The sequence below is a fragment of the Kitasatospora sp. NPDC023385 genome (assembly GCF_055664045.1).
The window spans coordinates 57672-260145 of record NZ_JBVOOL010000010.1 but is presented as its reverse complement, the minus strand read 5'-3'; the positions used below and the strand labels follow the sequence as shown (position 1 = coordinate 260145).

At 73.2% G+C, this 202474-nt stretch carries 188 protein-coding genes and 6 pseudogenes (1 of these 194 running past the window's edge); 96 read left to right on the top strand and 98 right to left on the bottom strand.

Going from position 1 to position 202474, the window contains the following annotated elements:
* Positions 1-316: 316 nt before the first annotated feature.
* Positions 317-2482: a restriction endonuclease gene (locus AC0B61_RS18535; RefSeq protein ID WP_471741744.1), complete on the bottom strand. Its 2166-nt coding sequence runs from the start codon at positions 2480-2482 to the stop codon at positions 317-319.
* A gap of 265 nt (positions 2483-2747) precedes the next feature.
* Here AC0B61_RS18535 and AC0B61_RS18530 point away from each other — a divergent pair, with 265 nt between their 5' ends.
* Positions 2748-3683, top strand: coding sequence for a DUF2797 domain-containing protein (locus tag AC0B61_RS18530; protein WP_471741743.1), 936 nt, complete (start codon positions 2748-2750; stop codon positions 3681-3683).
* Between the two features lie 92 nt (positions 3684-3775).
* On the opposite strand, the gene AC0B61_RS18525 is transcribed toward AC0B61_RS18530, so the two are convergent.
* The 4 genes from AC0B61_RS18525 to AC0B61_RS18510 form a co-directional block, all read right to left on the bottom strand.
* Complete coding sequence (locus AC0B61_RS18525; protein ID WP_471741742.1) at positions 3776-4081, bottom strand: hypothetical protein; 306 nt, start codon at positions 4079-4081, stop codon at positions 3776-3778.
* 338 nt (positions 4082-4419) lie between these two features.
* Positions 4420-5157, bottom strand: coding sequence for a succinate dehydrogenase/fumarate reductase iron-sulfur subunit (locus AC0B61_RS18520; protein WP_471741741.1), 738 nt, complete (start codon positions 5155-5157; stop codon positions 4420-4422).
* The gene (locus tag AC0B61_RS18515) at positions 5154-7097 is read right to left on the bottom strand and encodes a fumarate reductase/succinate dehydrogenase flavoprotein subunit (protein ID WP_471741739.1); all 1944 of its coding nucleotides are present in this window, start codon (positions 7095-7097) and stop codon (positions 5154-5156) included. Before AC0B61_RS18515 ends, AC0B61_RS18520 begins: the two co-directional genes overlap by 4 nt.
* Positions 7094-7798: a succinate dehydrogenase cytochrome b subunit gene (locus tag AC0B61_RS18510; RefSeq protein WP_471741738.1), complete on the bottom strand. Its 705-nt coding sequence runs from the start codon at positions 7796-7798 to the stop codon at positions 7094-7096. Before AC0B61_RS18510 ends, AC0B61_RS18515 begins: the two co-directional genes overlap by 4 nt.
* A 95-nt stretch (positions 7799-7893) precedes the next feature.
* Here AC0B61_RS18510 and AC0B61_RS18505 point away from each other — a divergent pair, with 95 nt between their 5' ends.
* Together AC0B61_RS18505 and AC0B61_RS18500 are read left to right on the top strand one after the other, a co-directional pair.
* Entirely contained in the window at positions 7894-8814 is a 921-nt protein-coding gene (locus tag AC0B61_RS18505) for a LysR family transcriptional regulator (protein WP_471741737.1), read from the top strand.
* Between the two features lie 253 nt (positions 8815-9067).
* The gene (locus tag AC0B61_RS18500) at positions 9068-10006 is read left to right on the top strand and encodes an aminoglycoside phosphotransferase family protein (RefSeq protein ID WP_471741736.1); all 939 of its coding nucleotides are present in this window, start codon (positions 9068-9070) and stop codon (positions 10004-10006) included.
* A gap of 300 nt (positions 10007-10306) precedes the next feature.
* Here the strand turns inward: AC0B61_RS18500 and AC0B61_RS18495 are convergent, their stop codons facing one another.
* Both AC0B61_RS18495 and gcl read right to left on the bottom strand, forming a co-directional pair.
* Positions 10307-10795, bottom strand: coding sequence for a glutathione peroxidase (locus AC0B61_RS18495; protein ID WP_471741735.1), 489 nt, complete (start codon positions 10793-10795; stop codon positions 10307-10309).
* A 144-nt stretch (positions 10796-10939) separates the two neighbouring features.
* Entirely contained in the window at positions 10940-12712 is a 1773-nt protein-coding gene (gene gcl, locus AC0B61_RS18490) for a glyoxylate carboligase (RefSeq protein ID WP_471741761.1), read from the bottom strand.
* Between the two features lie 543 nt (positions 12713-13255).
* Between gcl and AC0B61_RS18485 the strand changes: the two genes are divergently transcribed.
* On the top strand, positions 13256-13552 hold the full coding sequence (locus tag AC0B61_RS18485) for an MTH1187 family thiamine-binding protein (protein ID WP_471741734.1): 297 nt from the start codon (positions 13256-13258) through the stop codon (positions 13550-13552).
* 18 nt (positions 13553-13570) lie between these two features.
* Here the strand turns inward: AC0B61_RS18485 and AC0B61_RS18480 are convergent, their stop codons facing one another.
* Positions 13571-14107, bottom strand: a complete 537-nt coding sequence (locus AC0B61_RS18480; protein WP_471741733.1) for a DoxX family protein — start codon at positions 14105-14107, stop codon at positions 13571-13573.
* 147 nt (positions 14108-14254) lie between these two features.
* Here AC0B61_RS18480 and AC0B61_RS18475 point away from each other — a divergent pair, with 147 nt between their 5' ends.
* From AC0B61_RS18475 to AC0B61_RS18465, 3 genes are all read left to right on the top strand, one after another.
* Positions 14255-14842, top strand: a complete 588-nt coding sequence (locus AC0B61_RS18475) for a TetR/AcrR family transcriptional regulator (protein WP_471741732.1) — start codon at positions 14255-14257, stop codon at positions 14840-14842.
* A gap of 79 nt (positions 14843-14921) precedes the next feature.
* Positions 14922-16424 (top strand): MFS transporter, encoded by a 1503-nt coding sequence (locus AC0B61_RS18470; RefSeq protein ID WP_471741731.1) that lies wholly within the window; start codon positions 14922-14924, stop codon positions 16422-16424.
* Positions 16421-17182 (top strand): SDR family NAD(P)-dependent oxidoreductase, encoded by a 762-nt coding sequence (locus AC0B61_RS18465; RefSeq protein ID WP_471741729.1) that lies wholly within the window; start codon positions 16421-16423, stop codon positions 17180-17182. The genes AC0B61_RS18470 and AC0B61_RS18465 overlap by 4 nt, the downstream gene beginning before the upstream one ends.
* 16 nt (positions 17183-17198) lie before the next feature.
* Here AC0B61_RS18465 and AC0B61_RS18460 read toward each other — a convergent pair whose 3' ends face one another.
* Complete coding sequence (locus AC0B61_RS18460) at positions 17199-17921, bottom strand: SMI1/KNR4 family protein (protein WP_471741728.1); 723 nt, start codon at positions 17919-17921, stop codon at positions 17199-17201.
* 318 nt (positions 17922-18239) lie between these two features.
* Here AC0B61_RS18460 and AC0B61_RS18455 point away from each other — a divergent pair, with 318 nt between their 5' ends.
* The 3 genes from AC0B61_RS18455 (at position 18240) to AC0B61_RS18445 (ending at position 21508) form a co-directional block, all read left to right on the top strand.
* On the top strand, positions 18240-19160 hold the full coding sequence (locus AC0B61_RS18455) for a carbohydrate ABC transporter permease (RefSeq protein ID WP_471741727.1): 921 nt from the start codon (positions 18240-18242) through the stop codon (positions 19158-19160).
* Positions 19157-20041, top strand: coding sequence for a carbohydrate ABC transporter permease (locus AC0B61_RS18450; protein WP_471741726.1), 885 nt, complete (start codon positions 19157-19159; stop codon positions 20039-20041). Before AC0B61_RS18455 ends, AC0B61_RS18450 begins: the two co-directional genes overlap by 4 nt.
* Before the next feature lie 69 nt (positions 20042-20110).
* Positions 20111-21508 carry an ABC transporter substrate-binding protein gene (locus AC0B61_RS18445; protein WP_471741725.1) on the top strand — a complete coding sequence of 466 codons (1398 nt, stop codon included), beginning with the start codon at positions 20111-20113 and terminating at the stop codon, positions 21506-21508.
* A gap of 110 nt (positions 21509-21618) precedes the next feature.
* On the opposite strand, the gene AC0B61_RS18440 is transcribed toward AC0B61_RS18445, so the two are convergent.
* Together AC0B61_RS18440 and AC0B61_RS18435 are read right to left on the bottom strand one after the other, a co-directional pair.
* The gene (locus tag AC0B61_RS18440; protein ID WP_471741724.1) at positions 21619-21897 is read right to left on the bottom strand and encodes a helix-turn-helix domain-containing protein; all 279 of its coding nucleotides are present in this window, start codon (positions 21895-21897) and stop codon (positions 21619-21621) included.
* A 51-nt stretch (positions 21898-21948) separates the two neighbouring features.
* Complete coding sequence (locus AC0B61_RS18435; protein WP_471741723.1) at positions 21949-22431, bottom strand: LppU/SCO3897 family protein; 483 nt, start codon at positions 22429-22431, stop codon at positions 21949-21951.
* Positions 22432-22667: 236 nt separating this feature from the next.
* Here AC0B61_RS18435 and map point away from each other — a divergent pair, with 236 nt between their 5' ends.
* The 4 genes from map to AC0B61_RS18415 all read left to right on the top strand — a co-directional run bounded on the left by map (position 22668) and on the right by AC0B61_RS18415 (position 27310).
* Complete coding sequence (gene map, locus AC0B61_RS18430; RefSeq protein WP_471741722.1) at positions 22668-23435, top strand: type I methionyl aminopeptidase; 768 nt, start codon at positions 22668-22670, stop codon at positions 23433-23435.
* Positions 23436-23518: 83 nt separating this feature from the next.
* Positions 23519-24217: an HAD-IA family hydrolase gene (locus AC0B61_RS18425; protein WP_471741721.1), complete on the top strand. Its 699-nt coding sequence runs from the start codon at positions 23519-23521 to the stop codon at positions 24215-24217.
* A 46-nt stretch (positions 24218-24263) separates the two neighbouring features.
* Positions 24264-24689, top strand: coding sequence for an acyl-CoA thioesterase (locus AC0B61_RS18420; protein ID WP_471741720.1), 426 nt, complete (start codon positions 24264-24266; stop codon positions 24687-24689).
* A gap of 293 nt (positions 24690-24982) precedes the next feature.
* Positions 24983-27310 (top strand): transglycosylase domain-containing protein, encoded by a 2328-nt coding sequence (locus AC0B61_RS18415; protein ID WP_471741718.1) that lies wholly within the window; start codon positions 24983-24985, stop codon positions 27308-27310.
* A 31-nt stretch (positions 27311-27341) separates the two neighbouring features.
* Here AC0B61_RS18415 and AC0B61_RS18410 read toward each other — a convergent pair whose 3' ends face one another.
* Positions 27342-27941, bottom strand: coding sequence for a hypothetical protein (locus tag AC0B61_RS18410; RefSeq protein WP_471741717.1), 600 nt, complete (start codon positions 27939-27941; stop codon positions 27342-27344).
* A gap of 19 nt (positions 27942-27960) precedes the next feature.
* Entirely contained in the window at positions 27961-28509 is a 549-nt protein-coding gene (locus AC0B61_RS18405; protein ID WP_471741716.1) for an RBBP9/YdeN family alpha/beta hydrolase, read from the bottom strand.
* Between the two features lie 260 nt (positions 28510-28769).
* Between AC0B61_RS18405 and AC0B61_RS18400 the strand changes: the two genes are divergently transcribed.
* Complete coding sequence (locus AC0B61_RS18400) at positions 28770-29336, top strand: DJ-1/PfpI family protein (protein WP_471741715.1); 567 nt, start codon at positions 28770-28772, stop codon at positions 29334-29336.
* A 67-nt stretch (positions 29337-29403) separates the two neighbouring features.
* On the opposite strand, the gene AC0B61_RS18395 is transcribed toward AC0B61_RS18400, so the two are convergent.
* Positions 29404-30600: an MFS transporter gene (locus AC0B61_RS18395; RefSeq protein ID WP_471741714.1), complete on the bottom strand. Its 1197-nt coding sequence runs from the start codon at positions 30598-30600 to the stop codon at positions 29404-29406.
* 154 nt (positions 30601-30754) lie between these two features.
* On the opposite strand from AC0B61_RS18395, the gene AC0B61_RS18390 reads away from it, so the two are divergent.
* From AC0B61_RS18390 to AC0B61_RS18375, 4 genes are all read left to right on the top strand, one after another.
* Entirely contained in the window at positions 30755-31000 is a 246-nt protein-coding gene (locus tag AC0B61_RS18390; protein ID WP_471741713.1) for a DUF2277 domain-containing protein, read from the top strand.
* Between the two features lie 13 nt (positions 31001-31013).
* The gene (locus AC0B61_RS18385) at positions 31014-31250 is read left to right on the top strand and encodes a DUF6296 family protein (RefSeq protein ID WP_030260495.1); all 237 of its coding nucleotides are present in this window, start codon (positions 31014-31016) and stop codon (positions 31248-31250) included.
* A gap of 78 nt (positions 31251-31328) precedes the next feature.
* Entirely contained in the window at positions 31329-31679 is a 351-nt protein-coding gene (locus AC0B61_RS18380) for a DUF427 domain-containing protein (RefSeq protein WP_471741712.1), read from the top strand.
* 28 nt (positions 31680-31707) lie between these two features.
* Complete coding sequence (locus AC0B61_RS18375) at positions 31708-32565, top strand: serine/threonine-protein kinase (RefSeq protein ID WP_471741711.1); 858 nt, start codon at positions 31708-31710, stop codon at positions 32563-32565.
* Positions 32566-32599: 34 nt separating this feature from the next.
* On the opposite strand, the gene AC0B61_RS18370 is transcribed toward AC0B61_RS18375, so the two are convergent.
* The 5 genes from AC0B61_RS18370 to AC0B61_RS18350 form a co-directional block, all read right to left on the bottom strand.
* Entirely contained in the window at positions 32600-32938 is a 339-nt protein-coding gene (locus tag AC0B61_RS18370; protein ID WP_471741710.1) for a hypothetical protein, read from the bottom strand.
* Positions 32939-33041: 103 nt separating this feature from the next.
* Entirely contained in the window at positions 33042-33206 is a 165-nt protein-coding gene (locus tag AC0B61_RS18365; RefSeq protein WP_471741709.1) for a hypothetical protein, read from the bottom strand.
* Positions 33207-33371: 165 nt separating this feature from the next.
* On the bottom strand, positions 33372-34586 hold the full coding sequence (locus tag AC0B61_RS18360) for a cytochrome P450 (protein ID WP_471741708.1): 1215 nt from the start codon (positions 34584-34586) through the stop codon (positions 33372-33374).
* 82 nt (positions 34587-34668) lie between these two features.
* On the bottom strand, positions 34669-34887 hold the full coding sequence (locus AC0B61_RS18355) for a ferredoxin (protein WP_471741707.1): 219 nt from the start codon (positions 34885-34887) through the stop codon (positions 34669-34671).
* Between the two features lie 285 nt (positions 34888-35172).
* Positions 35173-36717, bottom strand: a complete 1545-nt coding sequence (locus AC0B61_RS18350; protein WP_471741706.1) for an ATP-dependent DNA ligase — start codon at positions 36715-36717, stop codon at positions 35173-35175.
* Positions 36718-36886: 169 nt separating this feature from the next.
* On the opposite strand from AC0B61_RS18350, the gene AC0B61_RS18345 reads away from it, so the two are divergent.
* From AC0B61_RS18345 to AC0B61_RS18325, 5 genes are all read left to right on the top strand, one after another.
* Positions 36887-37468, top strand: coding sequence for a TetR/AcrR family transcriptional regulator (locus AC0B61_RS18345; RefSeq protein WP_471741705.1), 582 nt, complete (start codon positions 36887-36889; stop codon positions 37466-37468).
* A complete protein-coding gene (locus AC0B61_RS18340) occupies positions 37465-37995 on the top strand; it encodes a dihydrofolate reductase family protein (RefSeq protein ID WP_471741704.1) in 531 nt (176 codons plus the stop codon). The genes AC0B61_RS18345 and AC0B61_RS18340 overlap by 4 nt, the downstream gene beginning before the upstream one ends.
* 204 nt (positions 37996-38199) lie before the next feature.
* Entirely contained in the window at positions 38200-38706 is a 507-nt protein-coding gene (locus tag AC0B61_RS18335; RefSeq protein ID WP_471741703.1) for a GNAT family N-acetyltransferase, read from the top strand.
* Between the two features lie 116 nt (positions 38707-38822).
* Positions 38823-39836, top strand: a complete 1014-nt coding sequence (locus tag AC0B61_RS18330; protein WP_471741702.1) for a CAP domain-containing protein — start codon at positions 38823-38825, stop codon at positions 39834-39836.
* A 178-nt stretch (positions 39837-40014) separates the two neighbouring features.
* The gene (locus tag AC0B61_RS18325) at positions 40015-41598 is read left to right on the top strand and encodes a sigma-70 family RNA polymerase sigma factor (protein WP_471741701.1); all 1584 of its coding nucleotides are present in this window, start codon (positions 40015-40017) and stop codon (positions 41596-41598) included.
* A 21-nt stretch (positions 41599-41619) separates the two neighbouring features.
* Here AC0B61_RS18325 and AC0B61_RS18320 read toward each other — a convergent pair whose 3' ends face one another.
* The 3 genes from AC0B61_RS18320 to AC0B61_RS18310 form a co-directional block, all read right to left on the bottom strand.
* Positions 41620-41856: a hypothetical protein gene (locus AC0B61_RS18320; RefSeq protein WP_471741700.1), complete on the bottom strand. Its 237-nt coding sequence runs from the start codon at positions 41854-41856 to the stop codon at positions 41620-41622.
* Positions 41857-41947: 91 nt separating this feature from the next.
* On the bottom strand, positions 41948-42376 hold the full coding sequence (locus AC0B61_RS18315) for a nuclear transport factor 2 family protein (RefSeq protein WP_471741699.1): 429 nt from the start codon (positions 42374-42376) through the stop codon (positions 41948-41950).
* Between the two features lie 338 nt (positions 42377-42714).
* A complete protein-coding gene (locus tag AC0B61_RS18310; protein ID WP_471741698.1) occupies positions 42715-44250 on the bottom strand; it encodes a M1 family metallopeptidase in 1536 nt (511 codons plus the stop codon).
* A 356-nt stretch (positions 44251-44606) separates the two neighbouring features.
* Between AC0B61_RS18310 and AC0B61_RS18305 the strand changes: the two genes are divergently transcribed.
* Positions 44607-45524, top strand: coding sequence for a carbohydrate kinase family protein (locus AC0B61_RS18305; protein WP_471741697.1), 918 nt, complete (start codon positions 44607-44609; stop codon positions 45522-45524).
* A 39-nt stretch (positions 45525-45563) separates the two neighbouring features.
* On the opposite strand, the gene AC0B61_RS18300 is transcribed toward AC0B61_RS18305, so the two are convergent.
* Positions 45564-46103 carry a GNAT family N-acetyltransferase gene (locus AC0B61_RS18300; RefSeq protein ID WP_471741696.1) on the bottom strand — a complete coding sequence of 180 codons (540 nt, stop codon included), beginning with the start codon at positions 46101-46103 and terminating at the stop codon, positions 45564-45566.
* Between the two features lie 260 nt (positions 46104-46363).
* Here AC0B61_RS18300 and AC0B61_RS18295 point away from each other — a divergent pair, with 260 nt between their 5' ends.
* The gene (locus AC0B61_RS18295; RefSeq protein ID WP_471741695.1) at positions 46364-47383 is read left to right on the top strand and encodes a polysaccharide deacetylase family protein; all 1020 of its coding nucleotides are present in this window, start codon (positions 46364-46366) and stop codon (positions 47381-47383) included.
* Positions 47384-47443: 60 nt separating this feature from the next.
* Here AC0B61_RS18295 and AC0B61_RS18290 read toward each other — a convergent pair whose 3' ends face one another.
* The 3 genes from AC0B61_RS18290 to AC0B61_RS18280 all read right to left on the bottom strand — a co-directional run bounded on the left by AC0B61_RS18290 (position 47444) and on the right by AC0B61_RS18280 (position 49011).
* A complete protein-coding gene (locus AC0B61_RS18290) occupies positions 47444-47890 on the bottom strand; it encodes a YchJ family protein (RefSeq protein ID WP_471741694.1) in 447 nt (148 codons plus the stop codon).
* A gap of 91 nt (positions 47891-47981) precedes the next feature.
* Complete coding sequence (locus AC0B61_RS18285) at positions 47982-48638, bottom strand: NADPH-dependent F420 reductase (RefSeq protein ID WP_471741693.1); 657 nt, start codon at positions 48636-48638, stop codon at positions 47982-47984.
* 139 nt (positions 48639-48777) lie between these two features.
* Entirely contained in the window at positions 48778-49011 is a 234-nt protein-coding gene (locus AC0B61_RS18280) for an aromatic-ring hydroxylase C-terminal domain-containing protein (protein ID WP_471741692.1), read from the bottom strand.
* Between the two features lie 188 nt (positions 49012-49199).
* Here AC0B61_RS18280 and AC0B61_RS18275 point away from each other — a divergent pair, with 188 nt between their 5' ends.
* The gene (locus AC0B61_RS18275) at positions 49200-49517 is read left to right on the top strand and encodes a cytochrome C oxidase subunit I (RefSeq protein ID WP_471741691.1); all 318 of its coding nucleotides are present in this window, start codon (positions 49200-49202) and stop codon (positions 49515-49517) included.
* A gap of 84 nt (positions 49518-49601) precedes the next feature.
* Here the strand turns inward: AC0B61_RS18275 and qcrB (AC0B61_RS18270) are convergent, their stop codons facing one another.
* The gene (qcrB, locus tag AC0B61_RS18270) at positions 49602-51224 is read right to left on the bottom strand and encodes a cytochrome bc1 complex cytochrome b subunit (protein ID WP_471741759.1); all 1623 of its coding nucleotides are present in this window, start codon (positions 51222-51224) and stop codon (positions 49602-49604) included.
* Between the two features lie 409 nt (positions 51225-51633).
* On the opposite strand from qcrB (AC0B61_RS18270), the gene AC0B61_RS18265 reads away from it, so the two are divergent.
* The 3 genes from AC0B61_RS18265 to efeB all read left to right on the top strand — a co-directional run bounded on the left by AC0B61_RS18265 (position 51634) and on the right by efeB (position 55700).
* Complete coding sequence (locus tag AC0B61_RS18265) at positions 51634-51954, top strand: hypothetical protein (RefSeq protein ID WP_471741690.1); 321 nt, start codon at positions 51634-51636, stop codon at positions 51952-51954.
* A gap of 246 nt (positions 51955-52200) precedes the next feature.
* Positions 52201-54309 (top strand): iron uptake transporter permease EfeU, encoded by a 2109-nt coding sequence (efeU, locus tag AC0B61_RS18260; protein ID WP_471741689.1) that lies wholly within the window; start codon positions 52201-52203, stop codon positions 54307-54309.
* Entirely contained in the window at positions 54309-55700 is a 1392-nt protein-coding gene (efeB, locus tag AC0B61_RS18255; RefSeq protein WP_471741688.1) for an iron uptake transporter deferrochelatase/peroxidase subunit, read from the top strand. Before efeU ends, efeB begins: the two co-directional genes overlap by 1 nt.
* 126 nt (positions 55701-55826) lie before the next feature.
* Here the strand turns inward: efeB and AC0B61_RS18250 are convergent, their stop codons facing one another.
* Positions 55827-57212 (bottom strand): HAMP domain-containing sensor histidine kinase, encoded by a 1386-nt coding sequence (locus AC0B61_RS18250; RefSeq protein WP_471741687.1) that lies wholly within the window; start codon positions 57210-57212, stop codon positions 55827-55829.
* Positions 57209-57889, bottom strand: coding sequence for a response regulator transcription factor (locus tag AC0B61_RS18245; RefSeq protein WP_471741686.1), 681 nt, complete (start codon positions 57887-57889; stop codon positions 57209-57211). The genes AC0B61_RS18250 and AC0B61_RS18245 overlap by 4 nt, the downstream gene beginning before the upstream one ends.
* A 176-nt stretch (positions 57890-58065) precedes the next feature.
* Here AC0B61_RS18245 and AC0B61_RS18240 point away from each other — a divergent pair, with 176 nt between their 5' ends.
* On the top strand, positions 58066-59679 hold the full coding sequence (locus AC0B61_RS18240) for a glutamate synthase subunit beta (RefSeq protein WP_471741685.1): 1614 nt from the start codon (positions 58066-58068) through the stop codon (positions 59677-59679).
* On the opposite strand, the gene AC0B61_RS18235 is transcribed toward AC0B61_RS18240, so the two are convergent.
* Positions 59613-60854 carry an MFS transporter gene (locus tag AC0B61_RS18235; RefSeq protein ID WP_471741758.1) on the bottom strand — a complete coding sequence of 414 codons (1242 nt, stop codon included), beginning with the start codon at positions 60852-60854 and terminating at the stop codon, positions 59613-59615. The genes AC0B61_RS18240 and AC0B61_RS18235 overlap by 67 nt on opposite strands.
* Positions 60855-61073: 219 nt before the next feature.
* Between AC0B61_RS18235 and AC0B61_RS18230 the strand changes: the two genes are divergently transcribed.
* Positions 61074-61805: a TetR/AcrR family transcriptional regulator C-terminal domain-containing protein gene (locus AC0B61_RS18230; protein ID WP_471741684.1), complete on the top strand. Its 732-nt coding sequence runs from the start codon at positions 61074-61076 to the stop codon at positions 61803-61805.
* Positions 61806-61820: 15 nt separating this feature from the next.
* A complete protein-coding gene (locus AC0B61_RS18225; protein ID WP_471741683.1) occupies positions 61821-62333 on the top strand; it encodes an isochorismatase family protein in 513 nt (170 codons plus the stop codon).
* 302 nt (positions 62334-62635) lie between these two features.
* Here the strand turns inward: AC0B61_RS18225 and AC0B61_RS18220 are convergent, their stop codons facing one another.
* Positions 62636-63646 carry an aldo/keto reductase gene (locus tag AC0B61_RS18220; RefSeq protein ID WP_078644889.1) on the bottom strand — a complete coding sequence of 337 codons (1011 nt, stop codon included), beginning with the start codon at positions 63644-63646 and terminating at the stop codon, positions 62636-62638.
* Positions 63647-63971: 325 nt separating this feature from the next.
* Between AC0B61_RS18220 and AC0B61_RS18215 the strand changes: the two genes are divergently transcribed.
* From AC0B61_RS18215 to AC0B61_RS18205, 3 genes and pseudogenes are all read left to right on the top strand, one after another.
* The gene (locus AC0B61_RS18215; RefSeq protein WP_471741757.1) at positions 63972-64727 is read left to right on the top strand and encodes a transposase; all 756 of its coding nucleotides are present in this window, start codon (positions 63972-63974) and stop codon (positions 64725-64727) included.
* 459 nt (positions 64728-65186) lie between these two features.
* Complete coding sequence (locus AC0B61_RS18210) at positions 65187-66968, top strand: reverse transcriptase/maturase family protein (RefSeq protein WP_471741682.1); 1782 nt, start codon at positions 65187-65189, stop codon at positions 66966-66968.
* A 108-nt stretch (positions 66969-67076) separates the two neighbouring features.
* Positions 67077-67247 (top strand): annotated as a pseudogene (locus tag AC0B61_RS18205) (IS5/IS1182 family transposase); the annotation flags it as partial.
* A 71-nt stretch (positions 67248-67318) separates the two neighbouring features.
* Here AC0B61_RS18205 and murQ read toward each other — a convergent pair.
* Complete coding sequence (gene murQ, locus AC0B61_RS18200; RefSeq protein WP_471741681.1) at positions 67319-68302, bottom strand: N-acetylmuramic acid 6-phosphate etherase; 984 nt, start codon at positions 68300-68302, stop codon at positions 67319-67321.
* 65 nt (positions 68303-68367) lie between these two features.
* On the opposite strand from murQ, the gene AC0B61_RS18195 reads away from it, so the two are divergent.
* Complete coding sequence (locus AC0B61_RS18195) at positions 68368-68985, top strand: endonuclease (RefSeq protein ID WP_471741680.1); 618 nt, start codon at positions 68368-68370, stop codon at positions 68983-68985.
* Between the two features lie 71 nt (positions 68986-69056).
* Here AC0B61_RS18195 and AC0B61_RS18190 read toward each other — a convergent pair whose 3' ends face one another.
* Both AC0B61_RS18190 and AC0B61_RS18185 read right to left on the bottom strand, forming a co-directional pair.
* Positions 69057-69737: a DUF6445 family protein gene (locus AC0B61_RS18190; RefSeq protein WP_471741679.1), complete on the bottom strand. Its 681-nt coding sequence runs from the start codon at positions 69735-69737 to the stop codon at positions 69057-69059.
* A 58-nt stretch (positions 69738-69795) separates the two neighbouring features.
* Positions 69796-70467 (bottom strand): TetR/AcrR family transcriptional regulator, encoded by a 672-nt coding sequence (locus AC0B61_RS18185; protein WP_471741678.1) that lies wholly within the window; start codon positions 70465-70467, stop codon positions 69796-69798.
* 151 nt (positions 70468-70618) lie between these two features.
* Here AC0B61_RS18185 and AC0B61_RS18180 point away from each other — a divergent pair, with 151 nt between their 5' ends.
* The gene (locus tag AC0B61_RS18180) at positions 70619-72064 is read left to right on the top strand and encodes an MDR family MFS transporter (protein WP_471741677.1); all 1446 of its coding nucleotides are present in this window, start codon (positions 70619-70621) and stop codon (positions 72062-72064) included.
* A 160-nt stretch (positions 72065-72224) separates the two neighbouring features.
* Positions 72225-73109, top strand: a complete 885-nt coding sequence (gene mca, locus AC0B61_RS18175; RefSeq protein ID WP_471741756.1) for a mycothiol conjugate amidase Mca — start codon at positions 72225-72227, stop codon at positions 73107-73109.
* 188 nt (positions 73110-73297) lie between these two features.
* Here mca and AC0B61_RS18170 read toward each other — a convergent pair whose 3' ends face one another.
* The 11 genes from AC0B61_RS18170 to AC0B61_RS18120 all read right to left on the bottom strand — a co-directional run bounded on the left by AC0B61_RS18170 (position 73298) and on the right by AC0B61_RS18120 (position 87471).
* A complete protein-coding gene (locus AC0B61_RS18170; RefSeq protein ID WP_471741676.1) occupies positions 73298-74296 on the bottom strand; it encodes a YdcF family protein in 999 nt (332 codons plus the stop codon).
* A gap of 75 nt (positions 74297-74371) precedes the next feature.
* A complete protein-coding gene (gene pip / locus AC0B61_RS18165) occupies positions 74372-75325 on the bottom strand; it encodes a prolyl aminopeptidase (RefSeq protein ID WP_471741675.1) in 954 nt (317 codons plus the stop codon).
* An 81-nt stretch (positions 75326-75406) separates the two neighbouring features.
* Positions 75407-76270: a lysophospholipid acyltransferase family protein gene (locus AC0B61_RS18160; RefSeq protein ID WP_471741674.1), complete on the bottom strand. Its 864-nt coding sequence runs from the start codon at positions 76268-76270 to the stop codon at positions 75407-75409.
* Positions 76267-77151 (bottom strand): GNAT family N-acetyltransferase, encoded by an 885-nt coding sequence (locus tag AC0B61_RS18155; RefSeq protein WP_471741673.1) that lies wholly within the window; start codon positions 77149-77151, stop codon positions 76267-76269. Before AC0B61_RS18155 ends, AC0B61_RS18160 begins: the two co-directional genes overlap by 4 nt.
* Before the next feature lie 294 nt (positions 77152-77445).
* Positions 77446-78825, bottom strand: coding sequence for a serine hydrolase domain-containing protein (locus AC0B61_RS18150; protein WP_471741755.1), 1380 nt, complete (start codon positions 78823-78825; stop codon positions 77446-77448).
* A 154-nt stretch (positions 78826-78979) separates the two neighbouring features.
* Positions 78980-80356: a M1 family metallopeptidase gene (locus AC0B61_RS18145; protein WP_471741754.1), complete on the bottom strand. Its 1377-nt coding sequence runs from the start codon at positions 80354-80356 to the stop codon at positions 78980-78982.
* Positions 80353-84267: a Pls/PosA family non-ribosomal peptide synthetase gene (locus AC0B61_RS18140; RefSeq protein ID WP_471741672.1), complete on the bottom strand. Its 3915-nt coding sequence runs from the start codon at positions 84265-84267 to the stop codon at positions 80353-80355. The genes AC0B61_RS18145 and AC0B61_RS18140 overlap by 4 nt, the downstream gene beginning before the upstream one ends.
* 428 nt (positions 84268-84695) lie before the next feature.
* Positions 84696-85562, bottom strand: coding sequence for an NmrA family NAD(P)-binding protein (locus AC0B61_RS18135; RefSeq protein ID WP_471741671.1), 867 nt, complete (start codon positions 85560-85562; stop codon positions 84696-84698).
* On the bottom strand, positions 85559-86047 hold the full coding sequence (locus tag AC0B61_RS18130; protein WP_471741670.1) for a hypothetical protein: 489 nt from the start codon (positions 86045-86047) through the stop codon (positions 85559-85561). Before AC0B61_RS18130 ends, AC0B61_RS18135 begins: the two co-directional genes overlap by 4 nt.
* A gap of 185 nt (positions 86048-86232) precedes the next feature.
* Positions 86233-86772 carry a MarR family winged helix-turn-helix transcriptional regulator gene (locus tag AC0B61_RS18125; RefSeq protein ID WP_471741669.1) on the bottom strand — a complete coding sequence of 180 codons (540 nt, stop codon included), beginning with the start codon at positions 86770-86772 and terminating at the stop codon, positions 86233-86235.
* Positions 86773-86877: 105 nt separating this feature from the next.
* A complete protein-coding gene (locus AC0B61_RS18120; RefSeq protein ID WP_471741668.1) occupies positions 86878-87471 on the bottom strand; it encodes a TetR/AcrR family transcriptional regulator C-terminal domain-containing protein in 594 nt (197 codons plus the stop codon).
* A 24-nt stretch (positions 87472-87495) separates the two neighbouring features.
* Between AC0B61_RS18120 and AC0B61_RS18115 the strand changes: the two genes are divergently transcribed.
* The 3 genes from AC0B61_RS18115 to AC0B61_RS18105 all read left to right on the top strand — a co-directional run bounded on the left by AC0B61_RS18115 (position 87496) and on the right by AC0B61_RS18105 (position 91625).
* A complete protein-coding gene (locus AC0B61_RS18115) occupies positions 87496-87786 on the top strand; it encodes a hypothetical protein (RefSeq protein WP_471741667.1) in 291 nt (96 codons plus the stop codon).
* A 252-nt stretch (positions 87787-88038) separates the two neighbouring features.
* Positions 88039-89655, top strand: coding sequence for an alpha/beta hydrolase (locus tag AC0B61_RS18110; protein ID WP_471741666.1), 1617 nt, complete (start codon positions 88039-88041; stop codon positions 89653-89655).
* 422 nt (positions 89656-90077) lie between these two features.
* Positions 90078-91625, top strand: coding sequence for an FAD-binding oxidoreductase (locus AC0B61_RS18105; RefSeq protein ID WP_471741665.1), 1548 nt, complete (start codon positions 90078-90080; stop codon positions 91623-91625).
* A 228-nt stretch (positions 91626-91853) separates the two neighbouring features.
* Here AC0B61_RS18105 and AC0B61_RS18100 read toward each other — a convergent pair whose 3' ends face one another.
* On the bottom strand, positions 91854-92603 hold the full coding sequence (locus AC0B61_RS18100; protein WP_471741664.1) for an ABC transporter ATP-binding protein: 750 nt from the start codon (positions 92601-92603) through the stop codon (positions 91854-91856).
* A gap of 407 nt (positions 92604-93010) precedes the next feature.
* On the opposite strand from AC0B61_RS18100, the gene AC0B61_RS18095 reads away from it, so the two are divergent.
* The 3 genes from AC0B61_RS18095 to AC0B61_RS18085 all read left to right on the top strand — a co-directional run bounded on the left by AC0B61_RS18095 (position 93011) and on the right by AC0B61_RS18085 (position 100332).
* Positions 93011-96349 (top strand): FtsX-like permease family protein, encoded by a 3339-nt coding sequence (locus AC0B61_RS18095; RefSeq protein ID WP_471741663.1) that lies wholly within the window; start codon positions 93011-93013, stop codon positions 96347-96349.
* A complete protein-coding gene (locus tag AC0B61_RS18090) occupies positions 96346-99213 on the top strand; it encodes a hypothetical protein (RefSeq protein WP_471741662.1) in 2868 nt (955 codons plus the stop codon). The genes AC0B61_RS18095 and AC0B61_RS18090 overlap by 4 nt, the downstream gene beginning before the upstream one ends.
* 126 nt (positions 99214-99339) lie before the next feature.
* Positions 99340-100332: an ABC transporter ATP-binding protein gene (locus AC0B61_RS18085; RefSeq protein WP_471741661.1), complete on the top strand. Its 993-nt coding sequence runs from the start codon at positions 99340-99342 to the stop codon at positions 100330-100332.
* Positions 100333-100353: 21 nt separating this feature from the next.
* Here AC0B61_RS18085 and AC0B61_RS18080 read toward each other — a convergent pair whose 3' ends face one another.
* On the bottom strand, positions 100354-100539 hold the full coding sequence (locus AC0B61_RS18080; RefSeq protein ID WP_030230913.1) for a hypothetical protein: 186 nt from the start codon (positions 100537-100539) through the stop codon (positions 100354-100356).
* 644 nt (positions 100540-101183) lie between these two features.
* Between AC0B61_RS18080 and AC0B61_RS18075 the strand changes: the two genes are divergently transcribed.
* A complete protein-coding gene (locus AC0B61_RS18075) occupies positions 101184-101858 on the top strand; it encodes an AAA family ATPase (RefSeq protein ID WP_471741660.1) in 675 nt (224 codons plus the stop codon).
* A 20-nt stretch (positions 101859-101878) separates the two neighbouring features.
* On the opposite strand, the gene AC0B61_RS18070 is transcribed toward AC0B61_RS18075, so the two are convergent.
* On the bottom strand, positions 101879-102064 hold the full coding sequence (locus AC0B61_RS18070; protein WP_471741659.1) for a hypothetical protein: 186 nt from the start codon (positions 102062-102064) through the stop codon (positions 101879-101881).
* 357 nt (positions 102065-102421) lie between these two features.
* Between AC0B61_RS18070 and AC0B61_RS18065 the strand changes: the two genes are divergently transcribed.
* The 6 genes from AC0B61_RS18065 (at position 102422) to AC0B61_RS18040 (ending at position 108780) form a co-directional block, all read left to right on the top strand.
* Positions 102422-103174 carry a thioesterase II family protein gene (locus tag AC0B61_RS18065; protein WP_471741658.1) on the top strand — a complete coding sequence of 251 codons (753 nt, stop codon included), beginning with the start codon at positions 102422-102424 and terminating at the stop codon, positions 103172-103174.
* Positions 103175-103357: 183 nt separating this feature from the next.
* Positions 103358-104605, top strand: coding sequence for a styrene monooxygenase/indole monooxygenase family protein (locus tag AC0B61_RS18060; protein ID WP_471741657.1), 1248 nt, complete (start codon positions 103358-103360; stop codon positions 104603-104605).
* Positions 104606-104783: 178 nt separating this feature from the next.
* Positions 104784-105239, top strand: coding sequence for an archease (locus AC0B61_RS18055; RefSeq protein WP_471741656.1), 456 nt, complete (start codon positions 104784-104786; stop codon positions 105237-105239).
* A 70-nt stretch (positions 105240-105309) separates the two neighbouring features.
* Positions 105310-106737, top strand: a complete 1428-nt coding sequence (locus tag AC0B61_RS18050) for an RtcB family protein (RefSeq protein ID WP_471741655.1) — start codon at positions 105310-105312, stop codon at positions 106735-106737.
* Between the two features lie 154 nt (positions 106738-106891).
* Positions 106892-107947, top strand: coding sequence for an ABC transporter ATP-binding protein (locus AC0B61_RS18045; RefSeq protein WP_471741654.1), 1056 nt, complete (start codon positions 106892-106894; stop codon positions 107945-107947).
* Positions 107944-108780 (top strand): ABC transporter permease subunit, encoded by an 837-nt coding sequence (locus AC0B61_RS18040; RefSeq protein ID WP_471741653.1) that lies wholly within the window; start codon positions 107944-107946, stop codon positions 108778-108780. Before AC0B61_RS18045 ends, AC0B61_RS18040 begins: the two co-directional genes overlap by 4 nt.
* A gap of 74 nt (positions 108781-108854) precedes the next feature.
* Here AC0B61_RS18040 and AC0B61_RS18035 read toward each other — a convergent pair whose 3' ends face one another.
* On the bottom strand, positions 108855-109781 hold the full coding sequence (locus AC0B61_RS18035; RefSeq protein ID WP_471741652.1) for a LysR family transcriptional regulator: 927 nt from the start codon (positions 109779-109781) through the stop codon (positions 108855-108857).
* Positions 109782-109955: 174 nt separating this feature from the next.
* On the opposite strand from AC0B61_RS18035, the gene AC0B61_RS18030 reads away from it, so the two are divergent.
* The gene (locus AC0B61_RS18030) at positions 109956-110627 is read left to right on the top strand and encodes a type 1 glutamine amidotransferase domain-containing protein (RefSeq protein ID WP_471741651.1); all 672 of its coding nucleotides are present in this window, start codon (positions 109956-109958) and stop codon (positions 110625-110627) included.
* Positions 110628-110838: 211 nt separating this feature from the next.
* On the opposite strand, the gene AC0B61_RS18025 is transcribed toward AC0B61_RS18030, so the two are convergent.
* The gene (locus AC0B61_RS18025; protein ID WP_471741650.1) at positions 110839-112329 is read right to left on the bottom strand and encodes a carboxylesterase/lipase family protein; all 1491 of its coding nucleotides are present in this window, start codon (positions 112327-112329) and stop codon (positions 110839-110841) included.
* 121 nt (positions 112330-112450) lie between these two features.
* On the opposite strand from AC0B61_RS18025, the gene AC0B61_RS18020 reads away from it, so the two are divergent.
* Together AC0B61_RS18020 and AC0B61_RS18015 are read left to right on the top strand one after the other, a co-directional pair.
* On the top strand, positions 112451-113068 hold the full coding sequence (locus AC0B61_RS18020; protein WP_471741649.1) for a TetR/AcrR family transcriptional regulator: 618 nt from the start codon (positions 112451-112453) through the stop codon (positions 113066-113068).
* Positions 113069-113121: 53 nt separating this feature from the next.
* Positions 113122-114222: a TIGR03617 family F420-dependent LLM class oxidoreductase gene (locus AC0B61_RS18015; RefSeq protein WP_471741648.1), complete on the top strand. Its 1101-nt coding sequence runs from the start codon at positions 113122-113124 to the stop codon at positions 114220-114222.
* 50 nt (positions 114223-114272) lie between these two features.
* Here the strand turns inward: AC0B61_RS18015 and AC0B61_RS18010 are convergent, their stop codons facing one another.
* From AC0B61_RS18010 to AC0B61_RS17995, 4 genes and pseudogenes are all read right to left on the bottom strand, one after another.
* A complete protein-coding gene (locus AC0B61_RS18010) occupies positions 114273-114500 on the bottom strand; it encodes a hypothetical protein (protein ID WP_471741647.1) in 228 nt (75 codons plus the stop codon).
* Positions 114501-114510: 10 nt separating this feature from the next.
* Positions 114511-114828: pseudogene (locus AC0B61_RS18005) on the bottom strand (isocitrate lyase/phosphoenolpyruvate mutase family protein); the annotation flags it as partial.
* 46 nt (positions 114829-114874) lie between these two features.
* Positions 114875-115744, bottom strand: a complete 870-nt coding sequence (locus AC0B61_RS18000; RefSeq protein ID WP_471741646.1) for a class I SAM-dependent methyltransferase — start codon at positions 115742-115744, stop codon at positions 114875-114877.
* A 336-nt stretch (positions 115745-116080) separates the two neighbouring features.
* Positions 116081-116602, bottom strand: a pseudogene (locus AC0B61_RS17995) (PadR family transcriptional regulator); the annotation flags it as partial.
* A gap of 180 nt (positions 116603-116782) precedes the next feature.
* Between AC0B61_RS17995 and AC0B61_RS17990 the strand changes: the two are divergent.
* The gene (locus AC0B61_RS17990) at positions 116783-118150 is read left to right on the top strand and encodes an MATE family efflux transporter (protein ID WP_471741645.1); all 1368 of its coding nucleotides are present in this window, start codon (positions 116783-116785) and stop codon (positions 118148-118150) included.
* 98 nt (positions 118151-118248) lie between these two features.
* On the top strand, positions 118249-118776 hold the full coding sequence (locus tag AC0B61_RS17985; protein WP_471741644.1) for a DinB family protein: 528 nt from the start codon (positions 118249-118251) through the stop codon (positions 118774-118776).
* Here the strand turns inward: AC0B61_RS17985 and AC0B61_RS17980 are convergent.
* Both AC0B61_RS17980 and AC0B61_RS17975 read right to left on the bottom strand, forming a co-directional pair.
* Complete coding sequence (locus tag AC0B61_RS17980) at positions 118763-118972, bottom strand: hypothetical protein (RefSeq protein WP_471741643.1); 210 nt, start codon at positions 118970-118972, stop codon at positions 118763-118765. The two genes, AC0B61_RS17985 and AC0B61_RS17980, sit on opposite strands and share 14 nt — an antisense overlap.
* Positions 118973-119056: 84 nt before the next feature.
* On the bottom strand, positions 119057-119647 hold the full coding sequence (locus AC0B61_RS17975) for a TetR/AcrR family transcriptional regulator (protein ID WP_471741642.1): 591 nt from the start codon (positions 119645-119647) through the stop codon (positions 119057-119059).
* A 76-nt stretch (positions 119648-119723) separates the two neighbouring features.
* On the opposite strand from AC0B61_RS17975, the gene AC0B61_RS17970 reads away from it, so the two are divergent.
* Positions 119724-119912, top strand: coding sequence for a hypothetical protein (locus tag AC0B61_RS17970; RefSeq protein WP_471741641.1), 189 nt, complete (start codon positions 119724-119726; stop codon positions 119910-119912).
* Between the two features lie 76 nt (positions 119913-119988).
* Here the strand turns inward: AC0B61_RS17970 and AC0B61_RS17965 are convergent, their stop codons facing one another.
* Complete coding sequence (locus AC0B61_RS17965) at positions 119989-120168, bottom strand: antitoxin (protein WP_471741640.1); 180 nt, start codon at positions 120166-120168, stop codon at positions 119989-119991.
* Between the two features lie 283 nt (positions 120169-120451).
* Here AC0B61_RS17965 and AC0B61_RS17960 point away from each other — a divergent pair, with 283 nt between their 5' ends.
* Positions 120452-121990: a M28 family metallopeptidase gene (locus AC0B61_RS17960; RefSeq protein ID WP_471741753.1), complete on the top strand. Its 1539-nt coding sequence runs from the start codon at positions 120452-120454 to the stop codon at positions 121988-121990.
* Between the two features lie 330 nt (positions 121991-122320).
* Positions 122321-123727 (top strand): dihydrolipoyl dehydrogenase, encoded by a 1407-nt coding sequence (gene lpdA / locus AC0B61_RS17955; protein WP_471741639.1) that lies wholly within the window; start codon positions 122321-122323, stop codon positions 123725-123727.
* A gap of 104 nt (positions 123728-123831) precedes the next feature.
* Here the strand turns inward: lpdA and AC0B61_RS17950 are convergent, their stop codons facing one another.
* Positions 123832-124167: a GNAT family N-acetyltransferase gene (locus AC0B61_RS17950; RefSeq protein WP_471741638.1), complete on the bottom strand. Its 336-nt coding sequence runs from the start codon at positions 124165-124167 to the stop codon at positions 123832-123834.
* Between the two features lie 216 nt (positions 124168-124383).
* Here AC0B61_RS17950 and AC0B61_RS17945 point away from each other — a divergent pair, with 216 nt between their 5' ends.
* Positions 124384-124728: a DUF3040 domain-containing protein gene (locus AC0B61_RS17945; protein ID WP_471741637.1), complete on the top strand. Its 345-nt coding sequence runs from the start codon at positions 124384-124386 to the stop codon at positions 124726-124728.
* Here the strand turns inward: AC0B61_RS17945 and AC0B61_RS17940 are convergent.
* On the bottom strand, positions 124630-125772 hold the full coding sequence (locus tag AC0B61_RS17940) for an AI-2E family transporter (RefSeq protein WP_471741636.1): 1143 nt from the start codon (positions 125770-125772) through the stop codon (positions 124630-124632). The genes AC0B61_RS17945 and AC0B61_RS17940 overlap by 99 nt on opposite strands.
* A gap of 453 nt (positions 125773-126225) precedes the next feature.
* On the opposite strand from AC0B61_RS17940, the gene AC0B61_RS17935 reads away from it, so the two are divergent.
* Positions 126226-126462: a DUF6296 family protein gene (locus AC0B61_RS17935; protein WP_471741635.1), complete on the top strand. Its 237-nt coding sequence runs from the start codon at positions 126226-126228 to the stop codon at positions 126460-126462.
* A 63-nt stretch (positions 126463-126525) separates the two neighbouring features.
* Here AC0B61_RS17935 and AC0B61_RS17930 read toward each other — a convergent pair whose 3' ends face one another.
* The 5 genes from AC0B61_RS17930 to AC0B61_RS17910 form a co-directional block, all read right to left on the bottom strand.
* Positions 126526-126750, bottom strand: coding sequence for a hypothetical protein (locus tag AC0B61_RS17930; RefSeq protein WP_471741634.1), 225 nt, complete (start codon positions 126748-126750; stop codon positions 126526-126528).
* A gap of 162 nt (positions 126751-126912) precedes the next feature.
* Positions 126913-127383, bottom strand: a complete 471-nt coding sequence (locus AC0B61_RS17925; protein ID WP_471741633.1) for a hypothetical protein — start codon at positions 127381-127383, stop codon at positions 126913-126915.
* 195 nt (positions 127384-127578) lie between these two features.
* The gene (locus AC0B61_RS17920; protein ID WP_471741632.1) at positions 127579-127764 is read right to left on the bottom strand and encodes a hypothetical protein; all 186 of its coding nucleotides are present in this window, start codon (positions 127762-127764) and stop codon (positions 127579-127581) included.
* Positions 127765-127843: 79 nt separating this feature from the next.
* Positions 127844-128017, bottom strand: a complete 174-nt coding sequence (locus tag AC0B61_RS17915; protein WP_471741631.1) for a CsbD family protein — start codon at positions 128015-128017, stop codon at positions 127844-127846.
* Positions 128018-128105: 88 nt separating this feature from the next.
* Positions 128106-128399: an SRPBCC family protein gene (locus tag AC0B61_RS17910; protein ID WP_471741630.1), complete on the bottom strand. Its 294-nt coding sequence runs from the start codon at positions 128397-128399 to the stop codon at positions 128106-128108.
* An 83-nt stretch (positions 128400-128482) separates the two neighbouring features.
* Between AC0B61_RS17910 and AC0B61_RS17905 the strand changes: the two genes are divergently transcribed.
* Positions 128483-129184 carry a TetR/AcrR family transcriptional regulator gene (locus AC0B61_RS17905; RefSeq protein ID WP_471741629.1) on the top strand — a complete coding sequence of 234 codons (702 nt, stop codon included), beginning with the start codon at positions 128483-128485 and terminating at the stop codon, positions 129182-129184.
* A 311-nt stretch (positions 129185-129495) separates the two neighbouring features.
* Here the strand turns inward: AC0B61_RS17905 and AC0B61_RS17900 are convergent, their stop codons facing one another.
* Positions 129496-129906: a nuclear transport factor 2 family protein gene (locus AC0B61_RS17900; protein WP_471741628.1), complete on the bottom strand. Its 411-nt coding sequence runs from the start codon at positions 129904-129906 to the stop codon at positions 129496-129498.
* A gap of 254 nt (positions 129907-130160) precedes the next feature.
* On the opposite strand from AC0B61_RS17900, the gene AC0B61_RS17895 reads away from it, so the two are divergent.
* Positions 130161-131684 (top strand): threonine/serine exporter family protein, encoded by a 1524-nt coding sequence (locus AC0B61_RS17895; RefSeq protein ID WP_471741627.1) that lies wholly within the window; start codon positions 130161-130163, stop codon positions 131682-131684.
* Positions 131685-131872: 188 nt separating this feature from the next.
* Positions 131873-132028 carry a DUF6131 family protein gene (locus tag AC0B61_RS17890; RefSeq protein WP_471741626.1) on the top strand — a complete coding sequence of 52 codons (156 nt, stop codon included), beginning with the start codon at positions 131873-131875 and terminating at the stop codon, positions 132026-132028.
* A 270-nt stretch (positions 132029-132298) separates the two neighbouring features.
* Here the strand turns inward: AC0B61_RS17890 and AC0B61_RS17885 are convergent, their stop codons facing one another.
* Positions 132299-132640, bottom strand: a complete 342-nt coding sequence (locus tag AC0B61_RS17885) for a hypothetical protein (protein WP_471741625.1) — start codon at positions 132638-132640, stop codon at positions 132299-132301.
* Positions 132641-132859: 219 nt separating this feature from the next.
* On the opposite strand from AC0B61_RS17885, the gene AC0B61_RS17880 reads away from it, so the two are divergent.
* The 3 genes from AC0B61_RS17880 (at position 132860) to ctaF (ending at position 135878) form a co-directional block, all read left to right on the top strand.
* Complete coding sequence (locus AC0B61_RS17880; protein WP_471741624.1) at positions 132860-133501, top strand: L-threonylcarbamoyladenylate synthase; 642 nt, start codon at positions 132860-132862, stop codon at positions 133499-133501.
* Between the two features lie 293 nt (positions 133502-133794).
* Positions 133795-135486, top strand: a complete 1692-nt coding sequence (gene ctaD / locus AC0B61_RS17875; protein ID WP_471741623.1) for an aa3-type cytochrome oxidase subunit I — start codon at positions 133795-133797, stop codon at positions 135484-135486.
* Positions 135483-135878 (top strand): aa3-type cytochrome oxidase subunit IV, encoded by a 396-nt coding sequence (ctaF, locus tag AC0B61_RS17870; protein WP_471741622.1) that lies wholly within the window; start codon positions 135483-135485, stop codon positions 135876-135878. The genes ctaD and ctaF overlap by 4 nt, the downstream gene beginning before the upstream one ends.
* On the opposite strand, the gene qcrB (AC0B61_RS17865) is transcribed toward ctaF, so the two are convergent.
* The 3 genes from qcrB (AC0B61_RS17865) to AC0B61_RS17855 form a co-directional block, all read right to left on the bottom strand.
* On the bottom strand, positions 135844-137556 hold the full coding sequence (gene qcrB, locus AC0B61_RS17865) for a cytochrome bc1 complex cytochrome b subunit (RefSeq protein ID WP_471741621.1): 1713 nt from the start codon (positions 137554-137556) through the stop codon (positions 135844-135846). The genes ctaF and qcrB (AC0B61_RS17865) overlap by 35 nt on opposite strands.
* A 114-nt stretch (positions 137557-137670) precedes the next feature.
* A complete protein-coding gene (locus AC0B61_RS17860; protein WP_471741620.1) occupies positions 137671-138090 on the bottom strand; it encodes an SsgA family sporulation/cell division regulator in 420 nt (139 codons plus the stop codon).
* 208 nt (positions 138091-138298) lie between these two features.
* Entirely contained in the window at positions 138299-138802 is a 504-nt protein-coding gene (locus tag AC0B61_RS17855; protein WP_471741619.1) for an N-acetyltransferase, read from the bottom strand.
* Positions 138803-138913: 111 nt separating this feature from the next.
* Between AC0B61_RS17855 and AC0B61_RS17850 the strand changes: the two genes are divergently transcribed.
* The gene (locus tag AC0B61_RS17850; protein ID WP_471741618.1) at positions 138914-139489 is read left to right on the top strand and encodes a hypothetical protein; all 576 of its coding nucleotides are present in this window, start codon (positions 138914-138916) and stop codon (positions 139487-139489) included.
* 49 nt (positions 139490-139538) lie between these two features.
* Here the strand turns inward: AC0B61_RS17850 and AC0B61_RS17845 are convergent, their stop codons facing one another.
* Positions 139539-140408, bottom strand: coding sequence for a hypothetical protein (locus AC0B61_RS17845; RefSeq protein ID WP_471741617.1), 870 nt, complete (start codon positions 140406-140408; stop codon positions 139539-139541).
* Positions 140409-140669: 261 nt separating this feature from the next.
* On the opposite strand from AC0B61_RS17845, the gene AC0B61_RS17840 reads away from it, so the two are divergent.
* Together AC0B61_RS17840 and AC0B61_RS17835 are read left to right on the top strand one after the other, a co-directional pair.
* Positions 140670-141803 carry an FAD-dependent oxidoreductase gene (locus AC0B61_RS17840; RefSeq protein WP_471741616.1) on the top strand — a complete coding sequence of 378 codons (1134 nt, stop codon included), beginning with the start codon at positions 140670-140672 and terminating at the stop codon, positions 141801-141803.
* A 567-nt stretch (positions 141804-142370) separates the two neighbouring features.
* Complete coding sequence (locus AC0B61_RS17835) at positions 142371-143099, top strand: hypothetical protein (protein ID WP_471741615.1); 729 nt, start codon at positions 142371-142373, stop codon at positions 143097-143099.
* A 46-nt stretch (positions 143100-143145) separates the two neighbouring features.
* Here AC0B61_RS17835 and AC0B61_RS17830 read toward each other — a convergent pair whose 3' ends face one another.
* Positions 143146-143967, bottom strand: a complete 822-nt coding sequence (locus AC0B61_RS17830; protein ID WP_471741614.1) for an ATP-grasp domain-containing protein — start codon at positions 143965-143967, stop codon at positions 143146-143148.
* 226 nt (positions 143968-144193) lie between these two features.
* Here AC0B61_RS17830 and AC0B61_RS17825 point away from each other — a divergent pair, with 226 nt between their 5' ends.
* The gene (locus AC0B61_RS17825) at positions 144194-144685 is read left to right on the top strand and encodes a signal peptide protein (protein ID WP_471741613.1); all 492 of its coding nucleotides are present in this window, start codon (positions 144194-144196) and stop codon (positions 144683-144685) included.
* 187 nt (positions 144686-144872) lie between these two features.
* Here the strand turns inward: AC0B61_RS17825 and AC0B61_RS17820 are convergent, their stop codons facing one another.
* The 4 genes from AC0B61_RS17820 to AC0B61_RS17805 all read right to left on the bottom strand — a co-directional run bounded on the left by AC0B61_RS17820 (position 144873) and on the right by AC0B61_RS17805 (position 148948).
* Entirely contained in the window at positions 144873-145895 is a 1023-nt protein-coding gene (locus AC0B61_RS17820; RefSeq protein ID WP_471741612.1) for a LacI family DNA-binding transcriptional regulator, read from the bottom strand.
* Between the two features lie 133 nt (positions 145896-146028).
* Positions 146029-146856, bottom strand: coding sequence for an ATP-binding cassette domain-containing protein (locus tag AC0B61_RS17815; protein WP_471741611.1), 828 nt, complete (start codon positions 146854-146856; stop codon positions 146029-146031).
* A complete protein-coding gene (locus tag AC0B61_RS17810; protein WP_471741610.1) occupies positions 146853-147851 on the bottom strand; it encodes an ABC transporter permease in 999 nt (332 codons plus the stop codon). The genes AC0B61_RS17815 and AC0B61_RS17810 overlap by 4 nt, the downstream gene beginning before the upstream one ends.
* Before the next feature lie 74 nt (positions 147852-147925).
* Positions 147926-148948 (bottom strand): substrate-binding domain-containing protein, encoded by a 1023-nt coding sequence (locus AC0B61_RS17805; RefSeq protein ID WP_471741609.1) that lies wholly within the window; start codon positions 148946-148948, stop codon positions 147926-147928.
* Positions 148949-149196: 248 nt separating this feature from the next.
* Between AC0B61_RS17805 and AC0B61_RS17800 the strand changes: the two genes are divergently transcribed.
* From AC0B61_RS17800 to AC0B61_RS17790, 3 genes are all read left to right on the top strand, one after another.
* Positions 149197-150162, top strand: a complete 966-nt coding sequence (locus AC0B61_RS17800) for a carbohydrate kinase family protein (RefSeq protein WP_471741608.1) — start codon at positions 149197-149199, stop codon at positions 150160-150162.
* A 196-nt stretch (positions 150163-150358) separates the two neighbouring features.
* Positions 150359-150832: a hemerythrin domain-containing protein gene (locus tag AC0B61_RS17795; protein ID WP_471741607.1), complete on the top strand. Its 474-nt coding sequence runs from the start codon at positions 150359-150361 to the stop codon at positions 150830-150832.
* A gap of 44 nt (positions 150833-150876) precedes the next feature.
* On the top strand, positions 150877-151509 hold the full coding sequence (locus AC0B61_RS17790) for a diguanylate cyclase (RefSeq protein ID WP_471741606.1): 633 nt from the start codon (positions 150877-150879) through the stop codon (positions 151507-151509).
* An 88-nt stretch (positions 151510-151597) separates the two neighbouring features.
* Here the strand turns inward: AC0B61_RS17790 and AC0B61_RS17785 are convergent, their stop codons facing one another.
* Together AC0B61_RS17785 and AC0B61_RS17780 are read right to left on the bottom strand one after the other, a co-directional pair.
* Positions 151598-151831 carry a hypothetical protein gene (locus AC0B61_RS17785; protein ID WP_471741605.1) on the bottom strand — a complete coding sequence of 78 codons (234 nt, stop codon included), beginning with the start codon at positions 151829-151831 and terminating at the stop codon, positions 151598-151600.
* A 60-nt stretch (positions 151832-151891) separates the two neighbouring features.
* Positions 151892-153151: an MFS transporter gene (locus AC0B61_RS17780; protein WP_471741604.1), complete on the bottom strand. Its 1260-nt coding sequence runs from the start codon at positions 153149-153151 to the stop codon at positions 151892-151894.
* Between the two features lie 73 nt (positions 153152-153224).
* Between AC0B61_RS17780 and AC0B61_RS17775 the strand changes: the two genes are divergently transcribed.
* Together AC0B61_RS17775 and AC0B61_RS17770 are read left to right on the top strand one after the other, a co-directional pair.
* A complete protein-coding gene (locus tag AC0B61_RS17775; protein WP_471741603.1) occupies positions 153225-153767 on the top strand; it encodes a MarR family winged helix-turn-helix transcriptional regulator in 543 nt (180 codons plus the stop codon).
* 239 nt (positions 153768-154006) lie between these two features.
* Positions 154007-154651, top strand: a complete 645-nt coding sequence (locus AC0B61_RS17770; protein ID WP_471741752.1) for a hypothetical protein — start codon at positions 154007-154009, stop codon at positions 154649-154651.
* 59 nt (positions 154652-154710) lie between these two features.
* Here the strand turns inward: AC0B61_RS17770 and AC0B61_RS17765 are convergent, their stop codons facing one another.
* Positions 154711-155505, bottom strand: coding sequence for an NAD-dependent epimerase/dehydratase family protein (locus tag AC0B61_RS17765; RefSeq protein WP_471741750.1), 795 nt, complete (start codon positions 155503-155505; stop codon positions 154711-154713).
* Positions 155506-155836: 331 nt separating this feature from the next.
* Here AC0B61_RS17765 and AC0B61_RS17760 point away from each other — a divergent pair, with 331 nt between their 5' ends.
* Complete coding sequence (locus tag AC0B61_RS17760; RefSeq protein ID WP_471741602.1) at positions 155837-156799, top strand: alpha/beta hydrolase family protein; 963 nt, start codon at positions 155837-155839, stop codon at positions 156797-156799.
* Positions 156800-156839: 40 nt separating this feature from the next.
* Here AC0B61_RS17760 and AC0B61_RS17755 read toward each other — a convergent pair whose 3' ends face one another.
* The 5 genes from AC0B61_RS17755 to AC0B61_RS17735 all read right to left on the bottom strand — a co-directional run bounded on the left by AC0B61_RS17755 (position 156840) and on the right by AC0B61_RS17735 (position 162417).
* A complete protein-coding gene (locus tag AC0B61_RS17755) occupies positions 156840-158948 on the bottom strand; it encodes a xanthine dehydrogenase family protein molybdopterin-binding subunit (protein ID WP_471741601.1) in 2109 nt (702 codons plus the stop codon).
* Positions 158948-159949 carry an FAD binding domain-containing protein gene (locus AC0B61_RS17750; protein WP_471741600.1) on the bottom strand — a complete coding sequence of 334 codons (1002 nt, stop codon included), beginning with the start codon at positions 159947-159949 and terminating at the stop codon, positions 158948-158950. Before AC0B61_RS17750 ends, AC0B61_RS17755 begins: the two co-directional genes overlap by 1 nt.
* Positions 159946-160500, bottom strand: coding sequence for a (2Fe-2S)-binding protein (locus tag AC0B61_RS17745; RefSeq protein ID WP_471741599.1), 555 nt, complete (start codon positions 160498-160500; stop codon positions 159946-159948). Before AC0B61_RS17745 ends, AC0B61_RS17750 begins: the two co-directional genes overlap by 4 nt.
* 73 nt (positions 160501-160573) lie before the next feature.
* Positions 160574-161272, bottom strand: coding sequence for a hypothetical protein (locus tag AC0B61_RS17740; RefSeq protein WP_471741598.1), 699 nt, complete (start codon positions 161270-161272; stop codon positions 160574-160576).
* Positions 161273-161496: 224 nt separating this feature from the next.
* Positions 161497-162417 (bottom strand): NADP-dependent oxidoreductase, encoded by a 921-nt coding sequence (locus AC0B61_RS17735; protein ID WP_471741597.1) that lies wholly within the window; start codon positions 162415-162417, stop codon positions 161497-161499.
* Positions 162418-162645: 228 nt separating this feature from the next.
* Here AC0B61_RS17735 and AC0B61_RS17730 point away from each other — a divergent pair, with 228 nt between their 5' ends.
* The 4 genes from AC0B61_RS17730 (at position 162646) to aspA (ending at position 167418) form a co-directional block, all read left to right on the top strand.
* Entirely contained in the window at positions 162646-163377 is a 732-nt protein-coding gene (locus AC0B61_RS17730) for a FadR/GntR family transcriptional regulator (RefSeq protein ID WP_471741596.1), read from the top strand.
* Entirely contained in the window at positions 163374-164813 is a 1440-nt protein-coding gene (locus tag AC0B61_RS17725) for an amino acid permease (RefSeq protein WP_471741595.1), read from the top strand. The genes AC0B61_RS17730 and AC0B61_RS17725 overlap by 4 nt, the downstream gene beginning before the upstream one ends.
* A 97-nt stretch (positions 164814-164910) precedes the next feature.
* Positions 164911-165951 carry an asparaginase gene (locus AC0B61_RS17720; RefSeq protein ID WP_471741594.1) on the top strand — a complete coding sequence of 347 codons (1041 nt, stop codon included), beginning with the start codon at positions 164911-164913 and terminating at the stop codon, positions 165949-165951.
* A gap of 57 nt (positions 165952-166008) precedes the next feature.
* Positions 166009-167418: an aspartate ammonia-lyase gene (aspA, locus tag AC0B61_RS17715; RefSeq protein ID WP_471741593.1), complete on the top strand. Its 1410-nt coding sequence runs from the start codon at positions 166009-166011 to the stop codon at positions 167416-167418.
* Positions 167419-167523: 105 nt separating this feature from the next.
* On the opposite strand, the gene AC0B61_RS17710 is transcribed toward aspA, so the two are convergent.
* From AC0B61_RS17710 to AC0B61_RS17660, 11 genes are all read right to left on the bottom strand, one after another.
* Positions 167524-168996: a SulP family inorganic anion transporter gene (locus AC0B61_RS17710; RefSeq protein ID WP_471741592.1), complete on the bottom strand. Its 1473-nt coding sequence runs from the start codon at positions 168994-168996 to the stop codon at positions 167524-167526.
* Between the two features lie 77 nt (positions 168997-169073).
* Positions 169074-169664 (bottom strand): carbonic anhydrase, encoded by a 591-nt coding sequence (locus AC0B61_RS17705; RefSeq protein WP_471741591.1) that lies wholly within the window; start codon positions 169662-169664, stop codon positions 169074-169076.
* Positions 169665-169880: 216 nt separating this feature from the next.
* Complete coding sequence (locus tag AC0B61_RS17700; RefSeq protein WP_471741590.1) at positions 169881-170213, bottom strand: hypothetical protein; 333 nt, start codon at positions 170211-170213, stop codon at positions 169881-169883.
* Positions 170214-170690: 477 nt separating this feature from the next.
* Positions 170691-171482, bottom strand: coding sequence for a hypothetical protein (locus AC0B61_RS17695; RefSeq protein ID WP_471741589.1), 792 nt, complete (start codon positions 171480-171482; stop codon positions 170691-170693).
* Positions 171479-172009 carry a SigE family RNA polymerase sigma factor gene (locus AC0B61_RS17690; RefSeq protein ID WP_471741588.1) on the bottom strand — a complete coding sequence of 177 codons (531 nt, stop codon included), beginning with the start codon at positions 172007-172009 and terminating at the stop codon, positions 171479-171481. The genes AC0B61_RS17695 and AC0B61_RS17690 overlap by 4 nt, the downstream gene beginning before the upstream one ends.
* Positions 172010-172140: 131 nt before the next feature.
* Positions 172141-173160: an expansin EXLX1 family cellulose-binding protein gene (locus tag AC0B61_RS17685; RefSeq protein WP_471741587.1), complete on the bottom strand. Its 1020-nt coding sequence runs from the start codon at positions 173158-173160 to the stop codon at positions 172141-172143.
* Positions 173161-173314: 154 nt separating this feature from the next.
* Entirely contained in the window at positions 173315-175963 is a 2649-nt protein-coding gene (locus AC0B61_RS17680; RefSeq protein ID WP_471741586.1) for an RICIN domain-containing protein, read from the bottom strand.
* A 302-nt stretch (positions 175964-176265) separates the two neighbouring features.
* The gene (gene mmsB / locus AC0B61_RS17675) at positions 176266-177501 is read right to left on the bottom strand and encodes a multiple monosaccharide ABC transporter permease (protein WP_471741585.1); all 1236 of its coding nucleotides are present in this window, start codon (positions 177499-177501) and stop codon (positions 176266-176268) included.
* A gap of 3 nt (positions 177502-177504) precedes the next feature.
* Positions 177505-179052: a multiple monosaccharide ABC transporter ATP-binding protein gene (gene mmsA, locus AC0B61_RS17670; protein WP_471741584.1), complete on the bottom strand. Its 1548-nt coding sequence runs from the start codon at positions 179050-179052 to the stop codon at positions 177505-177507.
* A 164-nt stretch (positions 179053-179216) separates the two neighbouring features.
* Positions 179217-180311 (bottom strand): multiple monosaccharide ABC transporter substrate-binding protein, encoded by a 1095-nt coding sequence (chvE, locus tag AC0B61_RS17665; RefSeq protein ID WP_471741583.1) that lies wholly within the window; start codon positions 180309-180311, stop codon positions 179217-179219.
* Between the two features lie 522 nt (positions 180312-180833).
* Positions 180834-181274, bottom strand: coding sequence for a nuclear transport factor 2 family protein (locus tag AC0B61_RS17660; RefSeq protein ID WP_471741582.1), 441 nt, complete (start codon positions 181272-181274; stop codon positions 180834-180836).
* 122 nt (positions 181275-181396) lie between these two features.
* Between AC0B61_RS17660 and AC0B61_RS17655 the strand changes: the two genes are divergently transcribed.
* From AC0B61_RS17655 to AC0B61_RS17620, 8 genes and pseudogenes are all read left to right on the top strand, one after another.
* Entirely contained in the window at positions 181397-181969 is a 573-nt protein-coding gene (locus AC0B61_RS17655; RefSeq protein WP_471741581.1) for a TetR/AcrR family transcriptional regulator, read from the top strand.
* Between the two features lie 673 nt (positions 181970-182642).
* Positions 182643-183674, top strand: coding sequence for a LacI family DNA-binding transcriptional regulator (locus AC0B61_RS17650; protein ID WP_471741580.1), 1032 nt, complete (start codon positions 182643-182645; stop codon positions 183672-183674).
* A 409-nt stretch (positions 183675-184083) separates the two neighbouring features.
* A complete protein-coding gene (locus AC0B61_RS17645; protein WP_471741579.1) occupies positions 184084-185781 on the top strand; it encodes a ribulokinase in 1698 nt (565 codons plus the stop codon).
* Positions 185778-186446, top strand: coding sequence for an L-ribulose-5-phosphate 4-epimerase (locus AC0B61_RS17640; protein ID WP_471741578.1), 669 nt, complete (start codon positions 185778-185780; stop codon positions 186444-186446). Before AC0B61_RS17645 ends, AC0B61_RS17640 begins: the two co-directional genes overlap by 4 nt.
* Before the next feature lie 11 nt (positions 186447-186457).
* On the top strand, positions 186458-187966 hold the full coding sequence (gene araA, locus AC0B61_RS17635; RefSeq protein ID WP_471741577.1) for an L-arabinose isomerase: 1509 nt from the start codon (positions 186458-186460) through the stop codon (positions 187964-187966).
* A 114-nt stretch (positions 187967-188080) separates the two neighbouring features.
* On the top strand, positions 188081-189169 hold the full coding sequence (locus tag AC0B61_RS17630; protein WP_471741576.1) for an aldose epimerase family protein: 1089 nt from the start codon (positions 188081-188083) through the stop codon (positions 189167-189169).
* Between the two features lie 232 nt (positions 189170-189401).
* Positions 189402-189887, top strand: a pseudogene (locus AC0B61_RS17625) (DUF4158 domain-containing protein); the annotation flags it as partial.
* Between the two features lie 652 nt (positions 189888-190539).
* A pseudogene (locus AC0B61_RS17620) lies at positions 190540-191408 on the top strand (Tn3 family transposase).
* A gap of 232 nt (positions 191409-191640) precedes the next feature.
* Here the strand turns inward: AC0B61_RS17620 and AC0B61_RS17615 are convergent.
* Positions 191641-192093, bottom strand: coding sequence for a winged helix-turn-helix transcriptional regulator (locus AC0B61_RS17615; RefSeq protein ID WP_471741749.1), 453 nt, complete (start codon positions 192091-192093; stop codon positions 191641-191643).
* Positions 192094-192189: 96 nt separating this feature from the next.
* Here AC0B61_RS17615 and AC0B61_RS17610 point away from each other — a divergent pair, with 96 nt between their 5' ends.
* From AC0B61_RS17610 to yicI, 3 genes and pseudogenes are all read left to right on the top strand, one after another.
* Entirely contained in the window at positions 192190-193476 is a 1287-nt protein-coding gene (locus AC0B61_RS17610) for an MFS transporter (RefSeq protein WP_471741575.1), read from the top strand.
* A 167-nt stretch (positions 193477-193643) separates the two neighbouring features.
* Positions 193644-194114 (top strand): annotated as a pseudogene (locus AC0B61_RS17605) (DNA-binding domain-containing protein); the annotation flags it as partial.
* Positions 194115-194196: 82 nt separating this feature from the next.
* On the top strand, positions 194197-196254 hold the full coding sequence (gene yicI, locus AC0B61_RS17600; RefSeq protein WP_471741574.1) for an alpha-xylosidase: 2058 nt from the start codon (positions 194197-194199) through the stop codon (positions 196252-196254).
* Positions 196255-196625: 371 nt separating this feature from the next.
* On the opposite strand, the gene xylA is transcribed toward yicI, so the two are convergent.
* The gene (xylA, locus tag AC0B61_RS17595) at positions 196626-197798 is read right to left on the bottom strand and encodes a xylose isomerase (RefSeq protein ID WP_471741573.1); all 1173 of its coding nucleotides are present in this window, start codon (positions 197796-197798) and stop codon (positions 196626-196628) included.
* Positions 197799-197893: 95 nt separating this feature from the next.
* Here xylA and xylB point away from each other — a divergent pair, with 95 nt between their 5' ends.
* Positions 197894-199333: a xylulokinase gene (xylB, locus tag AC0B61_RS17590; protein ID WP_471741572.1), complete on the top strand. Its 1440-nt coding sequence runs from the start codon at positions 197894-197896 to the stop codon at positions 199331-199333.
* Positions 199334-199420: 87 nt separating this feature from the next.
* On the top strand, positions 199421-200764 hold the full coding sequence (locus AC0B61_RS17585; protein ID WP_471741571.1) for an ROK family protein: 1344 nt from the start codon (positions 199421-199423) through the stop codon (positions 200762-200764).
* 21 nt (positions 200765-200785) lie between these two features.
* Here AC0B61_RS17585 and AC0B61_RS17580 read toward each other — a convergent pair whose 3' ends face one another.
* The gene (locus AC0B61_RS17580; RefSeq protein WP_471741570.1) at positions 200786-200965 is read right to left on the bottom strand and encodes a hypothetical protein; all 180 of its coding nucleotides are present in this window, start codon (positions 200963-200965) and stop codon (positions 200786-200788) included.
* 161 nt (positions 200966-201126) lie between these two features.
* A complete protein-coding gene (locus tag AC0B61_RS17575; protein WP_471741569.1) occupies positions 201127-202131 on the bottom strand; it encodes a LacI family DNA-binding transcriptional regulator in 1005 nt (334 codons plus the stop codon).
* 186 nt (positions 202132-202317) lie between these two features.
* On the opposite strand from AC0B61_RS17575, the gene AC0B61_RS17570 reads away from it, so the two are divergent.
* Positions 202318-202474 carry the 5' portion of an ABC transporter substrate-binding protein gene (locus tag AC0B61_RS17570; protein ID WP_471741568.1) on the top strand. Its footprint extends 1136 nt past the window's final position, so 157 of the gene's 1293 nt are visible here — the first part of the coding sequence; it begins with the start codon at positions 202318-202320; its stop codon lies off the right edge, out of view.

Sequence of the window (202474 nt, the reverse complement as noted above, 5' to 3'; positions counted from 1 at the left end):
CGGGTCTCCCCCTCCCCGTAGACCTTGTTCAGGCCGGTGGCGCGGGCGGCCGCCCGGCCGGTGCGGACGGCGGTCGCGGTCGACGTGGTCACGGGGAACGTCACGTGGGACTCCTGGGGGACGGATATCGGAAAATCTGACTCCGTTCCATCCTTCCAAGGCGTTCGACCGCGATGCGTATGCCGAGGGGAGGGTCGGCCCCCGCCGACCCGGCGGGGTGGCGGGAGCGTCCTCCTCCTCAGGTATGACCCGGCCCCTGAGGACACAGGCCCCTGAAGATCGAGGTCCCGGCCGGGCCCGGCCCGGCAACGGTGCGCTACTCGACCGCGACCCCGAAGGCCGTCGCCAGCCCGGCCAGCCCGTTCACCACCGTCCGGCCGGACTGGCCGAACTCCCAGCCGCCGTCGGCCCGCCGGAAGGAGCCCAGCAGCATCGCGCTGTCCGACACCCCGCCGGTGACACCGGCCCAGTGCGCCGGACCGGTCGCGTCCGGCCCGTACGAGGCGGCGACGGCCAGCCCGTGCACGTAGCCCAGCGGCAGGACCGGGGGCTCCTCCTCCTCGGTGGAGACGGCGACCACCACCTCGTCGACCGCGGCCGGCAGCCGGTGCAGGTCCAGGGTCAGCCGGGCCGACCGGGTCGGCTCGCCCGGCACCGAGCGGGTGGGGTGCAGGCGGACCGCGCCGTCCGGGTCCTGCGGGCTGTTGAAGAACACGAAGTGGTCGTCGCTCAGCACCCGGCCGCCCGCGCACAGGAAGGCGGTGACGTCCAGCTCCACCGCGTCCCCGCCCGCCGTCCTGCTCTGCCAGTTCACCGTGAGGGCGGTCTCCCGGGCGGCCTGCTCCGCCCGCTCGGCCTGCGCGGCCTGCTCGGCCCGTCCGGCCCGCCCCGCCGCCGCGGGCTTCGCGCCCTCGGCGGAGGCGCCGCCGCCGAGCCGCCCGCGCAGGCCCTGCTCGGCCAGCAGCTCGACCAGCTCCGGGCCGCTCACCAGGGTCAGCGGCTTGCCCTCGATGTAGCTGTACGAGCCGCGGCCGAAGCCCGCCGTGGTGACCAGGATGCCCTTGATCGCGCCGTGGTGGCGGACGGTGGACTCCAGGTCGCGCACGGCCGTCGGCGGGACGGTCTTCTTGTAGCGCTTGGCCTGGATCACGATCTTGCCGCCGGTCACCGGGTCCAGGTCCTCGGCGACCACGTCCACCCCGACGTCGCCGCTGCGCGCCGTGGTCATCACCCGGAAGCCGCGCAGCCGGAACAGCTCGGCGATCAGGTCCTCGAAGTCCAGCGGATCCATCTCGAACAGGTCCGGCTCGTCCTCGCCGCCCTGCCCGGCCAGGCTCCCGCCGACCGTCTGCGGCCGCCGGTCCGGGCGCACCTCGTCCAGCCGCTCCGGGCGCGCCGACAGCCGGCCCCCCAGGCCCTGGAAGCACTCCACCGCGTCCACCCGGTCCAGCGCCAGCCCGGCGAAGCCGCCCCGGGTCGCGGTCAGCGTGGACAGGAAGCGCTCCGCCTCCCGGCCGGTCGCCGGGTCGATCCCGAGGACGAAGCCGTTCAGCACCACCGAGTCCAGCAGCCCGTCCCGGTCCGCCCGGAACACCTCCGCCACCACCCGCAGCGCCGACTGCGCCAACACCTGCCGGTACAGCGCCTTGCGCTCCGTCGCCGGGCGGGCCACCTCGGCCTCGCGGTCGTCCGACTTCACGTACCGCACCCGGCCGGCGGCCGGCACCACGTCCGGCCCGGGCAGCTCCCAGTCCACAACCAGCTGGCGGGCCGCCGCGTCGAACGCCGCCACCAGCCGGTGCGGGAAGCCCTCCGGCCAGGCCGCCGACGCGTACAGGCCCGCGGTGAAGTACTCCTGCACCGCCTCCGGCTCGCCCGCCCGCAGCCGCCGCAGCAACTCATCGGTGCGGGCGCCGCGCTCGTCGTCCTGCCGGCGGAACCGCTCCGCCCAGGCCAGGTACTCCTGGTGGTACGCGGCCAGTCGGCGCTGCCGGTCCGCCTCCCGCGCCTGCGCGGCGTACCAGTCCTGCTCGAACCGGGCCCGGGCCTGTGCGAGGTACTGCTCGTACTGCCGCCGCACACCCGGATTGCGGGCCTGGACCGGGTCCGGCGCGGGCACGACGTACGCCGCGGACGACTGGTCCGGCATCGGCACCGGCTCACCCAGCGGCCCCGGATCGAACGGCGGCACCGCGCTCGGCGCCGGCAGCGACTGCGGACCGAACGCCGGAGCTGCCAGACCGGCGCTCAGCAGCCCCTTCAACTCCTCTACACGGGCGTCCAGTTCGGCCGTCCGCCGGGCCGCGTCCGCCTCCCGCGACTGCTGGTACGCGCGCTGGGCCTCCCGCTCGTTGCGGGCGGTCGCCTTCTGCGCCTCGCGCTGCTCCCGCTCCCGCAGCCGCTCCTGCGCCGCCTCGGCGCGCCACCGGGCCTCCTCCCGGCGCTGCTGCTGCCGCTGCGCCTCAGCCCAGATCGCCAGCACCCCGCTGTTCCGCCGCCCCGACACCGTCCGCCCACCCCATTCACCTCGCGCCGAACCCGGCCGCGCGACCTCGCCTCCCGGCCGCACCGCCGACCGCGCCCGCAAACAATAGAACGTGGACACCCCACCCGGCCAAGCCTCCGCGACCTGAGGGGCCTTCCGGCGGTGCAGAAGGGCGCCGCTCGGCGGGTGGCGGCTTCGAGCACCGACCCGCCCTGTCAGTCGCGCCGGGTAGTCTCGCGGGCAACCGACCGCAGGGAGACACGTGAGGATCGCAGCGCAGCGGCAGGGCCACCCCGAGGGCTGGATCTCCACCGGCCTGAGCTGGCACGGCGGCCGTGCCGTGCTCGGGGCCGTGCGCGGCCCGCAGGTGCACGAGCGCGCGGTGGCGCCCGGCACGGAGGTCGGCTGGCTGCTGGCCGGCCCGCGCCGCTGCACCGGGGCCTGGCTGGCCGGGGCGACGGAGCGCACGCCCTGCCCGCACCACGCGGTGATCGAGCCGGACGGCGGCGCGACGCAGTGCCCGGCCTGCCAGAGCGTGGACCGCGGCCTCGCCCTCGCCCGGGACCAGATCCTCGACGACGGCCGCACCTACCTGCTCTACCTCGCCTGGTTCGGCGAGGGCCTGCTGAAGGTCGGCCTGACCGCCGAGCAGCGCGGTGACAGCCGGCTGCTCGAACAGGGCGCGCTGGCCTACGCGTTCACCGCCCGCGGCGGCCTGCCCGCCGTGCGCCGCGCCGAACTCACCGTCGCCGCCTCGGGCCTGGCCCGGGAGCGGTACAGGTCCCGCCTGAAGACCGCGCACTGGTGGTCGCACGGCGACGCGCCGCACCGCCGTACGGTGCTCACCGAGGCCCGCGCCCAGGCGCACCGGCTGCTGGACGGTCACGCCGTCGAACCGCTCGCCGACGGCCCGGTGGTCGACCACGTCGAGCGTTACGGCCTCGCCGGCGGCGCCCCGGAGGCCTACCGGGAGATCGTCGGACTGGCCGACGGCGCGGTGGTCGCGGGCCGGCTGCGGGCGCCGATCGGCAAGCACCTGTTCCTGGACCAGCCGGACGGCTCCGGCCCGCTGCTGCTGGACACCCGGCGGCTCACCGGCTGGACGCTCTCCCCCGCCGCCGGCCGCCCGTCCGAGGGCCTGACCCTGCAGGAGCGGGTCCGTCCGCCGGAGCCGGACACCCAGGAGGCGCTGTTCTGAGGCGCGGCCGGACGGCCCGGCAAGGCGCGACCACCTGGCAAGGCGGGACGGCCCGGCAAGGCGGGACCGCCCGACCCGGTCGGACCGCCTCGTCAGGCCAGCTTGCTGCGCAGGCCGCCCGGCCCCGACCGGGCCCGGCGGGACAGCGGCGGCCGGGACGGGCGGATGTCGAAGCGGGCCCCGGCGTCGGCGGCCTCGGCCGTCCGCCGGGCGAGCGCGGCCCGGGCGGCGGCCAGCGCGACACGGGCGAGCAGCGGGTCCTCCCGGAGCCCGGCCGCGCGCTTGGCGCCCTGGCAGGCGGTGCACCAGACCGGCGAGGCCGGCCCGTCCGGGTACACCATGTCCGCGGGCGGCAGGTAGTGCCCACCGCACTCGACGCACTCGAAGACCAGCCTCATCCGACGATCACCGTCCCGGATCCGTGGCACCGACCGCAGGGCGACCAGAAGGTGTGGACCCTGGGCACCATGCTTCCTTCCTCGTCCAGTTCGACCGTGGCCTCGGTCTTCTGGGTTCCCCCGGACCCGCCGCAGCCGGAGCAGGACTGCACCTCGGGCATATGCCGCCCTTCCGTAGTGGAGGACCACCGTAGCGCGATTCCCCGTCGGTGAGCACGGCTCGCGGCGATCCACCACCCGTACGGGGAGCGCGAGATGCCCGCGCACGCTCCGCCGCACAGGCGTCGGCCCCCCGCGACGAGCACCGAACGCGAGGGGCCGACCGATCGTGGGGGGAGTCAGCCGCGGGCGGCCCGCAGGAACTCCCGGTTCATCGCCGCGATGCTGGGCAGCGGGATGCCCTTGGGGCAGGCGGTGGCGCACTCGCCGGTGTTGGTGCAGCCGCCGAAGCCCTCCGCGTCCATGGCCGCGACCATGCTCCGCACCCGCGAGGCCCGCTCCGGCGCGCCCTGCGGCAGCACGTTGAGGTGGACGACCTTGGCCGAGGTGAACAGCATCGCCGAGCCGTTCGGGCAGGCCGCCACGCAGGCGCCGCAGCCGATGCACTCGGCGTGCTCGAAGGCGGTGTCGGCGGCCTCCTTGGGGACGGGCGTGGCGTGCGCCTCGGGGGCGCTGCCGGTGGGCGCGGTGATGTAGCCGCCGGAGCCGATGATCCGGTCGAAGGCCGTACGGTCCACCACCAGGTCCTTGACCACCGGGAAGGCCGCCGCCCGCCACGGCTCGACGTCGATGGTGTCGCCGTCCTGGAAGTGCCGCATGTGCAGCTGGCAGGTGGTGGTCCGCTCGGGGCCGTGCGCCTGGCCGTTGATGACCATGCCGCACGCGCCGCAGATGCCCTCGCGGCAGTCGTGGTCGAAGGCGACGGGCTGGTCGCCCCGGATGATCAGCTCCTCGTTGAGGGTGTCGAGCATCTCCAGGAAGGACATGTCCGGGCTGATGCCGCCGACCTGGTAGGTGGTCATCGACCCGGGCGCGTCCGGGCCCGCCTGGCGCCAGATGCGCAGGGTGAGGTTCATGCGTAGCTCCGCTGGGTGGGGTGGACGTACGCAAAGTCGAGCTCTTCGCGGTGGAGGACGGGCGCCTCGCCGGTGCCGGTGAACTCCCAGGCGGCGGCGTAGGAGAACTCCTCGTCCCGGCGGGCGGCCTCGCCGTCGGGCGTCTGGCTCTCGGTGCGGAAGTGGCCGCCGCAGGACTCGGCGCGGTGCAGGGCGTCCAGGCACATGAGTTCGGCGAGCTCGAAGTAGTCGACGAGCCGGTTGGCCTTCTCCAGCGACTGGTTGAGCTCCTGCCCGGTGCCGGGCACCTTGATCCGGCGCCAGAACTCCTCGCGCAGCTGCGGGATCCGCTCCAGCGCCCGGGTGAGCCCGGCCGCGTCGCGGGCCATGCCGCACTCGTCCCAGAGCAGTTCGCCGAGTTCGCGGTGGAAGGAGTCCGGGGTGCGGTCGCCGTTCACCGCGAGGATCAGGTTGAGCCGGTCCTCGACCTCGGCCCGCGCCTCGGTGAGCGCCGGGTGCCCGGCGGGCACGGCGGGCAGCGGGTTGCGGGCCAGGTAGTCGTTGAGGGTGGGCGGCAGCACGAAGTAGCCGTCGGCCAGGCCCTGCATCAGGGCGCTGGCGCCGAGCCGGTTGGCGCCGTGGTCGGAGAAGTTGGCCTCCCCGATCGCGAACAGGCCCGGCACGGTGGTCTGCAGGTCGTAGTCGACCCAGAGCCCGCCCATCGTGTAGTGGATCGCCGGGTAGATCCGCATCGGCACCCGGTACGGGTCCTCGGCGGTGATCCGCTCGTACATCTCGAAGAGGTTGCCGTACTTGGCCTCGACGGCGTCCCGGCCCAGCCGGCCGATCGCGTCGGCGAAGTCCAGGTACACGCCCTGGCCGCCGGGGCCGACGCCGCGGCCCTCGTCGCAGACGTTCTTGGCGGCCCGGGAGGCGATGTCGCGCGGCACCAGGTTGCCGAACGCGGGGTAGATCCGCTCCAGGTAGTAGTCCCGCTCCTCCTCGGGGATCTCGGCCGGCGGCCGGGTGTCGCCCTGAGCCCTGGGCACCCAGATCCGGCCGTCGTTGCGCAGCGACTCGCTCATCAGGGTGAGCTTGGACTGGTGGTCGCCCGAGCGCGGGATGCAGGTCGGGTGGATCTGGGTGAAGCACGGGTTGGCGAAGTAGGCGCCGCGCCGGTGCGCCCGCCAGATCGCGGTGGCGTTGGAGTTCTTGGCGTTGGTGGAGAGGTAGAAGACGTTGCCGTAGCCGCCGGTGGCGAGGACCACGGCGTCCGCGGTGTGGGTGCTGATCCGGCCGGTGACCAGGTCGCGGGCGACGATGCCGCGGGCCCGGCCGTCGACGACCAGCAGGTCCAGCATCTCGGTGCGCGGGTGGATCTCCACGTTCCCGGCGGCGATCTGCCGGGAGAGCGCCTGGTAGGCGCCGAGGAGCAGCTGCTGGCCGGTCTGGCCGCGGGCGTAGAAGGTACGGGAGACCTGGACGCCGCCGAAGGAGCGGGTGTCCAGCAGGCCGCCGTACTCGCGGGCGAAGGGCACGCCCTGGGCCACGCACTGGTCGATGATCTCCACCGACACCTGGGCGAGCCGGTGCACGTTGGACTCGCGGGCGCGGAAGTCGCCGCCCTTGACGGTGTCGTAGAACAGCCGGCGGATCGAGTCGCCGTCGTTGCGGTAGTTCTTGGCCGCGTTGACGCCGCCCTGGGCGGCGATCGAGTGGGCGCGCCTGGGGGAGTCCTGGAAGCAGAACTGGACGACGTGGTAGCCCTGTTCGGCGAGCGTCGCACCGGCCGCGCCGCCGGCCAGGCCGGTGCCGACCACGATCACGGTGTGCTTTCGCCGGTTGGCCGGGTTGACCAGCTTGGCGTCGAACCGCCGCTGGTCCCAGCGCTGTTCGATCGGCCCGGCGGGCGCCTTGGTGTCGGCGACGGGCTCGCCGACGGTGTAGTTCGGGTAGCTCACTTCACCACTCCGGTCATCACGGCCACGGGGACGGACAGGAAGCCGGCCGTCAGCACGAGCGCCAGGCCGTTGGCGGTCAGCTTGAGCGCCCGGTCCCGGCGGGCGTTGTTGGCGCCGAGCGTCTGCGCCGCGCTCCAGAAGCCGTGCCGGATGTGGAGGCCGACGGCCAGCATCGCGACGACGTAGAACACGTCGACGTACCAGCGTCCGAACGAGGCGACGACGTTCTGGTACGGGTGGCCCTCCTCGGCGGCCGGGTTCACGGTCAGCGTGGTGAGGTCGAGGATGTGCCAGACGAGGAACAGCGCCAGGATCACCCCGCCCCAGCGCATGGTGCGGGTCGCGTAGCTCGCGCGGCGGCGCTTGTGGACGTACTTGCTGGGGCGGGCGGCGAGGTCACGGCGGCTGAGCTGGTACGCGGAGACGCCGTGCAGCACGACGGAGGCCAGCAGGGCGGTCCGGGCGATCCACAGGAACCACGCGTGGCCGAGGAACGGCTGCCCGACGGTGCGCAGCCAGGCCGCGTAGCCGTTGATGTCGTCCGGGCCGGCGAACACCTTGAGGTTGCCCAGCATGTGCGCGACCAGGTACAGCAGCATGACCAGTCCGGTGACGGCCATGACCGCCTTCTTGCCGACGGTCGACCGCCACAGCGTCGCCAGGGTGGACGGATGCCGGGCCGTCCGAGTCGCGGTTGTCATGGCTTCAACGGTAGGGACGGCCGCCAGGGTGCGTCCAAGACATGATGCGGCTCGCCACGATAGGCACCAGCTATCGATGCGCCTATTCTGGCGGTGTGCAGCTTCAGCAACTCCGCTACTTCCTCGCCGTCGCCGACACCCGCCACTTCACCCGGGCCGCCGAGGCGGCGCACGTGGCACAGCCGTCCCTCTCGCAACAGATCCGTTCACTGGAACGGGAGTTGGGCGCCGAACTGTTCCACCGCACCCGGGGCAACATCGCCCTCACCGACGCCGGGGACGCCCTGCTGCCACTGGCCCGGCGCATCCTCGTGGACACCGAGACCGCCAGACTGGCCGTCCAGGAGACGGTCCAGCTGCGCCGCGGCCGGGTGCGGCTGGGCGCGCCGCCGAGCCTGTGCACCAGCCTGGTGCCGGACGTGCTGCGGGTGTTCCGGGACCGCCACCCGGGCGTCGCGCTGGCCGTCCGCGAGGGCGGCTCCCGCGACCTGGTGCGCTCGCTGGCGGCGGGCGAGCTCGACCTCGCGCTGATCATCACCCCGACCAGCGGGGAGGCCGCGCCCGCCCTCGCCGTCACCGAACTGCTGCACGAGGAACTGGTGCTGGTCTCTGCCGAGCGGCGGCCCCGGCGCAAGGTCCGGGTCGCGGAGCTGCGGGGGCGGCCGCTGGTGATGTTCCGGGAGGGCTACGACGTCCGCGAGGCGACGCTGGCGGCCTGCCGGGCGGCCGGCTTCGAGCCGGAGTTCGCGGTCGAGGGCGGCGAGATGGACGCGGTGCTGGGCTTCGTCCGGGCCGGACTCGGGCCGGCCGTGGTGCCCGGCATGGTGGCAGCCCGCTCAGGCCTCGCGGTGACCCCGTTCGCCGCGCCGGGCCTGGGCCGCACCATCGCCGTAGCCCACGGCCACGAGGTGCCGCTCACCCGCGCGGCGGAGGCACTGCACGGCACCCTGCTGGCCCACCTGCGCGAAGCGGCACGGGCTAATGAACTCCCCCCGGGCACACGGCTGTTGCTGTGACGAGGAAGCTCGGACCGTACGGTGGCTGCCCAGGCATCACCCCAGGGGCGCGGGGCGGTCGCAGCGTGTCCGCGGGGGTGGCGCAAGGAGGAGGCCGGGCAGGTGAACGCCCTGGTCGGTGGCCTCCAGGACTGAAACGAGCTGGCGCACGGTGGGCGGACGACCATGCGCGACATCCGTTGAGTCGGTCTCGTCCAGGCCGTGGCGGGCTCGGGGCTGGTGGCGTCGTCGGGGTGGCGCGTAAGGTGCCCGAATGATCGGGATTCCAGGCACGTTCGCGCAGGGCACGATCGAGCGCGAAGGAGAGCTCGGGGCAGCGTGGCTCGCCGAACTGCCCCTGATCGTGGACGAGTTGCTGGAGCGCTGGGAGTGCGTGCCGGACGGCGAGGTCATGCACGGCGGTGTCGCGGTCATCGTTCCGGTGCGACGGCGGGCCGATGGGGCCGCGGTGCTGAAGGTGTCGTTCCCGCATCCCGGCAACGTTCACGAGCCGGACGCATTCGCGGCCTGGGGCGGGCGCGGAGCTGTCCTGCTTCACGAGCGCCACGATGAGCGGTTCGCGATGCTACTCGAGCGGGTCCGGACGTCGACCCTCGCGGAGGTCGAGGACGACGACGAGATCGTGACGGTCGCTGGGCGGATCAACCGCCGACTGGCCGTCCCCGCGCCGCTTGGCCTGCCCCGGCTTCGGGAGCGGGCCGACGCTTGGGAGGAGCAACTGCGCAAGGGCGCCCAGGAGCTGACGCACACACTCCCGCTCTCCGTGCTGGACGCCGCCATGTCGACCGTCCGCGAGCTGGGTCGCGTCCAGCCGGACACCCTCATCCATGGTGACCTCCATGCCGGGAACATCCTGCGCGCCGACCGCGAGCCGTGGCTGGCCGTCGATCCCAAGGGGTACGCGGGAGACCCCGCTTACGACGGCGGCACGCTGCTCAAGTCACGCGCGCTCACACTCCTCGAAGCGGACGACGTGCGCAAGGCCGTCCACCGCACTCTGGACGTCTTCGCCGAGGCCGCCGAACTCGATCGCGAACGCGTCCGGCGGTGGGCACAGTTCCATGCCGTGCAGGCCGCGTTCTGGGGTCGCCGCCACGGATTCCGCATCGCCCGCAGCGGACCACGGTTGGACTGGCTCACCCAATTCGCGGACCGCCTGGCCGAATTGCTCACAAGCGCGCCTAGGCCGTGATCTTGCAGGAGGCAATCAGCCGGATCGTCGGCCGGGCCGGGCCGGGCCGGGCCGGGCGGAGGCCGGCGGGCGGCCCTGCCTGTGAAGCTGCTGCTGCCGCGCCGGCGCCAGCAACTCGCTCTTTTCCGCAGTCCGCTCGACGGATCGCCATGCGAACCGACAACGGACAGGGGTGGTGCGCAGGTTGTCGGCTCCGCTCAGTCGAAGGCCGACTCGGCAATGGGGGGCTGCTCGACGGACCCTGGAAATGACGGACCGGCCCCGGGGCGGGTGCCCGGGGCCGGTCCGTCGGCTGTGTGATCAGGCCGGCAGGACGGCCTCGAGTGCGGTGATCAGCTCGTCCGACTCCGGCTCGACGCGCGGCCGCAGCCGGGCCGCGACGGTGCCGTCCGGCGAGACCAGGAACTTCTCGAAGTTCCAGGAGACGTCCCCGGCCTGGCCCTCGGCGTCGGCGACCTGGGTCAGCTGCGCGTACAGCGGGTGCCGGTCGTCGCCGTTGACGTCGATCTTCTCGAACAGCGGGAAGGTCACGCCGTACGTGGTGGAGCAGAAGGTCTGGATCTCCTCGGAGCTGCCCGGCTCCTGCCCGGCGAACTGGTTGCAGGGGAAGCCCAGCACGGTGAAGCCACGGCCGGCGTAGCGCTCCTGGAGGCGCTCCAGGCCGGCGTACTGCGGGGTCAGGCCGCACTTGGAGGCGACGTTGACGATCAGCAGCGCCTTGCCCTTGTGCTCGGCCAGCGAGGTGGGCTCGCCGGAGAGGGTGCGCAGGGGGATGTCGTACAGGCTCACGGTGGTGGTCCTTTCGGCAGGTCGGCGGCGGATTCTCGCCCGGGCACACGGTAGCGGCCCCGGACGGCTCAACCGTGCCGGCGCCGCCGGTGTTCCGGGCGCGAGGGGGCGTACGGAGCGGCTCGTACGCCCCCTCGCAGCCGGTCAGAGCGCGAGCGGCTTGATCGCCGTCGGCGCGTGCTCGGGGAGGGTGGCGAGCTCCTCGAACTCGTTGACCTTGTCGATGTCGCTGCCGCTCATCGCGATGTTGGTGACCCGCTCCAGGATCGCCTCGACCACGACCGGGACGCGGAACTCGGCGGCCAGCTTCTTGGCCTCCTCGAGGGCGGGCAGCAGGCCCTCCGGCTCGGTGACCCGGATCGCCTTGCAACCCAGGCCCTCGGCGACCTTGACGTGGTCCACTCCGTAGACGCCCAGCTCCGGCGCGTTGATGTTCTCGAACTCCAGCTTGACCTGGAAGTCGATGTCGAAGTTGCGCTGCGCCTGGCGGATCAGGCCCAGGTAGCTGTTGTTGACCAGCACGTGGACGTACGGGATCCGGTGCTGGGCGCCGACGGCCAGCTCCTCGATCATGAACTGGAAGTCGTAGTCGCCGGAGAGTGCGACGACCTGGCCCTCGGGGTCGGCGGTGGCGACGCCCAGCGCGGCCGGGATGGTCCAGCCGAGCGGCCCGGCCTGCCCGCAGTTGATCCAGTGCCGCGGCCGGTAGACGTGCAGCATCTGCGCGCCGGCGATCTGGGAGAGGCCGATGGTGGTGACGTAGCGGGTCTCCGGGCCGAAGGCCTTGTTCATCTCCTCGTAGACGCGCTGCGGCTTGAGCGGCACGTTGTCGAAGTGGGTGCGGCGCTGCAGCGTCGCCTTGCGCTCCTGGGTGGATGCGGCCCACGCGCTGCGGTCCTTCAGCTGCCCGGCGGCCCTGAGCTCCTGGGCGACCTGGACGAAGAGCTCCAGCGCGGCCTTGGCGTCGGAGGCGATGCCGAGGTCGGGGGCGAAGATCTTGCCGATCTGGGTGGGCTCGACGTCGATGTGGACGAACTTGCGGCCCGCGGTGTAGACGTCCAGGCCACCGGTGTGGCGGTTGGCCCAGCGGTTGCCGATGCCGAGGACGAAGTCGGAGGCGAGGAAGTTCTCGTTGCCGTAGCGGTGCGAGGTCTGCAGGCCGACCATGCCGGCGTTCAGCTCGTGGTCGTCGGGGACGATGCCCCAGCCCATCAGGGTCGGGATGACGGGGACGCCGGTCAGCTCGGCGAACTCCAGCAGCAGGTCGGCGGCGTCGGCGTTGATGACGCCGCCGCCGGCCACGATCAGCGGGCGCTCCGACTCCTGGAGCAGCGCGACGGCCTTCTCGATCTGGATGCGGTTGGCGGTCGGCTTGTAGACCGGCAGCGGCTGGTAGGCCTCGGGGTCGAAGTCGATCTCGGTCAGCTGGACGTCGATCGGCAGGTCGATCAGGACCGGGCCGGGGCGGCCGGAGCGCATCAGGTGGAAGGCCTGCTGGAACACGCCGGGGACCTGCGCGGCCTCCAGCACGGTGGTGGCGGCCTTGGTGACCGGCTTGGCGATCGAGGCGATGTCGACGGCCTGGAAGTCCTCCTTGTGCAGCCGGGCGACGGGCGCCTGGCCGGTGATGCACAGGATCGGGATGGAGTCGGCGATCGCCGAGTACAGGCCGGTGATCATGTCGGTGCCGGCCGGGCCGGAGGTGCCGATGCAGACCCCGATGTTGCCGGCCTCGGCGCGGGTGTACCCCTCGGCCATGTGGGAGGCACCTTCGACGTGCCGGGCCAGCGTGTGCCGGATGCCGCCGGAGGCCTTGAGGGCGGCGTAGAACGGGTTGATGGCTGCGCCCGGCACGCCGAACGCGACCTCAACGCCTTCGAGCTTGAGGATCTCCACGGCCGCGCGGGCGGCTGTCATACGAGGCATCGGGTTTCTCCTGCGTCGGCCCGCAGTGGCTCGGAGGGCTCATCTCCTGAATTCCACCATACGGAAGAACGGTTTCTGTATGTGGAAACAAGGTAGGGCGGCCCCCGTCGGGCGTCAAGGGTGACTTCAACAGAATGTGGAAGCCGGGGCCGGAGAAGATCGCCGGCCTGCCCGCCCTGCTGAAGGACGTCCTCACCGCGGTGGCCGCCCCGAGCGCCGTCGCGCTCGGCCTCGGCACCCTGCTGGTGCTGATCGGCTGGAAGTACCTTCCGGAGCGGGCCGCCCGCGCCGTCCCTGGAACACCTGCCGGACGACCGCCCGGTCGAACTGGACTGGTCCGGGCTGCGCCACCTGGACCACGCCTGCACGCTCGCGCTCGCGGCCTGGGTCGACCGGCACCGGGCCCGCTCCACCGCGTCGCTGGCCGTCGACCCGCCGCTGCCCTCGGCGGTCTGACGGGCCGTCTAGCCTGGTCGCTGGTTCGGACCGGTCCGAACCAGCGACCAGAGCCGTCGGAACAAGGAGCGCAGAGCCGTGATCGCAGCATTTTCGGTGACCCCGCTGGGGATCGGCGAGGACGTGGGGGAGGCGGTGGCCGCCGCCGTCCGGGTGGTCCGCGCGAGCGGACTGCCGAACCGCACGGACGCCATGTTCACCAGCATCGAGGGGGAGTGGGACGAGGTGATGCCGGTGATCCGGGAGGCGATCGAGGCGGTGAAGGCCCACAGCTGCCGGGTGAGTACGGTCATCAAGATCGACGACCGGGCCGGGGTCACCGACGGGCTCACCGCCAAGGTCGCCTCGGTCGAGCGGCACCTGGCCGAGGGCTGAGCTCGGGCTGCCCGGGGCTCAGGCCGTCGAGGACGGCTGCGCGGTCGCTTCGTCGGGTACGGCCGGTTCGGCTGGTCCGGCCGGTTCGATCGGTCCGGCCGCCGGGGTTGCCGAATCCGCCGGGTCCGCCGGTCGGCGGGTGAGCAGCCGGTCCAGGGCGTACGGGCCGGAGCCGAGCGTGGCGATGGCGAGGAAGGCCCAGCAGAACATGACCGAGGCCTCGCCTCCGTTCTGCAGCGGGAGCACCGCGTGCCCCTGGTGGACGGTGAAGTAGGCGTAGGCCATCGAGCCGGAGCAGAGCAGGGCGGCCGTCCTGGTGCCGGCGCCGAGCAGCACCAGGACGCCGCCGGCCAGCTGGATCAGGGCTGCCCACCAGCCGGGCCACTGGGCGAGGGGGACGGTGCCGCCGCCCTGGGCGCCGCCGAGGACGCCGAAGAGCGAGGCGGCGCCGTGGCAGGCGAAGAGCAGGCCGACGACGACCCGAAAGGCCGTCAGCATCAGGGGTCTGGCGGCGTCGGCGGCCTGGCGGGGAGTGGGGGGAAGGTGTGCGGGCATGCGGAACGCCTCCTGTGGGGAAGGAGGGATGGGGCGGTAAGGCTAGCCTTGGTCTAGTCCACTTGGCAATGCTCCGTCAGATGCCCGCCCTGCGCCGGGAATTGCCTTTCTTGACTGATCGTTCCGGAAACCGCTAGCGTGTGCGACATGGCGCGAACGAAGGAATTCGACCCGGATACGGCGCTGCAGGCGGCCCTGGAGCTGTTCTGGCAGCGCGGCTACGAGGCCACCTCGATGGCCGACCTGGTCGAGCGGCTCGGCATCGCCCGGGCCAGCATCTACGCCACCTTCGGCAGCAAGCGCGAGCTCTACCTGCGTGCGCTGGAGCGGTACGCCGAGCAGGTCGACCCGGTGCTGCTGGCGGAACTCTCCCAGCCCGGCCCGGTGCTGCCGGCCGTGCGGGCGATGGTGCGCCGGTACGCGGCGGAGTCGGCCGGGGCGGGGCGGGAGCGCGGCTGCTTCGTCACCAACACCGCCGTCGAGCTCGCCCCGCACGACCCGTCGGCGGCCCGCCGGGTGGACGCCAGCCTCAGCCACCTGGAGACGGTGCTGACGGCCGCCCTGGTGCGCGCCGAGGCGCAGGGCGAACTGCCGGCCGGGCGGGAACCCCGGGCGCTCGCCCGGATGCTGATGGTGCTGATGCAGGGCCTGAGGGTGATGGGAAAGACCGCCGACGGCGCGGCCCGGGTGCGTGACGCCGCCGAGCAGGCGCTGGTGCTGCTGGAGGCGGGCTGACGTCCGGCCTGCCCGGTCGACGTCCTTTGCGGTCCGCAATCTGGACCGAACGATCGTTTATTGAGAAGGGGGGTTTCTCATGAGTGCCGCACCATCGAGCCGGCCCGGCTTCGCACTGCTCGGCCTCGTGCAGGTGGTGCTGATCTTCACCATCACGATCCTCACGGTGCCGCTGCCACTGGTGGCCCGGGAGTTCGGGCTCGGCCCGTCCGGACTGCTGCTGCTGAGCGCCTCCTACGGGCTCACCTTCAGCTCCCTGCTGCTGCTCGGCGGCCGGCTGGCCGACCGTCACGGCGGGCGCCGGGTCCTCCGGACCGGCCTCGTGCTGCTCGGAGCCGCCTCGATCGCCTGCGCCCTCGCACCCGACTACCCGTTCCTGCTGGCAGGCCGCCTCGTCCAAGGCGTCGGCGCGGCCCTCACCGCCCCGGCGGCGGTCGCGGTGGTCCGGGTCCTGCACCCCGAACCCGCCGCCTACCGACGGGCGATGGCCACCTGGGGCGGTCTGTCGGTGCTCGGCGCCACCCTCGGCAGCGTGGCGTCGGGCGCGGTCGCCGCCACGGTCTCCTGGCGCTGGCTGTTCGCGGTGCCCGTCCTGGTCGCCCTGGCCAGCCTCGTCCGCTCCGGCACACTGCCCCCTGCCGAACCTGCCGAACCTGCCGACCGTGCCGAACCTGCCGACCGTGCGAACGCCGCCGACCCCGCCGGGCGCCGCCCCGCTCTGGACCTGCGCGGCGCCGTCCTCGCCACCGCCGGTGTCTGCGCGGCGAGTTACGCCCCGGTGGCAGCCACCGAGCGCCCCTGGACCGACCCCGGGGTGTACGGGCCGCTGCTCGCCGGGCTCGTCCTGCTGCTCGCCTTCGCCGCCGCCGAACGCCGCACCGCCGACCCGCTGCTGCCGCCCGGCTTCCTCGCCGACCGGCGCCGCGCCACCGCGCTCGCCGCGGTCATGGTGACCGCCGCCGGCACCGCGCTGGTCTTCGTCCTGATCCCGCTCTACCTCCAGCAGCAGCGCGGCTGGAGCACCGCCGCCACCTCCGCCGCCTTCCTGCCGTACGCGGCCGCCCTGCTGCTGACCGGCCGGCTCGCCGGCCCGCTGACCGTCCGGTACGGGCCCGGGCCGGTCACCGCCGTCGGGCTCGCCGTGGCGGCTGCCGGACTCGGCCTGCTGGCCGGGCTCGCCCCCGGCAGCGGGTACGCCCCCGGCCTGTTGCCCGGACTGCTCCTGCTGCCCGCCGGAGCCGCCGCGGCCTTCGCCGGAGCGGCCGTCCTCGCCACCGGTGGGGTGGCCCCCGACCGGACCGGCCTGGCTGCGGGCGTCTTCAACACGGCCATGGAACTCGGCCCCACCGCCGGGCCGGCCGCCCTGATGGCGCTCGCCGCCACCCGCCCGACCGTCGTCGGCGGGTACGCCGTGGCCTTCGCGGCGGCCGCGGCACTGCTGGTGATCACCGCCGTCGCGGTCGCCGCCCTGACCCGGACCACCCCGGCACCCGAACGCACCGCCACGCCAGAACGCACCACTACACCTGAACGCACCACCGCACCTGAACACACCACTCGGACCAAGGAGTTCACACCATGACCACGCGTTTCGCCGACCAGTCCGTCCTCGTCACCGGTGGCGGCAGCGGCATCGGACGGGCCATCGCGCTCGCCTTCGCCCGGGAGGGCGCCCGCGTCGCGGTCGCCGGCCGGACCGCCGCCCCGCTCGCCGAGACCGTCGAGCTGATCGAGCAGGCCGGCGGCAAGGCGGTCGCACTGACCGGCGACGTGACGAACGGCGAGGACGCCGCCCGGCTGGTCCGCGAGGCCGTCGAGCGGTTCGGCGGCCTGGACGTCGCCGTCAACAACGCCGGGGTGATCGGTGCCCTCGGGCCCGTCGCCGACATCGACGAGGCCGACTGGCAGCGGCTGATCGACATCAACGTCACCGGCACGCTGCTCGCGATGAAGCACCAGATCGGCCACATGCGGGCGCACGGCGGCGGCGCGATCGTCAACGTCTCCTCCAACCTGGGTGCCCACCGGCGGATCGCAGGCGTCGGCGCCTACGCCGTCAGCAAGGCCGCGGTCACCGCGCTCACCCGCGCTGCCGCCCGTGACCACATCGCCGACGGCGTGCGGATCAACGCGGTGAGCCCCGGCGCGGTGGACACCCCCATGTCGGGCCGGCCCGGGGAGAGCGCGGCGGCGAAGGCCGAGCGGATGGGAGCCGAGATCCCGGTCGGCCGGGCGGGTGCCGTGGAGGAGGTGGCCGCCGCGGTGCTGTACCTCGCCTCGGCGGAGGCGGGCTACACCGTCGGCTCCGACCTCGTGCTGGACGGCGGCTCCACCGCCTGACCGGGCCGGGCGGGGCTCACTCGCCCAGCCAGTCCCCGGGCACCGCCTCGTACAGCGCCTCCAGCGCCTGCGGGGTGCGTGCCCGGGCCGCCGTCCAGGCCTCCTCGACCACCTGGACCAGCACGTCCGGCGCCTGGTACCAGCGGCAGCCCCGGCCGAGCGCCGGCAAGGCGCGGAAACCGTCCGGAAGTCCGTCCTCGGACGTGACGACCGTGACGACGTCGGTCAGCTCGTGGTCCTCCAGCAGCTTCTCCGTCATCGCCATCGCGGCGGCCGCCACCGAGAAGCGCTCCTCCCAAGGCGCCCACCGCTCCTGAGACTTGTCCGCGAGGTCCAGCCGCACCACCGTCGGCGGATCCTCCAGGTCGAGCCCGATCCGCGCGCCGTCGCCCCGCGCGCCGTCCCCCCGCCGGCCGTCCTCGCGGTCGAGGTCGGCCAGCAGCACGCCCCAGTGCGCGCAGCCCTGGTTCTCCGCCCGGTAGACCAGCGCGCCGTCCATCACGAACAGCTCGTCGGGCGTCAGCAGCACGTCGTGGTTGCTGGTCGGGTCCGCCCGCCGGCCGAACAGCCGGTACGCCTCGCGCAGCGCCGCCGGCAGCCGCAGCCCGAGCCGCTGCTCGGCCGCGTCGAGGTCGGCGTCGGGGAAGCCGTCCGCCGGCGCCAGCGGCTCGCCCCAGTACGCGGCGAAGCCCTGGACGAGTGCCCAGGCGCCCGCGCGGCTGCGCAAGGTTTCGGCCATTGCGGCCCGTATGTCGAATTCCGTTTCGTCCACCCGCGCACCGTACGGCACCCCTCCGACAGGACGGCCGGCCTCGCCGCAGGCCGTCCGGGAGCCCTTGCGAGAGCCCTTCCGGCAGCCTCTCCGGGCACGATCGGCAGCCCGTTGCGGCGCCCGTCCTGACACGATCGGCGGTCCGTCCGGGCACGATCGGCTGAATCTGACGCGAACGCGTAATCCCGGTGACACTCGTTGATCACCACGAGGTTCCCGCGGCGTCGTGTGGGCAGGACACGGTTTCGGCCGGAACCGACATCACGAAAGGCGGACGCGCACCACATGCCGACCGCACCGCACACCGCGCCCCTGCCGGGCCGTCGAAGCCGCTGGGGTGAACACGGGCTCGCCTGGGCCTTCCTGCTGCCCTCCCTGGTGGTCTTCGTCCTCTTCATCGGCTACCCGCTGGGCCGGACGATCTACCTGAGCGGGCACGCCAACGACCTCTTCGGCGCGCCCTCGCGCTACGTCGGGGCGAAGCACTACGCCGACCTGCTGACCTCGGCGGACTTCCGCCGGACCCTCGTCACCACGGCACTGTTCACGGTGCTCACCGTGGTGCCCGGGGTGCTCGGCGCACTGGTGCTGGTGCTGCTCCTGGAGAACCGGATCCGGGGCGTGCGGCTGCTGCGCTCCGCCTTCGCGCTGCCCTTCGCCTTCTCGGTGGCCAGTGCGTCGGTGGTCTTCGCGGTGTTCTTCAACCCCGCCAGCGGGGTGCTCAACGGGCTGCTCTCGCACGTCGGCCTGGGCCCGATCGGCTGGCTGACCGACTCCCGCTACGCCCTGGTGTCGGTGGCCGTCACCACGGTCTGGATGAACCTCGGCTACAACGTGCTGGTGCTCTCCGCGGGCATCGGCTCGATCCCGGGGGAGGTGGTGGAAGCGGCCCGGATCGACGGCGCCTCGGGCCTGCGGCTGGCCCGTTCGATCACCGTCCCGATGCTCGGCCCGAACCTGTTCTTCCTGACGGTGATCTCCACCGTCCACGCGCTGCAGAGCTTCGGCCAGATCCACATCCTCACCAAGGGCGGGCCGGACGGCTCCACCCGGACGCTCGTCTACTCCGTCTACGAGAAGGCGTTCGCCTACGGCTCCAGCGACTTCGGCACCGCGAGCGCCCAGGCCGTGGTGCTGCTCGTGGTCGTCCTCGCCTGCACGGCCGTCCAGTTCGGCGTCCTGGAGCGGAAGGTGCACTACGCATGAGTTCGATCGCCACCGAGGTCGAGGCGCCCCGCCCGCGCGCCCGGCTGCTCGCCGGACGCTCCCCGCGCGACCTGCTCGGCCGCGCCGCCGTCTACCTGCTGCTCGCCGTCGCCGTCGTCACCGTGGCCTTCCCGGTGTACTACGCGGTCGCCGGCGCCTTCATGGGCCCGTCCGAACTCTCCTCGTACCCGCCCGCGTTGGTGCCGCACTCGGTCACCGGGCGGAACTTCTCCGGCGCCGTGGAGGCGATCCCGCTGGCCCGCCAGTACGCCAACTCGGCGATCGTGGCCACCGTCATCACCCTCGCCCAGCTGTTCACCTCGATCCTGGCCGCGTACGCCTTCGTCTTCCTGCCGCTGAAGGCGCGGGCGGTGGTGTTCGGGGTGTTCCTGGCGACGCTGATGGTCCCGTGGGAGGCCATCATCATCCCCAACTACCTGACGCTGTCCGGCTGGGGGCTCGGCAACACCTACTTCGGCCTGGTGCTGCCCTTCCTGGCCTCCGGCTTCGGCACCTTCATGCTGCGCCAGGCCTTCCGCCAGCTGCCCGGCGAACTGCGCGACGCCGCCCGGATCGACGGCGCCGGCCACTGGCGCTTCCTGTGGCGGATCGTCGTCCCGCTCAACAAGCCGGCGCTCGCGGCCCTGTCGATCTACGTCTTCCTGTCCGCCTGGAACCAGTACTTCTGGCCGCTGATCATCACCCGCACGGCGAACATGCAGACCCTGCAGATCGGCCTCACCTCGCTGCGCGACTCCGAGATGGCCGACCCCGGGCTGATCCTGGCCGGCGTCGTGCTCTCCCTGCTGCCCACGCTCGCCCTGGTGGTGTTCGGGCAGCGCTTCATCGTCCGCGGGCTCACCGCGGGTGCGGTGCGCTGACCGTCCGTCCGCTGACCGTCCGTCCAGTCATATCCCTGCCCGTCCCGTCCGATCAGAGAGAGAACCCCCGTGAAGAAGAGTGCACGCGCGCTCGCGGCCCTGCTGGTGGCCGGCCTGTCCCTGACCGCCTGCAGCTCCTCCGGTGGCTCGGGCTCCGGATCCGGTGGCTCCGACTCCGCCGCCGCGCCCGGCGCCCAGGCGCTTGACCAGGCCTCCGGCGTCACCGGCGTCGAGTTCTGGCACTCGATGACCGGCAAGAACGCCGAGGTGCTCACCGGGCTGGTCAACCAGTTCAACGCTGCGCACCAGGGCAAGATCGAGATCAAGGCGCAGTTCCAGGGCAAGTACGACGAGCTGGTCACCAAGTACAAGGCCGCGGTGCAGCAGAAGGGCACCCCCGCCCTGGTGCAGGTCTACGACATCGGCACCCGGTTCATGATCGACTCCAGGCAGACCGTCCCCGCCCAGGCCTTCGCCGACAAGGACGGCTACCCGCTGGACGACCTGGACGCCAACATCCGCAACTACTACTCGGTCGGCGGCAAGCTCCAGTCGATGCCGTTCAACTCCTCGATGCCGCTGCTGTACCTGAACACCGACGCCTTCAAGGAGGCCGGCGTCGACCCGGCCCAGCCGCCCAGGGACCTCGACGAGCTGGGCGAGCTGGCGAAGAAGCTGACCAGGAAGGACGCCGACGGCAAGACCGTCCGGTACGGCTTCGGCGCGGCCATCTACGGCTGGTTCGTCGAGGAGCTGCTGGCCGAGTCCGGGACCATGTACTGCGACAACGACAACGGCCGCAGCAGCAAGGCGAGCAAGGTCGTGTTCGACTCCGCCCAGGGCGCGCGGATCGTCCAGTGGTGGGCCGACCTGGTCAAGGGCGGCTACGCGGCCAACACCGGCCGCACCACCGACGACGCCCAGGCCGCCTTCAAGGCGGGCACGGTCGCGATGCACCTGGAGTCCACCGGCGTGCTGCGCGGCTACACCGAGGCCGCCAAGTTCTCCGTCGGCACCGCCGCCTTCCCGAAGGTCACCGCCGCCGACCAGGGCGGCCCGGCGATCGGCGGCGCCTCGCTGTGGATCAGCGGCCCCGGCCACTCCGACGCGGAGAAGCGCGCCGCCTGGGAGTTCGAGAAGTTCGTGACGGCCCCCGAGCAGCAGGCCGTCTGGCACACCGGCACCGGCTACTTCCCGGTCAACACCAAGTCCCTGGACGATCCCAAGGACAAGGAGTGGGTGGCCAAGTACCCGCAGTTCCAGACCGCGATCGACCAGTTGAAGGCCACCAAGCCGACCCAGGCCACCGCCGGCTGCCTGCTCGGCGTGATGCCGCAGGCCCGCAAGGGCGTGGAGACCGCGATCGAGCAGACCGTCTCGGGCAGCAAGTCGGCCCAGCAGGCGCTGGCCGACGCGGCCAAGGAGCTGAAGCCGGCGATCGAGAGCTACAACAGCTCGGTCGGCTGAACCGACCCGCCCCCGTCACGGCCCGCCCGGCGCACCACGCACCGGGCGGGCCGCCGCGCGTCGGCCATCACGCACCGCCCGTCACGCGTTCATACGTCGGCTGTCGCGCGTCACGCGGAGAGCGCCTCGCCGTGCTCGCCGTCTTCCGGCAGCACGCAGGCGGCGGCGAGCTCGTCCAACGACAGGTCCAGCGCGAAGGCCAGCGCCACGATGGTGAAGAAGGCCGGTGTCGGCGCCCGGCCGGTCTCGATCTTGCGCAGCGTCTCCGCCGAGAGACCGGCCACTGCCGCCACCTCGACCATGCTGCGTTCACCACGCGCGTCGCGCAGCAGCGCCCCGAAGCGCTCGCCGCGCTCGCGTTCCCACGGGGTCAACGGAGTCCTCACCATGGCGTCAGTCTAGGCCGTGTCCTGCACGCCGCGGCGCGGAGTCGGCTCGCTCTACTGCTCGGGCCACGTGGGGAGCTCGGCCGGGCCTCCCGGTCGGTCGGCGTTCAGGGACAGGCAGAGGACGACCAGGCTGCTCCTGCGCTCCTCGCTGTAGGAGCCGAAGACCTCCTCCGGCTCCGTGTCGCACGCGTGCTTGGCGTCACCGTCGTGGACGACCTTGGTGACCTTGAAGTCGGCGTTGGGCTTGGTGCAGCCCACGATCTCCATCTTCGGCTTGGACCTGCCGCCGCCGAGGTCGTGTACGCAGTCACCGGCCTTCGCGGCCTCCGGCTCGGATTTGCCGGCCTGGCCGGCGACGAGCAGGCCGCCGGTGATCAGCGCGACGAGGAGGATCGGTCCGCCCACGCGACGGCCGATCCGCCGGAGCCGCGAGGGCCCGGCCGGAACGGGGTGTCCGGCACCCCAGGGCTCTCGGGCGAGCGGCTGAGCAGGGTGCCGGGTCTCGTCGACGGGGGCGGCCGGCGGGGTCGTCACGTGTGGTCCTCGGGGTCGGATCATCGGATTGCGCCGCCGAACACTAGCGGATCACGGGCCGCCCGCGCGCCACGTATTCCCTGGTAGGGCGCCTGCGGCTGCCCCGGGAGGACGCCTGCGGGCGCCGGGCCCTCCCCGCTGTCGGCTGCCTCGCGGTGCTGCCTGGTTTCGCTCGCCCACCATCGACCGTGATACAAATACCGGTATAAGAATTGGATTCAGGGGAGTGATTCACCATGGTCGAACTCAAGTCGCCCGCCGCCCTCGACGCGATGCGCGAAGCCGGACGGGTGGTGGCGAACGCGCTCGCCGCCGTGCAGGAGGCGGCGGCGGTCGGGGTCAGCCTGACCGAGCTGGACGAAGTGGCGCGGGGCGTACTGAAGGCGGCCGGAGCGACCTCGCCGTTCCTGGGCTACCGCCCGTCCTTCGCTCCGGTCGCCTTCCCGGCCGTCATCTGCGCCTCCGTCAACGACGCCGTGGTGCACGGCATCCCGGACGGCTACCGGCTGCGCGACGGCGACCTGGTGAGCATCGATTGCGGTGCCCTCCTGGACGGTTGGGCCGGGGACTCCGCCGTCAGCTTCACCGTCGGCACCGCCCGCCCGGAGGACACCGCCCTGATCGACCACACCCGGCGCGCCCTGGAGGCCGGCATCGCCGCCGCCGTGGTCGGCAACCGGATCGGCGACATCGCCCACGCCATCGGCACCGTCGCCCGCGCCCGGCGGTACGGGCTGCTGGAGGGCTTCGGCGGCCACGGCATCGGCCGTAGCATGCACGAGGACCCGCACCTGCCCAACGAGGGCCGTCCGGGCCGGGGTTACCCGCTGCGCGCGGGTCTGGTGCTGGCCATCGAGCCGATGCTCATCGCCGGCGGCCGGGACGACTACAGTACCGACCCGGACGGCTGGACCCTGCGCACCAACGACGGCAGCCGCGCCGCCCACGTCGAGCACACCGTCGCCATCACCGAGGACGGCCCGCGCGTCCTGACCCTCCGCTGAGCCCCGGGCCCGACGCCGCGGCCACCCCTGCGGCGGCCGCCGTCGCCGCTGCCGGTTTCGAACACCCCGCTAGGCTCGGCGCCATGACCAAAGGCGTGATGTTCGACTTCTCAGGCACCCTCTTCCGCGTCGTCCCGACCGCCGAGTGGCTGGCGGCGTTCACCGCCACCACCGGCCTCGCCCCGTCCGCCGCCGAGCAGGCCGAACTGGCGCTCCGGCTGGAAGAGTTCGGCGCGCTGCCGGGCGGCGTCCCGCCACGCCGGATCCCGTCCGACGTCCAGGAAACCTGGGACGCGCGGGACTTGTCCCCCGAGGTGCACCGCGCCGCCTACACCGCGCTGACCCGGGCCGCCGAGCCCCCCGCCGCCCTCGACGTGGACGCCCTCTACGAAACCCATATGGGGCCCACGAGTTGGCGCCCCTACCCGGACGCCGCCGCCGTGCTGCGCGAACTGCGCCGCCGGGGCGTGCCGGTCGCCGTGGTGAGCAACATCGCCTGGGACCTGCGCCCGGTCTTCCGGGCCCACGGCCTGGACGAACTGGTCGACACCTACGTCCTGTCCTACGAGGTCGGCGCCCAGAAGCCCGACCCGGTGATCTTCGAAGCCGCCTGCACCCGGCTCGGTCTGGCCCCGGCCGACGTGCTGATGGTCGGCGACGACCGGACCTGCGACGGCGGGGCGACCGCGCTCGGCTGCGGCTTCCACGCCGTCGAGCACCTGCCCGTCGACCGGCGCCCGGACGCCCTGTCGCCGCTGCTGGCGACACTCGACGAGGGGTGACGGAGGACACGAGGTGGGGCCCGGCCGCCCGGAGTAGCGTGCGGGCATGACCGATCAGGACTTCACCACGCACGTCACCGTCCGTGGGTACGAGACGGACACCCAGGGCCACCTCAACCAGGCGGTGTACCTCCAGTACGCCGAGCATGCCCGCTGGGAGTACCTGCGGGCAGCCGGCATCCGCCAGGCCGACCTGGTGGCCGGGGGTGTGGGACCGGTCGTGCTGGAGACCACGGTCAAGTACCTGCGGGAGCTGCGCGCGGGCGACTCGGTGGACGTCAGCTGTTCGTTCACCTGGCGCGAGGGCAAGACCTTCCAGGTGGTGCAGCGGCTGACCCGTGAGGACGGAGTGACGGCCGCGGAGATCACCGGCGTCGGCGGCATCCTCGACCTGGCCGAGCGCAAGCTGGTCGCCGACCCGCGCGAGCCGCTGCGCGCCCTCGCCACCGACCCGGCGCTGCTCGGACTCTGACGGCCGATCATGTACTCGGCCCGCCCCCGCCGTTCCGCCATCGCCAGAGGCCGCAACGACCCGCGGCCTCCACCCGGCGACGCGAGTGCGAGCCGGCGTCCGTCGATGCGAGCCGGCGTCCGTCGAGCCGGCCGGGCGGCCCACCAACGCAACTGGCCGTGAACGAACGGCCTTTGCTCCTGCGTGCACGTCCGTTCGGCCCTCGCGAATGAGTCGAATCCGTCACGATTTTGTGACAATCCTTCGCCAACACCGGCCCCGCACAGGGTGTGCACGGCCGTAGTGTTCGATCTATGTCACCGAAGAGCCGCATACCTGCCCCGGACCCGGGCGACACCTGGGTACCGCGCCCGAGGCGCCGCGAGACCCCGCTCGGAATCCTCGGCCACGCGGCCAAGTTCCTCGGCGCCAGCGTGCTCGGCGGGGTCCTGCTGGCAGGGCTGGTCCTTCCGGCGGCCGGCGCGGTCGGGCTCGGGGCGAAGAGCGGCGCCGAGGGCTTCGAGAACATACCGGACGACTTCAGGGCCCCGCCGCTGACCCAGGCCACCCAGATCTTCGACGCCAAGGGCGGGCTGATCGCCAAGGTCTACGAGCGCGACCGCACCGTCCTCACCGCCGACCAGATGTCGCCGTTCATGCGGCACGCCCAGGTCGACATCGAGGACGCCCGCTTCTACGAACACGGCGCGGTGGACCTCAAGGGCGTCCTGCGGGCCATCACCAAGAACGCCGAGAGCGGCGCCACCGTCCAGGGCGCCTCCACCCTGACCCAGCAGTACGTCAAGAACGTCAACGTGGAGAAGGCCGGCGACGACCCGGAGGCGGTGCGCGAGGCGCAGCGCAAGACGCTCGGCCGCAAGATCCAGGAACTCCGGTACGCCATCAAGCTGGAGGAGGACCTGACCAAGGAGCAGATCCTCACCAACTACCTCAACATCACCTTCTACGGCCACCAGGCGTACGGCATCCAGGCCGCCGCGCAGCGCTACTTCAGCAAGGACGCCAAGGACCTCACCCTCCCCGAGGCGGCCATGCTCGCCGGACTGGTGCAGAACCCGTCCCAGTACGACCCGAAGCTGCACCCGGTGGCCGCGCAGAAGCGCCGCGACACCGTCATCGACAAGATGGTGGAGAACAAGCACATCACCGCGGAGCAGGCCAAGGAGGCCAAGGCCGCCCCGCTCGGCCTCGCCTACAAGGACCCGCAGAACGGCTGCATCACCGCCCGGGCCGGCACCGGCTTCTTCTGCGACTACGTGCGCCACGTCGTCAAGCAGGACCCGGCGTTCGGCAAGAGCGCGGCCGAGCGCACGAAGCTGTGGAACACCGGCGGCCTGAACATCTACACCACCCTGGACCCGGACAAGCAGGCCGCCGCCCAGAACGCCGTCTCCACCCAGGTGTACGTCACCGACCCGGTCTCCGCCGCGATGACGATGGTCGCGCCCGGCAGCGGCAACATCGTGGCGATGGCGCAGACCCGCCCGTACGGCCTGGCCAAGGAGAAGAACGAGACCGTCGTCAACTACAACGTGGACGCGGCGATGGGCGGCGGCATCGGCTTCCAGCCCGGCTCCAACTTCAAGCCGATCGTGGCCGCCGCCGCCCTGGAGGCCGGCCTGTCGCCCACCCAGCGGTACGACTCACCGAACCGGATGGACTGGCCGACGATGAAGACCTGCGACGGCACCTGGAAGAACCTCGGCAAGGGCAAGAAGGAGGGGAGCATCCCCAACGAGAGCACCACCGAGGTCGGCCCGTACGAGCTCAAGCAGGCCATGGCGCTCTCCGTGAACACCTACTTCGTGCAGATGGAGCAGGAGATCGGCCTCTGCGCGGTCAAGCAGATGGCCAACAAGCTGGGCGTGGCCGGAAAGGCGGACGGCTCGCCGCTGCAGGAGGTGCCCGCGCTGGGCCTCGGCACCCAGGAAGTCAGCCCGCTGACCATGGCCAACGTGTACGCGACCTTCGCCGCCCGCGGCACCTACTGCGCGCCGGTGGCGATCAGCCGGATCAGCACGGTGGACGGCAAGGACGTGCCGGTGCCGCCGGCCCGGTGCAGCCAGGTGATGTCGGAGGACACCGCCGACGTGATCAACACCGTGCTGCTCGGGGCGACCGAGAAGGGCGGCACCGCGCGGGACCTCCGCCTGGACGACGACCGTCAGATCGCGGGCAAGACCGGCACCACGGACGAGAAGAAGTCGGCCTGGTTCACCGGCTACACGAGCAACCTGGCCGGCTCGGTCTGGCTCGGCAGCCCGGGCACCAAGGTGCCGATGCGCAACATCCGGATCGGCGGCAAGTACCAGGCCGAGGTGTTCGGCGCGACGGGCCCGGGGCCGATCTGGCAGCGGGCGATGAGCGACGCCGTCCGCAGCCTGCCGGAGCAGGACTTCACCACCGTCTACATCCCGGACCCGCCCAGGCGCGACCCGAACTGTGGCACCTCCAGCGGCTCGCCGAGCCCGGCCACCTGCACCGGCGCGCCCGCCACGGGCGCCCCCGCCACCGGCACCCCCGGGTACGGTGGCAACACCGGCAAGCCGCGCGGCGCCGGTCCGACCGGCCGCTCCGCTCCCGCCACCCCCGCCGACCCGGCGGACCAGCAGGGCCAGTGAGCCGGGCCGCCCGCCGACCGGTGGCTGGTGCTCAGCGCGCTTCGACCGGCTCGCCGCTGTCCTGGTCGAGGTTGAACACCCGCCGGTAGGAGTCGGTCACCACGGTGATCTGCTCCCGACCGGTCCAACTCGCCTCCACCAGCCGGGTGTCGTCCGGGCCCCCGCCGATGTCCGCCAGTGACCAGCGCCGCGCCGACCAGCCCTCGCCGGACTCCAGCAGCACCTGCCAGTGCTCGGCCGGCGCGGGCCCGGCGGCGTAGGAGCGGTGCACCACGACCAGGGCCAGCTCCGCCCCGGCCGGGGCGGCCTCCCGGCTGCGGGTCTCCGCCGCCGAGACCTTGTGCGCGGCCACCACGCCGAGCAGGAACACCACCCCGGCGGTCACCGTGACCGCCCGGGTGGCCGTCCGCAGGGCGGCGGCGCGCAGATCGCCCAGCCAGGCGGCCGCGATCAGCGCGGCCAGCGCCGCCCCCAGCAGCAGCTCCGGCCGGTTCAGCAGGTCGGCGACCAGCATCCGCCCGCCCGAACGGCTCTCCCACTGCCCCTCGGTGTACAGCAGTACGGCCGCCAGCCCGCCGGTCGCCAGCAGCCGGACCAGGATGCGCCTGGCCCGCGACGTCCTCTTGTCCATCGTCCCCCCGTTCACGGTGTCACAGTTCGGCGAGCAGCTTGCGGCCCTCCGGCCAGTCGCCCAGCCCGGAGTCAGAGTTGAGGTGCCCGTACGCGCCCGGCTCGACGTACCGGGCGCCCCAGGCCGCGGCGAACGCGCGGGCCCGATCGGGCGACACCCACGGGTCGTCGGTCGAGGAGACCACCACGGCCGGGAACGGGAACGCCGCCAGCGCCACCGGGCGGAAGCCGACCAGCTCCGGCACCTCCGCGGTGTCGACGTCGGCCGGGGCGACCAGCAGCGCGCCCCGGACGGCGGCGAGCCGGTCGGCGGGGGCGGTGGCCACCCAGCGGGCCGCGGTCACGCAGCCCAGGCTGTGGGCGACCAGGACCACCGGGCCCTCGGCGGCGGCCGCCGCCACCGCCGCGTCCACCCGCGCCACCCAGTCCGCCCGCTCCGGGCGGTCCCAGTCCGCCTGCTCGACCCGGCGGAAGGCCTCCGGCTCGGCGGCCTCCCAGCGGGTCTGCCAGTGCTCGGGGCCCGAGTTCTGGTAGCCGGGGAGGACGAGGTAGGTGGTGCGGTCCGGCATGGGGCTCCTCCAGATGGGGGAAGGCGGTCGTGAGCAGCAGGAGTCTAGGCCGCGGACGGCCCGCCGCCGCAGCCGGGCGGCCGCCCGGTGCGCACTCCCCGCAACCGGCGCACGCGCCTCCGTATGCGCCGCCGTACGCCCAGTGCGCCCCGTTGCCAACGGCACCGGTGGTACGGGAGGTTGGACCGGGCCCGGGCCGGCCGCCACCGCCCGGCGCCCACAACGCACCTGAGGCTCGACCACGTGGAGGGATGCCGACGATGACATCGAAGATCCTGCTCGTCACCGGGGACGCCGCCGAGTCGCTCGAAGTGTTCTACCCCTACCAGCGGCTGCGCGAGGAGGGCTACCAGGTCGACATCGCGGCCCCGACCAAGAAGCGCCTGCAGTTCGTGGTGCACGACTTCGTGGAGGGCTACGACACGTACACCGAGAAGCCCGGCTACACCTGGCCCGCCGACCTCGCCCTCGCCGACGTCGACCCGGCCGACTACGTGGCCCTGGTCATCCCCGGCGGCCGCGCCCCCGAATACCTGCGCAACAACCCGGACGTGCAGCGGATCGCGCGGCACTTCTTCTCCGCCGACAAGCCCGTCGCGCAGATCTGCCACGGCCCGCTGATCACCGCCGCCGCCGGAGTCCTGGACGGCCGCCGCACCGCCGCCTACCCCGCGCTGGCCCCGGACGTCGAGGCGGCCGGCGCCGAGTTCGTCGACGGCGAGGCCGTGGTGGACGGCGTCGTCGTCTCGGCCCGCGCCTGGCCCGACCACCCGGCGTGGCTGCGCGCCTTCCTCGAGGTGCTGCGCACCAAGGCACCCCTCGCCTGACCGCTCGGCCCGCCGGGGCCCACCGCGACACCCGGGAGGTCCCTGCGATCCCTGCGTTCCTGCAGGTCTAGGCGTTCGTCATCGCGACGGCGGCGGCGGGCTCCGCGACCACGGGCCCCGGCCGCCGCCGGTCGGCCGCCCACGCGAGCACCGCGATCAGCGCGCCCGCGACGGCCAGGCCCGCGCCCACCAGCGTCGGCGATGTCCAGCCGAGCCCGGCGTCCAGGGCCAGCCCGCCGAAGTAGGCGCCCTGGGCGTTGGCCAGGTTGAAGGCGCCCTGCACCGTGGCCGAGGCCAGCGTCGGCGCGCTGCGCGCCTTCTGCAGCACCAGGGTCTGCACCGCCGGCACGATCGCGAAGCCGAACAGCCCGACCAGCACCACCGTGACGGCCGCCGACCACCGGTTGTGCGCGGTCACCGCGAACAACGCCAGGGTGGCGGAGAGCAGTACGAAGGCCGCGCAGACCGTCGGCCGCAGCGCCCGGTCGGCGGCGAACCCGCCGAGCACGTTGCCGATCGTCATCCCGACCCCGAACAGCGCCAGCACCAGGGTGACCGACCCGGTGGCGTACCCGGACACCTCGGTGAGCAGCGGCGCGATGTAGCTGTAGCAGGCGAAGAAGCCCCCGCAGCCGAACACCACGGTGGCCAGCGCCAGCCACAGCTGACCGTTGCGGAAGGCCCGCAGCTCGTGCCGGAGCCCGGACTGGACGGGCGCGGGCAGCTCGGGCACCAGCTTGGCGATGGCGAGCGTCCCGGCGGCGGCGATCAGCACCACCACCAGCATGGTGGCCCGCCAGCCCAGGTGCTGGCCGAGCAGGGTGGCGGCCGGGACGCCGACGATGTTGGCGACGGTCAGCCCGGAGAACATCACGGCCACCGCCCGGGCCCGCCGGTGCGGCGCGACCAACTCGGCCGCGGCGACCGCGCCGGCCCCGAAGAAGGCGCCGTGCGGCAGCCCGGTGACCAGCCGAGCGGCGGCCAGCGTCCAGAAGCCCGGTGCCAGCGCGCACAGCAGGTTTCCGACGGCGAACAGCCCGGCCAGCGCCACCAGCACCGCCTTGCGAGGCCGCCCGGCGGCCAGGGCGGTCAGCAGCGGAGCGCCGATCACCACTCCCACCGCGTACGCCGAGATCAGCCAGCCCGCCTGCGGGATGGAGACGTGAAGGCTGCCGGCGACCTGGGGGAGCAGCCCCATGGCGGCGAACTCGGTGGTGCCGATGGCGAACGCGGTGACGGCCAGCGCGAGCAGCGCGAGAGGCAAGGGGGTGACTCCGGGGTGATGCCGGCGACCGGGAGAGCGCGCCAGCGGACGAATTCGTTCGTTCGGAATCCTAATCCGTTCGGATGACGCCCTCGTGAGGCCCGTGTGACGAGTGGGGGTCGCCAGTACGGCCGTCGCGCGCGAGACTGGTGGCATGTGCCGCAACATCAAGACGCTGCGACCGCCCGTCACGACTGACGCCGACGAGGACGACTTCCGCGCCGCCGCGCTGCAGTACGTCCGCAAGGTCTCCGGTTTCCGCGCCCCGGCGGCGCACAACCGGGAGGCGTTCGACCGGGCCGTGGACGCGGTCACGGAGGCCACCGCCCGGCTGCTCGCCGAGTTGGAGGTCCGCGGCTCGCACGCCCGGGCCGCCGAGCCGGCCGCGGCGGCAGGGTAGGCAGGAGCGAGTGATGAACCCCGCCAAGCGATACGCCCTCACCTTCCCCGGCACCCCGGGCACCCAAGCCCCCCAGGACGTCGTGGTGGTCACCCGCACCAGCGCGAGCGGGCCGGGAGGCCACCCGGTCTACGAGGACGAGAGCGGCATCGTCCGGGCCGAGATCAGCGACGCCGGCGAGGTCCGGATGCTCGCCAGCGGCGGCCACCAGACCCCGCACCTGCCGGTCCACGCCCACCCCCTGCCCTGACGCCGGGGGCTTCCCGGACTTTCCCGGAGCCTCCCGGACCGCTGGCCGTGGCGCCCCTCCCTCGGGCACAATCACCGCATGACCACAGCGAGTTGGCAGGGCGTCGTCATCGCCGAGAGCGATGACACCGTCGTCGTCGAGGGCAACCACTACTTCCCGGCGGCGTCGGTCCGGACGGAGTACCTGCGACCCTCCGCGACCACCACGGTGTGCGGCTGGAAGGGCACCGCCGGCTACCACACCCTGGAGGTGGACGGCCGGACCAACCCCGACGCCGCCTGGTTCTACGCCGATCCGAAGCCCGAGGCCGACCACGTGCGCGGCCGGGTGGCGTTCTGGCGGGGCGTGGAGATCACCGAGTCAACACCGGCCACCGCGTCAGCACCGGCCACCACCGCGTCCGCCTCATCCGCCGAAGCCGCCGAATAGCACCCGCGTTCGGGGGTACCCGATCGGCATGGCAGTCTTCCGCAGGCCGGGGAGCTCCCGGCCGACCCCCGATCCGGACCTGGCCGAGCAGCTCGCCGAACTCGTCGAGCAGGCCGAGCAGCCCGAGCAGCTCGCCGACAAGCGGCCGGCCGCCGCGCAGGAACAGCGCCGTCGAGGCCGGGCCGTGGTGGCGCACGTCGCCCGCCTGCTCGGCAGTGGCGGGCGGGCCGCCGCCCGGGGAGCAGCCCGGGGCGCCGTGTACGGCGGCAAGGCCCTCACCGAGCAGCTGGTGCAGGCCGCGCCGCGGATTCCGGTGCGCGACCTCGCCACCCTGCGGGCGCAGCACCCGGGCGCGGCTTCCCCGGAGGAGCTGGCCGACGTGCTGGTCACCGGCGCCGTCCGGGTCTCCGGCCTGCTCGGTGCGGGCGTCGGCGCGGCGGCGATGATGCCGGTGCCGCCCGCGATGCCGGTGGAGATCGCGGCCGAGACGCTCGCGGTGGCGGCGGTGGAGATCAAGCTGATCGCCGAACTGCACGAGGTCTTCGGCGCTCCGGCGCAGGGCACCGTCACCCAGCGGACCGGCGCCTACCTCGCCGCCTGGGCCAACCGCCGCGGGATCGACGCGTCGCTGCTGGTCCGGCCCGCCGGGTTCGCCGCGCTGGCCCTCGGCTCGGAGGTCCGCCAGCAGGTGCGCCGCCGGCTCACCCGCAGTTCGCTGCGCCACCTGCCGTCGCTGACCCCGCTGCTGGTCGGTGCGGGCATCGGCGCCACCATGAACCGGCGCGACACCCGCCGGCTGGCCGACGAGGTCCGGGCGGACCTGCGCTCCCGCCCGTCGACGGACCGCGACTACTGGGACGCGGCCGCGCCGGCGGTAAAGGGATGAAGGGCGGGGAGCCGGCCGGTCAGAGCCCGGCCGGTTAGCGCGTCGCCGGTGGCGGGGCGACCGCGCCCCGGCCCGCCTTGACGCCGTTCACCATGGCCTGGTGGATCGCCCGCGCGATGGTCTCGTCGGCTGCCGGCACTGGGCTGCCGGCCACCGTGTACCAGTCCAGGGCGCCGGTGTACTGCACGGTCAGCCGCACCTCGCCGTCCACCCAGGTGGTGTGCACGGTGAGGTCGCCGGAGATGGGGCCGACCTCGGCGGTGGTGACACCGCCAGGGCCGCTGATGATCGACTGGGTGGTCCAGGTCGCCCACGACGCGCGCGGATCCGCGGGCGGCCGGGCCTGCCTACTGCCTTGGTCGTGTTCGGTCATGCGCCTATCCTCCCCGGCAAGTGAGTCGCCGCCCGGGCGGCGACACCTGAGGTCGCGGCGACCGCCCGGTCCCACCGGGCGGTCGAGTCGGTACGGCGGACGGTCAGTCGAGGCGCCCGGGTTCGTCCAGCATGGCGTCGCCCTCCGCCTGGGAGGTGTCCTGGGCGTGCAGGTTCTGCATCGAGGTGATGCCCTCCTCGGGGTCGGCGGCGCGGACGTCCTCCTCGCGGTCGGCGCTCGGCTGGGACCGTTCGCTCATGTCGGTCATCGCGGGCTCCGTCTCCTCGGCCGGTCCGGGCGCGCCGGTCTGCGGCGCGGCAGGGCCGGGACCGGGCATCTCTGTCGCCCTTACAGACTGCCTCCGCCCCGGCGCCGGGGCCAGTCGGGTGACCGGGGCGCCGCGTTCCGGCGCCGCGGCCACGACCGGGCGGCCTCACCAGGTGACGGGCAGCGACCGCATGCCGTAGATGAACGAGTCCGTCCGGAACGCCCGCTCGCCCCCGGAGCCCGCCGGCCGCAGCCCGGGCAGCCGCCGGAACAGCGTGGCCAGCGCGATCTGCAGCTCGGCGCGGGCCAGCGGCTGGCCGAGACACTGGTGCACGCCGAAGCCGAAGGCCATGTGCCGCCGGGCGTCCCGGTCGAGGTCCAGCTCGTCGGCGGGCCGGTGGCCGGTGCCGCCGAACACCGCCTCGTCCCGGTTGGCCGTGGAGAGCATCGCGATCACGCCCTCCCCGGCCCGGACCGTCGTACCGCCCAGGTCGACGTCCTCCAGGGCCACCCGGGGCACCCCGGTGTGGACGATGGTGAGCAGGCGCAGCAACTCCTCCACCGCACCTGGCACCGCGGCCGGGTCCGCCAGCGCGGCGATCTGCTCGGGCTGCTCCATGAGCAGGGCGGTGGAGAGCGAGATCATGTTCGCGGTGGTCTCGTGCCCGGCGATCAGCAGCAGGATGCCGGTACTGGCGACCTCGCGGGGGGTCAGGTCGTCGCGTACGGCGAGCCGGCTGAGGATGTCGTCCTCCGGCTGCTGCCGCTTGCGGGCCGCCAGCCGGCTCAGGTAGTCGAGCAGTTCGTCCTGCGCCTCGCTGAGCTCCTCCAGGGTGCTGGTGTTGCCGAGCAGCGTCTGGCTGAGGCTCTGGAAGAACTCGCGGTCCTCGTACGGGACGCCGAGCAGCAGGCAGATCACCAGGGAGGGGATCGGCAGCGCGAAGTCGGCGACCAGGTCGGCCTCGGTACGGCCTTCGGTCATCCGGTCCAGCGCCTCGTCCACGATCTGCTGCACGGCCGGGCGCATCGCCTCGACCCGCTTGACCAGGAAGTCCCCGGTGACCATCCGGCGGAGCCGGGCGTGCTCGGGGTCGTCCAGGCGGAGGAAGCTCGGGTTGGCGGCGATCAACTCCCGGCGGCCGGCGGCCAGCAGCGGGAAGTTCGGGTGGCGCACGTCCGCGCTGAAGCGGCGGTCGGACAGGACGGTGCGGACCTCGGCGTAACCGGTGGCCAGCCAACAGGACTCGCCGTCGGGCAGGTCGGCGCGGGTGACGGCGGCGGTCGCGGCGGCCTCGGTGTACGCGGGCGGCGGGCTGAACGGGCAGCCGGCGGAGTGCGGGGCCGGCAGCGGGATGGCGGGGGCGGTGGGTGTGCTCGTCAAGGTGGGGTCTCCTTGCGTCGCGGTGCTCTCCGGTGGGGGTGTGATGGCCGGTGTTCCGTCAGGTCTTCCGCCTGATGGTCAGTCAGTCGTCGACCGCGGCGGTCTCGTCCTCGACGACGGTGATCGCGCCGCCCGGGCAGAGCTGGGCGGCCAGCCGGAGTTCGGCGAACTGTTCGGGTCGGAACGAGGTCTGACGCAGCCTCACCAGGCTGTCCTGGTCGTCCTGGTCGAAGACCTCGGGGACGTTCATGACGCACATGCCGGAGCTGCAGCAGCGGTCCCGGTCGACGCTCACCCGCATGGTCGGGCACCTCTCGCCAGTGCGCCGCCGACTGGCCGGCGGCGGCCTCTCGTTGTCATTGCCAACCTAACCGCCGCTGTTCCGTCCACGGAGGGCCCGGCGCCGGGATCGTCGAGATTGGCCGGTTCGGATCCCGTCGGAACGCCCGTGGGGCGCGGCAGGTTTGAATTGACGTTACCCCGCCAAGCGCGGTCCCGACAGCCCCGGGCCGGCCTGCCTCTGGACTGCCTGCCCAACGCCCGACCGCCTGCCTCCGGGCCGCCCGTCGCCGAACCGAGCCCCGGATCACAGCCCCTCGGCGGCGGCGATCTCCCGTACGGTCGCGACGGTGTCGGCCTCGGCGGCGCCCTTGTCGGGCCGGTAGCGCACCACCCGGGCGAACCGCAAGGCAAGGCCGGCGGGGTAGCGGGAGCTGCGCTGCAGGCCGTCGAAGGCGATCTCGACGACCAGCTCCGGCCGGACCCGCACCGTCCAGTCGTCCCGCTCGGCCTCCCGGGCCAGCAGTTCCCCGGTCTGCCAGGCCAGCGTCGCGTCGGTGAGGCCCTTGAAGGTCTTGCCGAGCATCACCCACGGTCCGAGCCCCGGCTCGCCCGCCGCCCGGGCGCCCAGGTGCAGGTTGCTGAGGAGGCCGCGCCGCCGCCCGCTGCCCCACTCCGCCGCCAGTACGACCAGATCGAGGGTGTGCCGGGGCTTCACCTTGATCCAGCCGATGCCGCGCCGCCCCGCCGCGTACCCGGCCGCCGGATCCTTGACCAGCACGCCCTCGTGGCCGAGGGCCAGTGTGTCGCGGAAGAACGCCAGCGCCTGCTCGCGGTCCCCGGTCTCGGTGCGGGCCACCCGCAGGTCCCGCGGCACCGTCTCGGCCAGCGCCGCCCAGCGCTCCCGGCCGGGACGGTCCACCAGGTCCTCGCCGTCCCGGTGCAGCAGGTCGAAGAAGTAGGCGCTGAGCGGCACTTCGGCACGCAGCCGCTCCGGGGCCTGCCGGGAGGCGGTGCGCGCGGCCGTCTCCTGGAACGGGCGCGGCCGCCCGTCCGGGCCGAGTGCGATCGCCTCGCCGTCCAGCACCGCCGAACGCAGCGGCAGTGCGAGCGCCGCCTCGGCCACCTCGGGGACGCGCGCGGTGATGTCGTCCAGGCTGCGGGTGAACACCGCGACCTCGGCACCGTCCCGGTGCACCTGCACCCGGATCCCGTCCAGCTTCCACTCCAGTGCGGCCGGGCCGGTGCGCTCCAGTGCCGAGGCCACGTCCGGCGCGGAAGCGGCCAACATCGGGCGCACCGCCCGCCCCACCTCCAGCCGGAACGCCGCCAGGGCCTCCTCCCCGCCGGTCAGCGCCGCCTCCGCCACCGCCCGGGCCGAACCCCGGAACATCAGCGCCCGCCGCACCGCCGCCGCCGGCACGCCGGCCGCCTGCGCCACCGCGTCCCCGACCACCGCGTCCAGCGCTCCCTGCCGCAGGTCGCCGACCAGCACCGCCCGCAGGAACCCCTGCTCCACCTCGGTCGCCCGCGCGAACAGCCCGTGCAACAGCCGCCGCCGCTCCGCCTGCGCCCCGGCGCCGTGCACCTCCGCGATCCGCTCCAGCTCCCGCTCCACCTCCCGCACCCCCAGCGACGCCTCCACCGCAGGCCCCGGCAGACCCCGCAGCGCCGCGGGCCCGACCCCCGTCCGCAACCGCTGCGACTCGCCGGACAGCAACACCACCGCCGCCGAGGCCTCCATCGGCCCCAACTCCCGCAGGCACCCGGCCAACAACCCGGTCTTGGCCCGCCGCCCCGGCTCCGCCGCCACCTCCCGCGACACCACCGCCAACCGCCACAACCCCGCCACCAGACCACCTCCTCCCCCCCAGCATCCGCGCCCGCCCCGCCTCCCGCACGGGCGGCAGTCCGCCTCTCGGCCCCGCGCCACCTCCCTTCTCCGGCGGGCGCATTAATAAATGAATAACCATTTACTAACCTGCTACTGTCGATCGCGACACCACGAAAGGAGCGGGGTCATGCCACGACCACGCGCCACCAGTGACACCGAGATCCTCGCCGCCACCGCGCGCGCCATCGGCGCCCACGGCCCAGCCCGGCTCACCCTGGCGCACGTCGGCGCCGAAGCCGGGATCTCCCCGGCCACGCTGTCGCAGCGTTTCGGGTCCAAGCGGGGCCTGCTGCTCGCGTTCGCCGCAGACGCCGCCGTCCACGCCGCCGAGCCCTACCGGAGGGCCCGGGCCGCGCACGACTCGCCGCTGGCGGCCCTGCACGCCGCCGCCGACGAGTTCGCCGGCCACCTGTCCACCCCCGAGGAGATGGCCAACCACCTCGGCATGCCGCAGCTCGACCTCGCCGATCCCGAATTCCGCGTCCACGCCGCCGCGCACACCCGCGCACTCGACGCGGCCTTGCGGGAACTGCTCGGCGAAGCCGTCGCACTCGGCGAAGTCCCGCCCGGCACCGACGTGCCCCGTCTCACGCGCGCCGTCAGGATCACCATGGACGGCTCCCTGCTGCGCTGGGCGCTCACGGGCGACGGCGACCCCGCCGCCCTCCTCCACGACGACCTCGACCACCTTCTCGGGAGGATCCGGTGACCTTCACCGCCACCGTCTTCATCGGCACCAGCCTCGACGGCTTCATCGCCCGGCCCGACGACGACATCGAATGGCTGACCTCGCGCGGCGAACGCGCCGGTGACCTCGGCTTCTTCGAGTTCCTCGGTACGGTCGACGCCGTGGTCATGGGCCGCAACACCTACGAGAAGGTCATCGGCTTCGGCGCGGAGAACTGGCACTACGGCGACCGGCACGTCGGTGTCCTGAGCACCACCCTCCCCGAGGACGCCGACCCGCGCGTCACCGTCCACCGGGACCTGGACAGCCTCCTCGCCGACCTCGACCGGCGCGGCATCCAGCACGTCTACCCCGACGGCGGACGCCTGATCCAGAGCTTCATCAGCGCCGGACGCGTCGACAGGTTCATCATCAGCGTCGCGCCCGTCCTGATCGGCGCCGGCCACCGACTGTTCGGCGAGCTGCTCCACGACGTCCCCCTGCGCCTGGACTCGGCCGCCGATGCCGGTGGCGGCTTCGTGCAACTGCGCTACACCGTGGAGAGATAGCGGCGCGCCCGGCGGTCGTCCGCGTCGGTGGACCGCTCCCCGGTCTCCGGGATGCCTGCCCGTGGTCCGGTCGGGACGGTGCGGCTCCCCACGTGCCGGAGTGGAGTGCGGGGCTGCCGGTCTTGGCCGGGGCGGTGATCGGTGGCGGGGTTACAGGGCGTCATGCTGGGGGCGGCAAAGGTGCTGTGACCTGAGGAGAGCGGGATGACCGAGACGACCGACATGAGTGAGATGAGCGGCACCCCCACCGCCCACTGGAGTGTGGGTGCTCCCGAGGCCGGTGACTTCGCCGCCTGGCGTGAACTCTTCCGCGGGTACTGCGAGTTCTACCGGGTGCCGTGCCCGGAGGAGAAGGCCGAACTGGTGTGGTCCTGGCTCACCGACAAGGAGCACGAGCTGGACGGGCTGCTGGTCCGGGACGGTGAGGGGAGGCCGGTCGGGCTCGCCCACTACCGGCCGTTCGCCCGGCCGCTGCACGGGGCCGTCGGCTGCTTCCTCGACGACCTCTTCGTCGCGCCGCAGGTGCGCGGCGGCGGAGCGGTGGACGTGCTGCTGGCCCGGCTGCGCGAGATCGCCGCCGAGCGCGGTTGGAACACCGTCCGCTGGATCACCTCCGAGACCAACTACCGGGCGCGCGGCAAGTACGACCAGGTCGCCACCCGGACGCCGTTCCTCACGTACGACATGGCCCCGGACGCCGCGACGCGCTGAGCCCGTCTCCAGGCCGCCGGACATTCGTTCGGACTTTCTGTTATCGGCGCGCCGCCGAGAGGTCTCCGAGGTGCCGGCACCCGACCAGCCGGCCCGGATACAGAGAGTGTGAGTACGTGAACAGCGACGACAGGACGACCATCCTCCCGGCGATCGGCGACGGCGACGCGGGCGGCGGCCCGGACCGGTCGGGTGGCCGGGCGGCGCTGCGGGCCGCCCAGCGGCATGGCGCCCAACGGCATGGCGGCCGGGGGCGTCGGGCGCGGCGGCGTGGCGGGCTGGTGTCGGTGACCGCGGTGGTGGCGGCGGTGGCGGGCACCGGGCTGATCGCCGCGCTGGCGGGTGCCGGGTACGCGGCGTACGGAGGCAAGCAGACCGATCGGGACGTCGTGGGCGAGGCGATGGCCGCCGACGCGCTGATCGCTGCCGAGGTCGGCACGCACGAGGGCATCCAGGTCCCCGGCACGGGGGGAGCGGACCTGGGCGCTCCCGCGCCGTCCGACAGCCCGGCGGCGACCGGTCCGGCAGCGACCCCGAGCACCGGGGGCACGCCGGCCGCCGACGCCTTGGCGTCCCCGGCGGCCACCGTCGCGGCCACTCCGTCTCCCACCGCCCCCACGGCCCCTTCTGCTTCCGCCGCTTCCGCCGCGAAGGCGGCCCCGAGTGCCGGCCGGACCACCGCCGCGCCGACCGCCGCCCGGCGGACCGCCACCGCGCCGCCCACCCCGGTGGGTGGCGGCGCGGATGCCCCGTACGCGCAGCAGGTGGTGGACCTGGTCAACGCCGAACGGGCCAAGGCCGGTTGCGGGCCGGTCACGGCAGAACCCCGGCTGGCCAGTGCGGCCCAGTCGCACAGTGATGACATGGCCGACCGCAACTACTTCGACCATGCGAGCCCCGAGGGCTACCACGCCGACCACCGGATCGAGGCCGCCGGCTACCGCTGGAGCACATGGGGCGAGAACATCGCCCGTGGCCAGAAGGACCCGGCTGACGTCATGGACGCCTGGATGAACAGCCCGGGCCACCGCGCGAACATCCTGAACTGCGCGTTCAAGCAGCTCGGCGTCGGCGTGCGGACCGGGTCCGGCGGGCCGTGGTGGACCCAGGTGTTCGCCGCCCCGGCCTGACCGGCCCCCGTTCGGGGCCGATCGGACTCCCGTTCCACCAGTCCCGGCGCCGGCCCGCGCCAGCCGCCGATCCGGGCCGATTTTCCGATTCCGCGCACATTGTTGTTATCTGATCACTCCCCACAGGTCTCCGAGGAGGCAGCGGCGGACGGAAACACGGCAAGACGGAGTGCGGACCATGAACGCTGATGTGCAGAACAGGGCCGGGACGACCCTGGTAGTCGCGGCGCAGTCAGGCGACCGGCAGGCCCAGGAGGCGCTGGTCGCCGCCTGGCTGCCGCTCGTCTACAACGTGGCCGGCCGCGCCCTCGGCGGCCACGCCGATGTGGACGACGTCGCGCAAGAGACCATGATCCGTGCCCTGGACGGCCTGGACGGGCTCCGCGACCCGGGGTCGTTCCGGTCGTGGCTGGTCGCCATCACCATGAACCAGATCCGCCGCCGCCACACCGCCGGCCAGCAGCAGCCGACCGTCGGCGGACTGGACGAGACCTGGGAGGTCGCGGACCCGCGGGCCGACTTCACCGACCTCACCATCCTGCGCCTGGGCCTCTCCGGCCAGCGCCGTGAGGTCGCCGAGGCCACCCGCTGGCTCGATCCCGACGACCGCGAACTGCTCGCCGTGTGGTGGATGGAGGCCGCCGGTGAACTCACCCGGGGCGAACTCGCCGAGGCCCTCGACCTGAGCCCGCAGCACACCGCCGTCCGCGTCCAGCGGATGAAGAAGCAGCTCGAAGCGGGCCGCGTCGTCGTCCGCGCCCTCGGCGCCTACCCCCGCTGCCCCGAACTGACCGACGTCATCGCCGGATTCGACGGCACCCCGAACTCGGTCTGGCGAAAGCGCATCGCCCGCCACATCCGGGGCTGCGCCGGCTGCGACGGCCTCGGCCGTGACCTGTTCCCCGCCGAAGGACTGCTGGCCGGCCTCGCCCTGGTGCCGATCCCGCTCGACTCACCCGCCCTGCTGCACTTCCAGCACACCGCGGCCGCTGCTGCCCAGAGCGCCGCAGCCCACAGTGCTGCCGGCGGCGCCGGCTCCGGTACGGGTACCGGCGCCCACGCCGGTGCGGGAGGGCACGGCGGCTGGGCCGGCACCGCCGCTCGCAAGGCCGCGCTGGCGAGCGGCGCGGCCGCCGCGGTGGCCGTGACCACCCTCGCCCTGGTCTGGCCGCAGCACGTGGAGCCTCCGCGAGCTGCGGCACCGGAGCCCAGCGCTCCAGCTGTTGCCCACGACATCCCGACGATCGCCGCAGCCCCGGTGGCAACCGTCCCGTCGCCCCTGGCGGCGCCCACGGAGACCGTCACGGAGACCGTCGCACCGACGCCCACCGCCACCCCGACCCCGACCCGTACGGTCACGCCCGCGCCGGTGCCCAACCCGGAGCGCCAGCTGGTGGACCTGGTCAACGCCGAGCGTGCCAAGGCGGGTTGCGGCCCGCTGCGGATCGACCCGCGGCTGCACACCGCCGCCCAGAAGCACACCGAGGACATGGCCACCCGCGGCTTCTTCGACCACGTCAACCCGGACGGCGTCCGCGCCGACGCCCGGATCACCGCCGCCGGCTACCGCTGGTCCCAGTGGGGCGAGAACATCGACCGGGGCCCGACCACCCCGGCCGCCGTCTTCGCCCGCTGGATGGACGGCGGCATCCACCAGTCCAACATGCTCGACTGCGGCTTCAAGGACATCGGCGTCGGCGTCGCGACCAGCCCGGCCGGCACCCCGTACTGGACCCAGGACCTCGGAGCGCCGATGTCCTGACCAGGAGGGGCCGCGGAGGGACTACGCGGGCGTGACCCCGACCAGCCCGTCCGCCGAGCCGGTCACGAAGCCGGTGGCCTGCCCGACGACACCGCCCGCGTCGCCGACCTGACCCGGTGCCAGGTCAGGCGCGCTGCTGAGCGGTCCGGGCAGTCCCTCCTGCCCGCCGACGGCACTGGCGTGCGCGCTGGGGGCGGTGAGGGAGGCCACGACACCCACGGCGAGCGAGGCGACGGCGAGCATGCTGCGCTTCTTCATGGCCCGTCCAACGAGGCTGCGCCGGAAGGGTTACGGCGACGGCCGTCGCGAACTGCCCCGCGACCGCTGCCGAATCCGTCCCCGCAGTGCGTCAGTCCCGGTAGAACGTCCGCCCGCCGGAGCCGGAGGAGACCGACCACACCTCGGTTATCAGCCCTCCGCTGAGCCGCAGGACGTCCGTCCCGCTGCGCGCCGTCAGCCCGCCCTCGCCGTCCGGGAACGTCGCCCGGTAGGGCCGGGCGACCAGGCCGGACAGCGCTCCGTCGACCGACTCCACGTCCACCACCGGGAGGCCCTCGGCCTCGAACCGCAGCCCCGGCCGGGCGGCGTGCCACTGCCCGATCACCTCCGCCAGCCGCGCCGGCGTCCGCACCTGGTCGAACACCTCCGCGCCCGCCTGCGCGTACCGCAGCGTGAAATCGGGCGCCATGATCTGCTCGGCGAGCCCCGATTCGCCGTTCCACAGCGCCGTCCAGCGGTCGTAGACCTCGACCCCGACCTCCCGCAGCTGAACACCCATGAGCAGGCCCCCGTTCGTCCTCCGACCGTCCGTCGATCGTGCTCGGGACGCTAGCACCGGGCACTGACAATCCGGCCGGAGCGGGCACGCGGGCGGACGCACCGCTGACAGGGCACGGCGGGAACGGCACGGCGGGAACGGCGCGCCGGGAGGGGCCGCGGCGGCGGCCGGGTGAGGACGTTGGACGGCCCGCGCGCCGGCTGGGACTCAGGCCGGACGGCGGGCGGGCCGTGGGAACCACCATGGCCTCACCCGCCCCTGCCGTCCAGGGGCGTGCACGGGGCGACCGGACGCAAACCGGTGCGCCGGGGAGTGCGCCATCAGCTCCAAGTGCGCCGTCAGAGCGTCCCGGAGCCCTGCGTGACCCCCGGCCCGCCCGCCCCCGCCGCCCCGGACGTGCCGGACGCCGCAGTGCCGCCCGGCGTCGCGCCCACCGGCCCGACCGTCCAGTCCGGATGCCCCGGCATCGGCGGCGTCCGCAGCCCGTACAGCCAGTCGTCGAGGAACCCGCCCAGGTCCTCCCCGGACACCTCGGAGGCCGTGCGGACGTAGTCCTCGGTGGTGGCGTTGCCGTACCGGTGCTCCCGCAGGAAGGTGCGTTCGATCCGGTCGAAGCGGTCCGCGCCGACCTTCTCGTGCAGCGCGAACAGCACCAGCGCGCCGCCCGTGTACCGCTGGCTGTCGAAGAGGTTCGAGGCGGTGGGGGCGGCGACCGGCCCGGAGTCGTGCCGCCACTGGTCGCCGAGGCCGTAGAGCTGGCGCATCCGGTCGACGAGGGTGGTGTGGCCCCAGTCGTCGGGCCAGCCGCGCTCGTAGCGGTACATCAGGCCGTAGAAGTCGGCGTGGCCCTCGTTGATCCACAGGTCGGACCACCGGGCCGGGGAGACGCTGTCGCCGAACCAGGAGTGGACCAGCTCGTGCATCATGTGCGAGCCGATCGCCGCCTCCGGCCGGCGGAGGAAGTTCGGCTTGTAGAGGGTCAGGGTCTGGGTCTCCAGTCCGGTGAAGCCGAACGCGGCCGGGTCGTCGGTGTCGGCGGGCAGGATGCCGTAGGTCCCGAACGGGAACGGCCCCAGGTGCTGTTCCGCCCAGGCGAGTTGGCCGGGTGTGAGGGCGAGCGCGGGCTCCAGGTCGGCGGCCCGGGCGGTCGGGACGACGTCGCGCAGCGGCAGGCCGTGCGGGCCGGTGCGCTCGCGGACGGTGTAGTCGCCGACCGAGACCTGGACCAGTTCGGTGGCCATCGGTTCGCGGGAGACGTACCGCCGGGTGGTGCGGCCGTCACCGCGGTGCTCGGTGTCCGCCAACTCGCCGTTGGCGACGCCCAGGAGGCCGTCCGGCGCGGTCACCGCGATGGTGAAGCGGGCCTTGTCGCTCGGGTGGTCGTTGCACGGGAACGCGGTGTGCGCGCTCGCGGGCTGGCCGGCCACCGCGAAGCCGTCCGGCGTGGGCACCCAGCCGGTGTGCGGCAGCGGTGCCCGCGGGTCGGCCGTGTACTCGACCGTCAACTCGGTGGCGGCGCCCCGGCGGAAGGGCCCGGGCGGGGTGACGGTCAGCTTCTCGTCGTGCGTCGCGAAGGCCGCCGGCCGGCCGTCGACCCGGACGGCGCGCACGGTCAGCCCGAGCGCGTCCAACTCCAGGCGCGCCAGCGTGCGGTCGGGCCGGACGGTGATCACGGCCGTGCCGTCCACGGTGCGGCTCTCGGCCCGGTAGTCGAAGGCCAGGTCGTACGCCAGCGCCCGGTACCCGGTGTTCCCGAGCGACGGGAAGACGGGATCGCCGAGCCCGTCCGCGGCACCGGCCGACGGGGCGCTCGCCGAGAGCAGCACCGCACTGAGCGCGAGCGGCAGGACGAGAGCGACACGGGGCCTGCACAAGCTGGACAAGGGTGATCACCGCATTTCACGAGGCACGTCACGAGCGGGAGCAGGCGCGGAAGCCGACGGAGCAGGGAGGCCGCGCACGGATGTTAGTGGACCGAGGGCCGCTGCAGGCGGGTGATCCGGAGTTCCGACGACACGCCGTGATCCCCCGGACGGCCCGCGGTGGTGGCGCGGCCCCCGCCCACGGTCTAGCGTCGGGAGTGCTTCGTCCCCTGACGGACGAGCCACGGCCGTCGGAGAACCTGGCCAGGTCCGGCGGCCGTACTTTCATGCCCTGGCGTTCCCGCCCGGACGCACCCCGTAGGCTGGCAGCCGAGACGACGCCCGCGTACCGGATGCCAGGAGCCGCCGTGACCAGCCCAGTTTCGCCCGTTCTGGTGATCGGTGAGTGCGTCGCCGACATCGTCCGCGAGGATGGCGCCGCGGACCGGGTGCACCCCGGCGGCAGCCCCGCGAACGTGGCGTACGGCCTGGCCCGGCTGGGCCGCCCCGCCACGCTGCTCACCGAGCTCGGGCCGGACGCCAACGGCCGGCTGATCCGGTCGCACCTGGAGTCGGCGGGCGTGCTGGTGCGGGCCGCCGAGGTCGCGCGGACACCCTCGGCCGTGGTGGAGCTGGACGGGCAGGGGAAGGCCCGCTACACCTTCGACATCGGCTGGACGCTCCCGCCGACGGAGCCGGCCGAGGCGCCCGCCGCGATCCACCTCGGCTCGATCGGCGCGGTCACCGAACCGGGCGCGGCGGCGGTGATTTCGCTGGTGGAGCGGTGGCGGGGGCGGGCGCAGGTCAGCTACGACCCCAATGTGCGGCCCGCGCTGATGGGGGAGCGGGCCGAGGCGGTCCGGCGGGTCGAGCGCTGCGTGGCGCTGAGCGACCTGGTCAAGGCGAGTGACGAGGACCTGGCCTGGCTCTACCCGGGCGAGCGGCCGGAGGCGGCCGCCGAGCGCTGGCTGGCCCTCGGCCCCTCCGTGGTCGCGGTGACCCTGGGCGCCGACGGCGCGTTCGCCCGCACGGCCGGGGGCGGACGGGCGGAGGCCGCGGCCGTCCCGGTAGCGGTCGCGGACACCGTCGGCGCCGGGGACTCCTTCATGGCCGCCTTGCTGCACTCCCGCGCGAGCGGCGCCGACCTCCCGGCCTGCCTCACCCACGCGGTGACGGCCGCCGCCCTGACCGTCTCCCGCCCGGGCGCCAACCCGCCCACGGCGTCCGAACTCGCGGACGCCCTGGCGGACGGACGGGGGCCGTTCACGAACGCCGGCGCGGTGTAGCCCCGGAGCGCCCCGGCGGCCGCGTCCAACGCCTCGACGTCAACTCCGTTGTTGCCCGAGCACGGTGAGCTCCTTGCCGTACCAGACCTCGGCGTACGGGCCGCTGCTGTAGGCGGGGATCTCCTGGTAGCCGTGCCGGAGGTAGAGCGTGCGGGCCTCGATCAGGTCCAGCCGGGTGTCCAGGACGATTCGGTCGGCGCCCAGGGAGCGTGCGGCCCCGTCGACGGCGGCCAGCAGACGGGCGCCGCCGGCGCTGCCGCGCAGCTCGGGGCGGACGTAGACGCGGGTGAGTTCGACGGTGGTGGCGTCGAGCCGCCGCAGGCCGGCGCACGAGTGGGCGACGCCGTCGTACCGACCGATCAGGAACAGGCCGTCCGGGGCGGCGAGGTGGTCGCTGGGGGTGTCGGCAAGCCCGGACTCCAGCTGCTCCGGGGTGCCTTCCCGTCCGAGGTGCAGGCGGTAGTAGCGGTTGGCCACGTCGTAGTAGTACGCGCGCAGCAGCTCCAGGGCTTCCGGGCTGGTCACGTCGGCCGGGGCGACGGCCCAGAGGTCGCGGGGGCGGGGCGCGGTGCTCGTCATGCGCGCATGATCCACTCCCGGCCGCACGGTCGCAATCGGTTTTTCGGGGCAGCTCGGGGCAGCTCGGGACGGCTCATGGCGGCTGCGGGCGGCTGCGGGTGGTCCGACGGGGCGAACCGGGGGCCGACGGACGGCAAAGGAACGGCAAGGAGTGCGGCGCGCCGTTGCCCCGCACGGGTGAGGAGGGGATTGGCGGGGGTGTGTGGTGGGGGAGCAGTGCAGCCATGGACAGACCATCAGATTGTCAGATTAGCGGGGCTTTGAGGGGAAGTCAGAAGCGTCGGCACCGCGCACGAACCGGCCTGCTGGCCGCCGTCTGCCTCTCCGCCGTGGCCGCCGGCTGCGCCGGCCCGGCCGGACCGAAGGCCGCCCCGGCCCCGACGGCCCCCGCCGCCGAGGCTCCCGTGGCCGCGGCCCCCGCCGCCGGGGCCGGTGCGGCGCCCGGCGCCGCCGTGGCGGCCGTCGACCGCGGAGCGGCCCGGCCACCCGCGGCGCCGCCGTTGCTGCCCGGCCTGGCCCGGAAGGAGGAGGAGACCAGCAGCGAGGCGGTCGCCCGCCAGGAGGCGACCGTCAGGTCCGCCCTGGAGACCGCCCACCGGTGGGGCCTGGAGCGTCCCCCGCTGAAGGCCCCACCGCGCCCGGCGACCAGGGCCCAGCTCACCCCCGTGCAGGGCGTCAAGCTCGCCGACGGCCGCCCGCCCGTGGTCTACCGGGTGCCGACCGACGACAAGGTGGTCTTCCTGACCGTCGACGACGGTGCCGAGAAGGACCCGGAGTTCTCCCGGATGGCCGAGGAGCTGGGCATCCCGCTCAGCGCCTTCGTGTCCGACTACCTGGTGCGCGAGAACTACGGCTACTTCCGCGACATGCACGCCCAGGGCGTGGAGATCAACAACCACACGATCAACCACCGCAACCTGAAGGTCCTGGACTACGAGACCCAGCACCAGGAGATCTGCAGCCAGCAGGACCAGCTGGCGCAGCAGATCGGCGTCCGCCCCCGGCTGTTCCGGCCGCCGTACGGCGAGTACAACGACGACACGCTGCGCGCGGCGGCCTCCTGCGGGGTGCAGGCGGTGCCGCTGTGGAACGAGGAGGCCTTCCCGGACCACATGGAGTGGCGCTACGACGACCAGAAGCTGCACCCGGGCGACATCATCCTGACCCACTTCCGGGGCGTCGACATCTGGAAGGCATCCATGCCGGACCTGCTGCGCAAGGTCGTCAACGACGTCACCGCGGCCGGCTTCTCCCTGGGCCGCCTGGACGACTACCTGTGACGGCGATCCGGAAGGGGACGGTCGCCAAGGAGACGACGGCAGCGGCCTGAACGGCGATGCTCAGCCGAGCGAGAGGGCGTCGACGTACACCCAGGCGCCCTCGTGCCGCACGAAGCGGCTGTGCTCGGCGAGCACGCCCTCCTCGCCCCCCTCGGTCCAGTACGCCCGGAACGCGACCGTGCCCTCCGCGTGGAACGCGCCGCCCTCGGTGGTGGAGACCACCTCCAGCCGGGTCCAGCGCAGCGCGGGGTCGAAGTCGACCTCGTCGGGCCGGGTGTCCGGGTGCCAGGTGCGCAGCAGGTACGCCTCGTCCTGCGCGGCGAAGGCGCTGAACCGGGAGCGCATCAGGGACTCGGCGGTGGAGGCCGCCGTCCGGCCGCGGTGCAGTCGGCCGCAGCAGTCGCCGTAGGCGGCGGGCAGGCCGCACGGGCACGGGGACGAGGGCAGCAGCCGGGGCGCGGTGGAGCGTGGTGCGGCGGAGCGCGGTGCTGGACGACGTGGGGACATGGGTCCATTCTCCCTCACCGCCGAGGGGCTCGGCTCCCACCCGCCCGGGGGCCCGCCCCCACGGCGTACCGAGGGGGCGGGCCCGTCCGCGTCACGCGGGGCGCCGGAAGGAGTAGTTGAACTCGGCGTGGCCGAAGTGCCGCATCATCCGCAGCCAGAACGGCATCAGCATCTCCATCGCCCGGGCCGCCGAGATGTCCCCGAGGTCGATGATCCACTCGGCCGGCCAGCCGAATTCGCCGAGCAGCGCGACGGTCTCGGCCTTGGCCGTCGCGTCGTTCCCGGCGATGAAGAGGTTGTGCTCGCCGGTCAGCCTGCCCGGCTCCACCATCAGCTCGCAGTTGATGGTGTTGAGCGCCTTCACCACCCGGGCCTCGGGGAACTCGCGCTGGATCCGCTCGCCGACGCTGTCGGTGTTCACCGGGTCCAGGGTCACCTGGCCCGACGGGTCGAACACCAGCGGGTTGGAGACGTCGACCAACAACTTCCCCGCGAGGTGCTCCGCCCCGGCGGCCCGCAGCGCCGCCAGGGCGACCGTCCCGCCGGTGGCGTTCAGCACCACCTCGCCGAAGGCGGCCGCCTCGGCGAAGGTCCCGCACCGAGCGTCGGGGCCGGCCTGCGCGGCCCAGGCCAGCCCTTTCTCGTTGTCCTTGCTCCGGGAGCCCAGCGTCACCCGGTGGCCGAGCGAGACCAGCTTGCTCCCCAGCGTCTGCCCGACCATGCCCGTGCCGATGATTCCGATCCGCACCGTTTCCCCGTCTCGTCAGGTGGAGGGCCCGTCCCGACCGGACGTTCCGGCGACGACCATAGTTGACCCGGCGTCAGACGCGCCGGAACGGCGGGCTGCCCGGTCGGGCTGGGTGCCCGGTCGGGCTGGGTGCGCGCACTCAGGGGCGAGCGTCGCCGAACCAGGTGCGCAGCGCCCGCGTCGGACCGTCCGGATCCGCCTCGCCGACGGGCGAGGCCCAGGCGACGTATCCGTCCGGGCGCAGCAGCAGGGCGCCGGCCGGCGGCTCCGCGCAGGTGGCCGCGCCGACGTCCACCCGGTCCTTCCACCCGCCGGCTTTTTCCAGCCCGGGAGCGGGGCCGTGTTGCCGGGGGTTCGGCGAGTCGCCCGGCACCCCCTGGCGGTCACTGGTAGTAGTTGCCTGCTCGCGGAGTGATCCGCCGCAGAGCCAACTCCCGCGCGCCGACCAGGCGGGACGACTCGACATGAGGAGCGGTCATGGGTGGCAGGCAGCGTCCGCCGAGAGCGCGGAACCCTCGCCGGGGCAGGCCCGCCGGAAGCGGCGCCCGGGTGGACTCCCGGGTGGAGTTCGCCCGCATCGAGGGCTTCCTGGCCTGGGAGGCGGAGATCGCGGCGGCCGAGCGCGACGCGCGCGCCTTCGCCGGGCAGTTCCCCTGGCTGCCGGCCGCGGAACGGGAGAACCTCGAACAGGCCTACACCGCCGACCGGCTGCGCTACGCCGAGGAGGTCGTCGACCGCGCCGTCGAACGCTGCCGCCGGCTGGCCGCCCGCTACCGCAGCGAGTGCCGCCGGATCTGCACCCGCTGGGCGGCGCTCTGCCTCTCCGTCACCCTGGCGGCGGCGCTGTTCGCCGTCGTCCCGGCGGCCCTGCGGCGCTGAGCCCGCAGGGCCGCCCGGTCCGCACGGACGACGAGGGCCCGCTGTGCCGTTGCCGGCGCAGCGGGCCCTCGCCCGGTGCGGGGATCAGTGGTGGCCGTGGCCGCTGGTGACCTCCGTATGCTCCTCCACGGTGGGCTTGGGGATCTGGCTGTCCCGGCCGTAGAAGCCGCGGGACAGCTTCACCCGGGCGCGCGTCAACAGGCCGGCCCTGCGGACCACCCCGTTCTCGTCCACCTCGGGCGGCAGGTCCGTCGGCTGCGGCTGGTCGTGCGCCGTGAGGGTGTAGCGCCGGCCCTGCGGCAGCGGGTCGTGGATCTCGATGAACTCGCCGTGGTGGAGCCGCTTGATGACGCCGGTCTCCCGTCCGTGCAGCACCTTCTCCTTGTCCCGCCGCTGCAGGCCCAGGCACCACCGCTTGGTGACCACGAAGACGGCCACCGGCAGGGCGAAGAAGCCGGCCCGCACCGCGTAGGTGATCGCGTTGATCGAGAGGTGGAAGTGGGTGGCCAGCAGGTCGTTGCCGCCGCCGGCGAGCAGGATCAGGTAGAGGCTCATCCAGGCCGCGCCGAAGGCCGTGCGGACCGGGGCGTTGCGCGGCCGGTCGGCGATGTGGTGCTCGCCGCGGTCCCCGGTGACCCAGGCCTCCAGGAACGGCCAGCACCAGATGACGAGCAGCACGGTCGGGAAGACCATCAGCGGGATGAACACCCCGAGGTTCAGGGTGTGGCCGCCCCAGACGCTGATCTCCCAGCCGGGCATCACGCGGATCAGGCCCTCGGAGAAGCCCATGTACCAGTCCGGCTGGGCGTCCGTGGACACCTGGTCGGGCCGGTAGGGGCCGTACGCCCAGATCGGGTTGATCGTGGCGATCGCCGACATGACCGCGACCACGCCGAAGACCAGGAAGAAGAAGCCGCCCGCCTTGGCCGTGTAGACCGGCAGCAGCGGCATGCCGACCACGTTCTCATTGGTCCGGCCGGCCCCGGCGAACTGGGTGTGCTTGTGGTAGAAGACCAGGATCAGGTGCGCCGCCAGCAGGCCCAGCATGATGCCCGGGATCAGCAGGACGTGGACGGTGAACAGGCGCGGGATGATGTCGGTGCCCGGGAACTCGCCGCCGAACATGAAGAACTGCAGGTAGGTGCCGACGATCGGGACGGACAGGATCGCGCCCTCCATGAACCGGATGCCGGTGCCGGAGAGCAGGTCGTCGGGCAGGGAGTAGCCCATGAAGCCGTCGAACATGCCGAGGATCAGCAGCAGCGCGCCGAAGACCCAGTTGATCTCCCGGGGCTTGCGGAAGGCGCCGGTGAAGAAGACGCGCATCATGTGCGTGAGCATCGCGGCGATGAAGACGACGGCCGCCCAGTGGTGGATCTGGCGCATCAGCAGGCCGCCGCGGACCTCGAAGCTGATGTTGACCGTGGAGGCGTAGGCCTCCGACATCGGGATGCCCTTGAGCGGTACGTAGGACCCGTCGTAGACGACCTCACCCATGCTCGGGGTGAAGAACATGGTGAGCCAGACGCCGGTCAGGATGATGATGACGAAGGTGTAGAGCGCGATCTCGCCCAGCATGAAGGACCAGTGGTCGGGGAAGATCTTGCGCAGGTTGGACTTGGCCAGGGCGTAGATGCCGAGCCGGCCGTCGGTCCAGTCGGCCAGCGCCTCGGCCTTGTTGGCGGGCTTGGCGCGCCTGCTGGTCACCGGTCCCGGCTGCGACTGCTGGTCGGTGCTCACGACGGGCTCCCCGGCGTCCTCGGCGCGGCCTGCTGGAGACCCGCCGGCGAGAACGCCGGCCGGCGAAGTGTTGTGATCATGGGACCTCTCGATACGGGCCCGCCGGCCGGACCGGCGCGCGGACCCGGGGGGCCCGCTGGACACGTTGCTCAGGGTGATGGAGCGCTTACTCTGTCATGCTGTCGGCAGGGGGCCGACTGTGCACGTCCATCGGGCCGTCCGGCCGCTCGTGTCGGGCCGGACGGGGGTTCCTGACGCCCGATCGGCTGGCCGCCGGTCAGCCCAACGGGTGCCGATGCTGCGGTCGGGTGCCGCTGAAGCGTTTCGGCGCGCGCCGCGCCCGGGGGTCGTGCGATCCACGGCCTACGCTGCGCCAATGGTGGATCACCGTGAACTGTTCGAGGACGTCACCGACGCCCTGGCCCGCGCCGGGTTCGACACCGCGCCGGGCCCCTCACCGCTGTGGATCGGCCGTCACCCCGAAGGCGTGGTGGTCGGCTGGAGCCCGGGCGCGGACCCGGACGGGCCGCCGACCCGGGAGGCGCGCGCGGCACTGAGCGCTGCCGCCGCGCTCGTGCTGCGCGAGTGCGGCTACCTGGTCGACGCGACGGAGACGGGAGACCTGGTCGTGCGCTCCGCCGAACCGGTGACGGTCCTGGCCGAGCCGGAGCCGGTGCCGGAGCAGTGGTGGGGGTGACCCGCGCCCGCCGGCGCCGCCGAGCGTGCCGACCTGCGGGTTTGGCGAGCACCCGGGCCTTCTCATACCGAACCCTTACCTGAAGCGGGGGTGCAGTTGACCAGCGCGGCTCTAAGGTTTGCCTAAGCTAAGCCGAAGCGCCCTGGACCACGACGTCCGGGGCGCTCGGCTGTGCCGCTCCACCGCCACCGCGGCGGCGCGAGGACAGGTGACGGCCCGGGGTGACCCGGGGGAGGAGCCCGCTGCATGTGGGATGAGGCGTTTCCCAGCTTCCTGATCGGGCTACGCGAAGGCCTGGAAGCCGGACTGATCGTGTCGATCCTGATCGCCACACTGGTCCGGGCGGGCCAGAAGACCCGGTTGCCCCAGGTGTGGACGGGCGTCGCGGCGGCCCTCGCACTCAGCCTGAGCTTCGGAGCGGTGCTCACCTTCACCGCCGCCAACCTCTCCGGCCACGCCCAGGAGGCGTTCGGCGGAGTGCTCAGCCTGATCGCGGTCTGCTTCGTCACCGCGATGGTGTTCTGGATGCGCCGGTCGGCGCGCACCCTCTCCGCGGACCTGAAGGAGAAGGTCCGGGCCTCGCTGGCGATGGGCGCTGGCGCGCTCGTCCTCACCAGCTTCCTCGCGGTCGCCCGCGAAGGCCTGGAGACCTCCCTCTTCCTGTGGACCAACGTGCGCACCGCCGGGGAGTCCACCGGGCCGCTGATCGGCGCGGCCGTCGGCCTGGTGCTCTCCACCGCGCTCTGCTGGGGCCTGTACCGGCGGGCGCTGAAGATGAACCTCACCCGGTTCTTCACCATCACCGGCGCCGGTCTGATCGTCGTCGCGGCGGGCGTGCTCGGCTACGGCCTGCGCGACCTGCAGGAGTCCGGCCTGGTCGGCGGCGGCAGCGCGTACGCCTTCGACCTGAGCGGGCACCTGGACGCCTCGTCCTGGTACGCCACCCTCGTCCAGGGCACGCTCAACCTGACCGTCACCATGACGGTCCTGCAGGTCGTCGGTTATGTGGCGTACCTGGGTGTCGTGATGGCGACGTTCATCGAGGGCGTCCGGGGTGGCGCCAGCGCTCCGGCTGCGGGCTCGGGGACGGCGGCGGCCCCCGCGAAGGATGCGGCTGCGGATGCGGATGCGGGCTCCGTGAACGTTTCGGCTGCGAAGGGCGCGGCCGCCGGGGAGGCGGCCGGGCCGGTGCGCCCCGGCCGTCCGCGCTGGGTACTGCCCACCGCGCTGGTCGCCGTCCCGGTCGTGGTGGCGGGCGCCGTGATCGCGGTCAGCGACGGCAAGCAGGACAGCTCGGCCACCGTCTCCGTCTCCGAGCAGGAGTGCGGCCGGGGATTCAGCTCCCCGCAGCCCGGCCAGCAGGTGTTCCAGATGCACAACACCGGCGACAAGGTCTCCGAGGTGTACCTGGTCGACCCGGCCACCGGCGCGGTCTACGGCGAGATCGAAGGCCTCGCCCCCGGCACCACCCGGGCCCTGACCGCCACCATCGGCACCGGCGACTACGCCTGGCGCTGCGTGCCCACCGGCGGGAAGCCCGTCACCTCCAGCGCGGTGCACGTCACCGGTGGCAGCGAGGTCAAGGCCGTCAAGCCGGTCTCCGAGGACGACCTCAAGGCCCCGCTCGACAGTTACAAGGACTACGTCGTCCAGGGCCTCGCCACGCTCGTGACACAGACCCAGAAGCTCCAGGCCGACGTGCACTCCGGCGAGCTCGCCACCGCCAAGGCCGACTGGCTCACCACCCACCTGCAGTACGCCTCGCTCGGCGCGGCCTACGGCACCTTCGCCGACCTCGACGGCAAGATCGACGGGCGCCCGGACGGCCTCCCCGACAAGTACCAGGACCCGGGCTTCACCGGCTTCCTGCGCTTGGAGTACGGCCTCTGGCACGACCAGTCCGCCGCCGACCTGACCCCCGTCGCGGACCAACTGGTGCAGGACGTCGCCAAGCTGGTGCACGACTTCCCCGGGCAGGACTTCGCCCCCGGCGACCTGCCGCTGCGCGCCCACGAAATCCTGGAGAACACCCTCCAGTTCGAACTGACCGGCGACGCCGACATGGGCAGCGGCACCAACCTGGCCACCGCCCAGGCCCACCTGGCCGGCACCCGGGAACTGCTGACGCTGCTGCAGCCGCTGCTCGACGAGCGCGACCCGCAGGTGCTGGTGCGGGTGAACGCCGGGATGAAGCGGGTCGGCGACCTCGTGGCCGCCGCGCAGCGACCCGAGGGCTGGACCCCGGTGGACCGGCTCCCAGCCGACAGCCGCCGTCAGCTCGACGGCGCCACCGGCCAACTGCTCGAAGACCTCGCCCCCATCCCCGCCCTGCTCGAGATCCGGAAGGCCGCCTGATGACCGACCACACCGCAGCCGCCGGCTCCTGCCCGTTCCCGCACGCCGCGGCGGCCGCTGTCGGGGCCACTGCCGAGGTCGCTCTCGAGGCCGCCGTCGAGGCTGGCGGGCGGGCCGTCGTCGGCGAGACCGTCGCGCAGGGCGGCTGCCCGGCCGGACCGGCCCGGCGCCGCTTCGTGCGGGCCGCGCTCGGTGCCGGTGCCGGAGCGGCCGTGCTCGCCGGCGGCGCCCTCACCCTCGGCGTCGACCCGGCCTCCGCCGGGGACAGCCGGCAGACGAAGAACGGGGCGGTGCCGTTCCACGGCGACCACCAGGCCGGCGTCACCACCCCGGCCCCGGGCTACGCGGCCTTCGTCTCCTGCCAGGTCATCGCCCAGGACCGCAAGGGCCTCGAAGACCTCTTCAAGGCCCTGACCGAGCGGATCCGCTTCCTCTCCACCGGCGGCACCCCGCCCGACCTCGGCGTCGGCGCGCCGCCCTCGGACAGCGGCATCCTCGGCCCGACCGTCCCCACCGACAACCTGACCGTCACGGTCGGCGTCGGCGCCTCGCTCTTCGACGACCGCTACGGGCTTGCCAAGGCCAAGCCGGTCAGGCTGGCGCCGATGAAGACCTTCCCCAACGACAACCTGCAGGCCGCCGAACTGCACGGCGACCTGTCGCTGCAGATCTGCGCCGACCGCCAGGACACCGTGCTGCACGCACTGCGCGACATCACCCGGCACACCCGGGGCGCGATGCAGATCCTCTGGCGGATCGACGGCTTCCAGAACCAGTCCCGCCCGGACGGCGCGCAGCGCAACCTGCTCGGCTTCAAGGACGGCATCGTCAACCCGGACACCACCTCCTCGCGCGAGATGGACCGGCTGGTCTGGGTCACTGACGGAACAGGCGAACCCGGCTGGGCGACCGGCGGCAGCTACCAGGTGATCCGGATCATCCGGATGCTGATCGAGTTCTGGGACCGCGTCACCCTCGCTGAGCAGGAGAAGATGTTCGGCCGCCGCCGGGACACCGGCGCGCCGCTGGACGGCCGCCAGGAGACCGACGCGCCGGACTACGCCAAGGACCCGGACGGCAAGGCGATCCCGCTCGACGCGCACATCCGGCTCGCCAACCCGCGCACCGCCGACACCGACGGCTCGCGCATCCTGCGCCGGGGCTTCAACTACGACCGGGGCATCGACAAGGCGGGCAACCTGGACATGGGCCTGGTGTTCTGCTGCTACCAGCAGGACGTGGTGCGGCAGTTCGAGGCCACCCAGACCCGGCTCATCGGCGAGCCGCTGGTGGACTACATCTCGCCGACCGGAGGCGGGTACTTCTTCGTCCTGCCGGGCGTGAAGGACAACGCCGACTGGCTCGGGCGAGGGCTGCTGGCCGCCGTGTGACGTGGCGGGGCGCGGTGTGGCGCGGCGTGGCGGGGCGTTAGGTGGCGCGGCGCGGCGCGGTGCCGCGTGGCGTGGGGGGGGGGGGGGGGGGCGGGGCCCCCCCCCCCCCCCCCCCCCCCGCCGCGGTCAGGACCCGAGTGTGAAGCCGATGACCGCTCCGCCGCCCTCCCGGTTGGCGGCGAAGGCGGTGCCGCCGTGCGAGCGGGCCACCTCGTGCACGATGGCCAGGCCCAGCCCCGAACCGGGCAGGCTGCGGGCGGCGGTGGCCCGGTAGAAGCGGTCGAAGACCCGGTCGAGGTCGGCCTCCTCGATGCCGGGACCGCGGTCGCGCACCTCCACCCGCGGGCCGCGCACCACGACCTCGATCGGCCCCGCCCCCGCCGGGTCGAACTTGGCGGCGTTGTCGAGAAGATTGCCCACCGCGCGGGCCAGCGCGTCCGGACGGGCGGTGACGACGGTGTCGTCCGCGTCCACGCGGATCTCCCGGTCGCTGCGCCGCCGGGCCTGGGCGGCGGCCTCGCGGACCACCTCGGCCAGCACCACCCCGGTCGGCAGCTCGTCCGCCCTGCGGTCCGCGGCGAGCGCCACCAGTTCCTCGACCAGCAGGGTCAACTCCCGTGCCTCCTCGGCCAGATCGGCCAGCAGCGCGGCACGCTCGGCGGGCGGCAGCCGGTCCATCGCGGGGAGCACCGAGAGGTTGGTACGCAGACTGGTCAGCGGAGTGCGCAGCTCGTGCCCGGCGTCCTGGACGAGCCGGCGCTGGTTCTCCTTGGCGGTGGCCAGACGGACCAGCATCCGGTCGAAGGCCCGGCCGAGCCGACCCACCTCGTCCTTCCCGGCGGCGGGCACCGGGACGTCGAGCCGGCCGCTGGCGGCGACCAGTTCGGCCGCGTCGGTGAGCCGGACCAGCCGACCGGTGATCCGCCGGGCCGACAGCCGGCCGGCCCCGCCGGCGAGCAGCGCCACGACCGCCACCAGGGCGGCCGTACGGATCCGCAGGGCCGCCAGCAGGCGCTCGGTCGGCTCGACCTGCTGGATGATCTGGACCGCGCCGCGGTGGCCGCCGAGCGAGACCACGCCCACCCGGAGGGCGTCGCCGTGCAGGCGGCGCAGCCCGGTGGCGGTGCGGCCGGGCTCCGCGGCCCGGGCGAGTTCGCGGTCGGCCGGGCTGGGCGGCAGGTCGAGCCGGCCGGTGCCGGGCAGCACCCGGGCGTCGGGGTCGAGCGCCTGCGAGGTCACCCGGATCGGCCGCAGCAGGTCGTCGCTGAGACCGCTCGGGCCGACGAAGTCCCCCGGGAAGAGGTTCTCGCGTTCGACCTGCCGGTGGACGGACTCGACGGCCGCGGAGAAGTCGGCGGTCTCGTCGTCCCGGATCAGCCGGGCGGCGGCGTGGTAGCCGAGCGCGCCGATCAGCACCGCGACCAGGGCGGCGATCGCGGCGAAGGCGAGCGAGAGCGTGGTGCGCAGGCCCGGGCGCGGCAGCCGCGGACGGCGGCGGGCCGGGCCGGTCACGGCTCGCGCAGCGTGTAGCCGACGCCGCGGACGGTGTGGATCAGCGGGGGCAGGCCCGAGTGGTCGAGCTTGCGGCGCAGGTAGCCGATGAAGACGGCGAGGTTCTTCGAACCGGGGCCGAAGTCGTAGCCCCAGATCCGCTCGTACAGGGTGGCCTGGTCGAGGACGGCTCCGGCGTGCCGGGCCAGCAGCTCCAGCAGGTCGAACTCGGTGCGGGAGAGTTCGAGTTCCTGGCCGGCCCGCCAGGCCCGGCGGGCGGCCGGCTCGATCCGCAGGTCCGCGACGCTCAGGACCTCGGCGGCGGGCGCGGGCGGGTTGCGGCGCAGCAGGGCGCGCAGGCGGGCGAACAGCTCGTCCACGTCGAAGGGTTTGACCAGGTAGTCGTCGGCCCCGGCGTCGAGGCCGGCGATCCGGTCCGGCACCTCGACCCGGGCGGTGAGCATCAGCACCGGGGTGCGGTCGCCGGCGGCGCGCAGCCGGCGGCAGACCTCCAGGCCGTCCGGCTCGGGCATCATCACGTCGAGCAGCAGGACGTCCGGTCGCTGCTCGGCGAGCACGGCCAGGGTCTGGGTGCCGTTCGCGGCGATCCGCACCCGGTAGCCCTCCAGCATCAGCGCTCGGGCGAGCGAATCGCGGATGGCCCGGTCGTCCTCGGCGATCAGCACGATATGGGTCATACCGAGGATTCTCCCTGGCGTGCTCACGACGCTTCCGGGCGGGTCCGGAGGACGGCCGGGCAGGCCGCACAACTGCCGCTTTCGCGCGCTCCTTCGCAGGCGTACGGTGGCCACACGGGGGCGCGCCGCCGGGTGGGCCGCCTGGTCCGTGTCGGCACGCCCCGCCGGAGGCCGCGATGGCAGACCGGATGGCCTTCCTCACCACCGCGCGTGCAGAGCGGGCGCGCCGGGACGCGCGCGAGCGCCTGGGGGACTGGAACGAGGTGTACCGGCCGGGCTCCCCGCTGCCGGTAGTCGGCGGCCAAGCCGAGCGGTGCATGGACTGCGGGCTGCCGTTCTGCCACAACGCCTGCCCGCTCGGCAACCTCGTACCGGAGTGGAACCGCCTGGTGGCCGCAGGGGACTGGCAGGCCGCGGCGGCCCGGCTGCTGGCGACCGACAACTTCCCGGAGTTCACCGGGCGGCTCTGCCCGGCCCCCTGCGAGAGCGCCTGCGTCCTGGCCATCGACGGGGCCGCGGTGGCCATCAGGAACGTCGAACTGGCCATCGCCGACCGGGCCTGGGACGAAGGCTGGGACGGCCCGCGCCCGCCCGAGCGGCGCGGCGGGGGCCGGGTCGCTGTGATCGGCTCGGGCCCGGCCGGGCTGGCCGCCGCTCAGCAGCTGACCCGCGCCGGGCACACCACCACGGTGTACGAGCGGGCCGACCGCCCGGGCGGGCTGCTCCGGTACGGCATCCCGCCGTTCCGGCTGGAGAAGCACCGGCTGGACCGCCGGATCGACCAACTGCGCGCCGAGGGAACGGAGTTCCACACCGGCGTCTGGGTCGGCCGGGACGTCACGGGCGAGGAACTCCGGGCCGGATACGACGCCCTGATCGTCGCGGTGGGCGCGACCGCCTGCCGCGAACTGCCGGTACCCGGCCGCGAACTGCCCGGAGTACATCCGGCAATGGACTACCTGACCTGGGCGAACCGCGTCGACGAAGGCGACTGCGCCGCCTCCCCGGTCTCCGCGGAAGGCCGCCACGTGGTGATCGTCGGCGGCGGGGACACCGCGGCCGACTGCCTGGGGACGGCGCTGCGCCAGCACGCCGCCTCGGTCACCCAACTGGACATCAACCCACGCCCGCCGGACGGCCGGGCACCCGGGCAGCCCTGGCCGGTGCACCCCAAGGTGTACCGGGAGACCACCTCGCACGAGGAGTCCGGTGCCGCCGTGGCCGGGCCGCGGGTGTTCGCGGCGGCCACCGTGGGCTTCGAGCCGGGCCCGGACGGCCGGCTCGCCGCCGTCCGCTTCGCCGAAGCGGGAGGCGGGGGCGGAGGGGGCGGTGGAGGTAGAGGGGGCGGTGGAGGTGGTGGTCGCGGTGAGAGCGGGGCTGGGGCTGGGGGTGGTACCGGAGCGGGCGTTGGAGCCGTCGTCGGAACCGGAACCGGAACGGGAACCGGAGCCGAGGCCGCTGACCGCAGCCCGCGGGCCGGTACGGAGCGGAGCCTGCCCGGGCAGCTCGCGCTGCTTGCGCTGGGCTTCACCGGGCCGGAGCCGGACCAGCGGCTCTTCGCCCAACTGGGCCTCGCCACGGGCCCGGAGGGCACGCTGGCCCGGGACGACGGATTCGGCACCGCGACGCGGGGCGTGTTCGTCGCGGGCGATGCCGGGCGCGGGCAGTCGCTGATTGTCTGGGCGATCGCCGAGGGACGGGCGGCGGCTGCGGCGGTAGACCGCTACCTACGCGGCCGGACCGAACTCCCGGCGCCGATCAGCGCATCGGCGCGGGCGCTCACGCTGTGAGGGGGCGTCTGGTCGGTACCGGGAAAGGCCGGTGGGTGTCGGGTCGGTGGTACGGGTGGTGTGCGGGGTCGGTCCTCTGCGAGCCTCGTCCGCCACGTTGATCCGCTCGGTGCGGCCGGTCGTGTCGGTGGTGGTGCGCGCATCAGGGCGTGGGCTCCCCGGTGGGTTCGGAGGAGGGTTCGGAGCAGAGCTCGGCGGAGGGCCCGGCCTCGGAGTCCGTCCGGAATGGAATGGTTCCAGATCGCGCTGCGGAAGGTGTCGCCGATCCAGTGCGCGCCACCGGCGACGGTCAGGCAGAGCAGGACGGCCCACAGGCTCGGGGCCAAGGCGGCCGCAGTCGTCGCCGCACCGACCAGGGCGGCGGAGCACACGACCAGCCGGCCGTGTCGGTGGACCCGCCCGGTCCAGCCGCCGGTCGCGGCGGCGACCAGACTTCCGGCCGCGCCGGCCGAGTAGAGCAGCCCGAGCGCCCACGTCGCGTCCAGATCCTCCGCCAGGAAGGGGAACAGCGCGGTGGGCAGGGCGAAGGCGGTGGCCGCGAGGTCGGCCAGGTAGGTGCCGATCAGATCCGGTCGTCGGGCGGCGTAGCGGGCGCCCTCGACGAAGTCACTGAGCCGCGGCTTCTCGGCGTCCCGGTCGGAGGGGACGGGTCGGACCCGGGCCAGCAGGGCGATGGAGAGGAGGAAGGAGCCGAGGTCGACCAGGTAGGCCGCCGGGGCGCCGGCGGCCGCGATCAGCAGTCCGGCGGCGGCCGGTGCGGCCACTCCGCCGATGCTCCAGCGCAGGGAGAGCAGGGCCCCGGCCGCCACCAGCTGATCGGGCGGGACCAGTCGGGGGATCATCGCCTCGACCGAGGGCTGCTGGACGCCCTGCAGGGCCGCCGCCACCCCGGCGGCGAGGTAGAGCGGCCAGACGGCGGGGGTGCCGAGCAGGGCGTTGGCCAGCAGCAGCGCGCTGAGCGCGGCCAGGGCGACCTCGGTGACCAGGGCCACCGTGCGGCGGTCGGCGCGGTCGGCGAGGACGCCGCCGTAGAGGCCGAAGAGGACGGTGGGTACGAGTTCGACCGCGCCGACCGCCGCACGGCCAGCGGCGAGTGGGTGAGGTCGGCGATCTGCAGGGGGACTGCCGTCATGGTGAAGACCGAGCCGAGCAGGGTGACCGTGCCGGAGGTCCAGGTCAGCCGGAAGCCCCGGGAGGAGCGCCAGGGCGCGGTGTTCGGGAGAAGCCGAGACCAGGAGCGGTCGGGGGTGGAGGGCATGGAGGACATGTGGGAGCGGATCCCTTCGTGGCCGGCGGCGTCGCGACGGCTCTCCTTATCGCCGATAAATTCCAGCTCGGGAACTTATCGGCGATAAGGTGGCTCCGGCAATCGGTTTACCCGGGAGGCTGATCGAATGGCGCTGCAACGTGACGAGGTGGTGCGAACCGCCCTGCGCCTGCTCAACGACGAGGGCATCGACGGGCTGACCACCCGGCGGCTCGCCCGCGAACTAGGCGTCCAGTCCCCGGCGTTGTACTGGCACTTCAGGAACAAGCGGGAACTGCTCGACCTGATGGCCGAAGCGATGCTCGCCGACGCCCTCCCGCCCGACCGCGAGCCGGACCCCGAGCGCTGGCCCGAGTGGATCACCGCCGACGCCCGCGCCAAGCGCCACGCCCTCCTCGCCTACCGCGACGGCGCCCGGGTGCACGCCGGCACCCTGCCCACTGAGGACGAACTCCCGGCAGTCGAAGCACAGTTGAGCGCCCTCTGTCGGTCCGGGCTGAGCCCGCGCACGGCGCTACGGCTGCTGCTGACCGTCGACCGGTACATCATGGGCTGGGTCACCGAGGAGCAGGCCTGGCGGCAGGACACCGCGGACAGCGACCGGCCGCCGTTCCCGGACGAAGCGCTGCGCGAGCTCCCGCTGCTGCGCGAGGCGGCCGACGTGCTGCGGATGACCGACCACGACGCCGACTTCGACTACGGGCTCCGCGTGTTGGTCGAAGGCTTCCGGGTGGAGATCGACCGGGAGGCTGCTCGGGAGGTCGCCGGGGAGATCGGCTGTGAGATGGACCGGAAGGTCGGCGGGGAGGCTGCCCGGGAGGCGGCGGGCCCGACCCGAGCGGAGGATGGGCTAGCGTGAGGCCCATGACCGCCCATGACCGCCCTTGACCCCCGCCGCACGGCGCTGGTCCTGATCGACCTGATGGACCGGATCGTCGCCAACCCGCTTGCGCCGCGCACCGGTTCGGAGGTGGTCGCGACCTCGCTGGAGCTCGCCCGGACCTTCCGAGCCGCCGGTGCCCCGGTCGTCGCCGTACGGGTCGAGCGGCTGAACGTCGCCGAGCAGCCGCCCGGAAGCGAACTCGTCGCGGAGGTCGAGGCGGTGGCCGACGAGATCGTCACCAAGCGCACCATCGGCGCCTTCCAGGGCACCGGACTGCACGAGCTGCTGCAGTCGCGAGGCGTGCAGACCCTGGTGTTCACCGGGATCGCCACCAACCTCGGCGTTGAGTCGAGTGCCCGAGCGGCCGCCGACCACGGGTACGAGCTGGTGTTCGTCGAGGACGCGATGGCCGCGCTCACGGCGGACGAACACTGGGCGTCCGTGGACCTGGACTTCCCTCGCCTCGGTGACATCGTGGCGGCGGCGGACCTGCGGCTGGCTTAGGGCGTCCGCCAGTAGGTGCTGCAGGTGCTGGCAGCAGGCAGGGCCGCATGGCCCGTTCCGCTCGCGCCCTCCTTCTCCACGAAGGATTCGACGAGATCCGCCACCACCGCACCGGGCACTGACGCTGCCCACCACCGCGCCCCGCCCGCCCGGCCACCCAGGCCCGGTGAGCGGGGCGCCATGGTGCGCGGCGCGGCCGCGCAGCGGGCAGATCATGCAGTTGCGCGCGACCGCCCGCAAGCACCGCCGGGCCCAAGAGGGCCGAGGCCAAGGACTCGTCGAAGGCCCGACGGTAGCCCGGACTACCGGGAGCCCGCCACAGGGCGCGACTTGTAGAAGGACTCCTCCAAGTAGGCGGCCTCGTGCGGCTGGTAGGGCTCCTCCAAGTAGGCGGCCTCGTCTTCGTCGAGTTCGACGTCCACCGCGGCGACCGCGTCGGCCAGCTGGGCCGGCTTGGTGACCCCGACGATGGGCGAGGTCACCGCCGGGTTGCGCATGACCCAGGCCAGGGCGACCTGGGCCGGGGACAGACCCCGCTTGCCCGCGATCTCGTGGACGCGCTCGGCCACTGCCTGGTCCCCGTCGCGGTAGAGGATCTTGCCGCCCTCGTCGGTCTCGGCACGCGCCGTGGCGGTGTCCCGGACCCGCGTCAGCCTGCCTCGCGCCAGCGGGCTCCACGGGATCACGCCAATGCCCTGGTCGGCGCAGAGCGGGAGCATCTCCCGCTCTGCTTCTCGGTGGATGAGGTTGTAGTGGTCCTGCATCGACACGAACCGGGTCCAGCCGTTCAGGTCAGCCAGGTACAGGGCCTTGGCGAACTGCCAGGCGTACATGGAAGAGGCTCCGATGTAGCGGACCTTCCCGGACTTGACCGCGTCGTGCAGCGCCTCGAGGGTTTCCTCGATCGGGGTGTCGTAGTCCCAGCGGTGGATCTGGTAGAGGTCGATGTAGTCGGTCCCCAACCGCTTCAGGGAGGCGTCGAGCTCGGCGAAGATCGCCTTGCGGGACAGCCCGGCGCCGTTTGGGCCGGGGCGCATCCGCATCCAGACCTTGGTGGAGAGAACGACCTCCTCGCGCCGGGTGAAGTCCTTGACCGCCTGACCGACGATCTCCTCGCTGCTTCCGGCGCTGTACCCATTGGCTGTGTCGAGGAAGTTGACGCCGCCCTCGAGGGCCTGCTTGATGATGTCCCGGCTGGCGTCCGCGCCCAGCGACCAGGGCTCGCCGCCCCGGTCCGGCTCACCGAAGCTCATGCAGCCGAGGGTGATGGCGGAGACTTCCAGACCGGTCGTTCCGAGTTTGATGTATCGCATGCTTCGGACCCTAGGAGTTGGAGCGCGTTCTAACGCAAATTCGGAGGCGTGGGGCATGCGCGCCCTGTCAGGTTTCGACCGTTTCGGTCAGACGTACCAGAGAACCCAGTAGTGGCGAGTAACGAACTGTCAATTCTCGGCCGAGCACGTGGGGCACTACTCGGCCCTCCCGACGGCAAACCGCCCTCGCGGGTCCGTCGCCACGACCGATCATCGCTCGATTGCTAAGGGCGTCCGCCAGGAGGCGTGGTGGGCGGTAACAGCAGAGCAGGCACGGCCCGCCCGATCATGGAGTTCTCTACGCCTCATGATCACCGGGGGATCCGTGCCTGCCGTCCCATCATGCATTCTCGACCCGATCCGCGACCAGTTCCTCGCGCTCCTGCCCGTGCGCGAGGACCGGCACCCGCTGGGCTGTCACAACCCTCGGATCAGCGACGCCGTCGTCTTCGACCGGCTGGTGCAGGTCCTGGTCTTCGGCTGCGGATACGAACGCGTCGCCGACGAGCACTGCTCGGCCACCACCTTGCGCCGACGCCGCGACGAGTGGATCGCCGACGGCGTGATGGAGAGCCTGCGACTGCTCGCGCTCGCCGCCTACGACCGCATGATCGGCCTCGAACTCGACCGCCTGAGCGCCGACGGCTGCATCACCAAGGCGCCCTCCGGCGGTGAATGCGCAGGGAAGAGCCCGGTCGACCGTGCCAAACTCGGGTTGAAACGCTCGCAGTTGACCGACGGCACCGGCATTCCCCTGGTCACCGAGCCGGCACCGGCCAACACCCGCGACCATACCCTGCTGCCCGCCACCCTCGACCGCTTCACCGCCCTCGAACAGGTCCTCGGACCGCTGCCGGAGCACCCGCGTCTCACCCTGGACGCCGGCTATGACTACCGGATCGTCCACGACGACCTGGCCGGCCGGAGGATCGACGCCCGCATCGCCCCGCGCGGCGCGAAGACCCAGATCCAGACCGACGGCCGGTGGGTCGTCGAGCGCACGAAGTGCGCCACGAGGCGCTCTGTTTGTATCCCCGGTTCAGCCGGGAGGAACTCGGAAGGAGGTTCCTGGGCCGAATGACTTACCTGGATCCGAAAGGTGAAGGGGACAAGAGCATGTCAGAAAACCGGTGACTGGGCCCAGTTGTCCGGGGCGGTGTGCCGGGCGGCCCGCGCGATATGGCGAAGACTGGATTGTTTGAAGCCTAATCTCCAGAAGATGCAAGTTCCCATCCGTCGGAAAGACAGCTGAAACCGACGCCGACCCTGCACCGGTTTCGATTGTGTCAACTGGTGCAACTTCCGGGGTTCGGAGCGATGTCCAGCGAGGACATTCAAGGAGATGAGTGGGACGCCTAAGTCGCGCTAGAACGTACAGACAGGGACGAACGTGGGATCGCCTACGGGACGCGAGTCCTATGGCGACGGAGGCCCCGTAGTAGTCGCCGGAGTCACGCCCGGCCGGGGAGGGCGGGAAAGCCGTCCGCAGGGCGAAGGGGGCCAGGTGATTCGGACACCCGGATATGGGGAGGTATGCGAAATGCAGAGCGCCGCAACGGTGCTGGGTGTCCTGCGTGAGCGCGGCAGGCGTGGCCTGCCGTGCGACGAACTGTATCGGCAGTTGTTCAACCCGCAGTTGTATCTGCTGGCCTACGGTCGCATCTACGCCAATCATGGCGCGATGACGCCCGGGGTCACGCCGGAAACCGTGGACGGCATGTCCCAGCGGAAGATCGACCGGATCATCGAGGCGATGCGCCACGAGCGCTACCGCTTCCGGCCGGTCAGGCGCGTGCACATCCCGAAGAAGAACGGGAGTACGCGTCCTCTGGGCCTGCCGACCTGGTCGGACAAGCTCGTCGGGGAGGTGGTCCGCTTGCTCCTGGAGGCGTACTACGAGCCGACGTTCTCCGATCGATCCCATGGATTCCGTCCCCGACGGGGCTGCCACACCGCACTGCGGGAGGTGGCCCACACCTGGACCGGGACTTCCTGGTTCATCGAAGGGGACATCGCCGACTGCTTCGGCAGCCTGGACCACCAGGTCCTGCTGTCGATCCTCGGCGAGAAGATCCATGACCAGCGGTTCCTGCGGCTGGTGCGCAACATGCTGACGGCCGGATACCTGGAGGACTGGAAATGGGGCGCCACGCTCTCCGGAGCGCCGCAAGGCGGAGTGGCTTCCCCGATCCTGTCCAACATCTACCTGCACAAGTTGGACGAGTTCGTCGAGAAAGTTCTGATCCCGGAGTACACCTATGGAGAGCGCCGGGCCAGAAACCCGGCATATCTGGAGTTGCAGAATCTGCTGGCGAAAGCCCGCCGGCGCGGTGAACGGCCCCAGGCCCGGACATTGCGTCAGCGGATGACCGGCCTGCCGAGCGCGGATCCGAACGATCCGGAATATCGGCGGCTGCGTTATGTTCGCTACGCGGATGACCATCTCCTTGGATTCACCGGACCGAAGGCCGAAGCCGAGCAGATCAAACGCCGTCTGGCGGAGTTCCTGCGTGACGAACTCAAGCTGGAACTCTCCCAGGAGAAGACGCTGATCACCCACGCCCGCACCCGGGCGGCACGGTTTCTCGGTTACGAGGTCACGACCCAGCACAACGACACGAAGAAGACCGGCCGCTACCGCAGGGTCAACGGCCAGATCGCCCTTCGTGTCCCCCGGGACGTGATCAAGGCCAAATGCGAGCCCTACCTCGCCCGCGGAAAGCCCGCGAAGCGAACGGAACTGACCAACGGCAGCGATCACGCGATCGTCGCCACGTTCGGGGCCGTCTACCGGGGCATCGTCCAGTACTACCTGCTTGCCGGAGACGTCTTCCGGCTGCACCGCCTGCAATGGGTCATGGAGACCTCCATGCTCAAGACCCTTGCGGGCAAGCACCGTTCGACCGTGTCGAAGATGGCCGCCAAGCACAAGGCCAGGATCGACACACCAAACGGGCCCCGAGTCTGCTTCGAGGCCCGGATCGAGCGGACGAACAGGAAGCCACTGGTGGCGCGGTTCGGTGGAATCCCTCTCCAGCAGCAGCGATCGGCGAAGATCACTGATCGTCGGCCTGTCTGGGTGGACTACCCGCAGAAGGAGCTGATCACCAGGCTTCTGTCGGACACATGCGAGATCTGCGGGGCCACCGGTGATGTCCAGGTGCATCACGTCCGTGCCCTGGCCGATCTCGCTCGTGCCGGATGGCCGCCGTCCGACTGGGCGCGCGTCATGCTCGACCGGCGGCGCAAGACCCTCGTGGCCTGCACCGCCTGCCATGACCGCATCCACAAGGAACGAACGGCCAGATCACTCACGTCGTGATCACTGGAGAGCCGGATGACCAGGAAACTGTCATGTCCGGTTCGGCGGGAGGCCGCGCGGAAAAGGACCTGTCACGGGCAGGCACCTCGCCGCGCGGCCGACCCAACCGCCTGGATGAACAACTTCGGCAAGCTCCGGCGCTGCACCGAACGCCGGAGAGCGGCCGTCGAGTTCTTCCTCGCCCTGGCCGCCACCGTCATCACCGTCCGCTGCCTGATCCGACGCGCCTGGACCCTCTACCGCTGGAACACCCGCCCTCGAAGCCCACGCATCCGATGACCTACTGGCGGACGCCCTTAGCGCGGACGGGACACGCGCGCCGGTTCGGCCGCTGCCTGCGCGGAGCCGGTTCATCGGTCGGCGGCGGCCGCCCTCAGCGCCTCCCGCAGCCGTCCGTTCGCGGCGGTGAGGAGGCGGGCAGCGGTCGACGCGTTCACATCCGCGAGTAGGACCAGGACAGCGTCCTTCGCCCGCCCACCGGTTGCAGCCAGCGCGCTGCGCACCGCTTCCTCGTCGGCACCGGTGGCCTCGACGACGATCCGGCGGGCGCGCTCGCGCAGCTTGGCGTTGGTGGCCCGGACGTCGACCATCAGGTTCCCGTACGTCCGGCCAAGGCGGACCATCACGGCCGTCGACAGCATGTTGAGCACCAGCTTCTGCGCGGTGCCCGCCTTCAACCGGGTCGACCCGGCCAGCACCTCCGGGCCGACCTCCACCTCGATGCCCAGCTCGGCGGCGGCCACCAACGCCGAACCGCGATTGCACGCCAGGCCGACGGTCAGCGCTCCGACGGCCCGCGCGGCCCGGACCGCCGCCACCGCGTACGGTGTCCGGCCGGAGGCGGAGACGCCGACCAGGGTGTCGGCGGGAGTGAGTCCGAGCGCGGCCACATCGGCCTCGGCGAGATCGGGGCGGTCCTCGGCGCCCTCGACGGCCTCCGTGAGGGCCGTCCGGCCGCCCGCGATCAGCCCGACGACCAGGGCCGGATCGGTGCCGAAGGTCGGCGGCCACTCGGCGGCGTCCAACACCCCCAGCCGGCCGGCCGTCCCCGCACCCGCGTAGACCAGGCGGCCACCAAGCGCCATCCGGGCGGCCACCTCGTCCACCACGGCGGAGATCCGCAGCAGCTGTCCGGCGACGGCGGCGGGCACGGCACGGTCCTCGGCGTTCATCAGGCGGAGGAGCTCGGGGGTGGACAGCTCGTCGATCGTGGCCCAGTCGGGGCGGATCGCCTCGGTGGGTGGCACGGCCTCGGGAGCGGTGGGCGCCGGGGTGGGGTTTTGGGTCGTGGGGGCCCGGGCCGCGGAGGCCCCGGTCTGGGGGTGCTCGTTCATGGGGCGAGCGTCCCCGGGTGCGGGCGCCGCGAATCGGGGCAAGCGTGGGGAAGGAGGTGGAGGCCATGGAACTGAGCGTTTCCGAGCTGCTGGACCGGTTCGGCCGCACCTACGCGGAGGAAGCCGGGATCGCGCTGCGGGACAAGCCCTCGCCGCTCTACCGGTTGCTCGTCCTGACCGTGCTGTGCTCGGTGCGGATCAGCGCCGACATCGCCACGGCGGCGGCCCGCGAGCTGTCGGTCGAAGGCCTGCGGACGCCGCGCGCGATGGTCGACGCCCGGCGCGGCACACTGATCGCCGCGCTCGGCCGGGCGCACTACGTGCGCTACGACGAGAGCACCGCCACCGCACTCGGCCAGGGCGCCCAACTGCTGCTCGACCGCTGGCACGGCGACCTGCGGCGGTTGCGGGAGGAAGCCGGCGGCGATCCGGGGCGGATCGGCGAGCTGCTGCAGGAGTTCCCCCGGGTCGGGCCGGTCGGGGCCGGGATCTTCCGGCGCGAGGCCCAGGCGGTCTGGCCCTCGCTGCGGCCGTACTTCGACGAGCGGGTGCTGGAGGAGGCCCGGACGCTCGGGCTGCCGGGGACGTCAGACCGCTTGGCGGGGTTGGTCGCGGGGAACGACCTGGCGCGGTTGGCGGCTGCGTTGACCAGGGCGAGCTTGGCCCACGTCGGGGCGGCTTGAGCGGTGGGTCGGTTAGCGGTAGGTGGGTGAGCGGTGGGGCGCCCGTGCGATGGGGTGGAGGTTCGGGGGTGTCAGGCCATCCAGAAGAACACCGCCGTCATCCGGCGGTCCTCCAGTTCCTCGCCGTAGTAGGTGGTGGCGCTGTGGATCAGGTTGGCGTGGTAGAGCAGCAGTTGGTTGTAGCGGTTGGGGACGCGGATGTCCTCGACGAAGTGGTCGCCGGGCACACGCCGGGTGCCGAGCGCCTCGACCAGGTTGTTGTGCGGGGCGTTGACCAGGTTGCCGCCGAGGCGGCCGCCGGGGAACTGCTGGCGGTAGAAGCTGGTACCGGCGTCCTTGGGCGCTCCCGGGCTGAGGTAGAGCACGGCGGCGTAGCGGCAGAGTGCACGGGAGTCGGTGTGCGGGCGGGACTCCGATTCCCCGGCGCCGACGACCTGGACGCAGTTGTGGTTGAGCGTGCCGCCGCCCGGGGTGCTCTGCACCCAGAGCCGGGACGCGCCGGTGGCCTTGCGGACCTGCGCTTCTACGCGGGCCAGCTCGTCGGGTTCCAGACCCGGCATGGTGCGCAGGCCGGGCCAGGTCTCGGGGCGGTGGGGGTAGCCCTCGGTCCAGTCGCCGCGGGCCAGGCAGCGCTCGCGGACGGCGTCCGGGTCGGGCAGGACGTCGTTGAGGACCCAGTAGTCCCGGCCCCGGGTGGGCTTGCGGTACGGCAGGACCGGCAGGGCGGTGGGCCTGATGGGCTGTGAGGACATGCGCCGACCATAGAGGCGGTGATCGTCAACCTTCTGCCGTGGGCAGGTCAACTTTGCGTCAAGGGCCTTCCGGTAGGGGATCGTCGGCCTCCCGTACGGCGAAGCCGCCCAGGGCGCCCTGCAGTCGGTCGTAGGCCTGGATCGCCGAGGGCCGCACGGCGGTGGCGATCGAGGCCTGCGTCTCGCCGGCCAGCGTGCGGCGGAACACCTCGGTGAACAGCGCCCGGTCGACGGCGGCGAGCAGCGCGGCGGCGACCCGGCTCTCGAAGCCGACGGGTCTCTCGTGCACGGCCTCGGCCAGGGCCTCGGCGAGGGTGGTCTCGCCCTGCTCGTGCAGTTCGCGCAGCCGGGCGGTCAGGGCGGGGCTGTCGACGACCGTCCGGGCGAAGGCCGGGCCGGAGAAGCCGAGGCGGGGATCGTGCCGGTCGATCCCGGCCAGGCAGTCGCGGCGCAGTGCGGCGAGGGCGGACTCGCCCGGTGCGCGCCCGGCGACGGCCCGGGCGAGTCGGCGGACGATCTCCTCGTGCAGGTCGAAGAAGAGGTCCTCCTTGTGCGGGAAGTGGTTGGTGACGGTCATCTTGGCGACGCCCGCGGCGGCCGCGACCTCGGCGATGGTCGTCCGGTCGAAGCCCTGGTCGATGAAGAGCCTGGTCGCGGCGTGCGAGATCGCCTCGCGGGTGCGGCGCTTGTTGAGCTCGCGCAGGTTCGTGGTGGTCCCGGTCCCGGTCATGGCAGGAGCGTAGCGCAGTTCGATAGGTCGAGCACAGTAATTAGGCTTGACCTAATCAGTGGGTCGGCCCTAAGTTCATCTCGGGTGGTCGGAACGGCCGCCGGAGGAGCCGCTGGACGGGCGACTCCAGGCACGTCTCAGGGGAGGGCGCATGACCGCATCGGTCACCGCGAAGGGTCGGCGAGGGGTGGATCGGGCGGGAGCGCCGGAGCCGATTCCGCAGGGTCTGTGGAAGATGGCCGGGGTGCTCGCGCTCGGCCCGGTGCTCGCGCTGCTGGACACCACGATCGTCAACGTCGGGATCGACTCCGTCGGCCGCGACCTGCACAGCTCGATCGCGGCCGTGCAGTGGGTGGCCACGGGGTACTTGCTGGCGATCTCGCTGACCATGCCGCTCTCGGGCTGGGCCGCCGGCCGCTTCGGGGCGCGGCGGGCGTGGCTCGCCTCGGTCGTCCTGTTCGTACTCGGATCGGCGCTGTGCGGCCTGGCGTGGTCGACGGGCAGTCTGATCGCCTTCCGGGTGCTGCAGGGGATCGGCGGGGGCATGATTCAGCCGCTCGGCCAAGCGATCATCGTACAGGCGGCCGGGCCGTCCCGGGTCGGGCGGGTGATGGGCACCCTCATGCTCCCCATCAGCCTGGCCCCCGTGCTCGGGCCGATCCTCGGCGGACTGGTGCTGGAGCACCTCGACTGGCGCTGGATGTTCCTGTTGAACGTGCCGGTCGGGCTGTTCACCCTGCTGCTGGCCAGCCGCTGGCTGCCGGTGGAGGAGGCGTCAGGAGCGCCGAGGCCCCGTCTGGACGTGACCGGCCTGGTCCTGCTGTCACCCGGCCTGACCGGACTGGTCTACGGGCTCTCGACGATCGGTGACGGCGGACCGGCCGGCTGGGCCGTCCTCGTGGCCGGCTCGGTGCTGGTGGCGGTCTACGGCGGGTACGCGCTGCGGGTGGGGCGCGCCGGCGTCCGTACGCCGCTGATAGACCTGCGGCTGTTCGCCCGGCGCGGCTTCACCGTGGCGACCACGAACAGCTTCCTGCAGGGCGCCGCGCTCTACAGCTCGATGTTCCTGGTGCCGCTGTACTACCAGCAGGTGAAGCACGCCAGCGCGGTGGAGGCCGGCCTGCTCCTCGCGCCGCAGGCCCTCGGCACGGCGGTCACCGCGATGCTGGCCGCCCGAATAACCGACCGCATCGCGCCGCGTCCGCTGATCCTGATCGGCATCGCCTGCTCGCTGGTCGGCACGCTCGCGTTCACCCGGCTCGGCACGGGCTCCGACCCGGCCGACTGGCTGATCGCAAGCTCGCTGGCGCTGCGCGGCGCCGGCATGGGGATCATCGCGATCCCCGGCCTGGCGGCGGTGTACGGGAGCGTCGAGAAGGCCCAGGTGCCGGCGGCGGCCGGCGCGGTCAACGTGCTGAACCGGGTCGGCGGGGCGATTGGTACGGCGGTGCTGACGCTGGCCCTCCAGCAGGCGCAGCACGGTCACACGGACCGGCCCGGTGCGGCCTTCGGGGAGACCTTCTGGTGGGTGCTGGCCCTGTCAGCCCTCGCGATCGGGCCCGCCCTGCTCTACCCGAAGACCCGTCCGAGCGCCTGACAAGGCCGCCTTCGTGCCGTGTCGCCCGCTCGCTACGCTCCCTGCCGTTCCCTCACATTCCTTGCGGCCCATCACGGAGGTACCCATGTTCACCAAGCACCCAGGCTCTGCCGAGCACGTCACCGGTGCCGCCCCCGCGCACTCCGGCGGCCTTCGCCTGCTGACCGTGCACGCGCACCCCGACGACGAGTCCAGCAAGGGTGCGGCCACCCTCGCCCGGTACGCGGCCGAGGGCGTGGAGGTCCTGGTCGCCACCTGTACCGGCGGCGAGCGCGGCTCGGTGCTCAATCCGGCGATGGACCGCCCGGAGGTCCGGGCCGACATCGCCCGGATCCGGCGCGAGGAGATGGCGGCCGCGCGCGGGATCCTCGGGGTGGACCAGCGGTTCCTCGGCTTCGTCGACTCGGGGATGCCGGGCCCGGACGAGCCGCTGCCCGAGGGCTGCTTCGCCGCCCGGCCGGTCGAGGTCGCGGCGGCGCCGCTGGTCGCACTGATCCGGGAGTTCCGCCCGCAGGTGGTGATCACCTATGACGAAACCGGCGGCTACCCGCACCCGGACCATGTGATGACCCACCAGGTCACCGTGGCGGCCTTCGAGGCCGGCGCCGATCCGGACCGCTACCCCGAGGCGGGCGAGCCCTGGCAGCCGTCCAAGCTCTACTACCACCTGGCGCTCTCCCGGGCCTGGTTCCAGACGCTGCACGACGCCATGACGGAGCGCGGTGTCCCGTCGGCCATGGGCGAGTTGCTCGCCGACTGGCCGGACACCCCGCCCGCCCTGGCCACCACCACCCGGATCGCGTGCGCCGAGCAGTTCGCCGTGCGGGACGCGGCGATGCTGGCGCACGCCACCCAGGTCCAGCCGGGTGCCGCGTTCATGGCCCACCCGCGGGACATCGAACGCGAAGTCTGGCCGACCGAGGACTACCACCTGGCCCGGAGCCTGGTACCGGCGGTCGGTGGCGCGGTCGGTGGCGCGTTCGGCGCCGGCGCCGTCGAGAACGACCTGTTCGCGGGGATCAGGCCGGGGGAGGGGGTGGGGTGAGCCGCGCGGGTGCCGCTGCCTCACCGCCGGTACGACCCACGGTGAAGGACGATGGCGACCGCTGAGGCCCGGGTGCTCGGCTCGGAGATCGGCAAACTCTACGCGCACGCCACCACCACCTGCGCGATCCTGGCACCCCGCCCGGCAGCTTGACGGCGGGCCACGGACGGACACGGTGGAGGAACGACTCAAAGCGCCGCGAGTACACCGCAGATGGCGAGCAGGCCACAGATCCCGAAGTTGACGACCTTGTGCGACAGGAACACCGCCGCGAACTCCCGGATGGTCGCGCTCGGCAGGTAGTACCGGGCGGTCGGCGAGCCGAGGACGTGCCCGTTGACGCCGGTCTTGCGGGCGAGGAGCGCCGCCCGGAAGGCGTGGAAGTTGTTGGTGACCACGACGCAGCGGTAGCCGGGTTCGGCCCGGTCCATGATGGCCTTGCTGAAGAGCAGGTTCTCCTCGGTGGTGCGCGAGCGGTCCTCCCGCTCGATGTGCTCGGCGGGGAAGCCGCGTTCGATCAGGTAGTCGGCCATCGCGTGGGACTCGGGCAGCTTCTCGTCCGGGCCCTGGCCGCCCGAGGTGATCAGCACCGGCGGGTTGCCGCGCGCGACCTGCTTCTCGTACGCCTCGCGCGCCCGGTCGAGTCGGCTGGCCAGCAGCGGCGGGACGCGGTCGCCGCCGATCAGTCCGGAGCCGAGCACGACCACGAAGTGCACGTTCCGGCGCGGTCGGTGGCGGCTGTACAGGAAGGCGTAGCCGACGAAGCAGACGAACAGGAAGGAGACGTACAGGACCACCAGGACGGCGGTGCCCGCCAGGATGGCCAGCGATCGGGAATCGGTGACGATGGCGGCGCCCAGGAGTGCGATGACGGCGATGATGCCGAGTCCGGCGAGCAGTGACAGCAGGTTGGCCGGCCGCCTGCCTTCCTTCCGGATCATGGTCACGCCGTTGGAGAGCAGGAACCAGACCAGGGCGACCGTGCCGACGGCCGGCAGCAGGATGATGACCGCCGCCACGACCTCCATCACCAGGGTCGGCGCCTTGCGGAGTTCGGCGAGCAGAGCGATGGAGAGGAGTGAGACGGCGATGCCGAGGAGGACGGCGTTGCTGAACTGGCGACGGTCGCGCAGTACCCCGATTCCGAAGAGCAGGAAGAACAGCGCGGCTGGGGCATAGACGATCATGCGCCGTATCGTAGGGGTTCACCGTGACGGGCCACTTGGGCGGACGGCCCGGCGCCCCACGGGAGACGGGGGCGCTCAGGCGAACCGTTCGATCGCGGCCAGGACGGCCTCGGTCATGCGCGGGCTCCCGGTGTGACCGGCCTCGTCGATGACTGTCAGCCGGGCCTCCGGCCAGGCCTTGGCCAGCTTCCAGGGGATGCCGAGCGGCGCTCCGAGATCCAGTCGGCCGTGGATCAGCTCGCCCGGGATCCCGGCCAGCCGTCCGGCGTCGCGCAGCAGTTGGCCGTCGGTGAGGAAGGCCTGGTGCGAGAAGTAGTGCGCGGTGATCCGGGTGAAGGCCATCAGGGCGTCGGACGGGCGGTCGGTGTAGGCGTTCGGTTTGCCCAGGGCCTCGTGGGCGATGACCGCGTCCTCCCAGGTGGCCCAGGCGTGGGCGGCGGCCTGACGGACCGCCTCGTCAGGGCTGTTGAGCAGTCGGCTGTAGGCGGCGAGGAGGTCGCCGTCCCGGTCGGCGGCCGGCAGGAAGTCCCGGAACTCCTCCCACGGCCCGGGGATCAGGCGGCCGACGCCCCGGTAGAGCCAGTCGAGTTCGTCGGAGTCGGTCGTGGTGACGCCGCAGATCACGATCCCGGAGACCCGCTCCGGGTGGGCCTGGGCGTACGCGAGGATCAGCGTGGAACCCCACGAGCCGCCGTACAGCAGCCACTTGTCGATGCCGAGGTGTTCACGCAGCCGTTCCATGTCGGCGACCAGGTGCGCGGTGGTGTTGTGCTCCAGCCCGGTCGACGGGTCGGCGGCGTGCGGCAGGCTTCGGCCGCAGCCGCGCTGGTCGAACTGGACGACGTGGTAGCGCTCCGGGTCGAAGTACCGCCGAGCGCCGGGGTTGTGGCCGGAGCCGGGCCCGCCGTGCACCACCGCGGCCTGGGTGCCCGCCGGGTTGCCGGAGGCGTTCCAGTGCATCCGCTGCCCGTCGCCGACGTCCAACAGGCCTTGTGCGTACGGTTCGTAGAGAGGGTAGGTGGCGGGCATCGGTGACTCCTCCGTGGTCGTACGGACGGGGATGCCCGGTGAGCCTACCTTCTGGTGAGCGGCCGGTGCGGTGGCGGCCCGTCAGTGGAACCCCTCGACCGCGGCCTGCGCGGAGCGGGCCAACTCGCGCCGGGCGCCGGCCCGGGTGGGCTGCGGTCCGGGCGGCGGGATCGGCGGCAGGAAGGTCACGTCGGCGACCAGCCCGCGCGCCGCGACGACCCGGGCGAGCGAGGTGAGCAGTCCGTCGTCCCCGATGAAGGCGGGTACGCTGGTCGGCCGCCCGTCCGCCAGCCGGTAGCGGATCGTCACCGGCTGGACGAAGGCGCCCGCCTCCACCGCGGCCTGGAACAGCGCGGGCCGGAACCGGCCGCTCTCCCGCCCGCACCAGGTCGAACCCTCCGGGAAGACGATCACCGGGTGCCCGGTGCGCAGTTCCTCGGCCACCGCCGCGACGGTGGCCGGCAGCGTCCGCAGCCGGTCGCGGTCCAGGAAGACGGTGCCGCACCAGGCGACCAGCCGTCCGAGCACCGGCCACTGCCGGACCTCGGCCTTGGCCAGCGACCGGCCCGGCCGGCCGGCCGCCAGCAGCGGGATGTCCAGCCAGGACACGTGGTTGGCCACCACGAGCACCCCACCCGCGCCCGGGCCGCCGCCGAGGCCGCCGCCGGGCCCGGCGCCCGGGCCGCCGCCGGGACCGGCGAGGTGGACGGTCACGCCGAGGGCACGCAGGACGACGCGTGCCCAGAGCCGGATCAGCCCGTCCCGGACGCCGTACGGGAGCACCCGGAACGGCACGCCGAGCACGACGCCGAGCACGACGCCGGCCACGACGGCCGCCAGACAGGCCGTCAGTCGCAGCACCCGCCGGGGTCGGGAGACCTCGGGCACCGGGTCGGCCAGGCAGGTCTCGGGCCGGCAGGTCGCCGTCGGCAGCCAGACGCTCATGAGGCGGTGCCCAGGCCCGGCAGCCCGGAGAGGAAGTGCCGCAGGTAGCGCGGGTCGGTGCGTTCCAGGGACAGCAGCACGTACAGGTCGGCGCAGTCGAAGTCCGGGTCGTACGCGGGTTCGCCGCAGACCCAGGCGCCGAGCCGCAGGTAGCCGCGGAGCAGGGCCGGCAGCGCGCCCCGCTCGGCGCGCGGCACGCCGGTGGCGTCCCAGCGGCGGTGCGGGGTGGCCCGGTACTCGGCGGGAGCCAGGTGCCTGGCGCTGACGGTGTCCCAGACCCGGGCGGCGGTGGCGCCGCCGTCCGCCAGGCCGATCGAGCAGCAGCCGCCGACCCAGGTGTTGCCGGTGTCGGCCAGGTAGCGGGCGATGCCGCCCCACATCAGGGTGATGACGGCGCCGTTGCCCCGGTGGTCCGGGCGGATGCAGGAGCGGCCGAGCTCGACCAGGCCGGGACGGACCGGTGCCAGGGCGGAGAGGTCGAACTCGCCCTCGGAGTACAGCCGTCCGGCCCGCCGGGCGGCCTCGGGGCGCAGCAGCCGGTAGGTGCCGACGACGGCGCCGTGCTCGCTCTCGCGGACCAGGAGGTGGTCGCAGAACTCGTCGAAGGGGTCGACGTCCAGGCCCTCGACCGGGCTGTGCAGCACGGCGCCGAGCTCGGCGCCGAACACCTGGTGGCGCAGCTGCTGGGCGGCCCGCACGTCGTCCTCGTCGCGGGCGAGGGCGACGGTGTACGAGGCCGGGGTCGGGGTCGGGGTGGGAGCCGAAGCCGAACCCGAAGCCGCAGTCGGGGTCGCGCCCGGCCGCGGACGGGGAGCGGGCACCGCCGGGGTGCCGTGGGCGGGGGTGACTGCGGACGGAGCGTACGTGGGGACGGTGGTCATGGCGGACCCTCCAGGGCAGCACGATCGGCGGTGCCGTGGTTCGCCAGGGCACCGTCCCGGTCCGCAGGTGGTCGGGCATGGACGCGAACCGGTCTCGGTATGTCTCTCCGAGCCGGTTGGCATCCACGTTGCGGCGCGGGGGAGCGCAGATGTGCACCTGTTGAATGGGACCACCCGTGGCCTGTCGGTCATCTCCCGGGCACCGGGCGCTCGTTCGCAGGGGGTGGACAACGGGGGCGTGCGGCTGCATCGCACGCCCCCGCGGTGGCGGTCACCCCCGCCGGGTCGCCCGGCTCACACGGCCCGCCAGCCCGCCGGGTCGACGCCTCCCGGGACGGCCGCGGCCGGGCCGTACGGCTCACGGGTGTAGACGAAGGAGCCGACGTCGAGGTGGCTGACCGTGCCGTCGGCACGGCGGACCACCCGCAGGGTCTCGCCCTCGTAGTAGTTGTCCAGGCCGGTCCAGGTGCTGTCCGCCTCGGGGCGGAAGCGCGAGCCGCGGCCCTCGCCGGCGAGCGGGGCGAGTTCCAGGACACGGCCGGCCCGCAAACGGAGCGCGTTCGGCGCGGCGCCCCAGTACCAGGGCCCGGTGAGCTCCAACAGGTCCTCGTCCACCTCGGCCAGCGGGCGCCAGGGCTCGGGCAGCCGGGGCTCGTGCTCGGCCGTGAGCGTGATCAACTCGGCTGCCAGTTGCGGCGTGGCGGCGCCGCTGGTGGCGTTGGCGAGGGCGTACGCGGCCAGGCCGTCGGCCTCGCTGACCCACAGTCCCGCCGTGAAGCCCGGCATCGAGCCGGTGTGCCCGTACAGCAGCCGGCCCTCGTGGCGGCGCAGTTGCAGGCCGAGGCCGTACGCGGAGGTCCATCCGGCGTCGTTCGGGGCGGTGGCGGGGCGGCGCATCTCGGCGAGGGTGGCGGCGGACAGCACCTTGTCGTCCCCGGCGGCGAGGAAGGCCGCCCAGCGGGCCAGGTCGGCGCCGGCGGACCAGAGCTGGCCGGCCGGGCCCATCAGCCCGGTGTCGGTGAGCGGTTCGGGCTGCATGACGTCGGCCCAGGGATGGACGGCGAAGCCCCTGGCGTGCGGATGTTGGGGCAGCAGCGTGGTGCGGTCCATGCCGAGCGGCGCCAGCACCTCACGGCGCAGCACTTCGCCCCAGGGCTCGCCGCGCAGCTCCTCCACCAGGGCGCCGAGCATCGCGTAGCCGGGGTTGGAGTAGTGGTGGAGCCGCCCGGCCGGGTGCTTGAGCGGGCGCTCGGCCTCCAGGAGGTCGTCGAGGCCGGGCCGGAGCGAGCCCTCGGTCCGCTCCCACCACGGGCCGGGGGTCTCGGCGGCGAGGCCGGAGGTGTGTGAGAGCAGTTGGGCGATCGTCGCGTCGTCGGCCGGGGTGCCGGGCAGGTGGCGGGAGAGCGGGTCGGCGAGGTCGAGCAGGCCCTCGTCGCGCAGCCGCAGCACCAGTACGGCGACGAAGGTCTTGGTGAGCGAGCCGATCCGGTACTGGACGTCCGGGGCCGGCGCGTGCCCGTCGATCATGCTGCGGGCGCCGCTCCACACCGGCCGGCCGCCGCGCACCACGCCGGCGATCAGCGAAGGCGTGCGCCCTTCGGACTGCGCGACAGCGAGCCGGTGCAGGAGCGCGCGGCGGGTGGCGGGGAGCAGCTCGTCGGGCAGGTCGGTCATGTGGTCTTCGAAACTCATCGGCATGGGGACGGACAGTAGTCGAGCCCGGCGTCGGGTCAGCCCGAATTACCGCCCGCCTGCCACGACGACGAGAACGACGACGAGAACGACGAGGACGAGGACGAGGATGAGAACAGCGCGCCCTGACGGGTGTTCAGCCCGGCAGCGGCGGGAGCTGCGGCCGCTCCAGCCAGGCCTCGAACAGCGGGCCGAGCGGGGTGGTGGTGTACCGGGAGGCGTGCGCCCGCAGGTCGGCGGTGTCGACCACGCCGTACCGGTTGACGCTCGTCCAGTCCCGCAGCATCGCGAAGAACGCGTCGTCGCCGAGCGCCCGCCGCAGGGCGTGCACGACGAGCCCGCCGCGCTGGTACAGCCGGTCGTCGAACATCAGCTTCCGGCCCGGATCGCCGAGGTTCAGGTCCTGCGGCAGCCCCGCCAGCAGGCGGTGCGCGGCGGCGGCGTGGGTGGCCGCGGCGGGGCCGCCGGCGTGCTCGGACCACAGCCACTCCGCGTACTTGGCGAAGCCCTCGTTGAGCCAGATGTGCTGCCAGTTCGCGATCGTGACGCTGTTGCCGAACCACTGGTGGGCCAGCTCGTGGGCGATCAGCCGTTCGCGCTCCCAGCCGCCGCCGAGGTGGTTGGTGCCGAAGGTGGCGATGCCCTGGGCCTCCACCGGGACGTCCAGTTCCTCGTCCGCGACGACCACCGCGTACTCGCCGAACGGGTACGGCCCGAAGACCTCGCCGAAGTAGGCCGCCATCTCCGGCTGCCGGGCGAAGTCCCGGGCGAAGGCGGTGGCCAGCGGCTCCGGCACGTACCCGGTCTGGGGCACGGCCGGGCGCGCGGCCAGCGGCACCGGCCGGTAGTGCCCGATCGACACCGTCACCAGGTACGTCGGGGTCGGCGCGCTCTGCTCGTACACCCAGGTGGTGCTGGACGCCCGGGTGGTGCGGGTCAGCAGTCGGCCGCTCGCCACCACGGTGAACGGGGACGGCGTGGTGATCGCCAGCTGGTAGGTCGCCTTGTCGGCGGGCCGGTCGTTGCACGGGAACCAGGACGGCGCGCCGACCGGTTGACTGGCCACCAGCGCGCCCTCGGTGAGCTCCTCCCAGCCCAGGCCGCCCCACGGGCTGCGTACCGGGCGCGGGTTGCCGGTGTAGTGCACCTCGACGGTGAACGCCGCGCCCGCCGCGAGTGCCTTCGCCGGGCGGACACGGAGCTTGCCGGCGCGGTGGGTGTAGCGGGCGGCCCGGCCGTCGACCAGGACCCGTCCGATCCGGAACTCGGCCAGGTCGAGCGCGAACTCCGCCAGTGCCGCGTCCGCGACCGCGCTCAGCCGGGCGGACCCGGCCAGCCGGTTGGGCCCGGGCCGGTAGTCCAGCGTCAGCTCGTAGCGGTGCACCCGGTAGCGGTGGTCGCCGCTGTTCGGGAAGTACGGGTCCGGGGCGCCGGCGACCGCCGGGGCGTGCTTGGGCTTCACGGGGGCGTGCGCTTCCTGCGGGCCGGGACGACTGCTCGTCGGGGTGGTCATGACGTGGTCTGCCACGCCTCGATCGGGTTGCCCAGCCACCGCGTGTCGGCGGGGACGGACTCCGCGCGCATCACCAGCGAGGCCGGGCCCAGGGTGCTGCGCGCGCCCACCGTGCTGCCGGGCAGCACGATGCCGCCCGGGCCCAGGGTGGCGCCCTCGCGGAGGACCACAGTATCCATCCGCATGATCCGGTCGTGGAAGAGGTGCGTCTGCACCACGCAGCCCCGGTTGATGGTGACCCCGTCGCCGAGGGTGACCAGGTCCGCCTCCGGAAGCCAGTAGCTCTCGCACCAGACCCCGTGCCCGACGTCGGCGCCGAGCGCCCGCAGCCACAGGTTCAGCACCGGGGTGCCCGGCACCGCACCCACCAGCCACGGCACCGCCAGCATCTCCACGAAGGTGTCCGCCAGCTCGTTGCGCCACACGAAGCCGCTCCACAGCGGGTGCTCGACCGCCCGGAACCGTCCGACCAGGAGCCACTTCGCCGCGATCGCGACCACACACGCCACCGTGCCGGACGCCAGCAGCACCAAGCCCGACAGCAGCGCGGCGGCCGCCGGGGAGCCGGCGGCCAACCAGGACATCGCCGCCGCCGTCAGCAGGCCCAGTGCCCCCGAGGCCAGCACCGGCACCACCCGGCCCAGTTCGACCAGTCCGCGCGCCCACAACAGCCGGGCCGGCGGATCGTACGTCAGGCTCCGGTCGCCGCGGTCCGCCGAGCGCGGCAGCCGCACCGGCGGCATGCCCAGATACGAGCTGCCCTTCTTCGCCTTCGCGGGCGCCGCCGACAGCACGCCCACCAGGCCGCGCTTGGGCACCGACCGGCCCGGGGCGGTCATCCCCGAATTGCCGAGGAACGCCCGCTCGCCGACCTTCGCCTCGCCGAGCCGCAGCCAGCCGCCGCCCAACTCGTACGGCGCCATCAGGGTGTCGTCGGCCAGGAACGCGTGGTCCCCGACCGTGGTCAGGCTCGGCAGCGCCAACACCGTCGACACCTCGGCGCCCCGGCCGACCCGCATCCCCAGCGCCCGCAGCCACAGCGGCGTGACCAGCCCGGAGTAGAGCGGGAACAGCACCTCCCGGGCCCGGTCCATCAGCTGGGTGACCGTCCACGCCTGCCAGCCGACCCGGCCGTGCAGCGGGTGCACCCCGGGTTCCAGGCCGATGCTCAGCAGCCGCACCAGCGCCAGCAGTTGCGCCGCGTACACCGTGCCGAACACCACCGTCGCGGGCAGCAGGCCCAGCAGGGCGCCGCCGAGCGCCGGGCCGAGCGCGCCGCCCTGGTGGACGAAGCGGGAGAGCACGGCGAGGGCGGCGAGGGCGGGCAGCGCCGGGAGCAGCCCGAGCACGCCGCCGCTGGCGCCGTACAGCGCCGCCCAGCGGGCCCGGCGCGGCGGGCGATCCTTGGGCCAGACACGCTCGGTGCGGCCCAACTTGACGGCGGGCGCACCGCCCCAGCGCTGGCCGGTCGGGACCTGGCCGGTGACGCTGGAACCGGCCACCACCTGGGCGCGCTTGCCGACCCGGGCGCCGGGCAGCAGCGTTGAGCGGGTGCCGACCACCGCGCCGGAGCCGACCTTGACCTGGCCGATCAGCAGCCGGTCGCCGTCCAGCCAGTAGCCGCACAGGTCCACCTCGGCCTCGACCGCGCAGCCGCGGCCCAGCTTCAGCATCCCGGTGACCGGCGGGAGCGAGTGCAGGTCCACGTCGGGCGCGATCCTGGCGCCCAGCGCGCGGGCGTAGCGCACCAGCCAGGCGCCGGACAGCGAGGCCGCGCCGCTGATCTCGGCGAGCCGCTCGGCGGTCCACAGCCGCAGGTGGACGGCGCCGCCACGCGGATAGCTGCCGGGGCGCAGGCCGCGCAGCAGCAGCCGGGCGCCGCCGGCCGAGACCGCCAGCCGGCCCGCCGGGGTGTACAGCGCGAGCACGCCCGTGCCGACCCACCACCAGGAGGCGGTGGGCGCCCACGGGTAGTCGCCGAGGTGCGTGAGCAGGTTGCCGGCGGCCAGCAGGGCGACCGTCCAGCGCAGCCCGACCACGGTGAACAGCGGGATCAGCAGGAGCAGTTGCAGCAGCTTGGCGCTGGTCGGCACCAGGGCGACGGTCCGCGCCTCGGAGCGGTCGGCGGCGCCGCGCTCCAGGTGTCGGGCGAGCTTTCGCAGCGTCGGGTGCTGGTAGACGTCCAGCACGGCGGCGCTCGGGTAGCGGGTGCGCAGCAGCGTCGTCAGCCGGGCGGCGGCCAGGCTGCCGCCGCCGATCGCGAAGAAGTCGTCCCGCGGGCCGCTCACCTTGATGCCGAGGATCTCCGCCCACTGCTCGGCCAGCCACGCCTCGGTGCCGTACAACTGCTCGCTCGGGCCCGCGGCCTCCAGGTCGGGCAGCGGCCAGGGCAGGGCGGTGCGGTCGACCTTGCCGGACGTCCGGGTGGGCAGGGTCTCGACGGACGCCAGCAGCGGGACCAGGGCGGCGGGCAGCTCGGTGCGCAGCCGCTCGACGGCCCGCTCGCGGTCGAAGCCCTCCTGGACCACCAGGTACCCGACCAGCAGCTGGTTGCCGCCGCGGGCGGTGCGGACGGCGGCGGCCGCGCCCGACACGCCGGGCAGGGCCTGCAGCGCCGCGTCGACCTCGCCGAGCTCGATCCGGCGGCCGCCCAGCTTGATCTGCTCGTCGGTGCGGCCGAGGAACAGCAGGCCGGCCGGGTCGGCCTGGACCAGGTCGCCGCTGCGGTAGGCGCGCTCCCAGCCCAGCGAAGGCAGCGGCGCGTACTTCTCCGCGTCCTTCACCGGGTCGAGGTAGCGGGCCAGGCCGACCCCGCCGATCACCAGCTGGCCCGTGCCGCCGGCAGCGACCGGCTCACCGGCCTCGTCCACCACGGCGAGGTCCCAACCGTCCAGCGGCAGGCCGATCCGCACCGGGCCCCCGCCCGTGAGCAGCGCGGCGCAGGCGACCACGGTGGCCTCTGTCGGGCCGTAGGTGTTCCACACCTCCCGGCCCTCGGTGACCAGCCGCTGCACCAGCTCGGGCGGGCAGGCCTCGCCACCGAAGATCAGCAGCCGCACCTCGTTGAGCGCCTCGGCCGGCCACAGCGCGGCCAGGGTCGGCACCGTGGAGACCACGGTGATCTCCTGCTCGGCCAGCCAGGGGCCGAGGTCGGCGCCGCTGCGGACCTGGGAACGGGGCACCGGCACCAGGCAGGCGCCGTGCCGCCAGGCCAGCCACATCTCCTCGCAGGAGGCGTCGAACGCCACCGACAGGCCGGCCATCACCCGGTCCCCGGGGCCGATCGGCTCCTCCCGCAGGAACAGCGCGGACGCGGCGTCCACGAAGGCGGCGGCGCTGCGGTGGGTGACGGCGACGCCCTTGGGCCTGCCGGTGGATCCGGAGGTGAAGATGATCCAGGCGTCGTCGGCGGGGGTGGGGCGGTGGTCGGCGGCGGGCGTCCGCTCGGTCGTGGCGGTGCGGGCGGGCCCGGTCGTGGTGGTGATGGCGCGCTCGGCGCCGAGTACGGCGGCGACCCCCGCCTCGCCGAAGACCAGCTCGACGCGCTCGTCCGGGTCCTCCGCGTCCACCGGGACGTAGGCGGCCCCGGCGGCGAGCACGGCCAGGATCGAGACGTACAGGTCGTTGGTGCCCGAGGGCACGCGCACGCCCACCCGGTCGCCCGGCCCGATGCCGTCGGCGGCCAGTCGGCGGCGCAGCTGCTCGACGTCGGCGGCCAGCGCGCGGTAGCTGAGCACGGTGTGTCCGTCGTCCAGGGCAGGCTCGTCGGGGTGGGCGCGCACGGTGGCGTCCATCAGGTCGACCAGGGTGCGCGGCGCGGCGGCCGGACGGCCCGGGAAGAGGGCGCGCGGCGGCGTGGCGTCCTGGCCCGGCTGGACCGGCTCGTTCGGCTGGCTCGGTTCAGCTGTCATGGCAGCGCCTGCGCTCCTCGTCCTCGCCCCGTCCCGTTCGATGCCCGGCCCGTGGGGGCGGTGGGACCACTCGCCGGATCCGGGTGACCCCACTCCGGGGCCGGAGCGGACAACCTGACCGATGGTAGCCCCGGCCTCCGGACGGTGCGCGAGGCGAATTCCGATCCAACTTGGCTCACATTGACTGAATCTGACGATCTATCAGTCATTAACAGTGCCGTTTCGCCAGTGATGTGACGGTAGGTCAGTTGAATTGACGGACCGTCAGGTCAACCTTCGGAGCGTGATCCATGCCACAGCGAATGCTCCTCCCTTCGGGTGGCGGGCCCGGCGTTTCGGCCATTTCACGGAGGTCCGCGTCAGGCCGTCACCAGCCCGCCGCCCGAGTGGAGCGATCGGTGGGCGGTCAGGGGGCGGTCAGAGGGCGGTCACCGGAAGCAGTGCAGGTGTTCGCGGAGGAAGGCCTCCAGGGTGCGCGGGCTGCGCCCGGTGACGTGGGTGAAGGTGCCGTCGGGCGCCTCCCGGCGGACCACCGCCAGCTGCTGGATCTCCACCACGTGGGCGGCGAGCCAGCCGGGCATCCCGGCCCGTCCGACCAGGTGGGCGTGCAACTCGGCCGGGGAGAGGTCGAGGTAGCGGACCGGCCGGCCGCGCAGCTCGCCCAGCAGCGCGACGAGTTCCGGGTAGCTGTAGGCCCGGCCGCCGGTGAGCGGGTAGGTGCCGCCCGCCAGCTCCGGCCGGGTGAGGACGTCGGCGCCGAAGTCCCCGATGTCCCGGACGTCCACGTAGTTGCACCGGGCCTGCCCCATCGCGCCGTGCACCATCCCGGCGGCGGCGATGCCCGGCGCCAGCAGCAGCAGTTTCTGCATGAACGCGTACGGGCGCAGGACGGTGGTGGCGATGCCGGAGGACCGCAGTCGCTCCTCGATCAGGTGGTGGCCGCGGGAGACCGCGACGGGGGAGTCCGGCTCGGAGGCGGGCGCGGAGACCTTGACGACGTGCTCCACGCCGCAGTCGAGGGCGGCCTCGATGGCGTTCAGCTCGTACTGCACCTGGTGGGGAGCGTTGGCCATGGTGAGGAAGAGCTGGTCCGCGCCGCGGAGGGCCGCGCGGAGCGAGTCCGGATCGGCGGCGTCGGCCTTGAAGGGCTCGGTCTGTGCGAGGGTCTGTTCGTCCAGCCCGGCGGCAAGGCGGGCGGGGTCGCGGCTGAGCGCGCGGCTGGGAGTGCCGAGAGCGGCGAGGCTGCGCAGGGTGGCGCCTCCGGTGGCGCCGGTGGCGCCCATGATGACGATCATGACATCTGCCCTTCGGGTCGAGGGGTGGCGGGGAGTCGGTGCTGCGATTCGCGGGTCCGCCGGCTGCCGCGCCAGCGCCACGTGGTGATGGTGGCGGCGATCGCCGAGGAGACCGGCAGGTCGATCGGCACCCGGCCCGGCCAGGGGCTGTCGGAGAGGGCCGGGACGTGCGGGAGCCAGCGTGCGGCGGCGAGGCCCACGGCGAGCGCGAGGGCGGCGGCCACCAGTCCGAGGGCGGCGGCCGCGAACGCACGAGGTGTCCGGACGGGCTTCGCACGGGCGGGACGGCGGCGCAGGGCCGAGCCGAGGGCAGCGGCCACGACGGCGGAGGTGCCGCCGATGGTGGTGGCGGCGGCGACCACGAGCTGCGGCTGGTGGGTGAGCGCTCCGCCGATGCCGGCGGACGCGGCGGGCATGGCGTAGGCGACCAGCACCTCACGCCACAGGACGAACGGCGGCGGTGCGCCGGGGGCCTTCTTGCTCATCGATTGCTCCTTCGTACTCGGCGGGAATGTTCCGACGTGTGATTAGGTAGCTAACTATTGATGCTTAGGTACCTAACCATTGGGGCCGGAAAGAGGCGGGCCGCTCGGTGGGCGGCCCGCCCGTCCGGTCCGGTGGTCCGGTCCGGTGGTTCGGTCCAGGGGTAGGCCCGGGGGTCGGTCCGAGGTCAGTCTGTCGGTTCGAGGTCGGCCTGGGTGAAGGCGTCGATGCCCGCGACCACCCGGGCGAGCAGGTCGAGGAAGGTCGTGCGCTCATCGACGGAGAGGCCGCCCACCAGCGCCTGCATCCGGGCGAAGTGTTCGGGCGCGAGGTCGCGGAGCTTGTCGGCGCCGCGCGCGGTGAGGATCACCACGTTGCCGCGCCCGTCCTCGGTGGAGGGGCGGCGGGCCACCAGGCCGTCCCGTTCCAGGCCGTCGACCAGGCCGGTCACGGTCGCCCGGGAGACGCCGAGGCTCGACGCGAGCTGGGACGGCGACTTCTCCCCGCCGTGGTCCTCCAGGTCGGCCAGCAGGCGGTAACGGCCGGTGGAGAGGCCGAATCGGCCGAAGTGCACCTCGCTGGCCTGGCCGATCCGGGCGCCGGCCGCCATCAGCCGGGCTGCGACCAGGATCGCCTGCGGATCGGCCGCGAGGCCGTAGCGGGCGACCTGGCGGCGGGCCTGGTCGAGGGTGGGGGCGCCGGGGTCGGGCTCGGAGTGCTGCGTCACGGAAGTAATATGGTGCCTAATCAGATGGCTCGTCAAGTGTGTCCTGCGAGTCCTCCGTCCGGGCGGCACCCGCGCGGCGGGATCGCGGCGGTGGGGATCGGTCTCTCAGGACCGCCGCTCCCGCGCGTCCTCCAACTCGGCGGCGTAGCCGGCGAGCAGGATGCGCAGGGTGCGGTGGAAGCACTTCTCGGAGTCGAGGCCCTCGCCGGTGCTGAATGCCTGCGCCAGGTGGGGGTAGGTGTCCCCGTCCAGTGCGGCGAACTGCTCGGGGCGGGGCTCGGTGCCCTCGTGGTGGGGTGTCTCGCCGACCTCGCCGAGGGTGTGGCCGATGGTCCACCGGACTACCGAGTTGAGCACGTCGAGCGCGTCGGCGAGCGGGACGCCGTCCTCGTGGAGCACGGTGATACCGCGTTCCAGCAGGCTGAGGGCGGTGGGAGTGGCGGCCGGGCGGGTGGCCAGGACGGTGAGCATGGCAGGGTGGTCGAGCAGCAGTCGGCGCAGTTCGACGGCGAACTGCCGGACGACCTCGGTCCACGGGCCGCTGGGCTCGGCGAACAGGTCGCCGGCCGACAGTTCGAGCAGGCGCTCCACCATGCCGTCGAGCAGGGCGGCCTTGCTGGGGACGTAGTAGTAGAGCGTCATGCCCTCGACGCCGAGCGCTGCGCCGAGTTTGCGGTTGGAGAGCGGGGAGGATGTCATGCAGCTCGTCGCCGTCATGGTGCTGTGGAGTACGGGGAGTTCCGCAAGGCGTGGATCCCCGACGAGGTGTTCCCGGACGACCCGCGCACCCGGCTGATCAGCGCCACCGCGCTGGAGGACTCGCGGGAGATCCTCACCATCGCGCTGATCGAGGGCGAGCACGGGCCGGAGTCCATCCAGGCCTGGATGGAACGGCTCGCCCCGGTCGAGGAGCGCCGCTTCGGGCGGATCAAGGACCTGGTCGGACCGCCGACCCTGAACGCCGTGTACCAGGTGGTCGCCGAGGACGACCTGTCGCAGCCGATCGCGAAATAGCGTGGTCGGCCGAGCGTCGGGCCGGCGACCTGCGGTGCGGTCGGTGGCACGCCGGTTGCGGGGGCCGAACCGTGCCGAAGACCCCGTCGGTTGATCCGACATCAGATCAAAGGGCCGTCAAGTCGGTTTATTCACAGAATATTCCGCAGTTTTAGGTGCGGCGCGCGGACGTTTTCCGCTGTGCCGAGGTCTTCACACGGAGATCTCCGGCTGACAGGCTGGGGCAGCCCTTTTCCGTACCGAGGAGGTTCCTTGTCCCGCATATCCACGATGGCCGGAGCAGTCGCCGTTGCCGTCACCCTTGTCACCGGTTCCACCGTCGCCGCCTCGGCGGCGCCGATCGGCCAGGCCCCGGGCCTGGCCGAGGCGAAGGTCGACCCCGTCGCCTGGACCCCGTGCAACCCCGACCCCAGCAAGCCGGACCCGGGCATTTACGACTGCGCCGTCTATCCCGTGCCGATGGACTATGACAACCCGTCGGGTGAGAAGGTCGGCATCGCCATGATGCGGCGGCGGGCGAGCGACCCGTCTAAGCGGATCGGCTCGCTGTTCCTCAACCCGGGCGGCCCGGGCGGCAGTGGCTACCTGTGGGCGACGACCTCCCGCTTCGGCCCCGAGGTGCAGTCCAAGTTCGACCTGATCGGCTTCGACCCGCGCGGTGTGGCCCGGAGCAACCCGCTCAAGTGCTTCAAGACCCAGGAGCAGGCCGACGCGGTCAACAACCGCATGGTCGGCGTGCCGGTCACCAAGACCGAGGTCGACGAGACGCTGGACGCGGACCAGGACTACACCGACGCCTGCAGCCAGAACGCCGGACCACTGATCGAGCACATGTCGACCATCAACGTGGTGCGCGACCTGGACCGGATGCGCCGCGCCGTCGGCGACTCCCAGCTCAGCTTCGCCGGGTTCTCCTACGGCACCCTGATCGGTTCGACGTACGCGAACATGTACCCGAACAAGGTCCGGGCGATCATCATCGACGGAAACGTCGACCCGAACCTGCGCCTGCACAACGGCCTGGAGTACGACCGCCAGCGCGCGGGCGGCTTCGAGCTGGCCCTGGACGAGTACCTGAAGCGCTGCCAGGCCGCCGGCGCGCCCCGCTGCGCCTTCGGCGAGGGTGACACCCGGGCCAAGTTCGACCAGCTCCGCGACCACCTGCGGACCAGCCCGATCACGCTGCCGAACGGCTCCCGGGTGACGCTGAGCAGCTTCACCAGCGAGGTCGCCAGCGCACTGTACTCGCAGGCCAAGCTGGCCCCGCTGGCCAAGTCGCTGCAGGCGACGTACCAGGTGCTGCAGAAGCCGAACGCCGCGACCCTGCTGGCTCCGAAGGCGAACGTCTCGGACGAGGACGCCAACCTCCTCTCGGTGGACGTCCCGCGGGCGCTGCGGGAGGCGCCGGTCGACTCCGAGTACACCGCCGACGACTCCTACATGGGTGTCAACTGCCAGGACAAGCCGTACCCGTCGAACGACCGGGTGTTCGCGAACGTCGCCAAGACCTGGGAGCAGGAGTCGCCGACCTTCGGCCGCTACCAGGCCTTCGACGCGCCCGCGTGCGCGAGCTGGCCCGCCCCGGCCCGGGACGCCGAGCGCTTCTCCGGCCCGTGGAACAAGAAGACCTCCAACACCGTGATGGTGATCGGCAACCTCTACGACCCGGCCACCCAGTACAAGTTCGCCCAGCGGATGCAGCAGGAGCTGGGCAACGCCGTGCTGGTCAGCGTCGACGCGATCGAGCACTGCGCCGTGGGCCGTAGCAAGGCGCTGAACGACCTGGTCACCCGCTACCTGGTGGACGGCACCGCGCCGAAGCCGGGCCAGCTGCTGAAGCCGGACGCGGAGATCTTCCCGGCGGCCTGACGGCGGCCGCACCTCGGGGCGCCCGAGGGGCGAGCCGTCGGTCGTGGTGGCCGGCGATGCCGCCAGCCACCACGACCGGGTTTTCCGGCCGGCTTCTCGGATTGCGCGGACAATGCGGAAGAAGATCGTCACCGAACCTCCCGGATGGTGGATTTCCCTGAGTTGTCGGCGACCATAGCCGATGCCACTGACAATGGCGGCTGAAGGGAACGGGGGAGGTGGATGCCCTATGTCGCGCCATAAATGACGTACTGTCACACTTTTTAAAACCGTTTCTCTGGATCGAATACCCGTGTTAGCGTGCGGCTCGCCAGCTTCTCTCGACACCGAGAAAGTGGGGACAGGGCATGCAGCACGATTTCTCCCGACGGGGATTCCTGGGCGGTGCCGGCGCGGCGGCGGCCGGGATCACCGTCGGTTCCATGAGCACGGCGGCCGCCGGGGGCGCGCCACGGGAACTGCCGAAGGGGCAGTCGATCCGGCCGGGCGATCCCCGTTACCGGACGCTCAGCCAGGGCTTCAACCAGCGGTGGCGGAGCAGCCCCGCCTACGTCCGACTGGTGGGCAACGAGGCCGACGCCGTGGCCGAGTTGAACCGGGCGCTGGACCGCGGGCTTCGGCCGACGGTCCGCGGCGGCGGGCACTGCTACGAGGGCTTCGTCGACAACGACCGGGGCGTCATCCTCGACCTCAGCACGATGCGCGGCGTCGCCGCCTCCACGGACAAGTTCGGCCGGCCCACGTACTGCGTCGAGGGCGGTGCGACCAACTGGGACATCTACACCACGCTGTTCCGTGAGCACGCCGTCACCCTGCCCGCCGGGTCCTGCTACTCGGTCGGCGCGGGCGGGCACATCTGCGGAGGCGGGTTCGGGGTGCTGTCCCGGCGGCACGGGCTCACCGTGGACCACCTCGTTCAGGTCGACGTGGTCACCGTGCGGGGCGGCACCGCCGTGGTGACGGAGGCGCACCGCGAGGACGCGAAGGGCTCGCCCGAGCAGGACCTCTTCTGGGCTCACACCGGCGGCGGTGGCGGCAACTTCGGGGTGGTGCTGCGCTACCACTTCGCGGCGGACGTGCCCCAGCCGCCGCCCCGGGTCTGGCTCAGCAGCGTCGCCTGGCCGTGGGACGAACTACTGGAGAAGCCCGCCGACTTCGAGACGCTGGTGCGCAACTTCGGTGCCTTCATGGCGGAGCACAGCGGGCCGCAGGAGTCGGTGTACCAGGGCCTGTTCGCGATCCTCAAGCTCACCCACCACTCCAACGGGAACGTCGTCCTGTTCAGCCAGTGGGACGGTGACGACCCGGCTCCGCTCGACGCCTTCGTGGCGGCCGTCGAGCAGGGCATGGCCACCCGCTCGGTGGTGCAGACCCGCGCCGCCGGCGGACTGTTCCTGCCGTACCCGGAGAAGCGGCGGCAACTGCCCTGGTTCCAGGCCACCATGACGCTGAACCCTTCGGGCGACAACCAACGGGGCAAGTACAAGTCGGCTTACCACCGCAAGCCGTTCAGCCCGGCCCAGATCGCCACCTTCTGGGACTGGCTGGTGCGGGACGCCGAGGGCGCGGACCTCTCCAAGACGCTGGTCCAGATCGACTCCTACGGCTGCCGGATCAACACCCGCCGACCTGCCGAGACCGCCGTCCCGCAGCGCGACTCGATCATGAAGCTGCAGTACCAGACGTACTGGACCGACCCGGCCGAGGACACCGCGCACCTGACGTACCTGAGCGGCCTCTACCGAGGCGTCTACCGGGAGACCGGTGGAGTCCCGGAGATCGACACTGCCACGGACGGCGCCTACGTCAACTATCCGGACGTCGACCTGGGCACGGCCGGCGAGCCCGACCCCGCCTACCCGCGCCTCTATTACAAGGCCAACTACGCGCGGCTCCAGCGGACGAAGGCGTACTGGGACGGGGAGGAGGTGTTCCACCACGCTCAGTCGATCGTCCCGGCCAAGGGCTGACGCCCCCGCCCACCGCACCCCCGCGCCTGACCGGGTGGGCGCGGTAGGGCAGGGGCAGGGGCAGAGCAGGGGCAGGGACGGGGACGCATGAGGGCCGCACCCCGCAACCCCACGCTTCCCCGCCCCGCCCCGTCCCTGCCCGCCCGGCCCCAACCGCGCAGTGTCGGTCTGCCGCGCAGTGTTGGTCCGGCGCGCGGGTGGTGACACCGGCGAGCGGGCCCGCGCCCGCTACGCGGCCTGCTCCGCCGCCTCCTCCACGACCCGTCCGTCCCGGAGCTCGATCACACGGTCGGCGAGTCCCATCAGCGTCGGGTCATGGGTGGCGACCAGCACCGTGACGCCCTCGCTGCGCACCACCGCGCGCAGCAGCTCCATGATGGAGCGGCCGGTCTCCGAGTCCAGCTGGCCGGTGGGCTCGTCGGCGATGATCAGACCGGGCTCGTTGGCCAGCGCGCGGGCGATGGCGACGCGCTGCTGCTGGCCGCCGGAGAGCTCGCCGGGGCGCTGGTTGGCGTGGCCGGCCAGGCCGACCAGCGCCAGCAGGGTGTGCGCGCGCTCCTCGCGCTCGGTGGCCGGGACCTTGCGCAGCCGCATCGGCACGCCGACGTTCTCGGCGGCGGTGAGCATCGGGATCAGCCCGAAGGACTGGAAGACGAAGCCGATCCGCTCCCGGCGCAGGGCGAGCCGGCCGTCCTCGTTCAGTCCGCCGAGGTCGACGCCGTCGAGGGCGATGCTGCCGCCGGTCGGGCCGTCCAGTCCGCCGACCAGGTTGAGCAGGGTGGTTTTGCCGGAGCCCGAGCGGCCCTTGAGCGCGGTGAGTTCGCCGCGGCCGACGGTGAAGGAGACGCCGCGCAGGGCGTGCACGGTCCGCTCGCCGGTGCCGAAGCTGCGGCGGAGGTCGGTCACGGTCACCATTGGTTCGGCGGTCGTGATCGTGGTCGTGGTCGTGGCGGCGGTTGCGGCCTGATCCTGCGTCATGCGGCGGCCCCCCTGTGGGCGTGGTTACCCGGTTCCATTGGGTCTCTACGGATACGACGGCTCTGCTGGTTCACGTTCCCGGAAGAGAAATCCGAGAAGGCGGAGTTCGTCGGCCAAGGGAGCGTGCTGGAACCGGAGTTGTGAAGTGTGCATGGCATTGACGGGACATCCCCGGCCGGGATGCTATCAATGAAAGGAATTTGCTCATTGCTTACTTGATTCGCGCAAGTCCCTTCCGTTCCTGGACTGTTTCTGACAGCATCGTCCGCTATCCGGTGACCGAATGCCGGTGATCAATGCGCCGGTGTGCTCTCGAATGTCCCTCCGTGGCCGATTTGTGCTCGGATCGGAACGATGGGCGGGGCCGGCGCACGCTACCGGGGACGTGAATCCGGGGGAGGAATTTGATGCTCGGCTTCGTCGTGCGCCGACTGCGCGGGCGACTGCCGCTGGCTGCCGCCGTCCTGCTGACGGTGCTGATCACCACGGCGGTACTGACCGCCCTGGTGACCTTCAACAGCGGCGTCGGTCAGGCCGGCCTGCGGCAGGCGCTCCAGGGCTCCAACCACACCCGGACCACGGTGGTGGTGACGGCCGAACACGGGGCGGACCAGCGGGCGAAGGACGAGGAGGCGCTCGCCTCCTTCCGGCAGAAGCTCTTCGGCGACCTGCCGGTTCGCACCGACAGCCTGCTGCGCAGCCGCTCCTACGGCCTGCCGGCCGCCGGCGCACCTGGCGCACCTGGCGCAACCGGCGCGCCCAGCACGCCCGCCCCGGCGACGGCAGCTGCCCAGGCCACCGGGGACCAGGCAGACCTGACGCTCCTCGCCGACGTCGACCGCGGCCGGGCGCGCCTGGTCGCCGGTGCCTGGCCGGCCGCCGTCACCGGGCCGGTCGAGTCCACTGTCCTTCAGGTCGCCGTGCCACAGAGCATGTTGGCGCGGCTCGGCCTGGCCGAGCAGTCCCTGCCCGCCGACGTGCCGCTCGTCGACCGGCTCGACGGCAAGCCGCTGACCGTCCGGGTCATCGGCGCCTACCGGGCCGTCGACCCGTTCGACCCGTACTGGCGGACCGATCCGGTCGGTGGTCACGAGGTCGAGGTCGGCGGCTTCACCACCTTCGGCCCGATGATGGTCGACCAGAGCGCCTTCGCCGCGGGCGGCGTGCCCCAGAGCAGCCGCGGCTGGTTGCTCGACGCCGACTTCGCCAGCGTCGACCGGGCCACCGCCCAGGCCGTCGGCGGCCGCGCCCGGGGCCTTTCGGACGACCTGCAGAAGTCCGCGTCGCTCACCGTGAAGACCCAACTTCCGGACGTGATGAGCGAGTTGGCGGCCAGCTTGATGGTCGCCCGGTCCACTCTGCTGATCGGAGCCTTGCAGCTCGCGGTGCTTGCCGCCGCTGCCCTGCTGCTGGTCGTCCGCCTGATCTCGGCCCGCCAGGAGCGGGAGAACGAGCTGCTCGCGGCCCGTGGCGCCTCCGGCGTCAGGCTGGGTGCCTTCACCGCCCTGGAACTGCTGCTCCTCGCGACGCCCGCCGCGGTGTTCGCGCCGCTGCTCACCCCGTTCCTGGTCCGCGTCCTGGCCGGCCTCGGCAGGTCCCACCAGGTGGCCCTGGACACCGGCATGACCTGGACGCTGTGGCCCGTCGCGGTGGGTTGCGCCCTGGCCTGCATCGTGCTGGCCACCGTGCCCAGCCTGCTCCGCGGCGCCGGGGCGGCCCTGCGCCGCAGGACCGGACGCCGCCAGGCCCTGGTCTCCGGCGTCGCGCGCAACGGCGGCGACCTGGCGGTGCTCGCGCTGGCGGCGCTCGCCTACCAGCAGCTCGACCAGTACGGCGGCGGACTGTCCGTCGACTCCTCCGGGCAGAACGACGTCGACCTGCTGCTGGTTGCCACGCCCACCCTGGCACTGTGCGCGGGCACCCTGGTCGTCCTGCGCCTGCTGCCGCTCGCCGCGGTGCTGGGCTCGCGGGTGGCGGCCGGGGGTCGTGGCCTCGGCCCGGCCATGGTCGGCTGGCAGCTGGCCCGTCAGCCCGCTCGCGCCAACGGCCCGGTGCTGCTGCTGGTCCTGGCGGTCGCCACCGGTGTGCTCGCCCTCGGCCAGCACGCCACCTGGACCGCCTCCCAGCGCGACCAGGCCGCCTTCGACACGGCGGGCGGCCTGCGCATCTCGGCCGCGCACGGCTCTCTGATGGGCCAGGGCGGCCGCTACGGCGCCCTGCCCGGAGGCGACCGGCTGGTCCAGGTGGTGCGTGAGGATCAGGTACTGCCCACCGGCTCAGGAGTGGTGCTCGCCATGGACGCCGCCGCCCTTGCCGACCGCGTCCCGGTCCGCGACGACCTGCTGGACGGGCACACCCGACAGGAGTTGTTCGCCCCGCTCGCGCAGCCCGCCCCCGCCGGGGTGCCGGTCGGCGTGCCGTTGCCCGGTCATCCGCTGCGGATCGACGCCGACCTCTCCATCCGCCAGGAGTTCGACGGGACGAAGGTCCTGTCCGGCGGCAGGTCGGTGGCCGCGTTCCCGCCGGAAGTGACGCTCCTGCTGCGGGACCGCTTCGGCTACGTCCACAAGGTTCCGTTCGCCGGCCTCCCGCTCAGCGGTGACCTGCGCGCCTCGGCCCCGCTGAGCGCGCTGGTCGACGCCCCGATGGGCTCCGCCGCCGCACCGCTGACCGTGGTCGGCGCGACGGTGTCCTTCAGCGACCGTGCCGGCGGCGAGGTCACCGTCCACCGGCTGGCGGTCTCCGACACCGCCGAGGGGCCGGCCACCGTCGTCCCGCCGCCGACCGGCCTGTCCTGGACGGGCACCTCGCTGCCCGGATCGTCGAAGGGCCGGCCGCCCGTGGCCGCCGTCGGGACCGAACCGGCCGACGCCGAAAAGCTGTTGAGCGTCCGGTACGACTTCGCGGACGGCCGGGGGGAAGCCCTCCGGGCCGTCGTCGGCCCGGCCGGCGCGAGCGCGCCCACCAGCGTGTCCGGCGTCGCCACCCACGACTACCTCAGAGCCGTCGGCGCCTCGGTCGGCAGCTCCATCCAGGTGCCGTTCGCCGGGACCACCGTCCTGGTCAAGATCACCGGCGCGGTCGAGGCCCTGCCGGTGGCCGGCCGCAGCGCGCTCGTCATCGACCTGCCCACCACCGCACGGCTGCTGGCCGCGCAGGGCCGGTCGCCGTCCGGCCAGGTCGAATGGTGGCTGCCCGCCACGGGCCCCGGGGACCGCGTACCGGCGGAGGCCGCCGCCGCCCTGCGGGCCGCACCCGGCGCCCAGGACGTCCAGCTCTACGACGAGGTCTCCGAGGGTTCCCTCGGCGACCCGGTCGGCGCCGCCCCGCAGAGCGCCCTGATGGCGATCGCGGTCGCCACCGCCGTCCTCGCGGCGATCGGCTTCGGGGCCGCCGTGGCCGGCTCGGCCCGGCAACGCTCCCAGGACTCCGCCCTGCTGCTCGCCCTGGGCGCGCCCCGCCGCGTGGTCACGCGTGCCACCACCGCCGAGTACGGCCTGCTGATCGCGCTCGGCGGAGCCGTCGGGCTGGTCCTCGGTGCCCTGCTCGTCCACCTGATCGTGCCGTTCATGGTGCTGACCCCGGCCGCCCGGCGCCCGCTGCCGGAGCCGCTGATCCAGCTGCCGGTGGGTCAGGCACTCCTGTTCACGGCGGCGATCGCCGTTGTCCCGCTGCTGTCGGCGTTCCTCATCGGACGCCGCGGTCGAAACGTGGCCACTCGGCTGCGCCTCGTGGAGGAGATGTGACCAGCAAGGGGGGCACCGCCCTGCCCGACCCCCGTAACCACCCCGGTAACGACCCCCGTACCGACGCCCGTACCGACCCCCGGACCGATCAGCGTCCCGGCCCCCGTCCCGCGCCGTGGGTCCGCACCCGGCTGCGCGCGAGCCCGCTCGCGGCCCTGCTCATGGCGGCCCTCGCGTTCGTCACGGTCTTCCTGGCGGCGTCCTTCCCGCGCCTCGCCGACCGGAGCGCGGACGCGGCGCTGCGGGACTTCGTGAGCCAGCGTGGCCTCGTCGCGACCAGCATGCAGACCGTCTCCAGGACGCGGGAGAGCGACACCGTGGCCAACCTCGACACGGTGCAGCGCACGCTCGCCGAGAGCATCGGCCGGAAGCTGCCGCTGACCCAGCCCGACCAGGCCCACGGCGCCCGCACCATCGGCTTCGGGAGCATGCTCAACAAGGGGTACGCCCGGCTCTCCGACGACGCCGCTCCGGGCCTCGGCCTGACCTACCTGGCCGGCCTCGCCGACCGGGTGACCCTCGTCGAGGGGACCTGGCCGGGCCCCGCCGCCCCAGGCGCTCCGGTGCCGGTCGTGGTGAGCCGGCAGGCCGCCGGGACCATCGGCATCAAGCTCGGCGACGTCGTCGACAACGGCGTCGACGGGACGGGCAAGCCACTGAACAGCGTGGTGGCGGGCTTCTACCGGGTCAACGACCCGCTCGACCCGTTCTGGGCCGACCTCGGCTGCCCGGCCCGCGCCTGCCTCGACCTGGGGACGCACGGCAGCGCCTTCTGGAAGACCACCGGCTTCATCGACGGCGCAAGCCTGCGCACGCTGTCCGGCTGGGGCTGGAGCGTCGAGAACTTCTGGCGCCTGCCCGTCGACACCTCGACGCTCCGCGCCGATCAGCTCGACCGGACCCGCAGCGCCCTCAACTCCTTCATGACCGGACCCGACGCCCCGGCCCTGGCGGCCGCGACCAACCGCGCGGACCTGCACACGACCTCGCTGCTGTCGGACATCCTGTCCCGGGCGGACGCCCGCTACCGGGCCGCCGTGCCGCTGAGCGCGATCGGTCCGGCCGGTGTCGCGGGCGTCGCCACGGTGGTGCTCTGCCTGGCCGCCGCGCTGAACACCGACCGGCGCACCGCCGAGATCAGGCTGCTCCAGGCCCGCGGCGGTTCGCGCGCCGGGGTGCTGCGGCGCCTGCTGGGGGAGGGCCTGGTGACCGTCCTGCCGGCCGCGGTGCTCGGGACGCTGCTCGCCCTGGTGCTGCTGCCCACCCCGCGGTGGGGTGCCGCGGTGACGGCCGGCCTCGCGGCCGCGCTGCTCGCCCTGCTGGCCTTCCCGGCCCGGGCCGCCCTGTTGTGGTCGCGCCGGCCGGCAGCCGGTGGCCGCCGCCGGCTGGTCGGCGAGCTCGTCGTCCTGGCCGTCACCGTCGCGGCGGTGGCCGAGGTCCGCCGGCGCGGCGTCGGCCACGGCGGCGGAGTGGATCCGCTGCTGGTTGCCGCGCCGTTGCTGCTGGCCGTGGCCGGCGGACTGCTGCTGGCCCGGATCGAGCCGCTGCTGGTCGGCTGGCTGGCGTCGCTCGCCGGCCGCGGCCGCGGTCTGATCGGCTTCCTGGGCCTGGCCCGGGCCGCCCGGGACTCCTCGGGCCGCCGCCGGCCGTCCGCGCTGCCGCTGCTGGCCCTGCTGATCGCCGTCACCACGACCGGCTTCGGCGCCACCGTGCTCGACACGGTGGACCACAGCCGGTTCCGTGCCGGGCGGATCACGACCGGTGGCGACGTCTCCGTCGTGGTCCCGCAGTACGGCACGCTGCCGGAAGCGTTCACCAAGGCCGCCGGCGAGCTGCCGGGCGTCCGGGCCGCGACCAAGGCCTGGGTGGAGCCGAAGGCCCTGTTCATCGGCGGCGACCAGGACTACACCAAGGCCGTCCTGGTGGTGGCCGAGCCGACGGCGTACGCCGAGATCGCCCGTACGCTCGGCGTCGGCGAGTTCGACCCGGCGAAGCTCGCCGCCACCCCCGGCGGAGCGGACACCCCGGTGCCCGCGCTGTTCAGCCGGGACCTGGCCAAGCGTCTGAGCACCGGCGCGCCCAAGGTGCGCACACCCAACGGGAACGAGCTGCGCACCACCGTCGCCGGGATCGTCGACGCCACCCCCGCACTGCCGGACCCGGGCCTGCCGTTCGTCGTGGTGGCCGCCGGCCCCGCGGCGGAACGCCTGCCGGAGCCCGTGCAGGTGAACAGCTGGTTCGCCGTCGGCGACGTCGACCCCGGGCGGGTCAGGACGGTCCTGCGCGAGCAGGGCCTGACCCAGCCGACCGGCATGGCCAAGCTGATCTCGGAGGAGGCCACGGCCGCGGGCCGGACCACCTACGGGCTGCCGCCCGGCTACACGGTGCACAGCAGCCAGGAGACCATCGCCGCCCTCGCCGCCGACCCGCTGCAGCACGCCGCCGGACGACTGTTCTGGTACGCGGCCGCGGGCGGGGCCGGATTCGCCCTGCTGGCCGTCCTGCTGACGCTGTTCCGGGCCGCGCCCGACCGTACGGCCGTGCTCGCCAGGCTGCGGACCATGGGTCTGCGCCCCCGCCAGGGGCTGGCACTGATCATCGCCGAAGCCATGCCGCAGACCCTCGCGGCAGCCGTCGGCGGCGGCCTGGCCGCCACGGCGGCCGTCGGACTGCTCGGTTCGGCCTTCGACATCTCGACACTGGTCGGCGCCAAGGTCGGCGACGTCCTGACCCCGGCACTGATGCCGGTGCTGCTGCCCACGGCGGGCCTGGCCCTGCTGGTCGGCCTCGGGGTGGTGCTGGAGACACTGATCGCCGGCCGGCGCCAGATCGCCACCGAACTGCGCGCGGGGGAGCGGCAATGACGCGGGAACCGGACGTACCGGCCCTGACCGCGGTGAGGCCCGCACCGGCAGCGGACAGCGGCGGAACAGCGGCGGAACAGTGGTGAGCGGCGCGATGATGCACACAGTCGAGACAGGAGACGAGCGGTGAACAGCACCCCCCAGGGGCAGACGGTCGCCGAGGCCCCCAGCCTGCAGGAGCTCCGGCAGCGGGCGCTCGCCGCCGCCTCGCCCAAGGCGTACGGCGAGGGCGCGGCCATCGTCTGCGACCGGCTGGTCCGGATCTTCAGTACCGAGGGCGTCGAGGTCCAGGCGCTGCAGGGGCTGGAACTGACCATCCAGCAGGGCGACTTGGTGGCCCTGGTCGGTGCCTCCGGCAGCGGCAAGTCCACCCTGCTCACCATCCTCGCCGGCTTGGACGTGCCGACGGCCGGCGCCGCCACCGTGGCCGGCTGCGACCTGCTGGAGATGTCCGTCAAGGAGCGGCTGCGCTACCGGCGCGAGGTGGTCGGCTTCATCTGGCAGCAGACCGCCCGCAACCTGCTGCCCTTCCTCACCGCCGGCGAGAACATCGCGCTGCCCATGCAACTGCGCGGCGGCCGCCGGTCGGGCGCCGGCGGGGCGAAGCGGCAAGCTGCCCGGGTGGCCGAGTTGATGGAGGCGCTGGAGATCGGCGAGCTAGCCCACCGGCGACCCGACGAGCTCTCCGGCGGTCAGCAGCAGCGGGTGGCGATCGCGGTGGCGATGGCCAACAACCCGCCGGTGCTGCTCGCCGACGAGCCCACCGGCGAGTTGGACTCCGAGACCGCCGGGGTGATCTTCGAGTCCTTCCGCACCGTCAGCCGCGAACTCGGCACCACCGTCGTCATCGTCACCCACGACCCGATGGTCGCGGGCGAGGTGCGCCGCACGGTCGCCATCCGGGACGGGCGGACCAGTAGCGAGGTGCTGCGCCGCACCGTGACGGACGAGCACGGCGAGGAGTCGGTCAACGAGCGCGAGTACGTGATGCTGGACCGCACCGGGCGGGTGCAGCTGCCGGTCAAGTTCCTGGAGGCGCTCGGCATGGAGCACCGGGTGGCGGTCGACCTCGCGGCCGACCACATCGAGGTCCGGCCGGACGACATCGCCGGGCACTGACCGACTGCGGGCGGCGCGGCGTCAGCTGTCGCCGCCCATCCGCTGGAAGAGGCCGCTGCCCTCGGCGTCCGTACGGAGGCCGGGTGGCGGCGCCTCCTCCGCGGCGCGCTCGCCGCGGGCGGTGGCGGTGCAGAGGGCGAAGACGAGCAGGGCACTGGCCGCCACGGCGAGGATGCCCAGTGCGGTCAGGACGCGTAGCCAGGTCAAGGTAGTGCCTCCTGGGGACGGTGCAGGGAACGTCGCCGGGGGATGTATCGGCAGGTCGGCCCGCACGGTCGAGTGCCCACGGACGGTTCTTCCCGCCGGGGGCCGCGCGAGAGGTCGCCCGCAAGGGCGCTCGAAGCACTGGTGGGGCGCGTAATGCCGCCTCGCGCGCCCCCAACCGTTCGGCGGGATCGCCGGCAGCGGCGGGACGGCGTCAGGGGCGCAGCGGCGTGCACGCGTTCCAGCCGGTCCGGGACGGCGGTCGCGATCAGCATCGCCTCGCGGACGTCCGGGTGGGTGCGCAGCTGCTCCTCGACCTCGCGGGGGAACACATTGTGCCCTTCTGCGATGGCCATCGGATCCCGCCGCCGGGCCACCGTGAGATAGCCCGCCGCATCCAGTCTGCGCAGGTCGCCCGTCCCGAAGTGCCCGCTCGGTCAGCTCCGGGTCGCGCCAGTAGCAGGCCCTTCCCGTCGGCGATCGGACGCAGAGCTCGCCGGCCCGGCCCGGCGGCCACTCCGTGCCGTCCTCGTCCAGGACCCGCGCCTCGGTGTCCGAGTACGGGCGGCCGGCGAGGGCGAGCAGCCGGTCAGGGCGCGGTCGGGGCGGGACCGGCCGGGCCGCCTTGTTAGGGTTCCCGGTCGGACATGGACGGGGGGCTGGTGGGCGGCGGGGTGGATGCGGTGGTGGTGCCGAGCGGCGTGGTGGACCTGCGGGGAGTCGCCGGGGCGGGGTTCGTCGTGGCGTACCCCGGTGACGCGGTGGTGGTCGTGTCCGGACTGCCAGGGGCGGGCAAGAGCACGCTGCTGCGGCGCTGGGGCGGGAGCGCGGTGCGGACGGTGGACCCCCGGACGGTGCACGAGGCCTGCGAGGCGGTGATGCCTGCGCGCCTGCCGTACGCCGTGTACCGGCCGTGGGCGCGACTGGAGCACTTCCGGCTGCTGCGCTCCTCGGTGCGGCGCGGCGGGCCGCTGCTGGTGCACGACTGCGGGAGCCGCGCCTGGATGCGGCGCTGGCTCGCCCGCGAGGCGGGCCGCCGGGGCCGCGAACTGCACCTGGTGCTGCTGGACGTCGGCGCCGCCACCGCACTGGACGGCCAGCGGGCGCGCGGGCGGCACGCCTCCGCCCGGGTGTTCGCCCGCCATCACCGGGGCCTCGAACGGCTGTTGGCCGCGTTCACCCGGCACTCGCGGTCGGGCGGGCCGATGCCGACGCCCGAGGCCGCGTCCGTCCTGCTCCTGGACGCGGTCTCCCGCTCCCGCGCGGACGCGGTGACCTTCGGGTCGGCGGCCTCAGGGGCGGCGGGCCGGGCGGCGGGCTGACCTCAGCCGGTGGGCCGGCCTCAGCCGTGCGCGCGGCGTTCGGCCTCCGCGTGCCACCAGCGCGGCGGGGACGGTCCGTCGACGGTGGCCGAGGGCTGCTCGGGATGGAGCCCCGGCCGGCGCAGGGCGTCCGCGGCGACCTGGACGTCGATCCAGCCGCGCCAACGCCCGTCCGGGCCGATGCCGCAGGTCAGGCCCCAGCGCATGGCGTCCCCGGGGAAGGGCGTCCAGTCGATGCCCCGCTCACGCAGTCAAGCGCGGACAGCGGCCGGCGGGGTCGGGCGGCCCGGGAGGTTCTCGTACGCGGCGATGGTGACCCAGTCGGCGGCAGGCTCGTTCATGGGGCCATCGTGCCAGGGGCCCGGCTGGCCGGAACGCGAATTCGCGGCCGGCAGGAGCCGGCAGCAGCCGGCGGCGGCCTGTAGAGGTCCTGAGCGGCCACCACGCCCTGACGGGGAACCGCCCGATCGGAAGGAGTGATCATCACACCACTCCGTGGTCGCCCCCCGGCACTGCCAGACTGGGGCCAGCAGAGTCCGTCACGGAGAGAGGCCACACCCCGCATGCCCAGCAGCGCTGCCGTCGACAACCCGTGGTTCCGCCGGTTCAATCCGTCCGAGTCCGCGCCCGCCCGGGTCGTGGTCTTCCCGCACGCCGGCGGCTCGGCCAGCTACTACCTGGAGTACGCCAACGCGCTGGCGCCGTACGCCGATGTGCTCGCCGTCCAGTACCCGGGCCGGCAGAACCGCTTCATGGAGCCGACGATCAGCTCCGTGCCGGAGCTCGCCGAGGAGCTGTACCGGGAGTTGCGGGAGTGGACGGACCGGCCGCTGACCTTCTTCGGCCACAGCATGGGCGCGGCCGTCGCCTTCGAGACGGCGCGGCGCTTCGAGCGCGACGGCGTGCGGGGGCCCGAGCGGCTGTTCGTCTCGGCGGGCCGCGCGCCTTCGCTGCCCCGGGACAGCGAGGTGTACAAGCTGCCGGACGACGAACTGCTCGCCAAGGTCGTCGCGCTCGGCGGCACCGACGAGCGGATCCTCACCATCCCCGCGCTGCGCGAACTGGTGCTGCCGGCCCTGCGCGCCGACTACACCGCCATCGAGACGTACTGCTGCGATCCGGACGTGACCGTGTCGCTGCCGATCACCGGTCTGGTGGGGGAGACCGACGCGAACGCCACGGTCGAGCAGGTCGGCCAGTGGGAGCGGCACACCACCGGCGCCTTCGACCTGCGGGTCTTCCCGGGCGGACACTTCTACCTGGCGGACCGGACCGACGACGTCGTCCAGGTGCTCACCGCCCACCTGCGCGGCTGAGCCGACTGGCCCGACCCGACCCGACCCGGCCCGGCCCGCTGTCCGCACCGCAGAGGCCGCCCCGCCGGCGGCACCGCAGAGTCCGCCCCACCCGCCAACATCTCCGTCCGCACCGGTGACCGCGCCCGCCCCCTGGGCTACTGTGCGCCTTGACACACCCTCAACAACCACCGGGAGGCCGTGTTGCGCCGGATCGCCGTCGTCGGAGCGGGCCAGGCCGGCCTGCAGCTCGCGCTCGGGCTGCAGGCGGACGGGTACGAGGTGACGCTGGTCGCCGAGCGCACCCCGGAGCAGGTGCGCGGCGGGCGGGTGCTGTCCACCCAGGCGATGTTCGGCCCGGCGCTGCGGATCGAGGCGGCAGCCGGGCTGGACCTCTGGGCGGGGCGGGCGCCCGCGGTCTCCTCGGTCGAGGCGGTGCTGGCGGTGCCCCCGGCCGTGCGGGCGCTGGAGTTCACCATGACGCTCGACGAGCCCGCCCAGTCGGTGGACCAGCGGCTCAAGCTGGCCGGCTGGCTGGAGCTGCTGGCCGAGCGCGGTGCCCGCGTCGAGTACCGCCCGCTGGACCGGGAGGGGCTGTACGAGCTGGCCCGCCGGCACGAGCTGACGGTGGTCGCGGCCGGGCGCGGCGAGTTGGCCGGGATTTTCGCCCGCGACCCCGCCCGCTCGCCGTTCGACCGGCCGCAGCGTGCGCTGTCCTGCCTGTACGCGCACGGCGTCGGCGCGCCCGACCCGGCCGCCGGGCCCCGGGCGCGGATGCACGCCCTGCCCGGCCTGGGTGAGTTGTACCTGCAGCCGGCGCTCACGCTCTCCGGCCCCTGCGCCATCCTGCTGTGGGAGGCGTTGCCCGGCGGCCCGCTGGACGTGTTCGGCGACGCTCCGGCGCCGGACCTCCAACTGGCGCGGATCCGTGCGCTGTTGGGTGAGTACCTGCCGTGGGAGGCGGAGTTCTGGGCGGAGGCCGAGCCGACCGATGCCGGGGCCGGGCTGTTCGGATCGGTCACCCCGACCGTCCGGCGTGCGGTGGCCGAACTGGGCTCTGGCGTGGACGCCGTCCACGTCCTGGGCCTCGGTGACGCGGTGGTGGTGAACGACCCGATCACCGGACAGGGTGCCAACAGCGCCGCCCGCGCGGCGGCGGCCTACCGGCGGGCGGTCGTCGAGCACGGCGACGCCCCGTTCACGGCCGACTGGATGTGCCGCACCGCCGAACGCTTCTGGCAGCAACACGCGCGCCACACCGTCGAGTTCACCACGGCGATGCTGACCATGCCGGATCACCTTCAGGGCGTGTTCGCGGCCGCCGCCGAGCACGAGGAGGTCGCCCGCCGCCTCGCCAACACCTACGCCGAGCCGAGCGACCACGCCGCGTGGCTGGCCACCCCCGAGCTGACCGCCGCGTACCTCACGTCGCTGGGGGCCCCGCAGCAGTAGCCCCGTCTACCGCCCGTCCACAGCCCCGGCTACCGTCCCGGAGACGGCCCAGGAAACGGCCCCCCAACAGCGCCGGCCGGCGCCCCGCCCCAGGACGGCGGACGGCCGCACTTGCCCCCGGGCCGCCCGCGGGACGACGCTGGAAGGAAGACGGCAACGGGTGCGGGAGGCATCGCCCGTGGACGGACGCGAGCCCGCGGACCGGTCCGGCAGCGGTCACCGGAGCGTGCCGCACACGGCGGACCTGCGGGTGGAGGCCTGGGCGCCGACGGCCGAAGGCTGCATCGGCGAACTGGTGCACGCCGTCGTCGGCAGCTTCGCCGACCTGGACGGCGCGCGGATCGTCGGCGAGCGCGACTGCACCGTGGTGGCGGTGAGCGACGTGGACCTGCTCGCGGGCGTCCTGGAGGAGGTCATCTACCGGATGGACGCCGACGGCGAACTGCCCGTCGCCCTCGCCGTCGGCCGGATCGAAGGGCTGGACGGCGCCCGGAGCGTGGCAGTTCGGTTCCGGATGGCGGACACCGCCACCGCCGCGCTGGTCGGCGCCGTGCCGAAGGCCGTCTCGCTGTACGACCTGGACCTGGGCGCCGGACCGGGCGGCTGGACCTGCCAGGTCACCGTGGACGTCTGAACCCGGTCCGCGGCGGATGGACCCGGTCCGCGGCGGACGCAGCCGGAACCGTGGAAGCGGGGTGAGCGACGTGGAGATCGTACTGACCGAGGCCGGCCGCGACCGCTGGCGGATCGAGCCGCGCCCGCCGATGCGGGTGCCCGGTGTGGTGTTCGCGTCCGCCGCGCTGCTGCCGCAGGCCGCCGGGGACCGGGCACTGGAACAGGTGGCGAACGTGGCGGCCCTGCCCGGGATCGTCCGCGCCTCCTACGCGATGCCCGACGTGCACTGGGGCTACGGCTTCCCGATCGGCGGGGTCGCCGCCACCGACACCGAGGAGGGCGGGGTGGTCTCGCCCGGCGGAGTCGGCTTCGACATCTCCTGCGGGGTCCGGCTGCTGGCCGCCGGCGTCCACCGAGACGAGCTCGACCCCGAGCGGATCCGCCGCCTGATGGACCTGCTGGACCACACCGTCCCGCGCGGCCTCGGCCGCGGCGGCCTGTGGCAGCTGTCCGGACCGGAGGAGCTCGACGAACTCCTGCTCGGCGGCGCCCGCTACGCCGTCGAGCACGGCCACGGGGTGCCGCGCGACCTGGCACGCTGCGAGGACAGTGGGGTACTGGACGGCGCGGCCCCTGGCGAGGTGAGCACCCGGGCCGTCGAACGCGGACTGGGGCAGGTCGGCAGCCTCGGCTCGGCCAACCACTTCCTGGAGGTGCAGGCCGTCGACCGGGTGCACGACGACCGGACCGCGGCCGCCTTCGGCCTGCGGCCCGGCCAGGTCTGCGTCATGATCCACTGTGGTTCGCGCGGCCTCGGCCACCAGATCTGCACCGACCACGTCCGCGCCATGGACCGCGAACTGCACCGCTACCGGATCGACCTCCCGGACCGCCAACTCGCCTGCACGCCGGTCGACTCGCCCCGCGGCCGCGCCTACCTGGGCGCGATGACCGCCGCCGCCAACTACGGCCGGGCCAACCGCCAACTGCTCTCCGAGGCGGCCCGCCGCGCCTTCGCCACCGCACTCGGCGTCGGACTCGAGCTGGTCTACGACGTCTCGCACAACCTCGCCAAGCTGGAGACCCACGAGGTCGACGGCGTACCCCGCAAGCTGTGCGTCCACCGCAAAGGGGCCACCCGCGCCCTGCCGCCCGGCGACCCCGACCTGCCCGCCGACCTCGCCGAGGCCGGGCAGCCGGTGCTGGTGCCGGGCACCATGGGCACCGCCTCGTACGTCATGGTCGGCCTGCCCGGCAACGAGGCCTTCCACTCCGCCTGCCACGGCGCCGGCCGGGTCCTGAGCCGGCACCAGGCGCTGCGCACCGTCCGCGGCGAACGGCTCAAGAGCGACCTGGAGGCGCTCGGCATCGCGGTGCGTCCTACCTCGTGGCGGGCGCTGGCCGAGGAGACGCCCGAGGCTTACAAGGACGTCGACGCGGTGGCCGCCGTCACCGAGGCCGCCGGGCTGGCCCGGCAGGTCGCCCGCCTGGTGCCGCTGGGCGTGTGCAAGGGGTGAGCCGCGCCCTCCCGCGCCTGCCTGCTCCTGCCCATTCCTGCCCATTCCTGCCCATGCCCGCCCGCCCCTGCCCTTTCCGGCCGCGTCCCTCGACTCGCCCGCCCGGGCGCGCTTTGATGTCGGACGCATCCGTCGCTAGGAGCAGGAGGCGGTCATGCCCGGAAGCGGGAACGGAAGCCACACGGAACGCGGCAAGGAAAGCGGCAAGGAAAGCAGGCCGTCGGCCGGTACCGACCCGGTGATCGAACTGCGGTCGCTCACCAAGCGCTACGGCAGCACGGTCGGCATCGAGCAGCTGGACGTGTCGGTCGCGGCCGGCGAGGTGTTCGGCCTGCTCGGCCCCAACGGCGCGGGAAAGACCACCACCCTGCGCTGCCTCGTCGGCTTGCTCAGCCCCAGCGGCGGCCAGGTTCGGGTGCTCGGCCTGGATCCGGTCGCCGACCACCGCCGGCTCGCCCCCTCGATCGGCTACCTGCCCGGCGAGTTGCGGCTCTACCCCGAGCTCACCGGGCAGCAGACCCTCGACCTGCTCGCCGCCCTGCAGGGCGCCCCGGTGCCGCGCAGGCACGAACTGTGCGAGCGGCTGGCGCTCTCCCGGGCCGACCTGGCGCGCCCGGTCGGCGAGTACTCGCGCGGCATGAAGCAGAAGCTCGGGCTCGTCCAGTCGCTCCAGCACCGGCCCCCCGTCGTGGTGCTGGACGAGCCGAGCGAGGGTCTGGACCCGCTGCTCCAGGAGACCTTCTACGAACTGCTCGCCGACGAGGCCGAGGCCGGGCGGACCGTCCTGCTCTCCAGCCACGTGCTGCCGGAGGTGCAGCGGACCTGCCGCCGGGTCGCCATCGTGCGGCACGGCCGGCTGGTGACCGTCCGCTCGGTGGCCGAACTGCGCCAGGCCCGGGCCCGCCGGGTCCGGCTGCACTTCGCCGACGGGCGGGGCGCCCGCCCGCTCGGTGCCGCCGACCAGTGGTCCCCGCGCTGGGAGGGCCAGCGGGTCGAACTGCTGGTGCCGCCGGACGAGGTCGTCCCGGCCGTCCGCACCCTGCTGGCCGACCTGCCGGTGGCCGACCTGACCGTGGAGGAGGCCGGACTGGACGAGGCCTTCCTCGACCTCTACCGCTCGAACGACGACCCTGGGCCGGAGCACGATCCCCGGCCGGACGACGGCCTGCCGGAAGGCAACCGCCGGCCCGACACCGAGGAGGGGCCGTGACCCCGGGCACCGTCAGCCGCCGACTTCCGCTGGTCTGGCTCGCCCTGCACCGGCGGCGCCGGATGCTGCTCTCGCTGCTGCTCGGCATGGTCGTCTTCGAGACCCTGATCGTGGTGATCGCCGGTACCGTCCCGGCCGGCGAGCTGTTCGGCGCCGCCCGCCGCAACCCGCCCGGCGCCTTCAGGGCCTTCAGCGGATCCAACAGCGACATCTCGATCGCCAGCTACCCCGGCCTGCTCGGCGCCGGGCTCACCCACCCGTTCTGGATCGCCCTCCAGCTCACCGTGATCGGCTCGCTCGGCGCCGCCGCCGTCGCGTCCGACGTCGAGTCCGGCACGATCGAGCTGCTGATGACCCGCCCGGTCTCCCGGCGCCGCCTGCTCGCCGAACGGGCCGGGGCCCTCATCGCCGCCTCGGTGGCGCTCAACGCCGCCGCCACCGTCACCGTCGCGCTCGGCGTCGCGTTCTCCCCGAAGCTGCGCGACGCCGTCCCGGAGAGCGCGGTGTTCACCGCCGGCCTGCTCGGCTGCGCCCTCACGTTCTGCCTGACCGGCCCGGTGCTGGCGGTGTCCGCGCTCAGCCGGCGGCGGGCCCACGTGATCGGCGCGGCCGTCGTCTTCGGCGCGGTCGGCTTCGCGCTCAACTTCGTCGCACTCGCCTGGTCCCCGGCGCGGCCACTGCGCTACCTCAGCCCGTTCCACTACTACGCCCCGGGCGATGTGCTCGGCCACGGCGGTGTGCCGTGGGCGGCACTGGCCGTGCTCACCGGCGTCGGCCTGCTCGGCCTGCTGGCGGCGTTCCGGTCGCTGGAGCGACGCGACCTCGCGATCTAGCCCGACGAGGTCCACGCGGCGGGCCCGCCGGGGGATCCGCCGCTCGGGAGTCCGCCGGATCGCCGTCACCGGCCTCAGTGGTCAGCGCACTGGTCCCACCGGCGGGCCGCGGCGAGAAGGTGTTCGCGGACCAGGGCTACGTGCGGGTCGGCCGAAGCGGCCGGGCGGCGGACGAGGTAGGCGGTGTTGATCGGCGGGTCGGCCGGTTGGTGCAGCAACCGGAGGGCGCCGGAGGCGAGTTCGGCCCGGCACAGGTAGCTCGGCAGTACGCTCCAGCCCGCGCCCGCCGTGACCGCCGCGAGCACCGCCCGCAGGTCGGGCACGGTGACCGCGGCCCGGGCGTGCAGCCGCCGGTCGAAGACGTGCCGCCAGTACCGCCGGGCGATCGGCAGGTCCTCGGCGTAGCTGAGCAGCGGGACCTCCGCGAGGGCGTCGGGCAGTTCCCGGCCGGCCAGCCGCTCGGCCCACACCGGGGCCGCGACCAGGACGAACACCTCGTCGGTCAGCGGTTCGGCGAGCAACGTCCGGCCGCGGGGGCGGCGGGTGGCGACCACCAGGTCGTGCCGGCCGGCCCGCAGTTCCTCCAGCAGCGGGTCGGTCAGCCCGGTGGTCACCCGCAGTTGCACGCCCTCGGCGACCAGCGGTGCGAGCGACGCCAGCAGGACGGTGCCGAGGAACTCCGCCGGCCCGGCGAGGTGGACCGGCTCCGGCACGCCGCCGCCGCGCCCGTCGGCGAGGTCCGCCAGCCGGTCCAGCGGGACCGCCAGGCGGGCGGCGAGGTCGTCGGCGTACGGCAGCGGGCTGACCCCGCGCGCCTGGCGCTCGAACAGCTCCCGGCCGAGCCGCTGCTCCAGGGCGCGGATCTGGGCGGTGATCGTGGACTGGGACAGGCCCATCAGGTGCGCGGCCGCCGTGAAGGAGCCGGCGCGGTGCACGGCGAGGAAGGTCCGGAGGTGGTTGAGGTCCAGCGGGCCGGAGCCCGGCGGCAGCCGATCGCTCATGCCGCGAGCCTAAGGGATCCCGATGGCTCGGCCGCCTGTGGAAGGCATCGGTATTCCGATGGCACGTATCGCGTGGCCCATTGGTTCGCCGGGGCTCGACCGGGCTAGCTTCGACGGCGTGAGCGTCGCGGCGGGGCCGTCGCGGCGGGGACCGCACCCTTGGAGGCACCCACCATGGCTGACATCCTGTTCGTCCTGACCGGCACGGACGTCTGGACGCTGAACGACGGCACCAAGCACCCGACCGGCTTCTGGGCGGAGGAGGCCGTCGTCCCGTACCAGGCGTTCACGGCCGCCGGCCACCGGGTCACCGTCGCCACCCCCGGCGGCGTCGTCCCGGTCGCCGACCGGGCCAGCCTGACCGACCCGGCGACGGCCGAGGCGCTGGAGGCGATCGCCGAGTTCCGGCAGCCGCTCGTCCTGGCCGACGTCGACCCGGCCGACTACGACGCCGTGTTCTACCCCGGTGGCCACGGCCCGATGGAGGACCTGGCGGTCGACGCCGACTCGGGCCGGCTGCTCACCAAGGCGCTGGCCTCCGGCCGTCCGCTCGGCGTGGTCTGCCACGGCCCGGCCGCGCTGCTCGCCGCCCGCACCGAGGACGGCGGCTCGCCGTTCGCCGGGTACCGGCTGACCGGCTTCACCAACGCCGAGGAGACCCAGGCCGGCCTGGCGGACCGGGCGCCCTGGCTCCTCCAGGACCGGCTGGTCGGCCTCGGGGCGGACTTCGAGGAGGGCGAGCCCTGGGCGCCGCACGCGGTGGTGGACCGCAATCTGGTGACGGGCCAGAACCCGGCCTCCTCGGCCCTCACGGCCGCCGAGCTGCTGAAGCTGCTGGCGGCGTAGCGGCGGCGGGTCACGCGGCTGCCGCGTCGTCCCGATCGCCGCACTCTCCGGAGGGCCCGTCCGGTTCACGAGAACCGGGCGGGCCCTCGGGCCGTCACCCAGCGTCCCCGCGAGACGTCGTGGGCAGAGCGCCCGGTGTACCGGTGTGCGCCGCTGCGCATCGGAGGCGTGGCACCTGTGGCGTGCGGTGGCGCCCCGTGGCGTCCGCGGGTCAGCTGAGGTCGAAGGCGGTGAGGGGGTGCCCCGCCCAGATCCGGCGGGAGGCCTGTTCGGGGTAGCGGACGGTCTGCGAGCGGGCGTCCAGGACGCGGGTGAGTTGCTCGTCCGGGTCGAAGGCGGGCCAGCCGGGGTCGCCGGTGGTGGCGAACCGGACCCAGGCCTGCTGGAGCTCCTGCGAGACCCGGACGGCTTCCGGCGTGGGCTGGTCGCCGAGGAAGTGCCGGCCCATGGGGCTGTCCAGGGTGCCGAACGCCAGTGGCACGTCGAGGCCGTGGCAGGCGCCGAACGCGCCGCCGAGGGCGGGGGCGGGCAGGGCCAGCTCGAACAGGTGGGAGGTGCCGCCGGCCGCGGTGTTGGCCTCGGCCAGCCGGAGGGTGGACATCCGGAACAGGGCGTCGGAGTTGACGGTTCCGAGCAGGTCCGAGGCGGTGGCCCCCGGGTGGGCGGCGCGGTAGTCGGCCGGCCCGGACGGCGACGGGGCGAACAGGTCCAGCGCGCGGCGGGCCTCCTCGTCGGTGAAGGTGCGGTGCCGACCGCTGAGGACGCTGAACAGCTGGAACTCGTCGCGGGTGTGACCGATGAGCAGGTCGACGCCGTCGGCTCCACCGGACTCGAGCCTGGACCAGGGCGTGGCGGGCAGGACCTCGCCGTCGACCACCGGGACGGTGGCGATGCCGCTCTGCGCGAGCCGGCCCCAGCGTGCGAGGTGCTGCGGGAGCGCGGCGCCGAGGTCGGTGACCGCCGCGGCCAGGCGCCAGGGGTCGACCTCGGCCAGCGCGGCGGCCGTGGCGGCGGTGCCGAGCAGCTTCGCCAGCTCGGCGGTGACCTCGGCCGCCAGCGCCGGGGTGCACAGGGTGCCCGGGACGGTGTGGGCGATGGCGCGCCGGAACAGCCCGCGTGCCGCGCCCATCGTCAGCAGTGCGGCGACCGACCCGGCGCCCGCGGACTGCCCCGCGACGGTCACTCGGTCGGGGTCGCCGCCGAACCTGGTGATGTTGCGCCGCACCCACTGCAGTGCCGCGACCTGGTCGAGGAAGGCCCGGTTCGCCGGGGCGCCCTCCAAAAGGGCGAACCCCTCCGCGCCCACGCGGTAGTTGACGGTCACGACGACCAGCCCGGCCCGGGCGAGTCCGGTCGGGTCGTACAGGGGGTCGCCCGACGTCCCCGAGATGTAGCCGCCGCCGTGGATCCAGACCAGGACCGGTAGCCCCGCCTCGCCCGGGTGCGGGGTGCAGACGTTGAGTGTGAGCCAGTCGGTGCCCCCGGTCGACTCGGCGGGCATCGGACCGGACTGCGGGACTGCGGGGCCGAAGGCGAGGGCCCCGCGGACGCCGTCCCAGGGCTCGGGTGGGGCGGGGGCGGCGAAGCGGAGCGGTCCGACCGGGGGCTGGGCGTAGGGGATGCCGCGGAAGACCGCGAGTTCCCCGTCCAGGAAGCCGCGGACGGTTCCCTCGCGGGCGCGGGCGACAGGCTGCGTGAGCATGGGACGCTCCCTTGTCCTAGGAGAGGCCTTCAGCGTTATCGGTCAGATGTATTATGTCAAGCGTATGGGAAAGATGCGGCGGGAAGCCCGTCTGGGACAGACCTCGGAGGAGTGACAGGCCATGCCCAAGCAGGTGGACCACCAGGAGCGCCGCGAGACGATCGCCCGGGCGCTGTGGCGGGTCGTGGAGCGGCGCGGCGCCACGCACCTGACAATGCGCGAGGTCGCCCAGGAGGCGGGCATCTCACTCGGGCAGCTCCAGCACTACTTCACCTCGCGCGCGGCGATGCTCTCCTTCGCCATGGACTTCGCCGGCGAGCAGACCGCGCTGCGGGTCGCCGGGGCCCTGGGAGGGCTCGGTGAACCGCCGCACCCGCGCGACGTGCTGCGCGTGATGCTGGTCGAACTGCTGCCCCTGCACGCCGACGCGCGCGCGACCAGCCGGATGAGCGCCGCCTACGTGCTGGAGGCGCTGCACGACGAGGAGGTCCACGCGCGGGCGCGCGAAGGCCTGCTGCAGGGGCGGGCGATGGTGGAGCAGGTGGTCCGCCAGGCGATCGCCGACGGGCACCTCGCACCGGACCGCGACCCGGCGGTGGAAACGGACCTGCTGCTCGCGCTCACGGGGTTCACCACGCTGCTGGAACTGCGCGTGGTCGAGCCCGCCGCCGCGCTCGCCGCCGTCGACCGGTACCTGGACCGGCTGTTCGAGACGACAGGCGGGCCGGGCCCGCGCTGACGGCATGGGAGGCTACCCGGGTAGCGCCGCAGCACGCGATCAGGAGCACCGCCATGGACCGACCAGCCGCCGCACTTGCCGCAACCGCACCAGCGGCACCAGAGGCACCGGCCGCACCGGCCGACCTGCGCCTCGACGCCATCGTTTCCGGGCACCCCGCAGGGATCCTGGCGGCCGCCGAGCGGGCCGAACGCCGGGGCACGGACCGGCTGGTGGTCGCCGAGACCGCGTACGACCCGTTCCTCCAGCTCGCCCGCGCCGCCGACCGCACCTCCTCGATCGAACTGGCCACCGGTATCGCGGTGGCCTTCGCCCGTACTCCGATGACGCTCGCCTACCAGGCGTGGGGGCTGCACGCGGCCTCCGGCGGACGGGCCGTCATCGGGCTCGGCTCGCAGGTCAAGCCGCACATTGAGAAGCGGTTCGGGATGCCCTGGGACCGTCCGGCCGCCCGGATGCGCGAGTACGTGCACGCGGTGCGCGCGATCTGGAACAGCTGGCAGACCGGTGAACGGCTGCGCTTCCGGGGCGAGTTCTACACCCACACGGTCATGACGCCGGTCTTCTCGCCCGACCCCGTCCCGTCCGGGATCCCCCGGATCCTGCTCGCGGGCGTCGGACCGCTGATGACCCGCACCGCCGGAGCGGTGGCCGACGGCTTCCTGAGCCACCCGTTCACCTCCACCGGGTACCTCGCCGAGCAGGTGCTGCCCGGCCTGGCCGAAGAACGGGCACGGGCCGAGGCGGAGGGTGCCGCGTGGACGGCGCGGCCCTTCGAGGTCGTCGGCACCGTCCTCACCGCGACCGGCCGCACCGAGGAGGAACTGGCGGCCAACCGGGCCGCGACCCGCGAGCGGCTCGCCTTCTACGCCTCCACGCCGGCCTACCGTCCGGTGCTGGCGCAGCACGGCTGGGAAGGGCTGCAGGAGGAGTTGCACACCCACTCGGTGCGCGGGCGGTGGGCGGAGATGGCCGCGTTGATCGACGACGAGGTGTTCGACACCTTCGCCGTGTCCGGCCCGGTGGAGGACGTCGCCCGGGAGATCCACCGCCGGTACACGGGCCTGGTCACCAGGCTGTCCGTCAGCCTGCCCGACGATGCCGACCCGGAGCTGGGCCTGGACGTGCTGGACGCGGTGCGCGCCCTGCACTGACCGCCGCCGCGTTGCCCCCGCCGGCGCAGCACCTGGGCCGCGCCGGGGGATCATCCGGGCGTCCGCGGCGCGCCCGGCCCGGTGAGTGCGGTCGGGGCGTGTGCGGCGAGCGCCTGTTCGTCGAGTACCTGTTCGTCGGGCTCCTTTTCGTGGGGTGCCTGTCCGCCGAGCTGAGCGGTGGTTCCGGCGATGGCCGGCGCTCGGGACCAGCGGCCGGCGAGGACCGTGCCGACGACCAGCTGGAGCTGGTGGTAGAGCATCAGCGGCAGCACCAGCACTCCCGCCTCCCCGCAGGATGTCGTGCTCGTCGGTGGCGTCGGTGCGGGCGACCACCACCAGGTCCGTCCGGTTGGAGAGGACGAGCTCCAGCTTCTCCAGGTACTCCTCCAGCGGGAGGACCAGCTTGCCGTCGGCGTGGCCGCAGCGGCGCGGCCGCTTCTGGTCCTCCAGGATCACGCCGGACGCACCGATGCGTTCGAGTCGGCGCACGACGTGGCAGGCCACCTCGGGATCGACGTAGCCGTCGTCGATGTCGACCAGCAGGTGGTGCCGGGGGAAGGCGCCGCGCAGCCGTTCGACGAAGCCGACCATGTCGGGCCAGGCGAGATGCCGAGGCCCGGACCCACCGGGCCCGGGCCTCGGCAAGGGCGGGTCAGGCGCTCGGCACCGGCGGCACGGCACGCCGCTCGCGCAGCGTCCGGAGCATCCGGCGAGTCGCCTTGGTGGCGACCGGCGGCAGCAGCTCCAGTGCCAGCCGGCGCGGGGTCGAGCGCTGGACCGGGGGCTTGACCTGGTAGTTGAGGCGCAGCACGGGGGCCCCGGCGATGGTGTCCTCGTCCACGGTGTAGCCGCCGGCCCGCCAGTCCCGCTCCAGCAGGGCCTCCCGGGCGGCCGCGGCGTCGCCCCAGGTCCCGTAGAACTTCATCGGGGTGAGCAGGACCGGACGCAGGCCGCCGGTGAAGACCGCCTCCCAGACGGCGGCAGACACGCCCGGAGTGTGCTCGGACCGGTAGTCGTCCAGGGCGACGAGGCCGTTCTCGGCGAGTGCTGCCCGCGCCACGGCGATGTCCCCGGCGACGTGTTCGTACAGGTGGGAGGCGTCGACGTGGACGAAGCGGCAACTGCCCGCCGGGATCCGGCCGTCGGCCAGCACCGAGGTGGGCGCCTGCACGATCTCGGGCAGTTCGGGGTGGAAGGCGAGGTAGTTGCCCTCGAAGGCGCTGCGGGTGAGCGTCTTCCGGTAGGACATGGCCATCTCGGCGGCGTTGTCCTCGTCGCCCGCCTCGGAGTCGAACAGGTCGCAGACCGTCAGTCGCTCGCCGGGCCGCAGGTGGTCGCCCAGCAGGACGGCGCTGCGGCCCAGGTAGCTGCCGAGCTCCAGGATGTCGCCGCTGACGCCGGCCGCGCTCTGGGCGGACAGCAGGTGTCCGAAGGCGGCCCGGTCGAGACTGAAGAACCAGCCGGGGATGTCGTCCCGCCTCAGCGGTGCGGGACGGGCGGCTGCGGTCGCGGCAGTGGGCACGGCGGCCTCCAGGGGGACGGCGGGGCGCGGTGGCGGATCACGCCGCGGAGGGGACGCCGAGGACGTGAGGCGGATCATCATAGCCACGCCGGAGCCCGGTGGAACCAGGTGCGGAAGGGCCTGATTCCGGCCGCCCCCTCTGCCGTTCGGCAGGGGCGCGGATACGTGTCTCCGCTACCGGTTCCCCGGACCGGCCTAGTGCCTGGTGGTGGCCGGTTCGGCGGGGTCGTCCGGCCCGTGCGGCCACCCCGAACGCTCGAATGATTCGACCTGTCCGAGCCGTTCCGGCCGTGCCGCCTCGTCTGCCTCTTCCCCCTGTTCCGCCGGCGCCGGCCGCTCCAGTTCCTCGATGGTCCCGGTAAGCCAGGCCCGCTCGGCCGACGAGGAGGCCCGGGCGACGAGCAGCATCCCGCGCCGGAAGGGGTTCGGCTCACGCTCGGCGGTGACCGGACGGCCGGCGCCGTCGAAGAAGAAGCTGCTGGGCGCGGCCAGGAAGGCGAGGCGGCGTCGGAGGACGGCGGCCTGCCGGGGCGGGTCGGCGAGGTGGTGGAGGAACGCGGCGAGCGTGAAGAAGCGGATCTGGTCGGTGATCTCGGCCTGTTCCGGATCGGCCAGTCGTCGGAGCAGTTCGGCCCGTCCCTCGCCGGTGAGTTCCAGGGTCTGGCGCGGTGCGGCACCGGTACCCGGCTCGGTGTGGCGGGACAGCAGGCCGGCCTTCTCCAGCCGGGCGATGGCCGGGTAGAGCGCGCCGTCGCTGACCGGGCGGACGTGGCCGGTCAGGCCGGTGATCCGGGACTTCAGCTCGTAGCCGTGCAGCGGCTGGTCATAGAGGAAGCCGAGGATCGCGAGGGTCAGCACGGTCGGAGCCCTTCGGTCGGAGTGCGCCCGGTGGAGCGGCCATATTACCTCTTGTCGATGTGCCTCGAAGCGATGTATCTCTATTCGAGGCTGCCTCGGAGATTGTCCTTCGAGGCTGTCCTCCGGGATCGACCGGTGGCCCCGCCGACGGCGGCGGGCGACCGAAACAGGGGGGGAACCATGCGCGGGCAACTGCACCGGCTCACGGCACTGGCCGTACCCGTTTACGCGGAACTGCTGTCGGGGGTGATCGCCTCGGTGGTCGGCACGCTCTGGGTGGCCGGCCTCGGCGGGGCGGCGGTCGCCGCCGTCATGTTGGCAGGCACCGTCGAGAACCTGCTGCTCGGGCTCGTCCTGGTGGTCGGCTCCGGCACCAGCGTCCGGCTCTCCCGCGCCCTCGGTGCGGGCGACCCCGCCGAGGCCGCCCGCACCACCCGCGCGGCCTGGCGGCTCTGCGCCGTGGGAAGCCTCGCGCTCACGGTGCCCGGCTTCCTGCTGCGTGACCGGCTGGCGGGTGCCTTCCTGGACGGCGAAGCCGCCGCCCGAGCCGCCGAGTACTTCACCGTCGCCTTCCCGGCCTTCGCACTGTTCTTCGGTCAGCGCATCGCCGACGAACTGTTCAAGGGCGCGGGCGACACCCGTACCCCGATGCGAATCGCCCTATTGTCCAGCGCGCTGCTGCTCCTCCTCGACCCCCTGCTCGTCCTCGGCCCCGGGCCGCTGCCCGCCCTCGGTGTCCCGGGCGCCGCACTGGCCCTGGCGGCCTCGCGGGCGATCGCCTTCGCCGTCACGCTACGTCTACGGCGACGGCTGCGGACGCGAGGGCACGGGCGGCCGCACCAGCCGACGGGCGGCGGCCCCGGGGGCGCGGGCAGCGCCGCGATGCGGATCGTGCGCGCCGGAGCGCCGTTCGGCCTGGACTTCACCGCCCGGATGGCCGTCGGTACGGCCCAACTCGGGCTCGTCGCGGGCTTCGGCGTCGCGGCGGTGGCCGGGTACGGGGTCGGTTACCGCGTCCTGCTCGTCGTCACCATGTCCTTCTACGCGCTGCGCCAGGCCGCCGCGATCGAGGCGGCCCGTCTCACGGGCGCGGGGGAGACCGCCGCGTTGCGCACCCTGCACCGCGCCACCGGACGCCTCGCCACCGGTCTCGGCTCGGTGGCCGCGTTGCTGTCCGTGGCGCTCGCCGTCCCGCTGACCGCGCTCTTCACCGACGACCGGGCGGTGGCCGCGCAGTCCGTGGGCTTCCTGCGGATGGCGGCGCTCTACCTGCTCCCGTATGCCCTGGTGGTGGCCATCGGCGGGGTCCACCAGGCTGCGGGCGCGGCCCGCCCGCTGGTGGTTTCCGTCCTGTTCGGCCTCGGCGCCCAACTCGCCACGTCGGCGGTCCTGTCCGGGCCGCTGGGGGTGCCGGGCGTCTGGCTCGGACCGGCGGCGGGGGCGGTGGTGCAGCTCGTCCTGCTGTCGGTCCTCGTGCGGCGTCAGAAAGCATCGGCGTCGGCACCCGTCGCGGTCGGCGGGGCCCGGGCGCTTCGGCGGGTCGAGTGAACGGGGGCGGCGGCCCGGTCGGTGCCCCAACTCGCCGCCGAGGACGAGGCGGAGGCCTGCGCGCGGCGAATCCCGTCGGCTGTGCCAGAGTGGCGGGCATGGCACTCACTCCGGACGGGCGGTCCATCCCGCCTCCGCATGCCGACGAACGCGCCACGCTGGAAAGCTGGTTGGAGTTCCAGCGGGCCACCCTCGCCGGCAAGGTCACCGGTCTGGACGATCGGCAGGTACGACGGGCCGCCGTGCCTCCGTCGACGATGACTCTGCTCGGCCTGGTGCAGCACCTGGCCGAGGTCGAACGCACCTGGTACCAGCGGGTGTTCGCCGGCCGGGACGTCCCGCCGGTGTACGGCGCGGACAACGCGGACGGCTACCGGCTGGACCCGGCGCACGGGCTGGTCGAGGCGCTGGCCCGCTGGCAGGCGGAGGTCGAGCTGGGGCGGGAGCTGACCGCCGGGGCGTCCCTGGACGCGGCCGGTCCGCTCTCCGAGCAGGCCGCGGCGGTGGTCGGCTCGGAGACGGTCTCGCTGCGCTGGATCCTGGTGCACCTGATCGAGGAGTACGCCCGGCACAACGGCCACGCCGACCTGCTCCGCGAGTGCACCGACGGCGTCACGGGCGTGTGACGGACTCCCGCGCCGCCGCGGTGACCGTGGCCGTCACCGCGCCGTAGCCGCCGCCGAGCAGGAGGAAGCAGGTCGCGATCGCAGCCGTGCCTGCCCCCGGCCCGAGCCGGGCGGTGAGCAGCGCGCCCCAGGTGGCGAGCGCCCCGCGGGCGGCACCGCTCGCGGTCGCGATGATGCAGGTCGCGCTCGAGGACAAGCCACGGCCAGCACGGTGGAGGACGGCCGGGCGACGGTCAGCGCAGCGCCGTCGAGGGCGGCCGGCCGGTTTGGCGCCCCGACGTCACCGTGCGGCCGGGCCGAGGTGGGCGTCCAGGGCGGCGCGCAGTAGCGGCTCGACGTCCTGACTGCCGGTGACGAGCCGCAGGCTGCCCCGGGCGCGCAGCTGGGCGAGGCCGTGCAGGTTGGACCAGAGGGCGGCGGTCGCGGTGGCCGGATCGTCCGACTGCGGGTGCACCTCGGCGACCAGTCCGACGAGGGTCAGGAAGAGCGGCAGTGTGGTCCGGCGCAGCTCGACACCGCTGCCTTCCAGCAGGTCGTGACGGAACATCAGCTCGAACATGCCGGGGTTGGCGGTCGCGAAGCCGAGGTAGGCGCGGGCGAGCGCGTCGAGGCGGGTGCGGGCGTCGGCTCCCGTGGTGGCGGCGAGGGCGTCGGCGCCGGCCAGCGTGTCGGTGAGGCGCCCGAAGCCCTGCTGCGCGATGGCGCCGAGCAGCTCGCGGTGGGTGGGGAAGTAGCGGCGGGGCGCTCCGTGCGAGACCCCGGCGTGGCGGGCGATTTCGCGCAGCCCGAGCGCCTGGACACCGCCCGTGGCCACCAGCTCGACGCCGGCGGCCACGAGTCGGGCCCGGAGGTCTCTGTCGTGGTCGGTCATGGACACTGTCTACCAGCGTTCCGTAGACAGTGTCTACTTCTCGCCCCGACGAGGATGCCCGGGCAGAATCGGGAGCATGGACGAAGGCGGCGAGTCGGTCTGCTGGCTGGACCGGGTGTGCCCGGAGTGCGGACGGCTGCGCGAGCGGCCGGGGCCGCAACCGTGCGAGCACTGCGGCGCCTTCGACAGCACGGTCGCCGAAAACGACGGCGTCGACGGGAGCGATGACGCGGGGAGCGCACACCCCGAGCAGCTCGACGGCTGAACCCCGGCCCGGCCGAACGGCCGGACCGGGGCGGTGGACGCGGAGCGGGCCGTAGCCCGCCGCCGGAAGGACCGGCCTACTGCGGCGGCTGCTGGTCGCGGAACTGGTTCTTCAGCTGCTCCTGGGCAGTGTCCACCTGGCCGCTGTACTTGCTCTGGGTGCGTTCGTCGACGGTGTCGCCCGCCTTGTCGACGGCCTTGTCGGCCTGCTCCTCATGGCCCTTCAGCAGGTTCTTGAGCTTATCCATCATGGACATGTGGTCACACTCCTGGATGAGACGGCCCCACTCCTCCAATATCACCGCGCATCCCCCGGCGCGCATCCCGCAGGGCGCGCGGCGGGCTTGGCAACGCGATTCCGCTCCTGTCAAATCGGGAGTTCACGGCCCGTCGGAAGGAGTCGCCTTGAAGCTGCGCACCCGTCGATCGACCTCCCCGCCCGACCGTTCGTCCCCGCTTGACCGCTCCCCCTCGGACGACCGCTCGACCCCGACAGCGCGCCCGCGCACCGCCGCCACCCGGCGCCGCGCGGGCGCCGCACTGACCGTGGCTGCCCTGGCCGCCCCGCTGCTGCTGGCCGGTGCCGGGAGCGCCGCCGCGGACCCGGATCCGGCGCGCAAGGGTGCCAGGCTGGCCGCCTGGCTGGTCGCGGCCGCCGACGCCGGCGACGCGCACGACACGCTGGCCGCGCTGCAGCGGATCGCCGACCGCAACGGCGGTACCCGGGTGGCCGGTTCGAAGGGGCACGACCAGTCCGCGCAGTACGTCTACGAGCAGGCGCGGCGGGCCGGCCTCAAGGTGTCGAAGCAGGAGTTCGAGTACGTCTTCTTCGGCGCCCGTGCGCAGCGCCTCGACGTGGTGTCCCCGAAGGCCGAGTCGGTGCCGGTGATCGCCATGACGTACTCGGTGAGCGGCCCGGACGGGGGCCTGACGGCCGAGTTGGCGGTCGCTCCGGTCAGCGCCGCCACCGGCTGCGCGCCCACCGACTTCCCGGCGGGCGCGTTCACCGGCCGGATCGCGCTGATCCGGCGCGGCGGGTGCAGTTTCGCCCAGAAGCAGGCCGCCGCCGGGGCCGCGGGCGCGGCCGGGGCGATCATCTACAACAACACCGACGGCGACCTCAACGGCACCCTGGGGGATCCGACGGCCGGCAAGGTGCCGACCGGCGGGATCACCGCGGCTGCCGGTGAGGCCCTGGCCGCCGAAGCCGCCGCCGGGCCCGTCAGGGTGACCCTCGACATCCGTACCGTGATGGAGCCGCGCAAGACCTGGAACGTCATCGCCGAGACCCGCGGCGGCGACCCGGCGAACACCGTGATGGTCGGTGCGCACCTCGACTCCGTCCCGGCCGGGCCGGGCATCAACGACAACGGCTCCGGCAGCGCCGGCATCCTCGAAGTCGCACGGAACCTCAGCGTCCATCCGGTGAAGAACAAGGTCAGGTTCGCCTGGTGGTCCGCCGAGGAGTTCGGCCTCAAGGGCTCCGAGGCGTACGTCGACTCACTGTCCGAGACGGACCGGAAGAAGGTCCGGCTTTACCTCAACTTCGACATGATCGCATCCCCCAACTACGCGCAGTTCGTCTACAACGGCTCCGGCAGCACCGGCGGCGGCGCGGGCCCGGAGGGATCGGCGCAGATCGAACAGGACATCACCGGCTACCTGGACGGCCGCCGCCTGCCGCACGACCCGTCCGCCTTCAACGGCCGCTCCGACTACGGACCGTTCATCGACGCGGGCATCCCGGCCGGCGGCACCGACACCGGCGCCGAGGTGATCAAGTCCCCGGATCAGGCGGCACGTTACGGCGGCACGGCGGGCACCGCCTTCGACGCCTGCTACCACAAGGCCTGCGACGACCTGGGCAACCTCGACATGGCGGCCTTCGACGTGAACATCGACGTGATCGCCCACGCCGTCGGCACCTACGCCTGGGACCTGTCCTCACTGCAGCGGCCCGTACCGGCTCAGCGCCCGGCCGACAAGACGCCGGCCGAGAAGGCGCCGGCCACGGCGGCCCCGAGCGGCTCCGGTATCGGCGTCGGGGTCGGCGGCCACGCCCACGGGGTGACGGCCTGACGCCCGGGTGGGCCCGCTGCCGTCCTCGGGCGGCGGGCCCACCCGGGGCACCAGGCCCGCCAGGCCCACCGTGACTGCCGTACCCGCCGCCCCACCCGCCGTACGCGACATCGCCATGCGCTTCCTCCCCTCCGCCATCGCCCCTGGTAGCCGCCAGCGCGGTCGCCGTGGCGGTCGCCGTAGCAGGGGCCACTGACGTCGATCCGCCTCGGTGCCTGTACGGTGCCGCGCGGAGCACATCCGCCGAGACCCGGTGGGTGCGCCGGGCACGGTCCTGCCACCATGGGACCGAGATCACGAGACCGTGACACCCTCGGAGGAGTCAGCAAGATGAGCACGCACTACGACGTCGTCGTCCTCGGCGCGGGCCCCGGCGGCTACACCGCCGCCGTCCGTGCAACGCAGCTGGGCCTGAAGACCGCCGTCATCGAGGCCAAGTACTGGGGCGGCGTCTGCCTGAACGTCGGCTGCATCCCCTCCAAGGCCCTGCTGCGCAACGCCGAGCTGGCCCACATCTTCACCAAGGAGGCCAAGACCTTCGGCATCAAGGTCGAGGGCAAGGTGACGTTCGACTTCGGCGAGGCGTTCCGCCGCAGCCGTGCGGTGGCCGACGGCCGGGTCAAGGGCGTCCACTACCTGATGAAGAAGAACGGCATCACCGAGTACGACGGCTGGGGCACCTTCGTCGACGACCACACCCTGCAGGTCGCGCTCAGCGGCGGTGGTTTCGAGGTCGTCACGTTCGACCACTGCATCATCGCCGCCGGCGCCACCACCCGTCTGCTGCCCGGCACCAGCCTGAGCGACCGCGTGGTCACCTACGAGGAGCAGATCCTCACCGAGGAGCTGCCGGAGAGCATCATCATCGCGGGCGCCGGCGCGATCGGCGTCGAGTTCGCGTACGTGCTGCACAACTACGGCGTGAAGGTCACCATCGTCGAGTTCCTGGACCGGATGGTGCCGCTGGAGGATGTCGAGGTCTCCACCGAACTCGCGAAGCAGTACCGCAAGTTGGGCATCGAGGTGCTGACGTCCACCCGGGTGGAGTCGATCGATGACAGCGACCCGAACGCCAAGGTGCGCGTCACCGTCACCAAGGACGGCGAGCAGAAGGTGCTGGAGGCCGACAAGGTGCTCCAGGCGATCGGCTTCGCACCGCGCGTCAACGGCTACGGCCTGGAGAACGCCGGGGTCAAGCTGACCGACCGCAACGCCATCGCGGTGGACGGCCGCGGCCGCACCAGCGCCGAGCACATCTTCGCGATCGGCGACGTGACCGCCAAGCTGATGCTCGCGCACGCCGCCGAGGCGATGGCCGTGATCGCCGCCGAGACCATCGCCGGGGCGGAGACCATGGAGGTCGACTTCGCCATGATCCCGCGCGCCACCTACTGCCAGCCGCAGATCGCGTCCTTCGGCTACACCGAGGCGCAGGCCCGCGACCTGGGCTACGACGTCAAGGTCGCCAAGTTCCCGTTCACCGCCAACGGCAAGGCGCACGGGCTCGGCCACCCGATCGGCTTCGTCAAGGTGATCAGCGACAACGAGCACGGCGAGCTGCTCGGCGCCCACCTGATCGGCCCGGAGGTCACCGAGCTGCTGCCCGAGCTGACGCTGGCCCAGCAGTGGGACCTGACCGTCCACGAGGTCGCCCGCAACGTGCACGCCCACCCGACCCTGGGCGAGGCGGTCAAGGAGGCCATCCACGGCCTCGCCGGGCACATGATCAACATGTGACGCACCGGCCCTGGCACCCGGCCGCGCCCCGTCGAGCACTCGCTCGGCGGGGCGCTTCGGGGCGCGGCCGGCGCGCGCTTCAACGCTCTTCGGGCCGCGTCCGGTCAGTACAGCTGGGTGCGCAGCCAGGCCTTGACCTCGGGGGTCACGGGGTCGGTGACGTCCTCGAACTCCTCGTGCTTCAGGAGGAACTTGGCCACGTACGGGCAGATCGGCACGATCCGCTTCCCGGTCGCGCGAACGTCGGTCAGCGCCTCCTGGACGAGGCGCGAGGCGAGGCCCTGGCCGGCGAAGGCGTCGTCGATCTCGGTGTGGAAGAAGACGCGCTGCTCCGCGTGGTCCCGATACTCGGTGAAGCCGGCGAGCTTGCCGTCCACCAGGATCTCGTACCGGTTCCGGTCGTCCGCCCGCTCGACGACGCTGCTGCTGGGGGTGGTCACGGTGGGCCCTTCGGTCGTACGGAATGTCGCTGAAGTCGATCATCGGCATCCTGCCAGGCCGCCCCCGCCCGGACCATCCCGCCTCCCGTACGGCGGGGTCCTCCCTCCTACCGCCCTCCCTCCTACCGCCCTCCCTCCTACCGTCCTCCCTCGTACCGCCCTGCCCTGCGGTTGGGCCCGGGCCCGTGTGGGCAGCCGCGCACCGGGGGAGCGGAGGTGACAGCGATGGACGGGCCGGGGCTTTCGCGCCGGGAGCAGCGGATCCTGGCGGAGATCGAGGACGACCTGCGGGCGGACGGCCGGCTCGACCGGGCGCTGCGCACCATGCGCGAGGGGCCCGCTCGGATGGGGGGCCGCGTGACGCGGGCCGTGGTCCGCGTGCTGCTCCGCCTGCCGGTCTCCGTGCTGTCGGTGCTGCTGGCGGTGTCGGCGGGCCTGTTGCTGGTGAGCGCCGACGCGCATTCACCCGCCGCGCTGGCCGCCTTCAGCCTGGTCTGGGCGCCGACGCTGGTCCTTTCGGCCGCGCGGCTGATCGCCCACCGCAGGGGCACCCCCCGGTGAGCGTCGACGCGGTCGGTGGTCCCGCAGGTCACGGAGCTCGCCGAGCACGGCCCAGGCGACCGACACCACCGGCACCGCGACCACCGCGCCCAGGATGCCCGCCAGGACGGCGCCGCCGGCCACCGACAGGGCGATGACCACCGGGTGGATCCGCACGGACCAGCCCAGCACCAGCGGGTGCAGCAGGTGGCCCTCGATCTGCCCGATGATCACGATCAGGGCGAGTACGAGAAGGGCGATCACCGGGCCGCGGGCGGCCAGCGCGACCACGGAGGCGATGGCCAGCGCGATCGGGGAGCCGATCAGCGGGACGAGGGCCGCCACGAACTCCAGCACCATCAGCGGCAGGACCAGCGGCACCCGGAGGACGGCCAGCGCGATCCCGACCAGCACGGCGTTGGTCGCCGCGACGATCAGCACCCCGCGGGTGTAGCCCGCGAAGGTGCGCCAGGCGGCGCGCCCGGCCCGGTCCCAGACCGTCCGGCTGCGGGCCGGGAGCTGCCACTCCGCCCAGAGCCACATCCGGTCGCCGGAGTGCAGGAAGAACACCGAGCAGAACACCGAGAGCGCCAGTCCGGTGACCAGTTCGACGACCCGGCCGGCGCCGCTGAGCGCTGTGCTGACCAGTGCCGCGCGGTGTGCTGACACGAACTCGCCGATCTTGGACCGCAGATCGGTGACGGTACCTGGCCGCAGGTGGAAGGGGGCGCCGGTCGCCCAGTGGTCGATCCGGCCGAGGCCGCCGCGCAGTTCGTCGCTCAGCCGGCTCCAGTCGGCCGCCACGTTGGTACCGACCAGGGTCAGTACCCCGCCGACCACCGCGATGGTGCAGAGCAGGGCCAGCAGGACACCGAGCGAGCGGGGCATCGCGCGGGCCAGGAGGTCGACCAGCGGGCGCAGCACCGAGGTGATCACCAGCGCCACGAACAGGGCGGTGACGAGCAGTTCGAGCCGGGTGAGGACGTCGACCACCAGGTAGGCGCCGACGCCGAGCAGGCCCAGCCGCCAGGTGTAGCCCGCCGCCGTGCGCAGCCCGGTGGGCACCCGCTCCACGGACGACGGCCGGCTCGCCCGGCCCGCCCCCGGCCCGGACCCCGCCCCGGCCCGGCGCGGTGCCACCCGCGGACGGCGGCTGCCGAGCGGCACGGGACGCCGGGCCGGCCTCCCGCCGTTCATCCGGCCGAGCCGGCCGACGTGCCGACCCGGCCGACCGCGTCGCCGACCCGGTATCCGACGCCGACCGCTGTGCTGTCCATGGAAGCCTCCCGGACGGAAGTCCTGACTCTCTGCGTCTCTCCGGGCCGGGTCCTCGTACACCTTCGGACCGCGTCCGAGTGCCCGTGCCCCGCACGTGTGACCGTGTCAGGCCTGGGCAGACGCACATCCGGAGTCATCTGCCGCACGGTCGCCCCGCCGGGGAAGCGGGCCATCCGTGTACAAAGCCGATGGGCGGGGAGGAGAATCGGTCACGCAGGGTGGGGGTAGAAGGAGGCAGTCATGACAAGCCTCGTTCACCGCTATGCGGTGACACTCCCCGGCCCGGTCGGTGGGCACGCGCCGCCGGCCGTCGTCGTGGTCCGCGAGACGCACGCCGTGGGGCCCGGCGGGGGTGTCGTCTGGGAGAGCGCGGACGGCGGACTCCGGGTGGAGATCACCGGCGGCGTGGCCACCGTCCTGCAGGCCCCCGGCCTCGGCAACATGCACCCGTGCCTGCTGGCCGTGCCGCTGCCGTAACCGTCGACGAGGCCTGTCAGCGACGGCCGCAGCGGACGCCGCAGCGCATGCGGTAACGGGCCGTTACCCCGCGCTGGCCGCCAAGGCGTCGCGCACGGTGACCAGGCAGGGATCGCAGTACCGGTCCGGCCCCGCCGAGCCGATACTGTCCCCCGCCGGGACGACCCGCTGGGACGGTTCGAGGAACCGCCCGCACAGCGAGGACGTCGCGTCGTCCTTCGCCACCACGTGCCACACCACCGCGGGCGGGGACACCGCCGGATCGTGCTCGGCCCACATCTCGTACACGGCGTTACCTCCGGATCGCTGGGGCTCGGTCAGTCCATGCAAACCCGCGGTCGCGCGAACGGCCACCGGGCCAGACCCGGTGGGATGGTCATGCCCTCCGGCGCCGTCCTGACCGTCCGTGGCGGGGCCCGTGGCCCGGGCGGACCCGGCTTGCGGACCTGCCTACCCACGAGGTCCGAGCCGCAGCCGTACGGCCAGCTGAAGGCCCTGCTCCTCGCGGCGCACCTCGTGCGTCGGGCAGAGGCCGACGAGCGCGCGCAGCACCCGTTCGACGTCGTCGGGGCCGCCCAGCAGTTGCGCGCCGAGGTCGCCGGGCAGGGCGATCGGCCGGCCCGGTACGGCCTCGTGGTGTGCGTCGAAGGTCTGCGAGAGGCTCGCTGACGGGCTGCGGCTGTGCGACGGGCCGTGCGCCGTGGTGGGCGTGACGGCGTCGTGCCGGGGTTCGGCCACCACCCGGGTGCCTTCGGAGGTCAGGGTCGGCGGGTCCTCCCACACGTTGCCGATCCGGGTCCGCCCGCGCCCGGTGTGCGTCGGAAAGGCGGCTTCCAGCGCGTCGAGCACCGCCTCCGCCGTCTCCTGCGGGTCGGCGGCGACCCGGACGAGCACATGGCCGGCCGCCAGGGGCATGCCCATCGATCCCACCTCCTGTCGCCGACCGCCGACGGCGGCTCGCTTCCTCCGTTCTACGGCCCCCGGCTCCGGGTGCGCACCCCGAGCGCCGGAAGGGCCCGAAGCGCCGCCTGGGACGCGCTCCCGATGCGTGGACACCGCCGGACCCATGGAGGGTCCGGCGGTGTCCACGCATCCCGGGCGTCCGCCGGGCTTCGTTCAGTCGGGCGGCTCGTCCGGTGAGGGTTCGGAGGCCGGGTCGGTGGGCTCGTACTCCGGGCCGTCCTGCCGGCCCTTGGCCTCTTCTGATTCGGGTGGCGGCGCGCCCTCGCCGGTCATCCGGGACTCGGGGGTCTCGACGGGGACCGGGGGGTCCTTGGGCACGGGCTCGTGTGGGTCGCTCATGGGGTTCGCCTCCTCGGCCGGGCGGGGCGGGAGCACGGACACCCGGTGGCCGCCCGGGGGAGGGCGGCCGGGTGTCCGGTCAGTCCTTGCCGACGTCCTTGATCTTCTCGCCGGCCTGCTTGAGGTCGCTCTTCGCCTGGTCGGCCTTGCCCTTCGCCTCGACCGTGCGGTCACCGGTGGCCTTCCCGGCGGCTTCCTTGATCTTGCCGCCGGCCTTCTCGGCCATGTTGCGCATCTTGTCGTCGGTGCCCATGGCAGCCGCTCCTCTCGACGTCGGGGCGCGGGTTCGCCCCGGGCGGCGTCTGCCCGGGGTGCCGGGTTCCATGCCTCGTGGGCCGGGGTCAGTTGGGCTGGTGCTGGGTGCGGGCTTCCGCTGTGGTCTTGAGGTCGTGCAGCCAGCCGTCGAGTCCCTGGCGACAGGATCGCGGTCGCGGCGGGCACGTTCGCGTCGACCTGGGGCCGGTGTGGGTCTCCTCGGTGCGGACCAGGACGCCGCCGTCGACCTCGGTGAAGTTCCACACATGGACGCCGTCGATGCGCAGCCCTTCGGCGACGGCCGGGCCGGTCCAGCGGATGCAGGAGCCGGGCCGCAGCTGCCGGACGGTCGAGGTGATGTCCAGGGCGCGGACGGTCAAGGGGGTTGGTGATAGCCTCTAACGAAAGCGTGGGCATGTAGTCATACGGACCCGGGAAACGGGCAGGGGGAAGCGGGCAGACCATGGCGAGGACGGGCGGAGGCACCCCGAGAGAGCGCTATCGCTCCCAGGTGCGCGAAGAGGTCAAGAAGCATGCCTGGGAGCAGATCGCCACGGCGGGTGCCTCCGCGCTCTCCCTCAACGCGATCGCCAAGCGGATGGGCCTGAGCGGCCCCGCGCTCTACCGCTACTACGCCGGCCGCGACGAACTGATCACCGAACTCGTCCGGGACGCGTACCGCAGTCTCGCCGACACCCTCGCCGCGGCCGCGGCTGCGGGGGCCGGCCTCGCCGACCTCGCCCGCGCCCTCCGGGGCTGGGCCCTGGCGGACCCCCAGCGGTACTTCCTGGTCTACGGCACCCCTGTCCCCGGATACCGCGCGCCCGGGGACACCACCGCCATCGCCGACGAGATCATGCGCACCCTGCTGAACGCCTGCGCGGCACGAGCCCAAGGCAGCCCCGACGACCTGGGCGGCCCGACCGACGCTCGCGACCCGGAGGCGTCCTTCGCCGCCCACCTGGACACCCGCCGGGACTGGGCCGGCGACCACTCGGCCCCCTCCGCCGTGTTGCACCGGTTCCTGGTCCTGTGGACCCGCCTGCACGGCGTCCTGTCACTGGAGCTCGCCGGGCACTTCACCGGCATGGGCTTCCAGCCCGCCCTGCTCTTCGAGGCCGAGCTGGACAGCCTGCTGGCCCCCGGGTCTGACAACCGGGTCTGACCACCGGGACCGGGCGGCCCCGCCTGGCCGGCTCGGGGGCGCCGGGGCTCAGGCCTGCCCGGGGTGCGACTCCGGTGGCGGCGCCGGATCGGGATCCGGGAACGGCTCGGGAGACGGGAACGGCGGGATCGGCGGGGGAGCCGGATCGGGCCCGCCGGGCCCTGGGGCGGGGTAGGGGTGGGGGATCGGCTGGGTGTCCGGATCCGGGGGAGTCGGGATGGTCATCGCGCACACTCCTCGTCGAGGTCGTCGCGCGGCCGCGTGTACCCGGTGACGGCGCCACGAATCCCGGGAAGGCCGGTCGCCGACCGCTACGAAGCCTCGCCGGGATCCGGGAAGGAGTGGTGCTCGTGCGTCACCAGCCAGCGCCCATGCGCCTTGCGTAGTCCGACGGTCAGCCGCAGCCGCTGCGCCGGACGGTCGGCGAAGTCCTGCGGGGTGCCGCAGCGCAGCAGGGCGTGCGCGAAGGCGACGTCCGCTCCGGCCGTCACCTCCAGTTCCTCGATCTCGAACGAGGCGCCCTGTGCCTGCCACTCGAAGAACGGCGGCCAGGTCGCCCGGTACGCGTCGAGGCCGCGCACGCCCTCGTACGGCGGGGGCACGTCGAACATCACGATGTCCGCGGCGTGGTCGGCGACGACCCGGTCGAGGTCGCCCGCGTGGACCGCCGCGGCCCAGTTCCGGATCAGGTCGGTGACCTGCTCCTCGTCGTTCTTGGCCATGGTCGGGATGGTAGGCGCACTCCAGCGCCCCGGCCGGTTCGGAGAACGGGAGCCCCGGCCGGTTCGGGAGTGGGCGCCCCGGCCCCGGTGCGGCCGTCCGTCCGAGGTCGGCACGCACGGAGGGATGGGGCGTGTACGGCCTGTCGCACTCCGTTTCGGACGGGTGCGCAAGGCTGCGGGGCGTTCACCGAACCATCACTCCGGGTAGTTGATCAGCTGCAAAGAGTGGATGGGGGTGGGACCAGGGAGTCGCGATGTCGGAACACGATCAGCTCGGCATGCCCGCCGGCCCGGACGGGCGTGCGGCGCGGTCCGAGCGGGTGCCGCCCCAGGCCCCGGCACCCGGAGAGCGCGCCGACGACGGTCGGCCGCACCGCGGCGTCGCCGGCGCCGAGGCCCCCTGGCCCGACCGGATGCTGCCGCTGCTGCGCACGCCGACGGCCGACCGCCGGCTCGCACCGGCCCCCGCGGGCGCGGAGCCGCCAGGAGCCGCCGAGCCGGCCCGCGTCCTGGAGCTCGCGCTGCTGGTGGGCGAGCTGCTGCTGGCCAGCGGCGAGGCGGCCGAGGACGTGGAGGCCGCCATGCTCGCCGTCGCCAGGGCCTACCGGGTCCACCCGTGCGACCCGCAGGTCACCTTCACCCGGGTGGCGATCTCGTACCAGCCGGGCTCCTCCGAGCCGCCGCTGACCGCCGAGTGCTCGGTGCGCCGCCCGGCCGGCGACTACGCGCGGCTGGCCGCCGTCTTCCGGCTGGTCACCGAGATCACGGCGGGCGGGATCGCCGTCCGCGACGCCCACGACCGCCTGATGGCCGTGCACCGGCACGGCCGCCGCTACTCCGCCCGGGTGGTCCTGCTCTGCTGCGGTCTGCTGTCCGGGGCCGCGACGCTGCTGGTCGGCGGCCGCACCGATGCCCGCGCCTGGCTGGTGTTCGCCAGCGCCGTCGTCGCGGCCCTGGCGGGCGACCGGCTCTCGGCGCTGGTGGCGCGCCACGACCTCCCGCCCTTCTACCAGTTCGTGGTGGCCGCGGCCCCGGCCGCCGTGATCGGCATCCTGCTGTCGTTCAACGGACTGCACCTGCGCGGATCGGTGGTGATCACCGGCGGGCTGTTCGCGCTGCTGCCGGGCTGGCCCATGGTGGCGGCGGCCCAGGACGGCCTGGCGGGCTTCTACCTCACCGCCGCCGCGCGCCTGCTCGAAGCGCTGTACCTGATGACCGGCGTGGTGATCGGGGTGATGACGGTGCTGTACGTCGGTGTCAACAACGGCGCGGACCTGGCGGCGCAGGTCGCCCCGGCGGGGGCGGTCAACCCGCCGCTGCAGCTCACCGCGGCGGTGCTGCTCACCCTGGCGTTCGCGGTGCTGCTGAACACCGAGCCGGGCACGCTGCCCGCGGTCATGCTGAACAGCGCGGCCGGCTGGACGACGTACGGGGTGCTGGCCAACGCCGGCGCCGAGCCGATCCTGGCCACCGGCCTGGCCGCCGGGCTGGTGGGGCTGTCCGGCCAGCTCATGGCGCGCTGCCGGGGGAGCTCCGCCCTGCCGCACGTCACGGCGGCGCTCGGGCCGCTGCTGCCCGGGTCGGTGCTGTACTTCGGGATGCTCGCCTTCGTCCGGGGCCGGCCCGAGATCGGGCTGAGCGGCATCGGACGCGCCGGCGCGATGGCGATGGCCCTGGCCATCGGCGTGAACCTGGGCCGGGAGCTGGCCCGGCTCTTCCTCCCCGCGCCGCGCGCCGTCCCGTCGGCCCGTCGACCGGGCGGCCGCCACCGTCGGTGACGGACGGGTTCGAACCGGCGGCGGCCGATCGGTTTGCGCGGCCGCCGTCGCGGTAGACGCGCAGACATGGACGGGGCCGCGAAGGACGGCCCCTCCGCCCCGGGAGCGACCTCGGTCCGTCGCAGACGGACCGCCGGGGCCGCCCATCGGCATCCGCCCCCATCGACCTCTCAACCAGGGAGACTCCCGTGATCGTCCTCGGTGTCATCCTGCTCATCATCGGCTTCGTCACCGGCATCTCGATCCTCTGGACCATCGGGATCGTGCTGCTCGTCATCGGCCTGGTCCTGTGGGTCGCCGGCGCCCTCGGACACGCCATCGGCGGACGCCGTCACTACTACTGAACCGACGGGGGCGGAGGACGAGGACCCGACCTCGGACGCCTGAACCCAAGTGAACCCAACCCGGACACCTGAGCCCGGGCCCGACCCCGGGCCCGGGCTCGACGGCGTTCAAGCGACAACGCGCTCAACGCAGCAGTGCGGCGGAGCAACTCGGCGGTGGTCGGCCCGGCGTCGGCCGGATGCCGCAGCTGCTTGCCGACGATCACGCTGTAGTGGTCGGCGCGGCCCCGTCGAGGTCCGGGCCGGTCGGCCCTCCCCAGGCATGGCCGGTCAGGGGCACTCCTCGTGGAGGCCGCACAGCCAAGCGAGCGCCTGGTGGGCGCCGAGGGCGTAGGTGTGGTCGGCCTCCTCGGCCAGTGCCCGGCGGAGGCCGACGGCGGCGGCCTGGCACTCCGCCAGCAGCTGCGCCCGGCAGGGCCCGTTCGCGCCGACCGCGGCGGCGGCGGTGACGGGCGCGGCGATCTGCGCGCCGGCGGCCCAGCGGTAGGCCCCCAGCACGCCGTGCTCGAAGCCGGTCCAGGGGCGGGGCCGCCGGTTGGCCGTGTCGATCGCGGCGAACACCTCGTCCAGCGGGCGCACTCCCACGGCCGGGATCGTCTCGTCACTGGTCATGTCGGCAACCTACGTCTGCCCGACGCCGCCCGCCCCCGGGCGGAGGTCGGCCGGGTGGCCGCTGCTCCGGTCCACCGGCCGACGGCGGGGCCCGGCCCGGTGAGGGCCCGTCCGGGGAGCGGGGCCAGGCCCGGTAGTCTGAGCAGATCGTGCCCGGTCGGTGAGGTGGCCGGGCCGGATGAACGGTGCGGGCCGCTGGCCCGCTGGTGGAGATCCTTGATGACTCGTCGTTTTGACTGCTCGGACGCGTCCGAGCGCGCAGCGGGGCTGCGTGAGGCCGTGGCGGCGGTGCGCCGCGGTGAACTCGTCGTGCTTCCCACGGACACGGTGTACGGGGTGGGCGCGGACGCCTTCGCGCCGGAGGCGGTCGCCCGCCTGCTGGCGGCCAAGGGGCGGGGACGGAACATGCCCTCGCCGGTGCTGGTCGGCTCCCCGGCGGCCCTCGACGACCTGGTCGAGGTGACGGACCGGGCGCGCGACCTGGTCGCCGCGTTCTGGCCGGGCGGGCTGACCGTGGTCGCCCGCCACCTGGCGTCGGTCGAGCTGGACCTCGGCGAGACCGGCGGGACGGTCGCCGTCCGGATGCCCGCGCACCCGGTCGCCATCGAACTGCTGGCCGCCACCGGCCCGTTGGCGGTCTCCAGTGCCAACCTGACCGGGCAGGACTCCCCGCAGGACTGCGACGCCGCCCAGGGCATGCTGGGCGACTCGGTGGCCGTCTATCTGGACGGGGGCGCGACGGCGGCCGCCGTGCCGTCCTCGATCGTGGACATCACCGGCGAGGTGCCCGTCCTGCTGCGCTCGGGCGCGATCAGCGCCGAGCGCCTGCGCGAGGTCGTCCCCGACCTGCGGGAGCGCTGAGCCGCCCAGACCGGCGCTGCCCAATCCGGTGCCGCCCAGACCGGCGCTGCCCAATCCGGTGCCGCCCAGACCGGCGCTGCCCAATCCGGCGCTGCCCAATCCGGTGCCGCCCCGACCGGCGCTGCCCCGACCGGGGCGGCGCCGGTCGGAGGGCCCGCACCGCGTGGCACCCCGGCGGGCCGCAGACGCGCCGCTAGGGTCGGCGATGGCGCGCGGGGGTGGGCCCTCCGCCGAGCGGGCAGGGGGCGGGGCCGCCACCGAGGGGGCATCGTCGGCTCCGCTGCGGAGGTTCCATGAGCGCTACGTCCACCACGTCGCGTCGCACCCAGGCCCGCGTCCACCAGGGCAGCGCGCTGCTCCGCTGGCTGTTCACCACGGACCACAAGGTCATCGGGAACCTCTACCTGGCGACCGCGTTCGGCTTCTTCCTGGCCGGCGGCGTCATGGCGCTGCTGATGCGCGCTCAGCTGATGGGGCCCGACACCGGGATCCTGTCGAACGAGCGCTACAACCAGATGTTCACCATGCACGGCACGATCATGCTGCTGCTGTTCGCGACCCCGACCTTCGCCGGGTTCGCCAACGCGATCATGCCGCTGCAGATCGGGTCGCCCGACGTGGCCTTCCCCCGGCTGAACGCCTTCACCTACTGGGCCTTCCTGCTCGGCGGGCTGATGGTCCTGAGCGGCTTCCTCACCTCCCAGGGGGCGCCCGCCTTCGGCTGGTTCGCGTACGCGCCGCTCAACGGTCCGGTGTTCTCGCCGGGGGCGGGCGGGGACCTGTGGACCCTCGGCCTGGTCGTGGCCGGCCTCGGCACGATCCTGGGGTCGGTCAACTTCATCACCACCATCACCTGCCTGCGGGCACCGGGCATGACCCTCTTCCGGATGCCGATCTTCACCTGGAACGTGCTGTTCACCTCGGTCATGGTGCTGCTGGCCTTCCCGGTGCTGACGGCCGCGCTGCTCTGCCTGGAGGCGGACCGGAAGTTCGGCGCGCACGCCTTCGACGCGGCGAACGGCGGGGCCCTGCTGTGGCAGCACCTGTTCTGGTTCTTCGGCCACCCGGAGGTCTACATCGTCGCGCTGCCGTTCTTCGGCATCGTCAGCGAGATCATCCCGGTGTTCAGCCGCAAACCGCTGTTCGGCTACTACGGCATGATCGGCGCGACCATCACGATCACCGCCCTGTCCATGTCGGTGTGGGCGCACCACATGTTCGTCACCGGCCAGGTGCTGCTGCCGTTCTTCTCGATGATGTCGTTCCTCATCGCCGTGCCCACCGGGGTGAAGTTCTTCAACTGGATCGGGACGATGTGGAACGGGTCGCTGTCCTTCGAGACCCCGATGCTCTGGTCGATCGGCTTCCTGGTGACCTTCCTGTTCGGCGGGCTGAGCGGCGTGCTGCTGGCCGCGCCGCCGATCGACTTCCACGTGACCGACAGCTACTTCGTGGTGGCCCACCTCCACTACGTGCTGTTCGGGACGGTCGTGTTCGCCACCTTCGCGGGCTTCTACTTCTGGTGGCCGAAGCTCACCGGGAAGCTGCTCGACGAGCGGCTGGGCAAGGTGCACTTCTGGATCCTGTTCGTGGGGTTCCAGACCACCTTCCTGGTGATGCACTGGCTGGGCGCCCAGGGCATGCCGCGCCGCTACGCGACGTACCTGGCGGTGGACGACTTCACGGCCCTGAACGTGTGCGCCTCGGTCGGTGCGTTCCTGCTCGGCGTCTCCAACCTGCCGTTCTTCTACAACGTCTGGACCACCACCCGGTACGGGGCCCTGGTCGAGAAGGACGACCCGTGGGGCTGGGGCCGGTCGCTGGAGTGGGCCACCTCCAGTCCGCCGCCGCAGCACAACTTCCACGCCCTGCCCAGGATCCGCTCCGAGTCGCCGGCGTTCGACCTGCACCATCCGGAAGTGCCGGCCGAGGCCCCGTCGAGCGGCTCCTCCGGCCGTACCGGCGAGCGGGGGAGCGGGCGATGAAGGCGGAGGGTTGGCTGTTCACCGTCATGGCGGTGTTCTTCGCGGTGACCGGGCTGGTCTACGGGCTGTGGGCGCAGGAGCCGGCCGGGAAGGCGATCCTGACGGTGGCGTTCCTGATGTCGGGGCTGGTCGCGCTGTTCTGGTTCGTCCAGCACCAGCGGCGGGGCGGCGGGCGGGCGCAGGACCGCAAGGACGCGGAGATCGCCGAGGGCGTGGGCCCGGTGGGGTTCTTCCCGGCCCGCAGCGGCTACCCGGTGCTGACGGCGGTCGGCCTGACGGTCTTCGCCCTCGGCCTGGTCTTCGCCCGGTGGCTGATCGTCACGGGCGCCCTGGTGCTCGCGTTCGCCGTGGGCGGCTTCATCTTCCAGTACCGCGACCACGGCGACGGATGAGACCGCGCAGCGCCCGGCCGAGCCGGCGGACCGGGCCGGTCTTCGTGGGCCCGGTCCGCCGGTCCGTCGCGGGGTGTGCGGGGCTGGTCAGGACGCCCGCGAGGTACTCCGACTCCGTTTCGGTGGAGGGGAGTTCGACCCCGTCGCGGTGGAACCAGGAGCTCGCCGCGGCACGTGCGCGCTCGCGGCGCGGCGCCCCGTCCGGAGCCGTGAGCGGTTCGGGCGTGGTCCGCGCCAGCAGGACGAACCGCTCGTCCTCGGGCACGGGCCGGCGGTGGCCGGTGAAGCCGCCGTCGTGGCCCTGGTCGATCCGCCCGGTCTCGTCGCCCTTCAGCAGCCGGTCGCGGTCCCTCGCCTGCAGCGCCAGGCAGAGCCGCCGGGTGAGCAGGAACGACAGGGGCGGCAGCACGATCAGCGCCGCCCGCAGCACGACGGTGAGCGCGTCGACGGAGACGCCGAAGACGTACGCGATCACGTCGTTGCCGCCGGCGACCAGCAGCACCGTGTAGGCGGTGATCCCGGCGACGCCCAGCCCGGTACGGGTCGGCTTGTTGCGCGGCCGGTCGCACAGGTGCTGCTCGCCGGTTTCCGGGTCGAGCCACCGTTCGACGAAGGGGTAGGCGTACAGCGCGGCGAACAGCAGGCCGGGCAGCACCACGGCGGGGAGGAGGACGTTCCACGACACCGTGTGCCCGAACAGGTCGGTCTCCGCGGCGGGCATCAGCCGCAGGGCGCCCTCGATGAAGCCGATGTACCAGTCCGGCTGTGCCCCGGCAGCCGCCACGTCGGGCCGGTAGGAGGAGTAGCGCCAGATCGGGTTGATCTCCGCGAGGAAGGCCGACAGCGCCATGATGCCGGCCACCGTGAACGTCAGCCCCACGGTCCGGGTGAGGAACTGCGGGAAGAAGGGCATCCCGACGACGTTCCGGTTGGTGCGGCCGGGGGCGGCCCACTGGGTGTGCTTCAGCACCACCACGAGCGTCAGGTGGGCCCCGACCAGGGCCAGCAGCAGGCCGGGCACGAGGAGGATGTGCAGGGTGAACAGCCGGGGGATGATCTCGTGGCCGGGGAACTCGCCGCCGAAGGCGAAGAAGGTCAGGTAGGTGCCGACCAGCGGCACCGAGAGCAGCACGCCCTCGGCGATCCGCAGGCCGGTGCCCGACAGGGTGTCGTCGGGGAGCGAGTAGCCGGAGAACCCTTCGAGCAGCGCGAGGCTGAACATCGTCACCCCGATGACCCAGTTGAGCTCGCGGGGGCGGCGGAAGGCTCCGGTGAAGAACACCCGCAGCAGGTGTACGGAGATCGCCGCGGCGAACAACAGGGCTGACCAGTGGTGAATCTGGCGGATGATCAGTCCACCGCGCACCTCGAAGCTGATGCGCAGCGTCGAGGCGTACGCCTCGGACACGCGCACGCCGCGCAGCGGCAGGTAGGTGCCGCCGTAGACGACCTCGCGCATGCTCGGGTCGAAGAAGAACGTCAGGTACACGCCGGTCAGCAGCAGGGTGACGAAGGCGTACAGGGCCAGCTCGCCCAGCAGGAACGACCAGTGGTCCGGGAACACCTTGCGCAGCAGCTCCCGAGCCGCCTCGGTGACCGGCAGCCGCCCGTCCAGGCTGGTCACGACGCGTTCGCCGACGGGCGGCTCGCGCCCTTCCGAAGCTCTGGTTACCTCCACGCAGGCAACCTAGTGGGAGTCGCCGCGCCCGGCGCGGCCGAGCCGTGCGGTTCCCGTGGCGTACGACGGCAGAACACTCCAACGGCGGAACGGGTGGGGGCCGCCTGCGGGCGGTCAGCCGTCCGAGAGCAGCCGGGCGAGGGCGGCTTCGACGTCGAGGTGATCGGACTCCGAGCCGGCGGGCACCAGCGTGAAGGAGTCCGACAGGAAGGCCGCGACATCGGCCGCCGGGGCGCTGAGGACGGCCTCGCCGGTCGGCCCCCGCAGGGTGATGAGCACCGCGCCGTCCGGGCCGGGGCTCACCCGGACGTCTCCGCTGCCGGCGGGGGCGCTCCGGCCCTCGTCGAGCAGCTCGCGGCTGAAGTACCAGCAGACCTGGGCGTCGACGGTCAGGCAGTCGCACGGCGTCAGCGGAAACGCCAGGCACGCCGCGTACGGCAGGTCCGGGTCGAACCGCAGCTCCGCGACGACCGGGACGTCGGGCAGCGGGCTGTCGGGGAAGGTGACGGGCATCGGGTGGACGGGCATCTGCATCGGGTGACCCTCCTGAGGTCGTGGCGCGCCGGCCCCGGGCGGGCCGACGCCCCTGTCCGGCGCCTACCCGGTGCCCTCCCGGGCAGTCCGGTGGCGCAGAACCTCCACAATTCCCTTGCGCGCTCGGGTGGTTCACCCGGCGGGGCGGTCAGGACCCGCAGTCAGGCGGGGCCGGTTCAAGGGCGGGGGCGGCCGCGCGCCGACGGGCTCAGGCGCGGGCCGCCGCCGGGCGGGCCGTCCACTCCTGCCAGGAGACGTCGTGGCCGATGAGGCAGGGCTGCCGGAAGGGCCACGCCTCGGCGATCCACGCGGGGACGAGCGCGTCCAGGGCCTGCTCAAGCCCGGGGCCGACCCGGTCGTCCACCACCCACCAGGAGATCTCGGCGTCCGAACCGGCCTTCTGCGGCGGGTCGATGTAGACGCACCCCAGCAGCGCCGTCTCCGCCTCGTCGAACAGCGCGTAGTTGAACGTCTCGTGGGCGGCGATCTCCCGCTCGTGCCGGACCAGGTCGTCGAGGTCCTGCTGGTAGGTCATGGTGGCGACGGGCCACCCCCAGGCCTCGCCGTAGATCGCCCAGAGCCGGTCCCGGGAGCCCATCACCGCCGGGTAGTCGAGCTCGGTGTCGGCCCCGGAGATCGGGCGCAGGTGGTAGCCGCCACCGGGCAGCGGGACGTGGACGGGGTGGACGAAATCAGCAGGCAACCAAGTCATGGACCGGAGGCTAGCCGAGAAGGGCTCCGGCCTGCCGGGGATTGAATCCGGGGCCGGGGCCGCCCGGGGCCGGAGATGACGCCGGCCCCGCCGGCGGGGCATCATCACGGGATGACGATGATCAGGACCAGGTGGGGGCGCCTCGGGATACCGGCGGTGGCGGCCCTGGCCGTGCTGGCGGCGGGATGCGGCACGAAGCGGGCGGACGAGGCCGGCGGCGCGGGTGCGCCGTCGGCCCGCGTGACGGCGCCGGGTGCGCCGACGGACTTCCCGTGCCCCGGCGAGACCCCGACCAGGACGCCGACCCCGACCGCGAACGCCGGGGGCCCGTCCGGCCAGCCCCTCGACCACTACGCCGAGAACCACGGCTTCAAGGAGCCCCTCCCGCTGTACGGCCAACGGCGCTGCGACGGCCTGGACGCCGTCAAACGGATCAAGGGCGCCCTCGAACCCCTCCGCAGCCGGGGCGACTTCACCCCGGAGAGCACCCGCGGCCTGCTCACCGGCCTCGGCTACCCGGCCGGCAAGGTGAAGGCCGCCGAGAACGGCCCGACCGGTGTCAGCTTCCTGGTCGACGCCTCCCCGCTGTGCCTGGAAGGCCGGATGAGCAGCGCCGGCACCACCGTGGAGGCCTTCGCTGGCTACCCGGACGGCACCGGTTGCGAAGAGCCCCGCGGCGGCCACTGACGGCGGACGCCCGGGCCGCCGACCGGCCCGGGCGGCGCAAGGGCTGTGCTCAACGGCATTGCTGCGCCTGGCCGTTGTCGCTCGCGGTCTTGTCGAGTGACAGCGGCTGCGCGGCGTGCGCCTCCACCTCCGCCGGTTCGGTGCCGCTCTGCTCGATGCGGTCCAGCAACCGGGCGACGGCGTCGGTGCGTTCGCGCAGCGTCGCGACCCGGGCGGCCAGGTCCGGCTCGGCGGCCGGTTCGGCGGGCAGGACCGGAATGCCGCGTTTGCGGGCGGTCGCGATCAGGCTCTCCCCGGCCTGGGCGGTGACCACGAGCGTCGCGGCGGCGAACGCGCCCGCGTCCAGGGTCCGCGGCCGGCCGAGCAGACCGCGGTGGACGATCCTCGCCGGGACGGTCAGTTCGTCCAGGCGCTGGTCGACCGAGCCGCGTTCGAGCGCCGCGAGCACGACGGTGGCCAGCGCCTCACCGGCCCTGGTGACGACCCACTTGCGGCCGGGCACCGGCGGCAGGAACTCGCGGACCCGGTCCACCTCCTGCTCCAGGGCGGTGGTCGTCAGCACCTCGAAGGCGTTGCGGGTGCGGATCTCGACGACCTTGTCCCACGCGACCTCCTCGCCGTCGAAGCCGACCTCCGTCGGCCCGAGGTGGACGGCGCCGAGGCCGTCGAGGAGCCCGAGCAGCTTGTGCACCACGGCCGGGGTGCGCGGGTGACGGCCGATCAGGGTGCCCACCGACAGCTTCCACGGCTCGGTGGCGGGAACGGGCGGCGGCGCGACGGAGCCGAGCGCCGTCAGCGCCCACCGCCCGCCCGCCGCGGCCCGTCCGCCCCGCAGCACGGCCTGCCGCCCGGCCTCGCCCAGCCCGGCCGCGGCCCCGATCAGCCGCCCCAGACCACCCGCCCGCTCGCCCCCGCGCAACCGCCCGCTCCTCTCGTCACATCCTGGAACTCCCCAGGTCCGCCATGGTACGGGCAGCTCCTGCCCGCCTTCGCCGGTCGGATCCCGCTTCCGCGGGACCGCTGGGCGCGAGGGGTGACAGGTGTCATACAGTTCCGGACACAAAGATCACTGACGTCGGGTCGGGTCCGTACGACAGGCTCGACGCATCGGTCGCATCGCATGCATCGCAGGCACCGGATGCACCGGGTGATCAGACACGAAGGACTGGGGGGACGGGACATGAAGGTCTTGGTGGCCGGGGCGGGACTCGGCGGGCTCTGCCTCGCGCACGGACTGCTGCAGGCGGGGGTGGACGTGCGCGTCCACGAGCGGGAGGACGGCCCGCACAGCCGTTACCAGGGCTTCCGGATCGCCCTGAACGCGCACGGCCTCGCCGCGCTGCACGCCTGCCTGCCGGAGCGGCTGCACGCCCTGCTGGCCGCCGTCTCCGGGCCGATGGCCGGTGAGCGGCGGGCCGTGGACGAGCAGCTCCGGGAGATCCGCAGCCTGGGCACGGCGGACGAGGGCACCGCCGCCGACCGGTACGTGCTGCGCCAGCTGCTGCTGGCCGGGCTCGCCGACCGCGTCGAGTTCGGCAAGCCCGTCGTCGGCTACACCGAGCGGGCGGACGGCACGGTCGAGGCGCACTTCGGCGACGGCAGCAGCGCGGTCGGCGACCTGCTGGTGGGCGCGGACGGCGTGGGCTCGGCGGTGCGCCGCCAGCTGCTGCCCGAGGCCGAGGTGGTCACCCTCCCCGGCAACGCCGTCCTCGGCCGCACCCCGCTCACCGAGCGGTTCGCCGCACTCGTGCCGGGCTTCGGCACCGTCGTGCACGGCCCCGGCGCCAGCCTGCTGCTCGGCCGGATGGAGTTCCGCCGGCCGCCGCGGCTCGCGGCGGCCGAGCTGGCGCCCGACGTCCCCCTGCCCGACACCGACAGCTACCTGCGCTGGGTGGTGATGCCGTCCGACTCGCTGCCCGCCGGGCCGAGGCCGTGGGAGGCCGTCCGCGCCGACCTGCTCACCCTGCTCGACGGCTGGCACCCGGACCTCGTCGACCTGGTCCGCGCGGCCGATGTCGTCAACAGCTCGCCCCTGACCGTCCGTTACGCCGAGCCCGTGCCGCACTGGGGCGGCACCCGCCGGGTCACCCTGCTCGGCGACGCCATCCACACGATGCCGCCGAGCGGCGGCCAGGGCGCCAACACGGCCCTGCGCGACGCCGCGCTGCTCGCCCGCTCGCTCACCGCCGTCCAGCGGGGCGAGGCCGAACTCCCGGCCGCCGTCGAGGACTACGAGCAGCGGATGCTGGCGTACGGCTTCGCCGCCGTCGCCGAAAGCCTGGAGCGCCTCCCGGAGTTCACACCCGCGCGCTGAGTCCTGCGCGTCGGCTCGCACGCTGACCGCCGGTCGGGGGGACAGGCGGTGCGGCTTGCCGCCCCGGGAGGCTGCTCCCGGGGCGGCTGCGGCCCTCAGCGGCGTCCGAACAGTCGGCCGAGCCAGCCGCCACCCGTCAGCTCCCGCTGGGCGCACGAGCACCGGTCGGACTTGCGCACCGCCGCCAGGACCTGTTCCACGTGCATCCCGCATCCGGCGTAGGTCGGCTTTCCGCAGCTTCGGCAGTCGACTCGTCGGCACATGCCGCTCTCCTTCTCTCGGTCCTTCTGGGGCGAAATGTCTGCGGGGACATGTCTGGGGGAATTGTCCGGGCACTATACCCCCCGGGGTAATGAGGAGACCCGGCCGCTCCCGCCGGATCCGGATACGCTGGGCGAGAGGACCCGGGCCCGTCGGGCGTCCGGGAGGGCGGACCGGCGCGGCATGGTGCGGAGGTGCGTGGTGCCGGAGGAGAGCAGGCCACGGCGGCGCGGCGGCCGGTGTCCCGGCGCGCGCCCACCGCTCGCCGCACCGCCCGCGCACGGCGGCTGACGGGACACCGCGACCGTGCGCACCGCCGAGGCCGAGGTCGAAGTGGTCGTCACCGTGCCCAACCACGGCATCGGCCTGTGGATGGTCGGCGCGTTCGTGCTCACCTTCGTGGGCACCCGCGTGATCACCCGGCTGATCCGGGCTGGCCGCGGCCCCTTCCGCGACGTCGCGGTCGGCGGCACCCACGTGCACCACCAGGTGTACGGCATCCTCGCGATGCTGGTCGCCGGCGCGATGGAGTTCGCCTACCGCCCCGACCCGCCAGGGGCGCAGATCCTGGCCGCCCTGTTCGGTGCCGGCGCCGCGCTCACCGTCGACGAGTACGCGCTGTGGCTGCACCTGGAGGACGTCTACTGGGCGCGCGAGGGTCGCAAGTCCGTCGACGCGGCCTTCCTGGCGATGGCGGTCGGCCTGCTGCTGGTCGCCGGGGTCAACCCCTTCTCCGGCGCCGGGCAGGGCACGGCCGCCCACCTGGCCTTCGCCGTGGTCCTGCTGGTCGACCTGGTGTTCTCCGTCGGGGCGATCCTCAAGGGCAAGACCGCACTCGGGGTGATCGGGCTGCTGGTGCCGCTGGTCGCCCTGATCGCCTGCCTGCGCCTGGCCAGACCCGACTCGCCGTGGGCCCGCTGGCGCTACCGGCCGGGCTCGCGCCGGGCGGAGCGCGCGCTGCGCCGCTACCCGCCCGGCCGGCGGACCCGGATGGACGCCCTGAAGGACTTCGTCGGGGGCGTGCCCCGGCCGTGAGGTCCCCGGGCGGGGCGGCCTCGGGCGGGTAGCGGCGGGCGGGTGGTCAGTCCAGGAAGCGGTGCAGCGATTCCGCCATGGCCCGGACGAAGCGCTCCCGGGCCTCCTCGGGGACCAGGTCGAGGGACAGGTACGGGTTGAGGTCCTCCAGCTCGACCAGGAGCAGCCGCCCGTCCGGCGCCCGGCAGGCGTCCACCCGCTGGATCCCGTGGTCGAGGGTGTTCCAGTCGACGAAGCGCCGGGCGAATGCGAGGTCGGCCGCGCTCGGCTGGTACGGCTCCAGCACCCAGCGCCGGGCCGGGTCGGGGGCGTGGAGGGCGTACTGGAAGGCGTCGTCCACGAAGTAGAACGAGACCTCGTACCGGAAGTCGATCCGCGGCTGGACCAGCACCTCGCCCCATTCGAGACCGTGCAGTTCGTCGGGGGTGAGGAAGCGCAGGCCTATGCTGTCGGCGCCCTCCTTCGGCTTGACCGCGTAGCGGTCGGCGGCGGGCAGCCGGGCGAGGTCCTGCGGGCGGTCGACGGTGGGGATGACCGGGTACCCGGCCTCGGTCAGTTCCAGCAGGTACTGCTTGCCGGCCATGTCCCCCCGTCCGGTCAGCGGGTTGTAGACCCGCACGCCGTCGGCCAGGGCCCGGGCGCGGAAGCGGCCGTACTCCTCCGGGTAGTGCAGCACCGGCCCGCTGTTGCGCACCACGACCGCGTCGAAGCGCCCCATCAGGGCCCGGGCGTCGAGCGGGTGGCACAGGGCCAGGTCGAACCACTCCCGCAGCCGCGAGGTGAGGAGGACGTCCTCGTCGCCGTACCGGCGTCCGCGGGCCGGGTAGGCCAGGTCGGTCACGTACAGCAGGCTGGGCCGGGCGGGCACGGGCGCTCCTTCGGGTGGTGGTGGAGGTACGAACCTATCGGCACCGCCGGTGGCCGGGCGGGGCGGGTGCCCGCAGCCGGGAGCCGCGGACCGGCGCGGCGCGGGCGAAACGGTGCCGGCGAACCGGTGCGGATGCGCGTTGCGCCATCGGAGTGCAGGGTGGACGGGTACCGTCCGGCCGCCGGTGGAGTCCCGGGGGAGCCGGGAACGATCGAAGGAGGCCGCCATGCCGACCAGGAAGATCCTCGGCCGGGCCCTGGCCCTGACCGCCCTCGCCGCCCTGCCGGCCGCCGCGCTCACGCTGCCGTCGCCGGCGGCCGCCACCGTGGCCTCCGCCCCGCAGACGGCGGCCGTCGCCGCGCCGGTCTCCTTCGTCGACCTGCCGAGCAGACCGCTGCCGTCCGACCACGCGACCCACCGGATCACCGTCACCTACCGCAACGACACCGGGGCGGACCAGACCGTCGCGCCGCAGATCCTCGTGGAGTCACCGGACGGCGGGCCCTTCCTCGCGCCGGCCGACGTCAAGCTCGAGGTCCTGACCGCGGGCCACTGGAGGACCGTGCCGCTGGCCGACCAGACCGGCACGCTGTACACCGGCCTCACCTCGGCGAAGCTGGTCCTCCACAGCCACCACACCCTCACCCGGCAGTACCGGCTCACCGTGGTGACGGCCTCCCCGGGGACGGTCCAGCCCCGGGTGGCCCTGTACGCCTGAGACCCGCCTGACACCGCCAGCCCCGGACCCGTCGTCACACCCGGGGGAGCGGGGTGAGGACGAAGGTGAAGTCGGCGGCGCCGAGTTCGAGGCGGTGCTGGGGCAGGATGCCGGGGCCGCAGGAGGCGCTGCCGGCCGGGTGGACGCATCCTGCGTGCGGGCCCGTCCGGCCCGGCGGCGGCCCGCGCTATCGGCGGGGTGGGCGCAGTTCGCCCGAGCCGCGGGCGATGAGGCGGGTGTCCACCACGGTGGTGCGGGCGCGGCCGCGGTCGCCGTCGAGGCGGGCGAGGGCGGTGCGGGCGGCGGCGGCGCCGAGTTCGGCCGGGTCCTGGGCGACGACGGTGAGGGCGGGCTCCAGGATGTCGGCCAGCGGGATGTCGTCGAAGGCGACCAGCGCGACCTCGCGCCGCTTGGCGTGGGCGAGGGCGGAGACCGTCCCCATGGCGGCGAAGTTGTTGGCGGCGAACAGTGCCGTGGGCGGTTCGGGGAGGGCGAGCAGCCGGTCGGTGGCGGTGGCCGCATCCGGCTGGCCGTGTGCGCCGGCGACCAGCGCGCGGTCGTACGGGAGGCCGGCGGCGGCCAGCGCGTCCTTGTAGCCGGCCAGGCGTTCGCGGCGGGTGTACAGGGTGGTCGGCAGGTCGCCGATGAAGCCGATCCGCTGGTGGCCGTGGGCGATGAGGTGGGCGACGCCGGTCCGGGCGCCGTCGCGGTTGGAGGAGACCACGCAGTCGGCGGCGAGGCCGGCGCCGGGGCGGTCCAGGAAGACGACCGGCAGTCCGGCGGAGCGGGCGGCCTTGAGGTGGGCGTGGTCCGAGCCGTCGGCCGGGACGACCATGAGCGCGCTGACCCGGCGGGCCAGGAAGGTGGCGATCAGGTCGCGTTCGCGGGCCGGGGCGTCGCCGGAGGAGCCGAGCAGCAGGGTGAGGCCGCGTTCGCGGACGGCGGACTCGATGCCGCCGGCGACCGTACCGAAGAAGGGGTTGCCCATGTCGGGAACGACCAGGCCGATGGTGGTGTCGGGGCCGCCGGTGCGGATGTTGCGGGCCATCAGGTTGGGCTGGAAGCCGATCCGGGCGACGGCGGCGAGGACCTTCTCCCGGGTCGCGGCGGAGGTCGGTCCGTCGTTGTTGAGCACGCGGGAGACGGTCTTGGCGCTCACGCCGACTTCCTGGGCTACGTCGTGCAGCGTCGGACGACGGGTCGCGGCCATGGGTCACCGTTTCTGCCGGGTGGCGTTTCTGTCGGGGCTGGTTCTGCCGGGGCTTCTGTCGCGGGTGTGTCTGTCGCGGGTGTTCCCGCCGGGTGGCGGCCCGGCCCCGGCCCGGGCCGCCGCCCCGCACTGTTCAGTTGGTGCGGACCCCGGCGGCCCGGGCGGCGTCGGCGTCCGCGACGACAGTACCGCTGCCGTCCTCGGCGACGGTGAGCGCACCGGTCATGATGGCGACCACCTCGGACATCGAGTGGTCGCCGGGCCGGATCAGCGCGGCCCGCCGTCCGAGCCGGTGGACGTGGATCCGGTCGGCGATCTCGAAGACGTGCGGCATGTTGTGGCTGATCAGCACGACCGGCAGGCCGCGGTCGCGCACCCGCCGGATCAGGTCGAGCACCTGCCCCGACTCCTTGACCCCGAGCGCCGCGGTCGGCTCGTCCATCACCACCACGCTGCGGGCCCAGGCCACCGCGCGGGCCACCGCGACCGCCTGCCGCTGGCCGCCGGAGAGCGTCTCCACCGGCTGGGTGAGCGAGCGCAGACCGATCTTCAGATCGGCCATGTGGGCGGCCGCCTCCTCGCGCATCCGCGTCCGGTCCAGGCTGCGGAACACCGTGCCGAGGACGCCGGGGCGGCGCAGTTCGCGCCCGAGGAACATGTTGGCGGCGATGTCCATGGACGGAGCGACGGCGAGGTCCTGGTAGACGGTCTCGAGGCCGGCCGCCCGGGCGTCCTGCGGGCCGGAGAACCGGACCGGCTCCCCGTTCAGCCGGATCTCGCCCTCATCCGGGGTGATCGCGCCGGTGAGCGCCTTGATCAGACTGGACTTGCCCGCGCCGTTGTCGCCGATGACGGCCAGCACCTCGCCGGGCATGAGGTCGAAGTCGGCGCCGTCGATCGCGGTGACGTGGCCGTAGCGCTTGACCAGGCCGCGGGCCTGGAGGACGGGGGTCGTGGTCATCGGTTGGCTCGCTTCCGGGAGATCTGGTCGACGGTCACGGCGAGGATCACCAGCACGCCGGTGATCAGGGTCTGGTAGATCGAGGCGACGCCCATCAGCTGCAGCCCGTTGCGGAAGACGCCCACGATCAGCGCGCCGATCAGCGAGCCGAGCACGCTGCCGCGGCCGCCGAACAGGCTGGTGCCGCCGATCACCACGGCGGTGATGGAGTCCAGGTTGTCGGTCTGCCCGGCCTGCGGGTCGCCGACTCCGGTGCGGGAGACCAGCAGCAGGGCGCCGACGCCGTAGACGAGGCCGGCCAGGGCGTAGAGGCCGATGGTGAGGCGGCCGGTGCGGATGCCGTTGAGGCGGGCGGCGTCCCGGCCGTTGCCGAGGGCGTAGACGTGCCGGCCCCAGGCGGTGCGGGAGAGGAGGTAGGCGAAGAGCGCGAACAGCGCCAGCGCGAGCACCGAGCCGTACGTCACGTCGGTGTCGCCGAGCGGGAAGGTGCCGCCGAGGAAGGTCAGCGGGCCGGGCAGGTCGGTGACGGTCTGCTCGTTCGAGTAGACGTGGGTGAGCGCGAAGGCGACGTTCAGCATGCCGAGGGTGACGATGAACGGCGGCAGCGGGATCAGCTGCACCAGCAGGCCGTTGGCCAGGCCGAACACCGCGCAGACCGCCAGGCCGAGGGCGATCGCGACCAGCGGCGGCACGGTGCCCTCGGCGGCCAGCTTGGCCATGGTGATCGAGCCGAAGGCCATCACCGCGCCGCAGGAGAGGTCGATGCCGGCGGTGAGGATGATCAGCGTCTGCCCGATCGCCAGCGCCCCGACCACCATCACCTGCTGGATGATCAGCGAGAAGTTGCCGCCGGAGAGGAAGTTGTCGGTGGTCAGGGTGAAGAAGGCGCAGGCCAGTACCAGCGCGGCCAGCGGTCCGGCGGTGGGCGCGGCGAGCAGTCGGCGGGCGAGCGGTGGTGGCTTAAGTTCCGCGTACGGTGCGGTGGTTGTGGTCATCGGGCGATCCTCGTGGGGAGCGGGAGCAAGGGCTGGGGTGGCGCGAAGGCCAGGGCTGCTCGCAGGAGGGCCGGTCAGCCCCAGCAGTTCTCCAGGCCGTAGGCGGTGTCCTTGGCGTCCACGCCGGCCTGGGGATGGTCGGTGATCAGGGTGACGCCGGTGTCGGTGTAGCCGGTGGGCTTGGCGCCGCCCTTGGCGTAGTCGGTCACCGCCTTGACGCCCGCGGTGGCCATGACCAGCGGGTACTGCTGCGAGGTGGCGGCGATCCTGCCGTCCTTGACGGCCTGGGTGCCGGTGCAGCCACCGTCGACCGAGACGATGAGGACGTCCTTCTCCCGGCCCTTGGCCTTGAGCGCGGTGTACGCGCCGAGGGCGGCGGGCTCGTTGATGGTGTAGACGACGTTGAGGTCGGGCGCCTTCTGCAGGCAGTTCTCCATCGCGGTCTGGGCCTTGGCCTGGTCGCCGCCGGTGTCCTGGGAGCAGGCCAGGGCGGGGTCGCCGGCGGCGATGCCGAAGCCCTGGAGGAAGCCGTCGTGGCGCAGCCGGCCGACGGCGACGCCGGGGGCGAGGTCCAGGGTGGCGATCTTCGGAGTCCGGCCCGCCATGGCGGCCTTGGCGTACTGGCCGATGAGCACGCCCGCCTGCCTGTTGTCGGTGGCGAACAGGGCGTCGGTGCCGTCCTGCGGGTCGGTCGGACTGTCCAGGGCGATCACCAGCACGCCCTTGTCCCGGGCCTTCCTGATCGCGGGCAGGATCGCCTTGGAGTCGCTGGGGGTGATCAGGACGCCCTTGACGCCGGTGGCGACCATGTTCTCCAGGGCGGCGATCTGGCCGGCGTTGTCGCCGTCGAACTTGCCTGCGGCGGTGACCAGGGTGGCGCCGTTCTCCTTGGCGGACTTCTCGGCGCCCTGCTTCATCTTGACGAAGAACGGGTTGGTGTCGGTCTTGGTGATCAGGCCGACCTTCACGGCGCCGCCCGCGGAGCCGGCGCCGGACGAGCCGGATGCGCCCTTGGAGCCGGAGCCGCAGGCGGTGAGGGCGAGTGCCGCGACGGTGGCGCAGGCGGCGACGCGGGCGAGGGCGGTGGTACGGGGCATGGGTGGGCTCCCTGAGCGGTGTGCGGAGGTCCGGGGCGGTGTCAGGTCGGGCGGGGCGAGATCGACTGTCAACGTTGACTGTCAACGTTGACATTGCCTTGCCGAGGATGATGAAGTCGGCCCGGCGCGGCGGGCAAGCCCCCACGGCGTAACAACTGGGTAACGCGAGCGAAACCCCGGGCTGCGGCCCGGGGTTGACGGCCGTGCCGCGCCACAGCCCTTCACCGACCCGCGAGAGGCGGTCCTTCGTGTCCCAGCGATTTGTCGCGGTCCTCGGCGAGTGCGTCGCCGACACCTTCGTCGACCCGGCCGGCACCCGCCCGGGAGAGCTCGCCCTGCGTGTGCTGCCCGGCGGCGGACCGGCCAACACCGCCGTCGCCCTGGGCCGGCTCGGCACGCCCACCCGCTTCCTCGGCCGGATCTCCGTCGACGCCTTCGGCGGGCTGTTCCGGGCCCACCTGCGCGGCGCCGGGGTCGACCTGGACGCGGTGGTGGCGGCCCCCGAGCCCAGCACGCTCGCCATCGCCACCGTGGACGGCCTCGGCCAGGCGCGCTACGCGTTCCACGCCGACCGCGCCGCCGACTGGCAGTGGAGCGAGGGCGAGCTCTCCGCCCTGCCGCTCGCCGACGCGAGCTGCCTGCACACCGGCTCCCTCGCGCTGGTCCGCGAGCCCGGGGGAGCCCTGGTCGAGCAACTCGTCGAGCGGGCCCGGGCCGGCCTCACCGTGTCGATCGATCCCAACGTCCGCCCACAGCTGGTCGATCCGGCCGTCTACCGGGCCCGGCTGGGCCGGTGGTGCGAGCTGGCGGACATCCTGCGGCTCAGCTCGGACGACCTGGAGCTGCTGGCCCCCGGCGTGCCGCCCGAGCGGGCCTGCGACGACTGGCACGCGGCCGGTGCCCGGCTGGTGGTGATCACCCTCGGCGGCGCGGGGGCACTGGTCTCCCTGGACGGCGAGCGGGTCCGGGTGCCGGCACCCGAGGTCGCGGTGGTGGACACCGTCGGTGCGGGCGACTCGTTCACCGCCGGGCTGCTGCACCGCCTCGCGCACCTCGACCGGCTCGGCGGGCGGCTCGCCGCGCTGAGCCTCGCCGAAGCCGCCGCGGCCTGCCGCTTCGCCGCCGAGGTCGCGGCCCTGACCTGCTCGGTACCCGGCCCCAATCCGCCGTGGGCGGAACAGCTCGGCATCTCTCTTCCGCACCAGGCGACTTGACGTCCGGTCGGCGCCCGCCGCTCACCCCGCACCGCTGCTGTCAACGATGACCGGGCGCGCACCCTGAGGGCAGGTGGCATCCCGGCCCGACGGTTGGGGCATGCGGGTGATCCGGTCGGCGCGCCCGTATGCGGTCCGGCTCCACGGGTACCTGTGCGACCGACCACGGGCCTGTTCGATGACCGAAGGACTGCGTATGGACGCGATCGTACTGCTGAGGGACGACCACAAGACGGTGGAGAAGCTCTTCAAGGCCTTCGAGAAGGCGGGCGACGACGCGTTCGCCGAGAAGCGCCGGATCGCCGACCAGGTGATCGAGGAGCTCACCGTGCACGCGGTCATCGAGGAGGAGATCTTCTACCCTGCCGCGCGCGAGGCCGCACCCGAGACCAAGGACCACGTGCTGGAGAGCATCGAGGAGCACCACGTGGTGGTGTGGATGCTCTCCGAACTGGCGGACCTGGACCCGCAGGACGAACGGTTCGACGCCAAGATGACCGTGCTGATGGAGAACGTGCGCCACCACGTCGAGGAGGAGGAGAAGGACTGGTTCCCCGAGGTCCGCAAGGCCCTGGGCCGCAACCGCCTGCTGGAACTCGGCGACCGCCTGGAGGAGGCGAAGAAGACCGCGACCCGGTCCCCCCTCAAGGTGCCCAGCGCCGCCGAGTGACCAGCCCGGCACACCGCCGGGGCCCGAGAAGGAAGGACGAACCCATGCCCAGACGCACACGCCCGTGGCGACGGTGGCGCGCCGCACCGGAGTTGACCACCGGCCCGGCCGACGACGTCGAGAACGCCAGCCGCCGCTTCCTCCTCTACGGGGTGCTGCCCCTGTGGTTCGCACCGGCCGTCGGCGACTGGGTGATGCACCGCCGCTCCCGCATCGAGGACACCAGCGGACTGCGGGAGTCGCTCGTGCACGCGCTGATGATGGCCGAAGCCGGCACACCGGTCGTCCTCGGCCTGGTCGCCGAGGTCAACCCCCTGGTCCTCGCCACGATGGGCGCCGCCGCCGTCGCCCACGGCGCCACCGCCCTGTGGGACGTCACGATCGCCACCGGCCAACGGGACGTCACCCCGGTGGAACAGCACATCCACAGCTTCCTGGAGGTGCTCCCGCTCACCGCCGTCGCCTTCGCCGCCTGCCTGCACTGGGACCAGGTCCGCTCCCTGACCCGCGGCGGCGACACCCACCGCGCCTGGCGCCTCAACCCCAAACCCCGTCCCCTGCCCGCCCCCTACCTCGCCGGCTTCGCCGCCGCGACCGCAGCCTTCGTCGCCCTGCCCTACGCCGAGGAGCTCCTGCGCTGCGCCCGCGCGGCCCGTCGCCGCGCGGCCGCGGGCTGAGCGCAGGAAGGCCATCCGTCCGTCCCGCCCTCTCGCCCGGCTGGGGACAGGACAAGGCGCCGACCACCCGATGGTGGCCGGCGCCTCGTCAGGTCCCCGCGACGGCGACGGCGGCGGCGAGCGTCAGGCTCCCCGCGCAGCCGGGCGGGGGTGGTCGGGGGCCGGGTGGGCGCACTACGGCTCCTGAGGCGGGGTGGGTACCGGCCGCCGTGGTGCTGCGGCCGAAGGTGCTGCGGGCGATCGGGCCCGGTGCGGTCGGCAGCGCGGTCGGCAGCGCAGTGAACAGCGAGGTGGGCAGCGGGGCGAGCAGCGGGGTGGGCATGAGGCTCCTTGGTCGCGCGGGGCGGGGATCGTCGGGCTCGGGGTGCGGGGCCCGTGGGGTTCAGGCCGCGGGGGCGAGGGCGGCTTGCTGCGGTTCGGGTCGAACGGCCAGGGCCGGCAGGCGGCGCTCCAGGCGCAGCAGGAGGCCCGCGCCGGCCAGGACGGTGGCGGCCAGCACCAGCCAGGGCAGCCGGCTGTCGAGGGCCAGCAGACCGGTGAGCAGCGAGGGGGCGAGGGCTGCCGACAGGGACCAGGAGAGCTGGTAGGCGGCCATGTACCGGCCGCGGACGGCGGGCGGGGCGGTGGCGGTGACCAGGGCCGAGGCGGCGGGGTTGTGGATGATCTCGCCGAGGGTGATCACGACCACGACGGCCAGCAGCCCGGCGGTGGTGAAGCGTCCGGCGGCGGGCACCAGCAGGGCCTGGGCGAGGAATCCGGCGGCGAACAGCGCGGCGCCGGTGGCGGCGGCCCGGTTGCGGGTGGTGAACCGGCGGACGGCGATCCCGGCGGGGACGCCGAGGGCGGCGCAGAGCACGGTGTTGACGGCGAAGGCGACGCCGGGCAGCGAGGCGGAGGCGTGCAGGACGCTCGTGACGTACACCGGGAGCAGCACCGCGAGCGCGGCGTAGCCGAGGGAGATCAGCAGGTTGGCGGTGGCCAGGCCGAGGAACGGCCGGTCGGCCAGGACCGCGCGGTAGCCGACCTGTCCGGTGTCGGGCCGGGCGGGGCCGTCGGCGGCTTCGGGGCGGGCGTCCGGGACGCGGCTGACCAGGGCGGCGGCGGCCAGGAAGCTGGCGGCGTTGAGCAGGGCGGCGACGGTGTAGCCGCCGTCGCCGGCCACTCCGACCAGCAGGGCGGCGAGCATACTGCCGGCGCCGAGGCCGGCGTTGGAGAGGCTGCGGCCGAGGGCGTTGATGCGCTCCAGAGCGGTGCCGGCGGCGAGTTCGCCGATCCTGGCCTGCTGGACGGCCGGGTAGCCGCGGGTCGCCACGGCGGTGACCAGGGTGACGGCGACGAAGGCGGGCAGCGACGAGGCGAAGGGGTAGACGGCGAATCCGGCGGCCCGGACGAGGTGGAGGGCGATCTGCATGCGGCGGGCGCCGAACCGGTCCACGGCGGTGCCGACCAGCGGCAGCGAGACCATCGCAAGCAGGCCGGTGGTGGTGAGCACCAGGCCGATGACGGCCAGCGGCAGGCCGGTGACGTGGCGGAAGAAGACGAGGCTGAAGGGCACGTACATGCCGTTGCCGAGGGCGTCGATGGCCAGGGCCGCCATCAGGCCGCGTTCGCCGGGGAAGCTCGGAGTCCGTTGTGAGAGCATGTCAGTATCTTAACGTTAAGCTACTTAGAGTCAAGCTTCTTTTCGGTAAGCAATTTCGTGACACACTGGACCCATGACGAGCAGCACCGACTCCGCCCCGCAGCCGCCCGCCACCGCCGACCCGGTGGACGCGATCACTGCCCAGTGGCGCCGGGAGCGGCCCGACCTGGCGGACAGCCTCCACGCCATGGAGGCCTTCGGCCGGATCTACCGGCTCTCCCGCGGCATGGGTGAGCGCGTGGAGCGGGCGCACACCCCGTTCGGCATCGGGCGCGGCGAGTTCGACGTGCTGGCCACCCTGCGCCGTGCCGGTGAGCCGTTCTCGCTCTCGCCGCGTGAGCTGACCGCCACCCTGATGCTGACCAGCGGCGGCATGACCGGCCGCCTGGACAAGCTGGAGCGGGCCGGCCTGGTCACCCGGTCCCCCGATCCGAACGACCGCCGCGGGCTCCGGATCAGCCTCACCCCCGAGGGCCGGTCCACCGTCGACGCGGCGGTGGCCGCCGGACTCGCCGTCCAACGCCCGGTCGTGGACGCCCTCGGCCCCGAACGGGCCGCCCAGCTCAACGACCTGCTGCGTGACCTGCTGGCCGCACTGGCCGAGCCGGGTGAGTGAGGCTCAGGTGAGTGGGGCTCGGGCACTCGACGGGGGCCGGTCCAGGTCGGCCTGGCCGTGCCGGTTCCGTCGCCGCTCGCGGTGAAGCCGTTCGCGGTGAAGCCGTTCGGTGAAACCGTTCAGCGAAACCGTTCGACGGCTCCGGCCGGGGCGGGGCATGATCCGCACTCGTGACGACGACGAAGAAGCAGTCCCTGGTCCGCGCGGCCGCCCGCAACAACGCCCAGTGGTGCGCCGTGATGAGCCGGTCACACGGCTTGAGCAGCACGTTCGGGCGCCAGACGTGGTCGGCTCCGGCCCGGACGCCGCTGTACCACCCCGACGCGGTGACGCTGGTGCCGTGGGCCGACGCGGCCGACCTGCTGACCGGGATCGACACCGGGGTGCCCGGTGCCTCCGTCAAGGACAGCTTCGCCGACCTCGACCTCACGCGGGCAGGCTTTCGCGTGCTGTTCGACGCGCAGTGGATCCACCGCCCGGCGAGCGCTCCGGCCGCCGCGCCGGATCTCGCCTGGGAGGTGGTCGACCGCCCGGAGACGCTGCGCGCCTGGGCGCTCGCCTGGGACGGCGGGGAGGGCGACGCGGACCTGTTCCGGCCCGAGTTGCTCGACGATCCGGCGACCTGCGTGCTCGCCGGCCGGCGCGGTGACGGCCGCGTGGTGTGCGGCGCGGTGGCGAGCCGCAGCGACGACGTGGTCGGGATCTCCAACCTCTTCGCCCTGGATGGCGGCGGTGACGCGGCCTGGCCGGGGGTGCTGGACGCGGTGCACCGGCTGTTCCCGGCTCTGCCCGTGGTCGGCTACGAGCACGGCGAGGACCTGGACGCGGCCGTCCGCCACGGGTTCGAGGCGATCGGTCCGCTGCGGATCTGGCAGCACGGCTGACGGCCGGGCGGTGGGTCCGGCGGGGCGGCGGGTGTCGCCCGGTCGGCGACCGCCGGCCGTCAGTGCCCGGTCTGTGTGAAGTCGCCACCGAGGTAGCGGAACTCCGGGTGGTCAGCGGGGAGTTCACCGAGCTTCGCGATCAGCTCGGCGGCAAAGTCCTCGGCGTCGTCCAGCGGCCGGTAGCCGAGCGCCCGCGCTGACGCGAGGTCCCACCAGGCCCGGGTGTTGGCGGAGATGCCGTAGACCACGGTGTGGCCGGCCACCGGCCCGGTGAGCGCGGCGTGCACCAGCCGGGCGCAGTCGCCCGGGCTGAGCCAGGTGGCGAGCATACGGACGCTGCGGGGCTCGTCGGCGAAGGAGCCGATCCGCAGCGAGACCGTCTCGATGCCGTGCCGGTCGGCGTACAGCGAGGCGAGGTCCTCGCCGAAGCACTTGGAGAGCCCGTAGTAGGTGTCGGGTCGCAGCGGGGTGTCCACCGGCACGGCGCTGCCGTCGGCGGGCCGCTCGGTGAAACCCACCGCGTGGTTGCTGCTGGCGTAGGCGATCCGCCGCACACCCGCCGCCCGGGCGGCGTCGTAGAGGCGGTAGGTGCCGTCGATGTTGGCGGCCAGGATGTCGGCGAACGGAGCCTCCCCGGGGATTCCCGCCAGGTGGACCACGGCGTCGACGCCGTCCAGGGCTGCCGCCAGCGCGTCGGCATCCCGCAGGTCGGCGGTGATGGCGTCGGGTTCGCCGGGCACCGGGAGCCGGTCGAAGCAGCGCAGTCGGTAGCCGTAGTCGGGCAGGAGTTCCCGCAGGCAGGTGCCGATGCGGCCGGCGGCGCCGGTGAGCAGGACCTGGCGGGGCTGGTTCACCATCTGTTGCGTCTCCACGCTTCCTCGTTTTCTCGATCCCTCGCGGGCCCGCCGAACGGACGGGGCGGATCCGGCGACGTGTGGCGGTATCTGACGGTACGTCGGGGGCCGGCTGATTTCTCGGCGTCCGCCCTTCCCTGCCCGTCGGGATCCGGTCCGGCCGGTCAGTCCTGTCGCTCTCACGCGTGATTGACGAAACGGAACCGTGTTCCGTATCGTATCTGGAACAACGTTCCGCTTTGGCCTCGGTCGGAGCGGGACCTCCCATCCGCCTCACCCGCCGCCCACCGGACGAGACCGGCAGCGAGCCGCGGGAAGCGAAAGGCACCTCATGACTGCATCGACGCACGCAGCAGCCGACACCGTCAGCGGGCCCGTTCCCGTCCTCTCGGTCAGCCCGGTGGTCCTGCCGGCCCCCGGCCGCGCCGTGGACCTGCACCTGCGGGTCTCCGCCCCGGTGACCGGCGGCGACCTGCCGGTCATCCTCCTCTCGCACGGCCAAGGGCCGTCGAACCACCTCTCCTCCCTGAACGGCTACGCCCCGCTCGCCCACTACTGGGCAGCCCACGGCTTCGTCGTCATCCAGCCCACCCACCTGAGTTCGCGCACGCTGCGCCTGGATCCGGCCACCCCCGGGGCGCCGCTGTACTGGCGGTCGCGGGCCGAGGACATGACGCGCGTCCTCGACCGCCTCGACGCGATCGAGACCGCCGTCCCCCAGCTCCGCGGACGCCTGGACCGGAGCAGGGTCGCCGTGGTCGGGCACTCGATGGGCGGCCACACGGCGAGCCTGCTGCTGGGCGCCCGCCTCACCGACCCCCAGGACGGCACGGAGGTGGACCTGGCCGAGCCCCGGATCAAGGCGGGCGTGCTGCTCGCCGCACCGGGCGCGGGAGGCGATGCCCTCACCGGCTCCACCGCCGAGAACTACCCGTTCTTCCTGACCACGGACTTCTCCCGGATGACGACGCCCGCGCTAGTGGTCGCCGGCGACCGCGACTCCTCCGCCCACCTGACGGTGCGCGGCCCGGCCTGGCACACCGACCCGTACGTCCTCTCGCCGGGCCCCAAGACCCTGCTCACGCTGTTCGGCGCGGAGCACGGCCTGGGCGGGATCTCCGGATACGACGTCGCCGAGACCACCGACGAGAACCCCGAGCGGGTCGCCGCCGTCCAGCGGCTCACCTGGGCTTACCTGCGCAGCGAGCTCTACCCCGGCGACCCCGCCTGGAGTGCGGCACGTGAGCTGCTCGCGGCCGGACCCGACCCGCTCGGGCGGACCGAGTCCAAGTAGCCGCAGCGGCCACGAGCGGCTGACCGCGGTCAGCCTGCGGTCAGCCCTCGGGCCGCTCCGCCAGCGCGGGCAGGACCTTGTCCAGCGTGATCGGCAGGTCCCGAACGCGCCTGCCGCAGGCGTGCCACACCGCGTTCGACACCGCGGCGGCCGTGCCGACGATGCCGATCTCCCCGATGCCCTTGGAGCCCATGGCGTTGACGTGGGGGTCGTGCTCGGGGAGCCAGTGCGCCTCGATCCCGTCGACGTCCGCGTTGGCGGTGATGTGGTAGTCGGCGAGGTCGTGGTTGACGACATGGCCGGTGCGGGGGTCGAGCACGCTGTCCTCGTGCAACGCCATGGACAGCCCCATCGTCATCCCGCCGACGAACTGTGAGCGTGCCGTGCGCGGATTGATGATCCGGCCCGCGGCGAACACGCCCAGCAGGCGCGCCACCCGTACCTCGCCGGTGTCCGCGTGGACGTGCGCCTCGGCGAACTGCGCCCCGAAGGCGTGCATCGCGTAGCGGTCGTCGGCCGGCCCGACGGTGCCGGAGGCCTCGGCCCCGTCCGGCGGCTCGGTCCCGTACCTGTCGCGGAAGGCGCGCGCGGCCTCGACCACGGCCGAGCCCCACGTCGTCATGCCCGAGGAGCCCCCGGCCACCGACGCCATCGGGTAGTCGGTGTCGCCGATTCGCACGTCCACGCGCTCCACCGGGACGCCGAGCGCGTCCGCGGTGATCTGCGGCAGTGTGGTCCAGGTACCGGTGCCGAGGTCGGCCGCGCCGATCTCGGCGACGTAGCGGTCGCCTTCCCGCCGGATCGTCGCCGTCGACTTCGGCATCCGGCTGACCGGGTAGGTGGAGGCCGCGACGCCCGTGCCGACCAGCCAGTCGCCGCGGCGGCGCACGCCGGGCCGCGGGTCGCGCCCCGACCAGCCGAACCGCGCCGCGCCCTCCCGCAGGCAGCCGACCAGGTTGCGGCTGGAGAAGGGCTTGCCCGAGCCGGGTTCGACGGCGGGCTCGTTGCGGATCCGCAGGTCGACCGGGTCCATGCCCAGGCGCTCGGCCAGCTCGTCCAGGGCCACCTCGGGGCCGAACATGCCGGGGCACTCGCCCGGCGCGCGCATCCAGGACGGCACCGGGACGTCGAGGGCGGCGAGCCGGTGCGTGGTCCGCCGGTTCGGCGAGGCGTACATCATGCGCGCGGGCACACCGGTCTGCTCGGCGAACTCCTTGATGCGCGAGGTCTGTTCGACGACGTCGATGGCGAGCGCGGTGAGCCTGCCGCCCCGGTCGGCGCCGAGGCGGCACCGCTGGATGGTCGGCGTGCGGTAGCCGGCGAGGGAGAACATCTGCTGTCGGGTCAGGGCCATCCGCACGGGCCGGCCGGGGACCGCGCGAGCGGCCAGCGCGGCGAGCACCACGTTGACGTGCGGTTGCCCCTTGGACCCGAACCCCCCGCCGACGTACGGGCAGACGACCCGCACCCGCGCCTCGTCGAGACCGAACACCGACGCCAGGGCGGCACGCGTCGGGTGGACGCCCTGGGTGGAGTCCCACAGGGTGAGGAAGCCGTCGCCCGCCGGATCCCACAGAGCCGCCGTGGCATGCGGCTCCATCGGGTTGTTGTGGTACATCGCGGTGGTGTAGGTCTCCTCGACCATCACCTCCGCGGCCGCCATCGCGGCGTCGACGTCGCCCTCGGCGGTGTCGGTGGGGAAGTCCGGGTTCACCGCCTCGGGCGCGTACAGGTCGTCGCGGTCGGCCCGCAGTTCGGCGTCGTGCGCCTTCTGCGCGTAGCCGACCCGGACGAGAGCGGCCGCCTGCCGCGCCACCTCGGAGCTGTCGGCGACGACCACGGCGACGACCTGCCCCCGGAAGGCGACCTCCTCGTCCTGGAGGACCGCCAACTCCCGGTCCTCGGTGGAGGCCAGGCGCTCCGCGGTGCGGGGGGTGAGCACCGCGACCACGCCGTCGAGTGCTTCGGCGACCGTGGTGTCCAGCTCCGTGACGCGTCCCCGGGCGATCGTGGCCTGGACGGCGTGCAGGTAGGCGGCGTCCGCCAGCGGAGTCTCGTAGGCGTAGGTGGCGGTGCCCAGGACCTTGGCGGGCCCGTCGCGGCGGGGCAGGTCGCGGCCGACGGCGTCCGGTTCGGTCGGGAACGTCATCAGGAGTCCTCTCCGGCCAGGCCGCGCAGGGTGGCGGCAAGGGTGCGACGCAGCAGGGGGATCTTGAACGCGTTGCCGCCGCCCAGCCCCTCGGCGGGCCGGGCATCGGCGAGTTCCGCGTCCGCGGCGGCCCGGTAGCTGCCCTCCGACGCCGTGGCGCCGCGCAACGCCTCCTCGGCCCGGTACGCGCGCCACGGCGCGTGCGCGACACCGCCGAACGCGACGCGCGCGTCGACGATCACGCCGTCCTCGACGTCGAGCGCCGCGGCGACGCTGACCAGGGCGAACGCGTACGAGGCACGGTCGCGCACCTTGCGGTAGGCCGACCGGCGGGCGATGGGCTGCGCCGGCAGGTCGATCGCGGTGATCAACTCACCGTGCCCGAGCACCGTGTCGCGCTCCGGAGCGTCGCCGGGCAGCCGGTGCAGGTCGACGAAGGGGACCGTGCGCTCGCCGTCCGGACCGAGCACCCGCACCCGTGCCTCCAGCGCGGCCATCGCCACGGCCATGTCGGACGGGTGCACCGCGATGCAGTGCTCGGACGCGCCGAGGACCGCGTGGTGGCGGGTCCACCCTCCGATCGCGGAACAGCCCGAGCCAGGCTGCCGCTTGTTGCACGGCGTCGTGACGTCCTGGAAGTAGACGCAGCGGGTCCGTTGCAGCGGATTCCCGCCCACGGTGGCCATGTTGCGCAACTGCCCCGACGCGCCCGACAACAGCGCCTGCGACAGCACCGGGAACCGCTCGCGCACCCGCGGATCCGCGGCGAGTTCGCTGTTGCTGACCCCCGCGCCGATCCTGAGGGCCCCGCCGCCGAGCTCCTCGACCTCGGCGGGCAGGACGTCCGCGACGCTGACGACGAGAGCGGGTTCGACGACGCCCAGCTTGAGATGGTCCACCAGGTTCGTACCGCCGCCGAGGAACACCGCGCCCGGATTCCCGGCGACGCTGCGCACGGCCGCCGCGGCGTCGGCGGGGGTGAGGTAGTCGAACGGTTTCACCCGGCCACCCCCGTGCCGGCCGCCCGCCGGACCGGCGCCGCCCCGGCCGCCTGCCGCACGGCGGCCACGATGTTGACGTAGGCCCCGCAGCGGCACAGGTTGCCGCTCATCCGCTCGGCGACCTCCGCGCGGTCCAGCCGCGGCGCCCCAGCGCCGTCGGTGACGGCGCTGGGCCAGCCCTTCGCGAACTCGTCGAGCACCCCGACCGCGGAAACCACCTGCCCGGGGGTGCAGTAGCCGCACTGGAGCGCGTCGCAGTCGATGAAGGCCTGCTGCACCGGGTGCAGGGCACCTTCGGCGGGCTCCCCGGTGGCGAGCCCTTCGGCGGTGACGACTTCGGCGCCGTCCTGGGTGACCGCGAGCATGAGGCAGCTCAACACGCGCCGCCCGCCGGACAGCACCGTGCACGCACCGCACTGTCCGTGGTCGCAGCCCTTCTTGGGGCTCGTCACTCCGAGTCGTTCACGCAGGGCGTCGAGCAGCGTCGTACGCGTGTCGACGGTCAGCCGACGCGAGACCCCGTCGACCTGCACGGTGATTTCCCTCTTCATCGCACGAGAGTCCCCGGCCCCCGCCGCGCTCACACGGCGCGCGGCGCCGCGTCACACCCGTGGCGGCAGGGGATCAGGCGGTGGGCAGGCCGTTCGCCATCTCCCGGAAGCGGGCGGAGGGCCGCATCATGCCGTTGTCGCCGACGTTCAGGTTCTCCAGCCAGCCGTTCCGGTACCAGAAGACCGACGAGGTCAGCGCGGCCGGATCGTTGACCTGGAGCTGCTTCGTCAGGTCGATCATGAAGCGGATCGCGTTCAGCGACGAGCCGGTGCGGATCGGCGCCGCGCAGAACGCGTTGTTCGTCGGCAGGGTGACCAGGGCGCCGTGGGGCAACTCGGCGCCGCTCAGGGCGTTCTCCAGGCGCAGGGCCTGGGCGGCGCCGGGCCACGCCCCGGTGCCGTTGACGGCGTGGAGGACGTCGCCGTTCGTCGCGTTGAATGACTGCCGGTTGAGCTGCTCGGTGGCGAGGTTGGCGAAGGCCCGTTCCCAGAGCTCGGCCCGGCTGATGCTCCACTGGTCGGCGGCGTGCTCGGCTATCGACAGGGCCTCGGTCGTCCCGCCCCGCTTCCCGCCGTCCACGCACAGGACGACCGACAGCTCGTCGTCGATCTGCCGGGCCATGGGGTCGGGGCCCAGGGCGCGGGTCGGGGTGACCAGGAGCCGCAGCCGGTCCCGGACCTCGAAGAACGGGATCGCGGCCAGCGCCTTGCACGGGCCGTGCTCGTCGCACAGCGGCTGCGGAAGGTTCTTGCGGTTGCCGAACAGCGGCATGGGTGGACTCCCTGGATCGGTGCGGGCGGTCGGGCCAAGCGCCCAGCATCCCACTGGAGTTCACCGCTGTGTCAGTGGATCATCCGATCTCGGGCCCGGCCCGGACGGTGTGCCGTTCGGCCGGAGGCCTCCCGCCGGGATCGCTTGCCCCGCGCACCGTCCGGGCCGGGTGCGGCCATCGGGCCGGTCCGGGCCGGGGGTTCAACCGGAGTGGCTGTTCCGCGTCAGGGCATGATGATCAGCTTTCCGCGGGTGTGGCCGGTACGGCTGGCGTCGAAGGCGTCGCCCGTCCGCTCCAACGGGAAGGTCTCGGCGACTTCGACGGTCAGTGCGCCCCGGTCGACCACCGCGGCCAAGTCGGCCAGCTCGGCGCCGTCCGGCCGGACCCAGATCCAGTGACCGCCGTGCTGCTCCACGACCGGGTCGGCGACGGAGACGTGCCGCCCGCCGTCGGCGAGCACCGCGAGCGTCGTCTCCACCTGGCCGCCGACGAAGTCCGCCACGGCCGACACGCCGTCGGGCGCGAGCGCGCGCACCCGCTCGGTGAGGCCGTCGCCGTAGCTCACCGGCTCGGCGCCCAACCCGCGGACGAAGTCGTGGTTGCGCTCCGAGGCGGTGCCGATCACCCGGGCCCCGCGGTCGCGGCCGAGTTGGACCGCGAGGCTGCCGACGCCGCCCGCGGCCCCGTGCACCAGCAGGACGTCGGCGGGGCCGACCCCGAGCCGGTCCAGGCTGCGCAGCGCGGTGAGGCCGGCCAGCGGGAGCCCGGCCGCCTGCGCCCACTCGAGCGTGGCGGGTTTGCGCGCCACCGCGGGCGCGGCGACCGCGACGTACTCGGCGAAGGTGCCGGCCTGCACCACGTCCTTGCGGGCGTAGGCGATCACCTCGTCCCCGGGCGCGAACTCGGGGGTGTCGGGGCCGGTCCTGGTGACCACGCCGGCCACGTCCCAGCCGGGGACCACGGGGAAGACGGCGTCCATCATGGCGTCCAGGCCGCCCGCCATGACCTTCCAGTCGACCGGGTTGACGGCCGCCGCCCGGACCTGGATCAGCACCTGGCCGGGGCCCACCTTGGGGTCGGGTACCTCGCCGTACCGCAGCCGGGAGTTGTCCTCGGCGTACGAGTCGTAGGTCACGGCGCGCATGAACGTCCTCCACGGGCTGCTGGCTTCGGGCTTCGGTTGCGCGCCCGCCGCCGGGTGGCGGCGGGGCGCCTCCGGTCACGCTATGCCGGGCACGGGTGCCCGGCACCCACGCGGACCCGTCGGGGCGACGCGGGACCGGGCCCTCGCCCTGGTGCCGAGCGCGGGGGTGCTCAGGCCGAGACAGCGGATCTCTTGACACGGTGGTCCGCAAGCCCGCAGGATCAGCCCGTGAACCTGTCAGACAGCCAGACAGGCGGCCCGATCCCGCGTCGCGTCAGCGCGACGGAAGCGGTGTTCGGCCACCTGCGCAGCGCCATCGAGCGCGGCGACTACGCCGTGGGGGACAAGCTCCCCTCGGAAGCCGAACTGTGCCGGACCATGGAAGTCAGCCGACCCGTCCTGCGGGAAGCACTCCGCGCCCTGCAGGCCATGGGCCTGACCGTGGCGAAGACCGGCAAGGGCACCTTCGTCGTCGCGAACGCCGTGGATGACCCGACCTTCGGCGACTACGCCGCCAGCGACCTGCTGGAAGTGCGCCGGCACGTCGAGATCCCGGTCGCGGGGTACGCCGCGCTGCGCCGCACCCCGGAGGACCTGGACCACCTGACGCACCTGCTCGACCGGATGGAGCAGGAGACCGACACCACCGCGTGGGTCGCGCTGGACACCGTGTTCCACCTGGCCGTGGCCGAGGCCGCCCGCAACCCGGTGTTCCGCCGGGTCATCGAGGAGATCCGTGACGCACTGGCGCGTCAGTCGGCGTTCCTCAACGAGCTGGGCGGGCGGCGCGACCAGTCGAACTGCGAGCACCGCGCGATCGTCGAGGCGCTGATCGACGGCTCCGAGCACGACGCGGTGGCGGCCATGTCGCACCACCTCCACCGGGTCGAGACGACCCTCATCGACATCGTGCGCCCCGGGCGTGCGGAGTTCCCAACGGAAGGCAGATCCGAGGCGTGAGCGAGCAGTTCCTCAAGGACGAGAAACGCCCCACGACCCGTCACACCGACGCCGGAGACACCGGCTACAGCAAGTCCCTGAAACCCCGGCACGTCAACATGATCGCCATCGGCGGCGCGATCGGCACCGGCCTGTTCCTCGGCGCGGGCGGGCGCCTCGCCGATGCCGGGCCCTCCCTGTTCGTCGCGTACGCCGTCTGCGGCCTCTTCGCGTTCCTCGTCGTCCGTGCCCTCGGCGAACTCGTCCTGTACCGCCCGTCCTCCGGCGCCTTCGTGTCGTACGCCCGGGAGTTCCTGGGGGAGAAGGGCGCGTACACGGCGGGGTGGATGTACTTCCTCAACTGGGCGACCACCGGCATCGCCGACATCACCGCCGTGGCGACGTACACCCACTACTGGCACCTGTTCTCCAGCGTCCCGCAGTGGGTGATCGCCCTCATCGCGCTGGCCGTGGTGCTCACCGTGAACCTCATCTCGGTGCGGATCTTCGGCGAACTGGAGTTCTGGTTCGCGATCGTCAAGGTCAGCGCGCTGGTGGTGTTCATGGGCATCGGGATCTTCCTGCTGGTCACCCGGCACCCGGTCGACGGTGTGGTGCCCGGCCCGTCGCTGATCGCCGACAACGGCGGCATCTTCCCCAACGGCCTGCTGCCCATGCTGCTGATCGTCCAGGGCGTCGTCTTCGCCTACGCCTCCGTCGAGCTGGTCGGCGTCGCGGCCGGTGAGACGGAGCACCCCGAGAAGGTCATGCCGAAGGCGATCAACTCGATCATGTGGCGGGTGGGCCTGTTCTACGTCGGCTCGGTGCTCCTCCTGTCGATGCTGCTGCCGTGGAACCGGTACACCGCCGGCCAGAGCCCGTTCGTGACCGTGCTGTCCCACGTCGGCGTGCCCGCGGCCGGCAGCGTGATGAACCTGGTCGTGCTCACCGCCGCCCTGTCCTCGCTCAACTCCGGCCTCTACTCCACCGGCCGCATCCTGCGCTCGATGGCGGTCAACGGATCCGCCCCGCGCTTCACCGCCCGGATGAGCCGCAGCCAGGTGCCGTACGGCGGCATCCTGCTCACCAGCGGCATGTGCGTCCTCGGCGTCGGCCTCAACTTCGTCGTCCCGGCGGACGCGTTCGAGATCGTGCTGAACTTCGCGGCGATCGGCATCCTCGCCACCTGGGCCATGATCATGGTCTGCCACCTCCTCTTCTGGCGGAAGACCAAGGCCGGAGAACTGACCCGCCCCGACTACCGGCTGCCCGGCTCGCCCTGGACCGAACTCGTGACGCTGGCCTTCCTCGCCTCCGTCCTGGTCCTCATGTACGCCGACGGCGGCGCCGGCCGCACCACCGTGCTCTGCCTGCCGCTGATCGGCGCGGTGCTGGTCGTCGGCTGGTACGCGATCCGCCGCCGCGCTCGTGCCGAGACCACCGGATCCGACAGCTGATGCTCTGTCAGAAACCTTCCTGGCTCCGCGGATTCGCCGCCGGGCGGCACAGGACCGAACAGCGACCAGCAGCAACCCACCACCGAACGAGGCAGTGATGCGCAGCAGTTCCCACGCGGACGCGCCCGCGATCCGTGAGCCCCGGCACGCACCCGTCGCCCATGTCACCCGTGGCGGCGTGGTCGAGGGGATCCACTACGGCTCCGTCGTCGTCCTCGGCGGCAACGGAGACGGTGACGGCGACGGCGACGGCGACGTGCGGTTCCGCATCGGCGACATCGAGGCCGCCTGCTACCCGCGGTCCGCCCTCAAGCCCGTCCAGGCCGTCGCCATGGTGCGGGCCGGACTGCCGCTCGACGGCGAACCGCTCGCCCTCGCGATGGGCAGCCACTCCGGCGAGGAACGCCACCTCGCCGGGGCCCGGCGGATCCTCGCAGCGGCCGGCGTCACCGAGGACGACCTGCGCAACGTCCCCGACCTGCCGTACGGCCGGGCCGCCCGGGACACCTGGGTGCGGGAGGGCCGCGCGCCCTCCCGGCTCGCCCAGAACTGCTCCGGCAAGCACGCCGCGATGCTGTACCTCTGCACGCTCAACGGCTGGCCCCTGGAGACCTACCTCGACCCGGCCCACCCCCTCCAGACCGCGATCGCCGACGTCGTGGCAGAGCTCACCGGCCAGCGCATCGCGAACGTCACCGTCGACGGCTGCGGCGCCCCGCTGTTCTCCGTCTCCCTGCACGGCCTCGCCCGCGCCGCCGCCCGCATCGCCACGGCGGCGCCGGGCACCGCCGAACGCCGGGTGGCGGACGCGCTGCGCGGCCACCCGGAGATGGCCTCCGGCACCGGACGGGACGTGGCCGAGCTGATGCGCGCGGTGCCCGGACTGCTCGCCAAAGACGGCTTCGAAGGCGTGCAGATCGCCGCCCTGCCCGACGGCCGCGCCATCGCCGTGAAGATCGCCGACGGGGCGGACCGGGCGCGCGTCCCGGTGGCGGCCGCCGCCCTGGCACGGGCGGGAGTCGACCCGCGGCTGCTCGCCCCGTTCGCCGGAGAGCCGATGAGCGGCGGCGGCCGGCCCGTCGGCGGCATCCGGCCGGTGCCGGCGCTGGACCCGCCCGCCGCGCTGATCCCGGCCTGACCCGCCCTTCACGCTCCGACCTCGCCCACCCACCTCAGGAAGAGGACCCGTCCACCCATGACCGCCGCCACCCGCAGCGAACACGACCTGCTCGGAGACCGCGACGTCCCCGCCGACGCCTACTGGGGCGTCCACACCCTGCGCGCCACCGAGAACTTCCCCATCACGGGCACGCCCATCTCCGCCTACCCGCACCTGATCGAGGCCCTGGCCGCCGTGAAGGAGGCCGCCGCCCTCGCCAACGAGGAACTCGGCCTGCTGGAGCCCGGGAAGGCCGCCGCGATCGTCACCGCCTGCCGGGAGATCCGCGCCGGGAAGCTGCACGACCAGTTCGTCGTCGACGTGATCCAGGGCGGCGCCGGCACCTCGACCAACATGAACGCCAACGAGGTCGTCGCCAACCGGGCGCTGGAACTGCTCGGCCACGCCAAGGGCGAGTACCGGCACCTGCACCCCAACGAGGACGTCAACCTCGGCCAGTCCACCAACGACGTCTACCCGACCGCCGTACGGATCGCGACCGTCTACGCGGTGCGCGGCCTGCTCGACGCGATGGCCGTCCTCCAGGAGGCCTTCGCCGGCAAGTCCGTCGAGTTCCGCGACGTGCTGAAGATGGGCCGCACCCAGCTCCAGGACGCCGTGCCGATGACGCTCGGCCAGGAGTTCTCCGCCTTCGCCGTCATGCTCGACGAGGACCGCAGCCGGCTCGCGGAGGCCGTCGAGCTGATCCACGAGATCAACCTCGGCGCGACGGCCATCGGCACGGGCCTCAACGCCCCCGCCGGCTACGCCGAATCGGCGCGCCGCCACCTCGCCGGCATCAGCGGGCTGCCGCTGGTCACCGCGGCCAACCTGGTCGAAGCCACCCAGGACTGCGGCGCGTTCGTCCAGATGTCCGGCGTGCTCAAGCGCATCGCCGTCAAGCTGTCCAAGACCTGCAACGACCTGCGGCTGCTGTCCTCCGGCCCGCGCGCGGGCCTCGGCGAGATCAACCTGCCGCCGGTGCAGGCCGGTTCGAGCATCATGCCCGGCAAGGTCAACCCGGTGATCCCCGAGGTCGTCAACCAGGTCGCCTTCGAGGTGATCGGCAACGACGTCGCCATCACGATGGCCGCCGAGGCGGGCCAGCTGCAGCTCAACGCCTTCGAACCGATCATCCTGCACTCGCTGTCGGAGTCCGTCACCCACCTGCGCGCGGCCTGCCTCACCCTCGCCGAGCGCTGCGTGGGCGGCATCACCGCCAACACCGAGATGCTGCGCGCGACCGTCGAGAACTCGATCGGCCTGGTCACCGCCCTGAACCCGCACATCGGGTACACGGCCGCCACCGACATCGCCAAGGAGGCCCTCGCCAGCGGCCGGGGCGTGGCCGAACTCGTCCTGGAGCGGGGCCTGCTCCCGGCCGAGACGCTCACCGCACTGCTGCGGCCCGAGGTCATCGCCGGCACCGGCGCGGCCCTGGCCTGACGACGAGCGGGCCCCGACGGGAGGCCCGCGACCCGCCGCCGCACCGGGCGTCCCGGCGCGGCGGCGGGTCTCACGACACCGGACCAGGCCCCGACCGGACCGGGCCTAACCGGCCAGGGCCGGTATCAGCCGGACGGCCTCCGGGGCGTGCGCGTTGTGCCGCTCGGCCCAGGTGTCCAGCGCCGACTGGCAGGCGTGGTCGAGATGGCGGAGCCCGCGGAGGTCCAGCTCCACGACCTGGTCCGCCGGCTGCGATTCGAGGGCGTCCAGGAGGGTGGGCAGCCGGAGGAAGGTGGCGTTGCCCGTCAGCCGGACCCGGACGGCGCCGCCCGGCCGCTCCTCCGTCTCCACCTGCAGCCGGGACATCTCCCAGGCGGTCTTGACGATCGAAAGGCCCAGGCCGATCAGCACGCCCTCGAACATGTTGACCGTGACGATGGCCACGGCGGTCGCCGCGAGGACCACCGCCTCGGAACGGTGCTCGCGCCACAGCGGGCCGATGTGCCTGAACGGCAGCAGCTTGAACCCGGCGTGCACCAGAACACCCGCGAGCGCCGCCACCGGGATGACGGCGAGGGCCGCCGGGAGCAGCGCGGCGAAGAGCAGCAGCCACACGCCGTGCAGCACCCGGGACGCCTTGGTCCGGGCCCCGGCCTGGACGTTGGCGGCGCTGCGGACGATGACCGCGGTCATCGGCAGGGCGCCGAGCGCGCCGCAGAGCGTGTTGCCCGCCCCCTGGGCCATGAGCTCCTTGTCGTAGTCGGTGCGCGGTCCGTCGTGGATCCGGTCGACGGCCGCCGCGCTGAACAGGCTCTCGGCCGACGCGACGAGGGTGAAGGCCACGATCGTGACGATCAGGGCGGGCGTGAACTGGTCGAACACGCCGGCGCCGGGCGGCTGAACGGCGTCCAGCAGACCCTTGACCTCGACCTTCTTCACCGGACGGTGGAGCAGCCAGGCGGCGGCCGTGGCGAGGAGGACGGCCACCAGCGCGCCCGGGACGACCCGCACCCTGGCCGGCAGGCGTTGCCACAGCACGATCACGGCGATGGTGCCGACGCCGAGCGCGAAAGAGTACCCGGCGCCGGGCGAGGCGACGAGCCGCGACAGCAGACCGGGCAGGCCGAGGAGCTTGCCGAGTCCGCTCGCGGGGGCGGGCCGGTCGGCCAGCGCGTACAGCTGGCCGGCGATGATGACCAGGCCGATGCCGGCCAGCATGCCCTCGACCACGGAGACGGAGATCGCCCGGAACCACCGGCCCCAGCGCAGCGCGCCGAGCAGCAGCTGGAGCAGGCCGGTGGCGACGACCACGACGCCGAGGGCGGGCAGTCCGAACCGCTGGACGGTCTCGGCGACCAGGACGGTCAACCCGGCGGCCGGGCCGCTGACTTGAAGGCTGCTGCCGGGCAGCGCGCCGGTCACCAGGCCGCCGACGATGCCGGTGATCAGGCCGAGTTCGGCGGGCACGCCCGAGGCGACGGCGACGCCGACGCACAGCGGGAGGGCGACCAGGAACACGACGAGCGAGGCGGTCAGGTCGTACTTGAACAGGCCGAGCCTGAGCGTGGGAAGACGCATGGGAGCCCTCATCGGTGGAGGTTCGGAGGTCGGAGGTTCGGAGATGGGGGGCCGCGGGGTGACGGAGGGCCGCGGTGTCACAGCGGCAGGAAGGCGTCGGTGCCCGGGCGGTGGCTGAGGACCGCGCCGGTGTGCACTTCGTAGAACCAGCCGTGCAGGCCCAGCAGGCCCTCGTCGACGCGGCGGGCGACGCTCGGGTGGGTGCGCAGCCGCTCCAACTGGTCCAGGACGTGGCGTTGCACGGGGGCGGCCAGGTCGTGGCTCGGCTCCCCGTCGGGCGTCAGCGCGGTGCCGTCGGCGAGCCAGTCACGCACCGCGGGCACGGCGGTGAGGTCGTCACCCCGGACGACGGCGCCCACGGCGCCGCAGTGGGAGTGCCCGCACACCACGATGTCGGCGACGCCCAGGACCTCGACCGCGTACTCGATGGTCGCGGCCTCGGCCGAGGGAACCGGCGGACGGTACGGCGGCACGATGTTGCCGGCGGTGCGCATCTCGAAGAGGTCGCCCGGCCGGGCGCCGGTGAGGGCGGCGGGGATGATGCGGGAGTCCGAGCAGGTGATGAACAGTGCCTGCGGGTTCTGGCCCGCCGCCAGCCGCCCGAAGGCGTCGGCGTCCTGCGCGGCACGGTGGCGGAAGGTACGGGCGTGGTCGATGAATGCTTGCATGTCGGTGCCTCGGGCCCTTCGGAAGTCGGGTAGGAACGGAGACTTCGGGACCGTGCCCGCTCGGTACGGAGGCAGGCAGCGCGGAGCGCGGCGGCACGGCGGTGCTGCCGTGGGCCGTCGTGGGCCTGTCGTGAACTGCCGGGCGTGGGGCGGCGGAGGGGCCGCCGTTCGGGAGGTAGCCGCCGTCGATGAGCGTGCGGGCGCGGTCGGCGCCGATCAGCAGCGGCACACCTGGAGGACCGCCGCTCTGCACCGTCTGCTCGTCCCGTAGGGCGGGTCGGACACACCGACCGGCGGCGGGACGGCGGTGTCGGGAGCGTCGTGGGCGATGGTCGCGGTCAACTCGGGTCGCCGGTCGGGGACTTCGACGTTCCGGGGCCGTACCCAGCAGAGGCCGGGGGCGGATTTGGGGGCTACGGCCTCCTCGGCGAGCTTCGCCTCCGCGACCGCCCGCGGGCAGCGCTCCTGCCGGAGGAACGCGGAGGCGGACTGGCACAGCACCAGCAGGCCCAACACGGCCACGAGGGCCACGGCCGCGGGGCCTGTCACCCTCCTGACCATGGACATTGACCACTCCTTTTCCTGGACCTGACTCTTTGTTGGCCTCTTGCTGAGTTCGACGTCCCGGAAAGGGTGTGGGTTCCGGAATCCGGTGAACAGTGCGTGAATCACTTTTGCCGGAAAGTGATGATCTACTCGCCGCTGCTCCGAATGTGGGTGGCCGGTGAATTGATTGCGATGCGACCTTTCAACAATTCGTTCGACATGGTGAAGATTCGTAGGCGTACCGTTTGTGCGGCGATCCGGCCGCGCCGAACTCCTTCGACAACGTTACCGAGAGCGCGGTGACTTGGGAGGTCCGGAGTTCACGGCCCCCTGGCGCCGGCCGTGAGAATGCAACTCGGCGGCCGGCGGAGGATCCTCCGGGATTACTCCAGGGAAGATCCGTCGCCGACCGCCGACCCGTCGTCGATCGTGCGGGGGATTCGCCGGCCGCCGGTTTCCCGGCCGGAGCCGGGCCGGCCGCTACCGTGCCGGTGTGAATCCTCCCGATACCCCGGCCGGGCCGCCCGCCGACTGGGCATCGACGCGGTAGGTGTCGCCGGCGGCATTGCGCACACCGGTGGCGTGGTTGTACTGGCCGGCGAATTCGTGCTGCCCGGTCGGTACCGTGCGGCCGGGCTTGAGGACCCAGCGGTAGACCAGCGCGCCGCCGGACTCCTGCACGGTGACGGTGAAGTCGTCGTTCGGCAGGGTCCGCCAGTTGCCGGTGTCCCGTACGTCGCCGGTCTGGGCGATCCGCATCTCCACGGTGAGCGCGGTGAGCGGCTGGGTGGTCTTGAGCACGACGTCGTTCTGGGCCCAGTAGACGGTGCTGTGCTGGTCCACCGAGCCGTCCGACCACAGCGGGCCGTTCTGGGGCCGGCTGCTCGCCGGGGGAGTCGGGCGCGAACTCGTGGGAGCCGGGGCGGGTGGCGCGGTGGTGATGGCCGGGGCCGGGCTGGTGGGGGGAGTGGGCCGGGCCGTGGGGGAGTCCGCCGCCGGGGACGGGGCGGCCGGTGCGGTGGTGGCGGTGTCCGACGGCGGCGGCGTTCCGACGATGCCGGCGACGGCGGCGACGGCGAGCCCGCCGGTCGCCAGGATGCCGGCGGCGGCGAGGCCGGCGAGGGCGGCCCTGGGCCACCTCGCGAACGACGGCGTGCGGTGGCGGACGGGAGGGCCGGCCGCGCCGCGTTCGACGCGGGCCAGGATCCGTGCGCGGTCGGGCTGGTGGGCGTCGGCGGCCTCGCGCAGCCGCCGGGTGATGTCCTCGTTCACCGGTTCCTCCTTCCTGTCGTCAGTTCGCCGACCGCTCGTGCGCCGAGGGCGCGTTCCAGCTCGGCCATCCCCTTCGAGGTCTGGCTCTTCACCGTACCGACCGATATGCCCAGGGCCGCGGCGGTGTCCTTCTCCGACAGGTCGAAGGCGTGGCGCAGCACCACGCACGCGCGCTTGCGGAACGGCAGCCGGGCGAGCGCCGCGCGGACGTCCAGCACGGCGGCCACGTCCGGGCCTTCCGTCTTCTCCGGGTTGCGGGACCAGAACAGCAGGACCCGGCGCCGCTCGCGGACCGCGCTGCGGATCCGGGCCCGGGCCATGTTGGCGACCACCCCGCGGGCGTAGGCGAGCGGGTGGTCGGCCGCGCGGAGCCGGTCCCAGCGCTGCCACAGGGCGGCCAGGGCATCCGCCGCGAGGTCGTCGGCCGCGTCCGTCTCGCCGGTCAGGAGGTGGGCGAGACGGGCGAGTTCGGCGTAGTGGCGTTCGAAGAAGTCGTGGAACTCCGCGGACGCGTCATCGAGGAGCATCTCCCTCGGTCGCCCTCTCCCTGCAATGTGAGCGTTAACAATCGGCTTGAGCGTAGCAGTGCCCGTCCTCGGCCCCGGCGGGCGGTCGTCCCGGGGGCGGAGCCCGGACGGCCGACGGGCGAGCGGCGCGGTCAATGCCGGGCGAACTGGACCCGGGCCGGCTGCACGGCCTCCGGTCGCAACGCGATCCCGTCGACGGTCAGTTGTTCGCCGTAGATGTCGGTGACCCTGATCGGGCCGCCGCACCCGGTGCCGTCGGTGGAGAGGAAGTAGTTGTAGTCGGTGCGGGGCAGCTGCCGCCAGCCGCCGGCCGCCCGGACCTCCAGCGTCGCCACCGGGTTCCGGTGGCCGATCGCCTGGATGCCGCACCACCACTGGCTGGACCCGGTCTTGTACCGGATCGACATCGTGTCCGGCGCCGTACCGGGGCTCAACAGCGTCCAGGTGACCGGGAGGCGGCCCACCGAGAGCTCGGCGAGCTTGGCGAAGGCCTCGTGGCTGAGGTCGAGCTGCCCGGGCGCGCAGGGCAGCGGGCACTCGTTGACGATCCGCACGGTGATGCTCGCCCCGTTGGCGGCGCGGACCAGTACGGAGGCCCCGCACGCCTTCGACACCTCGTAGTCGGTGTGGTTCATCGCCGCGACCATGAGATCGCCGGACGGGCCGAACGAGCAGGCGCCGTTGCCGTCGGCCGCGTCGTAGGACGTCACGACACCCTGGTAGCTCGCCCCGGGCTTGATCCGCCCGGCGAGGGAGGCGGTGGACGGAGCCGCGCCCGCGGTCCCGGCGGCCGAAGGCGAGGGGGTGCCGGGGGCCGACGGCGTGGCACCGGCCGACGGCTTCCGGGTGAGGGTGGCCGAGGGCGAGGGGGTGCCGGAGGCCGACGGCGGGGCGCTGCCGGTCGACGGCGTCGCCACGGTGGGCGTGGATCCGGCGGGCGCACCGGTGTCGGGCGGCGTAACCGGTTCGGTGGCCGGTCCGGTGGCCGCGACGGACGCGGCGGCCGGCTCCCCGGCACCCGAACCGCCGCCGCTGCCCGGAAGGAGCGCGAAGGCCAGGCACACCAGCACGGCGGCCGCCACCAGCGCCAACGGAATGCCCATGACCAGCCCGCGCCTCGGCTGCGGGGCGGCGTGCTTCGTTGCCGTCATTCCCATCCATTCGGTAGATCGACTCGACGTTGCACCCCTCAGTGGGCGCCGGGGCCGGAAAGGTTGCCGCTCCGGCGCGGATTCTTTTCGGGGCCGTCCGGGGCCGCCCGGGGGCGGCGGCGCGAAGCCGCCGGCCGCCCCCGGGCCGGGCCGGTCAGGACGGGTCGCCGTAGACCACGCCGCGGCCGCCGGCGCCCAGGTAGACCCGGCCGTAGACGTCGGGGTCGCCGGAGATGACGCTGACGAGGGTGCCGCCGAACTGGTGCTGGTCGTCGTTGATCCGCACCCACGACGAGCCGCCGTCGGTGGAGCGGAACAGGCCGACGACGCCCTTCACCTTGCCGCTCAGGTAGAGGGCCTGGTACCCGGCGCCCGGTGCCGCCTTGCCGAAGCCGATGGCGCTCGCCTGCTCGACGCCGTCGAGCTTGCGGAAGCTCGCCCCGCCGTCGGTGGAGTGCCGCAGCCCGCTGCCCCCGCCGGCGATCCACAGGTCACCGGCGATGCCCGGGACGGTCTTGAGCTGCCCGTCGCCCAGGCCGGTGGCGTGGGCGGTGAAGTGCCTGCCGCCGTCGGTGGCGGAGTACAGGGTGCCGCCGCTGAGGGCGTAGAAGGTGCCGGCCGCCGCGCGGTCGGCCACCACGGCCGCGTCCTTGGGCAGGCCGGAGGCCGGCGCCCAGGACGCGCCGCGGTTGGTGGAGACGAACGGGACCTGGCCCGCCGGGGTCCACACCACGGTGCCGCCGTCCGCCGAGACGGCCGCGGCACCGCCGCCCGCGTCGCCCACCGGAGCGCTCGCGAACGGGGTCCAACCGGCTCCGCCGTCGGTCGAGTACGCGCCGTGCTGCTGGCCGCCGAGACCGACCCGCACCATGAACTCCGGCTTCGCCTGGGCGAAGTCGACGCCGGTGGTGTTGGTGAACAGCGGCCCGCTCAGCGCCTTCGCGGGGACCTTGGTCAGGTCGTCGTGCCGGAACCCGCTGACGTCGCCGAGCGCGCTGATCAGCGGGAGGCCGGGGGGCTTGACCAGGCCGAGCGTCGCGGTCTCCTCCAGTCCCTTGGCCGGGACGGTCCAGTGCGTCGGGCGACCGCTGTCCGCCGCCGTCACGTCGTTGCTGCCCCACATGCCCGAGCCGGTGCCGTACAGCACGTGCCCGGAGTCGAACGGGTCGATGGCCAGCGCGCCCATCCAGTGCCCGATGCCGGTGCCCACGTACGGCGCCGCGGAGTCGTCGCGCTCCGAGCTCGCGCCGAGCGCCTTCCAGGTGGCGCCGCCGTCGGTCGACCGGTAGAGCTCGTCGGAGGGCCACCAGCGGTCCAGCGTGGTGACCATCACCGTGGACGGGTGCTGCGGATCGACCGCCAGCCCGTCGAAGCCGTAACTGCCGCTGGACGGCGAGACGTTCTGCCACGCCCCGGTGGACGGCGTGTACTTCCACACCGAGCCGGCCGTCACCCCGTTCGGGCCGGGCGCGTTGGTGTACGTCAGGTAGAACGAGCCGTCGCCGGACAGCACGCCGTGCTGCGGCAGTTGGCCGGTGGGCTGGCCGGCCACGGCCTGCCAGGTGGTGCCGCCGTCGGTGGAGCGGTACAGGGAGGTGGCCCTGTCGGCCACGCCGACGTAGATCGTCCTGCTGCCGGCCGGGCCGAAGGTCACGAAGGACAGGCCGACGCCGCTGCTCGCACCGTCCTTGACGGGGAAGGCGCCGACCTGGCTCCAGGTCACGCCGTAGTCGGTGCTGCGCCACAGGCCGTTCTTCCGGGTACCCAGGTAGAGCGTGCGGTGGTCGGCGGGGTCCACCACCAGGCGCTCGCCCATGGACCGGCCGTCCTCGTTGCCGCCCAGCTTGAACGGCAGGTCGGTGCGCTGGAACGTCCGGCCCTGGTCGGTGGAGCGCAGGATCGCGCCGTTGCCCGCCCAGTCGTTGGTGTAGGTGCCGCTCGCGAGGTAGAGCCGGTCGGGGTCGACCGGGTCGGTCGCCAGGCTCTCGATGCCCAGCAGGTTCCAGTCGGCGCCGCCGATCCAGTCGGTCAGCGAGGTCCACCGGCCGGCCGCCGCGTCCCAGCGGTACGCGCCGCCGATGTCCGTGCGGGCGTACAGCAGGTCCTTGCGGGCGGGGTTGAACACCAGTCCGGTGACGAAGCCGCCGCCGACGATCTGCGCGTTGTGCCAGGTGTACCCGCCCGTGCCGGACACCTTCGCCAGCCGCCACTGCTGGTTGGTGCTGCCCCGGTCGGCGTACTGGATGAGCGGCACCCCCTCGCCGCTGCCGCCGCCCCACACGTCGAGCACCAGGCCGCTGTTGCGGGAGACGAACTTCACCGTGCCGTCGCCCACGTCCTGCATCCGCCACTGCTGGGCGGCGGAGGCGTGGTCGCTCTGCTGCTCGACGGCGGCGGCGGACTGCGAGGAGTCACCGCGCACTCCCAGGACCTTGTGGCTGCCGCGGTTCTCCAGCTCGTAGTAGCCGTCCCCCGTCAGCCGCAGCCGCCACTGCTGGCTCGCGGCCGCGGCCACCCGGTTCATCTGCCGGATCCAGACGCCGTCGGCCGCGTCCGACCCGGGCACGTCCAGCGCCTTGTCGCTGCGGACGGACACCAGCGCGTAGTAGGCGTCCGGGTCGACCGACGCGGCCTTGGAGTCCGCCTGCACGAACAGCAGGTAGGGCCCGAGCACCCCGGGCACACCCAGGGCCAGGCCCAACGTGGTCCAGCGCCGGCGGTGGCGCCCGCGGGGGCGTCGCACCCCGGCGCTCGCGCGGGCGCGCCGGCGGTGGCCGTCCGCCGTGGGGTCCGTGTCGTTCATGGGGCTACTCCTTGCTTCGGCGCTGCCGCGCGCACCCGCTCGGGAGTGGCGGTGCGCGGCGCCAGGCGGCGGTGGGATCGGACGACCCGTGGGCGGGTTCCGCCCTCCGGTTCGTCTGTCAGTTGCCGCCGTCGCGGAGGAGGTTGCCGCCGGTTCGAAAGTTTTTCCGCGAGGTGTGCCCGACGGGCCCCAGGGACGGTCGGTGGCGCCGTCGGACTGTGCCGCCGGCAGCCCCGGAAACGGGAGGACGGGCTGCGGCGCCGAGGCACCGCAGCCCGTCCTCCCGTGCTCGGGCGGTCCGGTCAGGACCCTGCTCGGCGCTTGTTGTAGACGTCGAAGCCGACGGCCGCGAGCAGGACCAGGCCCTTGATGACCTGCTGGTAGTCGGTGCCGACACCGACCAGCGACATGCCGTTGTTGAGGACGCCCAGCACCAGGCCGCCGATGATGGCGCCGAGGACGGTGCCCACACCGCCGCTGGCGGAGGCGCCGCCGATGAACGCGGCGGCGATGGCCTCCAGTTCGAAGTTGATGCCGGCCTGCGGCGTGCCGGCGTTGAGGCGGGCCGCGAAGACCAGGCCGGCGAGCGCCGCGAGGACGCCCATGTTGGTGAAGGCGAGGAAGACGACCCGCTTGCTCTTCACCCCGGACAGCTTGGCCGCGGCCTCGTTGCCGCCGATGGCGTAGGTGTGCCGCCCGATGATCGAGTTGCGCATCAGGTAGCCGAAGCCGACCAGCAACGCGCCGAGGATCAGCAGCACGATCGGCACGCCGTGGTAGCTGGCGAGCAGGAGGGTGAAGGCCACCACGGCCGCGGTGATCACGGCGAGCTTGACCAGGAACAGCCCGAGCGGGAGCAGTTCCAGCCCGTACGAGGCGGTCTGCCGACGGCCGCGCACCTCCTGGAGGATCGCGACGGCCAGCACCGCGAGGCCCAGCAGCAGGGTGAGGTTGTGGTAGTTGGTGTGCGGGCCGACCTCGGGGAGGAAGCCGCTGCTGATGCTCTGGAAGCCCTTGGGGAACGGCGCCACCGACTGGCCCTGCAGGATGATCTGGGTGCCGCCGCGGAACAGCAGCATGCCGGCCAGGGTGACGATGAACGACGGGATCCCGAGGTAGGCGATCCAGAAGCCCTGCCAGGCGCCGGCGACGGCGCCGATCACCAGCGCGGCCAGCAGCGCCACGGGCCACGGCACGTGGTGCTTGACCATCATCACCGCGGCGGCGGCCCCGACGAAGGCGGCCAGGGAGCCGACCGAGAGGTCGATGTGCCCGGCGATGATGACGATCATCATCCCGATCGCCAGGATCAGGATGTAACCGTTCTGCTGGATCAGGTTGGTGATGTTGAGCGGCTGGAGGAGGATGCCGTCCGTCCAGATCTGGAAGAGCAGCACGATCAGCGCGAGTGCGACCAGCATGCCGTACTGGCGCACGTTGCCCCGCAGCGCGCGGGCCAGCATGGCGCCGACGGAGGGGCCGGGGTCGGACTGCGGTGCCTTCGGGGACGAATCCGTGATGATCTCGGTCGGGGCCATGCCTCACACCTGCTCGTTGCTGAATGCGCTGCTCATGGTCATGAGTCGCATGAGGGATTCCTGGGTGGCGTCGGCGCGGGCCACCTCACCGGTGATCCGGCCTTCGGCCATGGTGTAGATCCGGTCGCACAGGCCCAGGAGTTCGGGGAGTTCGGACGAGATGACGAGCACGGCCTTGCCCTGGGCGGCAAGTTCGGCGATGACGGTGTAGATCTCCGCCTTCGCTCCGATGTCGATGCCGCGGGTGGGCTCGTCGAGGATCAGCACCTCCGGCTCGGCGAAGATCCACTTGCTGAGGACGACCTTCTGCTGGTTGCCGCCGCTGAGCGTGCCGGTCCGGGTGAACACCGTCGGGGCCTTGATGTTCATGGTCCGCCGGAAGGACTCGGCGACCCTGGTCTCCTCGTGCCGGTTGACCCGGCCGTACTTCGCGACCTTGCCGAGGGCGCTCAGGGAGATGTTCCGGCTGATGTCGTCGATGAGGTTGAGGCCGAGCTGCTTGCGGTCCTCGGTGACGTACGCGATGCCGTGCCCGATCGCCTCGGGCACCGTGCGGGTGCGGATCTCCTTGCCGTGCAGCCGTACCCGGCCGTCGGCCCACCGCCCGTACGAGCGGCCGAAGACGCTCATGGCCAGCTCGGTGCGGCCGGCGCCCATCAGGCCGGCGATGCCGACGATCTCCCCGCAGCGCACGTTGAGCGAGGCGCTGTCGACCACCATGCGCTGCTGGTCGAGCGGGTGCCGGACGCTCCAGTCCTCGATCTCGAAGGCGATCTCGCCGATGTCCTGGGTGCGCTCGGGGTAGCGGTGCTCCAGGTCGCGGCCGACCATGCCGCGGATGATCCGCTCCTCGGAGATGCCCTCGGAGCCGATCGCGATGGTCTCGATGGTCTGCCCGTCGCGCAGGATCGTCACGGCGTCGGCGACCCGGGCGATCTCGTTCAGCTTGTGCGAGATGATGATGCAGGAGATGCCCTGCGCCTTGAGCTCCAGGATCAGGTCGAGCAGCTTGCGGCTGTCCTCGTCGTTCAGCGCGGCCGTCGGCTCGTCCAGGATGAGCAGCTTGACCTCCTTGGCGAGCGCCTTGGCGATCTCGACCAGTTGCTGCTTGCCCACGCCGAGGTCGGCGATCCGGGTGTGCGGGCTCTCGTCGAGGCCGACCCGGCGGAGCAGCTCGGCGGCGTGGGTGAGCGTCCGGTGCCAGCTGATGATGCCCCGGGAGGCGTGCTCGTTGCCGAGGAAGACGTTCTCGGCGATGGACAGGTACGGCACCAGCGCGAGTTCCTGGTGGATGATGACGATGCCGCGCTGCTCGCTGGCCCGGATGTCCTTGAAGCGGCAGGGCTCGCCCTCGAAGAGGATCTCGCCCTCGTAGCTGCCGTGCGGGTAGACACCGCTGAGCACCTTCATCAGGGTGGACTTGCCGGCGCCGTTCTCGCCGCAGATGGCGTGCACCTCACCGGCGCCGACGCTCAGGTTGACCTCGGAGAGCGCCTTGACGCCGGGGAACGACTTGCTGATCGACCGCATTTCGAGAACGGGTCCAGCCATGGTTGTGCGTCCGTATCGTTCGGGGCGGTGCGGTGGGCGAGCATCCGGGTCTGGGGGGAGCCGCGGGCTCCCGGGCTCCTCGTCGGAGCGACCCGGGCTCCCGGGGACGCTCGCGGACTCCGCACCGCCGGTTCGGAAGGGGCCCGCCGAGCGGGCCCCGCAGGCTACTTGAGCTGGTCCGCGGTGTACTGGCCGCTGTCGACCAGGACCTTCTGGTAGTTGTCCTTGTCGACACTGACCGGCTGCAGCAGCTCCGCCGGGACGGTCTTGACGCCGTTGTTGTACTGGCTGGTGTCGTTGACCTCGGGCTTGCCGCCGGTCAGCAGCGCGTCGCCCATCTGCACGGCGACCTTGGCCAGTTCGCGGGTGTCCTTGTAGACGGTCTGGGTCTGCTCGCCCGCGATGATCGACTTCACCGAGGCCAGCTCGCCGTCCTGCCCGGTGACGACGGGCAGCGACTTGGCGCTGCCGTAGCCGACGCCCTTCAGGGAGGAGATGATGCCGATCGAGATGCCGTCGTACGGCGAGAGCACGGCGTCGACGTGGGCGCTGGTGTACGACTTGCTCAGCAGGTTGTCCATCCGGGACTGGGCGACGCCGCCGTCCCAGCGCAGCGTGGCGACCTGGTTGAAGTCGGTCTGGCCGCTCTGCACGACCAGCTTCTTCTGGTCGAGGTACGGCTTGAGGACGCTCATCGCGCCGTTGAAGAAGAAGTTCGCGTTGTTGTCGTCCGGCGAGCCGGCGAACAGCTCGATGTTGAACGGGCCCTTGCCGTCCGCGAGGCCGAGCTTGTCGACGATGTAGCTGCCCTGGAGGACGCCGACCTTGTAGTTGTCGAAGGTCGCGTAGTAGTCGACGTTGGCCGTGCCGCGGATCAGCCGGTCGTAGGAGATCACCGGGATGTGCGCGTCGGCGGCCTTCTGCAGCACGTTGGTGAGGGAGGAGCCGTCGATGGCGGCGATCACCAGCAGCTTGGCGCCCTTGGTGATCATGTTCTCCACCTGGGAGACCTGGTTCTCCACCACGTTGTCGCCGTACTGCAGGTCGGTCTTGTAGCCCTTGGCCTGGAACTGCTTGACCATGTTGCTGCCGTCGTTGATCCAGCGTTCCGACGACTTGGTCGGCATGGCGATGCCCACCAGGCCGCCCTTGGCGTCCCCCTTGGCCGCGCCGTCGCCGGCGCCGGTGCTGCTCTGGCCGCAGGCCGCCAACGAGAGCGCCAGCCCCGCGGCGACGAGGCTCGCCGAAATCTTCCGCACAGTTCCTCCAGTGTGTTCCGCGACCGGCACAGAGCGTCCCCTGACTGGGCGACTGGGAGCGGTCGAGCGGGGCCGGCCGGCGGGCGGTCCCTGGTGCTGTGGAACATCGGGGTTTCGACTGCCCTGGCCTGGCGTGACATGAGTGTTAACGCTCACATCAGCGGAGTCAAGAGCTGCCGGAGCATCGTTGGATCCCCGAAACCTAGCGGCCGCCCCGCGGGGTGGCCGCTGCCGCGGGGGAGCCGTTGCCGGCATCGGGCGGTTGGTCTACGTTCGACTCCCGCTCACCAGGGAGTGAGTGGTTCCGTCGCCCTGTGCTGGTAGGTCGGCCCCCGAGCGCGTCCACCTCCCGCGATCTGCGACCCCCGTGCCCGACGCGCGGGTGGCGGGCGGTCAACGGCTTCGGCTTCGGCGGCGACAACGCCACGGTGGTGCTGCGCCGCGACCGACGAGGAGTCCGGAGGCCGCCGGCGGCACCCGGGGCGGCGGCGTCGGCCGCGCCGGGTGCCCCCGCGTCGGGTGCTACTTGCCGTCGAGGGCTGCCACGAGCTGCGGCAGGCCGCCGCCGGCCACGGCGAGGGCCAGGTGGTCGTGGTAGTCCCGGCTGTGCACGATCAGGCCGTCGCGGACCCGCAGCACCTGGATGTTCGCGGCCTCGAAGGTCCGCCCGGTGCCCCGGTGGCGCACCTGGTAGTCGAATTCGGCGACGACCACCTCGGGGTCGTCGGTCTCCCGGACCACCACGTTCCGCGGCCGCAGCTCCAGCGGCGAGTGCGCGCCGACCTGCTCGAACCGCTCGGCGAGGACGGCCCGTCCCTCGAAACGGCGCGGGCCGACGGGCTGGAACACCGTCTCCACCACGGCGTCCTCGGCGTAGAGCCGGGCCAGTTCCGAGAACCGCCCCTCGCTGATGCCCGTCAGCAGTGCGTGGAAGACCTCGCGCGGCGACAGCGTTTCGGACATGATCAACCCCCGGGATCGCGCCGCTGGAACCGGACCAGCGACTCCGGTTCAACGATACGGACTGACCACTCCGGTTGTCCATGGCTTGCGTCCGCCATTGCCGCGGACGGGAGGGAGAAGGGATGGACGGGGCTTCGGAACGGCCGCTGCGCGCGGACGCCGCCCGCAACCGGGCGAGGCTGCTCGACGTCGCCACCGAGGTGTTCGCCGTGCGCGGCGTGGGTGTGCCGACGGAGGAGATCGCCCGCGCCGCCGGCGTCGGCGTCGGCACCCTCTTCCGGCACTTCCCCACCAAGGAGGCGCTGCTGGAGGCGGTCATGGTCCGCAGGCTGGAGACGATCGCCGCCCGCACGGCAGAGCTGGCCGCCGGAGCCGAACCCGCCCGGGCGTTCTTCGACGGCTTCCGCCTGATCGTCGAACAGTCGGCGGGCAAGCAGGAGTTCACGCGTGCCCTCGCCGAGGCCGGCGTGGACGTGCACGCCTCCCTGCGCCGCTCCACCGAACTGATGCGGAGCCGGCTCTCCGCACTGCTCGCCGCCGCGCAACGGGCCGGAGCCGTCCGCCCCGAACTGGGCCTGCCCGAGCTGATCGCCCTGCTCGTGGGCGTCGGGGCGGCGACCGACCAGCTCACGGCCGACCCGCAGGCCAGGGAGCGGATCTTCGACGTCGTCTTCGCGGGGCTGCGGCCGCACTGAGCGGCCGAACCCCACTGAGCGCCCGAACTCCACTTAGCCCCCGAACTCCACTGAGCCTCCCGGGACTTCCGCGGAACCGGACGCAGTCCGGGGGCCACCGCGGCGCCATCCGCGAGGTGCGCGGTGACCGCCGTCCACCGGCGCGGAGCCTCCTCGGCCAGGGTCACATGGGCGTGAGGCGGGGGCCGATGCCGCTGGGCGGCGACAACCAGAAGTGGACCCTCGGCTGATCTCCCGGCCGGGCCCCGGCTCCGCACCCGAGCGGCGCCGGGGCCCGGCCACGACCGGCCACGGTCCGCCGACTGCCCACCATTCGGGTCCGCCGACTGCCGCCGTGCAGGGCGGTCCGCCGACCGCCGCCGTCCGGGGCCCGATCGCCTGGGCGGCGCGCTCCGGCTGCGGCACGCGGTGACCCGATGCCGGGGCGCCGGGGGTGTGGCCCGGACGTGGAGTGGAAAGGCGTGGGGGTGCCGCGGTCACGCCGGTGCTCGTGCCGCCCGCCCCGGCCCTCGTGTGTCGCCCGGGTGAAGACCCGTGAGCGTCAGCTGGCCGCGACGGCCACCTCCGACCGGCCCGGGCGCTGGTAAGAAGGGAACGCCCGTTGAACCGAGAGTGACGGATTCGGCCCGGACCCGGTCGCGTACTGTGGTCCCAGCCTAGGAGGGGACGACGCGTGGGAACAGAGAGTGCCGGGACGGAACAGCGCCAGCCGGTGATGGCGGACGTGGCCAAACTGGCCGGGGTGTCCCATCAGACGGTGTCCCGGGTGCTCAACGGAGCCCCGCACGTCCGGCCGGACACCCGGGACCGGGTGCTGGCCGCCATACGAGAGCTGGACTACCGGCCGAACTCCGCCGCCCGCGCGCTGGTCACCCGCCGCTCGCAGACCCTCGGCGTGGTCAGCTTCGACTCCACGCTCTACGGACCGGCCTCGATGCTGGACGGCATCGAGCGGGCGGCGCGCAGCGCCGGGTACTTCGTGAGCGTGACCAGTCTGCGCTCCCTGGACGGCCGCTCGGTGCAGGAGGCCGTCGACCGGCTGCGCGACCAGGGGGTGGAGGGCGTCGTGGTGATCGCGCCGCAGACGTCCGCCGTCAGCGCGGTCGCCCGGCTGTCCAGCTCGGTGCCGCTCGTCGCGGTCGGTTCGGGCAACCAGACCCGGGTGCCCATGGTGTCGGTCGGCAACCGCTTCGGCGCCGGAGAGGCCACCGGGCACCTGCTCGACCTGGGCCACCGCACCGTGCACCACCTGGCGGGGCCGGCCAACTGGCTGGAGAGCCAGGACCGCGAGGAGGGGTGGCGCCTCACGCTGCAGGCGGCCGGAGCTCCGGTGCCGGAGGTGGAGCGCGGCGACTGGAGTGCCCGCTCGGGCTACCAGGCGGGGCTGCGGATCGCCCAACTGCCCGACGTCACCGCCGTCTTCTGCGCCAACGACCACATGGCCCTCGGTCTGCTGCGCGCCCTGCACGAGGCCCGTCGGTCGGTCCCGGAGGAGATCAGCGTGGTCGGGTTCGACGACATCCCCGAGGCCGCCTACTTCACCCCGCCGCTGACCACCGTGCGGCAGGACTTCGGCGAGCTCGGCAGACGGGCCCTGGAGCTGCTCGTCGGGGAGCTGGAGGGGGCCTCGGTCTCCCGGACCCATGTGCGGATCTCCCCGGAGCTGGTGCTGCGCCGCAGTGTGGGCCCCGCCGCCCGGCGTTGAACCGGCGGCAGGTCGGCTCGGGCCGGCAGCGGGTCTTCCTGAGCCGACGGCAGGCCTAGTCGGGCCGACGGCGGGTCCGCGTGGGCCGACGGCAGGCCTGCTCGGACCACTGATGGAGCCGCCGTCGCCCCGGTCATCCGGCCTCGCGCACACGGACCAGGCAACCTCCCTTGACACGGTGATTGTTAGCGCTAACAATTCCCGTGAGCGTTAACAGACGCCCTTCCACTCCACCGGCCAGGCGCCGACATCCCCGCTTCTGCGCGCCCGGCCGGTGGCCCATCGTTCCGCCCTTCTGAGGGAGAGGTCGCGGAACGGAGCCTGTCGCCGGTGCGCTCCCCCCTGCCCCGGTCGTGGATCGCGCCGGCGACAGGTGAGAACGCCGGTCTCCCGTACGAAGGATGAGGACGTGACCGCAATTCCTGCCGCCCCTGCCCTGGAGAGATACGCCGTCGGGATCGACTTCGGCACCCTCTCCGGCCGCGCCGTGGTGGTCCGTGTACGGGACGGTGAGGAGGTCGGCACCGCCGTCCACCACTACCCGCACGCCGTCATCGAGCGCGAGCTGCCCGGCACCGGTCGGCTGCTCCCGCCCGACTGGGCGCTGCAGCACCCCGCGGACTGGCGCGAGGTGCTGCGCACCGCCGTCCCCGCCGCGCTCGCCGCCGCCGGCGTCGACCCCGCCCAAGTGATCGGCATCGCCACCGACTTCACCGCCTGCACCGTCCTGCCGGTGCTCGCCGACGGCACCCCGCTCGCCGAGACGGCCGAGTGGGCGCCGCGCCCGCACGCCTGGCCCAAGCTCTGGAAGCACCACGCCGCCCAGGGCCAGGCCGACCGGATCAACGCCCTGGCCCACGCCCGCGGCGAGAAGTGGATCCACCGCTACGGCGGGAAGATCTCCGCCGAGTGGCAGTACGCCAAGGCCCTCCAGGTGCTGGAGGAGGACCCGGCCGTCTACGCGGCCTGCGAGCGGTGGATCGAGGCCGCCGACTGGATCGTCTGGCAGCTCACCGGCGCCGAGAGCCGCAACACCTGCACCGCCGGCTACAAGGGCATCCACCAGGACGGCAGCTACCCGAGCGAGGACTACCTCGCCGCCCTGCACCCGGACTTCGCGGACTTCGCCCGCACCCGCCTCGAGCACCCGCTCTCCGCGCTCGGCTCCCGGGTCGGCTCGCTGACCGCCGAGGCCGCCGCCTGGACCGGCCTGCCCGAGGGCATCGCGGTCGCCGCCGGCAACGTCGACGCGCACGTCGCCGCCCCCGCCGCCGGGGCCGTCGACAACGGCCGACTCCTCGCCATCATGGGCACCTCCACCTGCCACGTCGTCAACGGCGCGACGCTCGCCGACGTCCCCGGCATCTGCGGCGTGGTCGAGGACGGCATCGTCACCGGCTCCTACGGCTACGAGGCCGGCCAGAGCGCGGTGGGCGACATCTTCGCCTGGTGGCTGCGCCAGGGCGTGCCCGCCGAGTACCTGGCCGAGGCCGAGGCGAACGGCGAGGACCTGCACCAGCTGCTCACCCGGAAGATCGCCGACCAGCCGGTCGGCGGCCACGGCCTGGTGGCGCTCGACTGGATGAACGGCAACCGCTCCACGCTGGTCGACCACCACCTGTCCGGTGTGATCGTCGGCCTCACCCTGGCCACGCGGCCCGAGGAGGTCTACCGGGCCCTGCTGGAGGCCACCGCCTTCGGCACCCGCGTCATCGTCGAAGCCCTGGAGCAGGGCGGCGTCCCCGTCACCGAGTTCATCGTCACCGGCGGCCTCAAGAAGAACGCCCTGCTGATGCGGATCTACGCCGACGTGCTGCGCCGCCCGGTCTCGGTCGCCGAGTCCGAGCAGGGCCCGGCGCTCGGCTCCGCGATCCACGCCGCCGTCGCCGCCGGCGCGTACCCGGACGTACGGACCGCGGCCGCCGCCATGGGCCGGGTGCACCGGGGCGCGTACCAGCCGGACCCGGCCGCCGCCGACGCCTACGACCGGCTCTTCGCCGAGTACCGCGCCCTGCACGACCACTTCGGCCTCGGCGCCGACAAGCTCCTGCACCGCCTGCGCGACCTCCGCAACGCCGCCCTCACCACCCGGAGCGAGGCCCTGTGAACGCGACCATCGACGCCGTCCGCCGCCAGGTCAGCGACCTCCACCAGGAACTGGTCCGCTACCAGCTGGTCGTCTGGACCGCCGGCAACGTCTCCGCCCGCGTGCCCGGCGAGGACCTGCTCGTCATCAAGCCCAGCGGCGTCTCCTACGACGAGCTGACGCCGCAGAACATGATCGTCTGCGACCTGGACGGCAACGTCGTCGAAGGCGACCACTCGCCGTCCTCCGACACCGCCGCGCACGCCTACGTCTACCGGCACCTGCCCGAGGTCGGCGGGGTGGTCCACACCCACTCCACCTTCGCCTGCGCCTGGGCGGCCCGCGGCGAGGCCGTCCCGTGCGTCCTCACCGCGATGGCCGACGAGTTCGGCGCCGAGATCCCGATCGGCCCGTTCGCCCTGATCGGCGACGACTCGATCGGCCGCGGCATCGTGGACACCCTCAAGGGCCACCGCTCGCCCGCCGTCCTGATGCAGAACCACGGCGTCTTCACCATCGGCAAGGACGCCAAGGCCGCCGTGAAGGCCGCCGTGATGTGCGAGGACGTGGCCCGCACCGTCCACCTCTCCCGCCAGCTCGGCGAGCCGCTGCCCATCCCGCAGGCCGACATCGACAGTCTCAACTTCCGCTACCAGAACGTCTACGGCCAGCCCCAGGCCCGTTGAGGAGACACCCCATGAAGAAGCCGTTGCCGGGCCGCCAGGTCTGGTTCCTGACGGGCAGTCAGGGCCTCTACGGCGAGGACACGCTGCGCCAGGTCGCCGAGCAGTCCCAGCGGATCGCCGAAGCCCTGGACGGCGACGCCGCCGTGCCCGTCGAGATCGCCTGGAAGCCGGTCCTCACGGACGCCGCCGCGATCCGCCGGATCTGCCTGGAGGCCAACTCCGCCGACGACTGCATCGGCCTGATCGCGTGGATGCACACCTTCTCCCCGGCGAAGATGTGGATCGCCGGACTGGACGCCCTGCAGAAGCCGCTGCTCCACCTGCACACCCAGGCCAATGTCGAACTGCCCTGGCACTCCATCGACATGGACTTCATGAACCTGAACCAGGCCGCCCACGGCGACCGCGAGTTCGGCTACATCCAGTCCCGCCTCGGCGTGCCGCGCAAGACCGTCGCCGGACACGTCACCGACCCGGCCGTCTCGGCCCGGATCGCCACCTGGGCCCGCGCCGCCGCCGGCCGGGCCGAACTCCGCAGCCTCAAGCTCGCCCGGTTCGGCGACAACATGCGCGACGTCGCCGTCACCGAGGGCGACAAGGTCGAGGCCCAGCGCCGCTTCGGGGTCTCCGTCAACACCTACGGCGTCAACGACCTCGTCGCCGCCGTGGACGCCTCGACCGACGCCGACGTCACCGAACTGGTCAAGGAGTACGAGGACGGCTACCGCCTCGCCCCCGAGCTGCGGGCCGGCGGGGAACGCCACGAGTCGCTGCGGTACGCGGCGCGGATCGAGCTCGGCCTGCGCGGCTTCCTGGAGCAGGGCGGCTTCCAGGCCTTCACCACCAACTTCGAGGACCTCGGCGGACTGCGCCAGCTGCCCGGCCTCGCCGTGCAGCGGCTGATGGCCGACGGCTACGGCTTCGGCGGGGAGGGCGACTGGAAGACCTCCACCCTGCTGCGCACCCTCAAGGTGGCCGCCACCGGACTGCCCGGCGGCACCTCCTTCATGGAGGACTACACCTACCACCTCGAGTTCGGCCGCGAGCTGATCCTCGGCGCGCACATGCTGGAGGTCTGCCCGACCATCGCGGCGGCCACCCCCTCCTGCGAGATCCACCCGCTCTCCATCGGCGGGCGCGAGGACCCGGTCCGCCTGGTCTTCGACGCCGAGCCCGGCCCGGCGGTGGTGGTCGGCCTCGCCGACCTGGGCGACCGCTTCCGGCTGGTCGCCAACGAGGTCGACGTCGTCGAGGCGCCGGCACCGCTGCCCCACCTGCCCGTCGCCCGCGCCGTCTGGAAGCCGCGGCCGGACCTGCACACCTCCACCGAGGCCTGGCTGACGGCCGGCGGGCCGCACCACACCGTGCTGTCCGGGGCGCTCGGCGCCGAGGAGCTCGAGGACCTCGCCGAGATGATCGGCGTCGAACTCCTGGTGATCGACGACGACACGAACATCCGCCGGTTCACCAAGGAGCTGCGCTGGAACCAGGCCTACCACCGCCTGGCGCAGGGGTTCTGACCGCGCACGGCCCGCAGGGCCGAGCAACGGCGACGCCCGCCCGGGCGGGCGTCGCCGTCCCCCCGTAGTCTCCCCGGCGTCCCCCCGCAGTCCCGCAAGGAACGGAGTAACCCCGTGCCGAGAGACGCACTCGTGTCGAAGGGCGAGCTGACGGTGGCCCAGGAGGTCGCCGCGACGCTGCCGGACGGACAGGCCGTCACCCGCTGGATCATCGGCCTCCCGGAGGGCGTCACCGCGGAGGTGCTCAGCCTCGGCGCCCGCCTCCAGGCCCTGTACGCCCCCGACCGGGACGGGCGGCGGGAGAACGTCGTGCTCGGCTGCGACGGCGGCGAGGACCTGCTCGGTGAAGGGGCCTACCTCGGCGCGACGGTCGGCCGCTACGCCAACCGGATCGCCGGCGGCTCCCTGCCCGTCGACGGTACGACGCACCGGCTGCGGACCCAGGCGACCGGCCACACCCTGCACGGCGGACCGGACGGCTTCGCCACCCGGCTCTGGGACGGCGTGCCCGTCCGGGAGGGCCGGCGGGCCGGCGTGCGCCTGCGGCTGCACAGCCCCGACGGCGACCAGGGGTTCCCGGGAGCGTTCACGGCCGAGGTCACCTACCTGCTCGACCCCGCCGGCCGGCTCTGGATCGGCTACCGGGCGACCGCGGACGCCCCGACGGTCGTCAACCTCACCAACCACGCGTACTTCAACTTGGCGGGCGAGGGCAGCGGCACGGTCCTCGACCACCTGCTCCAGGTGGAAGCCGCCGGGTACCTGCCGGTGGACGGCGATCTGATCCCGCTCGGCCCGGTCGAGCCCGTCGCCGGCACTCCCTTCGACCTGCGCGAGCCGGCGGTGATCGGCGAGCGCGTCACCGCCGAGGACCGGCAGATCCGCCTGGCCGGCGCGGGCTTCGACCACAACTGGGTGCTCGCCGGGAACGGCTTCCGCCGGGCCGCCGTGCTGAGCCACCCCGCGAGCGGCCGCCGCCTCGAATGCCTGACGACGGAACCGGGGATCCAGGTCTACACCGGGAACCACTTCGACGGCTCACTGACCGGCCGCTCCGGCCGTCCGTACCGGGCCCACGCGGGCATCGCGCTGGAGACGCAGCACTTCCCGGACTCGCCCAACCGCCCCGAGTACCCCTCCACCGTCCTGCGCCCGGGGGAGGAGTTCCGCTCGACGACGGTCTACTGCTTCTCGGCCGAGTAGCGACTGCGGGTCGAGTGGTGAACGGGGGGCGGGCCGGACGGGGCCCCGCCGCCCCCTTCGGCATTCAGCGGGCGACGAGGACCCGTACGTCCCAGGCCCCCAGGGAGACCGGCTCACCGGCGGCCACCGGGGTGCCGTCCAGTACCGGTAAGAACGCTGTCACCAGCCGCAAACAGCGATGATCTTGGGAGGGCGTCACCCGTGTGGGTGAGTCCGGGGCCGTACGGCTGCGATGGGGGAAGCTCTGCGGGGACGATCGGCGATCGTGGCCCGTACTCCGTTGGACCTGGATGAACTCTTCGAGCACTGGACGCTGTTGAAGGACGAGCAAGTGCTCGTGTCCGGCAAGCGCGGTGCGACGCGACTGGGCTTCTCCGTGCTGCTGAAGTTCTATACGCAGTACGGCCGGTTTCCCCGGAACCGGACAGAGCTGCCCGGTGAGGCCGTGGAGTTCGTCGCCCGTCAGGTGCAGGTTCCTGCCTCGGAGCTGGAGTCCTACGACGGGACGGGCCGCACGGTCGAGTACCACCGCGCGCAGATCCGGGAGCACCTCGGCTTCCGTGAGTGCAGCGTCGCGGACGCGGAGAAGCTGACGACGTATCTGGCCGAGCACGTCGCGCACAAGGAACGCAGGCCCGAGCAGGTCCGGGTGGAACTGTTGGCCCGCTGTCGCGAGGAGAGGATCGAGCCGCCCACGCCGGGCCGGTGCGATCGGATCGTGGCGGCTGCCCTGCGGGCGGCCGAGGAGTCGCTGACGGCCCTGATCTCCTCCCGGCTGGCCGTGGAGAGCATCGAGCGGATCGTGGCTCTGGTGGCCGGCGCCGACCAGGACGACGCCGGACCCGAGGGCGGTGGTACGGAGGGCGAGGACGCGCCGCCGGTGCTGGCGAAGGTCAAGGAAGCGCCGGGCAACGTGAGCCTGGAGACGATGCTCACCGAAATCGACAAGCTTCTGGCGGTGCGGGCGATCGGTCTGCCACGGGATCTGTTCGTCGACGTCGCGCCGAAGGTCGTGACGGGCTGGCGGGCGCGGGCCGCGGTGGAATCGCCTTCCCACCTGCGGACGCACCCGGTCCCGCTGCGGGTGGCCTTGCTGGCCGCCTTGCTGCACGAGCGGGAACGGGAAATCACCGACACGCTGGTAGAGCTGCTGATCTCCACGGTGCACCGGATCGGGGCGCGGGCGGAGAAGAAGGTCACCGAGCAGCTGGTCAACGCGTTCAAGAAGGTATCGGGCAAGGAGAATATCCTCTTCAAGCTTGCCGAGGCGTCGCTCGGCACTCCGGAGGGGACGGTCCGCCAGGTCGTGTTCCCGGCGGTGTCCGGGGGCGAGGCGACGCTGCGGGAGCTGGTGCACGAGTTTCAAGGCCGTGGCGTCCGGCGGCCACGGCCACACCGAGGACGAACTGCGCTACGCACGCCGCCGCTACTTGTCGGCGGAGGCAGCCCGCGCCATCGCCATCCAGATCGCGAACGCCACCTTCGCCGCCCGCAGCACCGAGCTGTGGGGCCAGGGCTCGACAGCAGTCGCCTCCGACTCCACCCACGTGCGCGCCTACGACCAGAACCTCTTCACCGAGTGGCACTCGCGCTACGGCGGCCGGGGCGTGCTCATCTACTGGCACGTGGAGAAGAAGTCCCTGGCCATCCACTCCCAGCTGATCAACTGCACCGCCTCCGAGGTCGCCGCGATGATCAAGTACGCCACCGCGATCCGGACCCGCACCGCGTCCACCGAGGCGATCCTGCGCCGCTTCACCCGCAACGCCTCCCACCCCACCTATGCAGCGATGCTGGAAGTCGGCCGTGCCCAGAAGACCATCTTCGTAGCCCGCTACCTGCGGCTTCGGGACCTCCAGCGGGAGATCGAGGAGGGCCTGAACGTCATGGAGTCCTCCAGCGGCGCAAACTCCGTGATCGCCTCGGCAAGGGCGGCGAGATCGCCTCAAACCGGCGCGACGAGCAGGAGATGTTCGTACTGTGCCTGCGCATCCTGCAATCAGCCCTGGTCTACGTGAACACCCTCATGCTCCAGGACATCCTCGGCGAACCCGAGTGGGCCGACCTCCTCACGCCCGCCGACCGGCGCGGCCTGACCCCGCTGTTCTGGTCCCACGTGCGTCCGTACGGGGAGGTCAACCTCGACATGGCCGCCCGCCTCAAACTCGCAGCGGCTGCGATGCCCAGCCCCCGCACCGCAGGCGATGCGGCACCGACTGGGGAGCGAAGGGAGGCGTGAGCCGCAGTCTTTCCGGGCGGTGAGCACCGGCCCGAACCCGAGCCAGCGCGGGGCCAATCGGACGAGACGACTGGCCGTGACCTCGGACGCCTTCTGCGGAAAACGGCGCAACCCTTCGCGCCGTTCCTCCAGTCGGATTGGAGGAGTCGGAGCAACGGGGCTGCCAAGGTCCCTCACCCGGCCTCGGAATCATCGGCAGAGCGGTGAGTCGACACCGTCTCTCCGGCTCAGATCACTGGGTGGAGACCTTGTGGACGGTGGTGTCGTCGGGGTTCAGCAGTCGCCCGTCCGCCGACCGGACTTCCAGTGTGCGAAGGGGATGTCCCTGCCGGCTGTCGACCATCTGCGAGTGCGGTTCGCCGGGGGCGAAGGAATTCTGCTCACCCCACTGCCGCAGCGCCACGATGACGGGGAAGAGGGCTTTGCCCTTCGGGGTCAGTACGTATTCGCTGTAGGCGCTGCCGTCAGAAGCGGGGACGGATTCGAGGACACCGCCGGCGACCAGGGCGCGCAGGCGCGCGGTGAGGATGTTCTTCGCCACGCCGAGGCTGCGCTGGAACTCCCCGAAGCGACGGCTCCCGTCGAAGGCATCTCGCACGATCAGGAGAGACCACCAGTCGCCGATCGCGTCCACTGACCGCGCGACGGGACAGTCGCTGTCGTCGAAGCGCGTCCTTGCCACCATGCCGTCCTCCACTCTCGCACTAGTTGCAAGATGCTACCAAAAAAGCTACGGTCCCTATTGGTGGCAAGATGAAACCAAGTGTGGGAGGGGTGCTGAATGCTCAGTGACTGTGAGGCTGCGACACCACGGGTCGCGGCCCGAAGCGGCGGAGGTTCCGGGTTCGTCCTGTCCCGCGGCGTCGTCATACTGTTCGCCGTCGCCTGTGGAACCGCGGTGGCCAACGTCTACTTCGCCCAGCCGCTCCTGGTGACTGTGGGCCACGACCTCGCTATGAGCCCGGCACTTGTCGGCAGCGTCGTCACCCTCACGCATGTCGGATACGGGCTGGGGCTCTTCTTCCTCGTGCCGCTGGGCGACATGGCCGACCGCAGACGGCTCATCGTGGCCCAGCTGCTTCTCCTGGTGGTGGCGCTGGCAGCGGTCGCCACCGCCCACACCGCAGCGATCCTGCTCGCGGGCATGGCCGCGATGGGGCTTCTCGCGGTAGTCACGCAGACACTGGTGGCCTTCGCGGCGTCACTGGCCCCTCCCGCCCGGCGCGGACGCGTCGTCGGCCTGGTGACCAGCGGCGTGGTCGTCGGGATTTTGCTCGCCCGCACCGCATCCGGCCTCTTGGCCGACCTCGCGGGCTGGCGTTCCGTCTACCTCGCTTCAGCGGCGCTCACCGCTCTGCTCGCTCTGGTCCTGCACCGAGTGCTGCCGCGCCACAACGATGTCCCGCCGACATCCCTGCGTTACGGACAGCTCCTGCGCTCCACGATCACCCTGTTCGCGCGGGAACGGCTTCTGCGGCTCCGGGCCCTACTCGGCCTGCTGATCTTCGCAGCCTTCAGCACCCTGTGGAGCAGCATCGCGCTGCCGCTCAGCGAGCCGCCGTTTTTCCTTTCCCACACCGCGATCGGGGCATTGGGGCTGGTCGGAGCCGTAGGCGCCCTAGCCGCGACCATGGCGGGCCGCCTGAACGACCGCGGACTCTCCCAACGGACCACCGGCACTGCCCTGGCGCTGCTCGCTGGCTCGTGGCTGCCCTTGGCCTTCACCCGCAGCTCGCTCTGGGCCCTGGTCGTCGGCGTGATCCTCCTCGATCTCGCCGTGCAGGCGGTCCATGTCACCAATCAGACCCTGATCTATGCGCTGCACCCGGACGCGGGCAGCCGGTTGATCGGCGGATACATGGTCTTCTACTCGATCGGCAGCGCCACCGGTGCCATCGCCGCGACCTCCCTTTACACGGCGGCCGGCTGGGGCGCCGTATGTGCACTCGGCGCCGCAATCAGCTGCCTCGCGTTTGTGCTCTGGGCGCTCACGCGACACAGCATCCCGGACATCACCAAGGCCACCGACCGAGGTCATTCCGTGGCTGTTGATGTACCGACCGATTGATGCGCAAGATCGGTAAGCGGCGGTGCTGTCAGTTTCCGAAGTCGCGTGCACGGGTGAGCTGGTGATTCGCTGTCGAGTGCAGGGAACTGCGAACGCGCCGGACGGGCCGAACTCGCCTGCGTTACGGTCGAGTTGTCCGTAGTCGTGTGCGTGACGGAGGCTTCCGGATGGCAGAGGAACCGGTGGCCGAGCGCGGGGTGCTGACCGCGCCGACCCAGACATGGGAGACCGCGGTGCGGCAGGCCGAGGTGATCGGGCCGCTCGCGGCGAAGGACACAGTGGGGCTGGCCGATGCGGATGAGGCCGCCGAGCGGCTTCGAGTCTCCCGGCGCCAGGTGTATGTCCTGCTTGGACGGTGGCGCGCCGGTGAGGGAATGGTGTCGGACCTGCTGCCTGGCCGTTCCAGCGGAGGCCGCAGCGGCGGGCGCCTGTCAGGTGAGGTCGAGATGATCGTCCAGGAAGTGCTACGCAACCGGTACTTGACGCGGCAGCGCCGCTCGGTGGCGGCGGTCTACAAGGAGATCACACGCCAATGCCGGGCTCGCGGCCTGCGGACTCCTTCGCGGGGGTCGGTACAGCGGCGGATCGAGCGGCTTGACCCGGTGGCTTTGGTCTCGGAACGCGAAGGAAGAGACGCGGTTCGTCCTCTCCGGTCGGCCGGGGGTGTGCCGCCGGCGGTCACCGGCCTGCTGGAGCAGGTTCAGGTCGACCGCCGGCTCGGTGCGGCGCGGACCGGAGTTCGCGCTGCCCGGCGCCGAACCGGGCGCCGGGAAAGTGCGCCGCGACGGGCCCGTGGCCGAGCTCTCCAGCGGCGAGCTCACCCTGCGGGTGGACACCGCCGGCCCTTGGCGGATGGAGTTCAGGGCCGGCGGCCGGGTCCTGACCTCCGTGGGCGAACGCGGCACCGGCTTCGTCACCGACGCCGACGGCGGGCACCACATGCTCGGCCGGCTCTCCCTGGGCGTCGGCGAACTGGTCTACGGCCTGGGCGAGCGGTTCACCCCGTTCGTCCGCAACGGCCAGGTGGTCGACATCTGGCAGGCCGACGGCGGCACCAGCAGCGAACTGGCGTACAAGAACGTCCCGTTCCACCTGACCAACCGGGGCTACGGCGTCTTCGTCAACCACCCCGGCAAGGTCAGCTACGAGATCGGCTCCGAATCGGTCGGCCAGGTGCAGTTCAGCGTCGAGGACCAGTCGCTGGAGTTCTTCGTCGTCCACGGCCCCACCCCCAAGCGGATCCTGGAGCGCTACACCGCACTCACCGGCCGCCCGGCCCTGCCCCCGGCCTGGGCCCTGGGCCTGTGGCTGACCACCTCCTTCACCACCGACTACGACGAGGCCACCGTCAACCACTTCGTCGGCGGCATGGCCGAACGCGGCATCCCGCTCAGCGTCTTCCACCTCGACTGCTTCTGGATGCGCGAGTACCAGTGGTGCGACTTCGCCTGGGACTCCGGCACCTTCCCCGACCCGGCCGGCATGCTCGCCCGGCTCAAGCAGCAGGGTCTGCGCATCTCCGCCTGGATCAACCCCTACATCGCCCAGAAGTCGGAGCTGTTCGCCGAAGGCATGCGCGGGGGCCACCTGGTGCGCCGCCCGGACGGCAGCGTCTGGCAGTGGGACCTGTGGCAGCCCGGCATGGCCCTGGTGGACTTCACCAACCCCGCCGCCCGCACCTGGTACACCGACAAGCTGCGCACTCTGCTGGACGTCGGCGTGGACTGCTTCAAGACCGACTTCGGCGAGCGCATCCCCACCGACGTGGTCTGGCACGACGGCTCCGACCCGGAGCGGATGCACAACTACTACACCCACCTCTACAACCAGGCCGTCTTCGAACTGCTCCTCGACAAGCGCGGAGAAGGCGAGGCGCTGCTCTTCGCCCGGTCCGCCACCGCGGGTGGCCAGCAGTACCCGGTGCACTGGGGCGGCGACTGCGAATCCCACTTCAACGCCATGGCGGAGTCGCTGCGCGGCGGCCTCTCCCTCGGCCTGTCCGGCTTCGGCTTCTGGAGCCACGACATCGGCGGCTTCGAGGGCACGCCGACCCCCGCCGTCTTCAAACGCTGGACCCAGTTCGGGCTGCTCTCCTCGCACAGCCGGCTGCACGGCAGCAAGTCGTACCGGGTGCCGTGGGACTTCGGCGAGGAGGCCGTCGAGGTCACCCGCGAGTTCACCCTGCTCAAGCACCGCCTCGCGCCCTACCTGCAGAACGCCGCGCAGCAGGCACACGCCACCGGCGTCCCGGTGATGCGCGCGATGGTGCTGGAGTTCCCCGACGACCCGGCCGCCGCCACGCTCGACCGGCAGTACCTGCTCGGCGACGACCTGCTCGTCGCCCCGGTCTTCACCGACGACGGCACGGTCGAGTACTACGTGCCCGAGGGGGATTGGACCAACATCCTGACCGGCGACCAGGTCACCGGACCGCGCTGGGTCCGGGAACAGCACGGCTTCCACACCCTGCCGCTGCTCGCCCGCCCGGACTCCGTCATCCCGCTCGGGGCGGACGACCAGCGCCCGGTCTCCGCCTGGGCGGACGGCGTCGAACTGCGCGTCCACGCCTTCGCCGACGGCGCCGAGCGCACCGTCGTGATCCCCCGCAGCGACGGCCCCGGCGAGACCGCCCGCTTCCACCTGCGCCGCACGGGCGACCGCCTCCGGGTGACCACCGACAGCCCGCACCCGTGGCAACTGCGCACCGGCGGCCCGGACGGCGCCCTGCACGTCAGCCCGGCCGGCACCGCCGAGGCCGAGCTGCCCTACCCGGCCTGAGGCCGGCCCCCGGACGCGAGGTCCCGCGCGCCCCCGCATGGGCGCGCGGGGCCTCGCTCCGGCCTGCCCGACGGCGGCGTCCCGGCACCCGAACTTCCCCATGCCGACGAGGAGTCCCTCGTCCTCGTCGCCGGTCACGCCCGCGCGGCTACGGCGAGAGGACCACCTCGTCAGTTTCGGCTTCCGCGCGTGTGATCAGGCTTCGCGCACGGTCACGAACCTTCCGCCGGTTCCCAGGTAGTCCCGATGTCACTTGCTCGAGCGGGCTCCACAACTGGGCCCGCTGCTCCGTCCGATCGGAGCAGCGGGTTGCGTGAGCATCGAGAGCCGGGCCGTGCGAGCGCACGGCCCGGCTCGGTCACGAACTCCGGTCAGCGGGCGCCGAGGAGGTGCTCCAGCGCCAGCTGGTCCAGGTGCTCGAAGGCCATGCCGCGCTGGGCGGCAGTGTCGAGGGCGAACTCCTCGAACGCGGAGCGGTCGGCGAGCAGGCCGGCCAGGCCGTCTTCCGCTGTGGGGAGGGCGAGTTCGGGCAGGCGGGAGGCGGTGAGTGCGGCCTGGACCTCCGGGTCGGACCGGAAGGCGCGGGAACGCTCGGCCAGCAGCAGGTAGTTGCGCATGCAGCCGGCCGCCGAGGCCCAGACGCCGTCGAAGTCCTCGGTGCGCGGCGGCTTGAAGTCGAAGTGCCGGGGGCCGTCGTAGCCGGCCGACTCCAGGAGGTCGACCAGCCAGAAGGCCTGGCGCAGGTCACCGGCGCCGAAGCGCAGGTCCTGGTCGTACTTGATGCCGGACTGGCCGTTGAGGTCGATGTGGAACAGCTTGCCGTGCCACAGGGCCTGGGCGATGCCGTGCGGGAAGTTCAGCCCGGCCATCTGCTCGTGGCCGACCTCCGGGTTGACGCCGACCCGCTCGGGCCGCTCCAACTCGTTGATGAACGCCAGGGCGTGGCCGACGGTGGGCAGCAGGATGTCGCCGCGCGGCTCGTTCGGCTTGGGCTCGATGGCGAACCGCAGGTCGTAGCCCTGCTGCTCGACGTACTCGCCGAGCAGGTCGAAGGCCTCCTTCAACCGGTCCAGGGCGGTGCGCACGTCCTTGGCCGCGCCGGACTCCGCGCCCTCGCGCCCGCCCCAGGCGACGTAGACGGAGGCGCCGAGTTCGGCGGCCAGGTCGATGTTGCGGATCGTCTTGCGCAGCGCGTAGCGCCGTACGTCGCGGTCGTTGGCGGTGAACGCGCCGTCCTTGAAGACGGGGTGGGTGAAGAGGTTGGTGGTCGCCATCGGGACCTTCAGCCCGGCGGCGTCCAGCGCGGCGCGGAAGCGCTTGACGGTCTCCTCGCGGGTGGCGTCGCCCGCGCCGAAGGGGATCAGGTCGTCGTCGTGGAAGGTGACGCCGTAGGCGCCGAGTCCGGCCAGTCGCTGCACGGTCTCGACCGGGTCGAGGGCGGGCCGGGTGGCGTCGCCGAAGGGGTCGCGCCCCTGCCAGCCGACGGTCCACAGGCCGAAGGTGAACTTGTGGGCGGGGGTGGGGGCGAGCGCGTCGCTGGGCATGGAGCGGCTCCCGATCAGTGCCGAGGGGTGTTTGTCAGGGCTCTCAACAAATTAGTATGCCGGGACGTCAGAAGGAACCCCCACCGGAGGAACGCATGGCTGAGCAGCGTGTCGTGATCGGCGTCGACAGTTCGACGCAGTCCACCAAGGCCCTCGCCGTCGACATCGACACGGGCACGGTCCTGGGCGAGGGCCGCGCCGCGCACACCGTCAGCGAGGGAGCCGGCCGGGAGAGCGACCCCGAGCAGTGGTGGGCAGCCCTCGAAGAGGCCGCCGCCCGGACGGGCTGGGCGCAGCGCGCGGCCGCCGTCTCGGTCGCCGGCCAGCAGCACGGCCTGGTCACCCTCGACGCGGCCGGAGCGCCGGTGCGCCCGGCACTGCTCTGGAACGACGTCCGATCGGCCCCCCAAGCCGCCGAGTTGCGGGCCGCGGTCGGCCCGGCGGAGATCGTCCGCCGCACCGGCAGCCTGCCGACCGCCGCCTTCACCGCCGCCAAGTGGGCCTGGCTGCGCGCCCACGAGCCCGCCGCCGTCGACCGCGTCGTGGGCGTCCGCCTCCCGCACGACTTCCTGACCGAGCGGCTGACCGGGGAGGCGGTGACCGACCGCGGTGACGCGTCGGGAACGGGCTGGTGGGGGCCGGACGGCTACGACAAGGACCTCCTCGGCCGGATCGGCCTCGACCTGGCACTGCTGCCGCAGGTCCTCGCACCGGGCGCGCGGGCCGGCACCGTCCGCGCGGGCACGGCGCTGCGCGAGGGCGCCCTGGTGGCCACCGGCACCGGCGACAACATGGCGGCGGCTCTCGGACTCGGCCTGCGGCCCGGGCAGCCCGTGCTGAGCCTCGGCACCTCCGGAACCGTCTACGCCGTCGGTCGGACGAGGCCGGTGGACCCGAGCGGCACCGTCGCGGGCTTCGCCGACGCCCTCGGCGGCTGGCTGCCGCTCGCCTGCACGCTGAACTGCACCCTCGCCGTCGACCGCTTCGCCGCCCTCCTCGGACGCGGGCGCGACGAGGTCGAGGACGGCGGCTCCGTGGTCGTGCTGCCCTACCTGGACGGCGAGCGCACGCCGGACCTCCCGGATGCCTCCGGGCTGGTCCACGGGCTCCGCCACGACACCACCCCGGGCCAGCTCCTCCAGGCCGCCTACGACGGCGCCGCCCACGCCCTGCTCACCGCGCTGGACGACGTACTGCGCGAGGGGGGCGAGGGCGGCGAGGGCGTCCCCGGCGACGAGCCGCTGCTGCTGATCGGCGGCGGCGCCTGCGGCCGCGCCTGGCAGCGGACGGTCCTGCGGCTCTCCGGCCGGGCGGTCCGGATCCCCGACGCGCAGGAGCTGGTCGCGCTCGGCGCCGCCGCCCAGGCCGCCGCACTGCTCACCGGTGAGCCGGCCGACGCCGTGGCGCGGCGTTGGCGGACCGCCGAGGGCCCGTTGCTGGAGCCGGTGGGGCGGGACGAGGACGCCCTCGAACGGATCGGCGATACCCTGCGTCGGGCCGGGGCCTTGCAGGGAGCCCCGGCCGAAGACCGGTAGGAGGGGCGGCGCGTGACAGTGGTCGGCAAGGCGAGGGGCGTTCAGGGGAGGGGCGTTCAGGGGAGCGGGCCCGCGTCGCAACAGGACATGCGCCGGCGGAACCTCTCGGTGGTCCTCGGCGCGGTCGCCGCGCACGGCCGGCGCTCCGACGCGCTGTCGGGCCCGCCGTCCGAAGCTCCGTCCCTACCGCAGCCCAACCAGCCGTCCTACCAGCCGTCCGAGCCGTCCGAGCCGTCCGAGCCGTCCGACCCGTCCGACGCGTCCGACGCGTCCGCCCGCCCGCTGTCCCGCGCGGACGTCGCCGGACGCGTCGGCCTGACCAGGGCGGCCGTCTCCTCACTGGTCGACGAGCTGATCGCGCGCGGCGCGCTGACCGAGGCCGAGACCGCGTCCGGCGGCCGGGTCGGCCGCCCCGGCCGCGCCCTGGCGGTGAGCGACGAGGGCCCGGCGGGCCTCGGCCTGGAGATCGGCGTCACGCACCTCGGCGCGTGCGTCGCGGACCTGCGCGGCGTGCCCCGGGTGTGGCGCCGGGTGGAACGGGCCAACGCGGACCGGCCGGCCGGGCAGGTGCTGGCGGAGGTCGCCGCCCTGGCTGCCGAGGCCGAGGCGGAGGCCGCCGGGCTCGGGCTGAGCATCGCGGGCCGGGTCCTGGCCGTCCCCGGGGTGGTGCCCAACGGGCCGGGCGGACGGGTCGAGCGCGCGCCCAACCTGGGCTGGCACGCCGTCCGCCTCGCCGACCACTGGCCCGACCCGGACTCGGTGCCCGAACCGGAGAACGAGGCCAACCTCGGGGCGCTGGCCGAGTACTGGAACGCCGAGCAGGCGGTGGAGACCTTCGTGCACGTCTCCGCCGGGGCCGGGATAGGCGCCGCCCTGGTCATCGACGGGCAGCTGTTCCGGGGCGCCCGCGGCTTCGCGGGCGAACTCGGCCACGTTCCCGTCCACCCGGACGGCCTGGTCTGCGCCTGCGGCGCGCGCGGCTGCCTGGAGCAGTACGCGGGCCAGGCGGCCGTGCTGCGCGAGGCCGGTCTCGGGCCGGGCGGCCCCGCGCGGGCCGGAGCCGCCGGGCCGGCCGACCCCGTGGCCCGGCCGGCCGACCCCGTCGCCCTGCTGGCCGGGCGGGCCGGCGCCGGGCACCGGCCGACCCTGGACGCGCTGGACCGCGCGGGGCGCGCCCTGGGCCTCGCCCTCGCGTCCGCCGTGGACCTCATCGACCCGGACGGCCTCGTCCTCGGCGGCACCTACGCCGAACTCGCCGAGTGGCTGCTTCCGGCGGTGCGCGCCGAACTGGCCGTCCGGGTCACCGTCCGGCCCTGGTCCCCGGAGGCGCTGCGCCCGTCCGCCCTGGGGCGGCGCGGTCCCGTGCTGGGCGCGGCGCAGACGACCATCCGCCGGATCATGGCGGATCCCACCCTGCTTCCGGCGGGGTGAGCGGGGGCCGGTGACGTCCGGTCAGTCGTGCTCGACCACGACCATCGCGTGCCCGTCCGCAACGGTGACCCGGACGTGGACGTACGCGCCGTCGTGCTCCCAGTCGAGTTCCTGCCCCGCCGGCTGCAGCCGCACCGAGCGCGGCGCGGTGGCGAGCCGGACGGCGACGGGCACGTCGACCAGCGGGAACGGGCCGTGCACCAGGTCCAGCTCCGGGGTCTCCAGGAAGGAGTTCGAGCTCCAGGCTGGTCACACGTCTGCGGAGACGGAGCGGCCCGAAACGCTTCGAAAGTTTCGGGCCGTCCGCCGATTCTCTGAGGGACGGTAGGGCCGGTCCGCCGGTCCGCCGGTCCGCCGCTCCGTCAACCGGTCCGGGGCGGGGCGGTGCTGCTGCGCTCGACCAGGCTGGTGGCCAGGTCCACCCGCAGGGTGCCGGGCTGCGCCCCGCGGGCCAGGTCGATCACCAGACGGGTGGCGGTCTCGGCCATCTCGGTCAGCGGCTGGCGCACGGTGGTCAGCGGCGGCCCGACCCAGCGGGCCAGCGGCAGGTCGTCGAAGCCGACCACGCTGAGGTCCTCGGGGATGCGCAGGCCCAGTTCGCGGGCGGCCTCGTACAGGCCGAGCGCCTGCAGGTCGTTCCCGGCGAACACGGCGGTCGGCCGGTCCGGCAGGGTCAGCAGTTCCAGGCCGAGCCGGCGGCCGGACTCGTGGTGGAAGTCGCCCGCCCGGACCAGCTCCGGGTCGTACGGGAGGCCCGCGATGTCGAGCGCCGCCCGGTAGCCGTCGGTCCGGGCCCGGCTGCACATCATCCGGGCGGGGCCGCCGATCAGGCCGATCCGGCGGTGGCCGAGGTCGAGCAGGTGCCGGGTGGCGGCCAGGCCGCCGTCCCAGTTGGTGGTGCCGACCGCGGGCACGTCCTGGCCGGGGTCGCCGGCCGGGTCCATCACCACGAACGGGATGCCCCGGCCGGCCAGTTGCTCGCGCTGGGAGCGGTCCAGGTCGGACAGGACCAGCACCACGCCGGTCGGGCGGCGGGCGAGCACGCCGTCCACCCAGGACTGGCCGGGGCTGAGCCGCCCGGCGGACTCGGAGAGCACGATGCTCAGGCCCTCCCCGCGCACCGCGTTCTCGACGCCGCGGATCACCTCCACCGCCCAGGCGCTCTCCAGCTCGTGGAAGACGAGCTCCAGCAGCGGGCTGGCCTGGCGGCCGCCTCGCCGCCGGTAGCCGTGCCGGTGCAGCAGTTCCTCCACCCGTTCCCGGGTGGCGGGCGCGACATCGGCGCGCCCGTTCAGGACTTTCGAAACTGTCGGCGCGGAGACGCCGGCCTCCTGCGCGATCTCGGCGAGCGTTGCCGCTCTGGTCACGGGTTCCTCCTGCACTGCCCCTGCTGGGCGGACTCCGTCATGGGTGACCGTACGGCACGGATGCTAGCTCGCCGACGGGCCGGAACCGATCCCGCCGGAACCCTTGACGGGAGGCTGGGACGGTCCTAGGTTTCCCACAACATTCGGTAATTTGCTCGAAACTTTCGATATCGAGGGTGGCAGGGTATGCGATTGAGATTCGCCGCGATCACCGCGGCCAGCGCGCTCCTCCTGGGCACGACCGCCGCCTGCGGATCCGGCGACACGTCCTCCGACGCCGGTTCCGGGACGCTCCACGTGCTGGTCTACGGTGACGCCGCCAACAAGGTCGAGAAGCAGCTCG

Excerpts from the sequence above, each read along its gene's own strand:
- AC0B61_RS18155 (WP_471741673.1), bottom strand. The coding sequence starts at position 77,151 with ATGACCACCGTCCCCACGTACGCTCCGTCCGCAGTCACCCCCGCCCAC.
- map (WP_471741722.1), top strand. The coding sequence starts at position 22,668 with ATGGTCGAACTCAAGTCGCCCGCCGCCCTCGACGCGATGCGCGAAGCC.
- AC0B61_RS18160 (WP_471741674.1), bottom strand. The coding sequence starts at position 76,270 with ATGAGCGTCTGGCTGCCGACGGCGACCTGCCGGCCCGAGACCTGCCTG.
- AC0B61_RS18465 (WP_471741729.1), top strand. The coding sequence starts at position 16,421 with ATGACCACGCGTTTCGCCGACCAGTCCGTCCTCGTCACCGGTGGCGGC.
- AC0B61_RS17745 (WP_471741599.1), bottom strand. The coding sequence starts at position 160,500 with ATGAAGAGGGAAATCACCGTGCAGGTCGACGGGGTCTCGCGTCGGCTG.
- AC0B61_RS17685 (WP_471741587.1), bottom strand. The coding sequence starts at position 173,160 with ATGACGGCAACGAAGCACGCCGCCCCGCAGCCGAGGCGCGGGCTGGTC.
- AC0B61_RS18425 (WP_471741721.1), top strand. The coding sequence starts at position 23,519 with ATGACCAAAGGCGTGATGTTCGACTTCTCAGGCACCCTCTTCCGCGTC.
- AC0B61_RS18450 (WP_471741726.1), top strand. The coding sequence starts at position 19,157 with ATGAGTTCGATCGCCACCGAGGTCGAGGCGCCCCGCCCGCGCGCCCGG.
- AC0B61_RS18210 (WP_471741682.1), top strand. The coding sequence starts at position 65,187 with ATGCAGAGCGCCGCAACGGTGCTGGGTGTCCTGCGTGAGCGCGGCAGG.
- araA (WP_471741577.1), top strand. The coding sequence starts at position 186,458 with ATGAAGAAGCCGTTGCCGGGCCGCCAGGTCTGGTTCCTGACGGGCAGT.
- AC0B61_RS18510 (WP_471741738.1), bottom strand. The coding sequence starts at position 7,798 with ATGACAACCGCGACTCGGACGGCCCGGCATCCGTCCACCCTGGCGACG.
- mmsA (WP_471741584.1), bottom strand. The coding sequence starts at position 179,052 with ATGGCTGGACCCGTTCTCGAAATGCGGTCGATCAGCAAGTCGTTCCCC.
- AC0B61_RS18185 (WP_471741678.1), bottom strand. The coding sequence starts at position 70,467 with ATGACCGGGACCGGGACCACCACGAACCTGCGCGAGCTCAACAAGCGC.
- AC0B61_RS17785 (WP_471741605.1), bottom strand. The coding sequence starts at position 151,831 with ATGCCCACCCCGCTGCTCGCCCCGCTGCCCACCTCGCTGTTCACTGCG.
- AC0B61_RS18145 (WP_471741754.1), bottom strand. The coding sequence starts at position 80,356 with ATGACCACCCCGACGAGCAGTCGTCCCGGCCCGCAGGAAGCGCACGCC.
- AC0B61_RS18220 (WP_078644889.1), bottom strand. The coding sequence starts at position 63,646 with ATGCGATACATCAAACTCGGAACGACCGGTCTGGAAGTCTCCGCCATC.
- efeB (WP_471741688.1), top strand. The coding sequence starts at position 54,309 with ATGACCGACCACACCGCAGCCGCCGGCTCCTGCCCGTTCCCGCACGCC.
- AC0B61_RS18525 (WP_471741742.1), bottom strand. The coding sequence starts at position 4,081 with ATGAGGCTGGTCTTCGAGTGCGTCGAGTGCGGTGGGCACTACCTGCCG.
- AC0B61_RS17770 (WP_471741752.1), top strand. The coding sequence starts at position 154,007 with ATGAGCCGGTCACACGGCTTGAGCAGCACGTTCGGGCGCCAGACGTGG.
- AC0B61_RS18180 (WP_471741677.1), top strand. The coding sequence starts at position 70,619 with ATGACCGCATCGGTCACCGCGAAGGGTCGGCGAGGGGTGGATCGGGCG.
- AC0B61_RS18315 (WP_471741699.1), bottom strand. The coding sequence starts at position 42,376 with ATGGGTGTTCAGCTGCGGGAGGTCGGGGTCGAGGTCTACGACCGCTGG.
- AC0B61_RS17990 (WP_471741645.1), top strand. The coding sequence starts at position 116,783 with ATGCGCGGGCAACTGCACCGGCTCACGGCACTGGCCGTACCCGTTTAC.
- AC0B61_RS18190 (WP_471741679.1), bottom strand. The coding sequence starts at position 69,737 with ATGTCCTCACAGCCCATCAGGCCCACCGCCCTGCCGGTCCTGCCGTAC.
- AC0B61_RS17805 (WP_471741609.1), bottom strand. The coding sequence starts at position 148,948 with ATGCCCCGTACCACCGCCCTCGCCCGCGTCGCCGCCTGCGCCACCGTC.
- AC0B61_RS17840 (WP_471741616.1), top strand. The coding sequence starts at position 140,670 with ATGAAGGTCTTGGTGGCCGGGGCGGGACTCGGCGGGCTCTGCCTCGCG.
- AC0B61_RS18100 (WP_471741664.1), bottom strand. The coding sequence starts at position 92,603 with ATGACGCAGGATCAGGCCGCAACCGCCGCCACGACCACGACCACGATC.
- AC0B61_RS18390 (WP_471741713.1), top strand. The coding sequence starts at position 30,755 with ATGTGCCGCAACATCAAGACGCTGCGACCGCCCGTCACGACTGACGCC.
- AC0B61_RS17860 (WP_471741620.1), bottom strand. The coding sequence starts at position 138,090 with ATGCAGATGCCCGTCCACCCGATGCCCGTCACCTTCCCCGACAGCCCG.
- AC0B61_RS17735 (WP_471741597.1), bottom strand. The coding sequence starts at position 162,417 with ATGCGCGCCGTGACCTACGACTCGTACGCCGAGGACAACTCCCGGCTG.
- AC0B61_RS18030 (WP_471741651.1), top strand. The coding sequence starts at position 109,956 with ATGGCTGACATCCTGTTCGTCCTGACCGGCACGGACGTCTGGACGCTG.
- AC0B61_RS17755 (WP_471741601.1), bottom strand. The coding sequence starts at position 158,948 with ATGACGTTCCCGACCGAACCGGACGCCGTCGGCCGCGACCTGCCCCGC.
- AC0B61_RS17775 (WP_471741603.1), top strand. The coding sequence starts at position 153,225 with ATGACGAGCAGCACCGACTCCGCCCCGCAGCCGCCCGCCACCGCCGAC.
- AC0B61_RS18385 (WP_030260495.1), top strand. The coding sequence starts at position 31,014 with ATGAACCCCGCCAAGCGATACGCCCTCACCTTCCCCGGCACCCCGGGC.
- AC0B61_RS17975 (WP_471741642.1), bottom strand. The coding sequence starts at position 119,647 with ATGACCGACCACGACAGAGACCTCCGGGCCCGACTCGTGGCCGCCGGC.
- AC0B61_RS18065 (WP_471741658.1), top strand. The coding sequence starts at position 102,422 with ATGCCCAGCAGCGCTGCCGTCGACAACCCGTGGTTCCGCCGGTTCAAT.
- AC0B61_RS17970 (WP_471741641.1), top strand. The coding sequence starts at position 119,724 with ATGGACGAAGGCGGCGAGTCGGTCTGCTGGCTGGACCGGGTGTGCCCG.
- gcl (WP_471741761.1), bottom strand. The coding sequence starts at position 12,712 with ATGACAGCCGCCCGCGCGGCCGTGGAGATCCTCAAGCTCGAAGGCGTT.
- AC0B61_RS18345 (WP_471741705.1), top strand. The coding sequence starts at position 36,887 with ATGCCACGACCACGCGCCACCAGTGACACCGAGATCCTCGCCGCCACC.
- AC0B61_RS18130 (WP_471741670.1), bottom strand. The coding sequence starts at position 86,047 with ATGAGCAAGAAGGCCCCCGGCGCACCGCCGCCGTTCGTCCTGTGGCGT.
- pip (WP_471741675.1), bottom strand. The coding sequence starts at position 75,325 with ATGCCCGCCACCTACCCTCTCTACGAACCGTACGCACAAGGCCTGTTG.
- AC0B61_RS17895 (WP_471741627.1), top strand. The coding sequence starts at position 130,161 with ATGTCGGAACACGATCAGCTCGGCATGCCCGCCGGCCCGGACGGGCGT.
- AC0B61_RS18170 (WP_471741676.1), bottom strand. The coding sequence starts at position 74,296 with ATGATCGTCTATGCCCCAGCCGCGCTGTTCTTCCTGCTCTTCGGAATC.
- AC0B61_RS18415 (WP_471741718.1), top strand. The coding sequence starts at position 24,983 with ATGTCACCGAAGAGCCGCATACCTGCCCCGGACCCGGGCGACACCTGG.
- AC0B61_RS18320 (WP_471741700.1), bottom strand. The coding sequence starts at position 41,856 with ATGAAGAAGCGCAGCATGCTCGCCGTCGCCTCGCTCGCCGTGGGTGTC.
- ctaD (WP_471741623.1), top strand. The coding sequence starts at position 133,795 with ATGAGCGCTACGTCCACCACGTCGCGTCGCACCCAGGCCCGCGTCCAC.
- AC0B61_RS18380 (WP_471741712.1), top strand. The coding sequence starts at position 31,329 with ATGACCACAGCGAGTTGGCAGGGCGTCGTCATCGCCGAGAGCGATGAC.
- AC0B61_RS18400 (WP_471741715.1), top strand. The coding sequence starts at position 28,770 with ATGACATCGAAGATCCTGCTCGTCACCGGGGACGCCGCCGAGTCGCTC.
- AC0B61_RS17925 (WP_471741633.1), bottom strand. The coding sequence starts at position 127,383 with ATGGGCATGCCCCTGGCGGCCGGCCATGTGCTCGTCCGGGTCGCCGCC.
- AC0B61_RS17820 (WP_471741612.1), bottom strand. The coding sequence starts at position 145,895 with ATGGCCGCGACCCGTCGTCCGACGCTGCACGACGTAGCCCAGGAAGTC.
- AC0B61_RS18460 (WP_471741728.1), bottom strand. The coding sequence starts at position 17,921 with ATGGCCGAAACCTTGCGCAGCCGCGCGGGCGCCTGGGCACTCGTCCAG.
- AC0B61_RS17655 (WP_471741581.1), top strand. The coding sequence starts at position 181,397 with ATGGACGGGGCTTCGGAACGGCCGCTGCGCGCGGACGCCGCCCGCAAC.
- AC0B61_RS18375 (WP_471741711.1), top strand. The coding sequence starts at position 31,708 with ATGGCAGTCTTCCGCAGGCCGGGGAGCTCCCGGCCGACCCCCGATCCG.
- AC0B61_RS17690 (WP_471741588.1), bottom strand. The coding sequence starts at position 172,009 with ATGCTCCTCGATGACGCGTCCGCGGAGTTCCACGACTTCTTCGAACGC.
- AC0B61_RS17710 (WP_471741592.1), bottom strand. The coding sequence starts at position 168,996 with ATGCGTCTTCCCACGCTCAGGCTCGGCCTGTTCAAGTACGACCTGACC.
- AC0B61_RS17985 (WP_471741644.1), top strand. The coding sequence starts at position 118,249 with ATGGCACTCACTCCGGACGGGCGGTCCATCCCGCCTCCGCATGCCGAC.
- efeU (WP_471741689.1), top strand. The coding sequence starts at position 52,201 with ATGTGGGATGAGGCGTTTCCCAGCTTCCTGATCGGGCTACGCGAAGGC.
- AC0B61_RS18440 (WP_471741724.1), bottom strand. The coding sequence starts at position 21,897 with ATGGTGAGGACTCCGTTGACCCCGTGGGAACGCGAGCGCGGCGAGCGC.
- AC0B61_RS18195 (WP_471741680.1), top strand. The coding sequence starts at position 68,368 with ATGGAACTGAGCGTTTCCGAGCTGCTGGACCGGTTCGGCCGCACCTAC.
- AC0B61_RS17885 (WP_471741625.1), bottom strand. The coding sequence starts at position 132,640 with ATGACCAGTGACGAGACGATCCCGGCCGTGGGAGTGCGCCCGCTGGAC.
- ctaF (WP_471741622.1), top strand. The coding sequence starts at position 135,483 with ATGAAGGCGGAGGGTTGGCTGTTCACCGTCATGGCGGTGTTCTTCGCG.
- AC0B61_RS17660 (WP_471741582.1), bottom strand. The coding sequence starts at position 181,274 with ATGTCCGAAACGCTGTCGCCGCGCGAGGTCTTCCACGCACTGCTGACG.
- AC0B61_RS18025 (WP_471741650.1), bottom strand. The coding sequence starts at position 112,329 with ATGCTCACGCAGCCTGTCGCCCGCGCCCGCGAGGGAACCGTCCGCGGC.
- AC0B61_RS17760 (WP_471741602.1), top strand. The coding sequence starts at position 155,837 with ATGACTGCATCGACGCACGCAGCAGCCGACACCGTCAGCGGGCCCGTT.
- AC0B61_RS18045 (WP_471741654.1), top strand. The coding sequence starts at position 106,892 with ATGCCCGGAAGCGGGAACGGAAGCCACACGGAACGCGGCAAGGAAAGC.
- AC0B61_RS17615 (WP_471741749.1), bottom strand. The coding sequence starts at position 192,093 with ATGGTGGCAAGGACGCGCTTCGACGACAGCGACTGTCCCGTCGCGCGG.
- AC0B61_RS18475 (WP_471741732.1), top strand. The coding sequence starts at position 14,255 with ATGGCGCGAACGAAGGAATTCGACCCGGATACGGCGCTGCAGGCGGCC.
- mmsB (WP_471741585.1), bottom strand. The coding sequence starts at position 177,501 with ATGGCCCCGACCGAGATCATCACGGATTCGTCCCCGAAGGCACCGCAG.
- AC0B61_RS18230 (WP_471741684.1), top strand. The coding sequence starts at position 61,074 with ATGGCGCTGCAACGTGACGAGGTGGTGCGAACCGCCCTGCGCCTGCTC.
- AC0B61_RS17790 (WP_471741606.1), top strand. The coding sequence starts at position 150,877 with ATGCCCAGACGCACACGCCCGTGGCGACGGTGGCGCGCCGCACCGGAG.
- AC0B61_RS18500 (WP_471741736.1), top strand. The coding sequence starts at position 9,068 with ATGATCGGGATTCCAGGCACGTTCGCGCAGGGCACGATCGAGCGCGAA.
- AC0B61_RS18325 (WP_471741701.1), top strand. The coding sequence starts at position 40,015 with ATGAACGCTGATGTGCAGAACAGGGCCGGGACGACCCTGGTAGTCGCG.
- AC0B61_RS17855 (WP_471741619.1), bottom strand. The coding sequence starts at position 138,802 with ATGACTTGGTTGCCTGCTGATTTCGTCCACCCCGTCCACGTCCCGCTG.
- AC0B61_RS17920 (WP_471741632.1), bottom strand. The coding sequence starts at position 127,764 with ATGAGCGACCCACACGAGCCCGTGCCCAAGGACCCCCCGGTCCCCGTC.
- AC0B61_RS18035 (WP_471741652.1), bottom strand. The coding sequence starts at position 109,781 with ATGAGCGATCGGCTGCCGCCGGGCTCCGGCCCGCTGGACCTCAACCAC.
- AC0B61_RS17850 (WP_471741618.1), top strand. The coding sequence starts at position 138,914 with ATGACGATGATCAGGACCAGGTGGGGGCGCCTCGGGATACCGGCGGTG.
- AC0B61_RS17705 (WP_471741591.1), bottom strand. The coding sequence starts at position 169,664 with ATGCAAGCATTCATCGACCACGCCCGTACCTTCCGCCACCGTGCCGCG.
- AC0B61_RS18520 (WP_471741741.1), bottom strand. The coding sequence starts at position 5,157 with ATGAACCTCACCCTGCGCATCTGGCGCCAGGCGGGCCCGGACGCGCCC.
- AC0B61_RS18105 (WP_471741665.1), top strand. The coding sequence starts at position 90,078 with ATGAGCACGGCGGCCGCCGGGGGCGCGCCACGGGAACTGCCGAAGGGG.
- AC0B61_RS18075 (WP_471741660.1), top strand. The coding sequence starts at position 101,184 with ATGGACGGGGGGCTGGTGGGCGGCGGGGTGGATGCGGTGGTGGTGCCG.
- AC0B61_RS18225 (WP_471741683.1), top strand. The coding sequence starts at position 61,821 with ATGACCGCCCTTGACCCCCGCCGCACGGCGCTGGTCCTGATCGACCTG.
- AC0B61_RS18470 (WP_471741731.1), top strand. The coding sequence starts at position 14,922 with ATGAGTGCCGCACCATCGAGCCGGCCCGGCTTCGCACTGCTCGGCCTC.
- AC0B61_RS18150 (WP_471741755.1), bottom strand. The coding sequence starts at position 78,825 with ATGACCGACCTGCCCGACGAGCTGCTCCCCGCCACCCGCCGCGCGCTC.
- AC0B61_RS18015 (WP_471741648.1), top strand. The coding sequence starts at position 113,122 with ATGGACCGACCAGCCGCCGCACTTGCCGCAACCGCACCAGCGGCACCA.
- AC0B61_RS17965 (WP_471741640.1), bottom strand. The coding sequence starts at position 120,168 with ATGTCCATGATGGATAAGCTCAAGAACCTGCTGAAGGGCCATGAGGAG.
- AC0B61_RS18245 (WP_471741686.1), bottom strand. The coding sequence starts at position 57,889 with ATGACCCATATCGTGCTGATCGCCGAGGACGACCGGGCCATCCGCGAT.
- AC0B61_RS18135 (WP_471741671.1), bottom strand. The coding sequence starts at position 85,562 with ATGATCGTCATCATGGGCGCCACCGGCGCCACCGGAGGCGCCACCCTG.
- AC0B61_RS18370 (WP_471741710.1), bottom strand. The coding sequence starts at position 32,938 with ATGACCGAACACGACCAAGGCAGTAGGCAGGCCCGGCCGCCCGCGGAT.
- AC0B61_RS18455 (WP_471741727.1), top strand. The coding sequence starts at position 18,240 with ATGCCGACCGCACCGCACACCGCGCCCCTGCCGGGCCGTCGAAGCCGC.
- AC0B61_RS18300 (WP_471741696.1), bottom strand. The coding sequence starts at position 46,103 with ATGACGAGCACCGCGCCCCGCCCCCGCGACCTCTGGGCCGTCGCCCCG.
- AC0B61_RS18095 (WP_471741663.1), top strand. The coding sequence starts at position 93,011 with ATGCTCGGCTTCGTCGTGCGCCGACTGCGCGGGCGACTGCCGCTGGCT.
- AC0B61_RS17915 (WP_471741631.1), bottom strand. The coding sequence starts at position 128,017 with ATGGGCACCGACGACAAGATGCGCAACATGGCCGAGAAGGCCGGCGGC.
- AC0B61_RS18480 (WP_471741733.1), bottom strand. The coding sequence starts at position 14,107 with ATGCCCGCACACCTTCCCCCCACTCCCCGCCAGGCCGCCGACGCCGCC.
- AC0B61_RS18405 (WP_471741716.1), bottom strand. The coding sequence starts at position 28,509 with ATGCCGGACCGCACCACCTACCTCGTCCTCCCCGGCTACCAGAACTCG.
- AC0B61_RS17815 (WP_471741611.1), bottom strand. The coding sequence starts at position 146,856 with ATGACCACGACCCCCGTCCTCCAGGCCCGCGGCCTGGTCAAGCGCTAC.
- AC0B61_RS18140 (WP_471741672.1), bottom strand. The coding sequence starts at position 84,267 with ATGACAGCTGAACCGAGCCAGCCGAACGAGCCGGTCCAGCCGGGCCAG.
- AC0B61_RS18070 (WP_471741659.1), bottom strand. The coding sequence starts at position 102,064 with ATGCGCTGGGGCCTGACCTGCGGCATCGGCCCGGACGGGCGTTGGCGC.
- AC0B61_RS17680 (WP_471741586.1), bottom strand. The coding sequence starts at position 175,963 with ATGAACGACACGGACCCCACGGCGGACGGCCACCGCCGGCGCGCCCGC.
- AC0B61_RS18120 (WP_471741668.1), bottom strand. The coding sequence starts at position 87,471 with ATGACATCCTCCCCGCTCTCCAACCGCAAACTCGGCGCAGCGCTCGGC.
- AC0B61_RS18020 (WP_471741649.1), top strand. The coding sequence starts at position 112,451 with ATGCCCAAGCAGGTGGACCACCAGGAGCGCCGCGAGACGATCGCCCGG.
- AC0B61_RS17780 (WP_471741604.1), bottom strand. The coding sequence starts at position 153,151 with ATGCTCTCACAACGGACTCCGAGCTTCCCCGGCGAACGCGGCCTGATG.
- AC0B61_RS17795 (WP_471741607.1), top strand. The coding sequence starts at position 150,359 with ATGGACGCGATCGTACTGCTGAGGGACGACCACAAGACGGTGGAGAAG.
- AC0B61_RS18355 (WP_471741707.1), bottom strand. The coding sequence starts at position 34,887 with ATGCGGGTGAGCGTCGACCGGGACCGCTGCTGCAGCTCCGGCATGTGC.
- xylB (WP_471741572.1), top strand. The coding sequence starts at position 197,894 with ATGGCTGAGCAGCGTGTCGTGATCGGCGTCGACAGTTCGACGCAGTCC.
- AC0B61_RS18290 (WP_471741694.1), bottom strand. The coding sequence starts at position 47,890 with ATGTCCCCACGTCGTCCAGCACCGCGCTCCGCCGCACCACGCTCCACC.
- AC0B61_RS17810 (WP_471741610.1), bottom strand. The coding sequence starts at position 147,851 with ATGACCACAACCACCGCACCGTACGCGGAACTTAAGCCACCACCGCTC.
- AC0B61_RS18410 (WP_471741717.1), bottom strand. The coding sequence starts at position 27,941 with ATGGACAAGAGGACGTCGCGGGCCAGGCGCATCCTGGTCCGGCTGCTG.
- AC0B61_RS18240 (WP_471741685.1), top strand. The coding sequence starts at position 58,066 with ATGGCAGACCGGATGGCCTTCCTCACCACCGCGCGTGCAGAGCGGGCG.
- AC0B61_RS18335 (WP_471741703.1), top strand. The coding sequence starts at position 38,200 with ATGACCGAGACGACCGACATGAGTGAGATGAGCGGCACCCCCACCGCC.
- AC0B61_RS17935 (WP_471741635.1), top strand. The coding sequence starts at position 126,226 with ATGACAAGCCTCGTTCACCGCTATGCGGTGACACTCCCCGGCCCGGTC.
- AC0B61_RS18420 (WP_471741720.1), top strand. The coding sequence starts at position 24,264 with ATGACCGATCAGGACTTCACCACGCACGTCACCGTCCGTGGGTACGAG.
- AC0B61_RS17905 (WP_471741629.1), top strand. The coding sequence starts at position 128,483 with ATGGCGAGGACGGGCGGAGGCACCCCGAGAGAGCGCTATCGCTCCCAG.
- AC0B61_RS17825 (WP_471741613.1), top strand. The coding sequence starts at position 144,194 with ATGCCGACCAGGAAGATCCTCGGCCGGGCCCTGGCCCTGACCGCCCTC.
- xylA (WP_471741573.1), bottom strand. The coding sequence starts at position 197,798 with ATGCCCAGCGACGCGCTCGCCCCCACCCCCGCCCACAAGTTCACCTTC.
- AC0B61_RS17720 (WP_471741594.1), top strand. The coding sequence starts at position 164,911 with ATGCGCAGCAGTTCCCACGCGGACGCGCCCGCGATCCGTGAGCCCCGG.
- murQ (WP_471741681.1), bottom strand. The coding sequence starts at position 68,302 with ATGAACGAGCACCCCCAGACCGGGGCCTCCGCGGCCCGGGCCCCCACG.
- aspA (WP_471741593.1), top strand. The coding sequence starts at position 166,009 with ATGACCGCCGCCACCCGCAGCGAACACGACCTGCTCGGAGACCGCGAC.
- AC0B61_RS17610 (WP_471741575.1), top strand. The coding sequence starts at position 192,190 with ATGCTCAGTGACTGTGAGGCTGCGACACCACGGGTCGCGGCCCGAAGC.
- AC0B61_RS17585 (WP_471741571.1), top strand. The coding sequence starts at position 199,421 with ATGCGCCGGCGGAACCTCTCGGTGGTCCTCGGCGCGGTCGCCGCGCAC.
- AC0B61_RS17900 (WP_471741628.1), bottom strand. The coding sequence starts at position 129,906 with ATGGCCAAGAACGACGAGGAGCAGGTCACCGACCTGATCCGGAACTGG.
- AC0B61_RS17740 (WP_471741598.1), bottom strand. The coding sequence starts at position 161,272 with ATGCCGCTGTTCGGCAACCGCAAGAACCTTCCGCAGCCGCTGTGCGAC.
- AC0B61_RS18265 (WP_471741690.1), top strand. The coding sequence starts at position 51,634 with ATGGTGGATCACCGTGAACTGTTCGAGGACGTCACCGACGCCCTGGCC.
- lpdA (WP_471741639.1), top strand. The coding sequence starts at position 122,321 with ATGAGCACGCACTACGACGTCGTCGTCCTCGGCGCGGGCCCCGGCGGC.
- AC0B61_RS17880 (WP_471741624.1), top strand. The coding sequence starts at position 132,860 with ATGACTCGTCGTTTTGACTGCTCGGACGCGTCCGAGCGCGCAGCGGGG.
- AC0B61_RS18365 (WP_471741709.1), bottom strand. The coding sequence starts at position 33,206 with ATGACCGACATGAGCGAACGGTCCCAGCCGAGCGCCGACCGCGAGGAG.